Source organism: Brevibacterium sp. CCUG 69071 (assembly GCF_021023135.1).
GTDB lineage: Bacteria > Actinomycetota > Actinomycetes > Actinomycetales > Brevibacteriaceae > Brevibacterium.
In genome coordinates, this window is sequence record NZ_PGFV01000003.1 from 172,151 (window position 1) to 400,545 (window position 228,395).

Below are 228,395 nucleotides of genomic sequence, written 5' to 3' on the forward strand. Positions count from 1 at the left end.
CCGAACCGTACGAGGTGAGCCTGCAGGCCGTATCGAAACATCTCAAGGTGCTCGAGGATTCGGGACTGGTCACTCGCACCCGCGAAGCCCAGCGCAGACCGGTTCACCTCGAAGACAATGTGTTCGATCTGATGACGAAATGGATCGAGAGATACCGACAGCAGGCAGAGGAACGCTACCGACGCCTCGACGCGGTCCTGGAATCGATGGACGCGGACGAGGATACGAACACCCCGAACCCGGCAGCCGCCTCGGCGCCGGGATCCGAAGCACAGAAGACAGCACGCACATCACGCAAGGGAGCATGACATGACCACCACCGACACCACCGCCGACTATTCGACCCTCAAGCTCGACGTCCCCGCCGACGTTCAGACCGTGTCGATCACCCGCGACTTCAATGCCACCCCGGACAAGGTGTTCCGAGCGCATATCGATCCGGAGCTCTTCGTCAGATGGTGCGGGCCGGACACGATCACGAATACGATCCGTCAGTGGAACCCGAAGACCGGCGGAAACTGGAGCTACGTCTCGACGGACGGCTCCGGCGAGTACGGCTTCTTCGGATCATTCCACGAGGTCCGGGAGAACGAACGCATCGTCCAGACCTTCACCTTCGAAGGCTTCCCGGATGCCGTGAACCTCGAGATCCTCACCCTCATCGATCTCGGCGACGGACGGACCCGACTGAGATCCACTTCGATCTTCGACTCGATCGAATCCCGCGACGGCATGGTCGCCTCGGGCATGGAGCACGGCATCGTCGAGGGCTACAACAAGCTCGATCGACTGCTGGCCGAGGGCTGATCGGGCAGTCTGCTTCCACCTCAGATACCTCGCGGGGGCTGAGCTACCTGGCGCCAGGTAGCTCAGCCCCCGCGAGGTATTTTGGAGCTGGCGCGAGGTCAGGGAGTCTTTTCCGCCATCATGGCGAAGTAGGAGTCGCGGCTGCGGCGGACGTGGCGGGCCATGACCTCGACGGCCTTCGCCTCCTGGCCTGCGTCGATGGCCGCGATGATCTCGCGGTGCTCCGGCCAGGCCTGCGGGCCGCGGCGGGTGACGTTGAGCGAGTAGAGCCATTCGATCTTGCCCGAGATCTGCCGCAGCAGGCTGATGAAGGAGACGCTGCCGCTGAGTTCGGCCACGGCGAAGTGGAAGCGCATATTCAGCACCGCCAAATCCTCGTAGCGCTCCTGCTCGATGACGACATCGCCTTCGGCGAGGATGTCGCTGATCTCCTTGCGGACGCCGTGCCATCGGTCATCCGGGGCCGCGCCGCTGCTCTGCTCGGCCGATCGCTTCGCCGCCCTCTTGGCGGTCGCGGATTCGAGGACGATGCGGATCTCGAACAGATCCTCGGCGTCCTCAACCGGGGACGGAGCAACCATCGACCCACTGTAGGGCCTCGACTCCACCAGCCCTTCCGCCTCGAGAGAGCGCAGAGCCTCCCGTACGGGAATCCGAGAGACCGCATACTGCTTGGCCAAGGCAGCTTCGCGCAGCTTGCTGCCCGGAGCATGGGTCCCGGTGATGATGTCCTGGCGGATCTTCGTCCCGACGCTGACGCTGCTGGAAGTTGTCGAGGAGGTCGCAGCCGCGGCCCCGGTGGCAGAGGCCCCCGTCTGAGAAGGGTCAGACATTGAGCAGACCGGATCCGGGCACGGCCGCCAGAAGCTTCTGGGTGTAGACCGCACTCGGACGGTCGATGACGTCCCTCGTCGGACCGGATTCGACGATCTCTCCACTCTTCATCACTACAACATCGTCGGCCAAGTTCGCGACAACTGCAAGATCGTGGGTGATGAACAGGCAGCTCACGCCCAATCCCGACTGCAGATCCCGCAGCAGATCGAGAATCTGCTCCTGGACGAGGACGTCGAGGGCGGACACCGCTTCATCACAGATGAGCAGCTCGGGCTCGCTGATGAGTGCGCGGGCAATGGCGATCCGCTGGCGCTGACCGCCGGACAGATCGGCAGGCCGCCGCTCGAGCATTGACTCGGGAAGCGCCACATGGTCGAGCACCTCCCTGACCTTCGCCGTTCGTTGACGACGAGCCCCGATCGCGAACACGTCGAGTGGTTCGCGGATGATCCGCTCGATGCTCCACATCGGGTTGAGCGAAGAGAATGGGTCCTGGAAGACCGGCTGACTGAAACGACGCAGGATGCTTCGCTCCGCCCGAGATGTGGCATCGACATTGCGGCCGTCGGCGAGGACCTCCCCGCTGGTGGCCTTCTCCAGACCCAGCACGATCTTGGCTATCGTCGACTTTCCCGAGCCGGACTCTCCGATCACCGCGGTCGTCTTGCCGCGTTTGGCTGTGAAGCTCACGCCCTTGAGCGCGTAGACCTCCCTACCGCGACCGCGCAGTCGGTAGACCTTGTGCAGGTCGTTGACCTCCAACACATTCGCCGAGGTGGCCGCCGCCTCCCCGGAAGATTCCTCTCGGCCGGCATCGTTCGTCGGATCTCCGCCCAGGGCCCCCTGCCTTACCTCCGCAACGGTCGCGGCAGGCCGCTCGAACACGATGCTCGGTGCAGCTTTGACCAGTGCCTTCGTATACTCGTGCTGCGGATCGCCGAGAACCTGTTCAGGCGCGCCGCGTTCGACGACTCGGCCCTCGTGCATGACGAGGATCGTGTCGGTCCTCTCCCCGGCCACGCCCAGATCGTGAGTGACGAAGAGGAGTGAGGTACCGCGTTCGGCGACGAGATCGGCGAGATGATCAAGAATCTGCTTCTGCACAGTCACATCGAGGGCCGAGGTCGGTTCGTCGGCGATGATGAGGTCGGGTTCGCCGGACAGGGCGATGGCGATGAGGATCCTCTGGCGCATGCCGCCGGAGAACTCGTGCGGATAGGACCGCCGCCTCGCCTCTGCGTCCGGAATTCCGGCTTCGGTCATCAGCCGTACGACATTGCGGGTCACCTCGGCGGTCTCTTTCATCCCGTAGGTCCGCAGCGCATCGGCGATCTGGTCGCCGACTCGCATGCTCGGGTTGAGACTGGCCATCGGGTCCTGTGGGACAAGTGCGATCGACCGTCCGCGCAGCGACTGCAGTCGCTGCCGGTCAGCTCTGACCAGATCCTCACCGCGGTACTTCACCGATCCGGAGCTGACATGCCCGGCACCGGGCAGGAGACCGAGGACCGCGCCGATCGTCGTCGACTTGCCGGACCCCGACTGTCCGACGAGGGCCAAGCGCTCCCCCGGCTCGAGGGTGAATCCGAAGTCGTGGAGCACCGGGGTTTCGTAAGAGACTTCGAGACCGGACACCTCGAGCACGAACTCATCGCCTGCCCGGTCGGCATTCGCCTGCTCGTTCATCATCGTCCCGCCGCATAGCCTTGGGCACCGCGCGGATTCGCCCCCGCGGTGAGCTTCCCTGTCGCCGGATCCCTCGTCACGCACGACAGGCGCCCGAGCTCCCAGTCCCCAGCCTTCGTCACGGCGTGGCCGCGGTTGATAAGTCCGTTGATGACATCCTCGCCGAGGCGATCCTCGACGACCGCTCCTCCCGGAACCCAGGTGCGGGGCCAGAAAGAACCCGCCAGTGCTGTGGTGTGCAGGGCCGGGGCATCAATGGCCTGCTGAGGCGCGTATCCGCCGACGAGCATGCGCAGGACCATCAGCAGCTGCCACTGTTCCTGCTGGTCCCCGCCCGGCGAGCCGAGTGCGATGACGGGCTGGCCGTCCTTCGAGATCAGAGTCGGAGTCAGAGTGGTGCGAGGCCGTTTGCCCGGAATCAGTGCCGAGGGTGATGTCTTGTCCAGCCACACCATCTGCAGGCGGGTGCCGAGGCAGAACCCGAGCTCCGGGATCGTCGGCGAGGACTGCAGCCACCCGCCCGAGGGGGTGGCGGAGATGATGTTGCCCCACCGGTCGACGACGTCGATGTGGCAGGTGTCGCCGTTGTTGACTCCGTTCTTCTGCACCGTCGGCTCACCGATTCCGGCTTTGATGAGCGCCTCCCTGTCCGCGCCTTCCGGCACGAGAGGCGGGGTGAAGGCCGGTGCCGCGCCCTCCCGTGTGGCACCCGGCCGGAACTCGTGTGAGGCTTCCTCGGTGATGAGGAGACGCCGGCTCGCCGCGTACTTCTCGCTGAGCAGCCACTCGAGGTCGACCTCGCTGTCGCCGTAGTAGGTGTCGCGATCGGCCATCGCCAGCTTGAGCGCCTCGAGGATGGTGTGGGCACCGATCTCGGTCGACGGGTCGAGACGATCGTCGTCGAAGCCTTCGAGGATCTTCAGCGTCTGCAGCAGGACCGGACCCTGACCCCAGGCTCCGATCTTCGCGATTTGGAATCCGCGGAAGTCCACGGTCACCGGAGTCTCGAATCCGGCGTCGAAGCCCGCCATGTCCTCGACCGTGATCACCCCGGCGTGATCGCCTCCGGTCGAATGCCGGTGCGGGGTGGCGACGAACCCTGCGATCGCCTCGGCGACGAATCCTGACTTCCATTCCCGGCGTGCCGCCTGGATCCGAGCCGCCCGTCCCTCGGGACCTGTGCCGTCATCCGCTTTCTCACCTGCGGCGATCAGTCGTCTGAGCACCTCGGCGTAGGGGCGGTTGTAGACGAGTTCGCCGACTTTCGGGATCCGTCCGTCCGGCATCCACTGCGCCGCCGAGGTGGTCCAATGGTCGGTGAATAGCTCCTGGACGCGTTCGATGGTGCCGATGACACGAGCGAGAACCGGGTGGCCGTGTTCCGCATAGTCGATCGCGAACTCGAGAACGTCTGTGAGCTCCCAGGTGCCATGGTGTTCGAGGAGGTTGAGCCAGGAGTCGACGGCGCCCGGGACCGTGGCGGCGAGCGCTCCGGCTCCGGGGACCATGTCGAGACCTTCGCTGCGGTAGTGCTCGATCGTCGCGGCTGCCGGTGCCGGGCCCTGTCCCATCATGATCTGCGGGTGGGCGGGATCCTCGGCGGTGGCGAAGACCCCGGTCATGTCACCTCCCGGGCCGTTGAGGTGCGGCTCGACGACGTGGAGCAGGAACGCTCCGGACACGGCGGCGTCGAAGGCGTTGCCCCCACGTTCGAGCACCGCTTGGGCGGCTGCGGTGGCGAGCCAGTGGGTGGACGCGGCCATGCCGAAGTGTCCCTCCAGGGTGGGACGAGTGGTGAGGGTCGCGGGTGCGGTGAATGACAAGGTCAGTGTCCTTTCTTCGAATTGGGGTCGAGGGCGTCGCGCAGGGCATCACCGAAGAGGTTGAATGCCAAACAGATGAAGAGGATCGCCAGGCCTGGGAACAGTGCGGTCGACGGTGCACGAAAAATGTACTGCTGTGCGTCGGAGAGCATGATGCCCAGGCTGGGCGAGGGCGGCTGGATGCCGAGCCCGAGGAACGAGAGCATCGATTCCCCGATGACCGCGGTCGGGATGATGACGGTAGCCTGGACGATGATCGCCGAGGCGGCATTGGGCAGGATGTGCATGCCGAGGATTCGCGCCTTGGAGGCATCGGTGGCGATGGCCGCGTTGACGAAATCCGCCGACTTCAGGCGCATCGTCTCACCTCTGACCACTCGGATCATCGTGGGTACCTGGGAGATTCCCAGAGCGATTGCGGCATTGCTCAGACTCGGCCCGGAGATGGCCGCCAGTCCGACAGCGATGATGAGGAACGGGAACGCCAGAGTGACATCCGTGAGTCGGGAGATGATCGAATCGAGTCCCCGGAAGTAGCCGGCGAGGAGACCCAGCGGGGTTCCGACGACCACTGCCAGTGCCACCGCCAGGAGACCCACCTGCAGGGAGGCGCGGACCCCGAAGGCCAGGCGGGAGAGGATGTCACGGCCCAGATCGTCGGTGCCGAAGACGTAGCCGATCGTGCCGGGCACTTGGAAAGGCACCTCGAAGTTCGTCTGGGCGAATCCGTAGGGGGCGATGAGCGGTGCGAACACTCCGATGACGAGGACGATGGCGACCATGATCGAACCGATGAGTCCCAGCGGAGTGGACAGGATCGAGCGCAGCAGCCACCACGTGCGATTGTTCGAAGCCTGGAATTCGGGATCGAGTCCCTGCGTGTTCTTGTCGGTGTTGGTCACGATGGGTGTGGTCATGAGGCATCCTCGCTCACGCGGATCTGTGGGTTGATGACCGAATAGAGGATGTCGACGGCCAGGTTGATGAGAATGTAGGAGGCGGTGATGACGAGGACCACGGCTTGAATCACCGGGTAGTCGCGGGAGAAGACAGCGTCGAGCGTGAGTTTGCCGAGGCCGGGGAGGGCGAAGATCCGTTCGGTGACCACGGCTCCGGAGATCAGACCGCCCAACTGCAGCCCGACGATCGTGACGAGGACGATGAGCGAGTTGCGCAGTCCGTAGCGGAAGAGCACTCGCGGTCGGGACAGGCCCTTCGCCCGGGCCATGCGCACATAGTCGGTGCCCATGCTCTCGATCATCGAAGCTCGGGTCTGACGTGTGATGACTGCGGCGAGACTCGTACCGAGGATGACCGCAGGCAGCGTGAGGTAGTAGATGCCGCGGATCGGGTCGGAGAGAACGTCGACGTAGCCCGAGGCTGGGAACCACCCGAGACCGACGGCGAGGCCCAGGATAGCGAGGAGACCGAGCCAGAAGTTCGGCACCGACAGTCCGAGCAGCGCGACGAAGTTGCTGCCGAACTCCGGCCAACGGCCGCGGAAGCGTTCGGCCACCATGCCCAGGGCGATGCCGACGACGACCGCAACGACGATCGCATAGAGAGACAGCCACAAGGTGACCGGCAAGGTGGTGGCGATCATCTCTGTCACCGCGAGTCCGGTGCGAGTCGATTCCCCGAGGTCACCGGTGAGGATGGAGCCGAGGAACTTGAAGAACTGGACGAGCAGCGGCTGGTCGAGGCCGAGGTCGGCGCGAATCGCATCGAGCCTTTCGGGCGTTGCCTCCTCGCCGGCCATGGCCAACGCCGGATCACCCGGCAAGAGGCGGACACCGAAGAAGATGACGATTCCGGAGAGCACGAAAGTGATGATCGCGTGGAAGATCTTTGTGAGCACGAACCGAGTCATCGCTGACCCTCCTTCAGGAACCCTGCTTCGGAGAGATGGACGACTCCGTCGGAGTAGACGTCGATTCCTGCGACGTCCTCGGTGTAGGCGGTGAGGTTCTTCTGCCGATAGAGGTAGATGATCGAGTTGATTTCGCCGATCCTCTGTGAGGCCTTGCCGTAGAGCTCGGCTCGATCGCTCTCATCGGTGGACTCACTCGCTTTGGTCAGCAGATCGCTGAGTTCGTCATCGTCGACTCCGGTGACGTTGTTGCCGGCCCCCGGGTAGTGGAAGGTGTAGAGGTTGCCGTGCGGGTCGACGCGTCCGGACCATCCCAGCTGGAGCAGTTCGTAGTCGCCGCGGTCTTGGGCGTCGAGGAGAGCCGTGTACTCCATCGGCTGGACCGAGATGTCGAATCCTGCCTCCTTGGTCGCCGCTTGGACCGCCTGAGCGAACCGAAGAGTGTCCTGTGTGTTCGACACCTTCATGTTCACCTTCAGCGGCAGCTCTATTCCCGCATCTTCGAGGAGCTGCTTGGCACCTTCGGGATCGTAGTCCACGCAGTCGTTGCTGGCATCGGTGGCGAAGGGACTGTCGGGAGCGATTCCCGAACAGGCAGGAGAGAACCAGCCGTTGAAAACTGTATTGACCAATGCCGTGCGGTCGATGGCCATGGACAGCGCCTTGCGCACCTTCGGATCCTGCCCCAATGGGGATTCGTAGTTCTCCGGATTGTCTCCGAAGCCCATGTTGACGGTCAGTCCCTGATAACCCAGGGAGTTCGACTGCAGGAGTCCGATTCCGGTCTCCTCGTCGAGAGCGTCGATGTCCTGAGGTGAGATCGTGTCCGCGACCTGCACATCACCGGAGCGGATATTGGCTGCACGGATATTCGCATCCGTCATGATCTGATAGGTGATCGAGTCGAGATGGACCTTGTCCGCATCATAGTAGTTGGGGTCCTTGACGACTTTGATCGACGTCTGGGCGATGCGCTTCTCGAACTTGAAGGGACCCACGCAGACCGGATTGTCTCCGAAGTCGTCTCCCTCCTCGTCGAGCGCCTTCGGGGACATGATCATGCCTGCCCGGTCCGCCAGTGCCGCGGTGAACGGGGCGAATGGCTGGTCGAAGGTGACCTCGAGAGTCTCATCGTCGATTGCCGTCACCGAGTTGATCGGCCCGAGTTCGGCGGCACGCGAGGACTCCTCCAGGTTCAACCCCCGTTCGATGGTCGTCTTGACCGCCTCGGCGTCGAAGTCAGTGCCGTCGGCGAACTTCACACCGTCTCGGACGGGAATTCGCACGGTCTTCCCGTCGTCCGAGATCTCCGGAAGTTTCGTCGCAAGCATCGGTGTGATCTCACCGTTATCGTCGATGTCGTAGAGCTTCTGGCACATCGTCTGCATGACGTAGCGGGTGTAGAGCGATGACGAGGTCGTCGGGTCGAGTCGGTCGGGTTCGGAGGAGAGGGCCATGACCAGATTCCCACCGTCTTCGAACGCCGAGGGGTCTGCCTCGACCGATTTCACGTCGGGGCGATCCGGGGGCTCTGCCAAGGTCTGCACCGGTACGCACCCGGCGAGGAGTGCGACGCTGGTGAGTACCGCAAGTATCCGTCTCTTCACACGAACTCCCGTTTCGCCGTTCATCTCAGAATCCGACGCACATTCCGCACCAGATCGTTATTTGCATACAATTTAGTCCTTGCTTAACGTTTTGTATACAACTTCTGAGAATTTCTTGAACACTGGGACCCTGCGGAGAGGCGACCTCGCCGCACTCTCGATTGAGTGACCGACTGCCGGGACGCAGGACCGACCAACATCGGGCTGCTCACCAGCCACACGCACGGGCACCGAACCACCCCCAGGAAGGGACTGCCATGACACGACGACTCGACCTCGCCATGCTGTTGGTGCTGACGTTCTCCACAGGAATGGTCGACGCCATCGGCTACCTCGGCTTCGACAAGGTCTTCACCGGCAATATGACCGGCAACGTGGTCATCCTCGGCATGGGTCTGGCCGGCGCCGAGGGGGTGCCCGTCCTCCGTCCGGCGCTGGCGCTGGTCTTCTTCATGCTCGGGGCGGCGCTGTCGGGTCGGATTCTCGGCGGCATCGGCGAGGGCTGGCATCGGCGCACCACGGTGATCTTCTCGATCGTGGCCGCGGGATGTGCCGCGCTCTCGGTCTATGTCGCCCTTGTGCCCGACCCCGAAGTCGGCCTCACCGGGACGGTCTTCACCTCGGCGCTCTCGGCGCTGATGGGCGCCCAGGCCGCGGCTGCCAGGAAGATGAAGATCGCCGACGTCACCACCGTGGTCGTGACCTCGACGATCGTTGGCCTGGCTTCAGATTCGCGGCTGGCCGGCGGTGACAGCGTCCGCTGGATCCGCCGCGCCCTCGCCGTCGTCCTCATCCTCATCGGCGCCCTGGCCGGTGGTGCGACTCTCCTGATCAATCAGTGGATCGGCATCTCCATGGTGGCCGTGGCGATCGCCATCGTCACGATCATCGGCCACCGCGGAGCGAAGAAGCGGACCCTCGCCGAGGCGGCCGAGTCGGAAGCCTCGAACGCCTGAGCCCCAGCGTCGACGGCTTCAGGCACAGCCTCGATCACCTGATCTGCTCGCCCGGCATCTCACCGGACGCCGAGCTTCTTCCACACCACGAGAATCGCCGACACGCTCAGTGCCCCGGCAAGCAGCACCCAGTAAGCCGGTGCCTTCGCATCGCCGGTGATGCCGATCAGCCATGCCGCGACGAGAGGCGTGAGGCCGCCGAAGATCGCAACCCCGACGTTGTAGCCCAGCGACAGTCCTGTTCCGCGCACCTCGGTGGGGAAGATGTCTCCCATCACGCTGGCCAGCGGACCGTAGTAGGCGGCCTTGAGGATGGAGAAGATCGCGACGACCACGATGAGCACGGACAGCGCATTGACCGCGACCACCCAGGTGAAGAGCACCCAGGTCAGTCCCATGACGGCGACCGCCGCCGGGATCATGAACGTCAGCCTGCCGACCTTGTCGCAGAAGTAGCCCGCAATCGGGGTGAAGAGAAGCAGCACGCCTCCGGAGACGAGCGTCGCCCAGAACCCCGCTGAGCTCGTCATACCCAGGTTGTCCACGGCGTAGGTCGGGACGTAGGTGATGAAGTAGTTGAGGCAGGTCGAGACCGCGATTGCTCCGATGGCCAGGACCACAGCGAGCTTGTGATGACGAAGGATGCCGCCGATGGCAGCGGTCTCCTTCGGTTTCTCGGCCTGCACCGCAGTGAATTCGGGAGACTCGGGAACATGTCGCCGGATGTAAAGACCGACCGGACCGACGAGCAGCCCGACGATGAACGGCAGGCGGAATCCCCAGGTTTCGAGCTGTTCCTGGCTGAGATTCGTCGTCAGCGCGACTCCGATGACCGAGGCGAGGATCGTCGACATCGCCTGCGAGGTGAACTGCCAGCTGGCTGCGAAACCGCGCCTCTCGGGCAGGTGCTCGACCATGAGCGAGGTCGCTGAGCCGAACTCACCTCCGGCGGCGAATCCCTGAATGAGCCGAGCGAGAAGGATGAGCAGCGGTGCGGCCAGGCCGATGACATGGGCCGGGGGCATGAGCACGATCATCAGTGTGCCGAGGAACATCAGCCAGATCGTCAGGGTCAATGCCGGTTTGCGACCGCTCCGGTCGGCGAAGCTGCCGAGGACGATCGCCCCGACCGGACGGATGAAGAACGAGAGGGCGAAGGTGCCCAGCGCGAGCATCACCGAGACCGCGTGGCTCTCGGAGGGAAAGAACGCCACGGAGATGTAGACGGAGAAGTAGGCGTAGACCGAGATGTCATACCATTCGAAGGCATTGCCCACCGAGGCGGCGGTGATGACCTTCCAGGACTTCACCGGAGCACCTGTCGTCGTCCGATCGTGAACGGTGTCAGTCACTGTGCACCCCCTAGGGCCGAGGAGGCCTCCTTCGAGGTGAACCAGTCATCCGGATTCTCCCGCATGTCCCAGAACATTCCGGTCATGATCTGGGCACCCTGCTCGAGGATCGAGGACAGCGCATGCTCGTTCGGAGCATGCTGATTGCAGCCCGGGTACGAGTGCGGCACCCACACGGTCGGCAGGCCGAGCACCTCGGCGAAGACGTCGTTGGGGATCGTCCCGCCGAGGTTCGGTTCGATGGCCGCCTCGACTCCGGTCGTCGCCCTGATCGATTCGGCCGCCGCGGCCACGACCCGAGAACCGGGGTCGAGCCGGGTGGCGGGCATGCAGTGCTCGAACTCGACGTCGACCCCGCGGATGCCCTGTTCCTCGAGGTAGGACCTGACCCGGCTCTCGAAGTCGCTGACATCGGTGCCCACGACGAAACGCAGCTGCAGGGTCGCCGAGGCGGTTCCCGGGATCGCATTGACCACTTGTGCGGGGGTGCCGGCGTCGAGGGCGAGTACCTCGATGACGTTGAAGGCGAAGACGCGCTCGGCCGGGCTCAGTCCGGGCTCGCCCCAGTCGGGGTCGACTTCCGGAGCTCCGGCTTCGGCGACCTCGGGGAGTTTCGCGACAGCCTCGAGCACCGAGGCGGGTGGGTCGGTGGGGCGCAGCGCCGGGATTCGGATGACCCCGTTGCCGTCGACCAGCGTGTTGATCGCCGCGGCGATGACGGTCGCCGGGTTGCGCAGCTTGCCGCCCCAATTCCCCGAGTGGTGATCACCGTCGCGTTCGTGGGCGAGCAGGCGGAAGTTGAGGGCACCGCGGGAACCGAGGAAGAGGGTGGGGAGGTCGGCGGCCAGACGTGGGCCGTCGGAGGCGAGGAAGAGATCGGCTGCGAGCTCGTCGGCGTGTGCGGCGGCGAAGGACCTCAGCCCCTTCGAACCCGCCTCTTCGGCGGTCTCCATCAGCACCGTCACGTTGTATCCGAGTCTCGCGGCAGCCGGTGAGCCATCGTCGATGCGCTCGAGCACCGTGCGCAGTGCCACGGTGTTGACCGTGTGCTGGCCCTTGTTGTCCGCGCTGCCTCGCCCGTACAGCCGGTCGCCGTCTCGTGTGAGCACCCATGGGTCGAGGCCTTCCGCCCATTGGTCGTCGTGGGCGAACTGCACATCCCCGTGGCCGTAGAGCAGGACGGTCGGCAGATCCGGGCCTTCGGTGCGAGTGGAGATGAGCAGAGGATGCTCATCGGATTCGGGGTTGTCATAGATCGTCGACTCGAATCCGAGTTCGGCGAGCTCCGGGACGATCTCCTCGCTGAGATACGCCTCGGCGGACTCTCCTCCGCCCGCTGCCTGACTCTCGGTGCGCCGGGCGACTCGGCGAGCGAGCCGATCGAAGAAGTGATCGCTGTGCACGAACTCTGCTGCAACCTCGGTGAGTTCGCCGCGGGTGACTTCGCGACCGACTCCTGTGCCTTCTGCCGCTTCCTCGCGGCCGGTGATATCTCTGGTCATGCGTGCCAGCATCCCGGAATCCGCGGGCACCGAACAGCTGAATCCGTCCACCACCGGGTGCGGATCCTGCACCGAGGTGGTGCATTCGGCGCACCACCCACTTAGCCTGGGATGACACCGACAGAAGAGGACCAACACAGTGACCGACATCCGCAGCCTCGCGACTCTGCTCGCCGTCGTCGAATACGGCTCCATTCACCTGGCGGCCAGGGCCCTGTTCGTCTCGCATTCGACGGCCAGCCGACAGATCCGAGCCCTCGAGGCCCATTTCGGCACTACCCTCTTCGACCGCTCGAGTTCGGGCGTCGCCCCGACTGCTCAGTGCCTGGCCGTCGCCGACTTCGCCCGCCGCACCATCGCCGAATCCGAGCTGCTCTCCGATTCCTTCGGCGACTATTCTCGAGAGGTGGAGACGATCACGATCGTCACGTCGACCGGCTTGGGGCAGACGGTCGTCGCCGATGCGATCAACGACGTGATGCTCACGACCGATCGCGTGCAGGTCTCGGTGATCGACCGGGCTTCCCTCGAGGCCATGCAGGTGCTGAAGAACCGGCAGGCCGACCTCTGCGTGAACTTCTCCATCTCCGGTCATGATCTGGCCGAGATCCCCGGCGTGAGAAAGATCGACCAGATCGAGGCCAGGAATTTCGCCGTACTCGACCGGAACCATCCGCTCAGCGAGCGTTCCAGTCTTTTCATCCGCGACATCGCGGAGTATCCGATCGCCACCCTGCCGGCGGGCAACACCTCGCGGATGCGCATCGAGCAGGCCGTTCGCGCCCAGGGGCAGGTGTTCTCGCCGGTACTGGAGTGCACCTGCCCGATCCTTCAGATCCGCTCGGCCGTGGGCACATCGATGATCGCAATGATGGCGGAGCGAACGATTCCGGCGAATCTTGATGATCTCGGCTGCGTCGCGGTGGGGATCGACGATCCCGGCATCGACTCCCGCTATATTCAGATCCTCGCCGCCGACCCGCGCAGGGAATCGGTGGGACTCGAGCAGATGATCGAGGCGCTGCGCACGCACCTCCGACCCCGCACGAACCCCGTCTGATCAGTTCCCCGCCGCATCAAGAAGCCAGTGGTAGCGCAAGCGCAGCGCCCGTTCCGTGCTGGCCATCGCCGTCACCAGACCCACTCCGATATTCAGCCACAGCGGCAGTCGGACGGGTGAGGCGAAGTCGCCGATCGATTCGGCGATCGGAGGGACGTCGGTGAGGGTGTCGATCAGCTGCAGCGCCAGCAGCGCGACCCCGCCCAGGAGGATGAACACCGACAGGACACCGATCAGTCTGCTCAGCGCGGGGCGGGCCCGCTGCAGATTCAGCCGGCGCCCTTCCGCCGAGCGCCGATCAGGAACCAGGGTGGCGTCTCGCCCGTCGGCGGCGACGAGGTGGCATCGCTTGAGCCCGAATGCGCTCGTGGCGACCTCGATGCGCCCGGATTCGACCGAGAAGACGGCCGGCACCTTGGACTCGGCATGGTGGCGACCGTCGCGGTAGAGGTGGGCCTTCACCTCGCCCGACCCGTGATTCCCCCAGTGAGGGACATCGACGGCGTACTCGGGGCTCGCCGGCGTTGCCGGCAGATAGAACAGGGCGCGACCGAGCTGCTGCCACCACCGGAACGGCTTCAACGGTCGACCGGTACCGGGCTGGACGCGCTTGGCAGCACGACGGGTCTTCCACTCAGAGAACATCGTTTTCCTCGGTCGAACTCAGATTTTTGATACACCGTATTGATTCGCTTCGCTGATAGAATAGCACGATGTATCAGAAATACGGAAGGGCGGTATCTCTTGGTCACGCAGAACAGACGAGGCCGATCGTCACGCAGCCGCGTCGTCGAAGCCGCAGTCACCATGTTCGGCGAGGATCCGGCCGCCCCGCTGAGCGTGCGGGCCGTGGCGGCGCGAGCGGACGTCAGCGTCGGTTCGCTGAGATATCACTTTCCCACTCAGTTCGCGCTGAAGTCGGAAGTGATGAAGGTCGTCTACGACACCGTGGCCTCGGATGATCCGATCCATGACCGGTCACTGCCTGCGGGCGAGAGGCTGCTGGCCTGCCTGCGTCAGGTGCTCGCGCCGATGGGAACGGGAGCAGACGCCCGGAAGGCGTTCGAGACACTGGTGCGCACATTCATCGACCCTGAACCGAGCGCCGAGGTCGAAGAGTCCTACCGGGCGATGATGGAGAGTGGTCGCCTCCGCGTCGAACATTGGCTCAGTGTGCTCGCCGAAGAGGGGTACCTGGCAGAATCCGAGGTCGCCGCCTCGGCCCGCCTCCTCAACACGGTCCTCGACGGGCTCTCGCTCAGACGCGCCTTGCCGGGGACCGGCGACATCCTCGCCGCCGAGACGCAGGTCCTCCGCCATGCCGTCGAATCGGCCCTGGGGCCGAACGCCTGGGGCTGAATCGCCGCAGCTGCGTCAGAACCAGCGGTCTCCCCACCGCTGGCACAGGCGACCACCATGGCCGTTGCGGCCGTTCCACATCATGGATCGCGCTTCTCCCGGGCGCTGACTCCCCGGATAATCGGGACATGGGCAATGGAGCTGAACGGACAGATCTCGACCGGGTGAGGATGCGCGGGAGGATCGTGCGCCGTTCCGCATCGTTCAACGTCGCTCATGCCGTCGATGATCTCGATCCCGGTACCGGCGCTCAGAGCATCCAGCGCGCACTCTCTCTGCTCAACCTCGTCGGCCTCATCGCCAGCGAGCATTCCGACGGGGCACCCCTCAACGAGATCGCCGCGATCAGCGGTCGCCCGAAGGCCAGCATCCACCGCATGCTCCACGCCCTCATCGCGATGGGCTATGTCGAACGCAGCGAGGACGGCGGATACCGCCTCGGTGTGCAGTCTCAGATCCTCGGCCAGCTTGCGCGAACATCCGTCGACCCATTGGTCGCCGAAGCCGAGTCGAGCCTGCTCCGTCTCGCCGACCTCACCCAGGACACCATCTTCCTCACCCTGCGCACCGGCAGCTATTCGATCTGTGCGCGGAGAGAGGACGGTTTCGGTGAGATCTTCAACAACGCCCTGTCGGTCGGCGATCGTCATCCTCTGGGCATCGGCGCTGGCAGCCTGGCGATCATGTCCCAGCTCACCGACGCCGAGGTGGACGCCTCCTTCGACGCCAACGCCCGGATCATCGTCGAACGGTATCCCCATACCTCGGTTCCCGCGCTCAGGGCAATCGTCCGTCGGGGCAGGCACGACGGATTCGTCCACAATCCCGGTCTCTTCGCCCAAGGCTCCTGGGCGATCGGCGTGCCGATCAGAGTCCCCGGCGAAAAGCCCCGTGCCGCTCTGTCCGTGGCGAGCATCGAGGAGAGGATGAGCGGCACCCGAGTCTTCGAGCTCGCGCAGCTGCTCCATCACGAGGCGACTGTGATCGTCGATGCCCTGACCGCAGACCCTCAGCAGACCGGTGACGAAACGTGAGCGAAGTGCGAGGACCCAGCGCTGCAACATCGACCCGGATTCCCGACTACCCTCTCGACCGCCCCGGCGAGCCCGTCATCCACGCGGGGCCTCGGCAGTCGCCGAGGATCGTATCGGTACCCTCCGACAACACGGTGCATGAGATCGAACTCGCAGAGGGACGCGATCTCTTCGGGGCCCTGACCGGATGCCTCGATTCCTCCGGGACGCAGGGCCTCATGGTGGAGTTCCGCAGCGGCGAGTTCGGACGGACCACCTATGTCCACCCGGCCTATGGTCCCGACGCCGCGCATCCGATGTCCTTCACCGACCACATCGACGTCGCCGGTCCGAACCGGCTGCGCCGCGCCTCGGCGACGGTGGGGACGAAGGACGGCGCCCCGTTCGCCCACATCCACGCCTCGTGGACGGACGCCGGCGGGCAGGTCAGGGGCGGCCATCTGCTGCCCGGGACTCTCGTCGGGCCGGCAGGCCTAAATCTGCAGGTGAACGCTCTTGCCGATGCGCGGCTGCTCAGCCAGGTCGATCCCGAAACCGGCTTCTCGGCCTTCGCCCCACAACCCGCACAGTCAACGCCCGCACAGGTGGCCGACTCCCCCGACGCCGTGGTCTCCCGGGTCCGCCCCGGCGAGATCCTCGACGAGGCGGTCATCGCCGTCTGCCGGACGGCGGGATTCGCCTCCGCCGAGGTGTCTGCGAGCCTGGGCAGCACTACCGGCGCGGTGTTGGTCGACGGCACCGCGCCGTGGCCGGCCGTGGAGTTCACCCACCTGGCCGGGACCGTGTCCGGAGCCGACGGCGACGATCCGCAGCTGCGATTGGAGGCCGAGGTCGTCGATGTCGACGGCGTGGTCCACAGCGGAGAGCTCGCACCGGGCGCGAATCCGGTGGCCGTGACCTTCGAACTCTTCGTCCGCCGCCTCGGCTGACCAGACTCACGGCACTGACCAGACTCACGACGCTGGCCGCCCTCAGGACATCACTGCCCCGCCGTCGATGCGGAGGATCTGCCCGGTCGTGAACGACGCACCCGGGCTGGCCAGGTAGGCGACCGCCTCGGCGATCTCGCTCGGCGTTCCCATCCGGTCGATGGCCTGGCCCGAAGTGTCGTAGGACTGACCGACGGTGAGGGCGGATTCCACCGGGCCTGGTGCCACCGAATTGCAGCGGATGCCCCGGCGGCCGTATTCCTTCGCCACCCATTTGGTCAGGGCGATGATTCCGCCCTTGCTCGCGGCATAGGCGGGTCCGGACCGGGCTCCCGCATCACCCTCGGACACGGCACCGCCGTTGATTCCCGAGATCGAGGAGATGTTGATGATCGCGCCCGCTTGAGCATCGAGCATATGCGGATGCACGGCGGCCTTGATGAAGTTGAAGGTCCCGCCGAGGTTGGTGTCGAGGTCACGCTGCCACTGCTCGGCCGTGATCTCGTCGATGCCGATGCGCGCCGCCGTGCCGGCATTGTTGACGAGCACATCGATGCTTCCGAATTCCGCCACGAAAGAGGCGACGGCCCCGGTGACCGCCTCGGCGTCTCTGACATCGAGTTCGTAGCCGGCGAACGATTGGTTCGGGAACTGTGCGGTCAGGCTCTCGGCCGCAGCCTCGGCGCCTTTGAGGTCGACGATGCCGACCGAGGCGCCGCGAACCGCCAGCGCCGAGGCGATGGCCAGACCGATGCCCTGGGCAGCACCCGTGACGAGGACCGAGGTGTTCGCAAGCAGATAGGGTTCCATGATTCTCCTGATCGAGATTGTAGGGCGGGTCGGGTGGTAATCGTGATGACCCGAAATCGGATAGGGGTCGGGGCGGGCGTCGCCTACCCCACGCCGAGGATGTCAGGCAGCCAGTTCGAGATCGCCGGAATATAGGTGATGAGCAGCAGGGCGATGATCGCGCAGATGAGGAACGGCAGGATTCCCCGCACGACATCTTCGAGCCTCGCCTTTCCGATCCCGGCACCCACATAGAGGTTGAGCCCCACCGGTGGAGTGAACAGGCCGATGGCGAGGTTGACGGTCATGAATACGCCGATCGTCGTCATGTCCACCCCGACGCCGATCAGAATGGGCACGAGGATCGGAATGAAGAGGTAGAAGGCGCTGATCGCGTCGACGAATGCTCCGACGATGAGGAGGATGATCGTGATCACCGCGAGGATGACGAACTTGTTGTCGGTGACTCCGAGTACCGCCGTCGACACCCGGTCGGCCACGCCTTCGACGGTGATGACATAGGAGAACAGGCTGGCCACCCCGACGATGAACATGATCACCGCGGTCGAGACACCTGACTCGAGGAACACCTTCGGCAGATCGGTCCACTTGAGTTCGCGGTAGACGAAGATGCCGACGGCCAGCGCGAACACGGAGGCCACGGCACCCGCCTCGGTGGGTGTGAAGATCCCGCCGTAGATGCCGCCGAGGATGATGACGGGAATGAGCAGACCCGGGATCGCCTTGACCAGCAGACTGAGGAATTCAGCGAGTCCCCCGTTCGGGTCGACGGTGTCCGTCGGAGCCGGGACCGGCCCGTCACCGCTGCCGACGCCACTGCTGCTGCCGGGGTGAGCTGTGCCGCCCGGTCCCGCCGAGGTGAGGGTCCGTGTCCCGGACGTCCCCGCCGAGGCGGTCGCCCCGGCCGACGCTGCGTTCGCCTCGGCGCCGGTGGTCTCCGACCGCGACCCGCGCCCGGACTTCACCGGCAGACCGGCCAGGTCACGGACCCGGGGCACGAAGAAGGCGGCGATGAAGAACGCCGCAGCCATGATGATGCCCGGCACGATGCCGGCGATGAAGAGCCGCGAGATCGAGATCGACCCGTATTCGGAGGCGACGACGGCGAAGATGATGAACGCGATCGACGGCGGCACCACGATGCCCATCGAACCGGAGGCGGCGACGAGGGAGATGGCGTGCTTCTTCGCATAGCCGTTGCGGACCAGCGCCGGGATGAGGATCGCACCGATCGCGGCCACCGTGGCCGGCCCCGATCCGGAGATGGCGGAGAAGAAGAAGGCGGAGATGATCGTCACCGCCGCCAGACCGTGGCTGAATCGTCCGAAGACGATGAAGGCGAGGTCGATGAGTCGCTGCGAGATGCCGGTGTACTGCATGATGATGCCCGCGAGGACGAAGAACGGGATCGCGAGCAGGGTGCCCGAACTCATCGACGGGAACATGACCGAGGGCACGACGTCGAGCACCTGCAGCCCGTCGGTGGTGATGAGCACGGTGACTGCGGACAGCCCGAGGGAGAACGCCACCGGGATGCCGAGGGCGAGGAACAGGAAGAAGCTTCCGAACAGCAGCAGCTCGATCATGCGCGGTCTCCTTGTTCGTCGATGACCGGTGAGGCCTCCTGTGCAAGCCGCTCAGCGACCGCCTCGGCGGAGGTGTCCTGGTGGAGCGATTCTCGGGCGGCCTGGATGCTGCGGATGATTCCGAGCAGCCCGGCCAGCGGAATCGAGAGGGTGAACAGCCACTGCGGGATGCCCAGCGACGGCGTCGCCCGCCCGCGGATCGCCTGATTGATCATCATCTCCCCGCCCCAGATGAGCAGCACGGCGAGGAAGACGATCATCAGCGCAGTGCTGACCAGGATCAGGGTGCGTCGAGTCGTGGCCTTCGCATTCTCCACCAGGTAGGTGAAGCCCAGATGCGCGCCGAGGCGGATTCCGACGACCGCTCCCATCATCGTGAGGACGACGAGGAGGTTGATCGTGATCTCCTCGGTGAAGGCCAGCGAGGACTGGAAGATGTAGCGGGAGAGGACATTGATAAAGGTGACGATGACGATCACCATGAACGACAGGATCACGACCCAGTCTTCGAACCATCTGACGATTCTCATCTCAGAGTCCTTCCGGAATGAATGCCCGGGACATGTCATCGCCCCAGACCTTGCGGTATTCGCTGTAGATAGGTTTGAGAGCCTCGCGGAACTCATCCTTCTCCGCATCGCTGAGTTCGTTGACCTCCATGCCGGCGGCTTCGAGCTCCTCGATGAGCTTCGCTTCCCCGTCACGGTTCTTCTGGATCTGGAACTCATTGGCATCCGCGGCCAACCGACCGACGAGATCCTGATCCTCCTGACCGAGAGAATCGAAGAGCTTCTCGTTCATGCCGAGGACCAGCGGGTCGTAGGAGTAGTTCCAGAGCGTGAGGTAGGGCTGGACCTCCTGGAGGTTGGAGGAGTAGATGACGTCGATCGGGTTCTCCTGCCCGTCGATGGCCCCCTGCTGCAGCGCGGTGAAGACCTCACCGAAGGGCATCGTCGTCGGGTTGGCGCCGAGGGTCCGATAGAGATCGGTGTAGAGACCGAATCCGGGGATGCGGAACTTCAGCCCGTGCAGATCTTCCGGAGTGTGGATGGGGCGGTGCGTGTTCGTCAGCTGTCGCATCCCCGATTCCCCGAAGCCGAGGAGGTGGACGCCGCGTTCGGACAGGTAGTCGGCATAGACTTGGCCGCCCTCACCGGCCAGGGCCTCTTGCCCGTCCTCGACGGAATCGAAGATGAACGGAGCGGTGACCGTGCCGAAGCGCGGGTCGACGCCGGCGTAGATGATCGGCGAGTTGTACGAGAAGTCCTTCGCCCCATCCATGAGCTGCTCGACTCCGGCGGTGGCCTCACCGGCGGAGAGGCGTTCGCTGACGAATACCTTGAGAGTGATCCGGCCGTCGGTCTCCTTCTCGAGGTCGGCGGCGAACTTCTCAGCGGCGAGGTACCACGTGCTCGTCGAGCCCGTAGTCACGGTCATCTTCCACCGATACCGCTGTTTGCCTTCATCGGTGGTGCCGAAATTCGTCCCGCACCCGCTCAGGGCCAGGACCAGAGCCATCAGCGCGGCCAAACAGCCGAGCACAGCTCTCTTCGTCATCGTCGTCGGCACCATTGCCTCCTTCATTCTTCTCTTATCGTCGTGTCACATCAGCGTGCGGTCGTCGGCACATTCACCGTTTCGGCAGACCCGCATAGTGGGTCAGTCCCCCATCGACCGGGATCAGGGTGGAATTGATGTAGGCCGCATCGTCGGAGGCGAGGAACACCGCGAGACGTGCAATGTCCTCGGGCCTGCCCATCGTTCCGGTCGGCGAGAGCGCATTGCGTTCGGCGAGCATCTCCTCGACCGAGCCGTAGTGGCCGCTGATCGAATTGTGGATGAGCGGGGTCTCGATCAGTCCCGGGGCGATCGAGTTCGCACGGATTCCCTCCGCGGCATGCTGGGCTCCGATCACCTTCGTCAGCTCGATGAGGCCGGCCTTCGACGCCGCATAGGCGGGATAGTCATAGCCCATATAACGCATGCCGCCGACCGAGGAGACGGTGATGATCGAGCCTCCACCGGCCCGCCGCATGTACGGCAGCGCCTGCTTCATCGCGGCGAACGCCCCGGTGAGGTTGATGTCGAGGGCCTTGGCGAAGGCCGCCGTCTCCAGGGAGTCGAGTCCGCCGTTGACGACGATGCCGACGTTGTAGTGGAGCACCGTGGGTTCCCCGAGGGTCCGCGCGCAGTGGTCGAAGGCCGCGGCCAGGGAGTCCTCATCCGCGACGTCGGCGACGGCCGTGGTCACCCGTGATTCCACGTCGCTTGCCTCGCCGAGGCTGTCCGACGTCACCTTCGCCTCGCGTACCACCGCACGTGCGTGCTCGAGAGCCGTGGGGTCGCGGTCGACGATGCACACCTTCGCATCGGCGGCCAGGAATGCCTGTGCTGCGGCGAACCCGTTGTTGATCTGCCCGTCGGGTGTTCCGCAGCCGATGGCCATGATGACCTTGCCGTGCAGATCGCTCATCGTGCGCTCCCTCTGCCTGCCGAGTATTCGGTCTTGAGTTCCTTGCGGGCGATCTTGCCATAGGCGGTCACCGGCATCTCTTCGACGAAGTGGATCTCCTTGGGCACCTTGTAGGCCGCCAGCGTCGATTTGCACAGGGTGCGCAGCCGCTCGCTCGCAGCGTCGCCGGCTGCCGCATCCGGGACGGCACCGGTCGGCTCGACGATGGCGATGCCGATCTCTCCCCACTGCGGATCGGGCACGCCGACGACGACGGCCTGGGCCACCTCGGCGTCGGTGAGAAGGAGCTCTTCGATCTCGCGCGGGTAGACGTTCGACCCGCCGGAGATGTACATGTCGGACTTCCGGCCGGTGAGGAACAGAAATCCCCGCTCGTCGAGGTAGCCGACGTCACCGGTGTGGAAGACGCCGCCCGCGAAGGATTCGGCGTTGGCATCGGGCCGGCCGAGATAGCCGGCGCAGACGGTGGGTCCGGCCACGCAGACCTCGCCCTGCTCACCGGGTGCCAGTTCGTAACCGGCTTCGTCGAGGATGACGATCTCGACTCCGGTGCGGGCGCGCCCGCAGGTGCCGATGCCGGCGGAGTCGACCGGGATCCGTCCGTGCTCCTCGGGCCGCAGCACCGTGATCGCTCCGGTCACCTCTGCGAGCCCGAAATACTGGACGAGGCAGGGGCCGAGCCGCTCGAGCGCTCGGGCCTGATCTGCGGCAAGCATCGGGGCTCCGGCGTAGACGACCCGGTTGAGGGAGTGGTCGTTCGGCCCGCGATCGGCCGGGTAGCCTGCGACGATGCGGTTGAGGATGGTCGGCACGGTGAAGGCGTTCGTGATCCCGTATCCGTCGATCGAGGTCCACAGTGTGCTCGGGTCGACCTTGCCGCCGGGGTGGATGACCGAGGGCGTGCCGCCGAAGACCTGCGCGAGCATATGGATGCCGGCTCCGTGGGAGAGCGGGGCGAGGACAAGGGATGCTCCGTGCTCATCCTCTGTGGGGAAGAGATCGTAGCGATGGTTCGAAAGCACCGCGCCGAGGTGGCGGTGCGTGAATGTCGCGGCCTTGGGTTTGCCGGTGGAGCCGGAGGTGAAGAAGTACCAGCAGGGGTCGTCCTCTTCGACCGCGAAGTCGCCGGTCTTTGTCTCGGCCGAGGCCCCGTCCTCGGTGGCGGCGGCGGTCTCGGGCAGCTCGCCGATCCAGAGCACGCTTCCGGTGAAACCATTGCGCCGCAGAGCCTCGACGAATTCCTGATGAGAGTGATCGACGATGATGGCCGCGGGAGCGACGTCGGCGCTGATGTTCAGCAGCTCTTCGGTCGACAGGGCCGCGTTCGGTGGGGCGATGACGGCGCCGGCGCGGATGATGCCCCAGAAGGACTGGATCACCTCGGCGTGGTTGGCGGAGACGAGGAGGACTGTGTCGCGTCGGCCGACGCCACTGGTCTGCAGGGTGCGGGCGAGGGCTTCGGCCCGGTCGTCGAGGTCCTTCCAGGTCCAGCGTTGACCGTGGTCGTCGTCGATGACCGCGGTGTGCTCGGGGATCCGGCGGGCGGTCTGGGTGAGGAAGCGGGAGACGTTGACGCCGCGGCGCGGGGTCGGGGTGAAGTCCTTGGCCGGCGAGGCTTGCGAGATGGCCCGCATCAGCGTGCACGCTCGAGGATCGAGGCGAAGTTGGAGACGGCGGCACCGCCCATGTTGAACACTCCTGCGAGTTCGGGCGACTCGATCTGGATTCCGGGTGAGCGGCCGGTGAGCTGGGCGGCGGCGAGCGCGTGCATAGAGACTCCGGTGGCGCCGATGGGGTGGCCTTTGGCTTTGAGCCCGCCCGAGGGATTGACCGGGAGTCTGCCGTCTGCGGCGGTGGTGCCGTCGTCGAGGAGGCGATGGCCCTGACCGGGTTCGGCCAGGCCGAAGGCCTCGTATTCGAGGAGTTCGGCGATGGTGAAGCAGTCGTGGGTCTCGAGGAAGTCGAGTTCGGTGATGCCGATGCCTGCTTGTTTCAGGGCCTGAGTCATGGCACGGCGAGCTCCCGCGAATTCCAGAGGATCGCGTCGGGACAGGGGCAGAACGTCGTTGGCGTTGCCCATGCCGCGCCAGGTCACGGCCCGGGGAGCGAAGGCGGCGACATCCTCGGCGGCCATGACGAGGGCGACCGCTCCGTCGGAGACCATCGAGCAGTCGGTGCGGCGCAGGGGTTCGGCGACGTAGGGGTTCTTCTCCGAGACCGCATTGCAGAAGTCGAAGCCGAGGTCGCGCTGCATGTGGGCGAGTGGGTTGTGTGAGCCGTTGGCGTGGTTCTTCGCGGCGATTCGGGCGAGGGTCTCCGAGTGGTCGCCGTAGCGGTCGAAGTACTGCCTGGCGATCTCTCCGAAGACTCCGGCGAAGGATTTGAAGTGCTCTTCCTCTTCCCGGTAGCTGGCGGTCAGGAGGACTTCGTTGACGTCGTGGCCGGAGACGTGGGTCATGCGTTCGGCACCGATGACCAAGGCGGTCCGGTGCCGGCCGGCGGCGATGGAGTCGTGGGCGGCGAAGACCGCGGTGGAACCGGTGGCGCAGGCGTTCTCATGTCGGTGCGCCGGGGTGAGGGAGAGTTCGCGGAAGACGGTGCCGGGGAGTGCGGCCTCGAAGCCCTGCGTGGACAGTCCGTTGTTGTAGACGCCGACGTGGATGACGTCGATGTCGGATGGTTCGAGGCCCGCCTCGGCGATGGCCTCACGGGCGACATCGGCCATCATCTGAGGAAGCGGCGCTTCGGATCGACCGAACTTTCCGTGGGACCAGCCGATGATCGCAGGCTTGGGCATGGACACTCCTTCGGGTCCCCCACACCGGGGTGGGAAGGTCGACAGTAACTCTTGCTGTCATCCTGTCGGCGGTCCCAGTCAGCGGTCAACGCAGATCCACGATATGGAACGAATGTGGAGACGAGCGCGCGCCGAGCGCTCATTGCCACAGGCCCCGAGCGGAGGCAGGTTGACCGCCCTCGCGAATCCCAGGTCGCCTCAATCAACGCGGAGCTTGAAAAAGTCGTCACTGGTGACGACTTTTTCAAGCTCCGCGTTGCCGAACGGCGTGGAAGCGCCGTCGGGGTGTCGGAACCGCCGCTCCTAGCCCTTCAGCCGGGTCATCTCCGGGTCGAAGAGGGGTTCGGCGGTGACGGTTGCCGGCAGGCGACGTCCCAGATATTCGATCTCGACCGAGTCACCGACGGTCAGGGTGTTCGGCAGCCAGGCGTAGGCGATGGACTTCCCGATCGAGTATCCATAGGCCGCCGAGGTGACGTAGCCGTCGGCCTTGCCTGTTCCCTCCCCGACGCCGCCGGCTCCTCCCGCCGAGGCGGCCCCGGGCTCAGTTCCGCGCCCGCCAGCGACCACGTACACCGGTTCCTTGCCGAGCACGACGTCCGAGGGCACGTCCAAGGTCAGACAGGTCAGCTTCTTCGTGACCGCAGCTGCCCGGTCGGCCAGCGCAGCCTTGCCGATGAAGTCATCGGTCTTCGAAGCCTTGACCGCGAATCCCAATCCAGCCTGGACAGGCTCGTGTTCGCTGGTCATGTCCGTGCCGAAGGACCGGAACCCCTTCTCCAAGCGCATCGAGTTGAATGCCTCGCGGCCGCCGGCGATGATGCCGAATTCCTGCCCGGCTTCCCACAGCACATCCCAGAGCCTGGAGCCGAGATCCGCCGAGGTGTAGATCTCCCACCCGAGCTCACCGACGTAGGACAGGCGCATCGCCGTGACCGGCACGCCCCCGAGGACTGCGGGCTTCGTGCGGAAGTACTTGAGTCCCTCGTCGCTGAAGTCCTCCTCGGTGACCTTGGAGATGACGTCCCTGGCCAGCGGTCCCCACAGGCCGATGCAGCACGTGCCCGGCGTCGTCTCCCGCACGGTCACCCACTTCGAGGAGTCAGCGGCCGATTGGTGCTTCGCCGCCCGGGAGATCGCCGCGAAGTCGATGTTCGAGTTCGCACCCACTTGGTAGGTCTCCTCGTCGAGGATCGCCACGGTGATATCGCTGGTGATGCCGCCGGCCTCATCGAGCAGCAGCGTGTAGCTCACCGCCCCGGGCTTGCGCAGCATCGACGAGGTCGTCATCCCGTGCAGCAGCACCCCGGCGCCGGGGCCGGTGACCTCGAAGCGCTTGAGCTGGGTCATGTCGAACATCGCCACCGAGGTGCGGGTCTTCCAGGCCTCGGCCGCGGCGATCGGCGAATGGAACAGATCCGCCCAGGCGTCGCGTTCGGGTGCCGCCCATTCGGGAGGCATCGCCTCGAGCAGCGCGGCATTCGCCTCGAACCAGTGCGGACGTTCCCACCCGGAAGTCTCGAGGAAGAAGGCTCCCAGCTCCTCCTGCTGCCGGCGGAAGGGACTCGAGCGCACATCACGCGGTGACACGCGTGGCTGCAGCGGGTGGATGACGTCGTAGATCTCGACGAAGTTCTGCTGCGAGGTCTCACTGACGTATTCCGGGGTCGTCTGCACGTCCTCGAACCGGTTGAGGTCGACCCCGGACAGATCGGTCTCGGAACGACCATGGGCGATGAGCTCGGCCACCGCACGGGCGATGCCCGCACCATGGGTGACCCACACCGCCTCGGCGACGAAGAATCCGTCGACCTGCCGCGACTGACCGACCAGGGACCCGCCGTCGGGGGTGAAGGAGAAGATGCCGTTGAAGCCGCGCTGGATCTGCGTCTGCGCGAGTTCGGGCAGCAGCTTCTTCGTCGCCTCCCACTCGGGTGCGAAGTCATCCGGGGTGAAGTCGAGGCTCGAGGGCATCCGTTCGCTCGTGATCTCCTCCGGCGAGTAGCTGCGCAGGGTGTCGAGATCGACGGGCATGGGCCGGTGGGCGTAGGAGCCGATGCCGATCCGCTCGCCCCATTCGCGGTAGTAGAGGTCTTTGTCCTGGTATCGCAGGATCGGCGCCTGCGCACCGGCCGGCTTCTCGTTCTTGCCCAGCAGAGAGGGCACCTCGGTCGTCCAGGCGAACTGGTGGCCCAAGGGCAGCAGCGGGATCGAGGTGCCGACCATCTCACCGATCTTCGGACCCCAGAAACCGGCGCAGGAGACGACGATGTCCGCGGGGATCCGATCTGCACCCGCCATGACCGCGGTGACCTTGCCCCCTGCGGTCTCGATGTCGGTGACGACCGTCCGGTCGCGGAACTCGACTCCGGCGGCTCGTGCCCGTTCGATGACGAGCTGGGTGCCCTTGGCCGCCAACGCCAAGCCGTCGCCGGGAGTCAGCAGGCCGCCGAGGACCATGTCGCGGTCGAGCATGGGAAACAGGCGCAGACACTCATCGGCATCGACCACCTCGGCGTCGACGCCGTAGGACCGGTTCCAACCGGCCCGGCGATGCAGGTCCTGCAGGCGATCCTCCTGGGTCGCGATCTCAAGCCCGCCGACGGGCAGGAAGGAACCGCGCCCGTCGGCGCCCTTGAGCGAGGTCAGCTTCTCGATCGTGTACTGCGCGAATTCGGTCATCGACTTCGAGCCGTTCGAGGAGAACACGAGGCCGGGAGCATGCGAGGTCGACCCGCCGGGGATGTCCAGCGGACCCTGTTCGATGACGAGGGTGTTCGTCCAGCCCAGTTGGGCGAGTTCGTCGGCGAGGTTGGCTCCGACGATGCCGGCTCCGATGATGACGACTCGTGGTGAGGGATTCGGCACGGGTACTCCTTTGTCGGTGGTGCTTCGGTGGTGCTGGTTCTGCTTCGGTGGTGCTGATTCGTGTTCGCTTCGCCCGGGGCCGAGCTGCGAACGCTCGCGGCGAGAAGCCTCAGGCATCGATGACGAGGTCCGATTTCGCAGTCGAGCAGCAGGGAAGGAACTTCCCCGCGTCGATCTCCCGAGCCCGGATGCCGCCCTGATGGTTCATGTCGACGTCTCCTTCGAGCTTGACGACTTTGCAGGAGCCGCACATGCCTTCCTGACAGTTCGCGGGAATCTTCACCCCGGCCTTCCGCGCGGCCTGGAGGACCGTATCGTCCTCCCCGACGCGGACGTTGAGTCCGCTGCGCACGAATGACAGTGTGTGCTCGCCCTCGCCCACTGTAGGCAGAGCGGCGGGATCGACGACGGCGGCTTCGTCATCTGCCGTCGACGCCGGCGCCGAGGCTGTCGCGGCGTCGGTCTCACTGTCGGCTTCGACATCCGTGAATCCCATGACCTCGATCTCGACCTCGTCGTCGACGGGCACGACCGCCTCGGCGTCCACCGCCTCAACCGGCGCACCGACCGCCTCGACGGGGCCGTCGGCATCGTACTCGGGTTCGTACATGTCCAGCGCGGCGGGCTGGGACTCGTAGTACTCCTCGGTCGACGCCGCGATCTCCTCGGCGATCTCACCGGCGATGGCGACCTCTTCGGCGTATTCGGCGCGGATCTGCCTGTCGCCGGAGAAGAACTCCATGAAGATCGACGTGTCGTCGACGCCGAGGGACCGCAGGTAGTCGGTCGCAGCATTGAGGTAGCCCTCGGGACCGCACGCGAAGACCTGACGGCCGTTGGCATCTGGGACGAGTTCGTCGATGAGCTCAGCCGACAGCCGCCCCGTCCGACCTGCCCACCCCGAGTCCGCTGACTGCTCCCGATCGCCGAGGCAGTAGATGACCTTGATCCGGAAGTCCGCCTTCGCGAGGAAGTCCAGCTCCTCGGCGAAGGCGAACCGATCGGGTGCCGAGCCGTGATAGAGGAGGACCACATCGGCCTGGCCGGGCAGGGAATGAACGGTGCGGATCATCGACATCATCGGGGTGATCCCGGCACCGGCCGCCAGGAGGAGGAAGCGCGCCCGCCGATCGTAGTCGGCCAGGTGGAAGGCACCGACGGGACCGAGCATGTCGAGTACCGTGCCCGGCCGGATGTTCTCATGAGCCCACGGGGACACCCGGCCCTTCGGGTCGCGCTTGATGGTGATCGAGAACGTCCACGGTTCGGTCGGGGCGCTCGAGATCGAATAGCTGCGCGACACCGGCTCCGCGTCGGGACCGTCGATGGGGAAGTCGATGTTGATGTACTGCCCGGACCGGAAGGCCAACGGAGCCCCGTCCATCCGGCGGAAGACGAAGACCATCATGCCCCCGGCTTCGGGGATCGTCTCCACGCATTCCGCCGAGAACTCCTGCGGATGCCAGGGCCCCAGGGCTGTGGCCGCACCCGCAGGACCGGCGGTGCTGGACAGGACTCGATTCCACGGCATCTCCAGACCCCGGACCCGCTGCGCGAGCGGAACCAGGGGGTCAGCGGAATCCTTCATCCTACATGCTCCCGCATCCGCTGCACGTACCAGCTGATGAAGGCCTCGACCTGATATTCGCTCTTCATGTACGGGCCCTGCTCATAGAACGGGCTCGCAGCCCCCTGCTGGCACAGCTCGACGAATGCCTTGTCCTGGAGGTTCGTCTGCTTCCACGTGTGGGTGAGGGTGTCGAGGTCGTAGTCGACGCCTTCGACCGCATCGTCGGCGACGAGCCAGGTGGTCCGCACAAGGGTCTGGTGCGCGTTGATCGGGAACGCTCCGAAGGTGATGACATGATCGCCGAGGAGGTGGAACCAGGAGTTCGGCTGCAGGTGCATCGAGCACCGGCCGAGGCGGAAGTCGGGCAGGTCGCCGAGGAGCTTCTTCGACAGCCGACGGCCATCGGCCGAGAAGGACTCGCCCTCTCCGTCCAGGGATTCCCGGGAGATGCGGATGCCGGCGATGCGGGTGTCGAGCTCCTCGACCACTTCGTAGGGCAGACCGTAGCGGCGGCACCGGTACTCCAACGCGGCCTGTGCCTGCTGGTTGCGGTCCCACACGTCCTCGAGGTGCGGCGGGATGGTCTCATCGGTCAGACCCCAGGTCGGAAACAGCGAGCACGCGAGCTCCGGATGGCCGTCGCAGTGGTAGCACTCGCGGTTGTTCTCCATCACGAGCTTCCAGTTGCCGTCCTCGATGATGTTCTGCTGGTAGGCGACCTTGGTCTTCTCCAGCTCATGAGGCGCGACGTAGGGTTCGAAGATCTTCGCCGTCTCGTCGAAGTCGGCGGGCGGCTCGTCAGCCAGGCAGAGGAAGACGAGCCCGGCCACGATCTTGCCGTGGGCGCGCTTGAGCGCATAGCAGGACTTGTCGAAGGTCATCTCACCCGGCGCCGAAGCGTGGATGAGGTCGCCGTCGGGCGAATAGGTCCACGAGTGGTATCCGCAGACGAGGTTGCCCGTGGTACCGCTGGTCTCCGTGAGCACTCTGGCCCCGCGGTGGCGGCAGACGTTGTGGAGGATGTTGACCCCGCCGTCGTCGTTGCGCAGCACGACGAGGGAGTACGGACCGTAGTCGAGGGTGATGTAGTCACCGGGTTCGGGGACCTCGGCGACGCTGCAGGCGAACACCCAATGCTGGCCGAAGATGCCCTGCATATCGAGGTTGAAGAGGTGATCATCAGTGTAGAACGGGGCTTCGAGGGAGAAGCCTGTTCTCCTGGTATCGAGGCGGACCCTGATCTCGTCGAGCTTCGATTCGCTGATGCCAGCGGGGAAGCCCTTCTTCGTCGGTGCCAGATTGACTGCCGTCAATTCTCATCTCCCTTGCCAACGAGTGTTGTCCCGCTCACACTATCGAGGCCGACCATGCAGAAAAAGCGCGAGATTCTGTTCGGATCCCTGCGGTATCAGTGCACAATTGATGCATGATCGATCCGCGCATCGTCACCCTCCGCACCTTCGCCGCCTGCGGCACGATCGCGGCCACCGCCGAACTCATGGGCTACTCCCCCTCGGCTGTGTCCGGGCAGCTGCGGGAGCTGCAGCATTCGCTCGGAATGACCCTGTTGGCCAAGGACGGGCGCGGGCTCCGGCTGACCTCGACGGGGCGATACCTGGTCCGGCGCTCCGACGCCCTCATCGCCGAGTGGGAGGACATCCGCGCCGCCTCTCTGCGCGCCGGGGATCAGGAGCCGAAGCACTTCGGCATCGGGGGCTTCTCGACCGCCTCGTCGAACCTGCTCGCGCCGCTTGCCGCCCACCTGCGTGAGACCAGACCGTACGTCGACGTCCACGTCATCGAGGCCAGCCCCGCCCGCTGCTTCGAACTCCTCGTCGCCGAGCGCATCGACCTCGCGGTGATCGTCGCGATGCAGGGCGATGTGCAGGTCGCGGAAGATCCTCGCTTCGAGAAGATCGATCTGCTCGACGATCCGCTCGATGTGATGATGCGCTCGGACCACCGGCTGGCCGACCGGGATTCGGTGTCCCTGGCCGAACTGGCCGGCGAGGACTGGATCAGCGCGAGTCCCGGATCGCCGTATCACGCGATGTTCGCCGCCGCCTTCACTGCGGCAGGGGTGACTCCGACGGTGGCCCATGAGACCGAAGAGTGGGAGACCTCGGCGGCACTCGTCGGCGTCGGGGTCGGGGTCAGCCTGATCCCGCGATTGGCCAGTTCCCTCGGCGAGGCGAACGTGACCCGGGTGCGACTGAGCGGCTCCGGCCGGCTCAGCCGGAAGATCATCGCCGCCGTGCGGGCCGGCAGCCGTGACTCCCCGCTGATCCGGGAATCGCTGACTCACCTGCGGACAACCTCGCGACACATCCTCTCCACTCGCCTCGGCGAGGCAACACTTTCGCACGCACCGGAGGTCCACCTCGGCGACTGAGGTTTTCGATCCTATTGACACATCGTCATCACCCCGGCGAGACTGCTCATACGTCTGAGAACAGACTTCAGCTTCGGGAGCCGTCGACGCTTCCCCGACAATGATCCTCTATGCCGCCGCCTCCGTGGAATCTGCCCTTTTCGCCGACTTCGCGGTCGTCGTCGCACCCGGATCGCACCCCGCCGACGGCCTTTCGAAGCTCGAGACAACTGCCACAGGGATGGAGACTCAACGATGAGCAACAAGGCAATCAGCTATGCAGGTCCCGGAAAGGTCGAGGTCGTCGACATCGACTATCCGGAGTTCGTCCTCAAGGACGGCCCCGGAGTGAATCCAGCCAACGTCGGCCGCAAGGTCGACCACGGCGTCATCCTCAAGACCGTGGCCACGAACATCTGCGGCTCCGACCAGCACATGGTCCGCGGCCGCACCACCGCACCCGAAGGCCTGGTTCTCGGGCACGAGATCACCGGCGAGGTCGTCGAAGTCGGCCGTGACGTAGAATTCACCAAGGTCGGCGACCTCGTCTCCGTGCCGTTCAACATCTCCTGCGGGCGCTGCCGCAACTGCAAAGAGCGGCAGACCGGGATCTGCCTCAACGTCAACCCGGATCGCCCGGGCTCGGCCTACGGATATGTCGACATGGGCGGCTGGGTCGGCGGACAGGCCGAATACGTGCTCGTGCCCTACGCGGACTGGAACGTGCTGAAGTTCCCGGACAAGGATCAGGCGATGGAGAAGATCCTCGACCTGACCATGCTCTCGGACATCTTCCCGACCGGCTTCCACGGGGCCATCGGCGCAGGAGTCACGGTGGGTTCGACGGTCTATGTGGCCGGTGCCGGTCCCGTCGGAATCGCGGCGGCCACCTCGGCGCAGCTGCTCGGTGCGGCCGTCGTCATCGTCGGCGATCTCAACGAGGACCGCCTCGCGCAGGCGCGCGCCTTCGGCTGCGAGACGGTGGATGTGTCCAAGGGCGATCCGAAGGATCAGATCGAGCAGATCCTCGGCGTCCCCGAGGTCGACTGCGGCATCGACGCCGTCGGGTTCGAGGCCCGCGGTCACGGCAAGGACGCCAGCCACGAGGCTCCGGCGACCGTGCTCAACTCGCTCATGGACATCACTCGAGCCGGCGGCAGCCTCGGCATCCCCGGACTCTACGTCACCGGCGATCCGGGAGCTCCCGACGAGGCGGCCAAGGAGGGTTCGCTGTCGATGCGCTTCGGTCTCGGCTTCGCGAAGTCCCACGTCTTCGTCACCGGTCAATGCCCGGTGATGAAGTACCACCGCGGGCTCATGCAGGCGATCCTCCACGACAAGGTCTCGATCGCGAAGAACGTCAATGCCACGCCGATCCGACTCGACGATGCCCCACAGGGCTACGCCGACTTCGACTCGGGAGTCGCGAAGAAGTTCGTCCTCGACCCCCACGGGCTGATCAGCGCCTGATTTCGGCCTGAGGACCGACGGCTCGTCACCGACACACCGGTGGAGCGTCGAGACTAGGGTGTGCACACCCGCGTCTGGACGCTCCACCGGTGTTTCAGCACAGGACACCGAGGTGGCGCCAGCCATTGGCCCGCGGCAGTGTCATCCGCCAACCCGCCGGCCCGCCAAGCGCAGTCTTGCATGGCAATGACCTCGCGCGGCCACTTCACACACCCGCGCACAATCCCCAGCACGAAGGTGCCAAACATTCCGGGATGCAACGAAGTCACCCACTCAGCCACAGTGGCACCAGCAGCCAATTGACCGCCTGATGCATGCAACATACGATCGGAGCTATGAACACTCCCCCAGTCGGACCGCCCGCCACGCTCCTCGAACGCATCCGGACGAAGATCACCAGCGGCGAGCTCGAACCCGGGAACCCGCTCTCGGAAGTCTCTCTGGCTCAGGAGTTCGACGTCAGCCGGACACCGATCCGGGAAGTCCTCAAACAGCTCCAACTCGAGGGGCTCATCGAGATCCGCCCGAAGGTGGGCACCTTCATCCGCGAACCGACCAGGCGCGAGATCGTCGAGCTCTTCCAGCTCAAGGAGGTCCTCGAGGGACTGGCCGCCGCACTCATGGCCAGACGCGGCTCATGCCCCGAACTCGACCAGCTCGAGGCGATCGTCTCCGCCTCGGAGGTCTCCTCGAATGCCGGGGACACCGACACCTACGCCGCGCAGGTCCAGGACTTCCACCAGACTCTGGTCAACGGAGCCGACAACACCAAGCTCGTCGAACAATACGAGCGCCTGATGAACCAGCTCGCCTATTTCCGGCTCGTGCGCAGGACGCTCGAGCACCCCGGGCGTGCCGTGACGTCGAGCGCCGAGCACCGCCACATCCTCACCGTGATCAAGGACAAAGACCCCTTCGAAGCCGAAACGGCGATGCGCGCCCACGTGTTCGCGTCGACCCAGGAACTCCTCGTCCCCCGCACCCGCACAACCCTCTCGCTCGAGCGCGAGGAGCCTGCGGATGACGGGGGACACGAAGACTGAGCACCCTTGAGCACCTCTGGGCACCGCTGAGCGCCCTCAGCTGAACTGCGGAACCACCTCGGCGATGAACAGCTCGAGCGAGGCCTTCTTCTCCTCGAAGCTCAGCGCATTGTCCGACCAGAAGCTGTACTCGTCGTAGCCGAGCTCTTCGTAGTGACGGATCCGCTCGGTCACCTCGGCGGGGGTGCCGATCATCGCAGACTTGTGCAGGGCCTCGAGCTCGAACTCGGGACGGTCGGCGAACTTCTCCTCCGGTGTGGGGTCGAGGAAGCCGTCGACGGGATCCTTCTTCCCGAAGGCCCAGGATGAGAACGTCCGGTAGTACTTGTTCACCCCGGCCGCGCCGACCTTCCAGCCCTCCGAATCCTCCGGCGAGTGCAGGTAGGTGTGGCGCAGCACCATGATCTCGGGGCGCTTCTCGATCTCTGGGTGGGCCGCGACTGCGGTGTTGAACTTGTTCATCAGGTCCTCGACCTCACGGTCGTCCTTCATCAGCGGGGTGACCTGGACATTGCAGCCGTTGGCGACGGCGAAGTCATGGGTCTCGGGACTGCGTGCGGCCAACCAGATCGGCGGCGTCGGGGTCTGCACCGGCTTCGGCACGGCCGTCGAGACCGGGAACTGCCAGTGCTTGCCCTCATGGGCATAGTCACCCTGGAGGAGCTTCTGCATGGCCGGGACGAGTTCGCGCAGCTGCTCCCCGCCGTCGGCGGCGGGCATTCCGCCTGCCAGCCGGTCGAACTCGAACTGATAGGCGCCGCGGGCGATGCCCACCTCGGCGCGGCCGCCGCTGATGACGTCGAGCAGGGCGACCTCTCCGGCCGCCCGCACGGGATGCCAGAACGGGGCGATGATGGTTCCCGAGCCCAGCCGGATCGTCGAGGTCTGGGAAGCCAGGTAGGCCAGCTGCGGCATCGGGCTCGGTGAGGAGACGTACTCCATCGAGTGGTGTTCGCCGATCCAGACGGTGCCGAAGCCGCCGGCCTCGGCGATCTTGACGAGTTCGACGAGATTCTGCCAATGCTGTTCGTGACTGATCGAATCGTCCCAGCGTTCCATGTGCAGGAAGAGTGAAAAGCGCATGATGTACTCCTTTGATCTCAAGCTTTCGTGGTGTTCCGAGCGCGTGCGCTCGGTTATCTCAGTTGGTGTCTTCGCGTTCGGTGATCGTCGTGTTCGTCCGGGACCAGAGGTCCTTCTCGACCTCACGGACGATGACGGTGATGTTCTCGTCGGCGGCTCCGGTCGTCGCCGCTGCCGCCTCGTGGACGCCTTTCATCAGCGCCCGCAGCTGTTCGGGAGTCCGTCCCCGCGCGATCGAGATGTCGATGAGCGGCATGGAATCAGCGCCCCAGCACGAAGGGGTCGGCGACCGGACCTTCGTCGGTGTTGATCCACACGCTCTTGAGCCGCGTGTATTCGTGCATCGATTCGAGTCCGTGTTCGATGCCCACACCCGAGTTCTTGAAGCCCTGCCGTGGGGACATCGGCGACATCGCCCGGTACATGTTGATCCACACGGTGCCGGCGTCAAGGCACTGGGACATCCGCATTCCGCGGGCCAGATTCTGCGTCCACACTCCGGCGGCCAGCCCGTATTCGGTGTCGTTGGCCAGGCCGAGGACCTCATCCTCGGTATCGAAGGGCATGATCGCCGCGACAGGCCCGAAGATCTCCTCCTGGCAGATCCGCATGTCGTTCGTCGTCTCCGTGAGCACGGTCGGTTCGAAGAAGTACCCCGGCAGGCCGACCTCGGGTCGCCGACCTCCGAAGGCGATCCGTCCTCCTTCGCCCTCGCCGAGGCGGACGTATTCCTCTACCTTGTCCCGCTGAGAGGCGAAGGCGAGCGGTCCGAGCTCGGTGTCCTCGGCCATCGGATCGCCGATGACGATCGAGGCCGCCCGTGCCGTGACTTTCTCGAGGAGTTCCTCGTAGGCACCACGCTGGACGAAGACCCGGGACCCGGCGATGCAGGTCTGCCCGGCCGCCGCGAAGATGCCGGCGATGACACCCATCGCCGCATTGTCCACGTTCGCGTCGTCGAAGACGATGTTCGGGGACTTGCCTCCCAGCTCGAGCGTCGAGCCGATGAAGCGACCGGCCGCGGACCGGGCGATGGCCGATCCGGTCCGCGTCGAACCGGTGAAGGAGATCTTCGCGAGCTGCGGCGCATCGACGAGTGCCTGCCCCGCCTCGGCGCCGAGGCCGGTGACGACGTTGACCGCACCGGCGGGGAATCCGGCTTCATAGGCGAGTTCGGCCAGGCGCAGGATCGTCCGCGAGGTGTATTCGCTGGGTTTGACGACCGTGGTGTTGCCGGCGGCCAGGGCCGGGGCGAGCTTCGAGATCGTCAGCGTCATCGGGGAGTTCCACGGGGTGATGAGACCGACCACGCCAAGGGGCTCACGTTGGGTGAAGTTGATGACCTCGGGCGAGTTCGTGGGGATCTGGGACCCCTGGACCTTGTCGGACAGGCCGGCGTAGTAGTAGAGGTATTCGGGCAGTCCCTTGAGCTGTCCGTTCATCTCGCGCAGCAGCTTGCCGTTGTCTTCGCTCTCGAATCGGGCGAGCTCCGCGGCGTTCTCCCCGATGAGGTCGCCGAACCGACGCAGCAGGTGTCCGCGCTGCGTCGGGGTGGTGCGCTGCCAGGCCGAGGACTCGAAGGTCGACTGCGCCGCGTCGACGGCCCTGGCCACATCGGCTGCGGTGCCGCGGGCGAAGGTGTAGAGGGTCTCGAGGGTGGCGGGGTTCGTGCTCTCGAGGTAGTCCCCGTCGGCGGGGGCACGATGGCCTCCCGCGATGAAATGGTCGAGTCGCACAGTCATCGTCGACTCCCTTCTGTGGTGTGAAACAGTTCTGTGAGGTGCTCGGCGAGCGCCTCGGGGTGCGTCATGGGCAGCATGTGTCGGGCTTCGGGGACGATGACGACCCGGCAGTCGGGGATCCGCTCGGCCAGGCGTCGGCTCATCTCCGGCGTCGAGCCCGGATCGCGCTGACCTGTGATCGCCAGGGTGGGGGCCGTGATCGAGCCCAGCTCCGGTTCGAGCTCACGGTCTCCGGTGGCGAAGACGGCATAGGCATGGCGGTAGGAGTCCCGGTCGTTGGCCGCGAGGACCTTCCGGGTCTCGTCCCGCAGTTCGGCGGTCTCCGTGCCGTCCGGGAACCAGCGATCGAGCGCCCGGTCCATGCTGCCGGTGAAATCGTTGGCCGCTCCCTCGAGGCGTTGGCCGACCGCCGCCGCTTCCTCCGGGGTGCGGGCGCACACGGAGCTCACGCAGGTCAGCGTCCGCACCCGTTCGGGGCTGGCGATCGCAATGTGCTCGGCGATCAGCGATCCCAGGGAGAACCCGACGAGGTGGACGGGTCCGGCAGGGATCCTCGAGACCACGTCCGCAGCCATCTCCGTGAGGCTCGTCGGTGCCTTCAACGCCGGCTGGCATCCGTGGCCGGGCAGGTCGATCGCCGAGGTGGGCCCGGCCAACCGTGCTTCGAGGCGCGTCCAGACGGTGCGGTCGAGCCCCACCCCGTGGAGCAGCACGACGGGGACGTCTTCGTCATCCGACATGTCTGCCTCGCTCCTACTTGTCTGCGGTCAGCGGGGCCAGGCGCTGCTGCGGTCGGCCACCGGTCGAACCTGCCAGCGCGATGAGGATCTCATCGGCATGAGGCGCGTCGGCGACCCGCCATTCGAAGGTCTGGTGGTGCGAGCGGATCGTGGCATCGGTGAAGTGCTTGAGCGGGATGTCGAAGACCGCTCCAGCCTCGCCGCGCTTCTCGACGGCGGGCAGCAGGGTGGAGGCCTGCGCGGCGTCGCGGAAGTGGTTGCCGAATTTGAGAGTGTGGATGAGAGCCGAACCGTGCTCGATCTCCCCGTCGAGACCGACGATCGCGGCCTTGCCGTAGGCTTCGAGGCTGCCGCCGAGCGCGGTCATCACGCGCGGGGCGAGCTCGGCGCCGAGGGCGCTGGCGGTCGCTTCGATGCCGGGGCCGAGGTCGTCGACGAAGCCCTGGCCGTGCCACGGGTTCTCGATGACGGCCGCGACCGCGGCGATGGTGATGACGGGGTCGGTCTTCCGGCCGCCTTCGGCGAGGACCTCTTCGACGACGGTGGTGAGTTTGCGGATCTTCATTTGACGAGTCCTTTCAGGATTTCGGTGGTGACTGTTCCGTCGGTTCTGCGGTCGCCGATGCGGGCGAACGGCCTGGGACCTGTCGCTGCGGCGGCGATGACGCAGATCTCGTCGGCACGCGGTGAGTCCGAGAGATGGACGTCGATTGTCTGGTAGTGGTCGCGCGAGGTGGCATGGGTCTTGTGCCACATCGGCACGCGGATGGACGTCGACGGACCCGAGCGGCCGTCGGCGAAGCAGATGACCGATGTGCCCTCGAGCATTTCGCGCACGATGTTGCCGAAGTACGGGGTGTGGATGAGCGCCCCGGCGTGCTCGATCTCGCCGCCGACTCCGACGACGGCGCCCTTGCCGAAGGCTTCGACGTTCTCGGCCGACCCCAGGGTCGAGAGCAGCCGGTCGGTGAGCACCTTGGCCAGCACCGGAGCGATCATCTCGGTCGCCGGTCCCAGGTCGCTGTAAGGGTCGACGTCGCTGTGCTGGTCGATGTCGATCCACGGGTTTCGCAGGACGGCGACGGCTGCCGCCTGCTGAAGCGGTCGGCTCAGGGCAACGCCCGCCTCGGCGAGGATCTCCTCCCGGTGGGTCGTGATGGTGCGGACGCCGAGTCGCTGCGCCAGCTCTTCGAAGTCGGCGGGAAGTTCGTCGAACTCGCCGAGGTGGTCGATGCGGTGCTGCTGCCCGTCTGCGGTGGTCGTGCTCATCGTGTCAAAACTCCAGTCTGTTGCATACAAGGAATCTACTTGCATGCAAAGATGAAAGTCAATAGTCCGGATAATCGCCGATAAATCACGTCATTGCGGGACTATTGACTAATGCATCACAGTGATCCTACGATCTCTAGTATGCAACAGAGCACAGAAGCACGTCCTTACGACGACGTGAAGACGACCATCACCGAAACCTGGCGCGAAGCATGGGACACCGGCACCACCGATGCCCTCGATTCCCTCTTCGCCCACGACTATGTGCGCGTATCCGCGAACTCCGGCAAGGAGAGAAGCGCCGCGGAGACCAAGACCGAGATCAGCGATATCCGCGCGGCCTTCCCCGATCTCACCACCACGGTCGACCGGATCCTCATCGAAGGCGACCAGGGCGCGATCTACTGGCACTCGACGGGAACATTCACCCAACCGCTCAACGACGTTCCGCCCACCGGCCAGTCGGTGACGACCCACGGCTCCAACCTCATCACCATCACTGACGGGCGCATCAGCCGCGAAGAGGTGACCTGGGACGCCCACGAGCTGCTCGCCGACCTGGGCCTGAAGTCTCTGTCCTCGGCATTCGAGTCCTATCCCGAGGATGTGGTCACCGACGATCTCTCCGGCGAACCCTCCGCAGAGTCCCTCAAGGCCTTCAACCGTCAGTTCATCACCGGTGTCACGGTGGTGACCACGACGGACGAGGACGGGAAGCCGCGTGGGCTGGCGGTGAACTCCTACAATTCGATCTCGCTCGATCCCCCGCTCGTCCTCGTGTGCGTGCAGAAGACCTCCTCGACCTATCCCGCGCTCTTCCGCTCGACCCACATGGGCATCAACATCATGAGCCGCAATCAGAGGCAGACCATCGGCACCTTCGCCTCGAAGGCGGCGGACAAGTTCGCCGAACTCGTCTGGCACAGCGGCGCCCACGGTTCACCGCTCATCGATGACTCCGCGGCCTCGATCGAGGTCGAGATCAAGGAGCGGTTCCAAGCGCTGACACACACCGTGTTCATCGGTCGGGTGCGCAGCGCAGAGGCCTCGGAGGACGAACCGATGATCTACAAGGCCGGAAAGTTCTTCGACAGCCAGGACCTCACCGCATTGTGACGTCGAGGCTCCGCGAACGACCGTGTTCGCGGAGCCTCGTTCGCCGTCATTTCCCAAGCCATAGCCGCGTGCTGAATAATTGCCGCCGATGAAGCTCGGTATTTCCTCCCACGATCCCCCCTTTACTGCGTCACAGTGCACCCACCTACATTTGGAGACAACGATGTCGATGTCAGAAGACCTAGAGACAGAACCAAGCGCTGCCAAGCCTGACACAGGCGGTCGCTCCGTCCGTTCGATCGGAAGGGTCTTCCTCTGGTCGGTCGGGTTTGTGATTGCATTCGTCCTGTGGGCGGCATTGTCTCCTGGCAGCCTCGGCGCGATCATGACCTCTGCGATGGACTCCGTCGCTTCGGGGATCGGGTGGATCTATCTGGTCGTTCCTTTCGCGGCGATCGTCATGCTCGTGTGGTTCGCAGCGAGTCGGTTCGGTCGCATTCGACTGGGTTCAGAAGACTCTCGACCCGAATACAGCACCATCACGTGGCTGGCGATGATCCTGGCTGCAGTGATGGGAATCGGCCTCGTCAGCTATGGCGTCGCCGAACCGATGTCGCATTTCATGGTTCCGCCTCACGGCTTGGCAGAGCCCGAAACCATGGATGCTGCGATTCGCGCGATGCAGTTCTCCTATCTCGACTGGGGTTTCCAAGCCTGGGCAATCTTCGGCGTATTCGGTCTGGCCATCGGCTACTCGACTCATCGCAAGGGTCGGCCGGCCCTTGTCTCTGCGATGCTGCGTCCGGTGCTCGGCCGCTTCGTCGACGGCTGGGTGGGCAACTTCATCGACATCCTCACCATCATCGCCACTCTGTTCGGCACCACGACATCACTCGGACTCGGCGCCTCTCAGATCGGAGAAGGACTCAACACTGTCTTCGGCATCGATTCCACCATCGTCTTGCAGATCATCGTGATCGCAGTGCTGACACTGCTCTTCACCGGGTCAGCACTGACAGGAGTGAGCCGAGGAATCAAATACATCTCTCAGATCACCTTGACGATGGCGACGATCCTCGGATTGTTCGTCTTCATCACCGGGCCCAGCGGCTTCGTCTCCAATCTGTTCGTCCGCTCCATCGGGTCGTTCGCCGGAGACTTTCTGCAGCTGAGCTTCATGACCCCGTCCAGCGCTGAAGACAGCGAATGGATGCTCGGCTGGACCTACTTCATGATGGCGTGGTGGCTGTCATGGAGCGCCTTCGTCGGCATCTTCCTGGCCAAGATCTCCAAGGGCCGCACAATTCGCCAGTTCGTCGCCGGCGTCCTCCTCGTTCCCAGTGCCGTGTTCTTCCTGTGGTTCACCATCATGGGAGGTTCTGCGATCAAGCTCGACATGGACGGAGCTTCGATCGGTCAGGCCACTCAGGACAATCTGGACACGGCCTTCTTCAGCCTTCTCGGTCAGCTGCCGATGTCGTCGCTGTCCTCGATCTTCACAATCCTGATGGTCATTCTGTTCTTCGTCTCCTCCGCCGACTCAAACACCTTCGTCCTGAGTTCACTCTCATCGCGAGGATCATTCGAGCCGCGCCGACCAGTCATCGCCACCTGGGGAATCCTCACCGGTGCCAGCGCTGTCGTCCTGCTGCTGCTCGGGGGACTTCAGGCACTGCAGCAAGCGGCGATGCTTTCAGCCGTGCCGTTCACGGCAATCGTCATCGTTCTCGGAATCGCACTGATCAAAGAGCTGCGCACTGATCATCAGGTCGTCGACGAGATCACCCGCGAGCGACGGATCCTCGGACTCTGAACTCGGGCTGAAGGCCGGCAGCTCTTCACCGACCCCAAGGCGCCCTTCCCCTCACCCGGCTTCGTCGGCCAAGCGTGCGAACGCGAGGTGGGCGAGCGCCGCGGCCTGGTCGCCGAGCAGCGCATCGTCGAAGACCACGCGCGGAGAATGGTTCGTCTCGGCCGCAGGGTCCACACCCTCCGGCGTCGCCCCGAGGAAGACGAAGGTGCCGGGCACCGCCTCGAGCACATAGGAGAAGTCCTCCGAGCCCATCCGCGGATGCTCCATCTCGACGACCCGGTCACTGCCGAACACCTCGCCGAGGCGCTCGACCGTCGTCTGAGTCTCGTGCGGATTGTTCACGGTCACGGGGAAGCCCACCTCGAAGTCCACCTCGGCGGTGCAGCGATGGGCCCGGGCGATGTTCTCGGCGATCTCGTGCACGCGTTCCTGCAGCAGCTCCAGCGACTGTGCTGAGAGGAAGCGGATCGACGCGGCGAGCTTCGCGGAATCCGGGATGACGTTGCTCGCCTGTGAGCCTTCGAGCTGAGTGACCGAGACGACGACGGGGTCGAAGATGTCGAAGGATCGCGTCGTCATGGTGTTGAGCGCCAGCGCGATCTCGGCGATCGCGGGCACGGGATCCCTGGTCGCCTGGGGCTGGGAGCTGTGTCCGCCGGCCCCGTGGATGGTGAGGTGGAGGTCGGCGAATCCGGCCATGAGCGATCCGCCCTTGGTCGTAAAGCGGCCCCGCTCATCGGCCTCGACGTGGATGCCGAAGGCTGCGACGACGGGGACTCCGGCGGCGTCGAGCACGCCTTCGGCGATCATCGGTTCGGCCCCGCCCTCGACCTCCTCGGCGGGCTGGAACATGAAGATCACGGATCCCGGCAGCTCGTCCCGGTGCGCGGCGAGGAGTCGCGCGGCGCCGACGAGGCCGGCGGTGTGCATATCGTGTCCGCAGGCGTGCATTTTCCCGTTCGTCGAGGCGAAGTCGAGCCCGGTGTCCTCGACCACGGGCAGGGCGTCCATGTCCCCGCGCAGCAGCACCGCGGGCCCGGGCTTCTCGCCCTTGAGGACGGCGACCACCGAGGTCAGCGACTCCCCCGTGGTGATCTCGAGTCCCAGCCCGGCGAGTTCCTCGAGCACGGTCCGCTGGGTGAAGGGGAGGTCGAAGCCGAGTTCGGGGTTCGCGTGCAGGGTGCGACGCAGCGTCACCAGATCGCCGAGGTGGCTCTCGGCTTCCGTACGGAAGTCAGGGATGGATGCGGATGTCGAGGCGGTCATGGTCGCGGTTCTCCTTCGGCCGGAATGCTGTGAGTCCGACTCTACTGAGAATCTCCCCGGGCGACGGTTCACGATTCGTCGCTGTCCCGCCTGACGGTGCGATCGTAGGCACTGACGAACTGAGTGAGATCGGCGAGGAACTCATCCGCCCGCTCCCCGAGCGCCCCGAGTCCGGCCCCGAATGCCGCCAGTGACTTCTCGACATCATCCTCGAAAGCGCGGATCCCCGCTGGCGTGGGGCTGATCTCGTGAGCAGCGCTGCCCGGGCGGCGCGAGCGCTGCAGGAGACCGACGGCCATCGCCGAGTTGATCTGCCGGTTGACCGTCGACTGCTCGAGACCGAGCTCGGCGGCGATCTCTTTGAGAGTCCGCGGCTTGTCATCGGAGAACATCCACAGGATCCGCAGGTCGGCCGTACCCAGATCCATCTGGTTCGACTGCGCGCGCCGAGCACGGTCGAGGCGCGTGACCAGGGCCGCGATCCGGCGATCCCGGGGCAGGCCGGCGTCGACGGAGACTCCGGCGTCTCGGGTGGTCCGACGGGGAGGACTTGGTCGAGAGCTCATAGGTATGTATTCTACATAAGTACGAAATATGTAGATTACATATCTGCGCAGCAGCCTCGCCCGGAAGTGAGCCACCGTGACCGCTCCACACGATCAGCCCGAACATCACGATCAACACAGCCAACACTCACCCACCACCACACAGCTCGCCGCCAAGCCGATCCTCATCGTCATGGTGCTCGGCTTCTCCAGCCTGTGCGCCGCGCTCATGCAGTCGCTGGTCATCCCCATCCAGCCCGAGCTGCCCCACCTCCTGAACACCTCCGCGAGCAACGCCGCGTGGGTCGTGACTGCCACTCTCCTCGGCGGGGGTGTGGCCATGCCGGTCTCCGGCCGTCTGGCCGATATCTACGGGCGCAAACCCGTGCTCGTGGTCTCTGCCGTGATCCTGCTCGCGGGCTCGGTCGTCTGCGCCCTGTTCTCGACCATCGGGCCGGTCCTCATCGGCCGCGTCCTCCAGGGATTCGCGATGGGCTACATTCCCGTGGCGATCAGCTTCGTCCGCGAGGTCACACCTCCGGCCATGCGCAACTCCGCGGTCGCCGGGATCAGCGCCACCCTCGGTGTGGGCGGCGCGCTCGGCCTGCCGATCGCGGCGTGGATCGCCCAGGACTTCGACTGGCACATGCTGTTCTGGCTCTCGGCGGTGCTCGCCGCGATCATGACCATGCTCTCGATCCTCGTCCTCCCGCACACCGCACCGGCGGATCCGGGACGCTTCGACTACCTCGGCGCCGTGGGTCTGGCGGTCGGCATCGTCGGGGTGCTCGCGGGAGTGTCGAAGGGCAATGACTGGGGCTGGAGCGCACCGTCGACCCTGGCTGCGATCATCGGCGGACTCCTCGTCCTCGTCGTCTGGGGGTTCTACGAGGTGCGCCACCAGCATCCGCTCGTCGATCTGCGCACCACCGTCCGGCGTCCGATCCTGCTGACGAACATCGCGGGCATCCTCATCGGCTTCGGCATGATGGCGCAGTCGATCGTCGTCCCCCAGCTTCTGCAGATGCCCGAGGCGACCGGCTACGGACTCGGCCAATCGATCCTCCAGGCGGGAATGTGGATGGCGCCCGCCGGTCTGATGATGCTCGCCTTCACCCCTATCTCGAGCCGTCTGCTGTCCACGATCGGCGGGCGTCCGACGCTGGCCCTGGGCGCCACGGTCATCGCCTGCGGCTACCTCTTCGCGGTGTTCCTCGACGGTGCGCCCTGGCAGCTCATGCTCGCCACCTGCATCTCCTCGGCCGGCGTCGGAATCGGGTACGCGGCAATGCCGACGCTGATCCTCGAGAACTCACCCGCCGCCGAGGCGGGGGCCGGCGTCGGCGTCAACTCACTCATGCGCTCGATGGGTACGACCGTCGCGGGTGCCGTCATGGCCATCGTGCTCACCAGCCAGACCGTGTCGATGGGTGGGACGGAAATCCCCGCCGAGGCGGCCTTCCGCACCTGCTTCATCATCGGTGCGGGGGCGGCGGTGGCCGGGGCCCTCGTCGTCCTGCTCATCAAGCGGAGCAGGCCGGCTTCGCATGTCGTTGAGACCTCGAAACACGTTGAGGCGAGCGCCTGACCGGGTCTGCCTGGCCCCGTCCGCAACGGTCGGATGGGGCCGGGATCTGCCTGGTCCAGGACCGCCGGGCCCTGGACCCCGCAGGCCCTCGTGCGTACGGTGGACTCTGACAGCGCCACTCAACGAGGAGTCCACCGTGCGCATCATCATCACCCAGAACATGACCATCGACGGTCGCGTCGAGATGCTCGACGATTGGTTCGATCCGCAGGCCCAGGACGAGGAGCTGACCGCGGAGCTGATGGCTCAGTCCGCGAACGAGGACGTGCTCCTGCTCGGTCGGCAGACCTTCGAGGACTTCCGGGGCTATTGGCCTCTGCAGACCGATGACACCACGGGAGTCGCCGCTCACCTGGACCGGGTCGACAAGCGAGTGGTGTCGACGACAATGACCGAGCCCGGATGGCAGAACACACGCATCATCGGCGGCGATCCGCTCGAGGCGGTCGCCGCACTCCGTGAGGAACCCGGCCGCGATGCGATCCTCACCGGCAGCATCACCCTCGCACACGCTCTCATCTCAGCCGAGCTCGTCGATGAGTATCGGATGTACACCTACCCCGTGTGGCAGGGTCGGGGGCGCGGATTCTTCCCCGACGATGCCCCTGCGCCGAGGCTGCAGCTGGCGGACGGGAAGACGTTCCCGGCCAGCGGGGTCGCCTATACGGCGTATGTGCCCAAGCGCTGAGCGCTAAGCTCCCGAGTGCTGCTGCGCGAACTGCGCTCCCCACTCGTTCATCGCCTCGACGATCGGGCCGAGGCTGCGGCCGAGTTCGCTCAGCGAGTACTCGACGTGCGGCGGGACGACTGGGTAGACAGTGCGTTCGACGAGGCCGTCCTCTTCGAGTTCGCGCAGCTGACGGGTCAGCGTCTTCGTGTTCGCCAGAGGCATGAGGCGGCCGAGTTCGTTGAACCGCTTCGTGCCCTCGAGAAGATGCTTGATGGTCGTGAGCTTCCACGTGCCCCCGAGCGCCGAGACCGCGACCTCTACGGGACAGACCTCCATGGCACGTGAGACCGGCAGACGCATGATTCCTCCGTTGGTCGCGCAGATTCGATAGGGACAGAAATGTCCGTACTAGACGCATCTACCGTAGGCCGCGACGATGGAAGCATGCAAGGAAATTCCAACGCCGCCACCGTTCTCTGGGTCAGCGCCCATCCCGAACCACGGTCCCTGGCCGGGAGCCTCCGCACCGAGGGAATCGCCCACCTGCGCCGAGGCGGCCACGAGGTCATCGAGTCCGATCTCTATGCGATGGGCTGGGACCCCGTCGTCCGCCCTCGGGACGGCGGCCACGACCTCGACCCCAGCACAGTCAGGTCTGCGGCCGAGAGACCGCAGCGCTTCCGAGTCAGCGCCGACACCCGTGAGGCCTTTATCGCCGGCACCCTGCCGCCGGAGATCACACGCGAGCAGGACAAACTGCGCCGGGCCGATGCGCTCATCGTCCAATTCCCACTGTGGTGGTATGGCCTGCCCGCGATCCTCAAGAGATGGTTCGACTGGGTCTTCACCAGCGGCTTCGCCTTCGGCACCGATCCGAGCACGGGACGCCGACTGCGTTTCGAGCAGGGTCCATTCACCGACAAACGCGCGCTCGTCATCACCACCCTCGGCGACCGCCCGCAGGCGATCGGCCCGCGCGGAAAATCAGGCGAACTGACCGAACTCCTCTTCGGGCTCCTCCACGGCACCTTCGCCTATACGGGCATGGACGCACTGCCGCCGCTGGCCTTCCCGAGTGCCGATCGGCTCGAGGACTACGGAAAGGCACGCGAGGACCTGATCGACCGCCTCGGCGGACTCTTCACTGATCCGCGCATCCCCTACCGACCCCAATTCACCGGCGATTACACCTCCGAGTGGGAGCTCGCCGATCACCTCTGCCCCGGCGAACACGGGGTGAGGGTCAACCTCAGCGCGCGAGTCAACCTCGGCGCCTGACCGAACACTTATCGACTGACCCAGAACCCGACCCACCGATATCGCCGCCACCGCACCACCGATACCAGGAGTCATCGTGCCCGCGACCCCCGAACTCGTCCGCCCCTTCCACGCCCGCGTCCCCGAAGCCGAACTCGAGGAGCTGCGCTCGCGCCTGGCCGCGGCCCGGCTCCCCGAGGCCGAAACGGTCTTCCAGCCCGGGGCCAACCCGCATCGTTGGGACCAGGGAGTGCCCCTGGATGAGTTGACCGATCTCGTCGACTACTGGCTCACCGGGCACGATTGGCGCGCTTTCGAGGACCGTCTCAACGAGATCGGCCAATTCCACACGACTATCGACGAGGTGGAGATCCACTTCCTTCACCGCCGCTCGGGGCGCCCCAACGCCACTCCCCTGATCCTCACCCACGGCTGGCCGGGCAGCGTCGCCGAGTTCATCGACATCGTCGACGAACTCGTCGATCCCAGCGACCCCACCGCTGCGGCCTTTCACCTCGTCGTCCCCTCACTGCCGGGATTCGGCCACAGCGGCAAACCGAGCACCACCGGCTGGGGCACCGAAAAGATCGCAAGCGTCTGGGTGGAGCTGATGGCCCGACTCGGCTACGACAGGTTCGCAGCCGCCGGCGGCGACTGGGGAGGCGTGATCACCACGATCCTCGGCGGCCGGTTCCCCGAACACCTTATCGGCATCCACACCACCTTCGCCCCGGGCCCACCCGGACTCTCACACGAGGGACTGAGCGATGCCGATCGCGCCTGGGCCGAGGACGCCGAAGACTTCTGGCTCAACCGCGCCGCCTACGCGCACCAGCAGGCCACGAGGCCGCAGACCATCGGCTACGCTCTCGTCGATTCACCCGTCGGTCAGCTCGCCTGGATCCTCGACAAGTTCGCCGAATGGACCGACACGAAGCAGAGTCCCTTCGAGACGATCTCCCGCGACCGTCTCCTCGACAACGTCAGCCTGTACTGGCTGACCAGGAGCGGCGCCTCCTCCGCACGTATCTACTATGAGAGCCACGATTCGCTCGATCCGGATCTGCGGGTCGAGGTTCCGGCGGCCATCACCATGTACCCGCGCGACATCGAGAAGTATCCGCGCGCACTGTCCGAACAGCGCTACCGGCAGATCGTGCGCTGGCGAGCGGCCGAGCGTGGCGGGCATTTCCCGTCCCTCGAAGTCCCGGACGATTTCGTCACCGACCTGCGCGAAGGGCTGGCCGCGGTGCTCGCCGCCGCACGCGAAACACCGGTGAAGCATCGAGACAACGGTGTGCACCTAGGCGTTTCGGCGCTCCACCCGTGTCTCGGACGCAGTTCGCTCAGGCGGTCCCGAACATCACCTTCCGGCCGTCGGGATCCTCGACGGTGACGACGACATCGTCGACGTCGACAAGAGGAGTCCCCGTGGCCTTCAGATGGTCGAGGAAGGCCTGCTGGTTCGGAATCCGGAAGTACAGATGTGTGAGGTTCGATCCCGGAACCGGCGGGTGGGAGTACTCGGCGAAGGCTTGTGCGTCGTGGAGGGCGATCTGGATTCCCTCGACGTCGATGACGTAGTAGGTGTACTCCTCGCTGCCTACCGATTCGAGTCCGACTCCGGCCACATCGCGGTAGAAGGCGGCGGTCGCCTCGGTGTCGGTGCAGGTGAGGAACACCCCGCGAAATGTCGATTCCATCTCCGGCCCCCTTCGTCCCACCCGACCCGGCGATCGGATGCTTCCAGTGTCCCATGCGGGGCAAGGCCCGCCCCTTGCCAAGCGACGCTCAAGCTCCACACAGACTTCGGTGACACCGAACTGTTAGCCTGACAGGCTGATTCCGAGATCAGGAGTGATTGTGCGAAAGAACAAGTGGCTGCTTGGCCTGGCAGTGTCCGTGTCCGTGGTCGGTCTCGCCGCTTGCGGTGGTGAGGACGGCGGCGATTCGTCCGAGGAGTCCTCGGCCGCAGCCGAACAGAGCCCCGGCGCCGAGGCGGGGCAGGACGGCAAGCCCGCCACCGACGACATTCCCGATGTCGTCGCCGAAGTCAACGGCGACAAGATCACCAAGGATGACTTCGTCCCCCTCTACGAGACTCAGTACCAGCAGATGCAGATGCAGTCACAGCAGTCGGGCCAGCAGGTCGACGAGGATCAGCTGAAGACGCAGACCGCCGAGAACCTCGTGAGCACGAAGCTGCTCACTCAGGAGGCGGACAAACGCGACATCAAGGTCTCCGACAAGGACATCGACAAGGCGCTCGAAGAGTCGGCGAAGTCGAGCCAGATGAGCAAGGACGACTTCCTGGGGGCCATGAAGGATCAAGGCATGGACGAGAAAAAGGTCAATTCCGAGATGGCCAACCAGCTCAAGATCGAAGACCTCATCACCGACGAGTACGGCGAGTTCAAGGTCACCGGCGAGGAGATCGGCCAGGCCTACGAGCAGGCCAAGACCCAGCAGGAGCAGATGGCTCAGCAGGGCGGTCAGCAGCAGGAGGTTCCCGAGCTCGAGGAGATGCGTCCCCAGCTCGAGGAGCAGGTGAAGAGCCAGAAATCCACCGAGGCGACTCAGAAGTTCGCCGAGAAGCTGCGCAAGCAGGGCGATGTGACGATCAACCTCTGATTCCCATTGTTGGGGAATCGCTGTGCGTTCCTCGCTAAATCCTTGCACGCACTTTAGTCTGTAGTGGAACACGAGGGCGGATGCCACCCATTCGCGCTCCACACAGACGGCACCGTCGACTCCGACGGTGGCCCGCGCGTCAACACAAGGACATAAGGACCGACCATGGCATCGATACTCACCCGCTCGGCGATCGTCGCGCCGAAGAACTTCAATCGGTGGCTGATCCCACCGGCGGCCCTGGCGATCCACCTGTGCATCGGCCAGGTCTACGCATTCAGCGTCTTCAAGATCCCGTTCATGGAGCACTTCGACGCCGGTGAGGTCTCCATCGGGTGGATCTTCTCCATCGCGATCCTCATGCTCGGCATCTCCTCGGCGGTCTTCGGACCCTGGGTGGAGAAGAACGGCCCCCGGGCCTCAATGGTCGCCGCAGGCACCTGCTGGGTGATCGGCTTCTTCGTCGCCTCCCTGGGCATCATGACCGGACAGCTGTGGTTGGTCTACCTCGGCTACGGAGTCATCGGCGGCATCGGTCTGGGCATCGGCTATATCTCCCCGGTGTCGACCCTGATGAAGTGGTTCCCCGACCGTCCCGGCCTGGCCACCGGCCTGGCGATCATGGGCTTCGGCGGCGGTGCGCTCATCGCCAGCCCGATGTCGAACCAGCTGATGGGCTTCTACGGCGGAGGCTCCGAACCGGAGAACCTCGTCGCGGGTCTGACCCCGACCTTCGTCACCCTCGGCATCGTCTACGCTGTCGTCATCGCCGCCGGCGCTTTCGTCATCCGCGTGCCCCACCCTGAGTGGACCCCGAAGGGCTTCGATCCCTCGCAGGCGAAGACGAAGCCCATGCAGACCAAGGGCAACGTCTCCGTGCGCAACGCGATCCGGACCCCGCAGTTCTGGTTCCTGTGGGTCGTGCTGTTCCTCAACGTCACCGCGGGCATCGGCATCCTCGAGAACGCCGCCCCGATGATCCAGGCCTACTTCGGTATCACCGCGGCCGCCGCCGCCGGCTTCGTCGGTCTGCTCTCGATCGGCAATATGGGTGGGCGCTTCATCTGGTCGACGACCTCGGACTACCTGGGCCGGAAGAACAACTACATGATGTACCTCGGCGTGGGGCTCCTCCTCTACCTCGTCGTCGCCCTGTTCGGCGGCAGCTCGATCATTCTGTTCGTGCTCGCGACGCTCGTCATCATCTCCTTCTACGGCGGCGGATTCGCCACCATACCCGCCTACCTCAAGGACCTCTTCGGCGTCTATCAGGTCGGCGCGATCCACGGCGCCCTGCTCACCGCATGGTCGGCGGCCGGCGTGGCCGGTCCGCTCATCGTCAACTCCGTCGTCGAAGCCGGCGAGAAGGCGGGCAAGACCGGGCCCGAGCTCTACACCCCGGGCATGTACATCATGGTCGGCGCGCTGGCCATCGGCTTCATCGCCAATGCCCTCGTCAAGCCCGTGAGCGAGAAGTACTTCGAACGCGAGGAAGAGGTAGCCGCGAAGCAGGCCGCCGCCCTCGAGGACAACGACTGAAAGGTTGCAGCGATCATGAGCGGCTCCACACCGACAGCACATGTGCCCGACGAGGGATCACCCCAATCCCCCATCGGCGGTGCCTACAAGACGATCGGCTCGACCCTGACCGTCGTCGTGGTCGGCGGCCTCCTCTGGGGACTGGCGCTGACCGTCGTCAAAGCCGTCACCATCTTCACCGGCTGACCGAGGCTGCCCCACGGGCCCCGGGCCGAATCCGGGCTCGGGCCCGAGCGGATCTTCATCCGCTCCGGCAGCCTCCTCTGCAGCGGGGTCGCCACCGGCTTAATGGTCACCGCCACCGCGTGATCCGCGCGGCGCACAGCCGGCATCGTGGAAAGTCGAAGCGCGGAATCAGCTCCGCCATAGCTTGGCCACAGGATGCGGGTACTCAATAGGGATCAAGGAGAACATCCCCCTGATTGAGAAAGGCACAGACCATGAACGAGTCGAGGCAGCCCCGAGCCGCAGCGCCGAACGAAGCCGCACATGCAGGACGGAACCTCGCCGAGGCGGTACAGGGTAAGGGCGCACGGCACCCACGTGGGCGCACCGTTGCGAAGATGGCGGCAGGTGCCGCCGCAGCCCTGGCACTGACCATCGGCGGGCTCGGCGGACTGCCGGCCCGAGCCGCAACACCCGGCGCCGTATCCGCTGCGGCCGCCACCACACAGATCCCCTTCTCCGGGCAGGCAGTTCCGGGCTCGACCGGCGGCGGGACTGCCGGAAACGGGTCGGGCGGTTCCGGGAACTCCGGCATCGACGGAAACATGCCCGACACCGGATCCGGGCAGACCGATGCCTCCCTGGCCAGCGCAGACGAGTCGACCGGCGTTGTGCTCATCGATACGAAGCTCGGCTACGAGAATGCGGCCGCGGCCGGCACGGGCATCGTGCTGAGCAAGGACGGTCTGGTGCTGACGAACAATCACGTCATCGCCGACTCCACCGAGATCTCGGTGACCGTGGCGACGACCGGAAAGACCTATGAGGCCTCGGTCGTCGGCTCCGATTCGACGGAGGACGTCGCCGTGCTCAAACTCAAGGATGCCACGGACCTCTCACCGGCCAAGGTCGATGAGGACACCGTCGCCGTCGGCGATGACGTCACCGCGGTCGGCAATGCCGAGGGCGGCGGGGAGCTCCTGGCCGCCGACGGCTCGGTCAGCGACCTCGGCGCCTCGGTGACGACCACGGCGCAGGGCACAGAAGACTCCGAGACCCTCGACGGGATGATCGAGGTCAAGGCCGACATCGTCTCCGGCGATTCCGGCGGAGCCCTGCTCGACGGCGACGGCGAGGTCGTGGGCATGAATACCGCAGCCTCCTCGGGCAGCGCCGACATCACCGGGTACGCGATCCCCATCGAGACCGCACTCGAGACCGCCGAGTCCATCGTCGACGGCGAGCAGACCTCGACGAACACCCTGGGCTACCCGGCCTTCCTCGGAATCGGCGTCGAACAGTCCGACCAGTCCGGCCAGTCCGCCTCGAACGGCCAGTCAGGTTCGAGCGAGCAGAACGGCAACGGCCCCGGCTACGGGCAGGGAAGTCAGCTGCCCGGCCAGCAGGGCAGCGGCAGCGCCGGGCAGTACGGCGGCAGCTCGGGAGGATACGGCGAATCCACTCAGCCCGGGTCGGGTTCGAGCACCGGCGACTCAGGGTCGGCATCATCCGGGTCCGCCACTTCCGGGGCGACTGTCGCCGGCGTCTACGAAGACACTCCGGCCGCCGAGGCGGGACTCGAGGCCGGAGACACGATCACCTCGATCGACTCGACGGCCGTCACCGATGGGTCCCAACTCTCGGAAGTGATCGGCAAGCACAGCCCCGGCGACTCGGTATCCGTGACCTGGACGGATGCTTCGGGCCAGAGCCACACAGCGAAGATCAAGCTCATCGAAGGCCCGGCCGCCTGAGCCGGACCGAGAACAACTGAGGCACCGCACCCATGCGCCGCCGTTCCCACCTCGGGGGCGGCGGCGCACAGCTGTCGATTCCCGGCCGCTCTCCGTGCCGACGTAGGATCGACGCATGCCGAATGACGACCGCCCTGCCGAGCCGACGCACAGTCACGGCACCTCTCGCGTCGACTGGCCCACGGTGCTGCGCAATGTCGCTCTGGCCTTAGCCGTGCTCGCCGGGGTGTGGCTGGTCTTCAACGTCCATCTCCCATCTCTCGGCGAGCTCCGCAGGGACATCGGCGAGGTGGGCTTCTGGGGCTTCGGCCTCTTCGTCCTCCTCTACGCGGTCGTCGCGGCGACCCCGATCCCGGTCACGATCATGGCGGTAGCCGGCGGAATGATCTACGGCCTGCCGTTCGGCACCCTGCTGTCGATGATCGGAGTCGTCCTCGGCTGCTGGGGCGGCTATTGGATCTCCCGTGCACTCGGCCGTGACACGGTGATGAAGCTGCTCGGCAGCCACGCCGAGGCGGTCGAATCGCGACTGACCGACGGCGGCTTCTATGCCGTGTGCACCTTACGGCTCCTGCCTGGCTTCCCGTACTGGCCGGTCAACTACGGCAGCGGGGCGCTCGGCATCGACAATCGCACCTTCCTCATCGCCACCGCGGTCTCGGCCCTGCCGGGACAGCTCTCCCTCGTAGCGGTCGGTGCCTTCATCGGAAATCCGGGGATCCTCACCGGCACAGCGGTCGCAATCGCCTGGGCGCTGGTCATCACGCTGACGATCATCACCTTCCGGCGATGGAAGTCCACCCACAAGAGCAGCGACAAACCGGACGAAGACGCAACCGACGAACCCACCGAGAACTGAGTTCCGGCTCGACCGAAGCGGTCCGCTTCCACCTTCACCAGTCGTCGTCTTCGGCTCGTCGGCTTCTCCTCGTCAGCGTCCTCTCGTCGACTTCACTTCATTGACTTCGCCTCAGACCCGGAGCATTCTGAATGGACACGACCCGCGAGCCCGCGGACGACCGCGGGTGCGGACGGGACGTCGTTCTCAAGGGAAATCGCCATGACCACCACCTACACGTGGGATGTCTTCTGCACCCTCGACGGCTTCGGTTCCTACAGCGCCGACGGCGATTGGGGCGGCTATTGGGGCCGACAGGGACCGGAGTTCCTCGATCGTCGGGTCACCCAGTACGGCCTGCGACAGCGACTCGTCCTCGGCGCGAACACTTTCCGGATGTTCCAACGCTTCCTCGGTGATCTCACCCGCGAATCAGAAGCTGATGACCCGGTGAACACGAGGATGAAGCACCTGCCGACGACGGTCGTCTCGTCCACCCTCACCGATCCCCTCGACTGGCCCGATGTCGACCTCGTGCGCGGGGATGCCGGCGACATCGTCAGCGGCCTCAAGGCGGACTCGGACATTCCGCTGCGCTCCCACGGCAGCCCTTCGCTCAATCGCTCGCTCATGGCCGCGGGTCTCGTCGATCGCATCCAGGTGACGATCTTCCCGGTCATCAGTGGCCGCACCGGAGACGTGCCGATCTTCGCAGATGCCGACGACTTCGACCTCGAACTGCTCGACCATCACACTCTCGACGGCAACATCCAAGAACTCACCTACCGGCCCACGCTCCACGGCTGAGCCGGCGACCGGCGTGGAGCGGACCGACCACTGCCGCGCCGGCGGCTCTCTCCAGTCCCTCACCTCACTCGAAGCTCGGCTTCCGCCGTTCCTGGAAGGCGCGGAATCCCTCCGCGTAGTCAGGGGTCCGACGGGCCGATTCCTGCAGGGTCGCCTCTTCGGCGAGCACCTCTGCGAGCGCGGGACGATCGTCGGCGAGCTTCTGCACGAAGCCCTTCTCCATGGCGAAGGCCTCGGCGGGTCCGGTGACGATGCCCGCCAGCTTCGCCTCGACGAATTCGGAGAGCTCCGCCGCGGGCACCGCGCGGGAGACGATCCCGGCGGCGGCCGCCTCGGCGCCGGTCATGAAATCCCCGGTGACGATGAGGTCCATCGTCCGGTGGTAGCCCAGCCGATCGAGGAACACGTGGTGGGCGCCGGAGTCGAGCATAGCGCCGATCGCGGCGAACGGGGATCCGAACTTCGCGTCATCGGCGGCAAAGATGATGTCCGCGGCCGCGGCGATGCCGAACCCGAGGCCAAGCGCCGCCCCCTGCACCTGGGCGATGACGGGGATCGGCAGGGCACGGATCGATTGGAAGACCGGGGCGAAGGTCTCGGCGAGGAAAGCATGCGCATCGTCGGTTTCAACATCGACCTCCGAGATGTCGCGGCCGGAGCTGAAGACCTTGCCCTCGCCGCGGATGAGGAGCACCCGGACGCTGGGGATCGCCTCGGCGATCTTGTTCACGGCCGCGGCGATATCGCGGAGGTTGTCCGCGTCGAGGGCATTCCGGGACTCGGGGCCATCGAGGATGAGTTCGGCGATCTGCTCGCGGTTCTTCAGTCGGATCTCGGTCATGCGTGCTCCTTTGCAGATGATTCCAGCAGGCGGTGGTGCCCTCAAACGGTGGTGCCGCGCTGCGCGTTGGACGCGCCTGTCACCAAGTGTAGAAGCCCTGACCGGACTTGCGGCCCAGCTGACCTGCGGCGACCTTGTCGCGCAGCAGCTGGGGCGGTGCGAAGCGAGGCCCGAGTTCGGCCTCGAGATGCTCGGCGATGCCCAGGCGCACATCGAGCCCGACGATGTCCGTGGTCTTCAGCGGTCCGGCCGGATGCCGGTAGCCCAGCGCCATCGCCGAATCGATGTCTTCGGCACTCGCGACCCCGTCCTCGACCATCCGGATGGCCTCCAGAGCCAAGGCCACGCCGAGGCGGGAGGAGGCGAATCCGGGCGAATCCGTGACCGTGATCGCCGTCTTCCCCAGGCCCCTCACCCAGTTCTTGGCGGCCTCGACGAGCGCCGGAGCCGTGTGGGTGCCGACGACGACCTCGACGAGTTCGGAGACCGGGACCGGATTGAAGAAGTGCAGACCGATAAGAGCCTGCGGTCGGGGCAGGGCGGCGGAGAGTTCGTCGATCGAGAGCGCCGAGGTGTTCGTGCCGATGCTCGCAGCCGGAGCGTATTTCGCGATGGCGGCGAGGATCTCCTGTTTGAGTTCGAGCTTCTCCGGGACGGCCTCGATGACGAGGAGGGCCTGGTCGAGCAGCGTCGGGTCCCGGACGACCTCGACGGATCCGGGAACGTCGATGCCTTTGGACCGGGATTTCTCGATCGAGGCGGCGATGCGCTCCCGGGCCGCGGCCGCCGTGTCCTCGGTGCTCTCGATGACGATGACCTTCGCGCCGGCTGTGGCGAAGGCGTGGGCGATGCCCGCACCCATCCGACCGCCGCCGTAGACGCCGACGGTGTCGGGGACTTGCACGCCACCCGAGCCCGACGTCGCGGGGGTGCGCACGGCATCGGGTTCGTGTACGGTCTGCTCGCTCATTCGGCGCCGCCTCTCTGTTCGGGGGTCTCACCCTGCACGCTGCCGGGGTCGTTCTGCTGGTCCATCGCCTCGGTGCGCACGGCCTGGGCCTTCGCCCGCTTCTTCGCTTCCCTCTGGACGAGGAACGCGTCCATGCGGGCGTACTTCTCGTCGGTCTCGAAGAGCACAGCCTGGGCCACATTGTCGATGAGCGGATGAGCTTCCCGGGGAGCGTGGAACGCCGATTTGCTCAGGCGCACGGCCAACGGTGCGAAGCTCGCGATCCGCTCGGCCAGGGCCTGCCCGGCATGTTCGAGATCCTCGGGATCGACGACATCATTGAGCAGCCCGATCGCCTTGGCCTCATCGGCCTGCAGGGTCCGCCCGGCCAGCAGGATCTCCTTGGCCCGCGGCTCTCCGACGAGTTCGCGCAGTCGCCACGCCGCGCCCGCCGATGCCATGATACCGAGGCCCGGTTCGGGGTTGCCGAACTTCGTCGACGCAGTGCCGATGCGGAAGTCGCAGGCGAAGGCGAGTTCGGCGCCACCGCCGAGGGCAAAGCCTTCGACGAGGGCGATCACCGGCATCGGCAGTTCCTGGATGCGTGAGAAGATCTTCGAGTTGATGCCGGCCAGTGCCTCTTCGCGACCGCGATTGCGCATCTGGGAGATGTCGGCGCCGGCGGCGAAGACCCCGTCGGAGCCGATGATGATGGCGACCTTCGGGTTCGCCTCGAGCTCGGCGCACACGGCATGGAGGGCGTCGACCATGTTCAGGTCGATGGCGTTGCGCACCTCGGGCCGGTTGAGCCGGATCACGGTGCGGTCGGCGAAGCGTTCGATGAGCACCGGGGAGGCGGGGCCACCCGCGCCGAGGTAGTCCGCACCGGGGTTGCCTGCGCCGGCACCTGCTGCGGGGCTGCCCGCGCCGGCGCTCATGCCCGCTCCAGCAGCAGGGCCGAACCCTGGCCGACGCCCACGCACATGGTCGCGAGCCCACGTTTCGCATCGGCCTGCTCGAGGCGGTTGAGCAGGGTCAGGGTGATGCGTGCTCCCGAACAGCCCAGCGGGTGTCCGAGTGCGATCGCTCCGCCGAAGCCGTTGACCGTGGCCGGGTCGAGTCCGAGGTCGCCGATGCAGGCCAGGGATTGGGAGGCGAAGGCCTCGTTGAGCTCCACGACTTCGAGGTCGTCGACCGACCAGCCGACCCGATCGAGTGCCTTGCGGGTCGCCGGGACCGGCCCGATGCCCATGATCTCCGGGGCGACGCCGGCGCTGGCTCCGGTGACCACTCGGGCACGGGGATTGAGTCCGCGCTTGTTCGCATAGGCCTCGGAGACGAGGACGACGACGGCGGCACCGTCGTTGAGGGACGAGGAGTTGCCGGCGGTGATGACACCGCCCTCCCCGTGGATGGCCCGCAGTTTGGCGAGCTTCTCCCGCGTCGTGTCCGCCCGCGGACCTTCGTCGGCACTGACCTCGCCGATGGGCAGGATCTCAGGATCGAAGCTTCCGGCTGCTTGGGCGGCGAGCGCCTTCTGGTGGGAGTCGTAGGCGAAGGCGTCGAGTGCCTCGCGGCCGAGCTTCCACTGTTGGGCGACCCGTTCGGCGGTCTGCGGCATCGACAGGGTCGTGTCCTCGTCGAAGGCCGGGTTCGTGAACCGCCAGCCGATCGAGGTGTCCCAGGATTTCCCCGGCTTCGCCCAGGCACGCTGCGGCTTCTCGGTCACCCAGGGTGCCCGGGTCATCGATTCGACGCCTCCGGCCACGACCACCTCGGCGTCACCGGCGGCGATCATCTGCCTGGCCGTGGTGATCGCGGTCAGCCCGGAGGCGCAGAGCCGGTTGACGGTGAACGCGGGAACCGTATCGGGCAGGCCGGCCAGCAGCACGGCCATGCGGGCGACGTTGCGGTTGTCCTCCCCGGCCTGATTCGCCGATCCGAGGATCACCTCGTCGATGTCGGCCGGGTCGATCCCGGGCCTCTCGACAACGGTCTTGAGCACCGTCGCCACCAGATCGTCGGGGCGCTGATCTGCGAGGACTCCCCCGTAGCGGCCGATCGGCGTGCGCAGTCCGTCAAGGATGAATGCTTCGGGCATGGGGCTCCTTCGCTGGGATCCGGTTATCGTCATCGTCGCACACCTCTACCGCGGCAGTGCGATTCGGGTGCCCCGCCACGGCGGGGCGATTCACGAGTCGAAGTCGACCGTGACCTCGTCGCTGACGGGGAAGGTCTGGCAGGTGAGCACGAAGTTCGCGGCCACCTCGGCGTCTTCGAGGGCATAGTTGCGGACCATGTCGACCTCGCCGCCGCAGATCTTCGCCCGGCAGGTCCCGCACACCCCGCCCTTGCAGGCGAACGGCAGATCCGTCCGCGACTCCTGCGCGGAGTCGAGGATCGTCTTGGACTGCGACATCGCCGAGGTGGTCCTACGTCCGTCGAGGACGATCGTGACCTCGCTGGTGGCCCCCTCGAGGGCCTTGTCCGCGTGGACGACCTCCGGCGGGGGTTCGTCGACGTAGAAGAGTTCGAAGTGGACGCGTCCCCCCAGCACACCGAACTCGGCGAGCACCTCGCGGGCATCGCTGAGCATGCCGAAGGGCCCGCACAGCCACACATGGTCCATGTCCCCGGCGGGCACGAGCGAGGTGAGCAGCTCCCGCAGCTTCTCAGCGTCGAGACGACCGGAGAAGAGTTCGACTTCACGGGGTTCGCGGGAGAGGACGTGGATGAGGTCGAGCTGCTGGTTGCGGGCGTCCTTGAGGTCGGCGAGTTCCTCGGCGAACATCACGGTGTTCGTGTTCCGGTTGCCGTAGAGCAGGGTGACCGAGGCGTCCGGGTTGCTCAGCACGGTCGTCGCGATCGAGAGCATCGGGGTGATGCCCGAGCCTGCGGCGATGCACAGGTGCCTGCCGCCGAGTTCGGGGTCGGCCTGGAAGGATCCGCTCGGCGGTTGGACTTCGATGGTCTCACCGGGGCGGACGTCGTTGACGAGCCACCGGGAGAAGAGTCCGTCGGGAATCTCGCGGACCCCGATGCGCGGGTCTGTTCCGGCCGGGGCGCAGATCGAATACGAGCGGCGGTGTTCGGCGCCGTCGATCATCCGCCGCAGGGTCAGGGACTGTCCGGCGGCGAAGTCGAAGAGCTCCGCGTAGTCGTCCGGGACGGCGAAGGTCACGGCCGCGGAATCCTCGGTGAGGTGGTCGACGGACTTGACCGTGAGCGGGTAGAAGGCCGTGCGTGAGGAGGGGTCCGTGGGCGCAGGAGCACCGGCCGCCTCGGCGTTCTGATTGATCGTCTCGGTCATCAGATCTCCTTCACGTGTTCGAACGGTTCGAGGCAGTCGAGGCACTGGTACATCGCCTTGCAGGCGGTCGGCCCGAATTCCGAGGACAGGCGCACATTCTCCGAACCGCACAGGGTGCAGACCACGGCCCGACGGGTGGGCATGAGGGTCAGGGCCACGGGTCCCTGTCGTGTCGGAGCCTGCCCCGGGGGCGAGATTCCCGCTCCCTTGAGGGCCTTCCGTCCCTCCTCGGTGATCCAGTCGCTGGTCCAGGCCGGGGACAGGGACACCCGCACTTCGGCGTCGGGGAATCCCGCGTCCTGGAGTTCGCGCTGCAGGTCATCGCGCATCGTCGCCATCGCCGGGCACCCGGAATAGGTGGGCGTGATCGTCATGACGACGCGGCCGTCCTCGATCGTCACCTCACGAAGGACGCCGAGGTCGACGAGCGTGAGCATCGGCATCTCCGGGTCGGTCACGCGGGCCGCGGCGGCACGGGCACGGTCGATCGCAGCAGTCCGGGTTTCGAGTGTTGCGGTCACCACTGTCCCTCCGGGTGCTGACGGGCGACGACCTGCATATCGGCGAGCATCTTCGACAGAGCTTCGGTGTGCAGTCCGTCGCGGCCCTTCTGACCGCGGACTCCGGCCAGTGCGCCGCGTTCGGGCCGGTCGATGCCGGCCGCGGCGAAGACCTGATCGATGATGACCCCGGCTTCGTCGGCCACCTCGGCGGGGTCGATGCCGATGCCGGCGGCTGCCACCGAGGCTTCGATCGGGTGGGTCTCGAAGAGCTCGGCCCACAGCGGCCACAGGCCGTTCAGGGCGGTGAGCAGTCGGGTCTTCGATTCCGCGGTGCCGCGGGCCAGGGTGAGGACCCAGCGGCCGGCGAAGTCGCGGTGATAGGACATCTCCTTCACGCCTTTGTCGGCGATGGCCGCGAGCACGGAGTCGCGGCTGGATGTCAGCCGTTCGAAGATGGCCAGGCGCCAGGTGGAGTAGATGAGGATCTTCGCGGCCGCCTCGGCGAAGTCGCCGTCTGGCACCTCGGCGAGGCGGACGTTGCGGAACTCGAGGTCCTCACGGAAGTACGCGAGCCGGTCCTCGTCGGGCACCGGCGAGCCCTCCGGCAGCTCGGGCACGAGGGCCGGATCGGCAGCCGCGGCGCGGGCGAGCAGGAGCCGGGCCTGGCCGAGCAGATCGAGGGAGATGTTCGCGAGCGCGATGTCCTCTTCGAGGTCAGGAGCGTTGGAGCACCATTCGGAGATCCGCTGGGAGAAGATCAGGGCGTCGTCGCCGAGCATCAGGCAGTAGGCGGCGAGTTCCTTGGGGTCGACGCCCTCGGGCACGGTGGTGTCGACGCCGGCCAGAGGATCCTCGAAGTCGGTGCCGAAGGCCCAGTGGGCGTCGTTGACGAGCAGCCCGGAGTAGGCGTTGTCGTGGTCGCCGTGTTCGACATTGGTGCCGGCCTCGTCGTGGCCGACGTGGATGTTCGGTTCGTTCGTCATCGTCGCGGCCGCCTCACATGTGGGGGACATCGTCGGGGATGTCGTAGAAGGTCGGGTGGCGGTAGACCTTGTCGCCGGAGGGGGCGAACATGGGGTCCTTCTCGTCCGGGCTCGAGGCCGTGATGTCGGCCGAGCGGACGACCCAGATGCTCACGCCCTCGTTGCGCCGGGTGTAGACGTCGCGGGCGTGGCGGATAGCGAGCTGGTCATCGGGTGCGTGCAGCGAGCCGACGTGGACGTGGTTGAGTCCGCGCTTGCCGCGCACGAAGACCTCGTAGAGCGGCCATTCGCCGCGAGGTGCTGCGCCCGCCGAGGTGGGGCCGGGGGTGGTCTCGGTCATTTCGCGGCCTCCTCGGCTGGGGTGGATTCGGTCGGTCCTTCGGGGTTCTCGGCGAAGGCGAGCGCGGCTTCGCGCACCCAAGCTCCGTCGTCCCAGGCGCGCTTGCGGTGGGCCAGACGCTGCTCGTTGCAGGGACCGTTGCCCTTGACGACGGCCCAGAACTCGTCCCAGTCGGGCGTCGAGAAGTCGTAGTGTCCGCGCTCCTCGTTCCACTTTAGGCCTTCATCGGGGAAGGTCACGCCGAGGGCTTCGGCCTGCGGGACGGACATGTCGACGAACTTCTGGCGCAGCTCGTCGTTGGTGTGGGTCTTGATGCCCCATTCCATCGACTGCTCGGTGTTCGGGGAGTCATCATCGGGAGGTCCGAACATCATCAGCGCCGGCCACCAGAAGCGGTTGACCGATTCCTGCACCGAGGCACGCTGTTCCTCGGTGCCGCGCATCATCGTCATCAGCAGCTCGTAGCCCTGCCGCTGGTGGAAGGACTCCTCCTTGCAGATGCGGATCATCGCCCGACCGTAGGGGCCGAACGAGGTCCGACACAGGGGCACCTGGTTGCAGATCGCGGCCCCGTCGACGAGCCAGCCGATGGTGCCGACGTCGGTGTAGGATAGGGTCGGGTAGTTGAAGATCGAGGAGTACTTCTGCTTGCCGGCGACGAGCTTCTCGGTGAGTTCGTTGCGGGTGGCGCCGAGGGTCTCGGCGGCCGAGTAGAGGTAGAGACCGTGACCGGCCTCGTCCTGGACCTTCGCGAGCAGGATCGCCTTGCGCCGCAGCGAGGGAGCCCGGGAGATCCAGTTGCCCTCGGGCTGCATGCCGATGATCTCCGAGTGGGCGTGCTGGGCGACCTGTCGGATGAGGGTCTTGCGGTACTTCTCCGGCATCCAGTCGCGGGGTTCGATCCGATCCTTGGACGAGATCGTGTCCTGGAACTGGGCCTCGAGCTCCGCCTCGGCGTCCGCCGCCGGGCCCCCGGGACCTGTGATGTCTGTTGTCATGACCACTCCACCTCTGACCGTTCCGCCATTGGATACGTCTTCATCGGACTCCACACTGTACTCGCGCGGCATTCTTCGCGCGGCCCTGGCGTGAGTCGATGCTGATCCCGAGCGAAATCAATTACTGACCATTTGTTCTGTATTCCTTGGTCACCAGTGTGGCACACCCCACGCCGAGGCGCAACGCAGAAGCGGGCGGGGGCAGCAGCAGTGCGCTTCAATGCGCAGCGCCAGGGCTGCCGGCCGCCCAACTTGACAGAGACGCCGATCACAACGATATTTATTGACCAGATGGTCGTTTATTCGCGTGGCTCGGCACACTCTCGTCGATCGCGCTCAGTGACTCAAGGAGGAGCCGACATGGGAGAACCCGGCCAGGAGACCACGACGGCCCGCAACGAGGAACTCACCGGCGCCGCCGCGATGTTCGCGGGCGACCGCGCCTCGCAGCACCTGGGCATCACCGTCGATGACCACGGTCCCGGCTGGGCGCAGTGCTCGATGACGGTCACCGAGATCATGACCAACGGGCACGACATCACCCACGGCGGCTACGTCTTCCTCTTCGCCGACACCACCTTCGCCATGGCCTGCAACTACCCCGGATCGATCACGGTCGCCTCGGGCGGGGACATCGACTTCCTCAAGCCCACCTATCTCGGCGACGAGCTCGTCGCCCGCGGCCGCGAGGTCATCAAGCAGGGCCGCTCGGGCATCTACGACGTCACCGTCACCCGAGACGACGAGACCATCGCCGTCTACCGCGGACGCTCCCGCACCCTCCCGGCAGCGAAGCCGGCCACACCCGAGACGCCGACTCCGGCCAGTTCCGAGGCGCAGACGCCGGCCACCCCCTGATTTCACCGCAGGGACCGCCTCACACGGCGATCCGCGGTCACGGCGCAGCCACCTCGGCGCCCGTCGCATGTGCATCACAACAGAATTTCCAAGGAGACGACGATGACTTCCACCACCCCCGACCCGGGCCTGACGATGAGCCTCGACGAGCTGCGCGCCGACCAGCTCGCCAACCTCCAGACGACCGTGAGAACCGTGTATGAGAAGGTGCCGTTCTATCGGCAGGCCTTCGACGACCTCGGCGTCGCCCCGGCCGACATCACGAGCCTCGAGGACATCGCGAAGCTGCCGTTCACGAACAAGCAGGACCTGCGCGACAACTATCCCTTCGGGCTCTTCGCGGTCCCCCGCGAGCAGGTCGCGCGCATCCACGCCTCCTCCGGCACGACCGGCCTGCCCACCGTCGTCGGCTACACGCAGAAGGACCTCGACAACTGGTCGAGCCTCATCGCGCGGTCGATCATCGGTGCCGGCGGGAAGCCCGGACAGATGATGCACAACGCCTACGGCTACGGTCTGTTCACCGGCGGCCTCGGCGTCCACGGGGCCGAGCGGCACGGGTTCACCGTGGTCCCGATCTCCGGCGGACAGACCCAGCGGCAGGTCCAGCTGATCCAGGACTTCAAGCCCGAGATCATCACGGCCACCCCGACCTACCTGCTGACCATCCTCGACGAGTTCCGCAAGCAGGGCATCGATCCCACCTCGACGAGCCTCAAGGTTGCGATCTGCGGCGCCGAACCGTGGACGGATGAGATGCGCAAGGAGATCGAGCGGTCCTTCGACATCGATGCCGTCGACATCTACGGACTCTCCGAGGTGATGGGTCCGGGCGTGGCCTGCGAATCCGCGGAGACCAAGGACGGCCCGACGATCTGGGAGGACCACTTCTACCCGGAGATCGTCGATCCCTTCACCGGTGAGGTCCTGCCCGACGGCGAGGAGGGCGAACTCGTCTTCACCTCGCTGACGAAGGAGGCCCTGCCGATCATCCGCTACCGCACGCACGATCTGGCGAGCCTGCTGCCAGGCACCGCGCACCCGAACCACCGCCGGATCTCCCGGATCACCGGCCGCTCCGACGACCTCATCATCATCCGCGGAGTCAACGTGTATCCGGCCAATGTCGAGTCCGTGCTCTTCGAGTTCGAACACCTCAGCCCGCACTTCCAGCTCGTCCTCACCCGGCCGGACCGGATGGATGAGGTCACGGTCGAGGTCGAGTCCCGCGAGGGAGTCGGAGCCGTCGAGCTCGAGGGACTCGACCGGCTGGTCGCCGCCCGGATCAAGGAGCGCCTCGGCGTGACCTCGACCGTGTCCGTGATGTCCCCGGGTGAGCTGCCACGCTCGGTCGGCAAGCTCAAGCGCATCATCGACCGCCGCGAAGGCATCCGGTGATCAACGTCGCCGTCATCGCGCGGAGGGCCGGGGTGACCCGGATGGCCGGTGTGACGCGGCTGATCGGTGTGACGCAGCTCGCGGCGCCCGCCGAGGTGGCTGGTTAGACTAGTGCGCATGTCGAAAACGACCTCACCTGGGCGGACACCGGAGCAGACGCCGGACCCTGAGTCCGATGCGGGCCCTATGTCTGGTGTGGGCCCTGCCATAGACGCGCAGACGGACTCCCCCGCCGAGGCGAGCGCACCGTCCCAGACCAAGCGCACCCGCCGCGGTCGCCCCGGCTACGACCGAGAGACGCTGATCAACAAGGCCACCGAGGTGTTCGTGGCCCGCGGCTACGACGGGACCTCCATGGACACCGTGGCCCGCGAACTCGGCATCACGAAGTCCGCGATCTACCATCACGTCACCTCGAAGGAGGAGCTGCTGCGGTTGGCGATCAACCGCGGCATCGACGCCCTCGACTCCGCGGTCGAGCTCGAGAGTCAGCGGTCGGGGCTCAATGCGCTCGAGCGTCTGCGTCTGGCCGTCCACGCCAGCGTCGTCATCCTCATCGAGTACCACCATTCGGTGACCCTGCTGCTGCGGGTGCGCGGCAATTCGCCCGTCGAACTCGAGGCGCTTGAACAGCGCCGCCGCATCGATGACAAGATCAGAGTCCTCGTCAAGGCCGCCATCGCCGAGGGCGGCCTCCGCTCGGACTTCACGCCCGGCCTGATCACCCGCCTGCTCTTCGGCATGGTCAACTCGATCACCGAGTGGTACCGCCCCGGCTACCCGATCGACCCGAAGACCATCGCCGACGCCGTCACCTCGATGGCCTTCGAAGGCCTCGAAACCTGAGGACCCGAGGCCTCAACTCCTCCGACAGGCGAGCCGCTGATGACCGCGGCGCACGGCCTGGAGAGGTGATGAATCCGGGCGCAGGTGCGAATCGGTCGGGCACACTGTGAACATGACGTCATCACCTGCGCCGATTCCCGTGATCCTCAACCCGGCGGCCCGCCGCGGTGCCGTGCGCAAGAGGATCGCCCCGCTGCGCGAAGCCTTCGCCGTCGAGGGAATCGAAACGTCGGTGGTCGAGAGCAGGAGCCTACGACATGCCGCCGAGCTTGCCGCCGGATTCGCTGCCAAAGGTGCGCCGACCGTCGTCTCCCTCGGAGGAGACGGGCTGGTGCGCGCGGTCGCCTCCGGTCTCGTCGATACGGAGTCCGCTCTGGGCATCATTCCCGGCGGGCGCGGCAACGACTTCATCGGCAAGCTCGGCATCCCGAAGGACATCGCGGCCGCGGCCGCAATCGTCTCTTCCGGGCGTGACCGCACCATCGACGTCCTCGATCTCGACGGTCATATCTGCGTCGGCAACGTCAGCCTCGGCCTGGATTCGGCGGTGCTCGGCTACGCGGATTCGGCCCGTCGCATCAACGGGCATTGGGTCTATCTCTACGGGGTGGCTCGTGCCGTCATGCGGCCTGCCCGCATCCGTCTGGAGCTGACCATCGACGGTGAGCTCACTGAGTTCCACGGGCTCTCGGCGGGTTTCGCCAACTCAGGCCGCTACGGCGGAGGCCTCAGACTCTCGCCCGAGGCCGAACTCGACGATGGTCTCATCGATGTCGTCCTGTTCAAGGACGCACCCGTGCCCCGACTGGCGGTGGAACTCCTCTGGTTCCTATCTGGGCACCACGGTCGGCATCCGCACATCGAATTCGCTCGTGCCCGTCAGGTGCACATCGCCGCGCCCGAGAACCCGGACCCGATCGAATTCTTCGCCGACGGTGACGCCGTGGCGCACACGCCGGCGACGCTGACGATCCGTCCGGCCGCTCTCAGGGTCCGGGTCGCGTCTACTCCTTCGCCATCAAGGTGAGCGCGTCGTACTTCGCCACGGGTTCCTCGTTCTGGTTGACCACCTCGGCGTCCTGATCGATGACAAGATCCACGTCCCCGGCAAAGCCGCCATCGCCGACGCCGTCACCTCAATGGCCTTCGAAGACCTCAAGACCTGAGACTCAGCCAGTGCCAGACTGGGGCCTGATGCCTGAGACCTCACGCCCCGGGCAGTGAGTTGCGGACGATCTGTGTCGAGATCGCGCGCGGATCCCAGCACGGATCGTCCGCAGCTCGCAGGTGTCTCGTCTACGCTCGCCAGCGTCGCGTCTACTCCTTCGCAACCAAGGTGAGCACGTCGTACTTCGCCACGGGCTCCTCGTTCTGGTTGACCACCTCGGCGTCCCAGCGGACCTCGCCGTATTCGTCGGTCTCACGCGGGGTGATGCGCTTGGCCGTGAGCGTCACCTTGAGCGAATCCCCCGGTGAGACCGGGGTGATGAAGGTCAGGCCTTCGAGGCCGTAGTTCGCGAGCACCGGGCCCGGGTCCGGCTGGACGAAGAGACCGGCGGCGAAGGACACGATGAGGTAGCCGTGGGCGACCCGACCGGGGAAGAACGGATTCGCGGCCGCCGCCTCCTCGTCGGTGTGGGCGTAGAAGGTGTCCCCGGTGAACTCCGCGAAATGCGCGATGTCCTCGAGGCTGACCTCCCGCCACTCGGATTCGAGGGCGTCGCCGATCCGCAGATCCGCCAGGGATCTTGTGAAGGGATGCGCACCGAGGCGGCGCTCGGCCCCCGCGACCCATTCCCCGCCGATGGCGGTGAGCATGTCCGGGGAGGCCTGGATCGCGGTGCGCTGCATGAAGTGTTCGACGCCGCGCAGTCCGCCCATCTCCTCGCCGCCGCCGGCTCGACCGGGGCCGCCGTGGATGAGGGTGGGCAGGGGCGAGCCGTGTCCGGTCGACTCCTCGGCGTCGTCGCGGTCGAGGACGAGGATGCGGCCGTGCCAAGGGGCGACCTGACGGACGAATTCGGCGGCGAACTCCGCGTCGTGGGTGACGACCGAACCGACGAGGGAGCCGCGTCCGCGAGCGGCAAGTCGGACGGCCTCCTCAGTGGTCGAATAGGTGATGAGCGAGGTCACCGGGCCGAAGGCCTCGATGTCATGGACGGCATCGGACCAGGCATCGTCGGCCTGGAGGACCGTGCCGGCGACATAGGCACCGCCCAGCTCGGCGGCCAGCCTGTCGGATTCCTCCCGCCCTCCGGCCAGCAGGTGCGCTCCCCCGGCGATGATCTCGTCGATCGCGTCGAGGACGTCGGTTCGCTGCTTGTCCGAGACGACGGGGCCCAGACGCGTGGACTTCTCACGCGGGTCGCCGACCGTCTGCGTGGCGAGCTTCGCGGTGATGGCCTCCCCGACCGCCTCGGCATGGGCAACGGGTACGAAGGTGCGGCGGATCGCGGTGCACTTCTGACCGGCCTTGACGGTCATCTCGGCGACGACGCCGGAGACGAAGAGGTCGAACTCCTCGGTACCCGGGCCGGAATCGGGACCAAGCAGGGAGAAGTTGAGCGAGTCCGCCTCGGCGAAGAAGCGGGTGCCGCGGTCACGCACACAGTCGAGGTCGCCGAGGCGGCGCGCCGTGGCCGCGGATCCGGTGAAGGCGATCGCGTCCTGTTCGGCCAGGTGGTCGAAGAGCGGGGTGACATCGCCGCATACGAGCTGGATGGAGCCGGCGGGCAGGAGGCCGGAGTCGATCATGTCGGCGACGACTGCGCGGGTCAGGTGTGCGGTGTCGGTGGCGGGTTTGACGACGACGGGGACGCCGGCTGTGAACATCGGCCCGAACTTCTCGAGCATGCCCCAAACGGGGAAGTTGAAGGCGTTGATCTGGAGTGCCAGACCCTGCCGGGAGGTCAGGATGTGGCGGCCGAGGAAGGTGCCGTTCTTCGACAGGCGTTCGACTCCCCCGTCGAGGTGGACGGTCGAGTTCGGCATCTGGCGGCGGGCGACGCCGGAGTAGGTGAAGAGCGTGCCGATGCCGCCTTCGATGTCGACGAATCCGTCGCGCTTGGTGGTGCCGGTGGAGAACGAGAGCTCGTGGTAGTCCTTGGCGCGCTCCATGAGGTGGGCGCCGAGCTTCTTGAGGATCACACCGCGCTGGTGGAAGGTGAGCTTCTGCAGTTCGGGGATGCCCGTGGACCGTGCGTAGTCGTTCACGGCGGCGAAGTCGATGCCCGCCGAGGTGACGTGATGGGTCAGCGTCCCGTTCGTCGCGTCGTGCACGGGACGGGCATCGAGCGCATCCGGGTTCGGGGTGTGCCAGGCTCCGGCCACATAGGAACTGAGAATCTCGGTCATGGTTGGTCTCCCCTTGTCGCACGGTTGGACGCGCGGATGCCCGCACGACCACTGACGTTGCGCGGCGGCCGAATTCGGCACCGCTGCCGATCTCTGAACAATATACTAACCAATCGGTCGGTTATTGTCATCGGCATTGCGCGCGGTCGGGCGATCACCGCCGCACTCCACGTTGGGGCACCCCTCCCGACAAGCCGCCCATCCCCCATGTGACACCGATCACCGACTGCACTATGATCGGGCACAATAACTGACCAAACAGTCACCATTGTCCGCGCGCAGCAGCTCAACGGAGAACACTGCGTTCCGGACCCGGGATTTCAACGGAGAGATCACCCATGTCCACTGCATCGCCCGCGGCACCTACGCCCACGTCGTCGATTACGCGCGAGGAACGCAAGGTCCTCGCCGGAACCCTCGTCGGCACCACCATCGAGTGGTACGACTTCTTCATCTACGCCCAGGCCGCCGGGCTCATCCTCTCGAGCCAGTACTTCGGGCCGCTCGCCGCGGACAACCCGGCACTCGGACAGATCATGGCGTGGGCGTCTCTGGGCATCTCCTTCCTCTTCCGCCCCTTGGGCGCGATCATCGCGGGCCACCTCGGCGACCGGATCGGGCGGAAGAAGATGCTCGTGCTCACCCTCATCCTCATGGGAGCCGCGACCTCGCTCATCGGCCTGCTGCCGACCTACGCCGCGATCGGCGTGGGCGCTCCGATCCTGCTCACCCTGCTGCGGATCCTCCAGGGCTTCTCCGCCGGCGGTGAATGGGGCGGTGCGGCCCTGCTCTCCGTCGAGCACGCGCCCGTGAACAAGCGCGGCATCTTCGGCGCCTACCCGCAGATCGGCGTGCCGGTGGGCATGATCCTCGCCACCGGCGTCATCTGGATCCTCACCACGGTGCTGACGCCGGAGCAGTTCGCGAGCTTCGGGTGGAGGATCCCGTTCCTGTTCTCCGTCGTCCTCGTCTTCATCGGCTATTACATCCGCCGCCAGGTCGAGGAGTCCCCGGTCTTCGCCGAACTCGCCGAACGTCGCGCCGAATCCTCGGCGCCGCTGGGCACCCTGTTCAAGAAGAACACGAAGGAGGTCATCCTCTCCGCGCTCATCTTCATCGGCAACAACGCCGTGGGCTACATGATCATCGCGTTCTTCGCCGCGTACGCCTCGCGCCCGCTCGCCGAGGGCGGAGCCGTCGGCCTCGACCGGGCACCCGTGCTCCTGGCCACGACCCTGGCGAGTTTCGGCTGGCTGGTCTTCACAATGTGGGGCGGAGCGCTCTCGGACCGGCTCGGACGGGTGCGCACCTTCCAGATCGGCTACATCCTCCTCATCCTCTGGCTGATCCCGACGTTCCTCATGATCGATACGGGCAGCATCTGGATGTACGGCATCGGCATCTTCGTCCTCACCGTCGGCATGGGCCTGTCCTATGGCCCGATGTCGGCGATGTACGCGGAGATGTTCCCGCCCCAGGTCCGCTATTCAGGAGTGTCCATCGGCTACGCCCTCGGAGCGATCCTCGGCGGGGCTTTCGCCCCGACCATCGCCGAGTCCCTGCTCGCCAGCACCGGCACATCCCTGTCGATCGCGATCTACATGATCATCGTGTGCATCATCTCGCTCATCGCCGTCAGCCTGGTCAAGGAGACCAAGGGCAATCCGCTGGGCGTCGTCGCACACCACTGAGCACCGTCATCACCGACGACCCCATCGACAACTCCGCCGAGGTGGCCGGAAGTTCCCGTGCCACCTCGGCACAGCGGGCACGTTTGCTAGCCTGAGCGCATGAGCGAACCAGCCCGGACGGAACCGACCCAGCTCACCTACCCCGACGTCGAGGCCGCCGCCGCGCGGATCGCCGGGCGCATCCGCCCGGTCACCGTCGCCTCGGCGCAGCCGGGTCCCCCCACCGAGGCGGCCACTCCGACCGGTGCGACGTGGAGTGCACCGCCGACCGGTGACCCGACGGCCTCCGGCCTGTACTTCGCCCTCGAGTTCATGCAGTACACGGGCACGTTCAAGGCCCGCGGCGCGCAGAACTTCATCCAGACCCACCTCGAGCAGGGCACGTTTCCCGAGGCGGGAGTGACGATCGCCTCGGGCGGCAATGCGGGGCTGGCCTGCGCATGGGCGGCCCGGGATGCTGGGGTCCGGGCAACCGTGTTCCTGCCGACCACCGCACCCGAGGTCAAGGTCGAGCGGCTGCGCTCCTACGGCGCCGAGGTGCGCCTGAGCGGTTCGGAGTACGCCGAGGCGGGCGCCGCCTGCCAGGAGTTCGTCGAGTCCTCGGGGGCTTTGGCTTCGCATGCCTATGACAATCCGCTCATCGCCGCCGGCGCGGGGACTCTCATGACCGAGATCCTCACCCAGGTGCCCGACCTCGACACGGTCGTCGTCTCCGTCGGCGGAGGAGGGCTCTTCGCGGGAGTCGCCACGGCGGCGACGTTCCATGGGGTCCGCACGGTGGCCGTGGAGCCTGCGAACTGCCGCGCGCTGGGTGCCGCGCTGGAGGCCGGAGAGCCCGTGGATGTGCCGGTCGATTCGGTGGCCGCGGACTCACTGGGCGCCCGCCGAGCCACGCCTCTGGCTCTGGCCGCTGCGCAGACCGATCTGGTCACCTCGGTGCTCGTCGACGATGAGCAGATCATCGCGGCGCGGCGTCACCTGTGGGACGGTCACCGACTGGCCGTCGAACATGCCGCGGCGACGGCCCTGGCGGGAGTCCACGGCTCGAAACCGTCTGCCGGATCGGGCGGCTACACTCCGGCGGAGGATGAGAAGGTGTGCGTCGTATTGTGCGGGGCGAACACCGGCCTCGGCGATCTCTGAGGGTCCGGCGCAGAGCGCCCACAGAACGCGCTGGCGTCAGTACCTCTGCGTGCGGTCCTTGTCTTTGGACCTGAGCATCTGCTTGATCAGCGCGAAGATGACCGCCGCGACGACGACGGCGATGATGGCCTTGACGAGGAACCAGGCGATCGAGAACGCGACGTTGACCACCCACCACGCGATGATGATGGCGATGATTGCGCCGATGACGCTCCAGACGGTACTCATCTTCATGCTTCAAGCCTAGGCCCCGGCGCAGACCCGCGCAATGACGCGGCCGCCCAACGTGCCCGACTCACACGAACCTCACACCGCCAGCGGCCGCTCACGGATCGCCCGCGCCGACCACCGGCCGTCGGTAAATCCGACCTCGATCGGGTGTTCGAAGGCGGCGCTGACCGCCGCGGTGGTGAGCACCTCGGCGATAGGACCTGCCGCGGTCAGCCGACCGTGTGAGATCAGGGCCGCATGCGAGGTCGACTCCGGGATCTCCTCGAGGTGATGGGTGACGAGCAGGGTCGCGAGTTCCGGCGCACTCTGTGACAGGGCGTCGATGGTCTCGAGCAGCTGTTCGCGGGCGGCCACGTCGAGGCCGGTGGTCGGTTCGTCGAAGAGCAGCAGTTCGGGGTCGGCGATGAGCGACCTGGCGACGAGGGCTCGGCCCCGCTCCCCTTGGGACAGGATCTTCCACCCGGCCTGCGTGCGGGCGGAAAGCCCCACCTCGGCGATGAGATCGTCGGCCTTCGCGAGCTCCACGTCGCTGGGCTCCCAGCGGAACGGGCGCTCGATGGTGCCGGTCAGTCCGGTCAGGACGACCTCCCGCACGGACAGGTTCGAGCGCAGGGGGTGACGCGGATTCACATGGCCGATGTGGCGGCGCAGCGCGGCCAGCTCGACCCGGCCCATCCGCTGCCCGAGGATGTCCACGGTCCCCGAGGTGGGGAAGACCTGCGCCGAAGCGAAGCTGAGGATCGTCGACTTCCCCGCCCCGTTCGGGCCGATGAGCACCCAGTGCTCGCCCGCGTCGATGCACAGGTCGATCCCGTGGAGGATCTTCGTCTCCCCACGCCGGAACGTCACCCCGTCCAGATCCAGGACTCTGTCACTCACGGTGCCCTCACTCGCCTCTCGCGTCTTCGGGATCCCACCAACCGGTCGGATCGTCTCGATTCTAGATCCGAGCCACGCCGAGGCGGTCGTGCACCGGCCGAGCGATGTTCCACATCATGGATCCCCGGGAATCGTCGCCGGCGCCGTGGGGATGTCGAGCTCATCGGCTGTGTCGGCGGCTCCCGCCTCGATCAGCGCCACCTCGACGTCGGGATCCTCGCTCAATCGTGCGGCCAGCACACATCCGGCAGAACCTGCTCCTACAACGATGTAGTCGTACATCTGTTCCTCACTTTCACTACTCTGTGTCCTTCGAGTGTGATGCCCGACACAGAGATGGGGCTTCGCGAGGAATCCCAGACTCCACGGCGACCGGTTGTGAGCCGACCACAAATCGCCCGAGGGCCCCGACCGGGACGCGATTCCACCGCGGTCTCTGTCGCGCGCCATAATGGAGGCATGCACGACGGCACCGGCCCCAACGACGAACACCGCATGCGGATGCGCGGCAAGATCCTGCGCAGGTCCGCCTCCTTCAACGTCGCCCACGCCGTCGACGACATCGAGCCCGGCACCGGCGCCCAGAGCATCCAACGCGCCCTTTCCCTGCTCAACCTCGTCGGGCTCATCGCCGGCGAGCGCCGAGGCGGGGCCGGGCTGTCCGAGATCGCCTCGATCAGCGGGCGCCCCAAGGCCAGCGTCCACCGCATGCTCCAGGCGCTGATCGCAATGGGCTATGTCGAACGCCTGGACGAGGGCGGGTACCGCCTCGGCGTGCAGTCTCAGATCCTCGGTCAGCTCGCCCAGAAGTCCGTGGATCCGCTGGTCACGGAGTCGGAGTCGGGCCTGCTGCGGCTGGCCGAGCTGAGCCGGGACACGGCGTTCCTGACCCTGCGCACCGGCAACTTCTCGATCTGCGCCCGCCGCGAGGAGGGGTTCGGGGACATCCTCAACAATGCTCTCTCCGTCGGCGATCGCCATCCGCTGGGCATCGGGGCCGGCAGCCTCGCGATCCTCTCGGAGCTCACCCCCGCCGAGGTGGACGCCCAGTTCGAGGCCAATGCCCAGCTGCTGACCGAGCGCTACCCGAAGGTCTCGGTGCCCCAGCTGCTCGACATCATCGACCAAGCCCGCAGCGACGGCTTCGTCCACAACCCCGGCCTGTTCGCGCAGGGCTCGTGGGCCGTCGGCGTGCCCCTGCGCATCCGCGGCACCCGTCCGCGCGCTGCCCTGTCGATCGCGAGCATCCCCGACCGGGTCACCGGATCCCGCGTCGAACGCCTCGTCGCGCTGCTGCGCCGGGAGGCGAAGGCCATCGCCGAGGCTCTTGCCGAGCACCCGAATCCCTGAACCGGCACCGATCCCCTACCCAGCCGAGGCGGTCCCCCGCTGTGCGGCCACCGATTCCAGGATCTCGCCCATCCAGTCCACGGCCGCCGGGTTCACGCCCGACCGGGTGACGAAGGAGACCCGTCGACTGCCGAGGTCCTGCTTCGCCGGCCGCGACTCGACCTCGAAGTCCGCGTCGACGGCGGCTTCGGTGGTCAGGGCCGCACCGAGGCCCTCGGCGACGAGTCCGTGGATCATATAGAGGTCATCGCTGCGCATGAGCTCGCGCAGCGGCAGACCCAGCGACCGGTAGACCCGCCGGAGCACCCGCACCGAGGCTTCGGCCTCGTTCCGGCTGCACACCCAGGCGACGTCGCCCATGGTCGCAAGATCGAGCACCTCGTGGCGGGCGAGCTCCCCATCACGGGCGACCATCACCCGGTAGGGCTCCTCGAGCAGGGTGCGCAGCCGCAGTTCGGGGCCGAAGAACTCGGGCAGCTCGGGGGTGTCGTAGATGAGGCCGGCGTGGACCTCTCCGCGCTGGAGCAGCCGCACCACCTCGGTGGGTTCAGCCTCGACGACCTCGACGCGCACGGACCTGCGGGCCTGGAGTTCGGCGATCGCGGCGGGCAGCAGGCGTGAGCCGATCGAGGAGAAGCTGCCGATGCGCAGGGTGACCACCCCGGCGTCGCGCTGCGCGGTCACGAGCGCCTCGGCTCGGTCGATGCGCGCGATGACCGGTGCGATCTCCTCGGCGAAGGACTCCCCCAGAGGTGTCAGCCGGGCCCCGCCGCGGGAACGCTCGACGAGCTTGACCCGCAGGTGCGATTCGAGGGTGCGCAGATGATGGGTCACGGTCGGCACCCCATGGTCGAGCACCTCGGCGGCCCGATTGAGGCTCCCCGCCTCGCGGATGGCCAGGAGGACTCGGAACTGCTGCAGATTCATCATGACATAGCCACTATGTCACGGTGATCGAATTCCTGCTATAGCGTAGGTCAGTCGCACGTCCCTACTGTGGGTCATATGCGCACGATCAACCATTCTCAGACCTCCCCAGCCACCGCCGCCGGCCCGGTCGGACTCGACCAGAGCGCGGCGCCCTACGCCGACGCCATCCGCGCCCTCGGTGCCGAGGACTGGCAGCGCTTCCACGTCCCGGCACATCAGGGTTCTGCCGATCACGCCCCGGGCCTGGCCGATGTCGTCGGCGCCGAGGCCCTGCGCATCGACTTCCCGATGCTCTTCAGCGGCATCGATAAGGAGAACTGGCGGATGATCGATCATTCGCGTGAGACCCCGATCGTCCGTGCTCAGGCGCTGGCCGCCGAGGCCTGGGGAGCGGCCCGCACGTGGTTCATCACGAACGGCGCCTCGGGCGGCAATCACATCGCCACGACCGTCGTGCGGGGGCTAGGGCGCGAGTTCGTCCTCCAGCGCAGCGTCCATTCCTCCGTCATCGACGGCGTCATCCACGCGGAGCTGCGTCCCCACTTCCTCCACCCGCGGGTCGACGCCGGGCTCGGCTCCTCCCACGGGGTTACCCCCGCCCAGGTCGACTTCGCCCTGACCGAACATCCGGAGTCCGCGGCCGTCTACCTCGTGTCCCCGAGCTATTTCGGTGCGGTGGCCGATATCGCCGCCATCGCCGAGGTGGCCCACGCTCACGATGTTCCCCTCATCGTCGATGAGGCTTGGGGCTCCCACTTCGGCATGCACCCGGATCTGCCGGTCAACGCCGTGCGCTGCGGGGCCGACCTCGTCATCTCGAGCACCCACAAAGGGGCGGGTTCGCTGGCCCAGTCGGCGATGATCCACCTCGGGCACGGACCGCAGGCTCGGCGCATCGAGACCCTGGTCGACCGGGTGGTGAAGTCCTACCAGTCGACCTCATGCAGCTCCCTGCTCCTGGCGTCCCTCGACGAAGCCCGCCGGCATCTCGCCACCCACCCCCAGGCGATCGGTGAGACCCTGACCACGGCAGAGGAGCTGCGCACGCGGATCAGGGAGGATGCACGCTTCCGCGATGCCACTCCCGACATCCTCGGCGGGCACGATGCGATCGCGAACGACCCGTTCAAGGTCGTCATCGACACCCGCGGAGCCGGGATCACCGGCACCGACGCCCAATATCGGCTGATCCGGGACCACCGGATCTACTGCGAGCTCGCCACCCCCTCGGCGCTGCTCCTGCTCATCGGGGCCACATCCCCGGTCGATGTCGAGCGGTTCTGGACCGCACTGCAGTCCCTGCCGGTCTCCGAGTCCGAACCGGAGCGTCCGCTCGTCGTTCCCGGCAGCTGCGAGAAGCGCATGGACATCGGCGAGGCCTATTTCGCCGAACCGACCACGGTGCCCTTCGCCGAGGCGGTCGGCCGAGTCTCAGCCGACGCCCTGGCCGCGTACCCGCCCGGGGTGCCCAATGTCCTCCCCGGTGAGGTGCTCAGCGCCGAGGTGGTGTCCTTCCTCCGGATGACCGCCGCAGCACCGTCGGGCTATGTCCGCGGTGCCGCGGATTCGGCGATGGACACCTTCCGGGTGGTGACGGAATAGGCGTCTCTCCGAGGTGACCTCACACGACGGACAGCCCCGAGGTCGCGAGCGGGATTCCGTTAGCGTGGAGGCATGGCCGATCACACACAGTCCTCGCCCACCATCACACTCAGCCCCGATGAGCTCGCCGAGCTCTGCGCCCGGGCGATCCGGACCGCCGGAGGGTCGGAGGCGATGGCCGCCAGCCTCGCCGCCGCGACCGTCTCGGCCGAGCGCCGCGGTAAATCACGGCTCGGCGTCGGCCACCTCGGCGACTTCCTCGAAGCTCTGGAAACCGGGCGGATCGACGGGGCCGCGGTGCCCATTCTCGACTCCCCCACTCCCGTCGTCCACCGCGTGGATGCCGGCCATGGCACGGCCCACCTCGCCTTCGACACTGTCTTTGAGACCCTCGTCGACTCGGCGAACCGCTTCGGCATCAGCCTGGCGGCGATCTCGCGCAGCTACACCGCCGGCGAGCTCGCCTGGTTCGTCCACCGGCTCGCCGAACGCGGACTCGTCGCCTGGGCGGGCTCGAATTCCCCGGCGCTGATGAGCCTGTTCGGCTCGACTGACGCGGCGACGGGGACGAACCCGCTCGCCTTCGCCGTCCCGCACCCGGATGGTCCGCGCCTGTTCGACCAAGCCAGCAGCGCCACGGCCTGGGTCAACGTCCGCGAGGCAGCCGAGCGCGACGAGGCGATCCCCGAGGATTGGGCGATCGATCCTCAGGGCGAGGCGACCACCGATGCCGCGGCCGGTCTGGCCGGCACCCTCCTGCCCTTCGGCGGGGTCAAGGGCAGCAACATCGCGATCATGGTCGAACTCCTCGCCACACTCGGCGGCGCCCGCTTCTCACTCGACGCGCCCTCGCACGCAGACGGTGATGAGAATCCGGGCATCGGGCTGACGATCATCGCCGTCGACCCGGAGGTCATCGACCCCGGCTACCGCGAGAGGGTCGCCGCCCACCTCGAGCGTCTGCGCACCGAACACGGCATCGACTTCGGTCGCAAACCCCTCGCCGAGGCGGTCGAGCTCACCGAGGAGACCGTGACCGAACTCCGGCGTCGGGGGTCGGCGGCGGACTGATCACGGCCGACGGCGGGACGACCGGCCACCTCGGCGAGGGTGAGCCTCAGCTCTCCAAGGCGGCCAGCGCCGTCCTGATCCGCTCGGTCGCGTCCGGGTCGGTCTCGGCCATCGGTCGCCGAGGTGCTCCGACGGGCAGGCCACGCAGCTCGAGGCCCTTCTTCACCGACTGGATGAAGGGTTCCGAGATCATCGCGTCGATGACCGGGTAGAGGCGTCGCCATTCGTCCCGGGCACCGTGCAGGTCGCCGTCGGCGATCTTGCGCGAGACCGAGACGATCTCCGCGGGGACGACATTCGCAGCACCTGCGACCATTCCGGCCGCGCCTTCGACGAGACCGGAGTAGATGTAGCTGTCCCAGCCGATGAAGGTCCCGATGACGTCGCTGTGATGGTGGATGAGCTTGAGGGCCTGCTCCCAGTCCGCGCTCGAGTCCTTGATGTAGCGGATGTTCGCGACCTCTTCGGCGAGCTGGCGGACGGTGTCCGGGTCGAGGTTGATGCCGGTCGCGCCCGGAATGTTGTAGAGCATCACGTCGATGTCCACGGCGGCCGCGACGGTCTTGATGTAGTCGACGGTCTCGGCCAGTGTCAGCGGCTCGTAGTACGGTGTCACGATCATGAGGACATCGGCGCCGCAGCGCTGGGCGGCCAGGGAGTGCCGGATGGCCTCCTTCGTGGTCGTGGCTCCGGTCTGCGCGACGACGTGGACGCGGCCGGCGGCGCGGTCGATGACGAATTCGACCATGGACTGGCGTTCTTCGGCGGACATGGTCGCGAATTCGGCGGTCGATCCGCCGACGACGAGTCCGTCGACGCCGCCGTCGATGGACCGGTCGACGACTCGGCCGAGCGCGTCGAAGTCGATGTTCTCCTCGGCGTCGAAGGGGGTGGTCAGGGCGGTGAGGACACCGCTGAGGTTCTCGGTCATGGTTTCTCCTGTGCAGTCAGTGGGGGTTTCGAATCGCTGGAATCGTTGAGGTTCAGCCGTGCTTGGGCGGTTCGTCCTCGTTGGGGTGCTGGACGGGGTGGTGCTTGCGGGTCTGCCGGGCGGTGGCGAGGATGTTTGCCGCCTCCTGCGCCGCGGTGAAGCCGGAGCTGATCGCGGTCTCGGTGTAGAGCGTCCCGAGGTAGTCGCCGGCGAGGAAGACCCGACCGGAGAGGGTGTTGAGGGTCGGCTGGAGCTTGCCGCGACCCGGGAAGCAGTAGGGTGCCCCGGTGCGCCAGCGCTGGACCTGTGCTTCTTCGACCATGCCCGCGAAACCGGGCAGCACCTGGTCGAGATCCTTGATGTAGGTGTCGAGGATGTCCGCATCGTCGAGGTCGAGAAGCTTCCTGGCGAGACTCGCCGGAGAGAAGGTCATGATGCTGCCGCCGGGCTGGCGTTCGGACTCCGTGCCGCGGACGATGTTGCCCTGGTTCATCACCACGTTGAATGAGCGCTTCGGGGTGGCGATGCCGTAGGCGGCGTCCCAGGGCTGCGGCTCGGTCTCGTTCGTGAGGAAGGCCGCAGACACGTAGGGGCCGTAGACGATCTTGGCCAGGGCCTCGCGCTTGTCCTCCTGCAGATCGACGGCGATCCGGTGAGCCACGGTCGCCGGGGTGGCCAGCACCACCGTGCGCGCCTCGACCTCGTGGTCGATGTCGTCCTGCCGGTAGCGGACGACCACGTGGTCCTTCTTGTGCACGATCTCGTGGACCTTCGCATCGAGCTGGATGTTCTCCTGCAGGGGCGCGGCGATCGCTTCGATGAGGTTAGACGGCCCGCCGCCGATGCTCCGGTTGAGTCCTTGGCCGATGTTCCAGACCAGGCTGAAGTAGCCGATGCCCGCGCCCGCGGCGAGTTCGTCGGGGTCGGCGGCCGAGCGGGTGATGGTCGGGCGGAACATCGCCTCGGCGTCCTCGGAGAGGTCTCCGATGTAGTCGGCGAAGGACCGGTCGTTCTCGAAGTCGTAGATCCGCTGCTGGCGCATCTCCGCGCTCTCGTTCGGGCGCAGCCGCACCGCCTCGGCGTAGCGGAGGACATCGGCGCTGACCTTGACCCCGGCCTTGATCATCGATGCGCGGTCCTGGAGCGACATCGGAATGCGGAACGGGTAGCTCTGCACCGGGCCCTTGAGCAGCAGCTTTCCGTTCATCGAGATCGCCGACAGCGAGCCGGGGATGTCCGAGGCACGCGTCTGGGTCTCGGTGATGAGCGCATTCGTCGCGGTCTTGCCTCCGGCGAACATGTGCCCACCCCAGTTGAGAAAGTAGCGACCGCGGTTCTCTGACCGGATTCGCCCACCCACACGGTGCTGCGATTCGAGGAGGGTGATGTCCCAGTTGCGCAGTCTCCATGCTGCCGATAGTCCTGCGAGTCCTCCACCGACGATGACGGCATCTTTCATAGGGGGATACCCCCTCTCTCATACACGCCCGCACCCCTTCGCGCGGACTTCTGCAAGAAGCGTAGGATGTGATCACATTCAATTGCAAGCGTTGAGCCGAAGTTTTTCTCAGAGATTTTCAGCGGAGGTCCACGACCGCCCGAATCAGGCGGAATCGCGCCGAATCACGCGGAATCAAGTCGAACCAGTTCGGCCGAAACCGACCGTGACCGCTCCTAGTCCTCCAGGACGCTGCGGATGCGGCTCACCGCATCGTCGAAGGAATCGCCGGTCACCCGGGCAGCACTCTCGGCATCGCCGGTGTCCACTGCGTCCATGAGGTGGCGCTGATGCTTGAGCAGCGGGGTGAGGTCGCCGGCTTCCATCTCACGCCTGGCGCCGACGAGCTTGTAGGCCCGGCACCGCAGCCACAGGGTGCGGATCGTCTCGACGAGGACGGGGTTGCCGGCCGCTGAGTAGATGGTTGCCAGCAGCTCCTCGTCGTGGTCGAGGTAGGCCGCCGGGTCGCCGTGGGCGAGAGATGACTCCATCGCAGAGAACTCCTCGTCGAGCCGCGCCCTGCCGACCTCGTCGAGTCGCTGCGCCCCCTGCACGGTGGCCTCGACCTCGAGGATCCGGCGCACCGAATAGATCTGCAGCAGCTCCTCGGCGGTGAAGGTTTTGACCACGGCTCCGCGGTGCGGGCTGGTCTCGACGAGCCCGACCTCCTCGAGGCGCGCGAGCGATTCGCGCACGGGCATGACGCTCGTGCCCAGCGCGGCCGCCAGTTGGCGGATCCGCAAGCGCTGTCCGCCGCGGTATTCGCCGTTGAGGATGCTGGCCTGCATGGCCTCGAACACCTGGTCGCCGATGCGCGGGCCGATTTCGGTCTCGGTCTGGGCCGAGGACGGGGTCGCCTGGGTCTCGCTCATGCTCGACAGTCTAATCTCGCCGAGGCGGTGCGAACCGCCGTTCGCCGCATCCCTGCCACCGTTCGCCGCACCTTCGCCCGCTGCGCAGCCTCATCACGGCACCACGACCACCGGGACCGGGGCATGCCGGATGATCTTCGCGGCGTTCGATCCGAGGAAGACCCGCGACTTCGGCCCGTCCGCCGAGGAGCCCAGGACGAGCACCTCGCCGGCACCCCAGTCCAGGGCCGACAGCGCGGACTTCCAGTCCTTGCCGATGCCGACAGCCTCCTCGACCGGCGTCCCGGCCTCACCGATGTCGATCTCGTCGACGCCTTCGATCGCCGCGGCCTGGGCCGCCTTGACCCGCCGAACGTAGTCGGCGCGTCGGGAATTCTCCTCCACCCAAACGGGTTCCACGGTGCGGCCGCTGACTCCGAAGGTCGCGACTCGCAGCCGCGCCTCGACGGATTCGGAGAGCTCCGCGGTCTGCGCGAGGACCCGCTGGGAGCGCTCGTCACCGCGGAAGGAGCAGGTCACCCGCCCGATGACCGACCCCGGTGCGCTCTGGTAGCCCTTCGGCGCCAACGCCACCGGCACGGGAGACGAATGGAGCAGACGGTCAGAGGTTCCGCTCACGCGGATCCGACCACGCGCCCCCTCCGTGCCCGAGCCGAGGACGATCATCGAGGCGTCATGGTCGACCGCCTCGGCGATGAGTCCCTTGCCGCGTGACCGTGCCTGCACGGCCACAGCCTCGGTCTCGACATCGGGGCAGATGTCGGCCGCGGCGCGCTCCGCCTCGGCGACGGCCTTGCGTCCTCTCTCCCGGGACCAGGCGGCGAGTTGGAGATCGCTGCCGCTGGCGATGAACGACCGGCTCTGGGCGGGCACGATCGAGACGATGCGCACCGCCTCCCCGTTCGAGCGGGCGAGCGTCGCCGCCAGATGGAGTGCTGACCTGTCCCTCTTTCCGTAGGGGAACGCTGCGATGATCGTCATTTCCGACGGTCCTCCTCGTCGTGGTGATCGGTGGTGGTGTCGTTGTCGAAGCCGCGTCCCGAGGCCTCGGCTCCCAGCCGTGCCGCGACGACCCCCTCGGCGGGGTCCTCCCAGAAGTCGGCGTGCCTGATGCCCAGGCTGCTCGGGTCGAAGACGGGATTGAGTCCCAGCTTGCGCTGGCGGTCGAAGTCCTTGAGCGTGCGCAGCGCGATCCGGGAGAGCAGGATGAGCGCGGCGAAGTTGATGACGCCGAGGCTGGCGTAGCCCATGTCCCCGAGCGCCCAGACCGCGCCGGCGTCGACGATGCAGCTGATGAAGCACACGGCGAGGATCACGCATTCGAGGATGCGCAGGTAGACCCGGTTGCCTTCGCCGACGATGAAGGACAGGTTCGTATCGGCGATGAAGTAGAAGGCGACGATGGTCGTGATCGCGAACATCGCCACGGAGATCGCGATGAATGGGGAGCCGAAGCCTGTGGCCACGGTGTCGACGGCGGCCTGGGTGAAGTTCGTGCCCGCCTCGACCCCGGGCAGGTTGACCAGCAGCTCTCGGCCATCCTCGGTGATGACGTTGTACTGACCGGTCACGACCATCATCAGACCGGTGAGCATGCACACGGTCAGCGTGTCGATGTAGATCGAGAAGGTCTGCACGAGTCCCTGCTTGGCCGGGTGGCTGACCTCGGCGGCGCCCGCCGCATAGGTGCCCTCGCCGACGCCGGCGACATTCGAGAACAGGGCGCGGCGCACACCCCAGGAGATGGCCGCGCCGACGATGCCGCCGAAGACCTGGTCGGTGCCGAAGGCCGAGGAGATGATCAGCCCGAGGGCCCCGGGCAGCGCGGTGATGTTGACGATGAGCACGATGATCGCCCCGCCGATGTAGCCGACGGCCATGATCGGGACGATGACGTTGACGACCTTGATGATGCGTTCGCGCCCGCCCCAGATGATGAATCCGAGGACCGCTGTGACAGCGATTCCGGTGATCCAGCCGGGGATGCCGAAGGCGTATTCGAAGCTCACGGCGATGCTGTTGGACTGGATGCCCGGGGCGAGGATCGTGTAGAGGATGAGTGCGATGACCGCGGCGATGAGGCCCAGCCAGCGCTTCTGGAAGGCCTTGTAGAGGTAGTAGGGCACGCCGCCCTTGAGTTCGCTGCCGACCCGCTGCTTGTAGATCTGGGCGAGCGTCGATTCGACGAAGGCGGTTGCGCCTCCACAGAAGGCCATCACCGCCATCCAGAACAGGGCTCCGGGTCCGCCCCAGCCGATGGCCGTGGCGACACCGGCGATGTTGCCGACGCCGACGCGGTTGCCGATCGTCAGCGCCAGTGCCTGGAACGGAGTGAGGCCGCCGGGGGCGACATCGCCGTCGCCCTTGAGTTCGCGCAGCATCTGCGGGAAGAGCCGGATCTGCAGCAGCCGGGTGCGGATCGTGAAGTAGACCCCCATGACGATGGCCAGCACGATGGTCGGTATCCACATCGCATTCGCGATGGTCTGCAGCTGTATGGTGATGTCCAAGAGCACCGCTCCGTGTTCGTCGACTCCCACGCCGGTCCGCGCGGGTATTCAGTTCTCCCGAAGGGCGATTCGCTCATCATTCTTCGGAGATTCCATTGCATCGTACCCGAAAACGAGGTTAATGTGATCACATCCTGCGGAGGGCGTCGGAATGTCCCGATCCTCCGGCGAGGACTCATCCATCGAACCGAGGAAACGGAGGCCGTCATGGCTGCCACCCCCGCCCCAGCCGTCGTCCGCGGCGACACCACGACCCCGCTCGTCAACGCTGCTGAGCTGCCCCCGCTCACCCATTTCATCGACGGTGCCTTCGTCGAGTCGGCGGCCGGTGCGTCCGGTGCAGCCGGTGCGGCCGCTTCCACGACGACGATCGTCAATCCGGCCGACGGCACCACCATCGCCGAGGTGGCCGAGGGCGAGACCGCCGACGTCGATTCCGCGGTGGCTGCGTCCCGTCGGGCCCTGCCTGCGTGGAAGGCCACGACTCCGAAGGAGCGGGCCGACATTCTGCTGGCCATCGCCGATCGCATCGAGGACAACGCGGACCTGCTCATCCGCCTCGAGTCGCTGAACACCGGCAAGCCGCGTGTCGTGTCCGAGGACGATATCTCGATGTCGGCCGATACCTTCCGCTTCGCGGCCGGCGCCGGCCGCGCCTTCACCGAGATGGGTGCCGGCGACTATGTCGAGGGGCACACCTCGGTGATCCTGCGCGAGCCCGTCGGCGTCGTCGGTGTCGTCGTGCCCTGGAACTATCCGCTGCTCATGGCCGCGTGGAAGATCGGGCCGATCCTCGCCGCCGGCAACACCCTCGTCCTCAAACCCTCCGAGCAGACTCCGCTGTCGACGCTGAAGTTCGCCGAGCTCGTCGCCGACCTGCTGCCCGCGGGTGTCCTCAACATCGTCACGGGCCTCGGGCCGAGTGTCGGTGCGCGCCTGTCGAGCCACCCGGACATCGATCTCGTGGCGCTGACCGGCAGCGTCGGCAGCGGCAGGGCCGTGGCGACGAGCGCGGGCGAGAGCCTCAAGCGGGTTCATCTCGAGCTCGGAGGCAAGGCCCCGGTGATCGTCTTCGACGACGCCGATCTGCAGGCGGCCGCCGAAGGCGTGCGCAATGCCGGGTACTGGAACTCGGGTCAGGAATGCGGTGCGGGCACGCGCGTGCTCGTCCACTCCTCGGTGGCGGAGAAGTTCACCGAACTGCTCGCCGAACAGGTCGGCAGCTACACGGTCGGTGACCCCCGCGGCGGAGAGTCGGTCGAACTCGGTCCGATGATCTCCGAGGCGCACTTCGAGCGGGTCACGGGCTTCCTCGACCGGGCGATCGCCGATGGTGCGAAGCCGGTCGTCGGCGGTGGTGCGCTTGAGGGCCCCGGCTTCTTCGTCGCCCCGACCGTGCTGGCGAACATCGCTCCCGGCTCCGAGGCTTCTCAGGAGGAGATCTTCGGGCCCGTCGTGACGATCGAGACCTTCGAGACCGAGGACGAAGCGCTGACACGGGCCAACGAGGTCCCCTACGGTCTGGCCGCCTCGGTGTGGACCACGGATGCCGCGCGCAGCCTCGACGCTCCCCGGCACCTCGACTTCGGGACCGTGTGGGTGAACTCGCACCTCGTGCTCGCCGCCGAGGTGCCATGGGGCGGATTCAAAGGCTCCGGCTATGGCCGCGACCTCTCGATCTGCGCGCTGAACGACTTCTCCCGCACCAAGCACGTGCAGATCAACCACTCCCGCTGAGGGCCGAGAACGCATCGAGCGCAGGCCGCAGCGTCGAAAGCAGAGTTCAGGGAACCCGCTTTCGACGCTGCGGCGTGCTTTCGTCGTCGAACTGCGTCGAACTGCGTCGAACTGGGTCGAACTGCGTCGAGCTGCGTCGAACTGCTCAGCGCAGGACGACGGTCCGCTTCCCGGAGAGGAACACGCGGCCATCGCAGTGCCACTTCACGGCATTCGACAGGGCCTTGCACTCGGCATCACGGCCGGCGGCGACGAGGTCTTCGGGACCGAAGGAATGGTCGACCTCGACGAGCTGCTGGGCGATGATCGGGCCTTCGTCGAGTTCGCTGTTGACGAAGTGCGCCGTCGCACCCACGGTCTTCACGCCACGTTCCCACGCCTGGTGGTAGGGCTTGGCCCCCTTGAATGAAGGCAGGAACGAGTGGTGGATGTTGATCGCCCGGCCGGTCAGTTCCCGGGCCAGGTCGTCGGAGAGGATCTGCATGTAGCGGGCGAGCACGACGAGGTCGACCTCGAAGCGGTCGACGAGGTCGAGCAGCTTCGCCTCCGCCTCGGGCTTGGTCTCCTTGGTCACGGGGACTCGGAAGAACGGGATGTGGTGCCATTCGACGAGTTCACGGTGGTCCGGGTGGTTCGACACCACGGCCGCGATCTCGATGGGCAGCTCCCCGATCTGGGCACGGAAGAGCAGGTCGTTGAGGCAGTGCTCGAACTTCGAGACCATGATGAGCACTCTGCGCTTCTGGCCCTGCGGCCACAGCTGCCAGCGGGCATCGAATTCCTCGCCGAGGGCGGCGAAGTCCGTCCGCAGCGCATCGATGCCGTTGCCCGGCTCTTCCGAGACGCTGAAGTCGATGCGGAGGAACAGCCGCTTCGTGTACTGGTCGTCGAACTGCTTGAGCTCCTTGATGTCACCCCCGTGTTCGAGCAGGGCGCCGGTCACCTTGTGGAGGATGCCGGGGCGTTCGTCGCATTCGAGGGTGAAGATGAAATCCTGCATGTCACTATTCTTTCTCACGAGGGCGGAGAGTGCGATTCCAGAGAGTGCGATTCCTCAGCGATTCAGCACTCGACGACGTTGACGGCGAGTCCGCCGCGGGATGTCTCTTTGTACTTCGATTTCATATCGGCCCCGGTCTGGCGCATCGTCTCGATGGCCTGATCGAGGCTGACCCGGTGGCTGCCGTCGCCGTGCATCGACAGCCTGGCGGCGTTGATCGCCTTCACCGAGGCGATGGCGTTGCGTTCGATGCAGGGGACCTGCACGAGTCCGCCGACGGGATCGCAGGTCAGCCCGAGGTTGTGCTCGAGCCCGATCTCGGCGGCGTTCTCGACCTGTTCGGCAGACCCCCCGAGCACCGCGCACAGGCCCGCGGCAGCCATCGCGCAGGCCGATCCGACCTCCCCCTGGCAGCCCACCTCGGCCCCGGAGATCGAGGCATTGCGTTTGAACAGGATGCCGATCGCTCCGGCCGTGAGCAGGAACTTCACGATGGCCTCGTCATCGTCGCCGCTGACGAACTTGACCATGTAGTGCAGCACCGCGGGAATGATCCCCGCAGCACCGTTGGTCGGGGCGGTGACGATGCGCCCGCCCGAGGCGTTCTCCTCGTTGACGGCGAGCGCGTAGAGGTTGACCCATTCTAGGGCGTCGAGCGAACCGGTGGCCTGGTACTCGGCGTCTTCGAGCCTGGCCCGCAGCTCGGGGGCACGGCGGCGGACCTTGAGCCCGCCGGGCAGAGTCTTCTCCTCACGAGTGCACCCGTTGTGCACGCATTCGCGCATCACCGACCAGATCCGCAGCAGCTTCTCCCGCAGCACGGTCTCGTCCTGTCGGGCGCGTTCGTTGACGGCCATCAGCTCGGCGATGCTCAGCTCGTGCGTCCGGCACTGTTCGAGCAGCTCATCGGCGGTGGAGAAGTCGATGACGTCGCGGGCTTCGGTGCTGACTGCTTCGTCCGCCTGCTCCGCCGCGAGCTCCTCGGCGGTGACGACGAATCCGCCGCCGACCGAGTAGTACTCGCGCTCGATGGTCTCATCGTCGGTCTCCGCGCGGATCCGCATCCCGTTGGGATGCCCCGGCAGGGATTTGCGCAGATGCAGCTTGAGGTCCGTCTCCGGTTCGAATTCGATGAACAGTCGCCCGCCGAGGTGGAGCTTGCGCTGCGTTGTCACCTCCCCCACCAGCGGTTCCACCTGATCGGGATCAAGCGTTTCGGGGTCGAAGCCGCTTAAGCCCACGAGGACCGCCGAGTCCGAGCCGTGGCCGATGCCGGTCGCGGCCAGCGATCCAAAGAGACCGACCCTGACCCGCCGCACGCGGTGGAGGACTCCCTGTCCCTCGAGCTCCTCGACGAACCGCAGGGCCGCGCGCATCGGCCCCACGGTGTGGGAGGACGAGGGGCCGATGCCGATCGAGAAGAGATCGAGGACGCCGAGTGCCATCAGCCGCTGCTCTCGGCTCCGGCCGCCGTCTCGGCAGACACGAACTCGGCAGACACGAATTCGGCCATGCCGTCGAGCAGCCAGCGGACCGCGAAGTCCGCGAAGCTCGCCCGCGGGTAGATCCGATACTCGTGGTCCGCAAAGTGGTGGAGGATGATCGGCACCGGACCCATCTGGGTGACGATCGCGGTCCCGACTCCGAAAGAGCGCGGGTGGATGTCGGCGCGGATGCTCTTCTCGAGGACTTCGCGGGCCTTGGCACCCGAGAGTTCGAGGATCGTGCGGTTGGCCGAGAGCTCGACGGCCTGTCCTGGTAGCCCCTCGAGGGCCGCCTCGGCGACGAGGGTCTCACCCGGCTGCTGAGCACGGGAGACGTCGACGGCGAGGAACTCATCGGGACCCAGCCACAGGGCGTGCAGTCCGGCACCGTCGCCGGTGACCTCACCGACGCGCGTGGGCAGGGCGAGCCCGAGGGCGTTCTCGAGCGCCTGCCCGGAGGCCGATCCCGGGATCGCGCGCAGGCCGATCTGGGGGCGGAACGCCAGTTCGCGCAGGGCCACGGCATTGCCTCCGCCGGCGGTGGCTCGGGCCATGTCCTGACTCAGGTGGGCGGCCGGGGATACGCGCAGGTCATCGAGGACCTCGGCGGTCTCACGGGTCTGGGTGGAATACGAGGTGTCAGCCATCGCGGCGGTTCCCTTCTGGGTCGTAGAAGACGGGTGAGGTGATCTCGACGTCGACGAGTTCGCCTCCGAGCGGGGACTGGACGATCTCTCCGGTCCGGTTGCGGCCGTTCTCGACGAGCGCGAGGCCGATCGGACGGTCGAGCGCCGGTGACATGTACGAGGAGGTGACGTGGCCGATCATCGGCACCGGACCCGCCTCGGGGGTGACCGGGGTGCCCGCCGTGATGAGCTGCGCACCTTCGGCCAGCCGGGTGGTGCCGTCGACGGGGAGAACCCCGACGAGGTGTTTGCGGTCCTCCCGTGCCGTGTCGATCCGGGAGTAGGAGCGTTTGCCGATGAAGTCCTTGACCTTCGAGACGATCCACTCCATGCCCGCGTCCTGCGGGGTCACGGTTCCGTCGGTGTCCTGACCGACGATGATGAAGCCCTTCTCCGCACGGAGGACGTGCATGACCTCGGTGCCGTAGGGGGTGATGTCGAACTCGGCTCCCGCCGAGGCTGTGGCCTCCCACACGGCCAGGCCGTAGTAGTTCTCGACGTTGATCTCGAAGGCGAGCTCGCCGGAGAAGGAGATCCGGCAGATGCGTGCCGGGATTCCGTTGGTCAGGGTGGTCTCCCGGAAGCCCATGAACTCGAAGGCCTCGTTGGACACGTCGAGGTTCGGGGCGAGCTTGGCGATGACATCGCGCGAGCGGGGTCCGGCAACCGCGACGGTCGACCATTCCTCGGTCACCGAGGTGAAGACGACGTCGAGGTGCGGCCATTCGGTCTGGTGCCATTCCTCGAGCCATTCGAGCACGGTCGCGGCACCGCCGGTGGTCGTGGTCATGTAGTACCGGTCCTCGGCCACGCGCAGGGTCACACCGTCGTCGAAGACCATGCCGTCGGGCTTGCACATCAGCCCGTAGCGGCCCTTGCCGACCTTGAGTTTCTTGAACCCGTTGGTGTAGATCTGTCCGAGGAACTCACCGGCATCGGTGCCGCGGATCTCGATCTTGCCGAGGGTGGAGGCATCCTGGAAGCCGACGGATTCGCGCACGGCCTTGCCTTCGCGCAGCACCGCGGCATCCATGTCCTCGCCCGGGCGAGGGTAGTACCAGGGTCGCTTCCACTGTCCGACGTCTTCGAACTCGGCACCGTGGGCCACATGCCAGGGGTGGATGGCGGTCACGCGTGCCGGGTCGAAGAGCTCGCCCTTGCGGCGGCCGGCCAGAGCCGCGAAGGGCACAGGGGCGAAGGGGGCGCGGAAGGTCGTGTGTCCGACCGCGCCGAGGTCGTTCTCCCCGAGCACCGCTGCGATCGCACCGATCGCGTTGACCGCGCTCGTCTTGCCCTGGTCGTTGGCCGTGGAGATCGAGGTGTAGCGCTTGATGTGCTCGACCGAGCGCATGCCCGCGTTCATCGCCCGCTGCACATCGGCGACGGTCTGATCGCGTTGGAGATCGATGAACTGGCGAGCCGCTTCGTCCTCACCGGAATCCGCGGTCGTGACCAGCCACAGCGGGCGGGCCGGTGCGAAGGCCGTGGGTTGGGCCTGTGGGGTGACCAGCTGGGCGGGGAATCCGGTCCGGTTCGCGGCGGCGCTTCCCGCCTCGGCGCCCTGTCGCAGGGCGGCTTCGAGCGAGTACTCGCCGGTGATCGCGCCGACCGTGAACTGGTCGCGCACAGGGGTCGTCGGGACGAAGGCGGCGATGTCCTCGCGCCATTCGATCGGGCCCTTGCGCTGCCCGTGGAGGTGGATGACCGGGGAGAATCCGCCGGAGACTGCGAGCAGGTCGGCATCGATGTCCTCTCCCGCCGAGGCGGCCACGCCGTCCTCGTCGAGAGCGGCGACGCTCACCCGGCTGAGTCGCCCGGCCGGACCGTCGCCTGCGGTGCCGGTGACCGCGGAGCCGAGGATGAGGCGGGTGCCCGTGGCCTCGGTGGTCTCCTGGGCGATCGCCGAGGCGGTCGTCCGGGAGTCGATGATCGCGGGCACTGTCACGCCTGCCGCGTGGAGTTCACTCAGAAGTTCGTAGGCCGAGTCGTTCGTCGTCGCGATTGCGACGTTCTCACCCGCGGCGACGCCGTAACGGCCCAGATAAGTCCGCACAGCCGAGGCGAGCATGATGCCGGGTCGGTCGTTGTCGGTGAACACGATCGGACGTTCGTGGGCGCCGGTGGCGAGGATGACCTGCCCTGCGCGGATGTGCCACACCCGCTGGCGGGTGGCGGCCCGGGTGGAGCCGTGGGAGTTCGCGTTGCCGTTGCCGGCCTCGACCACGGTCTGGGTGCGGTCTTCGAGGGCGAGGAAGAAGTTCGAGTCGTAGCTGCCGAAGACCGTGGTGTTGGGCACGTACTGCAGCTCTTCGGCCGCGGCGAAGCCGTCGACGGTGGAGGCGATCCAGTCGGCGGCGGCCATCTCGTCGATGGTCTCGTGCGGGGTCGAGCGCAGCGAACCGCCCGGGAGTGACTGGTCGTCGAGGAGCAGCGTGCGGGCACCGGACTTGCCGGCTTCGCGGGCCGCTGCCAATCCGGCGGGACCGGCGCCGACGATGAGCACATCGGTGTGCACGTGCTTGTGTTCGTAGACGAGTTCGTCGCGGTCGGGGTCGAGGATGCCCAGACCCGCGAGGTAGTCGGCTTCGAGGCCTTCGGTGATGGGCACGCGGGTGGCCGGCAGCATGGATTCGGCCACATCGCCGTCGAGGCGCGGGTGGACGCGGACGAGGGCGTTGGACTCCTCGATGCCGGCGCTGATGATGCCCCGAGCCCGGCCCAGGTAGGTGGAGTTGCCGCAGTCGATGCGGCCGACGGCGATGAGCGCGCTGGCGATCGTGTCACCGGCGAAACCGGTGTAGGTCTGACCGTCGACGCTGAACGTCACTGGCCGGGAGGTGTCGATCCCGGTGGCGCCGGGCAGTCGAGTGGTCGTCATCGAACCGCTCCTTCGGATGTCGTCGGGCGCGGATCGCCCATCGGGTAGATGGCGGTGAAGTCATAGGTCACGGTGTCGCGGACGGCGTTGAACCATTTGCGGCAGCCGAGGCTGTGGCTCCACCTCTCGGCGTAGGCACCGCGGTCGTTGTCGCGGTAGAAGAGGTACTCGGCCCACTCCCTGTCGGACAGCGCATAGGGGTCCTCGGGGTAGGGCACGTGGGCCTGTCCGCCGTAGTGGAATTCGGTTTCGTCGCGGGGCCCGCAGTTCGGGCAGCTGATGAGAAGCATGGGGTGTCCTTCCTGGTCCGGTCCGCGCTCAGTGGGCCACGGCGGCCGCGCCGTGCTCGTCGATGAGGTGGCCGGTCTCGAACCGTTCGAGGGCGTAGGGGGCGTTGAGCGGGTGGGGGTCGTCGTTGGCGATGGTGTGGGCGAAGGTCAGTCCTGCTGCCGGGGTTCCCTTGAAGCCTCCGGTGCCCCAGCCGCAGTTGACGTAGAGGCCGTCGACCTCGGTCCTCGACACGATCGGCGAGGCGTCGAGGGTGACATCGACGATTCCGCCCCAGGTGCGCAGCACATGGGCGCGGGAGAAGATCGGGAAGAGTTCGACCGCGGCGGCCAGCTGCTCCTCGATGACGTGGAAGCCGCCTCGTTGGCCGTAGCCGTTGTAGGAGTCGACGCCGGCACCCATGACGAGTTCGCCCTTGTGGGCCTGGGACACGTAGACGTGGACATGGTTGGACATGACCACGGTCGGGTGGACGGGTTCGAAGAGTTCGGAGACCAGGGCCTGCAGCGGATGGGACTGGATGGGCAGGCGGATGCCGGCCATGTCCGCGAGCACGGAGGAGTCGCCGGCCACGCACATGGCCACGCGTTCGGTGGCGATGTTGCCGCGGTTGGTGCGCACTCCCACGACCTTGTCGCCGATGCGTTCGACACCGGTGACCTCGCAGTTCTGGATGATGTCGACACCCATCTCATCGCACTTGCGGGCGAAGGCCCAGGCGACGTGATCGTGCTTGGCGATGCCGGCACGCGGCTGGTACGTCCCGCCCATCACCGGGTAGCGCAGGTCGTCGCCGATGTTGATGATCGGGCAGACTTCCTTGACCTGCTTGGGGTCGAGCCATTCGGCGTCGACACCGTTGAGGAAGTTCGCATTGACCCGGCGCTGGGATTCGCGCACGTCCTGGAGGGTGTGAGCGAGGTTGAGCACGCCGCGCTGGGAGAACAGGAAGTCGTAGTCGAGTTCCTCGGGCAGCTGCTCCCAGAGTTTGAGCGACTTCTCGTAGATCGCCGCGGACTCGTCCCAGAGGTAGTTCGAGCGGATGATCGTCGTGTTCCGGGCCATGTTGCCCCCGGCCAGCCAGCCGCGCTCGAGGATCGCGATATTGGTCATGCCGTGGTTCTTGGCCAGGTAGTAGGCGGTGGCCAAGCCGTGTCCGCCGCCGCCGATGATGACGGCTTCGTAGGATTTCTTCGGCTCCGGGTTGCGCCAGAGGAAGTCCGGGTGTTCCGGGAGTTGGTCTGCCATCAGCGTGCTCCGATCTCTGCGACGGTGGGGTAGAGCGGGTGGGCGGTGGCCAGGGCCGTGACCCGGGCTGACAGTTCGGCGATGGTCTCCGGGGAGGCGCCGCCGTCTTCGGTGCCGGCCTTGAGCGCCTCGGCGATAATGTCGGCCACCTCGGCGAAGGCGTCCGAACCGAATCCACGGCTGGCCAGGGCGGGGGTGCCGATGCGCAGCCCCGAGGTGACCATCGGAGGCCTGGGATCGTTGGGCACGGCGTTGCGGTTGACGGTGATCCCCACCTCGGCGAGGAGGTCCTCGGCCTGTCCGCCGTCGAGCACGGAGTCGCGGAGGTCGACGAGGACGAGGTGGACGTCGGTGCCGCCGGTGACGATCGAGATGCCACGTGAGGCGACGTCATCCTCGCCGAGGCGGCGCGCCAGTTCCGAGGCTCCGGCCAGGGTGCGGCGCTGCTTGTCGACGAAGGTGTCGGTGGCGGCGAGTCCGAAGGCCACGGCCTTGCCGGCGATGACGTGTTCGAGGGGTCCGCCCTGCTGGCCGGGGAAGACTGCGGAGTTGATCTTCTTCGCGACGTCCGCGTCGTTGGTCAGGATGATGCCTCCGCGGGGGCCGCCGAGGGTCTTGTGGGTCGTCGAGGACACGACGTGGGCGTGCGGCACGGGGGAGGGGTGGAGTCCGGCGGCGACGAGTCCGGCAAAGTGGGCCATGTCGACCATGAGGTAGGCGCCGACCGAATCGGCGATGCGGCGGAACTCGGCGAAGTCGAGCTGGCGGGTGTAGGCGGACCAGCCGGCGACGATGAGCTTGGGTCGGTGCTCCTCGGCGAGGCGTGCGACCTCGGCCATGTCGACCCGGTGGGTGTCATCGCTGACGCCGTAGGCGACGATGATGTAGAGGCGACCGGAGAAGTTGATCTTCATCCCGTGGGTGAGGTGGCCGCCGTGGGCGAGGTCGAGGCCGAGCACGGTGTCGCCGGGGCGGATGAGCGCGTGCATCACCGAGGCGTTGGCCTGGGCGCCGGAGTGGGGCTGGACGTTGGCGTGCTCGGCGCCGAAGAGGGCCTTGACGCGGGAGATGGCGATGCGTTCGATCTCGTCGACGTGTTCGCAGCCGCCGTAGTAGCGGCGTCCGGGGTAGCCCTCGGCGTACTTGTTCGTCAGCACCGAACCCTGCGCGGCCATGACCGCGGTGGCCGTGTGGTTCTCCGAGGCGATCATCTCGAGGCCCTCGCGCTGGCGGGCCAGCTCCGCGTCGATGAAGCCGGCGATCTCGGGATCGAGCTCGCCGATGGGAGTGCTCAGCTCAGCGGGTTCGCGGCTGGGGAAGTCTGCGCTGTCGGGGTGTGCGAACTCGGTCCGGTCGGGACGGTCCACGATCTGGTGTGTCATCGGATCTCCTTCGATCGCTTGATCGTCAACTAATATATCAGATGTGTTCCTGTAGTGTATGCAGAGGAATCGGATGAATGCAATGCATCCGCAGCGAGTTTCTTCAGGAGTCAGTTCATGCGCAGCCCGGCCGACGCGACGTCGCCGAAGACGTCCCTGGCCACGCGAGCGTATGAGATCCTCCGGCATCGTCTGATCATGCTCGACATCGCCCCCGGCGAGGCCATCAACGAGGCGGCGCTCAGTCTCGAACTCGACGTCGGCCGGACACCGATCCGCGAGGCGCTCAAGCGACTCGAGAGCGATCACCTCGTCGTCTCCTATCCGCGGCGGGGCACCTTCGCCTCGAACGTCGATCTCACCGACCTGTCCACGATCTCCGAGATGCGCGAGGTCCTTGAGCCGATCGCCGCGCGCAAGGCGGCCAGGAACCTCACGTCCGCCCGGCGCGATGAGTTCACGACCACGATCGCCGAGCTGCGCACCCTCGAGGCCGGCGATGACCAGCGCACGCTGATGGAGCGCGACCTCGAAGTGCACCGGCTCATCTACCGTTCGGTCGACAACCCGCACCTCATGGAGACCCTTGTCCGCCTCGACGATCTGGCCACCCGCATCTGGTGCCTCGTCATCCCGCAGATCCCGGACCTCATCGGCCACATCCGCGAGCACATCGACCTGCTCGAGGCCGTGCTCGACGGCGACGAGTCCGCGGTCGCCGAGCTCGCCGGCGAACACGTCCGCGAATTCGACAAGACCCTCCGCGCCGCCCTCCGCTGAGGCCCAGCTCCACCAGGGCTGTGATCTGCTCCCTCCGACGTTCCGCGGCTCGCTAAGTGGTCACTCTGGGCCGATCTCGCCACGCAGAATCGGCCCATTTCGTCCTCCCACACCCCCAGCCATCGCCCCGCCCCACAGCTCACGTAACTTACCCACTCGCCACACCTTCACCGCCGGAACTGTTGATTTGATCACATCCTGATGTATTCTGGTCGCCGATTGATGTATCAGTTGTTGATCTGAGTTGCCTTCCGGCCACGCAGCCGATGCGCAGACATCAGCTCAGCCACCCTCAACGAAGAAGGAACATATGGCAGACAACGTCACCACCACGAACAATCTCGGCACCACGGAGAAGACGAGCGTGCTGCGCGTCATCACCTATGCGGGCGCGATCATCGCCTTCCTCATCGGCTCCGGCTTCGCCACCGGCCAGGAGATCCTCCAGTACTACGCCTCCTACGGGTTCTGGGGAGTCTTCGGCACGGGCAGCCTCGTCCTCATCCTCATCTCCTATGTCGCCGTCGAGTTCTTCCTCACCGGCCGCCGCGAGCAGTTCGAGAAGCCCTCGGGCGTCTTCTACCACTACTGCGGGAAGTACCTGGGCACGTTCTTCGACTACTTCTCGATCCTCTTCGTCTTCTTGAGCTTCACGGTGATGATCGCCGGAGCCGGGGCCGTCTTCGAGGAGTACTACGGACTCTCCAAGTTCATCGGCGGCATCGCCCTGGCCGTCGTCGTCGGGCTCACCGTGTGGTTCGGCCTGACCAGCCTCGTCGACATCATCGGCAAGATCGGCCCCATCATCGTCGTCGTCGCGATCGCCCTGGGCATCTACGGCATCATGCGCGATCCCGAAGGCATCTCGACCGGCAACGCCATCCTGCCCACCCTCGATGTCACCCAGGCCTCCTCGAACTGGTTCCTCTCCGGCCTGTCCTACGTCGGCTTCTGCATGCTCTGGCTCGCCGCGTTCCTCTCGGCTCTGGGCAAGACCGTGAAGAACCGTCGCGAGGCCACCGCAGGCGGACTCGTCGGCGGCATCGCCTTCTCCGTGGCGTGCATGGTCGTCGGCCTCGGTCTGCTGGCGAACATGGAGCAGGTCTTCGACGCCGAGATCCCGATGCTTGTCCTCGCCAGCAACCTCGGCCCCTGGGTCGGCGCGCTCATCTCCGTGATGATCCTCGCCGGCATCTACACCACGGCGATTCCCCTGCTGTGGACGGTCTCGGCGAGGTTCTTCGACGACAAGACGGCGAAGTTCAAGTATCTGACCGTGGGCCTGGCAGTGCTCGGCACGATCATCGGCCTCGTCCTCCCGTTCTCGCAGATGGTCAACATCGTCTACGTCATCAATGGCTACGTCGGCATCGTCCTCCTCGCGCTCATGCTCATCCGTACGATCCGCCACCTGGCGACCCGGAAGAAGAGCTAGACCCTCGCCGAGGCGGCCCGCCGTTCCCGCCGACCGATGAGCAGGGCCCCGCAGGACTGATCGTCCTGCGGGGCCCTTCGTCGACGCTGCCGTTCCACGCGGCTCGCGCTTACGCCTCGTGTGTGTGCGCTGGCTACCTGCTCGAGACCCGCCCGAACAGATTCGCGATCGGTGCCAGCAGCAGCGGCCTGGCGGCGAACCAGCCGCCCACGATGACTGCGAGTGAGACGACGAACCAGATGAAGCCCACCCAGTTGAGCGCGTCCGTGCCGGCGAACATGTGGTTGAGGTTCTGTCGCATGCCCGTGGCGAAGACGAGGAACACGTGGATGAGGATGAACACGACGAAGAAGATCATCGTCGGGAAGTGGATCGCCCGAGCCAGCGGCGCCGGGTAGATCTTGTTGAGCTTGGCCGCGTCCTTCGGCCACCATTCGCTCATCCGCACGCCCGTGATCGCGGCCAAGGGTGCGGCGATGAACACGACGATGAAGTACATCAGCTGCTGCAGCGAGTTGTAGTTGACCCAGCCGTTCTCGGCCGGCCACTCCAGCGTCATGTACTGCAGCATCGCCGAGATCGCGTTCGGGAAGACCTCCCAGCTGGTGGGCACGATCCGCGCCCAGTGCCCGGAGACGAAGAGCAGCACGACGAAGACGACGCCGTTGGCCAGCCACAGCAGATCCAGGCCGGTGTGCAGCCACAGATTGATGCTGACCTTCTTGCCGCCCTTCTTCGGGGTGTAGAACGCCGGCGGCTTCTGCTGGTGTCGCACCTGCAGGCCGGAGCGGATGATGAGGACCATGAAGAAGACGTTGAGGAAGTGCGTCCATCGCGCCCAGGCCGGGAAGCCGTCGTCGACGAACTCGGGCAGGTGGTATTCGCCCGGGTAGCGCTCGAGGAACTCCGGGACACCCGGCAGAGTCGTGACCCCGCGGGCGGCGAGGATGATGATTCCGGCGGCCACGACCACGGCGGCCAACCAGCCGCCGCCGAGCTTCGCCCACTGACCCAGCGACTTCGCACCGATCATGATCGGTTCCTTCTTCGCCGCCGGCTTGTCCGCGGACTTCGCCGCAGCCGACGATCCCGATGAGGTGGACGCTGCCGACGAAGACGATGCCTTCGCCGCCGGAGCAGCGGTCTTGGCTGCTGGTTTCTCCGCGGTCTTCGCGGCGGGCTTCTCGGCCTGCTTCGCCGCTGGCTTGGCCATCGGCTTGCGCTGGGCGGGCTTGTCCGTGGACTTCGCCGCAGGGGCACCCATAGGTTTGCGCTGAGCAGGCTTCCCGGCGGCAGCTCCCATGGGCTTGCGCTGGGCAGGTGCGTCGGCGGCTTTCGCCGCCGGCTTCTCCTCAGCCGAGGCCTCCTTGGCCTCATCGTCCTGCGCGGCCTTCGCGGAGCCGGAAGCAGCAGCCGCTGTGGCCCCGGCGGCAGCACCGGCGCCCGCGGCGGCACCGGCAGCGCCGATTCCGCCGATTCCCGAGCGGCGGCGTTGCGGTTTCTGCTCCGCCGGCGCCGAGGTGGTCGAATCGTCAGGCGCCGAGGTAGCGGAATCGTCAGCCGCTGCTGCTGAGTCCGGGCTCGGGGTCTCAGCTGAAGTCGCTTCGGCATTGGAGCTCGCGGCGGGCGCTTCCTGAGCCTCGCTCGCGGCAGCGCTCGACTTCATAGCGCTCGACTTCACGGCCGAAGCGGGTGCGAAGCCTTCGGGCGGCCAGGGGTCTCCCCCGGCGACGCGGGGCAGGCCGCGGCGCAGCGGAACGTCGCTGACTCCTTTCGAGCCAGCGTCGGATCCGCTTGCGGCAGCAGCAGCGGCGCCACCGGCAGCAGCGCCAGTCGCGGCGCCGGCACCTGCCGCGACCGGGGCCGCGGACGACGACTCGTCAGAGGTGTCCTCTGTCGTCTCGGATCCGGCTTGGGTGTGGGAGCTGGCGTCGCTCGGGGCGTCTGCGCCCGAATCTGCCGGGGCGTCTCCGGCGGAATCTGCCGGGACGTCTGCAGTCGAGGCGGCCGGAGCCGCTGCGGGTGCCGAGCCGGTGCCCGCGAGCGTGAGTGCCTTGGCATCGGCGGGGGCAAATCCCTCAGGAGGCCAGGCGTCTCCCCCGGTGACACGGGGCAGGCCGCGACGCAATGGGACATCGGCCGCTGCAGCAGCGGGCGCAACGTCATCAGTATCGGAAGCGATCTCGGCCTCGTCGGCCGAATCATCGTCTGAGCCGGAGGCGACGGCAGCCGCGCCGACACCTGCTCCGGCCGTCGCCGCGGCAGCAGCCGGTGCGGCGGAAGTATCGGGTTCGTCGACCTCGTCGACGTCCTGTTCCTCGACGTCCTGCTCGGTCACGGCGTACTCGGCACTCGTGGACTCGACCGCGGGGGCGGCCGACGATGACGGTGCCTTCACACCGGCGGGGGCGAGGCCTTCGGGCGGCCAGGGATCTCCGCCCGCGACGCGGGGCAGTCCCCGGCGCAGCGGAACATCGGCAGCAGCAACGGCAACATCTGGCTCATCCTCGGCAACCGCCTCGGTGTCAGCATCGTCAACCGCATCAGCCTCGTAGACGTTGTCGCTGTCGTCGAACGACTCGGCCTCATCGAACGGCTCAACTTCACCGCCCGATTCGGCCTCGGACACCGCCTCGGCGACCGGGGCCTGGGACTCCACACCGGGAGCCGCGGACTCCTCGAGCTCATCCGCGGTTCCCGGTTCGAACGTTGCGCCCGGTTCCAGCGGTTCACCGATGGTGCCCTCGGGCGGCCAGGGGTCTCCGCCTTCTACTCGGGGCAGACCCGAGCGCAGCGAACTGGAGTATGTGGCCATATCAGGACTGTTTCTCTTTCAAGGTCTCGATCGACTGCGGGACGACCTTGAACAGGTCGCCGACGACACCGTAATCGGCGATGTCGAAAATCGGGGCTTCGCCGTCCTTGTTGACCGCGACGATCGTCTTCGAGGTCTGCATGCCGGCCTTGTGCTGGATCGCACCAGAGATGCCGAGTGCCACGTAGAGCTGCGGCGACACGGACACACCGGTCTGTCCGACCTGGTGGGACTGGGCGATGAATCCGGCGTCGACGGCGGCGCGCGAGGCACCGACGGCCGCGCCGAGCACATCGGCGAATTCGCCGACGAGTTCGAAGGACTCCTCCGAACCGACGCCGCGTCCACCGGATACGACCTTCTGCGCACCGCGCAGCTCGGGCCGCGATGAGGTCTCCACGATCTCCTCGAAGGATTCGATCGCGGCCGCGCGCTTGCCGGAATCGGCGACCTCGAGGGCCTGATTGTTCGCCGCCTGCGCTTCGCCGCGGGTCTCGATCGAGCCGAGACGCACGGTGATGACGGGGGCACCGAAGGTCGGGGCCGCGGTCGAGGTGTAGCCGCCGCCGTAGACGGAGTGGTTGGTCACGATCCCCTCGGAATCGCGTTCGAGGCCGATCGCGTCGACGTTGATCGCCGAGCCTGTGCGCACGGCGTAGCGGCCGGCGATATCGCGGCCGTCGAGCGTGTTGGGCACGAGCACCGCATCGGGAGCGCTGAGCTCGGCGGCGGCTGCGACCGCGTCGACCGCGGCGGTGCCGAGATTGTCCCCGGCCACCTCGGCGGTCAGGGTGGCCACGGCACCGAGGGAGGAGGCTTGCTCGGCGGCCGCATCGGCGCCACCGGAGGCGGCGAGGACGAGCGCGACGGGCGAACCGATCTCACCGGCACCGCCGAGGAGCTCGGCGGCCGGCTTCTCCAGCTGGCCCTCGGAGTCAGCGGTCAGGACGACGAGAATGCTGTCTTGTGGGAATTCGGACATGAGCGTCTCTCCTTAGGCCAAACGGTTCTGGATGAGGAATTCGGCGAGGTCGGCGCCGCCATTGCCTTCGTCGACGACCTTCTCGCCGGCTTCGCGCGGCGGCTTCTCGGCCACGGAGACCATGATCGAGCGAGCGGTCGACTGATCCTCGGCATCGACGCCGAGGTCGGCGAGGCTGATGACCTCGAACGGCTTCTTCTTCGCGGCCATGATGCCCTTGAAGTTCGGGAAGCGAGCTTCCGGCAGGGCTTCGGTGATCGAGATGACCGCGGGCAGCTCGGCGCTCACCTGCTGCTTGCCGCCTTCGATTCCGCGCGTGCCGGAGACCTTGTCGGCGCTCAGCTCGACGCCGCTCAGACCGGTCACATGCGGGTAGTCGAGGTGTTCGGCGAGCATCGCCGGCATCATGCCGCCGTTGCCGTCGGTCGAGATGTTGCCGGTGACGACGAGGTCGTACTCGCCGCGGCGGACCGCTGCCGCGAGGATCTCGGCGGTCAGACCGAGGTCCGCACCGGGCAGGCCCTCGTCGGCGATGTGCACGGCATTGTCGGCACCCATCGCCAGACCCTTGCGGATCGTGGCGGTCGCGGTGTCGGGCGCCATCGAGATGACGCTGATCTCGGTATCGCCTTCGCCGTCCTTGTAGGACAGAGCGACCTCGAGGGCACGCTCGCCGATCTCATCGAGAACGGCTTCCGAGGCGCCGCGATCGGCCAGCCCCGTCTCCAGATTCAACTTCCGGTCCCCGTATGTGTCCGGGACCTCTTTGACCAACACCGCGATCTTCAAGGATGACTCCTTTTCCGTGAAGCAGTTCAATGTGCACTGAGACTTCCGTCTCATAATCTACAGTCGGCGCTTCGCCGTCCGACAGCCGGGTCCGCTTCTGGCCCCGAACGAATGCTCAGGAACCATGGTACGTGGTCTCCACCACACGGAACACATCTACTGTACGAACGATCGAAAACTTCGGTGATGCCGACTCTACTCGAAGCCTCGCCCGAGGTCATCCCGGCGAGTGGCCCTAGAATGAGACTCACCCCGGCATTCGGGCGGGACCGACGCCGACATCAACGACGAAGGAGCGCCTCGTGGCATTCGACCTCGACGATATCGATCGCAGCATCATCGCCGCTCTCGTCGAGGACTCCCGCCTCAGCGTCCGCCAGTTGGCAGAGCGAGTCCACATCTCCCGGTCCGCCGCACACAAGCGCTTCTCCGCCCTCATCGAGTCCGGCGCGATCAGGCGGTTCACCGCCGAGGTCGACCGCAGCGCCCTGGGCATGACCGTGACCGCGGTGGTCGTCGTCAAGATCGGCGACCGTCCGTGGCCCGAGGTGCGCGATGAGCTTGCCAAGCTTCCGTTCGTCGAGAAGGTCCAAGCCGTCAGCGGAGACATCGACGCCCTCGTCACCGTCAACGCCCCGGACAACACCGCACTGTCCCAGGTGATCCTGCGCCGCATCCACGAGGTCCCCGGCGTGGTGTCCTCCCGGTCCCTGCTCATCCTCGACGAGGCCGAGGGCCACCGGCCCGGCTCGAACGGCTGATCCGTCGAACGGCTGAGTCAGGGAGCGGTTGAGCCTTCGAACAACTGCGTCAGGGAGCGGAGAACGCAACGAGCCCACCGCGCTCGACCGGAATCGGTCCGTGGCGCAGCGGGCTTGTCGGCACAGCGGGCTCGAGGATCAGAGCCGCCGACGCGGGTCAGTCCTTCTCGTACTCCTGAATGGCCTTCTCCGCGAGTTCGAGTCCGTACTTCGCATCCGCGTATCCGGCGATCGTGGCCTTGCCGATCGGGTAGACGTGTCCTGCCTTGGCGGCGGGCAGTTCCTTGAACACGGCCGAGTCCACCAGGGTCTCGGTGAGCTCGTCGTAGTCACCGCGCAGATCGGAGTTGACGAAGATGATGTCGGCATCGGACAGGCTCGCATCGAGAACCTCCATGGAGATCTGCGCTTCCGGCTCGACCTTGCCGGACTTGTTGCCGCCCTGCGCCGCCTTACCGTACTTCTCGACCATCTTGTCTTCGTCGGCCGACCAGTCGAAGCCGATCGGGCTGAGGATGGAGCCGAGCATGTTCTTACTGCCCCAGAGATAAGCGGAATTGTCTTCGTAGGAGGAGGCGACACCGATCGTGGTGCCTTCGGCGGCATCGCCGTACTCATCGGCAAGCCGTTTCTGCTCGGCCTCGAATTCGCTGTCGAGCTGTTCGAGTTCATCGGTCTGATTCACCGCGTCCGCCACTTCCTGGACGCGCTGCTTCCAGTTCGCACGGTCGCCGCCGCGCAGGGTGAACTGGTAGACCGGAGCGATCTCCTGCAACTGCTCGATCATCTCGGGCTCAAAGGTGTTCGGGGACAGGATGAGGTCGGGTTCCGCCTCGGCGATCTTCTCGAGGTCCGGCGCTTCCTGCGTGAATTTCGGGATCTCGTTCAGCTGATCCAACCACTCCTCGGGCACGGCCGATTCCATGAACTCACCCTGCCCGACGGGCGGGAGGTCGAGGTCCATGAGCGTCTCCGTCGCCGCATAGTGCAGGGTGACGATGCTCTGGGGATCGGCCGGCACTTCGACCTCGGACCCGCTCGAGTCGGTGACCGTACGGGTCTCGCTCGAGGCCTCCGCGTCGTCCGCGCTTCCGCTTCCGCAGCCGGCGAACAGCGCCAATCCTGCGACACCCGCGATCACGGCAGAGCTGATGCGATTGATTCTCATGGTTTCCTTTCGAGATTCCTGCGTCGGCCGGGACTCAGGCGCTCAGCGTCGGGTGGCGATGACGGCGCGGCGGAAGCGTCCGAAGCCCCAGCCGATGTCGACGACGTCGACGGTTCCGGCCGGCAGCTCGGTGAGCATGCCGCGCAGCTCCTCGCTCGTCAGCGATGCATGTCCGGTGGTCGCGAAGGTGGACACGAGCTCTTCGGCCTGGTGATCGTCCTCTTCCGCCTCATCGGTGAAGGGTTCGACGATGACGAGACTGCGGCTGGCCTTGAGGATGTTCGCCAGCAGGCTGCGCATCTCCTCGCGGCTGCGTCCGGTCAGCCCGGCGAGGAGGAGGGTGGCATCGACCTCGGGCCAGAGCGCCTCCCCGCTGAGCGCGGCGGCCCCCGGGGTGTGGATCGACCGCCCCGAATCCGGAGCCTTCCTTGTCAGGGCGGCGGCCACCTCGGCGCCGGCGTCCCCGGCCAGGGCGATGCTCGCAGCGGTTCTGATCGGGTCGAGGTCGAGGATAATGTCGAGCACGTACTGCAGGTGGTCGAGGGTGCGGCTGCGGTGGGCGGCGTCGAGGGCCTCGTCGTTCGCGCGCAGCGCCGTCCAGCTCTGGGCATCCGTCGCCGAGGCGCGTGAGGTCCTGGCCGCATACCCGCCCTTGAGGACGTCGAGGAGATCGACGACGGAGAACAGGTCGAGCAGGGCCGGATCCTCGAGGTTGAGTCCGTCGGCGGACCCTTCGCTGGTCAGCACCGCGCCGGTGGGGGTGTTCCGGTAGTTCTCGCCCTCACGTTCGAGGAGCCCGAGCGCACTCATCGCGGTCAGCACCACCCGTGTGCCATCGGTGTCGATGCCGAGTTCCGCGGCGATCGCGGCAGGAGTGGTGACCCCGCCGGCCACGAGGTCGTTGACGCCGAAGCTGACCGCGACGCGGGTGATGATCGGGGGCAGGATCTCGGTCATCTCGTGCACCTGGTGGAGGACACCCAGGGTGCCCTCGGAGGCGTCGGTCGAGCCCGCGGCGCCGGAGTCGACGGCGGGACCGGAAGGCTCAGCGCTCGCGGCGGTGTCGCCGGCCGAGCCCGAGACGTCCGTGCCTGCACCGGCGGTCGCCATTCCTTCGCTGCCGGCCGCGGTCTCCGGCACCGCCTCGGCGTGGCTCGCCTTCTTCGTCGTCATCTTGCGCCAATAGCCGACGACCTCGACGTCCTCCTTGGGCAGGCCGAGGTCCCGGCGCAGGTAGCGGCGGATGGGCGCGATGGTCATGGTCTCGCCGGCGCACCAGGCGAAGGTCCGCCCGGCGGGCAGGGCCACATTCTTCACGGCTTCGTACATGAGGGTGGATTCGCCGGGCGGGGTGGAGCCGCGCACGAGCCAGTCGATCTCGACATCGGCATCGGTGGGGATCGTCTGGATGTCCTCGGCGGTGGGGATCTCGACGATGATGTGGCCGCGGGTGCCGGCGGGGGCCTCCTCGAGCCACCGGCCGACCGCGGGCAGTGCGGTTTCGTCGGCGATGAGCAGATGGAAGTCGATGCCTTCGCTGAGTCCGGCGCATGTCTTCGGGCCGGCGAACTTCAGCGAGTCGCCGATGTTGACGGTGAAGGCCCAGTCGGAGGCCAGCCCGGAGTCGTGGCGGACGACGTCGAAAGTGAAGGACTTCGCCTCGGGGTCGACGCTGCGAACCGTGTAGTCGCGGGTGAGGTTGAGCGCTTCGCGGTTCCAGTTGAACCGGAACTCCTCCTGCTCACCGATGTGGAGGTCTTCGCGTCCGGGTGGGGGAATGACGAGTTTCACGTGATCGTCGAAACCCTCGGAGCGGAATTCCGGCCGCGGCATCCCGTCGACTTCGCCCGCCGCCAATTGATCGCCAGCCACTGTTAGGCGTCGCATATTGGGGGTGATGTCCGTGACGCCGGTGACTTCCACCTCTCGCAGGATGATCGGTAATACCTGCAGAGGCCTGGAAGTGCGCGGCATGTATTCAGCTCCGAGGGTTCCTTGACGTATGAAACAGTGAGAAACAGGACTCGCAACTTCAAGCAGGTGTGTCAACGGCCTTAATGAAATACGAATGTTTCCTATATCTCATAGGTTACCCTAACTGGGGATGCGGGACCGCACAACCCGTTGCCGGAGATTCTTGTGAAATGAGACGTCGAAGCCCGGATTCTCAGTACCGAGCGCGGCCACCGGCGGGCCGGTGTCTTATATGTCGGAACCGGCACCGAGGGTCCGGCGGACGGCGCGAATCGTCAGTTCGAGGCCTCGCGCACGCGCGGACGGATCGGCCGCCTCGACGGCGATGCTGTAGAGATGGCCCGAACCGATCGTGAGGAAGACGTAGGCAGCCGCCCATTCCACGGGCACCTCGGCGGTGATCGATCCGTCGGCCTGACCGCGCGCGATGACCCATTCGAGGGGGTCGTCGGATTCCCCTGCCGACTTCGGGCCCGCCGAGGCGGAGCCACCGGATCCGGCCACCTCGGTGTCACGGCGCTCCCGCTCCACCTCGGCGAAGACGTCATCGGTGATGATCGGATTGTCGGCGAAGAGGAGCGTGAGCGCTTCGGGGACGGTGAAGAGGCGGTCGCACACCCGCTCAACCGCCGCGAGCCCGGGGCCTTCCTCGGGACGGGCGCTGAGGAAGGCTTCGACGAACATCCGCGCGCCGAGGCGGGCCACCTCGGCGACGAGGGCGTCCCGATCGCCGAAGTGGCGATAGAGGGTGGTCCGGCCGACGTCGAGCGTCTTCGCGAGCTCGAGCATCGGGGCGCGCGGGTCGGCGGCGAGCGCCGAGAGCGACTCCCGCAGCAGGGCGTCCCGGCCCATGCGCCTCATGCCGCCGCTCTCCCCGCCGCTCGCCGACTTCGACACCTCGCCCCCCTCGCTCCCGATCCGACCCGATATGAAGGTCCAGTCTACTTATGGAACACTATTGTTCCACTTTGTTACACTAGTGTTCCAGCCTTGGAAGTGAGGATCGACGTGCCCATGACCGACCACCCCCGCCAGCCCGCTCGCAACGGCCGAGACGGACCGGCCGAATCCAGCGTCTTCGCCCTCGGCCGCGGTGATGTCCTCATCATCGGTCTAGTCTGCGCAGGAATCGGCGTCGCCCTCGGCTTCTTCCTTCCTGCGCTCGGTTCGCTCGCGGCCACATTCCCCATTCCCTTCGGGGACATCATCGAGAAGCTCAGCCGGTTCGATCAGCCCTGGGTCGTCGCCGTTCGGCCGATCATCGGTGCCGCGCTGGGCCTCGTCGCCACAGTCGTCATCAGCGCCTCGACCACGCCTCTGCGCATCGGTGACGAGGGAATCACCGTCGGCCGCCCAGGCGACCATCCGCTGCACATCTCGCGAGCCGCGTTCTCCACGGCGTACTTCGCCGACGGGAAGCTGACGATCCTCACCGAGGGCGGCCACCAGGCTTATCGCGGAGACGTCGAGGGAAAGAAGGATGAGGTCGCCGCGGCCTTCACCTCCCGTGGCTACCGCTGGGGAGAGATCTGAAGGCGGGCCCACTCACCGCAGAACCGCCGGCCAAACGTCCACCGAAGCTCACCGAAGCGGGCCGGTTCGTCCACTCTTCGCGACACAGATGACCGCCCGTCTCCACCTGCCTCGCAGGCATGGAACCGTGACTCGGCTCACGCCACCATGGGGTCATGACCATCGACGTTCCGCCCAGCACCGGCCGCGCTCTCCCCCAGCTGCAGCCCATCAGCTTCATCGGCCCCGACAGCAGTCCGACCGACGCACCGACCGAGGGGCTGAGCATCCCCAGCGACCGCACCCTGCTCGGCCTCTACCGGCAGATGGTCCATGTCCGCCGCTTCGAAGCCCAGGTCACGCACCTGACCCGGCAAGGCCGGCTCGCCACCTACCCCTCTGCGGCCGGGCAGGAAGCCTGCGAGGTCGGAGCCACCACCGCGCTGGCACCGAATGACTGGCTCTTCCCCACCTACCGCGACTCCGCGTCGCTGCTGACCCGCGGCGTCCCGGTCGCCGAGATCCTCGCAGCCTTCCGCGGAGATTGGCACTGCGGCTTCGATCCGCATGAGTACCACACCTCACCTGCGGCGACACCGCTGGCCACGCAGACCCTGCACGCCACCGGCTTCGCCATGGCCGCCAAGCTCAAGGGCACGGATGCGGCCACCCTGACCTTCCTCGGAGATGGGGCGAGCAGCGAGGGCGACACCCACGAGGCCTTCAACTTCGCCTCTGTCTGGCAGACGCCGACGGTCTTCGTGCTCCAGAACAACCAGTACGCGATCTCGACCCCGCTGCGCGAACAGTCGAATGCGACGATGCTCGCCGACCGCGCCGCCGGCTACGGCATGCCCGGAATCCGCGTCGACGGCAACGATGTCGCCGCCGTGTTCGCCGCCGTGGCCACCGCCCTCGAACGGGGTCGGAACGGCGAAGGCCCGACCCTCATCGAGTGCCTGACCTATCGCATGGAGTCGCACACGAACTCCGATGACCCCACGAAGTACCGCGACGCCGAAGAGGTCGAGCACTGGAAGCAGTTCGACCCGATCACCCGCCTCGAGACCTACCTGCGTTCGACCGGCGTCCTCGACGACGCCGGCTTCGACGAGATCACCGCCTCCGCCGAGGAGCTGGCCGCGAGCGTCCGCGATGCCATGAACGACGAGGCCGTCATCGACCCGAGCGAACTCTTCGCCCACGTCTATGCGTCACCGCGCGCCAGCCTCGGCGAGCAGCAGAAGATCCTCGAAGCCGAACTCGCCGCGGCGGGGCGGGCATGAGCGTCGACGCCGAGGCCACTGCCTCAGCCACGGCGGACTCGGGTGGCGGCACCGCCGCCACGGCGCCGGCACCGGTGACGATGACGAAGGCACTCAACGCCGCCCTGCGCGACTCCCTGGCCGCGGACGAGAACGTCCTCGTCTACGGTGAGGACGTCGGCCGCCTCGGCGGGGTCTTCCGGGTCACCGAAGGACTGCGGAAGGAATTCGGACCCGAACGCGTCTGGGACTCTCCGCTGGCCGAATCGGGCATCGTCGGCACCGCGATCGGCATGGCGATGGGCGGGATGCGTCCGGTCATCGAGATGCAGTTCGACGCCTACGCCTACCCCGCGTTCGAGCAGATCGTGTCCCATGTGGCGAAGATGCGCAATCGCACGAAGGGCCGGGTCAGCCTGCCGATCACTATCCGGATCCCCTACGCCGGCGACATCGGCGGCGTCGAACACCACTCGGATTCCTCCGAAGCGTATTGGACCTCGACCCCGGGTCTGACCGTTCTCACGCCCTCGAATCCGGCCGATGCGTACTCACTGCTGCGCGAGTCCATCGCCTCCGACGACCCCGTGATCTTCATGGAGCCGAAGTCGCGGTATTGGATGAAGGAGACGCTGTCCCTGCCCGTGACCACGGCCCCGATGAATCGCGCCGAGGTGGTGCGGAAAGGTTCTGACGTCACCCTCCTCGCGTACGGGCCGACCGTGCGCACGGCCGTGGAGGCCGCCGAGGCCGGAGCCGAACACGGACTGTCCGTCGAGGTCATCGACCTGCGCACGCTCTCCCCTTTCGATGATGAGACCGTGAGCGCATCCGTGCGCAAGACCTCGCGGGCGGCGATCATCCATGAGGCCGCCCAGTTCGGAGGCTACGGCGCCGAGGTGGCCGCCCGGGTGACCGAACGCAACTTCACCCATCTGTCGGCCCCGATCCTGCGGATCACCGGCTTCGATGTCCCCTACCCGTCCCCGAAGCTCGAGGAGTACTACTTGCCGACCGTCGAACGCGTGCTCGATGCCTTCGAGACCTGGGATTGGGAGCTGTGATGAGTGCGGATCTGAGTACCGGCGCCGACGCGTCGGGCGCCTCCGCTGCAGGCTCCCCTGGCGCGGGCACGCGTGACTTCATCCTGCCCGACCTGGGCGAGGGACTGACCGAGGCCGAGCTCATCTCGTGGAAGATCGCCGTCGGCGATGAAGTCCACGTCGATCAGATGGTCGTCGAAGTCGAGTCCGCGAAGTCCGTCGTCGAGTTGCCCTGCCCCTACGCGGGTCGGATCTCGGCCCTGCACGCCGCGGCTGGTGACACCGTCGCCGCAGGTCAGGCCCTGCTCACCGTTGCCGAGGCTGCGAGCGAGGGTGAGGCTTCGAGTGAAGGCGGCGGCGCCAACCTCATCGGCTACGGCACTTCTGAACCCAAGACTCGGTCATCGAAGAAGCGCTCGTTCGGGACACGCACCGATGCGAATTCGCCAACCTCGGCGGCCACTCCCCCGGCGGCCGGGGAAGCGATCGCCCCCGCGGAGGCCGGCGCAATGGCCACGGAGGCACGCGCAGCGACCGACGAAGAGTCGCGGATCTCTCCAGTCACTTCCCCACTCGTGCGTAAGCTCGCGAACGACCACGGGATCAGCGCCAAACGCCTCGCCGGATCCGGTCCAGGCGGGATCGTCACCCGCGCCGATGTCCTCGCGGCGATCGATTCGACCACCGCGTCCCCCGCAACTGCCGCCGAACCGGTCCCCGTCGAAAACGTCCCCGCGGGGACGCCGAACGGGCTCGTCCCCGCGGGGACGTCAGCCGCCTCGGCGCGGACAACAGAGAATTCCCGCGATACCCGAACCCCGATCACGGGGCTGCGCAAGGTCGTGTCCGAACGCTTGACCAGGTCGCGCCAGGAGATTCCCGAGGCGACGATCTGGCTCGACGTCGATGCCACCGAGCTGCTGAACACGAAGCGCGCCCTTGAGTCGAAGACGGGAGAGAAGTATTCGCTGCTCTCCCTCGTCGCCCGCTTCGTCACGGCCGGGCTGAAGAAGTACCCGATCATCAACTCCTCGATCGACACCGTCGCAGGTGAGATCGTCACCCACGGTGACATCAACCTCGGTCTCGCCGCGCAGACCCCGCGCGGACTCATGGTCCCCGTCGTCCACGGCGCCGGTGAGATGAGCCTGCGCCAGCTGCGGGACTCGGTGTCCGAGACTGTCGGCAAGGCTTCCACCGGGAAGTTCAGCGGCGAGGAGCTGAGCGGCGGCACATTCACGCTGAATAACTACGGCGTCTTCGGGGTCGACGGTTCGGCCCCGATCATCAACCTCCCCGAGGTCGCGATGCTCGGGCTCGGCCGGATCAAGGACCGCCCTTGGGCCGTCGACGGGGAGCTGAGAGTCCGCAAGGTCATGTACCTGTCCTTCGTCTTCGACCACCGCGCCTGCGACGGCGAGGAGCCGAGTCAATTCCTCACCTTCGTCGCTGACTGCATCGAGAACCCGGTCTCGCTCCTGCCGGAGCTCTGATTACGCCGGAGCTCTGAACCGACCTGAGCCGTGAACCCCAGCACAAGGCACGTTCCAGAATACGGACCACTACACGACCCGCGTGACGCGCACCACTACCCTGGCCTACGCCGCCCACCGGCGGCGACTCAGACGCCGCTCACCAGCGGTGAGCGCCAGGGTGAAAGAGGACGCACATGTCACGGGTTCACGAATCAACATCACCGCCGGGACCACCTCGGCGGCGGTATTCGCTTCTCCTGCTCATCGTTCCCGTCGTCCTCTACGTCCTCACCCCGGTCGTGGCGAACACGGTCGAGCCGCGCATCTTCGGTCTGCCGTTCATCGTCACCTACACGATCATCGTCACGATCCTCACCTGGCTCTGCGTGTGGATGGCCGCCCGCGGCGACCACTTCTACCGCACCGACCGGCCTGAGCACATTCCCGCTGACGTCGCCTTCGGTGAGGACCACGCCATCGACGGCCCCGCCACCGGCAGCTCCGCCATCGAGGAGGCCGGGAAATGAGCACCTCCGCGATCATCGCCTGCATCATCTTCGGCCTCGCCATGCTCGCGACCATCGGCATCGGCGTCTGGTCCGGCCGCGGTCGGGAGAAGTCCCTCGACGAATGGTCGGTCTCGGGGCGCGGGCTCGGCGTCGTCTTCATCCTCCTGCTCATGGCCGGGGAAACCTACACGAGCTTCTCGTTCCTCGGCACCGCCGGCTGGTCGTACTCCTACGGCGTGCCGATCCTCTACCTCATCGGCTACCTGAGCATCGGCCTCGTCGTCGCCTACCTCGTCGGCCCGCTGTTCTGGACCTACGCGGCCCGGCACAAGCTCGTCAGCCTCTCCGACATCGTCGAACACCGGTTCCGCTCCCGCGGTCTGGCGATCCTCGTCGCCGTGCTCGCAACGATCTTCATCGTTCCCTACATCCAGCTGCAGATCCAAGGCATGGGCGCCGTGGTCAACGCCATGAGCTACGGGGCGATCGACCTCAAGGTCGCCGCCATCATCTCCTTCATCGTCGCCGAGGCGTTCATCCTCTTCTCCGGCCTGCGCGGTTCCGCATGGGTCAGTGCCCTCAAGGACGGACTCGTCATCCTCGCCGTGGCCTTCCTCGCCATCTATGTGCCGCTGCACTACTTCGACGGACTCGGCGGTCTGCTCGACAAGCTCGTCGTCGAGAAATCACAGTGGCTGACCTTCCCCGGTGCCGGGGAGGGCACCTACGGCAGCGCCTGGTTCATCTCGACGATCATCCTCAACGGGATCACGATCACCGTGTTCCCGACGTCGATCGCCGGGTACCTCTCGGGCACCTCGGCGAACGCCCTGCGCCGCAATTCGATCATCCTGCCCTGGTACCAGCTGCTGCTCCTCGTGCCGATGATGGTCGGCGTGGCCGCGCTCTTCGTCATCCCCGCCCTCAAGGACGCCGATCTGGCGCTGTTCTCCGTGGTCATCGACTCGCTGCCGGCTCCCCTCGTCGCGATCATCGGCGTCGCCGGGGCGCTCTCGGCGATCGTGCCGATGAGCGTGTACATGCTCTCGATCGGGTCGATGTGGGGCAGGACTGTCCTGGGCGGCGGCCTGGCCGGGCCGAAGAATGCTGCGGCGATGACGGCCGAAGAGACGGCGGTTCGCGGACTGCGGCAGAAGACGCTGTCCCAGTGGGTGTGCCTCATCGTCGGTGTGATCGCCCTGGTGATGAGCCTGCTCATGCCCGATGCGCTCGTCTCGCTCTCGGTGCTCAGCTATGAGGGGCTCGCGCAGGTGGTTCCGGCCGCGCTGCTCGCCCTCTACTGGCCGCGGATGAGCAAGCAGGCAGCAGGAGCCGGACTCATCGTCGGCTCCGTCGTCATGGTCGGCCTCCATTACACAGGCCACGATCCGCTGCTCGGCATCAACGGGGGCCTGTGGGCCGTCGCCGCCAACCTGATCGTCGTCGTAGCCGTCACTCTGGCCAAGCCGGATCCGCGGTGGGTGCCTGCGGCGCAGCGCAGACCACGCGCCGAGGCGGTCGCGGCGGAGTAGGCTGACAGAATCCGTCGTCGAGGAGAGGAATCATGACCATGAGTCCACGATCCGTCACTGCGATCACCGGTGCGACGGGGCACATCGGACGCATCGTCACCGATCTGCTCGGCAGCGCCGAGACCTCTCTGCGACTCATCGTCCGAGACGTGAGTCGGGCTCCGCAGGGTGTCGGCGACATCGCCGTGGCCGAATACGGGGATGCCGATGCCGCCACCAAGGCTCTGCGCGGCGTCGACGTCCTCTTCATGGTCTCCGCCGCCGAGAGCGCCGACCGACTCGAACAGCATCTGACCTTCATCGATGCCGCGGCCGCCGCCGGAGTGCGGCACGTGGTCTACCTGTCATTCCTCGGAGCCTCTCCCCAGGCCACGTTCACACTGGCGCGCACTCACTGGCACACCGAGGAGCGGCTTCGTGAATCCGGAATGGCGTGGACGTTCCTGCGGGACTCGTTCTATCTCGACTTCCTGCCCGCCATGGCCGGAGATGACGGCGTCATCCGCGGACCTGCAGAAACTGGCCGCGTCGGAGCCGTGACCAGGGGCGATGTCGCCCGCTGTGCGGCAGCGATCCTGCAGGATCCAGATGCCCATGTCGGCCGGTCCTATGACCTCACAGGCCCGCAGGCGCTGACCTTCGACGAGGTGGCCCGCACCGTCACCGAGGTGACCGGGAGGCCGACGACCTTCCACAACGAGACCGTCGACGAAGCCTACGAATCACGCCGACCCTATGGTGTGCCCGACTGGCAGCTCGACGCCTGGGTGTCGACGTACACCGCGATCGCGGCCGGTGAACTCGATGTCGTCACCGACTGCGTGGAACGGCTGACGGGAACCGCGCCCGTCAGCCTCGCCGAGATGCTCGAACAGGACTGAGCCGCTCGGGTGCCGGCAACCGTCGCGGCCTGCTGATCAGCACGACCCACCAGCACACGGATCCGAGCAGCAGAGGCAGAGTGACCAGCCACGACAGGACGGCCAATGCGGCCTTCGTCACCCACCCGTCTTCGCCGATCTGCGACCAGATGGAGATCCCCACGCTCAGGCAGATGAGCACCGAAGTGAGAATGATGAGCGCAAAGTAGAGGAACCGCCAAACCGGCTTCCTCGGATACATCCGATCCAACAGCGAGCCATCGCTGACAGCGTCACGACCATTTTCAGTCATCGAGCAGAGCCGCGGCGTACATCGGGCGGGCGGCGTCGGCGCTCGGCGGGTGGAACAGGCCAGCACTCGCGTCCCGTAAGAGACGTGAGAGCTCATGGCCGTTGTCGAAACCGCTGCCGCCGGCGCACATCAGCGCGGTCTCGGCAGTGCGACGGGCAGCCTCGGCAGCCTTGATCCTCGCTCCCACGAGGCGCAGCGGCCAACCGGCACCGTGATCGACGAGGCCGTCGAAGTCCCTGGCATAGGAATCGATCATCGCCGGGACGCTGAGGTAGTCGAGGTGGGCACCGGCCAGGCGCGCCCGAGTCTCGGGCACCTCGGCGAGAGTGGTCCCGGCCTTCGCGGACGTCCGCTTCTTCAGCCCAGCAGCCCCGAGCTCGAGCGCACGGGCAGCGACCCCGGCGTAGACGGCGGCGATGAGCAGCTGGAAATTGCTGGTGATCGCGAAGGTCAGCAGATCGGGATGCTTGCCGGCCGGGATGACTCGGGAGACGCGGTCGGGACGCAGGAGCACCTCGTCGAGGATCGTCGCCCGCGACTGGGAGGCCCGCATGCCCAGCACATCCCAGTGATCGGAGATCGTGATGCCCGGCTCCGAGCGTTCGATGAACCCGTAGACCAGCTGTCCCTCGGCCGGTTCCTCGGCATCGGGACCGGCGATCCCCTCGTCCTCGGGTGTGACGGCGCCGTGGACGATCAGCCGGGTCCACACCGGGGACAGGGAGGTGAAGATCTTCACCCCCGAGAGCAGGTACCCGCCGTCGGCGGTGGGCACCGCCTCGGTGTTCGACCCCTGCAGCACCCAGTCGTTCGACGGCTCGGAGATCCCGAAGGCGAAGATCTCACCGGCCATGACCTCGTCGAAGACCCAGTTGAGCGTCGAATCGCCGCGGTCGGCCATGGCCTTGACGACCCCGGTGCACATCAGGTGCATGTTGATCGCCAACGCGGTGGCCGGGGCCGCGCCGGCCAACCGCTGCTGCAGCCGAGTCACCTCGTGCAGGCTCAGCCCGGGACCGCCGTAGGCGTCGGGCACGAAGAGAGTGAGATAGCCGAGAGCCTTGAGCTCCTCGAGATCCTCGTCGAAGAAGCGGTTCTCCCGGTCGTAGATCGCCGCACGCTCGCGGAAGCGTTCGAGGACCTCGGCGGGCAGGTATTTCTCGGCCAGTTCACGATGGTGGGTCTCACGATCGGTCATCATCTCTCCTTGCTCGTGGGGTCGGGGTGGCGCGTGGGAGGGGATGTCATGGTCGCGGCCGGCGCAGCACGATCGCCCCGTTGTGTCCGCCGAAGCCGAAGGACGTCGAGAGAACGGTGTCGAGGCTCTCAATTTCGCGGGCCTGACCGGCCACGATGTCCCAGTCGTCGAATTCCGGATCGCCGAGGTTGAGCGTCGGTGGCAGCGTCTGTTCCCGCAGCGTGTGGACCGCGATGATCGCCTCGACGATCCCGGAGGCGCCGAGCAGGTGCCCGGTGGATGACTTCGTGGCGCTGATCGGAATCAGGTGTGCCGTGGCGCCGAGGGCCGCATCGAAGGCGGCGAGTTCGGCGGAATCACCGGCCGGGGTGCCGGTGGCGTGGGCGTTGATGTGGTCGATGTCGGAGGCGGTCAGGCCGGCATCGGCCAGGGCTTCGCGGACCGCCGCGGCGGCTCCGCGGCCTTCGGGATGCGGGTTCGTCGGATGGTGGGCGTCGCTGGCGGCTCCGAAGCCGGCGAGTTCGGCGAGCACCGCGGCGCCTCTGGCTGCGGCACCGGCGGCGGATTCGAGGAGGATCGCGCCGGCGCCCTGGCTCATCACGAATCCATTGCGTATCCGGTCGAAGGGTCGGCTGGCAGCGGTCGGGTCGTCTTCGAACCCGGCGGCGAGGGCGCGCATGTTCGCGTTCGAGGCGAGGTTGACCGGGCCCAGGCAGTCTTCCATGCCGATGACGAGCACGGCGTCGGCATAGCCGTGGCGGATGCGGCGCAGTCCCGCGCCGAGGCCGACCGCCCCGGAGGCGCAGGTGGCCGAGACCCCTTGGCCGGGGCCCCGGAAGTCATAGCGTTGGCTCAGCAGCGCCGCCGCCGAGTCCGGTGCCCCGTGGATCGCCAGGCTCAGGGGCACCGCGCGTGGTCCGCCGTCGAGGAGGGCCCGAGTGGCCTCCTGCATGGCGTCGACGGGACCGGAACCGGTGGCCGCGATGACGGCGATGCGCTGGCGGTCCCAAGGTAGATCGTCGACCGGGTTCGCGCCGAGCTCGGCGGGATTCGCGATCCCGGCCTGCGCGAGTGCTTGGTCGGCGGCGGCGATGGCCCAGTGCTGGACCGGGCTAAGTCGGCGGGCGAGCGCGCGGGGCAGGACCGCCTCGGCGTCGAAGTCTCTGACCTGTCCGCCGATGCGCACGGCGAGATCGGCGAACCGCTCACCGGCGAGGACGTCGATCGCACTCCGCCCGGTCCGCACCGACTCCCACAGGGTGTCGACGTCGTTGCCGCTGGGCGTGATCGCCCCCATCCCGGTGATGACGACGCTTCGGTCTTGCCGGTCTCGGTGCTCGTCGTTCACAGTCGCTGCCCTCGGCCCTTCATGATCTGGTCAACGGTTTCGCTGCGGCGAATCTTCCCGCCGACGGTGCGTGGCAGTCGGTCCAGTGCAAAGATGCGCCGCGGCACGAACTGCGGGGCCAGGTGCGCGCGAGCATGCGCGAGGAGCGCTGTCTTATCGGGAAGTGCGGTCGCATGCCCGACCTCCACGACAAGGGCGACGATGCTGCCGAGGTTCGCATCGTCGAGCGCGACCGCGCAGACCTCGCCGAGGTCGTGGCCAGTCTCGCGCGAGGAAAACGTCTCGAATGCGCGTTCGACCTCGGGCAGGGAGACCTTGTGGCCGCCGGTGATGGCGATGTCGCCGGCTCGTCCGGCCAGCTGGAGCAGGCCGTTCTCGATCCGTCCCTGGTCATCGACGGTGGCCCAGCCGTCGGGTCCGCGCAGGACCGCCTCGGTGGTGCCGGTGACGTAGCCGTGAGAGCAGGCGGCCGCGTTGATCCACAGGGTGCCGATCTCGCCTTCGGGCAGCGGCGCCCCGTGTTCGTCTCGGATCTCGGCCCCGATCGTCGGGTAGATCGTGATCCACGTGCCGTCGCCGTCACGGCTGTCGCCGATGAATCCGATCTCCGCTGCCCCGTAATAGCTGATCAGACGAGTGTTCGGGAGGACTTCGCCGAGGCGGTCGCGGATGCTCGCGGGCAGGTTGGCACCCCCGGTGACGACGAGCTCGATCCCGGCGAAGCGCTCCGGATCGCGGGCGGCCGCCTCGGCGAGGGCTTTGACCACGGCGGGCACGGCGACGATGCGGGTGACGGATTCGGCCTCGATTCGGCGGCCCATCTCGATCGGGGCGAACTCGTCGGCGACGTGGACGCTGCCGCCGGTCGCGAGGCTCTCGACGACGGCGTAGAGGGTGAGGCTGTAAGAGACGGGCCCGGGGGCCAGCGTCGCCACCTCGGGCAGGGGTTCGAGGTGGGCCGAGGAGACCGCGACATTGTCCCGATACTGCTGTCGGGTCTTGATGAAGGCCTTGGGGTTGCTCGTCGTCCCCGAGGAGAAGAGCATGAGGAAGGGGTCGTCCGGCGCGCGGACGCTCGGCGGCGGGGCAGGTTCGACGGCGGCTTCGCGTGCCCGAAATTCGGTCGTGGTGATCACGGTTCCGGTCCACTCGGCGGCGGCGAGCGCCTCGGCGAGGTCGGTCGAGTCGCTGATGACCAGCCCGATGCCGGTGACACGGATGACCCGAACCTGATGTTCCAGGGGCCAGCGGGGATCGATGGTGGCGGAGACCGCGCGGTAGCCGGCGAGTCCGGCGATGATGCGCGAGGTGTGGAACGCCGAGGTGGTGCTGACCGCGGTGATCGGGATGCCCTCGGTCTCGGGTGCCGGGGTGGGCGGTTCGGGCTGGGCCCGGTGCAGGGAGTCGACGACGGCGACCATGGTCCGCGAGTCCGCGACGAGTTCGCCGTAGCTCAGTCGCTCGTCGCCGCCGACGAGGGCAAGCCGCTCGGGGTCACTGTCTGCGACCTCGAGGATCGTCGCGGTGATCGGCACGTCTGACCTCCTGGTTCCGGCCCCGGATGAACGCAGCTCTACGGGCCGGGTCCAGTATAGGCAGTCCTCAGTTCTCCGCAGGAGGGCATCCGTCGATCATTCATATACATTTTAGTATTCGAATACTTTGGTGTATCTTGAATGCATGAACACCTCCCGTCCCAGGATGTCGCGCGCAGAGAGCCAGCAGGAGACCCGGAACAGACTCATCGAATCGGCGGTCGACCTCTTCGCCGAGCACGGAGTCGACGCCACGTCACTCGTCGCCGTGGCGGAGAACGCGGGATTCAGCCGTGGAGCGATCCACGGCAACTTCACCGACAAGGACGAACTCGCCTCGGCGGCCATCGCATTCGTCATCGCCGACCTCGGCCCCGAGCTCACCCAGGCGCTGGGTACCGCGGGCCCAACTAATGACCGCCTGGCCGCATACATCACCACCCATGTCGGCTACTGCCGCCGACAGCCGGCGCGGGCAGCGGCCATCATCGCGGCCGTCGGCTACCTCGGTCGATCGACTCGGACCGGTCGTCCCGACGCGGACAGACCGGGCGAGCACACGCAGTCCTACGCTCGGCGCTCGGCCGATTCCGTCGCGGATCTCGTGGCGCTCTTCCAGGAGGGCCAGGCGCGAGGCGAGATGCGCGAGTTCGATCCGATCGCCATGGCCCTGTCGCTGCGCGCGGTCCTCGACACCGCAGTACCCACCCACACCGGCATCGATGCGGGCGAGATCGTCGCCCTCTTCGACCATGCGACGCGAGCCGAAACGGCTCGAGCACCGGAGGCACCTCAATGACCTGGAGTTATCGCATCACGGTTCGCGGCCGATTCTCGGACCTCGACGAACACCAATGTGAAGATCTGCGCACCCACCAAGCCGAGCATGACATGTTCGCGGCTCGGTTCACTCCGGAGGGAACGTTCCTCTATACGCGCGAACTCGTGAACTATCAGCACCGGTTCTTCATCACCGTCGATGAGGTCAACCCCGATGACGCGGAACTCGAGGCCCGCGTCCGGGCCGAGGAGCTCGCCGGAGCTGACCTTGCCGGTCGCGGGCTCAGGGGCCGCACGGTCGACGTCTCCGCGGTCTGCATCGAGAGTCTCAAGATTCGTCCTGGAAGGCGCAGATGACGACAGATGCCCCAGAACAGCACCAGCGCAGGTCGGAGGGATCCGCACCGCACCTCGCAGCCGCGCTCCTGCTCGCGCGGGCAAAGAGCTCGGCGGACACTGCGATCGGCGGCGCGCTCACCCGCGTCGGCTTGTCTCTGGACGACCTCCTTCGACTCCGCCTCCTCGGCGTCCACTCAGAAGGTCTGGCACGGGATCAGCTTGCCTGGGAGATGAGCGAGACCCGTTCCCAGACGCTGCGCGCCACCCTGCCATTGGTCAAGCTCGGCTGGTTGACTCGCACGGACGACGGTGCATTCGTTCTCACCGACAGCGGCCGCGCCCTCATCGACCAAGCCGAGGGAATCGCCGAGAAGGCGGCCGAGCGCTGGTTCGCGGATGCGGCCCTCGATGTCGCCCAGGTAGCTGCCACGTTGAAACCTTGGACCGAAGATACCCGAGTCTGACACCGCGGCCGGCCTCACACCTGGAACTCGACCTCCCGGCCTGCGGCGGCGAGCGCCCGGATCCGTCCCCGACAGGCGTACCAGCCGATGACCATGAGCACGCAGGCGATGATCGCGACGACCAGCGTCGCCGGGGAATCGACGAGGACCATGACGAGGACGACGGCGAGGAAGGTCAGGGCCAGATAGCTCGTGTACGGGGCACCGATCATCCGGAACGAGGGACGCTCGAGCAGCCCCCGGTTCGCCCACCGGTGCAGACGCATCTGGCACAGCACGATCGTCGCCCAGGTGACGATGATGCCCACCGAGGAGACGCTGAGCACGATCTCGAACGCGTCGGCGGGCAGGAGGTAGTTCAAGGGCACGCCGAGGAGGGCGACCGCGGCCGTGATGACGATTCCGCCGTAGGGGACTCCGCTGCGATTCATCCGCTGGGCGAACCGAGGTGCGGATCCGGCCACGGACATCGAGCGCAGGATGCGGCCGGTCGAGTACAGACCGGCATTGAGGGAGGACAGTGCCGCGGTGAGGACGACGAGGTTCATCACCGTGTCGGCGCCCTTGATGCCGATGAAGGAGAAGAAGGTGACGAACGGGCTCTCCCCGTCCGAATACGCGGTGTAGGGCAGCAGCAGCGCGAGCAGCACGAGCGAGCCGACATAGAAGACGGCGATGCGCAGCACCACGGAGTTGATGGCTTTCGGCATCACCTTCTCCGGGTTGGCGGTCTCTCCCGCGGCGGTGCCGACGAGCTCGATCGAGGCGTAGGCGAAGACAACGCCCTGCATGAGCAGGATCGCCGGCAGCACCCCGTTGGGGAAGATCCCGCCGGATTCGAAGAGCAGGCCGAGTCCGGGTTCGTGACCGGACACGGGTGTGCCGAAGATGAGGAAGCAGACTCCGACGATGAGGAACGCCACGAGAGCCGCGACCTTGACGAGGGCGAACCAGAATTCGAGCTCGCCGAAGACCTTGACCGAGATGACGTTGAGTCCGAGCACGGCGAGCAGGGCGATGAGCGCCCACGTCCACTGCGGCACCGCTGCGATCCACGCGACGTACTTGCCGAAGAAGCCCATGTAGAGGGCGGCGGCGGTGATGTCGACGATGGTCGTCGTCGCCCACACGAGCCAGTAGAACCAGCCGGCGATGAAGGCGGCCTTCTCCCCGAAGAACTCCCGCGCATAGGACACGAACGACCCCGTCGTGGGCCGATGGAGGACGAGTTCGCCGAGCGCCCGGAGGATGAAGAAGGCGAAGAGCCCGCAGATGGCGTAGGAGAGCACGATGGCCGGTCCCGCCTCGTGCAGGCGACCGCCCGCGCCGAGGAAGAGGCCGGTGCCGATGGCCCCGCCGATGGCGATCATCTGCACCTGCCGCGGGGCGAGATGCTTCTGATAGCCGGTGTCCTCGGCGGTGAGGTTGATCGTGGAGGTGGGCTCGACGGCCACGCTGCGGTCAGGCCCGTGGTGATGAGTCATAGAAGTCCTCTGCTCAGGTGGATGGAGTCAGGTCGGTGCAGTCAGGTCAGTGGTGTCAGATGTGCGGTTCACACGGTGCTCAGATTTGCGAGCCTCTCGGGTCGCAGGAGACGAGCGAGCTCCTCGGGTGTCATCAGCCCGTGCTCAAGCACGAGTTCGGCCACCCCGCGATTCGTCTCGAGCGCCTCCTTCGCGATCGAGGTCGCCGCGGCGTACCCGATGGTCGGGTTGAGCGCGGTGACGAGTCCGATCGACGCCTCGACCGAGGCGCGGGTGGCCTCGGCGTTCGCGGTGATGCCCGCGACGCAGCGCTCGGCCAGGGTCCGGCTGGCGGATTCGAGGTGGGAGATCGACTTGTGCAGGCTGTGCAGGATGACCGGTTCGAAGGCGTTGAGCTGCAGCTGTCCGGATTCGGCGGCCATTGTGATGGTGACATCGTTGCCGATGACTTCGAAGGCCACTTGGCTGACGACCTCGGGGATGACCGGGTTGATCTTGCCCGGCATGATCGACGATCCCGACTGCACGGCGGGCAGGTTGATCTCGCCGAGTCCGGCCCGGGGTCCCGAGGAGAGCAGCCGCAGGTCGTTGCAGATCTTCGAGAGCTTCACGGCGATGCGCTTGAGGACCCCGGAGAGGTGGACGAAGGATCCGACGTCCTGGGTCGCCTCGATGAGGTCCGGTGCGGTGATCAGGGGCAGCCCGGTGAGCTCGGCGAGCTGTTCGCGGACCTCTTCCGCATAGCCGGGGGCGGCGTTGAGGCCGGTGCCGATGGCCGTGGCGCCGAGGTTGATCTCGTGGACGAGCTTCTCCGCCTCGGCGAGGCGTTCCCGATCCTCTCCCACGGTCACCGCGTAGCTGCCGAATTCCTGCCCCAGGGTCATCGGCACCGCATCCTGGAGTTGGGTGCGACCCATCTTGACGATGTCGTGGAACTCCCGGGACTTCGCCGCGAACGACTCCTCGAGTTCGCCGAGTGCGGACAGCAGCCGCTTGATCGCGAAGATCGTACCGAGCTTGACCGCGGTCGGGTAGGCGTCGTTGGTCGACTGGCTGAGGTTGACGTGATCGTTCGGGCTGATCCGGGCATAGGTGCCGCGGGGCTGGCCGAGGATCTCGAGGGCCCGGTTGGCGATGACCTCGTTCGCGTTCATGTTCGACGACGTGCCTGCTCCGCCTTGGATGACGTTGACGGGAAACTGGTCGTGGAGGTGCCCGTCGAGGATCTCCCGGCAGGCGGCGACGATCGCGTCCCGCCGCTCGACGTCGAGGAGTCCGAGCGCGTGGTTGGCCCGGGCAGCCGCGAGTTTGACGGCCGCGAGCCCGCGGATCGCGTCCGGGTTCGATTCGAGAGTCTGCGCCGTGATCGGAAAGTTCTCCGTCGCCCGCAGGGTGTGGATGCCCCAATAGGCGTCCGCGGGGATCTCTCGATCGCCGAGGAGGTCGTGTTCGGTTCGTGTGTTCATCGTGGTCATGCTCCCACCCCTGTCCGGTTGTCTTCGTGTGTGAATCCGAGCCCGCCGAGGCGGTCCCAGACCTCCCGTGCCACGCGGAGTTCCCCGACCGCTCGGCCTCCCCCGAGGACCGGCGCCGAGGTGATCTCCGCCAGTGCCTCCGCCTCGGTTCCGAGGGCGGTGAGGATGGCCCGGGTGATCGGCAGGCGGGCCCGATCGGTTCCGTCGGCGATTTTCACGGCGATGCCGAGGGCGCGCCCTCCCGGTGGTCGCAGGGCGAGGAGCTGCACCGCCTCGGCGCCGTCCTTGGCGATGAGCCCGGGAACCGAGCGCATCAGCGCGGTGACATCGCGTCCGGGACCTCCGACCATCTCCGGATGGGCGCGCATCGCCGCGGCCGCCCTGGCGGCACTCGTTCTCGGGGCGGCGGCCGCGAGTGCCGCGTAGGCGCGGGCGATCCCGCGCAGGGAGGATGAAGGCAGGGGCGTGCCGCAGCCGTCGGTGGTGAGCACATCGGCCGACTCCCCCGTGAGTTCGGCGATCGTGGCCGCGATGAGACGCTGCAGCGGATGTGCCGGGTCGAGGTAGTCCGCACGGCTCCAGCCGTTGATCATGCAGGTCGCGAGCATCGCGGCGTGCTTGCCCGAGCAGTTCTGCACCAGTCGGGTGCGCGTGCCGCCGGCCCGCAGGTGCTTCTCCCGTTCGGCGGCGCCGTAGGGCAGGTCGGGCGCATTGCCGAGATCAGACTCCTCGAGCCCATGCAGGCCGAGGATGCGGCGTGCCCCGGCGACGTGCTCCGGGGCACCCGAGTGGCTGGCGGCGGCGAGCGCGAGCAGTTCGGGTGGAAGGTCGAGCCCGGCCCGCAGCATCGCCGTCAGCTGCAGGGGTTTGAGTGTGGAGCGCGGGTAGGAGGGGACCGCGGAGTCACCCGCGTCGACGAGGAGGTCCCCGGTCTCATCGACGGCGGCGAAGGCCCCGAGGTGCAGGCTTTCGACGAGGCCTCCGCGCGTGACTTCGACGAGCGGGATGTGCGCGGCGGGGCCGCAGGTCTCGGTGTGCTCGGCCGAAACGGGCAGGGTGGGTGAAGGCAGCGGCATCGTTCTACGGTCCTCGAGTTCAGGAATGGGTTCTGTCGATGTTCGCCGAGGCGGCGAGATCGGTGACGGCGTCGGCCACTCGCGCGAGGTGCTTGGCCATGGCCTCGCGGGCGAGGTCGGTCCGCCCCTGCTCGATGGCGCGGACGATCTGCGCGTGTTCGTCATCGGAGTCCGGCTGCCGGTGAGCCGCCAGGTTGAGCAGCTCCGACTGGGCGGTCAGGGCGCCGCGGAGTTCGGCGATGACGCTTTCGAAGACTCGGTTGCCGCTGGCGCGGGCGATGGCGATGTGGAGTTCGCCGTCGAGCTCGACCCATCCGCGCGGACTCGTCTCCGTGATCATCGCTTCGAGGAGGGAGTGCAGCTGAGCCACATCCTCGTCGGTGCGACGCCGGGCGGCGAGCTCAGCGGCCGGCACCTCAATATGAGGGCGGGCCTCGTGGAGGTCCTGCGAGGAGTATTCGCCGAGGTGCAGCCCTGTCGCCGGGGCCGCGGCGATGACGAAGGTGCCGCTGCCGGTCTTGGTCTCGGTCAGCCCCAGGGTCGCACACGAACGCAGCGCCTCTCGGATGACCGGCCTGCTCACGGCATAGCGGGAGGCGAGTTTCGCTTCCGAGGGAAGTCTGGCACCGACGGGAAACGTGCCTTCGGCGATCTCTGCCCGGAGCCTGCGGATGACTCCCTCGCCCGCTGACAGCCGTTCGACAGCGGTCGGATTGATGGCTCCCACGCTCGCCCCTCCAGCTCGTTCTGGTTCCTGGTGTCTCGATCAGCCGGGTCGCCGTGTTCGCAACCTGTCAAGCTGTATGACAGGTTGAGTGTAGCTCTGGTCACTCTCCCGCGGTCAATCTCAGCGCGGACGAATATCGCGATCTGAGATTCTGCCCGCTCAGGAACAATGAAGCCATGAGCGATTCGGACATTCCCCGCTGGCGCCGCGGCGATCAGATCCATTGGACCTATGTGAATCCCGCCCACCCCGGACTGCTCGACCAGCGCCCGGTCACCGTCATCGCCGATGACGACCGGCATCTGGCGGTGTGGCTGGAGTCGGGCACTCCGATTCTCCACCATGTGCTCGCCGACGGCAGGGGCATCCGCGAGGCCGATGGGCCCGCCCGCTTCGGCGCACCACGGGCGCAGGGCCTCAAGACCTGGCAGGGCGCCGGCATCGTCGCGGTCTTCCAACCCGGGAAGGACTACTCCGTGTGGTTCTTCGAGACCCCAGCTGCCTCCGCTCCACAGAACCCCTCACGTCCACAGGTCCCCCTGCCCCGCCGCGACTCCTTCTACGTCAACCTCGAGACTCCGTTCACCCGCTTCGAGACCGGGATCCTCACCTCGGACCATGTGCTCGACATCGTCGTCGCCGCCGATGGCTCCTACAGCCTCAAGGACGAGGACGAACTGGAGTTCGCCCTCGAGGCGGGCATGTTCTCTCCCGAGCAGGTGGCCCGGATCCGCAGCGCGGCAGACGGCGCCATCGCTGACATCGAAGCCTGGACCTTCCCCTTCGACTCGGCCTACACGGACTTCGCACCCGACCCGGACTGGCCGCTGCCCTCCCTGCCCGCCGAGGCCACCTGGACCTACGAAAGCTGAACAGCCCACCACACACGAAACACGGGCGCCGCGTCAGGAAACGGGTGGACACACCCGAATCTCGACACAGCGCCCGTGTTGCGCGTCAGACCTGAGCAATCAAACCTGAGCGATCAGCCTCAGTCGGCCACGTAGTACATACGCTTGTTGACAAACTCATCCATGCCGTAGGGCCCGAGCTCGCGGCCGAAGCCCGAGCGCTTGGTGCCGCCGAACGGAATCTCCGCGCCCTCGCCGGCCGGGGTGTTGACGTTGGACATGCCGACGTCGAGGCGCTGGGCGAGCTTCGCGGCCCGCTCGGGATCCTTCGCGAACACGGCGCCGCCGAGGCCGAAGCGGGTGTCGTTGGCCAGCTTGAGTGCTTCGTCGTCGCTGGTCACCTTGTACACGGTGGCCACGGGCCCGAACAGCTCCTCGCGGTAGGCGTCCATGTCCGAGGTGACTCCGGTGAGCACGGCCGGGGAGACGTAGGCCGAACCGTCGCTGGCGAGTTCGCCGCCGACGAGTGTCGCGCCCTGCTCGACGGCGCGATCGAGCTGCTTGCGCAGATTCTCGGCCGCACCGCGGGAGGACAGGGGCGAGTATTTGCCGTCGCCCGCCTCGGCGGGGGTGCCCTTCGTCCAGTCCTGGGCGCGCTGGGTCAGCCCGGACACGAAGTCCTCGTAGATGTCATCCATGACGATCATGCGCTTGTTGGCATTGCAGACCTGACCGGTGTTGTACAGGCGGGTGCCCCAGGCGGTGTCCACGGCCTCGTCCATGTCGTCGGTGTCGAGGATGATGTAGGGGTCGGAGCCGCCGAGCTCGAGCACGGCCTTCTTGAGGTTCTTGCCCGCGATGGCGGCCACGGCGGATCCCGCACGCTCGGAACCGGTCAGGGACACGCCCTCGACGCGGTCATCGGCGATGATCGTCTCGATCTGCTCGTGGGTGGCGTAGACATTGGCGTACACGCCTTCGGGGATGCCCGCCTCCTTCATCAGTTCGGCGATCTTCGCCGAGGAGCGGGGGCAGATCTCCGCGTGCTTGAGGATGATCGTGTTGCCCAGCACCAGGTTGGGCGCTGCGAAGCGGGCCACCTGGTAGTAGGGGAAGTTCCAGGGCATGATGCCCAGCAGCGCGCCGACGGGGCGGCGCTGGATGAAGGCCTTGCCGCCGGACATCGACTTGATCGGCTCGTCCGCGGCGAATTCCGGGCCGTTGTCGGCGTAGTAGTTGAAGATGGCTTCGCAGAACTCGGCCTCTTCGATGCCTTCGGCGACGGGCTTGCCCATCTCTTCGGCGATGATGTTCGCGAGCTCTTCCTTGCGCTCTCCGAACAGGGCGGCGACCTTGTTGACGACGGCGGCGCGCTCTTCGATCGTCTTCTCACGCCAGGCCAGGAAGCCGTCGTGAGCCGCACCGAGGACCTCGTCGATCTGCGCGTCGGTCGCATTGTCGAACTTCTCGACGACTTCACCGGTGGCCGGGTTCTCGACGCGGTAGCCGCCTGCAGCGCTTCCTACATTGCTCATTCCAGACTCCTTCGACTTGGGGCGCCGGTCGGGCGCCGTCCGAGATAGGTGCATCGCCGATCGCCGTCGGAATCGACGGATCGCGTATGCCTGTCTCTCACGCTATCAACACGTGACCTGCGCAACAAGTGGCGGAAGCTGGGGGAATCATCAGTCGGCGATGCGGAGGGACGCCCTCGCCGAGGTGGTGCGGATTCCGTGCCCACGTGCACGAAATCCGCACTCAAGTGCCACCCGGGTCACCGTTTCGGCGGCGACCCGGGTGGCCCTCCGCTCAGAAGATCGAGCTGTAGGCGTTGAGCGCGAGCTGCCCGCCGAGGTGGGCGTAGAGGACCGTGGAATCCGCGGCGATGTCGCCCTGCCCGACGAGGTCGAGCAGTCCGGCCATGGACTTGCCCTCGTAGACGGGGTCGAGGATGACGCCCTCGAGTCGGGCGGTGGTGCGGATCGCGCCCACGGTCGACTCGTCGGGGATGCCGTAGGCCGGCCCTTCCCAGCCGGGGCGGATGTCGACCTCGGCGTCGGTGATCTCCCGACCGAGACCGATGAGCTGGGCCGCATTGTTCGCGATGCGCTTGACCTGGTCGCGAGTCTTGTCCAAGGTGGCCGAGGCGTCGATGCCGATGACGGTGCGCTTCGGGCCGCCGGCGGCCTCGAGGGCGGCGAACCCGGCGATCATTCCCGCGTGGGTCGAGCCGGTGACGGTGCAGACGACGATGGTGTCGAAGAAGACGCCGAGGGTCTTCTCCTGCTCGGCGACCTCGTAGGCCCAGTTGACGAAGCCGAGGGCCCCGAACTTGTGCTCCGAGGCTCCGGCCGGGATCGGGTAGGGCTTGCCGCCGGAGGCCTCGACCTCGGCGATGGCCTCTTCCCAGCTCGAGCGGATGCCGATGTCGAAGCCGGCCGAGTCGAGACGGACGTCGGCACCCATGATGCGTGAGAGCTCGATGTTGCCGACCTTGTCGTTGACCGGATCGTCCCAGTCGACCCAGCGCTCCTGAACGAGGCGGGCCTTCAGCCCGAGGTGCGCGGCGACAGCAGCGACCTGGCGGGTGTGGTTGGACTGGTAGCCGCCGATCGAGACGAGGGTGTCCGCACCTGAGGCGAGGATGTCGGGGACGATGTATTCGAGCTTGCGGGTCTTGTTTCCGCCGAAGGCGAGTCCGGAGTTCACATCCTCGCGCTTGGCCCAGACCCGGGCCCCGCCGAGGTGGTCGCCCAGTCGCGCGAGTTCATGGACGGGGCTCGGCCCGAAGGTGAGCGGATAGCGGTCGAAGTCGGTGATGGCCATGGAGTGCTCTCCTCGAGACGTGGATTCGGGTGGGTAGGTGTAGGGGCATAGATGTGGATAGGGGATGCAATATGCAATATATTGCATGTCGGCAGTGCTTACAATAGTCGTGCAGAAAGTCCCGCTCATTTCGAACGCCCCAGACCTGCCGACTCAGACCCAGCGACCTTCAGACGAAAGACGAGCCCGTGCCGATTCCCACCGATGCGCCGATCGCCCGGCGCAGCCTGCTCCGCGATGACGTCTACCGGGCGATCCGCGATGCCATCGTGCGCGGGCAGCTCGCTCCGGGCGAGCAGCTGCGCGATCAGGAGCTCGGCACCTGGCTGCAGGTCTCGCGCACCCCCGTGCGGGAGGCCCTGCAGCGCCTGGCCCAAGCCGGTCTGGTCATCGCCGAACCGGGGAGGATGACTCGGGTCGCGCCCGAGGATCCTGCGGCCGTCGCCCACGCCCGCCAGATCGCCGCCGAACTCCATGCCCTGGCCATGCGACTGGCCGCCCCCGCGCTCACCGAGGCCGATCTCGCGGCGATGGAGGCCGCAAACGAACGGCTGCGCGAAGCCCTGGACGATGCGGACAGCGATGCCGCGATCGCCGCCGATGACGATTTCCACACCGTCGCCATCGCGGCCTGCAACAATCCCCTCATCGCCGAGCATCTCGAACTCGTCACCGCCACCCTCCGCCGCACCGAACACCTCCACTTCGATGCGCTGACAGGGAAGGCAGGAGCTGCCGACGGCCCAGCAGGTCCCGCAAAGACCCGTGCAGGAACCGTCGGCGACGGGCCCGACACCGCACCGTCGACGCCGACCGCCTCCCCGGACGTCCACGCCCGGATCATCGCCGCACTGCGCGAGGCGGACCACACATCCGCCGTCGAGCTCACTCGCGAGAACTGGCTCGCTCTCAGCTCCTGAGGTCTTCAAGTGATCTGATGACTTGTGCTATGTTGTCACTGCGATCACCGACGATCAAAGGAAGAACATGCATTCGACGACGAAGCGCACTCTGTCCATCGGGGCGATCATCGCCCTTCTCCTCACCCTGGCACTGACCACGACAGCCCAGACGGTCACGACGGATTCGGCGGCTGCGGCCCAGACTCAAACCTCAGCCCAGTCCGGCACAGCCTCCGCAATCAGCACACGCCCTTCCGCCGGCTGCGGAACAGACCAGACTCCGGGCAACGACGAACGCACAATCACCTCGGCGGGAGGCGAACGCACCTACCGGATCAATGTCCCCCGCGACTACGACCCACAGGCGCCGCAGCCTCTGGTCCTCGGCTTCCACGGCAACGGATCCGATGGCGCCGAGTTCCAGAACTACACGGGACTGCCGCAGCTGCCGGCGGTCACCGTGTTCCCGGACGGCGCGCTCAAGGACGGCAAACGCTCCTGGCAGGGCGCGCCCTATGCCAGCGGCGCCGATGACGTGCGCTTCGTTTCGGACCTCCTCGATTCGATCGAGGACGACTTCTGCATCGACCTCAATCGCGTGTACGCGACCGGGAAGTCCAACGGCGGAGGCATGGTCTCCGTGCTCGCCTGCCAGCTGCGGGAGCGGTTCTCGGCCTTCGCGACCGTCGCCGGCGCCTACTACCCGCAGTCGACCGAAGGCTGCGGCTACTCCGAGCCGACCCCGATGCTCGCCATCCACGGCACCGGAGACGAGACGATGCACTACGACGGCGGAACCCGCCAGGGCGAGGACTATCCGGGCGTCCGCGAATGGATCCAGCCCTGGGCCGAGGCCTCCGACTGCCGGGTGAAGACCGAGCGCAATGTCGGCAAGAAGGGCGAGGACGTGCTCCGGACCCGCTGGAAGAAATGCACGGGCGACTCGGCCGAAGGACAGCGGGGACCCGAGCGACAATCCGGCGCCGATGTCGAGCTCTACTCGGTCGCCGGCGGCGGGCACGTCTGGCCAGGTGAGGCCGTATACAGCGGCGGCGGCTACGTGACGAAGCACTTCTCGGCCACGACCACCCTGTGGAAGTTCTTCCAGGATCACCCGCGAAGTGACCGTTGACACATTCGCCGTCAAAGTGATTAGATGACTTAAACACTTGAAGGAGAGTGCCTATGAATACGTCTATCGGACTCGTCGAACGACTCACTCTGGAGATCGTGGCGACGATTCGCAGCGACAATCTGCAGCCGGGCCAGACTCTGCCCTCGGCCAAGGCCCTGGCCGAGCGCTTCGAGGTCACGGTGCCGACGGTCCGTGAGGCTCTGCGCCGACTCGAGGCGACCGGCTCCGTCGAACTCAAGCACGGCTCCGGCACCTATGTCCGCGAGGCGATCAACCGCCGCATCCTCGACAATCCGCACTATGTGCCCGTCGACCTCGCGGCGGCGATCGAACTCCTCGACGCCCGCATCGCGATCGAGCCCGGCATCGCCGAGCTCGCCGCGAGCGTGCAGGACGCCGCGGCGGTGACCTCGATGGATTCGGCTCTGGACAATGCGCTGCAGGTCCAGACCGCTGTCCCGGCCGGACACTTCCACGTCGAACTCGCCAAGGCCTCGGGCAATCGGGCGCTGTCCGAGATGCTCGTATCCCTGCTCGCGATCCACTCCCGGACCCAGCAGGCGGCACGTACGACCTACGACCGCCTCCGCGACCATGACGAACACGCTGGAATCCTCGACGCGGTCAAACGCGGAGACGGATTCGAGGCCTCGCACCGGACCCGCAGGCACCTCGAGGCGATCAAGGCCGCGGTCCTCGCCGACTGGCAGCCCGAGGGCGAGGCCGAGGTCGCCGGCGACGCGAACCGGGCGGCCACTTCGGCGGGTGACCTGCGATGACCCGGCCGCAGATCGAGACAATCCGCCCTCATATCCGCCGCTACGGAGACCTCACCTCTCTCGAGATCGAGCGGGCCAAGCAGGAGAACACCCTGCTCATCCTCCCGGTCGGCGCGACCGAGCAGCACGGCGACGGACTGCCGCTGTCCACGGACAACATCCGCGCCGAGCACGTGGCCATGCGCCTGGCCGAGGACCTCGCGGCCGACGCCGACAGCAGCGACAGCGACAGCGCCGAAGGAAGCGGACGCGCCTTCGTGCTGCCGACCATCGGCTACGGCATCTCCCCGCACCACACCGAGCTGCCCGGCACGATCAGCCTCGATCCCAGGCTGTTCGTCGACATCGTCACCTCGGTGGCCGGTCAGCTCGCCGACGCCGGATTCCGCCGCATCCTCGTCATCACCGGCCACGGCGGCAATATCGCCGGACTCGGCGTCGCCGCCCAGGTGCTGCTGGCCTCCCATCCGGATCTCGTCTTCGCCCACTCCCCGGTCAGCGCCTTGGCCACCGAGGCGAGCGCGGCACTGCCGCGGACCGAGGTCAGCGGCCACTGCGGCGAATCCGAGACCTCGCAAGTGCTCGCCATCGACCCGGCACTCGTCGACAGCCCGCACCTCTCACCAGGGGCGACCAGCCTCGGCGAGCTCTCCCCACGGGCCAGACTGTCCCGGACGAAGACACCGGCGAGCGCCGTGACCTTCGACCGCTATGCGGAGAACGGGGTGCTCGGGGACCCGCGCACCGCTACCGCCGAGGACGGGCAGCGCATCCTCGACGAGATCCACACGAAGCTCCTCGACTACTCCCGGAGGCTTCTCGAACTGTAGAACCCAGCCACACCACCCCCGAATCACCCCAGCAACACCGCCCTCGCAACATCATCACAACACCGCCACATCGATCAATGGAGCTCACCGGCCTTCCCCTTCTGCGCCCTCACGCTCCCTGAGCCACTTGGAAAACCGCCACCTGGAACACTCAGCCACCTGGAAACCTCAGCCATCTGGAGACTCTGGAGCCCGCCATGGACACCACCGCCACACCCACCGCGAAACAGCAGGAGCGGCTGCCCGCCGTGATCCGCGCCCTCAACGTCATCGAGACCGTCGGCAACAAGCTGCCGCACCCGTTCTGGCTGTTCTGGATCCTCGCGGCCATCCTCGCCGTGCTCAGCCTCGTCCTCTCGCTGGCCGGTGTGGGGGTCAACGACCCGAGCAGCGGGGAATGGACCCCGGTGAACAACCTGCTCAGCGGCGACGGCATCGCGATGGCCGTGAGCACCTCGCTTGATGCCTACCAGTCGTTTCCGCCGCTGATCACGATCATGGTCGTCATCATGGGCGTGGCCCTGGCCGAGCGCACCGGGCTGCTGTCCACGGCGATGAAGGTCTCGATCGCCCGGGTCCCGGCCTCTCTCATCGTCTTCACCGTCGCCTTCATGGGCACGGTCTCGCACGTCGCCTCGGCGGCGGCCTATGTCATCCTCGTCCCGCTCGGCGGCATGGTGTTCAAGGCCGTCGGCCGCTCCCCCGTCCTCGGCATCATCGTCGCCTACACTTCGATCGCCTCCGGCTACGACGCCAGCCCCATTCCCACACCGAACGATGCGATCTTCGCGGGCATCACCTCGGCGGCGGCGCACATCATCGATCCCGACTACATCGTCACCCCGATCGGCAACTGGTACTTCAACATCGCCAGCTCGATCCTGCTCGCCATCGTCATCACCATCGTCACCGAGCTCGTGCTGACCAAGCGGCAGAACCTCGACGCCGATGAGGACGCCGAGTACGAAGACCTCGTCATCTCCGATAAGGAGCGCTCGGCCCTGAAGTTCGCAAGCTTCGCCGTGCTCGCGATGCTCATCATCGTCGTCGTCCTCGTCGTACCCGACGGCGCCCCGCTGCGCGGTGACGGACCCATAGGCGAGTCCCCATTCCTCACCGGCATCGCCTTCATCATCGCCATGCTCTTCGGCGTCGGCGGCATCGTCTACGGCTTCCGCGAGGGCACGATCGAGAAGTTCGCCGACGTCCCCAAGCTGATGAGCCAGGGCATCGTGTCCATGGCCCCGGTCCTCGTCCTGTTCTTCGCGATCGCCCAGTTCCTCGAGTACTTCGAATGGACGAACATCGGCATGCTCGTCTCGGTGTCCTCGGCGGACCTGTTCACCGGGCTCGGCCTGCCCACCTGGGTGATCTTCATCCTCGTGCTCCTCGTACTCTCCGTCGTCAACGTCATCATCACCTCCGGTTCGGCGATGTGGGCGATCATGGCTCCGGTCATCGTGCCGATGCTCATGCTCCTCGAAGTCCCGCCCGAGACGAGCCAGGCCATCTTCCGTATCGCCGACTCCGGGTCGACCGCGATCACCCCGATGAGCCCGTACTTCATCATGGCGCTCGGCTTCATGCAGCGCTACCAGAAGTCCGCAGGCATCGGCACCCTCGCCTCCCACACCCTGCCCCTGGCGATCTGCATGACGATCACCTGGAGCCTGCTGTTCTTCCTGTGGTGGGGTCTGGGCATCCCGCTCGGCCCCGACGCCCCGGTCCGCTGATCCTCGCCGAGGCGGCTGTGCCGTCATCGTCGCAGGTGACCTACGGCTGGGTGCCCGTTCTTCGGCTAGGCGCCTGCGCCTTCGGCTAGGCGCCGTGCAGCGACCCGAGGGCGAGGTGCACCCCGAAGGCGATGACAACGGCACCGGCGATCCGGTCGATCCACCGTGCGAACCTCGGCGTCCGCATCGTCCGTGCGATCACCCGCCCACCGCCGATGACGGTGGTCAGCCACACCATCCCGAGGATCACGTGGACGAGCGCGAGGAGGACTCCCATGAGCAGCGGCGAGACGCCCATAGGGACGAACTGCGGGAGTGTGGCCAGGTAGAAGACGGCGATCTTCGGGTTGAGGAGGTTCGTCAGCAGGCCGATCCACAGTCCCCGGAGAGGTCCGCCTTCGAAGGCCGGCACATCATCGGGCACCGAGGCGGTCCGCCGGAATCCGGCTCGGATTATCACTGCGCCCATGCCGATGAGATAGAGAGATCCGGCAACGGTGAGGATGCGGTACGCCACCGGTGAGGCGGCCAGCAGCATCGTCGCCCCGAGCGCGGTGACGACGCCCCAGACGATGATCCCGGCCTGGACCCCGAGGGCCGTGGCGAAAGCATAAATCTTCGTCCGGGTGACCGAGCTGCGCAGGACGAGTGCCGTGTCGAGTCCGGGAATGAGGGTGAGGACGGCGGCGAGCGCGGCGAAGCCCCAGAGCGCCGAGGCGATGGTCATGGACGCGTGCAGAAGGTCGACATGAGGTCAAGACTAGGGATCGCCACTCATGCAATCGATAGAATGGGTTTCACGATTACTCATGCGATTCATACATGAGTGCACCGCCGAGCACGCACAGAGCCGAGCACCCACACAGAAGGGACGGCACCCGATGTACAGCCTCCGACGACTCCGCCTGCTGCGTGAAGTGAGTCTCCGCGGCAGTCTCGCGGCTGCTGCCGAGGCGCTCGGATACAACCCCTCCTCGGTCTCCCACCAGCTTAAGGCGCTCGAGGCCGAGGTCGGGACCCTGCTGCTCGAGCCGGTCGGCAGGGGCGTCCGCCTGACCGAGGCGGCGAAGGTCCTCGTCACGCACACCGAGGCGGTCATCAGTGAGCTCGAAGCGGCCGAGGCTGAACTCGCGGCCCTGGGCAGCACCGTGCGCGGCACCCTGCGCGTCGCCGCATTCCAGACCGCCCTGCACACGATCGTGCCGCCTGCCGTCGCCCGACTCCAGGACAGACACCCCGAGCTCGAGATCCTCACCTCCCACATCGATGCCGAGGAGGGCATACCGGCTCTGCTCGCCCACGATTTCGACCTGGTGCTCCAGGAGGACTACCCCTCGCGACCGAGCCGACAGTCCCCGGGAGTGCAGATCGAAACGCTCGGCACCGACCCGCTTCATCTCATCACTGCGGCCGCAGAGTCTGCAGGGACGGAGCCCCACCTCGGCGAGCGTCTGCAGCTCAGCGAGCGTCTGCAGCTCAGCGACCGCGCCGAGCGGCCGTGGGCGATGGAGACCACCGGCGCTCGGGCACGGCAGTGGACGCAGGCCGAGTGTCGGCGGGCGGGCTTCGAACCGCGGGTAGCCTTTGAGACTTCGGACGTCATCCTGCAGGTCCGTCTCGTCTCCCTCGGCCTCGCCGACGCCCTCGTCCCGGATCTCGCCCTGCGCGGGGCGGAGGGACTCGTGGACACCTCGGCGATTGTGCGCAGCGAGCTGCCCGGACGACCGCAGCGGACCATCTCGACGGCGGTCCGCAGCGGCAGCTCTCGGACTCCGAGCATCGTCGCGCTGCGCGCGGCGCTCAGTGATTACACGCAGACCTGCTGAAAACATCTTGGGGCGCGGACCGTTGACGCGAAAACGATGCCCGTTATACTCGTCGGTAACACCCCGCAGTAACATAGGTCACAATGGTCGCGCCGACATAGCTGTCGGAACACGTAGGAGGATCAATGAAGTTCCCGAAGTTTGACATCATCCGCAAGCTCGGCAAATCGCACACCGGACGGATCGCCATGGTCGCGATTCCCACGAGTGTCGTCTCAGCGATGCTGATGGGCGGGGTTGCTCAGGGTGCAGTGCCGGTCTCGTTCGCGGTGTCCGGAAGCCAGTTCAAGATCACGTCCTCGCAGCTCGAGGGCACCGGCTTCTCCCAGTACAGCGGGATCGCGAAGGACGCAGAGGGCGGCGAGCACGCTGTCGTCACGGCCAATATCAAGGACGCCACACTGGAGAATCTCTGCCAGTCGGCGGTGACCGACACGCCGATGGGCAAGGTGGGCGTGCTCATCAAGGCCGGCGGCGGCAAAGAGCCGGCATCCGCCAAGGATCTGCAGATCGGCATGACGGGCCTCAAGGGCGATGCCGAGTTCAAGAACATTCGGATCGGCGTCGATGCCTCAGATGTCAACACTTCGGCCAAGGGCTCCAAGGGCGACTTCGCCCAGGATTCCGACACGGTCTCGATCAAGGACCTCAAACAGGACTCGTGGAGCACCACGGCGTCGGTGTTCACGCTCAAGGACATGACGCTGAAGCTCACCGACGGAACCGAGACGTGCTTCTGATGAAGGACGCACCAACCAACGGGCACGCCGCCGGAGATCCGGAGACGACCGCTCCGGAGGCTGCCGCTCAGGACACCACCGCACAGCAGACGAGTCTGCTTGCGCTGTCCCGGCGCAGCCGTCGCTCCGGCGAGCACAGCACGCCCGAGAACACGCAGCCCGAGAACTCGCAGCCCGAATCGGACGTCGAGACGGCCGAGTTCGATGCCGCGACGACTGGGGCGGATGCATCGACGACTGAGTCCGGTGCCGCGGATGCCGCGACATCCCGTCGTGACCGTGCCGCGGCCGATCATGACGAGAGCAAGCGCCAGGGCTTCCGGCATTGGCGTCTCCAGCGGCCCTTCATCGGCGGACTCCTGGTCGTCCTCGGCGGAATCGAGCTCTTCTTCTCCGGCCAGCTGGACACCGGAAATCTGCACATCCAGTTCGGCATCGAGGGACTGCAGGCCACGATCATTCCGATCGCGCTGGTGGCTCTCGGACTCTCTGCGATGTTCCGACCCACACACCACATGTTCTACGGGATCATTGCGCTCGTCCTTGCCGTCTATTCGCTGATCGGGGTCAACCTCGGCGGATTCATCCTCGGGATGCTGCTGTCCACGATCGGGGCGATTCTCGTGGTCGCCTGGATGGGACCGCGCGAACCGAAGCCGAAGAAGCGCAAGTCGAAGAAGGCCTCGGATGCCGGACGGAGGGACGACGCAGAGTCTGCAGACTCTGCAGGACAAGAGAGGAACGTATGAGGAAGACATCCAGCAGACGCACTGCGCTGCTCCTGTCGGTGCTCGTCCTCATCGTTCCTTCCACTGTGGGAGCCGGCGTCTCGGCGACGACTCAGCCCGACCCGATGCCGTCGTCGAGCCCGACCTGCAGCCCGGATTCCGGCAGTTCGAAGTCCGACTGCGATTCTTCGGATTCGCCTGGTCTCGGCAAGCGTCCGAGCCCGTCGGATCCGTCCTCGCCCGTAACTCCGTCCGAGGAACCGACGGACCCGGCATCGCCGGAGCCGACCGATCCCGGAGGACTCGGGGTCAAGGATTCGGATGATGACCCGGATGAGAAGCTCGACGGCAAGTTCCCGAAGGAGGCGCAGAGCGATGACAACGCCCCGGTCTTCACGGAGACTCCCGGAGCACTGGGTTCCGAGTCGCTGTCGTTCAAGGGCCTGAAGGGCATCTCGTTCGTCTCGGTTCCGACGAAGACCGGCAAGAAGGTCGTGACTCTGAAGATCCAAGCCGACGAGATCTCGATCTCCGGGTTCTCCCTGACCGTGAAGCCGCCCGACGAGGAGTACGGTCTAGTGACCACAGCGGACACGATGACGCTCAAGGGCGATGTCAGTGTCTACATCGGGTCGATCACGGCCACGACGAAGGACGGCAAATCGCTGACCTTGGGTGCGGACACACCGCCTGCCATGGACGACGTCAAGCCGGGACTCCTGAGGGTGACGATGGGGTTGGTCGGATCCACCGCCGATTCGATCAACTACACGAACACCGAACAGAGGCTCAAGAAGGCCTGATCACAGATGGTCTGATCACAGACGGCCTGATCGCCACGCACGACGTGTTCCGTCGAGTGCGTCGACCGAAGCGGCCCTTCCGATATGGAAGGGCCGCTTCGCTGTCCGCGGGTCTGCCGGCGGATCCTGGCTGTCGGCGTCTGCGCGGTCACGAAGCCCGGGACAGGTCGCGATATCGCGCCGACAGGAAGTCGACGAAGCTGTGGGCGAGCGCCCGGTTGATCCGGATCAGGTCGGCATCGGCCCGCAGGAGCTCGCCGACGATGGATGCCTCGGTCTTGCCCTCGGGCAGCGCGAGTGAATCCGAGTCCAGCCAGCGTTCGATCTGGGCGGCGTCGGTCTCGGGATGGAACTGGGTGCCCCAGGCGAACTCGCCGACTCGGAAGCCCTGGACCGGCGCGTCCGAGCCGGTGAGCAGCAGTTCCCCGCCCCCGGGCAGCGTCATCTGCTCCTGGTGGAAGAGGACCGCGGGAATCGCTTCGCCGACGATTGCGGCGAACACCGGATCGGACCCCGCCGCCGAGGTGGTGTGGAGATCGTAGATCCCGATCTGCGGGTGCCGCCGACGGGAGATCCGGGCCTCGGTCGCGGCCGCGAGCAGCTCCCCACCGAGGCAGATGTTGAAGCTCGGGAACGCTCCCGCCGCCGAGGCGCGAAGGAGGTCCCTGACCTCGGGGAACCACGGGTTCTCCGCATCCTGCAGAGGCCCGGCCGAACCGCCGAGGACGATGAGAGCAGAGAAGCCGTCGGCACCGGCCCGGGTCAGTCCCTCGGCGGGGATCTCCTCCCCCAGGTACGGGCGGACGGTCACCACCTCGGCGCCGGCCTCGGCCAACCACGTGCCGAAGCGTTCGGGACCGGTGCCGTTCTCATGTTCGATGACGAGGATTCTCACGTGAGTCATGGCCCCAATCCTCTCACCCGTGCACCCCGGCTTCGCGGTGAGCACGCCGTTGCTCGACGGTGAGCGCGCCGCTACTCGGCCGTGACGTAGGCCGAGGAGATCCCGCCGTCGACGGTGAACGACGAGGCGTTGACGAAGGAGGAGTCGTCGCTGGCGAGGAAGGCCACGGCCGCGGCGATCTCCTCGGGTTCGGCGAAGCGGCCGCCCGGGCAGTGCACGAGTCGACGCTGCGCCTGTACGGGATCCGAGGCGAAGAGCTCGCGCAGCAGCGGCGTGTTCACCGGTCCCGGGCACAGGGCATTGACCCGGATCCCGTTCTTCGCGAACTGGACGCCGAGTTCCCGGCTCATCGACAGCACGCCGCCCTTCGAAGCCGAGTACGAGATCTGCGAGGTCGCCGCGCCCATCAGGGCGACGAATGAGGCCGTGTTGATCACCGAACCGGAGCCCTGCTTGACCATCTGCTCGAGCGCATACTTGCTGCACAGGTAGACCGAGGTGAGGTTGACCGTCTGCACCTTCGTCCAGGCTGCGATGTCGGTGGTGAGGATCGAATTGTCGTCGGTCGGGTTGATGCCGGCGTTGTTGAAGGCGACGTCGACGCGCCCGTAGACCTCGACGGTGCGCGCGAAGAGGTTCTTCACGTCCTCCTCGTCGGCGACGTTGACGCGCACGAACAGCCCGCCGAGCTCCTCGGCGATCTGCGGTCCGCGGACTTCGTCGAGGTCGGCGATGACGACCTTCGCGCCTTCCTCGGTCAGCCGGCGGGCGCTGGCCAGGCCGATGCCCGAGGCGCCGCCGGTGATGACGCAGATCTTGTCCTTCAGGCGTGTTGCTGCAGTGGTCATGGTGCTCCTTCTGATCGCGCGTGGGTGTCTGTAGATTTCAATGACTGTCTGTGGGTGTCAGCGGGTGTCGGTTCGATGGGTGTCGGCGCCGGTCAGCGGCCGACGGGTCGGGTGGCGAAGAAGACGTTCTTGACCTCGGTGAACGCGGCGACGGCATCGGGGCCGAGCTCGCGGCCGAGTCCCGACTGCTTGTACCCGCCGAAGGGCGTCGAGTAGCGGACCGAGGAGTGCGAGTTCACCGAGAGGTTGCCCGCCTCGACACCCCGGGAGACCCGCATCGCCCGGTCGAGGTCGTTCGTCCAGATCGAGCCCGAGAGTCCGTATTCGGTGTCGTTGGCGATGCGCAGAGCGTCGGCCTCGGTGTCGAAGGGGACGACCGAGAGCACGGGTCCGAAGATCTCCTCGGTGAAGTCCGCCGAGGCGGTGGTGGCCGGCCGCAGCACGGTCGGCGGGAACCAGAATCCCGGACCGTCCGGAGCGGATCCGGTGAATGCAACCTCGCCGGCGGCGACGTAGCCGGCGACCTTCTCCCGGTGTGCCGCGGTCACCAAGGGTCCCATGTCCGTGTCCGGGAGGCTGGGATCGGCGCAGCTGAAGGCCGAGACGGACTCCTCGAGTGCGGCCATGAATTCCTCATAGACGCCGCGCTGGATGAGAAGCCGGGAGCGCGAACAGCAGTCCTGTCCCGAGTTGTCGAAGACGCCGCCGGGGGCGGCGGCCGCGGCACCGGCGATGTCAGCGTCGTCGAAGACGATGTTCGCGTTCTTGCCCCCGAGTTCGAGGGTCAGGTTCTTCACCTGGTCGGCGCACCCGGCCATGATCTTCTTGCCCACCTCGGTGGAGCCGGTGAAGACGACCTTGCGCACGCTCGGGTGGGTGACGAAGCGCTCCCCCACGATGGATCCCTTGCCGGGGATGATCGTCAGCACTCCTTCGGGCAGGCCGGCCTCGAGGGCGAGCTGCCCGATGCGGATCGCCGTCAGCGGGGTGATCTCGGCGGGTTTGAGCACGACGGTGTTGCCGGCGGCCAGGGCCGGGGCGAATCCCCAGCCGGCGATCGGCATCGGGAAGTTCCAGGGGACGATGACACCGACGACGCCGAGCGGTTCGGCGAAGGTGATGTTCACCCCGCCGTCGACGGGAATCTGCCGCCCGAAGAGCCTCTCGGGCACCGCCGCGTAGTAGTCGATGACGTCGCGGACATTGCCCGCCTCCCAGGTCGCGTTCGAGATCGTGTGACCGGCATTGGCGACCTCGAGCGCGGCGAGTTCGTCGATCGCGCCGTCGACCGCCGAGGCGAAGCGGCGCAGGATCCTTCCGCGATCGGCCGGGGCAACGTTCCGCCAGGTCTCGAATGCCTTCTCCGCCTTCGCGATCGCGGCGTCCGTGGCCGCGAGGTCGGCGAGTTCGACCTCCTCGATCGGCCCCTCGGTGGCGGGGTTGATCACCGTGTATGTGCTCAAAGCTGTTCTCTCCTCATGTCTGTCGCGGGTGTCGAGGCGCCGTCGGATCCTCGACGCCGGGCATATCGCAGGGCGTATCGCCGGGCCTCATCGACCAGGGCTCGGACGACTCGGTTGTCGGCGGGGTCGTGCTCGGGATGCCATTGCACGGCGAGGAGCCACCCGGCCTCCTCTTCCGGCGGCGTCCCGTCGACTGCCGAAGCCGGTTCGATAGTCTCGATCAGCCCTTCGGGACTGCGCCCGGTGACCACGAGTCCCTCGCCGAGGCGGTCGACGCCCTGATGGTGATAGCAGGGTGCCGTCGTCGTCTCCCCGAGGATCTCCCTGGCCAGCGACCCGGGTTCGGTGGTCACCGTGACCTCGCCGTAGACGCCGGGGCTCGGCTGGTAGTCGGAGTGCCCGAGAGTCTCGGGCAGGTGCTGGATCAGGCTGCCGCCCGCGGCGACGTTGATCACCTGGAGTCCGCGGCAGATGCCGAGCACGGGCAGTCCTCGCTGCCGCGCGGCGGTCAGCAGCATGGTCTCGCTGTCGTCCCGGAAGGGGTGGGAGACCGTGAGAGCGTGCGGTTCCTGCGCGTAGGCGACCGCGTCGACGTCGGCCCCGCCGGCCAGCAGGAGCCCGTCGACCCGATCGAGCACCGCAGGCGCCTGTCCGTGCGGCGGCAGGAGGACCGGGATCGCCCCGCACGCGCTGACCATTCGCACGTAGTCGGCGGGGATGAGGGCCGCCTCGGTGTCCCAGACTCCCCACCGTGCCTGCTGCAGATAGCAGCTGATGGCGATGACGGGTTCAGAGTCGTTCGAAGCCACGGATCCTCTCCCAGTCGGTGACGGTCGCATTGTAGTCGGCGAGTTCGATGTCGGCGGCGTGGACGTAGTGCCGGACCACGTCTGCGCCGAGGACGTCCCTGGCGATCTGCGAGTTCTCGAGCCGGTCGCGGGCTCCCTGCAGGGTGGTCGGCAGGCGCGTGGCGCCTGCGGTGTAGGCGTTGCCTTCGGTGATCGCCGGCAGCTCGAGTTCGTTCTCGATCCCGTGCAGTCCCGCGGCGACGAGGGCCGCGGTGGCGAGGTAGGGGTTGAGGTCGGCCCCGCCGACGCGGCATTCCACGCGCAGCGAAGGACCGGATCCGACGACCCGGAAGGCGCAGGTTCGGTTGTCGAAACCCCAGGCCACGGCCGTCGGCGCGAAGGAGCCTTCGACGAAGCGCTTATAGGAGTTGATGTTCGGGGCGAAGAAGTAGGTGAAGTCCTCGATGCAGGCCAGCTGTCCGGCGATGAAGTGCTCCATCAGGGTCGAGAATCCGTGGTCCCGATCTCCGGCCATGACCATATCTCCGTCGGCGGAGCGGAAGCTCAGGTGGATGTGGCACGAGGAGCCCTCCTTCTGGTCGTACTTGGCCATGAAGGTGATCGACTTCCCGTGCTGGGCGGCGATCTCCTTCGCTCCGTTCTTATACACCGCATGGTCGTCGCAGGCCTTCAGCGCCGGCTGGTAGCGGAAGGTGATCTCGTGCTGGCCGAAGTTGCATTCGCCCTTCGCGCCTTCGACGAAGAGCCCGGCCCCGGCCATGGAGTTGCGGATGTCGCGGAGCAGGGGTTCGACCCGCGCGGTGCCGAGCAGGGAGTAGTCGACGTTGTACTGGTTCGACGGGGCCACCTCGGTGTATCTGGAGGCGAAGCCCTGTTCATAGGAGGAGTCGAAGGTGATGAATTCGAGTTCGGTGCCCACGTGGGCGCTGAGCCCATGCTCGCCGAGGCGCTCACACTGCCTCTTCAGGATCTGACGTGGGGAGGGAGCCACCTCGGCGCCGGTGGTCGTGAGCAGATCGCAGTTGACCATGGCCGTGCCCGGCTGCCAGGGGACGACGCGGAGCGTGGCGAGATCCGGCTTCATCACCATGTCGCCGTAGCCGGTCTCCCAGGACGAGACCTCGTAGCCGTCGACGGTGTTCATGTCGACGTCGACGGCGAGCAGATAGTTGCAGCACTCCGAGCCGTGGTCCATCACGTCCTCGAGGAAGAACTGCGCGCCGAGGCGTTTGCCCTGCAGGCGACCCATGTGGTCGGTGATGGCGACGACGACGGTGTCGATGGCGCCCTCATCGGCCAGTCGGCGGAGCTCATCGACGGTGAGCGGTTCGGCCTGCTTTGATCCGTTCGGGGTGCGCTGCGGCGAGGTGGGAGAAATGGGGACCGGAATCTCTGTCATGCGTCGTTCCTTTGCTGTTGTGAGCGGGGTCGTTTGAGGTCACTTGAGGTCCTTCTCGGCGGCCTCGATCTGTGCGAACTCCTCCTCGGGGGCGCTGGCCACGAGGTGGTGGCGGGAGTAGAACCAGAAGTAGGCGAGCGCGACGAGGAAGACGGCGGCGGCGATGCCGGCGGCGAAGATGTCGACGAAGAAGGTGGCGATGACGGCCACCGAGGCGAGCACCAGGGCGATCGATGTGGTGACGATGCCGCCGGGGGTCCGATAGCCGCGGGTCAGCTCGGGTTCCTTGATGCGCAGGCGGATGTGGGAGAGGTTGAGCAGCACGTAGGAGACAGTGGCTCCGAAGACCGCGACGTTGAGGAGGACTCCCCCGTTGCCTTCGACGAGGATGGCGAGGATGAAGCCGATCGTGCCGGGGACGATGAGTGCGAGCACCGGGGTCTTGCGCTTTCCGGTCAGGGACAGCCATTTGGGCAGGTAGCCGGCTCGGGAGAGGGCGAAGAGCTGACGGGAGTAGGCGAAGATGATCGAGAAGAAGCTGGCGACGAGTCCGGCCAGTCCCGCCCAGTTGACGAAGGTGGCCAGGGCCGAGTTGTCGCCGTAGGCGGTGCGCAGCGCCTCGGGGAGCGGATTGTCCGATTCCCCCATCGCCGAGGAGCCGGCGAGACCGGGGACCAGGGTGAGCATGAGCGCGCCGAAGATGACGAGGATCGCCATGGCTGTGATGATGCCGCGCGGCATGTCGCGCTTGGGGTTGGCCGATTCTTCGGCGGCCAGCGGGACTCCTTCGACGGCGAGGAAGAACCAGATGCCGAAGACGAGGGAGCCGAGCAGTCCGGAGATGCCCATGGGCAGGAAGGAACTCGAGCCGAGGGCGGCCGTGGGTTCGATGTCGAAGAGGTTGCTCGGATCGAAGTGGCCGATGGCGGCGACGACGAAGACGATGAGTGCGACGACCGCGATGGCGGTGATGACGAACATCAGCCGCAGGGCCTCGCCGACGCCCCACAGGTGGATGCCGACGAAGACGGCGTAGGCGACGAGGTAGATGGTCCACACCGGCACCGAGGCGGGGAGGATTCCCAGCGCTTGGACGTAGCCGGCGATGAAGGTCGAGATGGCCGCGGGGGCCATGGTGTATTCGATGAGGATGGCCATGCCGGTGGCGAATCCGCCGAGTGGTCCCAGGGCGCGGCGGGCGAAGCCGTAGCCGGCGCCGGCGGTCGGCAGGGTGGAGGAGAGTTCGGCGAGACCGAAGACCATGCACACATACATCAGGCCCATGAGCAGAAAGGCGATGAGGAGTCCGCCCCATCCGCCCTCGGCCAGGCCGAGGTTCCAGCCGGAGAAGTCGCCGGAGATGACGTAGGCGACTCCGAGCCCGGCGAGCAGGATCCAGCCGGCTGCGCCCTTCTTCAGCTGTCTCTTCTCAAGATAGTTGTCATCGACATTGCCGTATTCGATGTTTCTGCTCATAGCCGCCCTCAGCGTCCTGGGATGATCGGTGCGAAAATTCAATGGATCACATTCAGACCATTGAACTGAATCGAATGTAATATGGATCACAGCGCAGTGTCAAGGAGTTTCTGCGAGAGAATCTGACAGAGAATCAGAATGAGGCGAGTCGATGAAGGGGGTGTCGGTGGATCACGATGAGAGCACCGGTCGTCTGAGCGGCTCACCCAGACGCGGGGGCAATGTCTTCGAGCACACGATCGCCGAGCTGCTGCGCGCGATACGGCTCGGCCAGTATCTCGTCGGCGACAAGCTGCCGGCCGAGCGGGAGCTCGCCGCTCGGATCAAGGTCTCGCGGGCCACTCTGCGGCAGGCGCTGGGTGAACTCCAGACCGCGGGCATCGTCACGGTTCAGCGCGGCCGATACGGAGGGACCTTCGTCACTCGCCTGCCGAGTGCCGACACGGAGGAGCGGATCGATCCGGTCGAGCTCGACGATGCGGTGAGGTTCCGGCACATCCTCGAAACGGCCGCGGCGCGGATCGCGGCCGAACGCGAGCTCACCGCGGAGGAGATCGCGAACCTGCGCGCTGCCGAGCAGGAATGCCGGGCCGCACTCGGCGATCCGGCAGACAGTCCTGCACTGGTCGAGCCGGATGACGGGGCGGAGAGGTTCCGCGCCCTCGATGCCCGCTTCCACCTCACCATCACCGAACTCACACGGGTGCCGTCACTGGTCACAGCCTCGGCGAACACTCGCTCACGGGTCAATGCCCTGCTCGATCGGATCCCCTTCATCCACACGAACGTCGACCACTCGTGCTCTCAGCATCGCGCCCTCGTCGAGGCGATCCTCGACTCCGATGCCGACCGAGCCGCCGAGCTGGCCGCCCAGCACGCGGAGGGCACCGAACAGCTTCTGCGCGGCTTCCTCGAACAGCAGTGAGGTCGCGGATCATTGCTCCAAGGGCGCGATTGCTCGGTGAGCTCGACTGCTCGCTTGAACCTGACACAGTGACAGGTGAGTCAATGGCAGTGACGACGAGGCAGAAGGCCCAAGGGAACAGGCAGGACAGACGATGAAGATCGGTGATTTCGCCCGGCTCGGTCAGGTTTCGGTGCGGATGCTGCGCCACTATGAGTCGCTTGGACTGCTCGCCCCCGAGACGGTCGACAGGTTCAACGGCCATCGCAGCTATTCGGTGGCACAGCTGCCACGACTGAACAGAATCATGGCATTGAATTCGCTCGGCATCGAGCTGAAGAAGATCGCCGTGCTGCTCGACTCGGACCTCAGCACCGCAGGTCTGGTCGACATGCTGCGCCTTCGTCGTCAACAGCTGCGCGCCGAACAGTCGGCCGCGGCCGCCAAGCTGGCCGATGTCGAGTTTCGGCTGGCACTCATCGGAAGGACGACCATGGAACACCCTGACATCATCATCAAGGAACTGCCTGCGGAGAGAATCCTCGGACGGACCGTCAGCCTCGGCGAACCACCATTCGACACCTCAGAGATCGGCCCGCTGTTCGGAGCCGTGGCGGCCGAGATCGCCGAGTCCGGAGGCGATCCGAACATCGGAGTCGCCCTCTATTCCGACGTCGAATCGGGCACCGAAGTCACTTGCGGCTACCGCACGAACACGGCCGCGGACGACGATACGGGATCGGACGACGGCACAGTGCCGGGTGGTACTGCGGGCCATGCACTCGAGATCACAGAACTGGCCGCCTGTACTGCCGCGACCCTCATCCACAAGGGAACGATGAGTCGCATCGGCGCCAGCTGGCAGCATCTCTCCGAGTGGTGCATCGTCCAGGGCTATGCGCTCAGCGGCCCGTGCCGGGAGATCTACCTCGAGGCCGGAGACGGCACCGACGACTCCGATCAGTCGGGGTGGATCGTCGAACTGCAGCAGCCGATCTCGGCCTGACGAGGTCAATCGGACTGTGCGCCTCCGGGCCCAAGCCCGGAGTCCGCGGACATAGAGCGGGCCCGCACCACGACGATGACGTCGTGTCGTGCGGGCCCGGGCCCCACCTCGGCGGGGGTGCGGGTGAACTGGTGTCAGTGCCGGATCAGTCGGCCAGCGATCCGACCGATGCCGTGGTCACGGCCTTGTCGGTGACGATCTTTTTGCGCAGGGCGAGGAAGAGCAGAACCATGCCCACGGACAGTGCGATGTGGCCGAGGCCGGCGATTCCGGCGATCATGGCGCTGGACTCCTGGCCGAGGACGGTGAGCATGCCGTGCCAGACCATCGTCGCCGAGGTGAGGACGACGCCTGCGTTGTAGGTCCAGAAGAACCACGAGAACAGCTTCGTGCCCGAGAGCCCGAAGACCTTGTCGAGGACGAGGACGATGAGCAGGACGATGAAGCCGAGGGTGAGCAGGTGGGTGTGGACGAGACCCAGCTGCGTGAAGTCTCCTTCCGGGAAGTCGTTGGCCTTGGTGAACTCTCGGTAGAACAGCCCGGAGAGGACGCCGATGATCATGTGCGCGAATGCTGCGTTGAATATTTTCTTCATGGTTCCACTTCATCAGGATCTGCTCGCGCGATCCTGACCAAGAGGATTGAACTCCATCCCCAACTTTCGATTGATGTTTCGTCTCACAGGCCTCCGAAGCCCGAATTCGCGGGCGATGAGGCATACGCGGGGTTAGCCTGGGGCCATGGTTTCGGACAATGTGTTTGCGAAGATCGATCGCCTCGCCGGCGGGAAGAAGGCCGGCATCCTCGTCGCGCCCGAAGGACTCCGCCTGCCGAAGACGAGGACCGCATTCCGGTGGATCACGTGGCTGCTGTCCTTCGAGCTGGTGCTCGGGTTCGGCGCCGTCGTCGTCGCCGTCATCATCTCCCAGTCGGGCGACCCCGTGCCCTTCGCCGTGTGGATGCGCACGGTCGTCGTCCTCGGCATGACGGCAACACTGTTCTACTTCTTCTGGCGCGCGACGAAGGGGTACTACTGGGGCTACCAGAGGCTGCGCCTGTTCACGCAGATCTTCCCGGTGATCACCCTGGTCATGGCCGCAATCCCGGGCCTCTATCCCGTGTGGATGATCACCGAGCAGATCGTCTTCAGTCTCGTCATGATCGGCGTCGGCGACTTCCTCACCAGCGATCACATGCGTGAGGTGTTCCGGAAACCGGAGGACTGAGCAGGGCCGGTCGGAGTGCCAGCAGGCCGGTCGGCGAGGCGGCGGGCCGGGCGGTCGGATCTACGGGACCGGCCGAACCTGATCGTCGTCCGGCCTCAGCCGGCGACGAGCCGCCGCGCCTCCTCCTGGTGCGCCGCGATGAGCGCCTCCTTGTCGATCGGAGCGCCATCCGCACCGACGGCATTGCCGTCGAGCACGCGCCACTGCCCGCCGACCATCACCCGATCTGCCTTCTCGGCGCCGCAGAGCACGAGGGCCGGAATCGGATCGTGGGAACCGGAGAAGGCGAGACCGTCGAGGCGGAACATCGCGAGGTCGGCCTGCTTGCCGACCTCGATGCGGCCGATGTCCTCGCGTCCCAGCGCCGCCGCCGATCCGCGGGTCGCCCAGTCGAGTGCGCGAGCGCAGGTGACAGCCTCGGCGCCGTAACGCAGACGTTGGATGTAGAGAGCCTGTCGGACCTCGCGGATGAGGTTCGAGGCATCGTTCGAGGCGGATCCGTCGACGCCGAGTCCGACGTTGACCCCGGCATCCTCGAGTTCGACGGCACGGGCGATGCCCGAGGCCAGACGCATATTCGAGGTCGGGCAGTGGGCCACGGAGGCACCGGCCTCGCCGAGGCGGGTGATCTCCTCATCGTCGAAGTGCACACCGTGCGCCAGCCAGGCTCGTTCACCCAGCCACCCGACCGATTCGAGGTAGTCCACCGTCCGCAGGCCGAAGCGTTCCCGGCAGAAGTCCTCCTCGTCGAGAGTCTCGGCCAGGTGGGTGTGCAGGCGGACGTCGAGCTCCTCGGCGAGGATCGCGCTGTCACGCATGAGTTCGGTGGTCACGGAGAACGGTGAGCAAGGGGCGAAGCCGATCTGCACCTGCGCCCCCGCACCGCGTTCGTGGTAGGTCTCGACGAGGCGGCGGGAGTCGGCGAGGATGACCTCCGCGTCCTGCACGGTCTGCTGCGGCGGGAGTCCGCCGTCCTTCACCCCGAGTGACATCGACCCGCGGGTGAGCATCGCCCGCATCCCCAACTTCCGCACGACGTCGACCTGGATGTCGATCGCATCGTCCATCCCCGTCGGGAACAGGTAGTGATGATCGGCGGCGGTCGTGCAGCCGGATTCGAGGAGTTCGGCCATCGCAACGGTGGTGGCGAGTTCGAGAGCGCGCGGAGTCAGCCGGGCCCAGACCGGGTAGAGGTTCGTCAGCCACCCGAACAGCGGCAGATCCGCGACCGGGGCCCAGGCCCGCGTCAGGGTCTGATAGAAGTGATGATGGGTGTTGATCAGCCCGGGGGTGATCACGTGAGCGCTCGCGTCGACGATCTCACCAACGGACTGAACTCCCCCGGCGGGTTCCCCACCTGCGGGAATGAGCTCCAGGATGGTTCCGGTCGCCCGGTCGACGACGATCCCCCGCGCTGCTCGTCCCGGATCGACGCCGGCGCCGAGGTGGACGGCGAGTGGGTCACGGAGCCACACGGCCGAAGTGGCGGGTGTGGCAGCAGCGGGTGCGGGTGTGGCAGCAGCGGGTGCGGGTGTGGCAGCAGCGGGTGCGGGTGTGCCAGGTGCAGATTGCGGGTCGAAGGACATCAGGTCGCCTTTCGGTTCGGATCCGGTCGGGACCGCGTCTGCCGGGCCCGACGTGCGGCGACAACGCTGGGGCCATCGCCTCCAGCTCAGGTTTTCCGGCGTCTGCTGCTCCGCCGTTCGGGATACCAGGCTCTGTCCGAAGACTTTGCCCTCACAGTTTCGTCCACACACGGCGGCGAAGATCTGTCCCGAGGGTTTGCGCCGGAATGGCATACCGGCAAGACTGCACTCTAGCATGTGTCGCGGCTCACGAAAATGGGTTGCAGTCAGACCGCAATTCCCCTAAAGTTTTGCGATAAGGAAATAAGATTTCATATCTTGGAAAGATTTTCTTGGCTATCGCTTTGAACATCGTTATAGCTGTGATGATGGTTGAGGAAGCCGCAGATATGAGATCACCGATTCCCGATGCGCGGCGTCGAAGCGTCAGTCCTGACTCTTCGTGGCCATCGGCGCAGAGAGAACCGAATCAGACGATTCGGCAGAGCTCAACGGAGAGATAGATGTCGGCACCCAAACAGTCCACGAAGAAGGCACTCCGTCCGGAGGACGAGCGCCTCTCCGTCGGATCCTCATTCGCCTACGGACTTCAGCACGTCCTCACCATGTACGGCGGCATCATCGCCGTGCCGCTCATCATCGGCAACGCGGCCGGGCTCGACCCCAACGGCATCAGCATCCTCATCGCATCATGCCTGTTCATGGGTGGTCTGGCGACGATACTGCAGTCTTGGGGCGTCCCCTTCTTCGGGTCCCAGCTGCCCCTGGTTCAGGGCGTGTCCTTCGCCGGTGTCGCGACGATGACTTCGATCCTCGCCGGTGGGGACGGACTCCCGGCGGTCTTCGGTTCCGTCATCGTCGCCTCGGTGATCGGCCTCGTCGTCGCTCCGGCATTCGCCCTCATCGTCAAGTACTTCCCGCCCGTGGTCACCGGCACCGTCATCACGACGATCGGACTCTCACTCATGCCGGTCGCGGCGGGGTGGGCGATGGGCGGCAACGCCGAGGCGGCCGACTACGGCAGCGCACGCAACATCCTCATCGCCGTCGGCACCCTCGCAGTCGTGCTCATCCTCAGCAGGATTCCAGTTGCGACGGTCTCTCGTCTTTCAATTCTGCTGGCAATCGTCATCGGCACCATCGTCTGCGCGATCTTCGGATGGGCAGACTTCTCGGAGGTCTTCGCTCGCGGCATCTTCGCCTTCCCTGAGCCCTTCGCGTTCGGCTGGCCGACATTCTCCGCGGCGGCGATCATCTCGATGTTCATCGTCATCATCGTCACCTTCGCCGAGACCACTGCCGACATCATCGCCGTCGGCGAGATCGTCAAGACCAAGGTCGACTCGAAGCGGATATCCAATGGCCTGCGCGCCGACATGCTGTCTTCAGCTGTGTCGCCGGTGTTCAATTCGTTCACTCAGTCCGCCTTCGCGCAGAACGTCGGACTCGTTGCGATCACCGGTGTGAAGTCGCGCTTCGTCGTCACCGCCGGTGGTGTGATCCTCTTGGTCCTCGGCCTGCTGCCGGTCATGGGCGGCGTGGTCGCGGCGGTTCCCTCTCCGGTGCTCGGCGGTGCGGGGATCGTCCTGTTCGGCACGGTCGCCGCGTCCGGCATTCGCACCCTGTCGAAGGTCGAGTACGAAGGCAACCTCAACATGATCATCGTAGCCGTGTCCTTGGCCTTCGGCATCATTCCGGTCGTCGAGCCCGATTTCTACAACTCGTTCCCCTCCTGGGTCGGCATCATCCTGCACTCGGGCATCTCTTCGGCGACGCTCATGGCGGTGCTGCTCAACCTGGTCTTCAATCACATCGGAGCCAAGTCCAAGGACCGTTCCGATCGCTCGGTATTCGTCGCAGGCACGGGCCGAGTCATCCGCAAGGAAGAGCTGCAGCGACTCGTCGATCACGAGGCGATTCTCACCGAGGGCGATACCGTCAAGGACGGCAAGATCGTCGACTGCAACGGCGAAGAGGTCCCCGTCGTCACCGACGAACAGCACGAGAAGGTCATCGAAGCGGCCAAGAACGGCGAAGTCAAGACCCAGGACGACGTCCGCCGTGTGATCCAGGAGGACGAGGTCTGAGTACCCGAGCATTCCGCTGAGGCGATGCCTCCGTCGACGTTGCCGTCGATGTCGTCGCCTCAGCGAAGTGCGTTCAGAAGGGTGGGGGTTCGTCGCGATTCCAGTAGGAGTCATGCGATCGTCCGTTCGCGGACCAGGGATCGATCGATTTCCCTGATTCCCTGGCGACCCTGCGACTCCGTCGCCCTGTGGATCTCTTCGACTGTTCGGGTGGGCGATACTCGTTGCCCGGCGATCGGTCTTCCTTCCCGGACGACCAACCCTCCCTGCCCGGCGGACGAACTCTCGGATTGGGTGTCCGTGGAGGTCGAACCGAAGCGTCGAAGAGGGTATCGGTGCCATCGGGCGGGGCTGCCCCTGTCCGAGGTAGCGGGTCCGTCGCTGATGCTGGAGGGCTCGTGCCCGGTGACGGCGATGATCCAGTCGGTGGCCCGCTGCCCGGTCCGGGTGGTGAAGCATCTGGTCCGGGTGGTGGCCCATCCGAATCGGGAGGATCATCCGAATCGGGAGGTGCGTCCGATCCGGGAGAACCATCCGGATCAGGCGGCCGTCCCAGTTTCTCGATAAGCCTGGCATGTTCGACATTGATCGGCTGATCTGCCGGTGCCACATTCGTGGTCACTCCGTGTTTGAACACGTATTCGACACACCCGTCCGAGGTCTTGCGGACACTGTATCTGCGGTCGGTCTTCCCCTGGTGGTGCTGTTTGCAGAGGGGGTGGGTATTCATGAATGTCGTCAGTCCGCCCTGGTCAGGGCGTTGGTGATCGTACGAGATCAGATGATCGATCTCGGAGGTCTCGGCTCGGCGGGTACATCCGGGGGTGGTGCATGACTGCCACTTCGCAATCAGGACCCTCCGCACGGATGCGGGGATGGCGTAGTTGGTGGCTTTCGCATCGATCGGGGTCCCGGTGGCGGGGTCGGTGAGGATCCTCGTCCAGGTCGGGCATTCCTTGGCGATGGCGCGTACCGCGTCGGCCGGGACCGGGGCGCCGTCGGAGAAGACGCCGGGCAGTTCGGCATTTCCGGCGAGGGTGAGGAATGGAACGGTGACGAGCATTTTGCCCTGTCCGGCCATCCATTGCCCCTGTGTCGGCAGAACCAGATTGATGGTCGTCGATACCTTCACCGCACCATGTTCGGTTCCGGTCTCGGCGACCTCGCCGTCGGCGACACCGGTCTCGGCAGTCCCGGTGTTCGCGGCCTCTTCGATATTCGCTGCGGATTCGGCCGCGGCACGTGCCGCATCGGCCTGGTCGCGAGCCGCGGCGACGATTCCCACCGGGCTGGTCTCTTTCGATTCGGGAATGTTGAGGGGGATCTCGTCGGTCGTCGTCTGTCCGGTGGTGGTGTCGTGAGTGGTGACCTCGATCGTCAGCTGAGGCCGAGTGCGGGTCGAAATGTCGAACATGAGGGCATTGATGCTCCGTTCATCGACCACATCCATACTCGACGTATCCTCGGTGGTGAACTCGGCGATCTGGCCCGACGCGATCGCTCTCGCGAAGGCCTCCAACCGAAGGAAATACGCCTTGAGCTCCGCAGCAGGACCCGACAGAGTCACGGCCGCAGTGCCGTCCGGATAGGTCGTGATGTCAACACGCCGACGCTTCGACGCTTCCTTGAGCCTGTCCTCAACGGGCTCAAGAGCGGCGACCTTCGTGTTCACAGACCTGCGGAACGTCTCAATCGTGACATCGGCACGGCGCTGGGCCAGGTAGGCGTCGAGGAACGGAAAGTGCTCGAATTTGAGATCCCTGGCGGCCCTCGAAACAGCGTCGAGGTGTTCGATGGTGAACTCGCCCGCAAAGACCCGGGCCGAAAACCGGGGCAGGCCGTGGTTGAGCATCATGGCCGTGGTGATTCTGCCGTAGGCGTGATCGATCGTCGCGCCGAGCACAGTGGTGAATTCGGCGATGTCATCGGTCTCCGCCAGACCTCTCACCCATCCGGAGAATGTCTGATCGAGACGGAACCGGGGGAAGATCGGCAGTTCACGAACTGGCTCGAGCGAAGGGCCGGCTTCGGACTCAGTGGGAGCCTCAACTTCAGCCTCGAGCTTCTCCGCCTCCGTATCAGCTTTGACTCCCTCCACCTCGGCAGCGGCTTCCCGGTCGGCCTCGACATCCTGGTCTGTCTCGACTTCACCGGCGACTTCGAACTCCGACTCGGTGACGACCTCGGCAGCGGGAGCCGCACCGTCTGCGGCCAAGAGTGCGCGGAGACCATCGAGCTTGCTTCGATACGATTCCCGCGGCGACGGCGCATCGGGATCCGGGACATCTTCCTTGGCTGCCTCGACGAAGAGGAATCGTTCGACGGTGTCGGTGAACGAAGCGTAGTCATAGAGGCCGTCGACCCCGTTGGCGGCGAAGTTGAGCTGCTGGATCGTCTCGGCCATGAACACGTTGCCGATGGCCTGGTACTCAATCACCTGCGTCATCGTCGAGGCCTTCACCACATGTGCCAGGACGGCCAACAGCGAGTCCGGAGCAACATCGAGGCGACGCGGTGAGTCCGGCCCCACTGTGGGCGGATCGATGACATTGCCGATCTGTCCGGTGTCGGGGACCAGTTCGGACGATGTGGTTTCGGGCGATGCAGTCGGGTCAGGTTCGGGTGCAGGGGTGGGGCCTTTGGTACCAGGATCATCTGGATCCTTCATCGGTTTCACCTGCTCTCCACGACGGTGTGGGTGCTTTTATCCAGTCTACTAATGATTGCGAAGAATGAATGTCACAATTCGGTAAACAATCGAACGACAATCACATATCATTCAAATGAATGATCGACTTTCAGGCAGGGAGAACGCACTCACGAACATCGGTTCCGCCCAGCGGTCGGCGGCACGAGCCCACGCTGTTCCGTCCTCGCCCTACTCCACGAGCAGCTCCGGCAGATCATCCATCGAGGTGAACACCTCGGCCGCCCCCGCCGCCAGCAGCGTCTCAGGACTCTGGTGAACCAAGGAATCCGGGCTGAATCCGAGAACATGCGAACCCGCCGCAACTCCGGCGATGACTCCGGTCGGGGAATCTTCGATCACAGCCGCCTCGGCGGGGTCGACCTCCAGGAAATCGGCAGCCGCCAGGTAGACATCGGGGGCAGGCTTCGAGCGCGGCAGCTCCATGCCGGAGAAGATCCTGCCCTCGAACGATTCGAACAGACCGACCTTCTTCAGCTGCAGTTCGATCTTCGGCCGATCCGCACTCGACGCACACGCAAGCTTTCCCGGATAGGCCAGAGACAGCTCACGCACGGCCTCGACCACACCGGGAATCGCCTTGAGGGACGCTTCGAGCGCGACATTGCGACGCTGCCGGAACTCGGACAGCCAGTCGGCATCGATGCGGTATCCGGTGTGCTCCTCGATGACATCGGCCTCGTCCCGAAGCATCTTGCCCACAAAACGTGCCAGTGACTCTTCTCGCGACAGCTGCCACCCGAGGTCCGCGAGCATCTCACGCAGGACTTCGTTCGTGATGCTCTCGGATTCGACGAGGACTCCATCGCTGTCGAACAGAACGGCGGCATATCTCGGCTTCGGCGTCATGTCCTGATTGTCTCACTCGGCACTGACGCGAGGTTCGGATACCCGAGGGGCGGACGGAGCCGACCGCACGCAGAATGGGCGGTTCGACCGCACGCAGAACATGCGGTTCGGCCGCGCGCAGATTGGGAGGTTCGGCCGCGCAGATCGGGCGATTCAGGTGTCAGCAGAATGAGCGGTTCGGTGTGAGCAGAACAGGCGACCGCGAATCTCCGCCGACCGCGCGCAGAATGGGCGACTTCAGCCCCACCCGACCTCAGCACTCACCCGAGCGCGAGCGCCGAATACAGAATCCATCCGGACCCCAGCGCACATGCCACGATGACCAGGGCGAACAGTGTCAGCCAAGCCCCGGCTGGAAGGCTCGAACCTCGGCTGAGGATATAGGCATCGGACTGCTGCACACCGCGCCTGCGCGTGTGGACCCGGATGACCTTGACGAGGTCTTTGAGCGAGCCGATGGCCAGCGCCGTGCCCAGTGCGGCCACGAACACCGAGATCCACTCGAGCGGCAGGAACACGACGACGAGCTGCGCCGCCACGGCCGTGATCACGGCGATGACGGCACCGGCGACATTGCGGATGAAGATGAGCGCGACCAACAGGATCAGGGCCCCGATCGACAGAGCCAAAGGCGCCCAGCCGAACACCGCCGAGGTGATGAGGACCAATCCGAGCACGCCGGGTGCCGGATATCCCCAGAACCCGGCCCAGGTGGCCGAGAAGCCGACCCGGCCGAAGGAGTTCATCTGCCCGGAATGATCGAAGTTCAGCGAGATTCCCTTGACCACACGCCCCGTCATCAGTGCCGCGAAAGCGTGCCCGAGCTCGTGCACGAAGGTCACGAACATCCCGAAGAAGCGCCAGACTCCCGGCGTCAGCGTCACCACCAGGGGAATGCCGACCACGAGGACGAGTCGCAGAACATCGAGTTCGAGGCCGTCCTGACGCCCGAATCCGGACGTGATGGCCTCCCACCACGTCGCCGCTCCCTGTTTCAGATCCATAGCCGCCAAGTCTATGAATCAACCCTGAGCGGCGTCCTCAGGCGATAGCCAGCTGAGTCTCGGGGTCGAAGATCCGGGCGCGCTCCGGGTCGAGAGCCAGCCACATCCGATCCCCGCGCTTGGGCGTCGATCCCTTCGGCAGACGGACGACGAAAGGACGCTCGCCGAGGTGGCCGACCGTTCCGGTCCCGCCCATGTCCGCTGAACCGCCGCCCTCGGTCCGGGCCAGCGACCCGTAGACATAGGTGTCCGAGCCCAGCTCTTCGATGAGATCGATGTCGAGAGCCAGGGCCGCTTCGCTCTCGCCGCTGGGACGCAGGTCTTCCGAGCGGACCCCGAGGACCACCTCGGCGGGGGTGTCGGCAGCATTCCGAACGAGCGGCACCCGAGCGTCGCCGACGACCAGCCCCGACTCGGCCCGGCGTGCATTGAGCAGATTCATCGTCGGCGAGCCGATGAACCCGGCGACGAACAGCGAGCGCGGGTGATCGTAGAGCTCACGCGGGGTGCCGACCTGCTCGATCCGGCCGCCATTCATCACCACCACCCGATCCCCCATCGTCATCGCCTCGGTCTGATCATGCGTGACATAGACGGTGGTCACGCCGAGCTTGCGCTGCAGCGCAGCAATCTGCGCACGGGTCTGCACGCGCAGCTTCGCATCGAGGTTCGACAGCGGTTCGTCCATGAGGAAGACCTGCGGCGATCGCACCAGCGCACGGCCCATCGCCACCCTCTGCCGCTGCCCGCCCGAGAGCTCGCGCGGCTTGCGATCGAGCAGACCATCGAGCTCGAGCATCGCCGCGGCCGTCTCGACCTGGGTCACCCGCTCGGCCTTGGGCACGCCAGCGTTCTTCAGGGAGAACTCGAGATTGCCGGCCACACTCATGTGCGGGTAGAGCGCATAGGACTGGAACACCATCGCCACGTCCCGGTCTTTCGCCCCCACCTCGGTGACGTCCTGGGAACCGAAGACGATCCGTCCGGACGTGGGGTGCTCGAGACCGGCGAGCATCCGCAGCGTCGTCGATTTCCCACACCCCGAGGGACCGACAAGGACGAGGAACTCCCCGTCGGCGATGTCGAGATCGAACCCCGCAACCGCGGGGGTCTCGGCCTGCGGGTAGCTCAGGCTGACATCTGTGAGGGTGACGTTGACCATCGTGCGGTCTCCTGTGTCTTGTCGTCGGGAAGGTGGCTTCAGTTCTTCAGCTTGTCCGGCAGATCGTTGTCGTAGAGGCCCTGCAGCTCGTCCTGGGCGCCCTGCAGCTCCTCGGTGACATCGGCATCCGAGGTGAGGATCTTCTGCAGCGACTTCGCGATCGTCGTGTCACCGCCGGGCAGGAGCACTCGGCCCGGATCCTGGGTGCGGGTCTTCTCGAGCTGGTCGACCGCGACCTCGAACTGCGGGGTCTTCTCGTAGACCTTGCTCATATCGGCGTCCGTGCGCACAGGCAGGTAGCCGGTGCCCTCGGAGAACGTGGCCGTGTTCTCGGAGTTCGTCAGGTAATCGAGGAACATCGCCGAGGCGAGCTGCTCCTCCGGGCTCGACTTCGCCGAGATCCCCACGCCGGCACCGCCGGTGGGCACGACCTTGTCGGTCTCCTTCGGTCCGCCCGGCAGGAAGCCGACGCCGACCTCGAAGTCAGCGGATTCGAGGATGCCGGCCAGCGAACCGGTCGAACCGAGCACCTGGCTGGTCGCACCGGCGGCGAAGTCATCCTCGGGGACGCCGCTGGAGACGTTCGCCCAGCCGTCCTTCGTCGAATCCTGCGCGAACTGGACGGCCTCGACGGTCTCGGGGCTCGTCATCGCCGACATGTCCCAGTCGCTGCTCCAGCCGCCGCCGTAGCCCCAGACCATGTTGCCGAGGATCCACGCCGGGTAGGCGTCTTCCTTCGGGTAGCTCAGTGCCGACTTCGCGGTCTTCTTCTCCTGCAGCTTCTCCGAGTTGGCCTTGACGTCCTCCCAGGTGGCAGGGGCCTTGTCATCGAGTCCGGCCTTCTTGTAGTGGTCCTTGTTGTAGTAGAAGATCGGGGTCGACCGGGCGTAGGGCACCGCGTAGTGGGCGTCCTCGTAGAGGTAGTCGTCGAACAGTGTCTCCTGGTAGGTCGAGGTGTCCGACTCGGCGGATTCGAGGACCTTGTCGACGGGCAGCAGCGAGTCGTTGGCGAAGTTCGTGAACCAGGTGGCATCGGAGACGACGACCATGTCGCCGACCTCGTCGGAGTTCTGCGCGGTCTGGAACTTCTGCGAGACCTCTTCGTAGTTCGCCCCCGCGGTGACGAGTTCGACGTCGATGCCGGACTCCTTCTTGAAGTCGGCGACGATCTGCTTCTCGATGTCCATGGACCCGCCGGGGTGGTTCGTCCAGAAGGTGATCTTGTCGGCGGGCTCAACATCCGAGTAGTCGACATCGGTCTCCGCAGCGGAATCCGAACCGACGCTGGGTCCGCAGGCGCTCATGCCGAGCGTCGCGAGACCGAGGATTGATGCGCCGAGAACGAAGCGCTTGCTGGTGCGGGACATGTTCTTCTCCTTGAGAGCGGTGGTTCAGGTGGCTGGAATGGTCAGGTTGGCTGTACTGGTTCAGGTTGGCTGGGATGGTTCAGGTGCTGGTCACTACTTCACCGCGCCCTGGGTCAGGCCCGAGACGATGTGGCGCTGGAGGGCGGCGAAGACGATGAGGACGGGCACGATGACGAGCACGGCGCCTGCCATGAGGTAGCCGTAGCTGCCGGTCTGCCCCTCGACGGACTGGAGCAGGTTGAGCCCGACCGGCAAGGTCATGTTCTCCGGGGTGTCGGTGATGACCAGCGGCCACATGAACGAATTCCACTCGGTGACGATCGTGACCAGGGCGACGGTGGCGATCGCCGGTGCGCAGACCGGGACGACGATCTTCCACAGCTTCTTCCAGTGGCCCGCGCCGTCGAGTTCCGCGGCCTCGAGCATGTCGATCGGCAGGGTCTTGAACTGCTGCCGCAGCAGGAACGTTCCGAAGGCCGTGCCCAGTCCCGGCAGCAGGATCCCCCACAGGGTGTTGCGCCCGCCGAGGGCGGATATCGTCATATAGTTCGGCAGCAGCGCGACCTCGGGCGGAACCATCAGGGCGACGAGGATGCCGAGGAAGATGATGTTCTTGAACCGCACCTTGATGAAGACCAGCGCATACGCCGAGGTGATCGCCAGGACCACCTTGATGAGCGAGCCGACGGCGGTGACGATGATGCTGTTGAGCAGGATCCGTCCCAGCGGCACGCGATCGGCGACCGCCGCATAGTTGTCCGCCGTCGGCTCCTGCGGCCACAGGGTCGGGGTCAGCGTGACGATCTCGCCCGGCGGTTTGAACGAGGCGATGACCATCCACACCAGCGGCAGGACGATGACCGCGAGCGCGATGAGCAGCGGCAGGTAGCCGGTGAGGATCGTCTCACCCAGATGCCGTGGGGTGAAGGCCTCGCGCCAGGCGGGGCCTCGGCCGGATCGACCCGATCCACCCCGCGCCGAGGTGGTCCCGGAGACCCCGGCGACAGCGCCGGAGGTATCTGCCCCGGTCCTGGCAACCCCTGCCCCGGTCCCTGCGATGATGCCCGCATTCCCAGCCCCCGCCTCGGCGCCGGGGTTCGCTTCGTTCCTGGATTCGACGCTCATGCGTAGTGGACCTTCCGCTCGACGAAGCGCATCTGCACCGTGGTGATGATGAAGAGCGCGAGGAAGAGGACGACCGAGATCGCCGCGGAGTAGCCTGCCCGCTGGTAGACGCCGAAGCCCTGGAGGAAGAGTTCGAAGACGATGGTGTTCGTCCCGTGTCCGGTCGGCGTCATGATCCGCAGGATGTCGAAGGCCTGCATCGAGGAGAGGATCGTGGTGATGATGAGGAAGAACGTTGTCGGACCCAGCAGCGGGAAGCTGATCGTGAAGAAGCGGCGCACAGGACCGGCGTGGTCGATGGCCGCGGCCTCGAGCAGGTCCTTCGGGATCGACTGCAGTCCGGCCAGGTAGACCACCGCGCAGTAGCCGAGGTTCTTCCAGATGTAGACGACGATGACCATGACGAGAGCAAGATTCTTGTCCAGGTACCAGTCCGGCGAGTTCGCCCCGAAGAAGGCGAAGACGTGGGAGAGCAGACCGATCTGCGGATCGAAGATGAAGTTCCAGACCATGCCGACCCCGACCCCGGAGAGCACATAGGGCGAGAAGACGGCGGTGCGGGCGAAGGTCCGTCCCGGGATGTTCCGGTTGAGCACGAGGGCGAGGAGCAGGCCGATCGCCATCGAGATGACGACGGTGCTGATCGTGAAGATCAGCGTCACCCGCCACATATCGAGCCCGGTCGGCGAGGTGAAGAGAGTGAGGTAGTTCTTCAGTCCGACGAAATCCGCGCTGGCCGCTCCGAGGCGCCAGTCGAGCATCGAATAGTAGATGTTCGAGGCCAGCGGGTAGTAGATGAACGCAAGGATGAGGAGGACGTTCGGGGCGAGGAAGGCGAGGAACGTCGCCCACTCGCGCACACCTCGGCGATGCCGTGCCGCCTTCTGCGCGGGCGGATCCTGCACCTCGGACGGGGTGAGCGCTGCCTTCATTCCCATCCTCCGCCTCGGTCGACTCCGGCCGTCCGGCTGGACGACCTCGGTCATTGTCACCAGGCAGGATGAACCGCGACTCCGCTGTCGCTGAACAGCCGCGATCGGGCAGGTGAACGCGGCCGATGCGGGTGAATCACACCCGCACAGCCGGGACGTGCGGCACAGGCACGCGGGATGGCTGCGGCCGCGTCACCTCGGCGAACGTCCTGAGGTGGACGACAGCCCACGAGAACGTGAACGCGTTCGCGCTCCGTTCACCGGTCCCGCCGAGGCGGTTGCTCGAGCCGCACTCAGACCAGAAGCCGCTCGGTCCGGGCATCGAAGACGCGCACCTGTGCCGGATCGATGTGGACGCTCATCCGTTCCCCTCGCCTCGGCACTCCGCCCTTGCTCAGCCGGGCGACCACGGGCTTCTCGCTGAGCTTGAGCGGATCCTGCTCGGGGGTGGTGCCGTAGACGAAGGTGTCGGAGCCGAGCTCCTCGACGAGCGAGATCTCGAGTTCGAGTTCGCTCGTGCCCTCCCCTGGTGAGACGGCCAGATCCTCGGGCCGGATGCCGAGCACGATGTCCTCCCCCGATTCCGGCAGATCCCGGGGCAGGGAAACCGAGACTCCCGCGCCGACCGCCGTGCCGTCGGCTCCGCGCGTGGCCGGAATGAGGTTCATCGTCGGCGAGCCGATGAACGCGGCGACGAACAGCGTGGCCGGGGAGTTGTAGAGCTCGCGCGGGGTGCCGGCCTGCTCGATCCGGCCCTCGTTCATCACCACCACCCGATCGCCCATCGTCATCGCCTCGGTCTGGTCGTGGGTGACATAGACGGTGGTCACCCCGAGCTTGCGCTGCAGGGCCGAGATCTGGGCGCGGGTCTGCACGCGCAGCTTCGCGTCGAGATTCGACAGGGGTTCGTCCATGAGGAAGACCTGCGGCCGGCGCACGATCGCCCGGCCCATCGCCACCCGCTGCCGCTGTCCGCCGGAGAGCGCCTTCGGCTTCCGGCCGAGGAGGTCCTCGAGTTCGAGCATTGCGGCGGCTTCGGCGACGAGCTCCCGACGCCGGTCCTTCGCCACGCCCGTGTTCTTCAGGGAGAACTCCATGTTCTCCGCAACGCTCATATGCGGGTAGAGGGCGTAGGACTGGAAGACCATGGCGACGTCGCGGGTCGTCGGGGACACATCGGTGACATCGGCACCGTCGAAGAGGATGCTGCCCGAGGTGGGGAATTCGAGACCCGCGAGCATCCGCAGGGTCGTCGACTTCCCGCAGCCCGAGGGGCCGACGAGGACGAGGAATTCGGAGTCCGCGACCTCGAGGTCGACGTCAGCGACCGCCGGCCGCTCCGTTCCCGGATAGCTCAGACTCACCTCGCGCAGCGAAACATTGACCATGGGGCTCCTTCGCCTTTCTGTTGCCTGCCGTTCCCTACCGTGTCCTCAACCACCGAACTCGGCAGATTTGTGATTGAGAACTATCAGAAAGATCCATTCATGTGATTGATATTCACGGAATCACTTCACAATAGCGATTATATACTTGATTTGTGACTCCACTCACAGCATACTTTCTTTCAATGCGACTGTTCCGATCGACGCGGGCAACCGATGGCGACCGGGAAGGTCGACCGACGATACGTTCAATGGAGAACTGCTCATGAGAAGAACACGCACACTCGGGGCCATCGCCGCCACGGCAGCATTGACGCTGACGGTGTCCGGCTGCGGCTTCGGCGGGTCCGATTCCGGCGACGAGAGCGGAAAGACCACCCTGGACTTCCTCGTCCCCACCTACTCGGATGTCACGAAGGGACTCTGGGAAGACGTGATCGAGGGCTTCGAGGCGGAGAACGAGGACATCTCCGTCAACCTCGAGGTCCAATCCTGGGACAACCTCGAGAAGGTCGTGTCGACGAAGATCCAGGCCGGCGAGGCCCCCGACATCTACAACGGCGGGCCTTTCGCCGGCTTCGCCTCCGATGATCTGCTCTACAAGGCCGAGGACGTCACGAGCCCCGAGACGTTCCAGGACTTCGACGAGGGCTTCCTCGACAATGAGACCCTCGAGGGCACCGCCTATGCGGTGCCGCTCATCGCCTCGACCAGGGCGCTGTTCGTCAACAACGAACTCCTCGACGAGGCGGGGGTGAAGGAGGCGCCCAAGGACTGGGACGAACTCCTCGACGCGTCGAAGAAGGTCTCCGAACTCGGCGACGGAGTGGCCGGCTACGGCATGCCGCTCGGGTCCGAAGAGGCCCAGGCCGAGGCGGCGATCTGGCTGTGGGGCGCCGGCGGGACCTTCGGCGACGAGAAGGAGATCACGATCGACACGCCTGAGAACCTCGAGGGCGCGAAGCAGATCAAGAAGATGATCGACGAAGGCGCGACCCAGGACGATCCGGGCTCCTCCCAGCGTACCCCGCTGCTCGACATCTTCGTCCAGGGCAAGATCGGCATGCAGGTCGGTCTGCCCCCAACGGTCGGCCAGATCAAGGACTCCAATCCCGACCTCGACTACTCGGTGGTGCCGATTCCGACCAAGGACGGCTCGCCGATGACCCTCGGGGTCGGCGATCAGCTCATGGCCTTCCAGAACGACGGGGACAAGGCCGAGGCGATCACGAAGTTCTTCGACTACTTCTACACCGCTGAGAACTATCTGCCCTGGGTCGAGGCCGAAGGCTTCCTGCCGGTGACGAAGTCCGGCTCGGAGGAGCTCGCCGACAACGAGGATCTGAAACCGTTCCTCGATCTCATGCCCGATGCGCAGTTCTACCCTTCGACGAACTCGAAGTGGTCGGCCACCGACGGCGCCTTCAAGTCCACCTTCGGTGAGCTCGAGTCCAAGCCCGCCGACGAGGTGCTCGGGTCGATCCAGGATCAGGTCGACGAAGGGTGAGCCTGAGTTCCAAACCGAGCAGTTCGGGCTCCGCACCGAAGAGCCCGGGTTCCAAGCAGCGGAGCTCGGGTTCCGGGCGCCGGACCACGTGGCGTGACACCCTCAAGGCTCTGCCGTGGCTGGCCCCGGCGCTCGTACTCATCGTCGGGGTCGTGTTCTTCCCTGCCGGGCTGATGCTGTTCAACTCGACTCGGGATCTCGCGATCTCCGGGCTCGACAAGGGTTCGGTCGGCTTCGACAACTACGCCACGGTGTTCGGCTTCTCGCAGTTCTGGCCGATCATCGGCCGCACTGTGATCTGGGTCGTCGCCGTCGTCGGTCTCACCGTGGTCATCTCGCTCGGGCTTGCGCAGGTGCTCAACAAGGCCTTCCCCGGTCGGCAGCTGGTCCGGCTGGCCGTGATCATCCCGTGGGCCGCCTCGGTGGTGATGACGACCATGGTCTTCTACTACGGTCTCGAACCGTACTTCGGGGTGGTCAACAAGTTCTTCGTCGACCTCGGGCTGATCGACAATCCGGCCGGCTACGGGTGGACGAAGAATCCGACCACGGCCTTCCTGTGGTCGATCGTCATCGCGATCTTCGTGTCCCTGCCCTTCACCACCTATACGCTGCTGGCGGGCCTGGCCACGATCCCGCGGGAGACGATCGAGGCCGCGCGGATGGACGCGGCGGGTCCCGTGCGCACCTACTTCGCGGTCATCCTCCCGCAGCTGCGCGGGGCGCTGAGCGTCGCGGTGCTCATCAACATCATCAACGTGTTCAATTCCCTGCCGATACTGAAGGTGATGACCGGATCGATCCCCGGCTACGGGGCGGACACGATCATGACGATGATCTTCAAGTACATCGAACTCCAGCGCAAGGTCGACGTCGCCAGTGCGCTCTCGGTGATCGCCTTCGCAATCGTCATCATCATCGTCATCGTCTACGTCCGCGTCGTCAAACCCCTCAAGGAGGTCTGAGATGTCGGCCTCGCTCGACCGGAACACCCAGGACACGGCCCCCGGAACTCAGGACACCGCCCCTGGAACTCAGGCCCCGCCTCGGCGGACGAAGCGCTACACCGAGGACAAGGTGCCCTTGGGCACCGTGATCGGGCGGATGATCGTCGGCCTCGTCGTCCTGGCCGTGTTCATCCTGCCCTACCTCATCATGGTCTTCGGCTCGGTGAAGACGAAGTCGCAGATCAGGTCCGTCGACCCCACGTACTTCCCGCAGGAGTGGCACTGGGAGAACTTCGCGTCGATGTGGTCGACTCCGGAGACGCCGCTGGCCCAGAACATGATCTCCACGGTCATCATCTCGGTCTGCGCGACCCTGCTCGTCCTCGTCGTCGCCCTGCCCGCCGCCTACTACACCGCCCGGTTCCGGTTCCCCGGCCGGATGGTCTTCATGTTCCTCGTCATCGTCACCCAGATGCTCCAGCCGGCGGTGCTGACCTCGGGCCTGTTCCGGCAGTTCTCGATCCTCGGCCTCGGCGACACCTGGGCGGCGATGATCCTCGTCAATGCGGCTTTCAACCTGTCCTTCGCAACGTGGATCATGCACTCCTTCTTCGCCGGGATCCCCAAGGAGATCGACGAGGCGGCCCGACTCGACGGCGCATCCCAGCTGGCCGTCCTGTTCCGGATCAACCTCCCCCTCGTGTGGCCGGGGATCGTCACGGCGATCGTGTTCACGTTCGTGGCCTGCTGGAACGAGTTCGCGGCCTCGCTCGTCATCCTCTCCACGGCGGGCAATCAGCCGATCTCGGTGGCGCTGACGAAGTTCGTCGGTCAGTACGAGACGAGCTGGCAGTACGTCTTCGGGGTCTCGATCGTCGGCATCCTGCCGGTGGTGCTGCTGTTCATGCTCATCGAGAAGCGCCTCGTCGGCGGCCTGACCACGGGCAGTGTGAAGTAGGGGCGAGTCACTGGTTCGAGAACGCCGCGTCGAAGGCGGTCTCCGGGCGCTTCCACAGCAGTTCGCGGATCTTCGCGACCGCCTCGGCGGCCCCGTGGAGTCGGTCCATTCCGGCGTCCTCCCACTCGATGGAGATCGGACCGGTGTAGCCGATCGAGGCGAGCGCGCGGAACGCGTCCTCCCAGTGCATGTCGCCGTGACCCGTGGAGACGAAGTCCCAGCCGCGCCGCGGGTCTCCCCAGGGCAGGTGCGAGCCGAGGATCCCGCTGCGGCCGCTGGCCGGTCTCAGTCGGGTGTCCTTGCAGTCGACGTGATAGATGCGATCGGCGAAGTCGGTGATGAATCCGATGGTGTCGATCCCCTGCCAGAGCAGGTGGCTGGGATCCCAGTTGAGACCGAACGCCTCACGGTGCTCGATCGCCTCCAGGGTTCGCACCGTCGTCCAGTGGTCGTAGGCGATCTCGGAGGGGTGGACCTCGTGGGCGAAGCGCACCCCTTCGGAATCGAAGACGTCGAGGATCGGATTCCACCGCTCGGCGAAGTCTTCATAGCCTGAGTCGATGACCTCGGCGGGGACGGGAGGGAACATCGCCACATAGGGCCAGATCTTCGAGCCGGTGAACCCGACGACCGTGTCGACGCCGAGCCTGCGCGCCACCCTGGCCGCACGCTTCATGTCCTCGGCGGCGCGCTGTCTGACCCCTTCGGCCTCGCCGTCGCCCCAGACATAGTCGCGCACGATCGCCCGATGGCGGAAGTCGATCGGGTCATCGCACACAGCCTGCCCGGCCAGGTGATTCGAGATCGCCCATACCTTGAGACCGTGTCGGTCGAGGATGTCGAGGCGGGACTGCAGGTAGGCAGGGTCCTCATCGGCCCGAGCCAGATCGAGATGGTCCCCGGAGCACGCGATCTCGAGACCGTCGTAGCCCCAGGAGGCGGCCAGTCGGGCCACCTCTTCGAAGGGCAGATCCGCCCACTGGCCGGTGAAGAGTGTGACGGGATGCGAACTCTCGGTCATGGCTGCTCCTTTGCAGGTGAGTCTATGTGTGCAGGGGTATCGATGTGTGCAGGGTTCTCGGTGCGTGCAGAGTCTTCGGGTGATTCAGCCGGGGAGGCATCTCTCATCCGACCACGCTGCATCTCGGTGAGGAAGTCGGCGCTGGCCCGGGCCAGTTCGTCCTGGCTGATCGCCAGCGGCCGCCAGATCGATGCGGCCACGGCGATCGTGTCGTTGTCGGCGGTGAAGCTCTCCAGGGTCAGCGGCCCCCCGTAGCCGATGTCGTCGAGGGCATCGAGGAAGCCGCTCCAGAAGCGCCGGTCCCCCTCGGTCCGGTCTCCTCCCACCGGACCTCTGTCGTTTCCGCAGACCTGAACGACCAGGCAGTGGTCCCCGGCGGCGCGGATTGCGGCGGCCGACGAGCGCTCCTCGATATTCAGGTGATAGCTGTCGAGGGCCAAACCGAGGCCGCTGCCCAACAGGGGGCCCAGGGCGTCGAGTCCCTGCTCGACCGTGTTGATGATGCTGGTCTCGTAGCGATTGAGCGGTTCCACGGCCAACGCCACTGCCCGCTCGGCCGCATAGTCGGCCACCGGGCGCAGCGCCTCCCGCAGGGTGTCGATGACCACCCTGCGGTCGGCCGCGTCCATCCTCCAGACCCGTCCTGTGGCCGCGGTGAACGGTCCCGCCACGGTGGGCGATCCCACGGTGTGGGCCACGTCCACGCAGTGCCGCAGGTAGTCCTGGGTGTTCGCACGGAACCTCGGATCGATGAGGTCCCGACCGGGGCCCATCGCCCCGACGATCCGCGCACCCATGCCGGACTCGGCGAGCACCTCGGCGGCGGTGTCCGGGTCCCAGTCGCCCGCGCGCTCCACCGGCAGCTCCAACAGACCAAACCCGAACCCCCGGGCTCTGACCGCCAGATCCTTCAGTATCTGAGTCGTCAGCGGGGACGCCCACACCCAGGTGTTGACGCCGAGCTCACGCGGCCCGACCCCGGTCGGGCCGGGCACGCCCGCGATCTCCTGTGGCTCGTTCATGGCTGCAGACTCCGATCAGAGGATGATCAGGGGATGACCCTGTCCTGCCACACCTCGGGGAATCCCGACATGTCCTCGCCGCCGAACTTCGCATAGTGGCCATCGGGCATTCCCTCATTCCGGTCGAGGTACTCATCGAGGTCGCCGGCAGTGATCGGACTCTGCGGCAGAACCCATTCGGTCGGCACCTCCTCGCCCTTGAAGATCATCTCCGCGGCCAGCAGCGGAGTCCTCCACTGGAAGTTCGTGTACACGGGAGCCAGGGCCGTCATCTCCGTCTCCTTCCACTTCCGCAGGAAGCTCAGCTCGTCCTCACCGGTCATGACGGGATAGTCCTTGCCGCCATCCTCGAAGGCTTCAATGGCCGAGACTGCGCCGTCTCCGGCGTCCATCCAGATTCCCTGCACGTCACCCTTGGCGAGCTCATCGGAGACGACCTTCTTGATCTCGGCCGGATCGCCCTCGGTGAAGTAGTCGACGACCTCGATTCCCGCCTCCCCGAAGAGCTTGTCCGCGGCAGCCCACCGCTGTTCGAGCACGTCGACGCCGGGCAGGATGCGCAGGGCCACAACTTTGTCGCCTTCGCTGAGATTGTCGATGAGGAACTGCGAGGTGTCGATGCCCCAGGCGAATCCGCCGATCGGGTGGATGAAGGTCACCGCACAGTCGGTCTCGACGCCGCGGTCGAAGACGATGACGGGTTTGTCGGTCTCACACGCTCGTTCGACGGCCGGGGTGATGGCGGCCGTGGAGTTCGGCGAGATGATGAAGCCGTCGCAGTCGCCCTCGGAGATGAAGTAGTCGATGTCGGCGATCTGGGTGTCATCGTTGTCCTGCGCATCGCGGGTCTCCATCTCCGTGATGACGCCGTCCTTCTTCAGCTCCTTCAGCTGTTCGTTCATCGTGATCCACCCTGTCTGGCGCCACGGGTTGGAGATCGAGGCATTCGCGAAGCACATCTTCTTCTCGCCCTCGGCCTTGAATTCCGAAGTCTCGCCCATCTCCGGGTTGATCATCTGCAGGTAGGGTTTGTCCTCCGGGCCTTCCGGCACGACATCGCGCTCCTCGAACTGCTTGTCATAGAGCTCCTGATCGAACCATTCCTGCGACGACTCCTCCCCACCTCCGTCCCCTTCGTCCGCCGGCTCCACGGAGGGATCCGTCGTGCACCCCGCCAGTGCGATGAGCGCCGAGGCCCCCGCAATGGCGACCGCTGTTCTCACGCCTCTTCTCATGATGGAATCTCCTCTGTCATGTCCGGTCGGCGCCGTCGCCGCCGGTGAGTGGGATCGACGAAGGTGTCCCCGCCGAGGTGGTCATTGGCTTCTCGGCGACCCTCGCCGAGGTGGTGGCATCGTCCGGTGCGCTGGCAATGTCAGATGCGCTCGGCCGCTTGCGCCGTTTCGCGAAGATCACCCCGGAGTAGGCCACCGCCGCGATGATGATGGCGCCCTGGATCGCGTCGCGCATCGTCGCCGGCACCGTGGTGAAGTTGAGCAGGGTGAAGAGCGATTCGAGGGTGAAGGCGCCGATGAGAGCGCCGAGCACGGTCCCCCGACCGCCGCCGAGCACGACACCGCCGAGGACCACGGCGGTGATCGCCGTGAACTCGTATCCCTGTCCCACCGAGGGGTGCACGCCCGCATAGCCGGCCAGGAGCACACCCGCCACGGTGGCCGAGAGCGAGGAGAGGACGAATGCGAAGGTCTTCGTCCGCCACACATTCGCGCCCGCGAAGGTCGCCGCCCTGGCGTTGTCGCCGATCGCGACCACCGTCTGTCCGAAGGGCCGGCGGGAGATCCACACTGCGAACACGATCACGGCGATGAGGACGAGCACCGCGTAGGGCAGAAGGTCGACGACGGGGAGACCCTCGATCCCGCCCCGCCCGAGCCGCCGGAAGGACTCGGCGGGGTTGCCCGTCGCCGTCCCACCGGTCCACCACATGACTCCGCCGTGGATGACGAGCATCGTGCCGAGAGTGACGATGAAGGACGGCACCTTGAGCAGAGTGGTGGCCAGGCCGTTGACGATGCCGACGATGATGCCGATGCCGAGCATGAGGACGAGCACCGGACCGGTCTTCGTGTCATCCTCGCCGATGAGGTGACCTGCGGTCATCACCTGTGCGGTCACGACCGCCCCCATCGAGAGGTCGAACTCGCCGGAGACGATGACGAAGTACTGACCGATGGCGACGATCGCGATCGGTGCGACCCGTTGGATGAAGCGCATGAGGGAACCCGGCTCGGCGAAGCTCGGGTTGAGCACGATGATGGCGGTCAGGATCACGATGAGCAGGACGAGGACGATGCCCTTCGGGTCAACAGCGCGTCGGACCAATGTCATGAGGCGGTCTGATCTGTTCTCCGCGGCAGATGCGTTCATTGCGATCGCCCTCCCGTCTCCGCAGCCGGCGCGGGAGCCGCAGCCGGAGCGGGAGCCGGAGCGGGAGCCGGAGCCGATCCGGTGGCGATGTTGGGCCCCGGTGCGTTCGCGGCGAAGCGGATCCGGCGGGCGATGACCCGGCGACGGGCGTAGAGGGCGACGGCGATGATGATGACGAGTCCGCGGATGACGTCTTTGAGGAACGGGTTGAACTGCATGACGCTCATCAGGTTGTCGAGGACTGCGAAGATGGCCACGCCGCCGATCGTCCCCCAGATCGATCCGCGCCCGCCCATGAGCACCGTGCCGCCGAGGACGACCGCCGCGATGGAGAGCAGATCGTAGCTGCCCTGCGAACCGACGGTGGGGCTGCCGACGCCCAGACGACTGGCCAGCAGAAGGCCGGCCAGTCCGGCGCACACTGAACTGCCGATGTGGGCGCCGATGAGCGGCAGCCGCTGCCGGACCCCGGAGAGTCGGGCGACCTCCGAGCTGCCGCCGACGGCGAAGAGGTGGTGTCCGAAGGCGGTGCGCACGAGAATGAAGGCGACGAGGGCGGCGAGCGCGAGCATGACGATCGTCGAGATCGGAACCGGCCCGATGCCGGTGGCGCCGAAGAGCTGGAACGACCAGGGCACGCTGCCCTCCGTTCCCTGATAGTTCGTGTCGAGATACCCCTTGAGAATGAGCCCCACGCCGAGAGTCGCCACGAATCCGTGGACCCCGAGAACGGTGACGATGAGTCCGTTCGCCAGACCGATGCCGGCAGTGACCACGAGGGTCAGCAGCACGGCCGGGACCACCATCGCATCGCTGCCGTTCATCGTCTGCGCCGCAACGAGGCTGGCCAGACTCATCACATAGGGAACCGAGAGATCGAGGGAGGCACCGAGGATGACGAGGGTCTGGCCGATGGCGACGAAGCCGAGCACGCTCATCCCCGTGAGGATGTCCCTGATGTTTCCCGGGCTGAAGAGGCTGCGCCCCGTGGTGGCGACGAGGATCGCGGCGATGATGAGGACGGCGAGGAGCGCGAGGTAGACGAGTGCCGTGGTGTCGAGTCGGCGCAGCCGCAGTCTCATTGCCGCCCCACCGTCCCGGCATCGTCGCCGATCACCTGGTTCTCCGTCCCGACTGCCAAAGCGAGGATCTCCTCTTCGGTCGAACTCGGCGGCAGCTGGCCGGCGACCCTTCCGTCGGACATGACGAGGACCCGATCGGACATGCCCAGCACCTCCGGCAGCTCGCTGGAGACGAGGACGATCGCCACACCTCGGCGGGCGAGGCTGCGGATGAGTCGGTAGACGGCGATCTTCGCTCCGACGTCGATGCCGCGGGTCGGCTCATCGAGAAGCACCACCTGCGGGGAGGTCGCGAGCCATTTGGCCAGGACGACCTTCTGCTGATTCCCACCGGAGAGGGCGCGCACCTCCTGGGCCGAGCCGCGGCTGACCACCTCGAGGGATTCGAGGATGCCGGGCACCTCTGCCCGCATCTGCCGGGCCCGGGAGGGGAACACCGCTCGGATCGCCAGCAGGGCGTTGTCGAGCACCGATTGGGAGAGCGCGAGACCTGTGCCCTTGCGGTCCTCCGTGACGAGTGCGAGTCCGTTGCGGACCCCCTGCCGTGCCGATCTCAGGGTGAGAGTCGAGCCGTGCAGGCGCAGCGTTCCCCGGGTGAAGGGAACGACGCCGAAGATCGCTTCGAGCAGCTCCGTCCGTCCCGAGCCCTGGAGTCCCGCGACGCCGAGGATCTCACCGGCGTGCAGGTCCACGTCGATGTCGTCGAGCTGTTCGCTGCCCCCGCCGCGGACCTCGAGGACCACTTCGCCGATCTCCGTGCCTTCCTCGGGCTCGGGAAAGAAGGCGCTGATGGGCCTGCCGACCATGGCGCGGACGAGGCCGGCATGATCCAATTCTTCCGCCGGGCGACTGGTCACGAGCGCTCCGTCTTTGAGCACCGTGATCGTGTCGCACAGATCGAAGATCTCCTGGAGCCTGTGGGAGACGTAGATGATCGCCACGCCTTTGGACTTCAGCGCCCCGATCACCCGGTAGAGCACGGCCACCTCGGCCTCGGAGAGGGCCGCCGTGGGTTCGTCCATCGAGATGACCCGCGCGTCGACGGACAGGGCCTTGATGATCTCGACGATCTGCTGTTCGGCCACCGTCAGCCACCCGACCTTCGCCTCGGGGGTGATTCCCTCCACGCCGAGGTCGTCGAGCAGGGCCTGCGTGTCCGCTCGCATCGCCTTGACGTCGACGAGACCGCGCCGGCGAGGTTCCCGCCCGAGGAAGACGTTCTGGGCGACGGTGCGGTCGGGCAGGAGGTTGAACTCCTGGAACACGGTGGCGACCCCCGCTCGGCCCGCTTCGACGGGATGGGAGAAGTCGACGAGGCGATCGTCGATGGTCAGTTCTCCGCCGTCGCGTCGGTGCACCCCGGCGATGATCTTCATCAGCGTGGACTTGCCGGCGCCGTTCTCGCCGACGAGTCCGTGCACGGTGCCCGCGTGGACGTCGAGCGAAACCTCGTGCAGAACCTCGACGCCGAAGAACTGCTTGCGGATGCCGCGTGCGCACAGCACGGGGGCACCGGACGTAGGCGCGCCCGTCACAGCTGCTCGACCTCCACCCAGGTCCGCTGCGCCGCCGAGCGCAGCACGGCTTCGGTGACGAGTGCGGCCCGGACACCGTCGGCGAGCATCGGCACTCCCTCTCGCTCCTCACCGGCGAAGACCGCGTAGGAGTCGGCGATGAAGGCGTTGAAGGCATCCTGGTAGCCCTGCGGGTGCCCGGCGGGCACGGTGCAGAGTCGAGCGGCATCGAGGCTGAGCGCCTCGGGGTCGCGCATGATCAGGCGACTGCCGCTGCGCCGACCGATCCACAGCTGCTCCGGCTGCTCTTGGTCGAAGGCGATGCTCTCCTCGGTCCCGGCGACCTCGAGGACGAGGCTGTTCTTCCGTCCCGGAGCCAGCTGCGAGACGAGGACCGAGCCGGTCCCTCCGCCCTCGAGCTCGACGGTCATCGCAACGGTGTCCTCGGTCGTCACCTCGGCCCCACCTCGGCGGGGGTGCACTGTGCGCGTCGTCGCCGCGAGTGCGACGATGCGCTGCCCGAGGACGAATTCGATGAGGTCGACGAGGTGGGATCCGATGTCCGCGAAGGCCCGCGAGGGGCCGCCCGCACCGGCGTCGACGCGCCAGTTGTCATCCTCGTCCCCGAGCAGCCAGTCCTGCAGATAGCGGGCATCGACGGTGAGGATGCGCCCGACCTCGCCGCGCCGGATCGTCTCTCTCGCCTCGCGCACCATCGGATGGTAGCGGTAGACGAACGGCACCGTTCCGGTCAGTCCCCTCTCCTGTGCGGCGTCGAGGATCGACCGGGCCGAGGCCGCGTCGGTGGCCAGCGGCTTCTCACAGATGATGTTCGCGCCGGCGGCGAGCGCCCGCAGGGACTGTTCGACGTGGCCGGAGTTCGGGGTGCAGATGTGGACGACGTCGAGCCCCAGAGCGTCCAACTCCGCGCTCGTCGTCGCGGCCTCGTAGCCCAGTGCCGCCGCAGCGCGTTCACTGCCGACCGGACCGGAGGTGGCGATCACGGAGAGCTCCGCGCCGGCGAGTCGAGCCGCCTGGGTGTGGGTGCGCGCCATGAAGCCGCCACCGAGCATTCCGATTCTCGGTGCCGTCTGGGACGTATGAGCAACACTGACCATAGATCATTATGGTGACGGCCTCACCACTTTTGTCAATAGCTTTTCAAATGTCTTTCGCGAACCGTTGCTCTTCTGCAATGTGTTTTACTGAATGAATGGTCCAGATGAGCACTTCGAGCAGCGTCGACGTCTCCCACGCCGGGGGACTCTTCCAACTGCTCCGTGACGGTCAGCCGCGAACGCGCGCCGAGCTGGCCAAGTCGACGGGGCTCTCCCGCCCCACCGTCGCACAGCGGATCGATCAGCTGCTCGGACTCGAACTCATCTCGCCCGTCGACGCCGCGGCCTCGACGGGAGGCCGCCCCAGCTCGCAGTTCGCCTTCAATCCGCAGGCTCGGGTCGTCATCGCCGCCGATTTCGGGGCCTCGCACGCCCGGGTCGCCGTCACCGACCTGACCGGCACCCTGCTCGCGGAGACCGGGGAGGAGCGCGAGATCTCCCTCGGTCCGGTCAGCGCCATGGAGTGGCTGACCACGTCATCCCTGCTTCTGCTGGAGCAGTCCGGGCGCAGCCTCGACGAGGTCGTCGGAGTGGGCATCGGACTGCCCGGCCCGGTCGAGTTCTCGACGGGCAGACCGATCAATCCGCCGATCATGCCCGGCTGGGATCGGTTCGACCTGCCCGGAGCGCTGCGGGAGACGTTCTCGGCCCCCGTGCTCATCGACAACGACGTCAACATCATGGCGCTCGGCGAGCAGACCTCCGCCTGGCCGGAGACCACCGATCTCATCTTCGTCAAGGTCGCCACCGGCATCGGAGCAGGCATCATCTCCGGCGGCTCCCTGCGGCGCGGTTCCCACGGCGCCGCCGGTGACATCGGCCATGTCGCACTCTCCCGAGCCGCAGAGACTCCCTGTGCCTGCGGCAATCGCGGCTGCCTCGAGGCCGTCGCCTCCGGCAGGGCCATTGCCGAGGAGCTCACCCGCACCGGCACTCCGGCGGCGACCCCCGGGGACGTCGTCCGACTGGTCAAAGCGGGCGACCTCACGGCGATCCAGCTCGTTCGTCAGGCCGGTCGCGACCTCGGAGAGGTCCTCACCACCTGCGTGAGCCTGATGAATCCTTCGCTCATCCTGATCGGCGGAACGATGGCCCAGGCGGCCGAGCACCTCGTCGCCGGTGTCCGCGAGGTCGTCTACGCGCGTTCGATCCCCCTGTCCACCGAGCACCTGACGATCGCCCCCTCACATGCGGCCGGCGATGCGGCGATCCTCGGTGCCGCCCATCTCGCCATCGATGCCGCCCTGTCTCCCGAGCGGATCGCCGCCGCCCTCGGACGGTGAGGCGCCGACGCCCAGTGCACTTGACGCCCAGTGCACTTGAGGGCCAGTACACTGGAGGCAGAGGCCGCGCAATCCCCGAACAACGGCGCGGGCCACCTCTGCCGAAGGAGTGCAATTGCCCCATAACCGTTCCTTTGCCCAGGTCGACGTCTTCTCCGCCATCCCCTATCGCGGAAACCCCGTCGCCGTGATCCTCGACGCCGACGGTCTCTCCGATGCGGACATGGCCCGGATCGCGAACTGGACGAACCTGTCGGAGACGACCTTCGTCCTTCCGCCGAGCGACCCCGCGGCCGACTACCGGCTGCGCATCTTCACTCCGCACCGCGAGCTGCCCTTCGCCGGCCACCCCACCCTGGGCTCCGCGGCCGCCTGGCTCGATGCCGGCGGCACGCCCCGGACCACGGGCCGCATCATCCAGGAATGCGGTGCCGGACTCGTCGAACTCCGCAGAGGCGGCCAGGCTTCACCGTCGACCGTGACCTCAGATGTGACCGCCGAGACCCTGTCCTTCGCGGCCCCCGAACGCCTCCGCTCCGGCCCCCTCGACGAGGACTATGTTGAGCAGATCGCGGCCGCCCTGCACCTCGACCGCACGGAGATCCTCGGCCACCAGTGGGTCGACAACGGACCCGGCTGGGCGGCCGTGCGGATCGCGAGCGCCGCGCAGGTCCTCGACCTCGAGCCAGACTTCTCGACGATTCCCGATGCCAAGCTCGGCGTGCTCGGCGCACACCCGGAGGATTCGGAGCACGAATACGAGATCCGCGCCTTCGTGCCCGGCGTCGGTGTCGCCGAGGATCCGGTCACCGGCAGCCTCAACGCCTCGGTGGCGCAGTGGCTGATCGGCGCCGGACTCGCCCCCGATTCCTACACAGCCACCCAGGGCACCGCGCTCGGCCGGGCAGGTGTCATCTCGATCTCCCGCGAAGCCGAGAAGACCGAGTCCGAGAAGATCTGGGTCGGCGGCGCCGCCACCGTGTGCTTCCGCGGAACGGCCCTCGCATGAGCCGGCACCTGACCAGCAAGAACAAGCCGAAGAACCGGCTGCGCATCTTCCACGGCCGCATGTACTTCGCCCTCCAGGCCCTCGCGGGGGCCGCCTGGTGGCTCGGTGTCAGCACGCTTCCAGCCCTGCAGGAAGCGACGCTCGGCGGCCTCGACCCGCTGCTCGTCTCGATCATCGACATTCCGCTCTTCGTCATCGGCTCGGCCCTTGCCGCCCTCAACATGCGCTGGGCCGTGTGGCTCGCCTCGGCGTGGACGGTCATCGTCGCGATCTTCATGCTCATCTACGCCACGGTCACCACGACAGGCGGGATCGGTGCGATCCTCATGGTCGGTGCCGCGATCGGCAGCGTCCTCGCTGGATCGCTCATGCTGCTCGGCCGCATCCCCTCGCACCGCCTCATCGTCGGCCCCTTCGCCTTCCGGGCCTCGCACACGCGCATCCGCTCCCGACTCCTGGTCCGGACCACCGTCCAGCTCGTGATCTTCTGGGGCGTCTTCCTCATCGTCCTGCCCGCGATCATCAACGCGCTCGAGGACCGCTGGAACCTGTCATTCAAGTTCCCGATCCTCGTCGTCGTCGCGGGCTTCGCCCTGCTCGCCTTCTCCACCGTGCTCGGCGTGTGGTCGGCTCGGGCGATCGCGAACTTCGGGTCCGGGACTCCCCTGCCCGCGGAGATGGCCAACCACCTCGTCGTCCGCGGACCCTATGCTTTCGTCCGCAATCCCATGGCCATCGCCGGCATCGGCCAGGGAATGGCGATCGGACTCCTCATCGGATCCTGGCTGATCGTCGTCTACGCTCTGGCGGGTTCGCTGCTCTGGAACTGGCTCATCCGCCCCCACGAGGAGGCCGATCTCCGGGACCGCTTCGGGGCCGAATACGTGGAGTACACTCGGCGTGTGTCCTGCTGGTTCCCGCGCGGACGCGCCTTCGACGATGACGCCGAGGGAGAGCCTGAGACCGAGGAGGACTGAGTCCCATGGTCACATTCACGACGACGCTGCTGTCGCTGGGCAACAACGTCGGCTCGAAGTCCCCGAGGAGATCGTGCTCGGCTTCGGAGCCGGCAAGCGGGTCCCCGTGATCGTCACGATCGCGGACTACTCCTATCCCTCGACGATTGCGGTGATGGGCGGGAAGTTCCTGATCCCACTGGCCAAGGAGCACCGGGAGGCCATCGGCGTCGCTGGCGGTGAGACCCACGAGGTGACGCTCACCCACGACACCTCGTCCCGGGACACCCCAGTGCCCGATGACCTCGCCGAGGCGCTCAGAACCGCCGATGTCCGCGCGGTCTTCGACGCGCTGGCTCCCTCGAAGCGCAAGGAGCACGTGCGCCAGGTGACCACGGCCAAGGCCGAGGAGACCCGGGCCCGGCGGATCGCGAAGATCGTCGACTCGCTGACGCAGTGAGTCAGTGAGTCCGATTCGCTGTGCCCAGTTCAGCCTTCGTCGTGGATGGTCACCCGGTAGCCGTCGGGATCGGCGAAGGCGAAGATCAGACCGAAGGGGCTCGGTGCCGGCTCGCTGAGGATCTCGACCCCCGCCTCGGCGAGTGAATTGTGCAGAGCCTGCGCATCATCGCAGCGGAACCACAGCGCGACTCCGAGACCCGGGGTGGTCACCGAATCGAGATCGACGTCGTGCAGGGGCTCGCGGACCGCGAATGGGATCGGGGAGGTCGCGAAGACGACCGCCCCGGGAGGGCCGGCCGGGGCCCGGGTGAGTCCGAGCCGGGTCTCGTAGAACTCCGCCGATTTCGCGAGGTCGCGGACCTGCAGTGCCGTGAAATCCAGTCCTGTCACGCTCATGATGACTCCCTTCTCCCGATGCCCCGTAACTGCGCGGCATCATGTGTCTGTGTGTGTATCTGCACATGTGCATCTATATGTCAGTAACCTGACATATAAAAATCTATGTCAGAATGCTTACATGAGTCAAGAGGAGCAGAGAAGCACGGAAGACCTCCCGAGTCTCGAATCGATGCTCGGCTATCAGCTCAAGCACCTGCAGTCGGCGCTGCGCTCGCGGATGGACGAATCGCTGCGCGAGCTCGGGCTCTCGACGCCGCAGTACGTGTGCCTCGAGCAGCTGCGCAGACGTCCCGGCGCCTCGAATTCGGAGCTCGCCCGTCGCGGATTCGTCACCCGGCAGACGATGAACACCCTGCTGCGCGGACTGCAGGATCGGGGTCTGGTGACCAGGCCGGAGAAGGCGGAGACGGGCAGGGCGCTGCCGACGACCCTGACTGACGCAGGCGGGCAGCTGCTCGATCGGGCGGCCGAACGGATCGCGCGCATTCAGGAGCGGATGATCTCGAGGCTCGACTCCGCTCAACGCGAGCGTCTGGCCGGGGACCTCGAGCTGTGCATCGCAGCCCTCGAGGAGGGCGAGGGCTGAACTTCAGCTGATTGCGAGGCTCTGTCTGATCACGCGACTCCAACTGGCCCCGCCGACTTATCTGGCCCCGCCGACTTATCTGACCACGCGGTCCGGAGGACGGTCCTCCTCCTGCTTCGGCGGCAGCAGAACCATGACGAGCAGCCCGAGGGCGGCGCCGATGCCCGAACCGATCGTGTTCGTCACGAGGTCGCTGATGGTGGCGAACCGCGTCTGCGTGAGCACCGTCCCCTGGAAGATCTCGATGGCCGCACTGAACCCGGCCCCCACGACTCCGCCGAGCCACCAGCGGCTGCGTCCGAGGTGAAGGGCGAGGAGGAGCCCGAAGGGGATGAACATCCCTACGTTCGCGAGCTTCTCGACTCGCGAATAGGTCAGCCACTCGGTCGCCGAATGGCTCGCGAAGAACTCGAGCAGCCGACCGATCGGCCCATATGGGCCCGTGTCGAGCTGCTGGGGAGTGAGCGTGACGAAGGCGATGAACAGGGTGTAGAAGATCAGCATGATGAGTGGGGCGTTGCCCATTCGACGATCGCGACCTGTCATTGTCCCAAGCCTACCGAGGGAATCTTGGTGCTGGATCAGACCCGGATCAATGCCGGATCACAGACGACACAGGGCCGCTCCTCTCGACGAGAGGAACGGCCCTGGGAAGAGTGGAGCGACTCAGCGCATCAGAAGCCCTCAGGCCACCTCGGCGTCCGCGAAGCTCGCGGTGTCGATGACGGCGCGGAAGTGCACGTCGCCGGACACGACCCGGTCATAGGCGACATCGACTTCGCCGATGCCCACGGTCTCGATCTTTGCGGCGATGCCGTGCTCGGCGCAGAAGTCGAGCATCTCCTGGGTCTCGGGGATGCCGCCGATGTTCGATCCGGCGAGCACCTTGGCGCCGCCGATGACCGAGGCGAAGGACAGATCCTGCTTCTCCGGGGGTAGGCCGACGACGGCCATGACGCCGCGCGCCTTGAGCAGACGCAGGTAGCGGTCGACGGGGATGTCGGCGCTGATCGTGTTGAGGATGAGGTCGAACTCACCCTTGTGCTCGCTGAAGAAGTCCTCGTCGGAGGTCGCGAGCATCCGCTGCGCGCCGAGCTCGAGAGCCTCCTGCTCCTTCTTCATGGACCGGGAGAGCACGGTGACGTCGGCGCCCATGGCCACGGCGATCTGCACGCCCATGTGGCCGAGCCCGCCGAGACCGAGGACCGCGACCTTCTTCGGTGCCCCGTTCTTTGTCTCTCCGGCGCCCCAGCGGTTGAGCGGGGCGTAGGTGGTGATGCCTGCGCAGAGCAGCGGTGCTGCGACGTCGAAGTCGAGGGCGTCGGGGATCCGGCAGACGAAGCGTGCGTTGACGACGACCTTCTCCGCATATCCGCCCTGGGTGACGGTGCCGTCGACGTCGGTGGAGTTGTAGGTACCGACGCTGCCGTTCAGGCAGTTCTGCTCCTGACCGGCACGGCATTCCTCGCACTCGCCGCAGGAATCGACCATGCAGCCCACGCCCACGCGGTCGCCGACCTTCCAATCGGTGACGTTCTCACCAACCGCCTCGACGACGCCGGCGATCTCATGGCCGACGGTCAGCGGGAAGCTCGCCTCGCCCCATTCGTTGCGGATCGTGTGGATGTCGCTGTGGCAGATCCCGGCGGCCTTGATGTCGATGACCACGTCATCGGCGCGCGGATCCCGGCGCTCGATGTTCGCGACCGTGAACGGCTGGTCCGGGCCGGTCTTCTGCAGAGCCTTGACGGTGATGCTCATGGGTTCTCCTCACGTATCTGGGGCGATTCCGGTGCGCTCGTCCGGCACGGCAGCTCGGGCATGGCGGCCCGGGTGCCGGCTGACGATCTCACACCGTTCCACGACGTCCAGCGTCGAGAGCCCCCGGATTATTCCATGCACGGGCGCTTATTCTTCACCCGTCTCCTCACCCCGGGCTCGCGAGCGGACCTCTCAGTCCTTGACCGCGCGCTCGGAGATCGCGAGATCGAGCGGGAAGTCGACCGGCGCATCCCCGAAGAGCAGTCGACCCGCCGAGGCGGCCGATTCCCTGATCGCGTCTGCGGCGGCCTCGGCGTGCTCGGCGGGGGCATGGACGATGACCTCGTCGTGGAGGAAGAAGACGAGATGCGCGCGTCGGGAGAACACCGGCCCCGAGGCGGCGGCTGACCCCTCCCCCTCGTCCGGGTTCCCGTCGCTCGCGAGATTCTCCCCGGCCTCCGGCAGCCGGGCCAAGCGCAGACGGAGGTCCGCGAGCCACGCCAGGGCCCATTCGGCCGCGGTGCCCTGGACGACGAAGTTGCGAGTGAATCGCCCCTGGTCACCGGCGGCGCGCCGGGCCCGGTTCTCATCGGCGGCGGTGGCGTCGAACTGGTTCGCCGCCTTCTGCACCTCCAGCCACCGTTGCCCGGGTGCCGGGGAGGTCCGTCCCAACCAGGTGGACACGACCCCTCCCTGCACCCCCACCTCGGCGGCGGTGTCGACGAGGTGCATCGCGGCGGGGAAGCTCGTGCGCAGACGCGGCACAAGAGCGCCGGCCTCCCCCGTCGTCGACCCGTACATGGCGCCGAGCACGGCGATCTTCGCCTCCTGCCTCGTGGCGACTACTCCGGCGTCGACGAGACCCGAGTAGAGGTCACGGCCCCGCCCGGCCTCGGCCATCGCCCGGTCACCGGACATGGCGGCGAGCGCCCGAGGCTCGAGCTGGGCGACATCGGCCGAGATCAGCCGCCAGCCGGGGTCCGCGCGCAGGGCCGGGCGCAGCTGCCGCGGAATCTGCAGGGCACCGCCGCCGCTGGCCGCCCACCGTCCGGTGACGACTCCGCCGGGAACATAGACGGGCCGGTAACGTCCCTGCTCGACCCATTCGTCGAGCCAGTGCCAGCCGTTGGCCGAGAGCAGCCGGGCCTGCTTCTTGTAGCGCAGCAGCGGCTCGACGCCCGGATGCTCGCTGGTTTCGAGCTCCCATTTCGAGGTCGAGGCGACGTTGATCCCGGCATTGCGCAGGGCCTGGAGCAGGCGGACGGGCGAGTCGAGATTGGCCCGCGGATCTCCGAACGCGGCCCGCACCTCCTCGGCGACGGCGAGCATCTTCGCCGGCTTCCGGTCCCCGATCGGGCGGGGACCGAGGATGTCTGTGAGGATCCGCTCATGCTCGGCCACGTCCCAGGGCACCCCGGCGGCTTGCATCTCCGCGGCCACGAGACCGCCGGCGGATTCGGCGGTCAGCAGCAGGCGCAGTCGCCCGGGGTCGCTCGCCCCGGCCTGGGCACGGTTCTGCCGATCGTATTCGGCCAGGGTCTCGTCGATGCTGTGGGGCACCTGTCTGACGTAGCCGCGACCTTCGGCGACCTCGAACAGGGCGGCAGGGGCGTCGACTCTCGCAGCCGCCGTCGGCCCGGCCTCCCATTGTGCGGCCGCACGGATCGCCTCGGGTTCGGTCACGAGCTCGGAGCGGGCGAGGATCGCGTGGGCCAGTCGCAGATCATGGCAGCGTTCGATGCGGACACCGGCTGCCAGCAGCGGCGGGTACCACTTCGGTGTGTCGCTGAAGACCCACCTCGGCGGGGGTGTTCGGGTCGAACGACTGCGTTCTTCGAGGTCACGGACCCGCTCGGGCAGCTCCGCCTCGGCGATGTCGGTCCTGCCGATCACCGCTCCGCCGTGATCGATCTCGACCATGGCCACCCGGTCGTCACCGGCGCGCCCGAGCACGCACGCAGCGGGAGGACGGTCGGGGACGGCGGACATGATCCCAGCCTACTGCGCACCGGGGACACGGCCGCGGACGCAGCGCGGACGCGGCTGCGTACGCACCGTCTAGCCCGCCGCTGTCCGACCGACGGTCGCCGAGAACAACCGAATGTGATCCTGGTAACGTCGGCGGCACACCACGGATGTCGGACATCGCACGAAAGGCCCACACACAACATGGACGTTGTCTCCTCCCTCATCGAGGCCCTCGGCTCCTCGGCCGTCATCACCGATCCCGACTCCATGGACGCCTACCGCTGGGACCGCGCGAACGACCCCGACGCCGGTGTGCCGCTGGCTGTGGTCAGGGCGACCTCGACGGCCGATGTGCAGGCCGCCGTCCGTATCGCAGCCGCAGCGAAGGTGCCGATCGTCCCCCGCGGGGCGGGCTCCGGGCTCTCCGGCGGCAGCTCCGCGATCGCCGAGGGCATCGTCCTGTCCCTCGACCGGATGCGCGAGATCGACATCGACCCGATCACCCGGATGGCCGTGGTCCAGCCGGGTGCCTTCAACGCCGAGGTCAAGGCCGCTGCCGCCGAGCACGGCCTGTGGTATCCGCCGGATCCCTCCTCCTTCGAGTTCTGCTCGATCGGCGGCAACATCGCCACCAACGCCGGCGGCCTGTGCTGCGTGAAATACGGTGTGACCACGGACTATGTGCTGGGGATGACGGTCGTCCTCGCCGATGGGCGCGCGGTCGAACTCGGCGGACCCCGGCTCAAGGACGTCGCCGGTCTGCCGCTGACCAAGCTGTTCGTCGGCAGCGAGGGAACGCTGGGCATCATCACCGAGGTGACGCTGCGGCTGATCCCGGCCCAACTGCCGCCGACCACCGTCGTCGCGATGTTCCGCAACCTCGCCGAGGCGACGCAGGCGGTGCTCGACATCGCCCGTGAGCTGCGGCCCTCGATGCTCGAGTTCATGGACCGCACGTCGATCAACGCCGTCGAGGACGAGATCCGCATGGGACTCGACCGCGAGGCCGAGGCGATGCTCGTCATGCAGTCCGACGAACCCGGCGAACACGCGGCGTCCCAGGCAGGAAAGCTCGAAGAGATCTGCCGGGCCAACAACGCCTCGGAGTGCTATCTCACCGAAGATCCGGACGAGGGCGAGGCCTTCGTGGCCGCCCGCCGGATGGCGATCCCCGCGGTCGAGAAGAAGGGGGCGCTCCTGCTCGAGGACGTCGGGGTGCCGCTGCCGATGCTCGGCGAGCTGGTGCTCGGGATCGAGAAGATCTCGCAGGAGCGGGCCGTGACGATCGCGGTCATCGCCCATGCCGGGGATGGCAACACGCATCCGCTGCTCCTCCTCGACCCGAAGGACGATGCCCAGCAGGTGCGGGCACGCATCGCCTACGGCGAGGTCATGGACCTGGCGACGGGACTCGGCGGGACGATCACCGGGGAGCACGGGGTCGGCCGGCTCAAGGCACCTTGGCTCGCGGCCCACCTCGGCGATGACGTGATGGAGCTCAACCACCGGATCAAGCAGGCACTCGATCCCGACAACATCCTCAATCCCGGAGCCGTCTACCTCGGGCTCTGAGGCTCGCGAGGCCGGCGGGCTCGGTGTCGGCGCCGCAGCACCGGGGCGAGGGCGACGACGAGGACGAGAACTCCCATCGGGATGAGCAGTGCGCTCCGCAGTCCCCAATGCTCGCCGACGAGGCCGAGTGCCGGTGGGCCTACGAGGAAAGCGAGGTAGCCGATCGTCGAGACCGTGGCCACGCGCTTGGCCGGGTTCGGTCCCGAGGCGCCGGCTTCGGAGAGCGCCACCGGGAAGCCGAGCGAGGTGCCCAGCCCCCACAGAATGACGGCGACCGCGGCGACGATCTGACTGTCGATCAGCGAGGTCAGGCCGATCCCGACGAGCCCGAAGGCTCCACTGACCAGCAGCACGTTCGGGCGTCCGAAGCGGGCGACGATGGGCCCGCCGAGGAACCTGCCGAGCGTCATCGACGCGGCGAAGATCGCGTAGATGCTCGACCCCAGCGCCGCATCGAAGCCGTGCCCGTCGACCATGACCAAGGGCAGCCAGTCGTTGGCCGTGCCCTCGGCCAGGGCCATCCCGAGCACGATCGCGCCGATGACGATGAGCCGCGGATCCCTCCACACCGGGCGAGCGCGGGATCCGGACACCGCCGAGGCGGCAGTGGGGTTCCGGTCTCCATGGGCAGAGGCGGATGCATCCGCCGAGGTGGTCGCTGCGTCGGTCCTGCCCGTCCCCGCGGGGACGTGGCGCATGGCCGGGACGAGGACGATCGCCCCGAGGACGCCGATGGCCACGAGGTGGATGAGCACGGAGAAGTCCGCGGCGGTGGCGACGATGCCGAGCACCGCGCCGATCACCGTGCCGAGGCTGAAGAACCCGTGCAGTGCGGGCAGGAACGGGCTGCCCAGATGCTTCTCGAGCTCGGCGCCCTCGACGTTCATCGCGACCTCGCCGGTGCCCATGCCCAGGCCGAAGACGACGAGCCCGGCCGCCACGACGAGCGGCTGGGACACAGCGGCACCGAGTCCGACGATCGGCATGCTCGCGACGACGCCGATCGTGCCGACGACGATCACCGGACGGGCTCCCCACCGGGAGACGAGCGGGCCGGAGCCGAGGATGCCGATCATCGAGCCGATCGAGAGGCCGAAGAGGACAAGGCCCATCTGCGCGGTCGAGGCATCGAGAGAATCACGGATCGACGGAGTCCGGGTCACCCAGGAGGCGATCGAGATTCCGGGCAGGAAGAAGAGGGCGAGGAGGGCGAGGCGGCGCCGGTTGAGCGAACTCGCCCCGGAGGGCCGACGCGACCGGTGCCCGGTCTCATGGTGCTGTGCTTCGGTGCGCATCGGCTCATCTCCTTCTCGGGTCTTGTCCTTCGGTGTCTCCCGGGTCCACGGTCCGCCCGTGCGATTGGTACAGTCGTACACACTTCCGGTGCGTGTACAAATGTACACTCTGTGCAGGACGACCGCCACGGACGGCGCCGGAAGACCGAGCGAACTCACGGTGACGAAAGACGGAGAACCGAAAGACGGGGAACCGCAGGCGAAAGACCGAGAACACGCAAGGCACACGAACGGGAGGGGCCCGACATGAGCGCACGCAGCGGGGTTCCGAACGACCCCGGCCGCCGCGAGCGGATCATTCAGGCCGCGCTCGAGCTCATCCTCGACGAGGGCGTCGCTGCGGCCTCCCACCGTGTGGTCGCCGCCCGCGCGGGCGTTCCCCTGGGTTCGATGACCTACCACTTCAGCGGTCTCGACGAGATCATCACCGAGGCCTTCAGACTGCTCGTCTCCCGCCTGTCGGGTCGCTACAAGGACGGCCTCCACTCCTCGAAGTCCCTGACCGAAGCGCGAGAGTCGATCGTCGAGATCATCTGCGGGGACGAATTCATCACCCCGCGCGAGATGGCCGGCATCTTCGAGCTCTACTCCTACGGTCGGTGCTCCCGGGACTCGGCCGAGATCGCCTCCTCATGGATGGACATCAGCCATTCCGCACTCACCGAGCACTTCACCCCCGCCTCGGCGCGGGCCGTGGATGCACTCATCGAGGGCTGGACGATTCACCACCACCTCGGCGGGGTCGCCCCCGACCGCGATCTCGTGCGCTCGGCCGTCACCGCGGTGACATCACTGAACGACTAGACCTGAGCCTTCCGGCCGATGACCAGGAACGACAGCGATCAGCGGGTCTGATTCCGTGCCAACCGGAGAAATTTCGACGATAATCGGCACCAGCTGTCGAATCGAGGATGATCCGATCGTCTTCTCGGTGAGCGACCGAGATGCGGCCGCCGCACAGGAACGGAGCCAGACCAATGCGCTACTCACTGATCTTCCACGCATCCGAGCCCGGAGCCGATGGCCCGGCGCCCTCGCAGGACGACATCGAGGAGATGATGCGGCTCATGGACGACTACGGCCAGGCGCTCGCCTCGGCCGGCGTCTTCGTCGCCTGGGAGATGCTCGCAGACCAGGCGTCGACGACCACAGTCACTCGCCGAGGCGGTTCGGTGGTCATCGAGGACGGTCCCTTCGCGGCGACGAAGGAAGCCTTGGCCGGGGTCGTCGTCATCGACGTGAGTGACCGGGATGCGGCCCTGGCCTGGGCGGAGAGGTTCCCGGGCACGAGCTACGGCACCATCGAGGTGCGCCCCGCGGCGACCTCGTTCGTCGACGGCGCCTGGACCAGGCCGTGACGACGGGCTCGAACATCGCACGCCGATGACCGACCGGGCCGACCCCGTCGATCGGGGCCTGAGGGCCTGGCGGGAGTCGGGTGTGCCGCGCAACCCCGAAGGCTGGCTCTACCGGGTGGCGCTGAACGCACGACGGGACGTGTGGAAATCCGCGGCCGCCCGCACCTCGGTGGCCTTCGATCCCGAGGTCCACGACGAGGCCGGGCACGAGATCCCGGCCGAGGCCGACCCGGAGGCCCTGCCCGACCGACGCCTCGAACTCCTCACCGCCTGCGCCCATCCGGACATCGACCCCGGTGTCCGACCGCTGCTCATGCTCTCTGCGGTGATGGGGCTGACGGGACGGCAGATCGCCTCGGCGATGACATTGCCCGCGGCCACCGTGGCGGCCCGGCTGACACGGGCGAAGAAGCGGATCGCCGCCACAGGCCTCGGCTTCGGCTCACCCGACCGGCTCGAGCTCGAGGCCCGGCTGCCCGATGTGTGCGAGGCGATCTACGGCGCCTTCGCCATCGATTGGGTCCATTCCACCTCCCAGCCGAGGGAGGGGATGATCGGCGAGGCCATCTTCCTCTCGGGTCTGCTCGCCCGCCTGTGCCCAGGCGACGGGGAATCCCACGGGCTCGCGGCTCTCGTCCACCTCTCGGCTGCTCGTTTTCCCGCCCGCCGAGGTGAGGGCGGGGCCTTCGTGCCCTTGGCCGAGCAGGACCCCGAGGCCTGGAACACGAGTCTCGTCACGGCGGGCGAGCATCACCTCCGCGAGGTCCATCGCTGCGGTCATGTCGGGCGCTTCGGCCTCGAGGCGGGGATCCAGATCCTCCATATGACCGGCGTCCGACGAGGTGAGACGGACTGGCCGATGCTGCTGCGTCTCCACGACGACCTCGACCGGATCGCCCCGAGCCTCGGCGGGTCCGTTGCTCGGGCCGCGGTCCTCGCCGAGGCGGACGGGCCGGCAGTCGCTCTGGCGGCACTCGAGGCCCTCGACTCCGACGACCGTCGCCTGACCGGCTTCCAACCTGCGTGGGTCCTGCGCGCCCACCTGCTCACCCAGCTTGACCGCCGCGATGAAGCGACCGCGGCCCACCGGCGCGCCCTCGAACTGACCACCGACCCGGCCGAACGCGACTACCTCACCCGATTGCCCAGATCATCTGCTTAGCCTATCCTTAGTTATCGGCATTAACTTTGAGGACAGCACCACCACATGCGCATCGGCGGACGACCGCGGCAGATCGAGCTCGACGACATCGTCGCCGCAGGTCGCGACATCGGACTGCGCGAGCTCAGCCTCGGCGGTGTCGCCTCCCGCCTCGGCGTCTCCTCTGCTGCCCTCTACCGTCACGTAGAGAATCGCTGGGGCCTCGAACAGCTCGTCGGCGAAAGTCTCCTGGCCGATCTGGAGCTGCCCGACGACCCCGCCGCCGACGTGCCCACCCAGCTGCTGACCTTCGGTATCGCACTCTTCGACTTCGTCGTCGACCCCCCCGGCCTCGCCCCCTACGTCCAGACCCTGTTCCCGCGCGGTGAGGCCGGTCGTCGGCTGCTGTCCGAGGAGACCGCCGCGATCGAGCGCCGAGGCTACTCGACCGATGCCGCGATCGTCCTGTGCAGCGCGGTGGCCACCCAGGCCATCGGCCACGCCGCCGCCGAGGACGCCCAGCGTGCCCGGGCAGAGGGCTGGGAGGCCCGACGCGCCGAGGCGGTCGAAGGCATGCGCGACATCGGTCGACTCCACGAAGCCCACCACCGACTGCCGCAGCTGAGCATGCCCCGCTACACCCGCCTCATGCTCGCCGCCACCGTGCGCGCGATCGTCGACATCCTCCCGCCCGACCGGGACGTCGGCGAGGTCTTCGGCGAACTCGAATCGCAGGTCGAGGCCAGCGAACCCCCGAGTCGCGACGTCGCCACCTCCCACACATCCTCCACGCCCCAGACACCCTCCACGTCCCACACACCTTCCTCACTCACCCCAGCGAAGGACCTCTGATGGCCAAACGCGGTTTCAACCTACCTCGAAGAGCATGAGGAGACCGACCGCCTCATCCCCCTGGCCGATCACCCCCGGCTGAACCTCCACTGGGTCCCTCGCCGAGGCGACTCCTCCCTGGCGGCGGCCCTGGAGTCCCGTGATTGGTCGGATTGGCACGTGTGGACGGCTCCGGAGTCCGGCTCGCTCAAACAGCTGCGGTCCCGGCTGAAGGACGAGTTCGGCTTCCCGAAGTCCGTGATCACCGCGCGTGCGTAATGGTACTCGGGACGCGCCTTCGGGTCGATGCGCGGCGGAAAGAAGGAGGAGCCGCAGCAGGCGACTACCCCGGAGACGCCCGAAACCCTCGCAGCACCCGCCGCCCCCACCTCGGCGAGCCCGGCTTCAACTACCCCTCCCCCGAAGGGCTCGTGGAAGGCCGATGCCGGGAGGCGTCTCATCGCCGAACTCAAGCCGACGCTGTGGATCGCGGGCATCCTCCAGGGCATCGTCACCCTCGTCGAGCTCGCCCCCTACGTCCTCCTCGTCGAACTCTCCCGTCAGCTGCTCTCCGGCGCGAACGCCGAGCGACTCTGGACCACGGGCATCTGGGCTCTGAGCCTCATGGCCACCGGCATCCTGCTGTCGGCGGCGCTGATGTTCTGGCTCCACCTCGTCGACGCCCGATTCGAGAGGAGTCTGCGGCAGAGGCTTCTCGACAAGCTCTCGCGACTGCCGCTCGGGTGGTTCGTCGATCGCGGCTCGGGCCGGATCAAGCAGATCGTTCAGGACGACACCCTGTCCCTGCACTACCTCGTCACACATGCGGTCTCCGATGCCGTGCAGGCAGCGGTGGCTCCCATCGCGGTGCTCGTCTACCTGTTCATCGTCGACTGGCGCATCGGACTCGTCCTGCTCGTGCCCGTGCTCGTCTACATCATCGCGATGTACATCATGCTCATCCAGTCCGGGTCGAAGCCGAAACAGGCCCTGACCTGGAAGGAGACCCTCAACGTCGAGGCCGGCGGGTACCTGGCCGGGCAGCCCGTGGTCCGCGTCTTCGGCGGCGCGGCGGCCTCCCGGTTCCGCACCCGCCTCGACGAATACATCCGCTTCCTCTCGGACTGGCAGCGACCCTTCACGAAGTACAAGACGGTGATGGACCTCGCGAACCGTCCCGGTACGTTCCTCCTGCTCATCATCGCCCTGGGCACCCTGCTCACCGTGACCGGGTCGATGGATCCGATCGATCTGCTGCCTTTCCTCTTCCTCGGCACGACCTTCGGATCCCGCCTGCTCGGCATCGGCTAGGGCATCTCGGGGCTGAGCACCGGGCTGCTCGCGGCCCGGCGGATCCGCAACGTCCTCGACGAGGAGGAGCTCACGGTCCGGGCACCCGGTGACTCCCATGCGCCTCCCGCCGAGGCAGCCCCCACCTCGGCGGGGGACGCCACCTCCCCCGCCGGTGCGGCAGTCCCCGCGGGCCTCGTCGAATTCGACCACGTCGGCTTCGCCTACCGACCCGGCGTGCCCGTCATCGACGATGTCAGCGTGAGGCTGCGGCCGGGAACCGTCACGGCCCTCGTCGGGCCCTCGGGCTCGGGGAAATCGACGCTCGCGGCCCTGCTCGCCCGGTTCCACGACGTCGGTACCGGGGCCGTGCGCATCGGCGGAACGGACCTGCGTGAGCTCGAGACCGATGAGCTCTACACGCGGGTCGGATTCGTCTTCCAGGACACCCAGCTCATCCACGGCACGGTGGCCGAGAACATCGCTCTCGCGGTGCCCGAGGCGGACCGGCAGCGGATCGTCGACGCCGCGAAGCAGGCCCAGATCCACGAGCGCATCGAGGCGCTGCCGGCCGGCTACGACACCGTGCTCGGCCCCGACGCCGCGCTCTCCGGCGGCGAACGGCAGCGGCTGAGCATCGCCCGGGCGATCCTCGCCGACACCCCGGTCCTCGTCCTCGACGAAGCCACGGCCTTCGCCGATCCCGAATCCGAACACCTCGTGCAGCAGGCCCTCGGTCGGCTCTCGGCGGGGCGGACCGTGCTCGTCATCGCCCACCGTCTCCACACGATCACCGAGGTCGATTCCATCGTCGTCCTCGACGGCGGGCGGATCGCCGAGACCGGCACCCATGCCGAACTCCTCGCCTCGGGCGGACGCTACCGTCGGCTGTGGGACGCGCGGGAGGCCGACCCACCTCGGCGAGCGCCGCCGCTTCCGCCTCCGAAGGAGCCGCCCGATGATCCGCACGTTCTTCGCTCTCCTCCCCGCGGACCGTCACCGGAAGGCGTTCCTGCACGTGGGGCTGACCCTGCTCAGCGTCATCCTCCGGGCGCTCGGTGCGGTCCTCCTCGTGCCCCTCATCGCGGCTCTTTTCGGCCCCGATCCGGCCCGCGCCTGGCCCTGGGTGGGACTGCTCGCCCTGGTCACCGCCGCCGGATGGGTCATCGACGCCGTGATCTCACGGATCGGCATCGACCTCGGCTTCGCCCTGCTGGACAACGCTCAGCACGGGGTGGCCGACCGTCTGGCCCGGATCAGGCTGAGTTGGTTCACCGCCTCCAACACCGCCACCGCGCGGGAGGCCATCGCCTCCGGCGGACCCGACCTCGTCGGCATCATCGTCTACCTGCTCACCCCGCTGCTGGCCGGGATCACCCTGCCGGTCGCGATCGCCCTCGCCCTGCTGCCGATCTCGGTGCCGTTGGGCATCGCCGCCCTCATCGGGGTCCCGATCCTGCTCGCGGCCTTCCTCGGCGGCGCCCGCATCGGACGACGAGCCGACCGTGCCGCGGCCGAGTCGAACACCGAGCTGACCGAGCGCGTCGTCGAATTCGCCCACACCCAGCAGGCCCTGCGCGCCGCCCGCCGCTCGGCACCGGCGCGCAGCCTCGTCGGAGCCGCCCTGGCCCGGCAGCACGGGGCGACGATGAAGCTCATGCTTCTCCAGATTCCCGGCCAGCTGCTCTTCGGTCTCGCCAGCCAGCTGGCGCTGCTCATCCTCGCCGGAACGACCGCCTATCTGACGGTGACGGGCCGCCTCGGTGTGGCCGAGGCGATCGCCCTCATCGTCGTCATCACCCGCTACCTCGAGCCCTTCACCTCCCTGGCCGAGCTCGCCCCCGCGATCGAGACGACCACCGGGGTGCTGCGCACCATCCGCGCCGTCCTCGAGGCCCCGACCACCTCGCGCGGGACGACGTCGGCCGAGTTCGCCGCGCCGCCCCGGATCGAGTTCCAGCAGGTCTCCTTCCGCTACGGACAGACCGAGGAGGGCCGGGCCGACGGCGGCCAAAACGCCGCCGAGGTGCTCCATGAGCTCGACCTCAGCGTCGAACCGGGTACGACGACGGCGATCATCGGACCCTCCGGTTCGGGGAAGTCGACGATCCTGTCCCTCGTGGCGGGCCTGCAGGAGCCGAGCTCGGGCCGGGTGCTCATCGACGGCCAGGATCCGCGCGACTGGGACGCCGAGACCCGCCGGCGCGCGGCCAGCGTCGTCTTCCAGCATCCCTATCTGTTCGAAGGCAGCATCCGCGAGAACATCCTCGCCGGCGCCATGGGCAGCCCGGGCACCACCGGCGCCACCGACAGCACTACCGACGCCACCCACCACCACCTCGACACCGTCGCCCGCCTGGCCAGGGTCGACGAACTGACCACCCGGCTGCCCGGCGGCTGGGAGGCCGAGGTCGGCGAGGGCGGCACGGCGCTGTCCGGCGGCGAGCGCCAACGGGTCTCGATCGCCCGCGCCATCCTCAAGCCCGCGCCGATCCTCCTCGTCGATGAGGCGACGAGCGCCCTGGACACGGAGAACGAGACCGCGATCGTCACCGCCCTGACCGAGGACGCGACCCCGCGCACGCGCATCCTCGTCGCCCACCGCCTGGAGAGCATCCGCACCGCCGATCGTGTGATCTTCCTCGCGGACGGCGGCGTGGTCGAGGACGGTTCGATCGAGCAGCTGCTGGCCGCGAACGGACGCTTCGCCCACTTCTGGAGCGAGCAGGACGCGGCGGCCGATTGGAAGCTCGGAACCCCCAACCCGGACTGATCGGCAAGGACACGCCACTGAGACCGGAGTCACCTCGTCTTCGGGATGACCCGGGGTTCGGCATATGATGGTGGCATCATTCCACGGACCCCGAAACCCACCTGCATGCACAATTCCTCACTGACCGACCCGAGTTCGACCGCGCACACCCGCGGCGAGGCATCGGCGGATACCGCGCAGGGCCTTGCCCATGCGAAGGCGATCCTCTTCGGAGAGCACGCCGTGGTCTACGGGTCCCCCGCCTTCGCCGTGCCCCTGCACGGGCTCGCCGCCCAGGCCGACATCCGGTACTCCCCGGGCAGGGAGACGCGCATCGAGAGCCAGCTGTTCGCCGGCACCGTGCTCGCCGCCCCCGAACCCATGGGTCCCGTCGTCGCCGGGCTGCGCGCCGCCCTCGAGGCGACCGGTGAGGGCATCGCCGAGGTGGAGCTGACCATCCGCAGCGCGATCCCCCACGGTCGTGGCTTGGGTTCCTCGGCCGCCGTCGCCACGGCCGTGGCCCGCGCCGTGGCCGGGCTGCGCGAACACACTTTCGACGAGTTCGCCCTCCACGAGATCGTGCAGAAGGCCGAGACCGTCGCCCACGGCCGGCCCAGCGGCATCGACGCCTGGGCCGTCGCCACCCCCGCCCCCATCCGCTTCCAGGGCGGACGGGCCACCACGATCGAGGTCGGCAGACCGCTGACCTTCGTGCTCGCCGATTCCGGCCATCACGGATCCACCGCCGAGGCGGTCGCCGGGGTCCGTGCGCTCCGCGATTCCGCGCCGACGACGATCGACCCGATGATCGCCCGCCTGGCCGAGCTGACCGAATCCGCGATCGACGACGTCCGTCGCGGTGACCGCGATGCCATCGGTGGGCGTATGCTCGAGGCGCACCGACTCCTCACCGAGCTCGGCGTGAGCACTCCGACGTTGGGCTCCCTCGTCGACGCGGCGACCGCCGCCGGAGCCAGGGGAGCCAAGCTCACCGGCGGAGGGCTCGGCGGCTGCGTGCTCGCACTGGCCGATTCGGCCGAGCAGGCCGAAGAGCTCGCGGATGCGCTGCGCGCGGCCGGAGCACCCCGCACCTGGACCACGGAGGTATCGAGGACATGAGGACGAGCACGGCCAGGGCGTATCCCAACATCGCCCTCGTCAAGTACTGGGGCAAGGCCGACGAGGCCCGCATCCTGCCGGCCGCCGGCAGCCTGTCGATGACCCTCGATGACTTCGAGACCACGACCACGGTCGTTCCCGCTCCCGAGGCCGATGCCGATGTCCTCGAACTCGACGGCACCTTCGCCGATGCCGACGCCACCGGCCGCATCACCACGTTCCTCGACCATGTCCGGACCCTCGCCGGCTCCACGGACAGAGTCCTCGTCCGCTCCCGCAACTCCGTGCCCACCGGGGCCGGACTGGCCTCCTCGGCGTCGGGCTTCGCGGCGCTGGCCACAGCCGCCGCGAACGCCTTCGAACTCGATCTCGACACCCGCGATCTCAGTCGGCTGGCCCGCCTCGGCTCCGGTTCCGCCTGCCGCTCCGTGGTGCCCGGCATGGCCGTGTGGCACTCCGGGGACGATGAGACCTCCTTCGCCGAACCCGTGGACGCCCCCGACATGCGGATGGTCATCGTCACCGTCGACCGCGGCCGCAAAGCGGTCTCGAGCCGCACCGCGATGCGTCTGACCGCGCAGACCTCCCCGTTCTACGACGCCTGGGTGTCCTCGACCGAGGCCAGCCTCGAGAAGATGATCGCAGCCTGTGAGGCCGGCGACTTCACGGCCGTCGGCGAGATCACCGAGTCCCATGCCCTGCGCATGCACGCGGTCATCGCGTCCACGGAGCCTCCGATCCGCTATCTGCGCCCGCGCAGCGTGGCGATCTTCGACGCCGTCGCGGAACTGCGCGAACAGGGACTCGAAGCCTATTCCACGGCCGACGCCGGACCGAACGTCGCGGTCATCGTCCGCCCCGCGGACGCCGAGCGGCTGGCCGCCCAGCTGACCGAATTCGGTGAGGTCCGCGTCGTCGCCCCCGGGCCCGGTGCCGAACTGCTGAGCGCAGACGCCGAGGTGCCCGCCGCCGAGGTGAGCGCATGATCGAGACGCGTGCGCCGGGCAAGCTCTACGTCGCCGGTGAGTACGCGGTCGTCGAACCCGGCGAACCCGCCGTGCTCGTCGCCGTAGACCGCTACATCACCGTGCAGCTGAGCGAGAGCCGCGATGTCGGTCGGATCCATTCGAGCGAATACGGGCAGGCGCCGCTGGTCTGGCACCGCGAGGCCGACAACCAGAGCATCGTCCTCGAGCACCGCCCCGCAGACTATGTGCTCTCGGCGATCACCGCTGTTGAAGAGCTGCGTTCGGAGATCGGCACCGCCCCGCGCTACTTCGACCTCGACATCTCCAGCGAACTCGACGATGCGAACGGCCGGAAGTTCGGCCTCGGCTCCTCGGGAGCGGTGACCGTGGCGACGATCGCCGCCCTCGACGAGTTCTACTCCCTGGGCCTGACCCGCACCGAACGCTTCAAGCTCGCCCTGCTTGCGACCATCGCCGTCGCACCGACGGCCTCGGGCGGAGACCTCGCGGCAAGCACCTTCGGCGGCTGGATCCGCTTCACCTCCCCCGACCGGCAGGCCCTGCGCGCACACCGCGAGAAGCACGGGGTCGCCTCGGCGCTGTCCTGCTCGGAATGGGCCGGCTCCGGGGCCGCCCGCCTCGCCCCGCCCGAAACCCTGCAGCTCCTCGTCGGCTGGACCGGTTCCCCGGCCTCGACCGAACGCCTCGTCGAACGGGTGCGCCTGCCCGGCGCCGAGGCCCAGCAGCCCTACGAGACCTTCACCTCCGACAGCCGCGCCTGCGTCGACGCCCTCGTGACTTCCTTCGCCGCCGCTGACGGCCGCGCCCTCGAATGCATCCGCCAGGCCCGCCGACTGCTGCAGCGCCTCGGCGCCTCCTCGGGCAGCCAGATCGAGACCGAGCAGCTGCGCAACCTGTGCGATATCGCCGAGAGCTACGGGGCCGCGGCCAAGCCCTCCGGTGCCGGCGGCGGGGACTGCGGAATCGCGCTCTCGGACGCCGAACTGCCGACGATCGACATCCTCCGCGAATGGGAGAGGCACGGCATCCGCCGCCTCAGCCTGTCCCCGCACGCGGCAGAGGGAGACATCGATGACTTCTGAGCACCCCGGCACCGGCCCCGACCCGGGCACCGACGCCCCGAACACCGACACCTCCCGTGCCTCGCGCAAGGACGACCACGTCCGGCTCGCCACCGAGCAGCGCGCAGCGCGTCCGCCGCACACCGACTACGACGATCTCGAGTTCGTCCATCACGCGCTGTCCGGCACGAACCCCGAGAGCGTCGACATCTCCGTCACCGTGGGCGACTGGACCTGGGCCACGCCCTTCTACGTCAACGGGATGACTGGGGGCACCGAAACCACCGGCCGGATCAACCGCGACTTGGCGATCGCCGCGCACGAGACCGGCCTGCCGATGGCCTGCGGGTCGATGAGCGTGGCCCTCGACGATGCCGAGGCCGCGAAGGGCTTCACCGTCATCCGCGAGGAGAACCCGAACGGATTCGTCATGGCCAACCTCGGCGCCGGTCGCGGCCCCGAGGATGCCCGCCGCGCCGTCGAGCTGCTCGGCGCCGATGCCCTGCAGATCCACATCAACCCCGTGCAGGAGACCGCGATGCCCGAGGGCACCCGCGACTTCTCCGACTGGGCCCGCGTGCTCGAAGAGGTCGTCGCGGCCTGTCCCGTGCCCGTCATCGTCAAGGAGGTCGGCTTCGGACTGAGCCGCCGCACTCTGGAGCGACTCGACTCGATCGGGGTCCGCTTCGCCGATGTCAGCGGGGCCGGCGGCACCGATTTCCTCGCCATCGAGAACGCCCGCAGCACGGCCGCCGAGGATTTCTCGATGCTCACCGGATTCGGGCAGTCCGCACTGGCCTGCCTGCTCGACGCCCCCGCGGACGGACCGACCCTGTTGGCCTCGGGCGGAGTCCGCAACCCCTATGATGTGGTCAAGGCGCTGTCCTGCGGGGCGCGGGCCGTCGGCGTCGCCGGCACCTTCCTGCAGGCCGTGCTCGACGGCGGACCCGAGCGTCTCGTCGAGCTCGTGCGCACCTGGCAGAATCAGACGACAGCACTGCTCGCCCTGCTCGGAGCCGACCGGCCCGAACAGCTCACCGGCACCGACCTGCTCACCCGCGGTCGCCTCGGCGAGTTCTGTCGTCTGCGCGGAATCGACGTCACCGCTCTGTCGCGGCGCTCCGAGCTGCATCGTTGATCAGGCACGTCGCCGTGTTCGGAGGACCAGAGGTCCGCGGAACGCACCATGATTCGAGGAGGAACCAGTGAACCAACCAGCAGGCAGCCGTGAGACCCTCACGGCGATCCCGACCACCTGGGTCGGCCCGCTGCGGGTCAGCGGCGCCGCCCTCGCCCCGGTCGGCACCCACACCGAGGTGGCCGTGCCCCTGGCCACCTACGAAACCCCGCTGTGGCCCTCGGTGGGCCGCGGCGCCTCGATCTCACGGGAGATCGAGGGCGGCATCCGGACCGTCATCGTCGACGAGCGGATGACCCGATCGACCCTGTTCGTCGCCGACAGCGCCATCACCGCCGAGGCGGCCGCGCAGGGGATCCGGCACCGCCTGGCCGAACTCGAGGCCGTGGTCGAAGCCGGCAGCAAGCACGCCCGGCTGATCGAGATCCACCCCGAGGTCGTCGGCAATCTCCTCTTCGTCCGCTTCGCCTTCCGCACGAACGACGCCTCCGGGCACAATATGGTCACCGCTGCCTCCGATGCGCTGATGGAGCGGATCCTGTCCTGGGACCTGGGCTTGGGCTACGGCTCGGTGTCGGGCAACTTCTGCTCGGACAAGAAGGCCACCGCCGTCAACGGGATCCGCGGCCGCGGTCGCAATGTCGTCGCCGAGATCCTCCTGCCCCACGAGGTGGTCGAGCGTCGCCTGCGGTCCACGGCCGCGAAGATGACCGACATCGTGGTGCGCAAGAACCTCGTCGGCTCGACGATCGCCGGAGCCCTGCGCTCGGCCAACGCCCACTACGCGAACATGCTCCTCGCCTTCTACCTGGCCACGGGCCAGGATGCGGCGAACATCGTCGAGGGCTCGCAGGGCATCACCTATGCGGAGAACCGGGACGAAGGCCTGTACTTCTCGACCACCCTTCCCCACCTCATCGTCGGCACCGTGGGCAACGGCAAGCACCTGCCCCACGTCGACGAAGCACTGACCCGGCTCGGCTGCCGCGAGGACCGCGAACCCGGCGCCAACGCCGGACGCCTGGCCGCGCTGATGGCCGCGACCGTCCTCTGCGGCGAGCTCTCGCTGCTCGCCGCGCAGACGAATCCGGGAGAGCTGATGGCCACACACATGGAGATGGAACGCAGGGAGGCCGGTCAGGAATGAGCACGCACGAGAGCACAGCGAACGACAGCACCACCGCGAACGGCGGCGCACCGGCGATCGGGAGCGCACCGGCGATCGGCATCGACGACATCGAGCTCGCCACCGCCCATCACGTCCTCGACCTGGGCACCCTCGCCGAGGCGACCGGGACCGATCCGGCCAAGTTCCGTCTCGGACTCGGCCAGGACGAGTTCAGCTTCCCCGCCCCCGACGAGGACATCGTGACCATGGGGGCCACGGCGGCGCTGCCGCTCATCCAGCGCGGCGGCACCGAGGGCATCCGCACCCTCATCGTCGCCACCGAATCGGGCACCGATCAGTCGAAGGCCGCCGGTCTGGCGATCCACCGTCTCCTCGATCTGCCTTCCCAGGTCCGCGTCATCGAGTTCAAGGAAGCCTGCTATTCGGGCACCGCCGGCCTGCAGGCCGCGATCGGACTCGTCTCCCGCAATCCCGGCGACCGTGTGCTCGTCATCGCCAGCGATGTCGCCCGCTACGAGCTCGACTCCCCCGGGGAGCCGACGCAGGGTGCCGGAGCCGTTGCGATGCTCGTCTCCGCCGATCCGTCTCTGATCGAGATCGAACCGGCTTCCGGAATCCATTCTGCCGATGTCGATGACTTCTGGCGTCCGAACGATTCGACGACCGCGATCGTCGACGGCGCCCTCTCGGTCACCGCCTACCTCGATTCGCTGACCGGGGCGTGGAACGATCTGCAGGACCGGGGCGGAGCCGGGATCGCCGAGATCGACCGGATCCTCTACCACCAGCCGTTCACGAAGATGGCGAAGAAGGCCCAAGTGCACCTCGCCGGAATCACCGGAGCGGCGCTGAGCACGGAACTCGGCGTGGAAGCGGCTGCCGGGGTCGGTGCCGGTGGGGTCGGGGCCTCAGCCTCGACCGACACCGCGGAGCAGCCCGGGGCCCCAGCCTCAGCCGACACCGGTGCGACTGCCTCGGCGACACCCGGCCCACGCGACACCGGCCTGGCCACCTCGACGCTGTACAACCGTCGCCTCGGCAACTCCTACACGGCTTCGCTGTGGGCCGGGCTGTGCTCCCTGCTCGACCATGACGAGGATCTGGCCGGTCGGCGCATCGGTCTCTTCAGCTACGGCTCGGGCAGCGTCGGCGAATTCATCACCGGCCTCGTGAAGCCCGGCTACGCCGAGCACTCCCGCCGTGCCGAGGTCACCGCCGCGCTCGACGCCCGTGTGCCGCTGAGCGTCGCCGACTACCGTGAGCTGCACTCCGCCGAGCTCTCGAGCGCGGAGGACTCGCAGACCCCGCGGACCACCTCGGCGCCGTTCCGCTTCGCCGGGGTCACAGGCCGCGCCCGCGTCTACGAACGCAGCTGAGGCTCCTCGGTCGCGAGGCACGGCCGCGGCCCTCAGCCGAAGGCCACCCTGCGCCCTGCGCGCCCGGGAACTCCCGCGAGATGCAACGCTCCGCTCGAAAACAACGTCACCCACGACGACTTTTTCAGGCGGAGCGTTGCAACGAGCCCTGACGTGGGTACGGCGAGCCCGAACTTCGGTGCTCCGCACCACCGTTTCAGATACGAAACAGCCCCTCACCGGACCCGAAGGTCTCTGGTGAGGGGCTGTTGTCCGCTGGTGCGCGAGGGGGGACTTGAACCCCCACGACCTTGCGATCACTGGCACCTGAAGCCAGCGCGTCTACCAATTCCGCCACTCGCGCGAACAAGAGAAAACTCTAGCATCGACGTCGCCGAATCATGAAACCGGAACCGAGCGATCGGCCCGAAAAGGCCGAAAACGTGTCGACCTTCACATTCGCCCGCGGAGGGAAGGGCCGCGGAGGCCAGCGACCACCGCCGCACACCCCTCCCAGGACCAAGCCCAGGACCAGGCTCAGGACCGACCCCACGACCGGCCGACGAATCTGAACGCTCACCGGGAATCCGAGCACAGCTGTGCCCCGCGAACACTGCGAACGTGAGTTGAGAGCCTTGCCGCGTTAGGATTGGGTGTTGATGTGCCCATCTCGGAGCATCCTTCCCGACCCGCCGGGCCGGGAGTGAGCACCGGGCGCACCAGCACGAATATGCTCGGACCATGGGGCCACAGGCCCAGAGAGTACGGTCTGGGCGCGTGGCGAACCGTTCGTCCACGAACAGCGACACCTGCGAAGGAGGTGCCATGGGGATTCTCGATCGCTTCGAGAAGGGGTTGGAGAACGTCGTCAATGGTGCCTTCGCCAAGGCGTTCCGCTCCCAGGTCGAACCCGTCGAACTCGCCGGGGCCCTGCGCCGCGAGGCCGACAACAAAGCGGCAGTGGTCTCCCGCGGTCGCACCCTGACCGCCAATCACTACACCATCGAACTCTCGCCCACTGACTTCGAGCGCCTCTCCGGACTCGAGAGCGAACTCCGCTCCGATCTGCGCCAGGTCATCGGCGATCATGCGGTCGAACAGGCCTACAGCTTCGTCGGTCCCGTGTCCGTGGAATTCACCGAGGCCGATGACCTCGACACCGGAATGTACCGCGTCGTCTCGAGCACTCAACGCCCCGACGGCTCACCGGCCGCCCAGCCGGCCAACCGCGGCGGCTACGATCCCGTCTCCCGCGCGAACCCGATCGTCGGCGACTCCGCCGCGAGCTCCGGCCCCCGCTCGGCACCCCAGCCTCGGCAGCCGGCCCCGGTGCGACAGGCCTCCCAGTCACGTCCTGCCGCCCAGGCGCAGCCGCGCCCGGCCACACCGGTCCGTCAGGCAGCACCCGCACGGCCCCGTGCCATCGAAGCCAGCGTGGTCGTGGGCGGCCGCACCCTGCAGCTGCGTCAGGGCACAAACACCTTCGGCCGCTCCTCGTCGAGCTCCGACTTCGTCATCGACGACCCAGGCGTCTCCCGCCGCCACTTCGAGATCATCCTCGACGGCGACCATGCCGTGGCCAACGACCTCGGTTCGACCAACGGCACGCTCCTGCACGGACGCAAGCTCACCTCGGCGAACCTCTCCAACGGTGACATCCTCACGGCCGGAGATGCCGAGGTCCGCTACACCGAGCAGGACGCCCTGTGAGCGAGTTCACCGTCACCGTCTTCCGGTTTGCCTTCTTCATCATCCTCTGGCTCTTCGTCCTGGGTGTCGCCGGAGTGCTCCGCCGCGACATCTTCGGAGCCCGCCGGGGCAGCAGGAAATCCCGCCGAGGTCGGTCGAAGCGCTCGGCCGCACCGGTGCCCTCCCCGGCTGCCGCACCACGGCAGAGTCCGCCCCCGCCGGCGGCCGCACCGCCGGGAGGCGGCAGATCGCAGGCCCACCCGGGTGCGATCCGCGTCATCGCCGGTCCGCTGGCCGGCACCTCGCTCATGCTCTCCGGAGCTCCCGTGACCTTCGGTCGCGCCCCGGACAATACGATCGTCATCAGCGATGACTTCGCCTCGAGCCACCATGCCAGGATCTCCGCGCAGAACGGCGCCTGGGTGCTCGAGGACCTCGGTTCCACGAACGGCACCATCGTCGATGGCCGGCGCATCGACTCGCCCGTGCGACTGCGCATCGGCACAGAGATCACCATCGGCCATACGACGTTGGAGACCCAATCGTGACGACCGACGGTACGATCACCCTCCGTTCGGCAGCCCGGTCCCACACCGGGCTGGTGCGCAAGAACAATCAGGACTCTGGCTATGCGGGTCCGAACTTCCTCCTCATCGCCGACGGTATGGGCGGTCATGCCGGCGGAGACGTCGCCTCGGCGATCACCGTCTCCCGCCTCGCCGAACTCGACAGCGAGCCCAGCGGCGAAGACGCTCTCGAGCTCCTGCGCACCTCGATCCTCGAAGCCAATGACCGCATCGTCCGCGGCGTGGCCGAACAGCCCGAGCTCGCCGGCATGGGCACCACCGTGACCGCCCTGCTCCGAGCACCGGGCAACCGCTTCGCCCTCGCCCACATCGGCGATTCCCGCGGCTATGTTCTCCGCGACGGCGAACTCCAGCCCGCCACCCACGACCACACCTTCGTCCAGATGCTCGTCGACGAAGGCCGGATCACCGCCGACGAAGCCGAGACCCACCCTCAGCGCTCTGTAGTCATGAAGGTCCTCGGCGATGTCGGGGCCTCCCCCGATCTCGACCTGTCCCTGCGCGAAGCCCATGTCGGCGACCGCTGGATGCTGTGCTCGGACGGGCTGACCGGATTCGCCGACATCGACGAGATCGCCCGCGTCCTCGCCGAGGTCCCCGACCCCGACGAATGCTGCCGCCAACTCATCGACCTGGCCCTGGCCGGGGGCGGCGCGGACAATGTCACCGTCGTCATCGGCGACGTCCTCGAAGGCACCGTCGATGCGCCCTCGGGCAATCCCGTCGGCTCCGTGCAGGTCAACCCCCAGTACGCGACGATCGGGACGAACCCCGACGGCCAGATCCCGGCAGAGACCCAGCCGATCTACGGCGACGGCGACATCCCCACCGACACCGTGCCGATGCAAGCTGTGTCCGGGGATGCCCAGGAACCCACCGCCGAGGTGGTCCCTCCCTCCCAGCGCACCGATGCGGATTCCTCTGCGGAGTCCGCCGCCTCCGAATCCGACCGAACGAAGTCCGCTGCGCAGAGGCTCGGCACCGAGGAGGATGACCTCGACGCTGATGACGACGAGGTCGAGAAACGGTCCTACCTCGGGTGGATCATTGCGGGCATCGTCATCATCGCCCTCGCTGTCGGTGGCTTCTTCGCCTACAACTACATCAGCAACCACTACTTCCTGACCAGCGACGAGGGCAAGGTCACCCTCTACCGCGGCCTCGACACGACGCTCGGACCGATCGAGCTCAGCCGCCTCGAGGACACCACCGACATCGAAGTCGGGACGCTCAACAGCTTCTCCCAGGACCGTCTGCGCGGTTCGATCCAGGCCGATTCGCGCGATGAGGCCGACCGCATCATCGACAACCTCCGCAAGGAATCCGACCAGTCCGGCGATGTCTCCGGCAATGTCGAGGACGCGACGAGCCCGAGCGATCCGGCTCCCTCACCTCCGGATTCGCGTTCGGCCGACCCCAGCGACGCCATCACACGGGAGTCGCAGTGATGTCTGCCAACGTCGCCGAGGTGGTCCGACCCAGGCCCTATCGCCTGGCCGAGCTCGGGCTCCTCATCCTCGCCATCGCCGTCGCCACGTCCGCCTACGCCCTCGTCGGGCTCGGCGTCGAAGGCACGATCCCGGCGAATGTCTACCAGTACGGTGCGTGGCTGGCGGTTCTCGGACTCATCATCCACGTCGTCGTGTGGTGGAAGGCGAAGTACGCCGACCCGGTCCTCGTGCCGATCGCGGTGCTGCTCAACGGCCTCGGCCTGGCGATGATCTACCGGGTCGACCTCGGTCGGTCCGAATACCTCAACAGCTCCCTGACGCAGCTGATCTGGATGACGCTGGGCGTCGGCTTGGCGATCGCAGTCATCCTCGTGGTCAGAGACCACCGCTGGCTGCGCCGCTACACCTTCGTCTCCGGGTTCGCGGCCCTGCTGTTCCTGCTGCTGCCGCTCATCCCGGGCCTGGGCAAGACCATCAACGGCGCCCGCATCTGGATCGGCGTCGGCTCGATGTCCTTCCAGCCGGGTGAGATCGCGAAGATCCTGCTCGCCATCTTCTTCGCCGGCTACCTCGTGTCCTACCGCGATCAGCTGGTCGCGGCCGGACCGAAGATCCTCGGCATCAGGTTCCCGCGTCTGCGCGATTTCGGTCCGATCATCATCGCCTGGGTGGCCAGCGTCGGCATTCTCGTCTTCGAGAAGGACCTCGGCACCTCGCTGCTCTTCTTCGGCCTGTTCGTGGCGATGCTCTACGTCGCCACCAGCAAGGTCTCGTGGATCATCCTCGGCCTCGGCTTCTTCTCCGTCGGTGCGGTCGCTGCGACCTTCCTGTTCTCCCACGTCAACCAGCGCGTCTCCGGCTGGCTGGGCGCCCTGACCGCCGAGGAGTACAACAAGACTCCCGGCGGGTCCTACCAGCTGGTGCAGGGACTGTTCGGCATGTCCAACGGCGGTCTCATCGGCACCGGCTTCGGCGAGGGCCGCCCGAACATGGTCCCGTATGCGGAATCCGACTTCATCTACGCCAGCTTCGGCGAGGAGATCGGCATGGCAGGGCTCTTCGTCATCCTGCTCTGCTACCTCATCATCTTCCAGCGCGGCATCCGCACCGCCCAGCAGCTGCGCGACGGCTTCGGCACCCTGCTGGCCACCGGCCTGTCATTCACGATCGCCCTGCAGGTCTTCGTGGTCGTCGGCGGGGTCACCCGCCTCATCCCGCTCACGGGTCTGACCACGCCGTTCCTCGCCCAGGGCGGTTCGTCCCTGGTGGCGAACTGGATGATCATCGGGCTGCTGCTGCGGATCTCGGACAATGCCAGACGGCCGGTCGAGGACTTCCACACCGGCGTCCTGCGGGTCACGGAGGACCCGGAGGAACGGACCGCCTCGGCGCGGGATTCCGGGGACCGCAACGACACCGCGCGCATCGAGGACGAGGATGCGCCGACGACGAACTTCGCGGCCACTCGCAACGGCGCCGCCGACTCCGACGAGACACCGACGACCAATCTGGGCACCACGGGAGGTGAACGATGAAGAAACCGCTGACACACATCACGATCGTCGGATTCGTCATGTTCGCGCTCCTGTTCGGGTCGACGAGCTGGGTCCAGTTCGTCACCGCGGATTCGCTGAACAACAACCAGCTGAACAACCGACGGATCCTCGATCAGCTCGCCCGCGATCGCGGTCCGATCCTCGTCGACGGCACCCCGATCGCCTATTCGGAACCCGTCGACGACAAGTACAAGTTCCAGCGCAAGTACGGTTCCGAAGGCCTCGATCCGCGTGCCTATGCGGCGATCACCGGTTACTACTCGGTGGTCTCCGGGGCCTCGGGGATGGAACGGGCCAGCGGTGAGTACCTCTCCGGTGACTCCGATGCCCTGTTCTACGACAAGGTCGGCAGCCTTTTCACGGGCGAACAACCGCGGGGAGCCGCCGTCGAGCTGACCGTGGACCCGAAGGTGCAGAAGGCCGCTTGGGACGGACTCGGCGATCAGAACGGCGCCGCCGTGGCGATCGAGCCGAAGACCGGCAAGATCCTCGCCATGGCCTCGACCCCCGGCTGGGATCCCAACGCCCTGGCCAGCCATGATTCGGAAAAGGCACGCAGCGCCTTCGACACCCTCGAAGGCGCCGAGGGCAAACCCGCCTACAACCGCGCGATCGGCGGCAATCTCTACCCGCCCGGCTCGACCTTCAAGGTCCTCGTCGCGGCCGCCGCACTCGAATCCGGAGACTACACGCCCGATTCGACGCTCAACGGACCCGCCAGCCTCGATCTGCCGCAGACCACGTCGACGATCGGCAATTCCCACCCGGGTGCCTGCCGCAATGGCGGCAAGCCGAGCCTGGCACAGTCCCTGGCCGAATCCTGCAACACCTCCTTCGCCTCGCTGGGCATGGACCTCGGTGAGGATGCGATCCGTGAGCAGGCTGAGAAGTTCGGCTTCGGCCAGGACCTCGAGGTCCCGCTCAAGGTCACCCCGTCCTCGTTCCCCGATGACCTCAACCCGCCACAGCTGGCGCAGTCCTCCCTCGGTCAGTTCGAGGTCCGGTCCACGCCGATGCAGATGGCGATGATGACCGCGGGCATCGCCAACGGCGGGAAGATGATGCAGCCGCAGCTCGTCGACCGGGTGCTCAACGCGAACACCCTCGAACCGATCTCGGAGACCCGTCCGAAGGAGAAGTCGCGTCCGATCTCCGGCGACACCGCCGATGAACTGACCTCGATGATGGAAGGCGTCGTCACCGACGGCACCGCCTCGGTGGCGAAGATGGGCGATACGAAGGTCGCCGCGAAGACCGGCACCGCCCAGCACGCCTCGGGTGCGGCGCCCCACGCCTGGTTCATCTCGTTCGCACCCGCCGATGATCCGAAGATCGCGGTCGCGGTCGTCGTGGAGAACGGCGGAAACGCGGGCAACGAAGCTTATGGAGCGACGGTCGCAGGACCGATCGCCAAGAACATGATGGAAGCGGTGGTCGAAGAATGAGGCCCGTCGAAGGAACCCTGCTGGGCAACCGGTACAAGCTCACCTCCCGCATCGCCGTAGGCGGCATGGGAGAGGTCTGGAAGGGCGTCGACTCGGTGCTCGGCCGTGAGGTCGCGGCGAAGATCCTCAAGGACGAATACCTCTCGGATTCGACCTTCCTCGCCCGCTTCCGCGCCGAGGCGCAGAACATGGGTCGCGTCTCCGACCCCGGAATCGCCGGCGTCTACGACTACGGCGACGAGGACGGTTCGCCCTACCTGGTGATGGAGTACGTGCCCGGTGAGGCGCTCTCGGCGATCATCGAACGCAGCGCCCCCCTGTCCGAAGCGGACACGCTGAGCATCGTCTCCCAGGCCGCGCAGGCCCTCGGCGCCGCTCACAAGGTCGGCGTCATCCACCGCGACATCAAGCCCGGCAACATCCTCATGACCCCGGACTTCCGGGTCAAGATCACCGACTTCGGCATCGCCCGGGTCACCGACCAGGCACCGCTGACGAAGACCGGACAGGTCATGGGCACCGCCCAGTACCTCGCCCCGGAGCAGGCCACCGGCAAGGGCTCGGGCCCCGGCTCCGACCTCTACTCCCTGGGCATCATCGCCTACGAGGCGCTGGCCGGTCAGCGGCCCTTCACCGGTGATTCGCAGGTCGCGATCGCCATCGCGCAGGTCAACCAGCAGCATCCGCCGCTGCCGGACACGGTCTCCGAACCGGTGCGCCGCTTCGTCGACAGCCTGCTGGAGAAGAAGCCGGACCGCAGGCCCGGTGACGCCGTGCAGGTCTACCAGGCATCGGATGCCCTGGCCGCCGGCGACATCGCCGGAGCCGAGGAGATCCTGCCGCAGATGCGTCACGGCAATGCGGCCTCCGAGGCGCTGACCCAGGTCTTCAACAACCCCGACCCGGTGCCGACGACGAAGGCGATGCCGGTCACGGCCGCCAATGACGCCACCCAGGTCTATCCCGCGAACCAGGGATGGAACGGGAACCAGGCGAACACCTCGGCGAACGGGCTCGCCGCGGCCGAGGGCGACGAACTCGACCCGGATTCCGAACTCGCCGATGAGAAGGCCTCGAAGAAGGGGCGGGCGCTGATCTGGATCCTCGCGATCATCGCGCTGCTGGCCGTGGGCGGACTGCTGTGGTACTTCCTCGGCGGCAACGGCGGCGAACCCGATCCCGCACCGAGCACCTCGGAGGCAACCACCTCGGAGGCGAAGAAGACCGTCGAGATCGACAAGGCCGACTACATCGGACTCTCCGAATCCTCGGCGACGCAGAACCTCGAGAACGAGGGGCTCAAGGCCGAAACGCAGACCATCGACTCCGATCGGGCCGAGGGCACGGTCGCCGATGTCGGCGAGGGCGAGAACGGCTACACCTTCGAAGAGGGCGACACCGTCACCCTCTACATCTCCGACGGACCCGACGAGGCCCCCCAACAGCCGGAGCCGACGAACGAACCGACGAGTTCGCCGACCCTGGGCAACGATTCGAACTCGAATTCCCAAGGCTCGAACGATGACGACAACGGTCAGGGCTCGAACTCGAACCAGGATTCGACGAGCAGCTCCGATGACGAGGGCTCCGAGAACGGGACCGACAGCGATTCGGGTTCGGCGAACGACGAACAGGACGGTGGCCAGTCCGCCGATCAGAACGGCAACCAGAACAGCGAGAATAACGGTTCGAACTCGAACTCGAATTCTGGCAGCGGGTCGAACTCCGACAGCGAGGCGAACGGAGAGAATGGCAACTGACCGAACCCCGGATTCTCGGAGAACACCGAGAGTTTGAAATACTGAGAGACGCGAACCCGGACGCGGGTGAGCAGAAGCCCACTGTGGGTGTGACCAAGACCCAAGCAGCGGGTGAACCAAGCGGAGGACATCAATGACTGAGCCCAAGGTGCTGTCGGGGCGTTACGAAGTTCGTGCGCTCCTCGGCCGTGGGGGCATGGCAGAAGTGCACGAGGGCGTCGACAACCGACTGGGTCGGCGCGTCGCCATCAAGCTTCTGCGGTCCGATCTCGCCCGCGACCCCTCATTCCACACCCGTCTCAAGCGCGAGGCCCAGTCCGCCGCCGGTCTCAACCATCCCGGCATCGTCGCCGTCTACGACTCCGGTGAAGAGGAGTTCGTCGAATCGGGCGGCTCTAGTGTGTCCGTGCCCTTCATCGTCATGGAGTACGTCGAGGGTCAGACTCTGCGCGAGGTCCTCAACGAGCACGGCACCCTGACCGTCGACGAGGCGCTCAACGTCATCGCCGGGGTCCTCGCCCCGCTCGAATACTCACACCGCAACGGCATCGTCCACCGCGACATCAAGCCCGCGAACGTCATGCTCACTCCCGAGGGCGACATCAAGGTGATGGACTTCGGCATCGCCCGCGCGCTCAAGGACAACTCCGGGCTGACGCAGACCCAGTCCGTGGTCGGCACTGCTCAGTACCTCTCCCCCGAGCAGGCCCGCGGCGAGGTCGTCGATGCCCGCTCCGATCTCTACTCGACCGCCTGCCTGCTCTACGAGCTGCTGGCCGGACGTCCTCCGTTCGTCGGGGATTCGCAGCTGGCCGTGGCCTATCAGCACGTCGGTGAGACTCCGCAGCCGCCGAGCTTCTACAACCAGAACATCCCGCCGGCCGTTGACAGTCTCGTCCTCCACGCCCTGCTCAAGGACCGCGACGAGCGCTACCAGGACGCCTACTCCTTCCGCGAGGACGTCCTGGCCGCCCGCGACGGCCGTCCGATGAGCTTCGAGGACGATGCCGACGCCACTCAGGCGTACCCGATGGCGGCGGCCCCGATGATGGCTCCGACACCGTACCCGACCGAGGTCGAGCCTGCTCCGGAGACCGGACCGGTGTCGGCGATCATGACCGCGCAGGAGGAGAAGCCTCCGCAGAAGCGGTCCAAGGCGTGGATCTGGATCGGTTCGATCTTCGTCCTCCTCGCCCTGGCCGCAATCGCTCTGTGGGTCTACGAGATTAACAAGCCCGAACCGGTCGTCCAAGTCGAGATCACCGATGTGGCCAACATGGATGCCGACGAGGCGGAGTCCGCACTCATCCAACAGGGGCTGCGCGTCGATCGCGACGAAGAGTACAGCGAGGACGTCGACGAGGGCAAGGCCATCGAGACCGATCCTCCCGGGGGCCAGCGGGTGGAGAAGGACAGCGTGGTCAAGCTGCTCGTCTCCACCGGTCCCGAGTCCGTGAAGGTCCCCGATGTCTCCGGCAAGTCGGAGGAGGACGCCCGCAAGATCCTCAATGACGCGAAGCTCCAGGCCGGCACTCACATCTCTCAGAACTCTCCGGATGTGGAGAAGGGCGTGGTCATCGAGACCAAACCCGGTGACGGCAAGGAAGTCGACGTCGATTCCAATGTCGACCTCGTCGTCTCCTCCGGCATGGTCGAGGTCCCCGATGTCACCGGTCAGTCCGCCGACGAGGCCTGCAAGACGCTCGAGGGCGATGATTACCAACTCAAGTGCAAGACCGAAGAGGTCGAGACCGCCGACGAGGACGAGAACAAGGTCTTCGAACAGTCCTCTTCCGGTGGCAGCGAGGTCAAGCAGGGCTCCGAGATCACCGTCAAGGTGGCCAAGAAGCCGCCGGAGCCCTCGCCGTCCATCCCGTCCGTGCCCGGCGGCATCCCCACCGCACCGTCAGACGATGACGACGGCGGAGGCTCCGATGGTGGAGATGGCGGGGACAACGGCGACGACAACGAGGCCATCGGCGGCGGCGACAGCTGGTTCGACGGCTTTGCCGACGCCGGCGGAGGACGCGGCAGCAACTGATTCTTACCGAGGCGGTCCCTCCCTTCCGAAGAAGAGGGGAACCCCTCTGTGGGGCAGCTCGACTCGGCCTGGCCTGATTCTCAGCTCGGCTCGACCTGATCCTCAGCTCAGGCTGATGAACAGATCCGTGCGCAGGGTGGCCGGATCCATCTCGGGGTTCGGCTCGGTGACGTAGATTTCGATGAACGGCAGCCCTGGGTGATGCCCGGCCGCTACCGCCTCGTTGACGAATCCGGCCCAGGCCTCCCCGAGCCCGTCATACCCGCCGAGGTGGCTGAACGCGGCCATCGACCCCGCCGGCAGCTCCGAGGGGATGACGATGAGATCGTTGCCGATCGGCAGGGACTGCGTCAGCCCTGCGGAGATCGGAATTCCCACCTGCAGGTCGACGGTCTCGCTCGGCTGCTTGGTGTAGAGGGCGAAGGCCGGCCCCACGGGTTCAACTTCGGCCTCGGCGATGGCCGGGAAGAGACCGGAGAAGGTGTTGTCGTAGAACGCCGGCAGGTCATCGATGGCGACTCCGCGCGCCTCGACCACGGCGGCGGGCATCGCCGGCACTTCGATGACGGTCAGTTCGGTGTAGGGCTCGGTCCGGGTGTAGCTCGGTTCTGACATTTCGGGTCCTCCCGATCGCTCTGCTGTGAGTCTTCGACCTGCTGTGAACTTGGTGCTGACCTTGCTGTGAACGTGGTGCTTTGCCGGTGACGCCGAGTCTAACGATCATCCGCCTCGGCGAACACCCTCGGCGCTCGACCGATTGCTGAGATCCTCAGGAGATCGCGGTCGCCAGGGGTGACATCTTTGCCGCGCGCTCGGCGGCTCCTGCGAGCCCGCAGACCTCGAGCCAGTTGCCGAGCATGAGGTAGCCGGATTCGGTGAGCACGGACTCCGGGTGGAACTGGACGCCGAAGAGCGGCTGCTCTCGGTGTTCGATGGCCATGACGATGCCGTCCTGTGTCCGGGCGGTGACGGTGAACTTCTCGAGGTCGAGGGTCTCGTCGACGATCGCCAAGGAGTGATAGCGGGTCACGGTCAGCGGATTCGGGCAGCCGAAGAAGATGCCCTCCCCGTCGTGGGTGATAACCGAGGTCTTGCCGTGCATGAGCACCGGGGAATGCGAGACCGTGGCTCCGAACACCTCGCCGAGAGCCTGATGGCCCAGGCAGACACCGAAGACAGGTTTGCCTGCGGTTTCGGCCCAGGAGATCAGCGCCAGGCACACTCCGGACTCGGCGGGCACCCCAGGACCCGGGGACAGCAGGATCCCGTCGTAGTCGCCTGCCGTCTCAGGGACCGCCTCGGCGGGGATGTCGTCATTGCGGATGACATCGACTTCGGCCCCGAGCTCGCGGACGTAGGCCACGAGGGTGTAGACGAAGCTGTCGTAGTTGTCGATGACGAGGATCTTGGTCATTGGCCACCATCTGTCACGGTTGCGTTGTTGAAGGGCATGTAGGGGGCGATGACCGGGAAGACGTACTGCATGAGCAGGAGCACGACCGCGGCGATGAGGATGAGCGCGAAGATGAGCTTGACGAACCAGTTTCCCGGCAGGATCCGCCAGATGAACGCATACATATCAGGCACCACCGTTCTTGCTGACCTTGTCGTAGGCCTTCGAGTCCTTGATGTTGTCCGGAGCGCCGTCGCTCGCGGGGGTCCAGTCGGTGAGTTCGGCGTAGGCGACGTAACGTTCCCGGGCCGAGAACATCGGATTGCACGCCGTCATCGTCAGGATCCGGTCCTTGCCCTTGTAGTCCGGTTCGCCCGGCACGGGTGAGAGGACCTCGACGGCATCGGGGAGGATGATGTCGAAGTTGCGGAAGGTGTAGGTGTAGAAGCCGTTCTTGGTCTGGACGATGATCTCGTCGCCGGGTCGGAGCTTCGCGATCTGGTTGAGCGGCTTGCCGTAGGTGACGCGGTGGCCGGCGATCGAGAAGTTGCCGACCTCGCCCGGCATCGCCGAGTTCGGGTAGCGGCCCACGCCCATCCGGTTGAGCACGGGTTCGAGGTCGACGCCTTCGGCGACGGTGCGGTAGTAGTCGTCGCCGAAGCGCGGGATGTAGAAGATGCCGAAGGCGCTGTTCTTGTCCACCGGGTCGGCGACGATCGGCTCGTCGGGGTCATCGGGCAGTTCGTTCGGATCCTGGTTCGCCCAGTCCTCAGTGAGCTGGTCGGCGAGGTTCTCGTTGTCGCGGTTGGCCTCGATGTCGGTCCACCACAGCTGCCAGACGACGAACAGGATGAGCACGAGTCCCGCGGTGATGCAGAGTTCTCCGAAGGTGCGGATGGTCCCGCGCACCGGTCCGAGGGGTTCGCGTTCGACCGGCTGCTTGCGCTTCCGACCACGGCGACCGTCGTCGAGGGGCGGGTTGTTGTTCCCGTACCCACCAGCGCCGAGGCGGGAGTCATCGGCCGCAGCCATCTGCTGAGTGGCCGGGGCCTGCTGCTGGTACTGGTGTGGCTGCTGGGCGGGCATCGCCTGGGTGGCCTCGCCCTGATCTCCGTACATCGGCGGAGCATCGGAATAGACCGCGGTGGGCTCACCGTGGGCGGCTGCGGCCTCGGCCTCGCGACGGCGAAGTTCACGTCGGCTGGGAAGTGGTTGTTCGTAGCCTGAGCCGCCGGCGTCGGCGGCGTTCATCCGCTCGGTGGCGGGGCCCGCCTCGGCGCCGGGGTTGTGCTGTTGCTGTCCGGAGTCCCCGGGATAACGGGTGTCACGCCTCTGAGCAGGACGAATAGTGGGTCGCGACGGCGGATTCGCGCCTGGATCGTTACCCGAGGAGGAACTATTCACCACTTCTACTCCGTGACTGTCACTTCAAATCCGGGGCTTGGCCAAGGGACAAGCGGGGACACCCTTATGCACTTTATCGTACGAGGACCGCCTGATGGGGTCCTCTCAGGGTAGTTGGAGTTTTTAAAACTGGCCCGCGTCCCGAGTAGACTGGTGCCGATTGTCCCCTATCCATGCACACGGTGGCCTCGGCGGCCGGCCGTAAAAGGAGTACTCGTGGCCAAGTCCAATGGACGGACCCAGCGCACCCAGCGCACGTCTCGCAATACGTCGAAGGCCAAGCTCGAGCAGCAGGCTGATTCGGTCGACGACCTCGAGACCGTCGAGAGCACCGAGGTTGAGGGGTCCGAGGCTGCGGGCACCGAAGTTGAGGGGTCCGAGACTGTGAAGTCCACGTCCACGACTGAGGCCGGCGCCAAGGCGAAGACGTCGAAGTCCGCCGGTGCCGTCGACTCCGATGACGACGTCGCTTCCGACTCCGCCGATGAGAAGGCCACGAGCGCGAAGGCGAAGAAGTCCTCCTCCGGGGATTCGGCTGACGACGACTCAGCTGACGAAGACTCGTCCGCAAAGTCGAAGGCCTCCAAGTCTGCGGCGAAGGAGTCCTCCGACAAAGAGACCTCCGCGAAGGACTCTTCTGCCAAGAAGGACTCCGCTTCCAAGAAGGACTCGGCCAAGTCGGCTTCGGCCAAGCGCACCTCGCGCTCGGGCAACCCGGCCAAGCGTCCGCAGGGCCGCAAGACCGCGAGCTACACCTCGCAGACCGGGCAGCAGACGATCAAGCCGAACCCGCGCTGGTTCCTGCCGGTTCTCATCGGCCTCCTGCTCATCGGTCTGATCTGGCTCGTCGCCTTCTACGTCTCCCAGGGAGCCTTCCCGGTCGAGGCCTGGGGCAACTGGAACATCCTCATCGGCTTCGCCTTCTTCGTCGCGGGGCTGATCATGTCCACGCGCTGGCGATAGCCGACCCCGAGGTCACGCAACGCGCCACTTCCACGCCTCGAAGTCGGCGTTCGACTGCTCCACCGCGATTGCTCGGCCACTTCCGTGCAGATACAGGCCCAGATCTGTTCGGAAGTGGCCGAGCAATCCGCATTCAACCCGCCGCAGAACGGGTTTCCACAAGTGGGAAGTTATACCCAAGCCGGGAGCGTCGCTTGTGGAAAACTTATTTTGCGGCCCTGACCTGCGGAAACACATCACTGTAAGTTATCCACCATGTGGATAACACCTGTGGACAACTAATTTCCACTGCCGCTGGCCCCACTTTTCGACCCAAATCTGGTAAGCGATTCCTCGCGCCTGAAGCAGTGGTTCCTCGCGCCTACATCCCTGCGCCGGCCACGCGACCCATGCCGACGATGGCCATCACCAGCACTAACGCTGCGGCGACCGCAGAGAACACCGGCAGGGACCACTTCTTCGGCACCAGCAGCGCCGCACAGCCGAGCACGAACCCGGCGATGAGACCGCCGAGGTGCGCCTGCCAGGAGACGCCGGCGACGAGGAAGCCATAGCCGAAGTTGAGGACGACGAAGAGGACGACGCCGGTGATGTTCCGGTCAAGCCGCCTCGTCGGGACCAGCAGGACACCGACGATCGCGAACACCGCGCCCGAAGCGCCGATGTTGTTCGTCACCCAGTCTCGGCTGGAGGGGTCGGCCAGGACCAGCACCATCGCCGAACCGCCGGCCGTCCCCAGCAGATAGACGACGAGGAAGCGCCAATGCCCCAGCGCCCGTTCGACGAAGGAGCCGAAGAAGAAGAGTCCGATCATGTTCGCCAGCAGGTGCACCGGTGAGGGCTCATCGTGGACGAGGGCGACGGTGAGCACCCGCCAGGGCTGGTCGAGGGTGAGCGCCGGAACGAAGCTGAAGCGGTGGAGCAGGTCGAGAGCCGGGAGCAGCTCGGCGAGGTAGGCCACGACCGTGACGATCATGATCGTGCGGGTGACCAGGGGCGGGGAGACAGAAGGGGCCCGGCCGGTTTCCCGTGCCGAGCCCTTCTCCGGTGTGTCCATCACACCATCGTACTCACTGATCAGCGGTGCTCATCAGTCAGCCGTGATCATTCGCTGATGTCGACCTTTTCGAGGATGACCGGCTCGACCGGCTTGTCCATGGCCGCGGTGCGCACGCCGTCGATCTCGTCGACGACCTTCTGGCTGGCTTCGTCGGCGACCTCACCGAAGATGGTGTGCTTGCCGTTGAGCCACGGGGTCTCAGCGGTGGTGATGAAGAACTGCGAGCCGTTGGTGCCGCGTCCCATCTGCTTGCCGGCGTTGGCCATGGCGAGCAGGTACTTGCGGTCGAACTGGAGCTCCGGGTGGATCTCGTCGTCGAAGGTGTAGCCGGGTCCGCCGGTGCCGGTGCCCAGCGGGCAGCCGCCCTGAATCATGAAGTTCGAGATGATGCGGTGGAATCCGAGGCCGTCGTAGAACGGGCGCTTGACCGGCTCGCCGGTCGAGGGATCGGTGAACTCCCGCTCGCCCTTGGCCAGTTCGACGAAGTTGGCCACGGTCTTCGGGGCGTGGTTGCCGAAGAGGTTGATGGTGATGTCACCGTGGTTGGTGTGCAGGACTGCTGTATGCGTAGAAGCTGTAGTCATGACCTCATTCTTCCACGGCGTGCCCTTCGTTGCCGAGTCTCCGGTGGACGATTGCTGAGTCTGTCAGCGTATCTGCAGACAATTTCATGACGGCCCGGTGCCCGGCGGCTTGCCGTGAGGCCGTAGACTGAGAAGTGATCAGTACACCCCGACACCGAAGGATTGGGAATGTTTATGTCGAAGAAGTCAGCTCGAGATCCGTTCGCTTCGAAGCTCGATTCCGCGAAGAAGACGTCACTCCGAGTCCTGGCCGATGCCAGCGAGGCCGCAGCCCCCAAACTGCGTGATGCCGCTGACAAGGCACGCCCCCAGGTCGAGGCCCTCGCTGAGAAGGCCCGTCCGCAGGTCGAGGCCCTGGCCGACAAGGCCGAAGAGCTCGCCGATCGCGCTCGTCCCCAGGTCGAGGCACTGGCCGAGAAGGCCAACGATCAGGTTCACGCCTGGGCCGACAAGCTCGAGTCCTACCGCCCCGAGGCCACTGAGCGGGCCGGCAAGTTCGCGTCGAACGCTGCGAACTCCCTCGCCGCGATCGAGACCCCGCAGCTCATCGATGACCTCGCGGTGCGTCTGACCGGCGACAAGAAGGCCATGAAGAAGGCCCGCAAGGCCCTCGGCAAGGCCGGCAAGCGGATCCAGAAGGACACCGCGCAGAAGTCCGGCGGCAAGGCCGCACTCGTGTGGACCCTGGTCATCGGCTCGGCCGCCGGCATCGGCTACTACGTGTGGAAGAAGGCCCAGCCGGTCGAGGATCCCTGGTCGACCCCGCTGCCGAACAACCGTCCCGCCGATGCGCGTCCGGTCGGTTCGACTCCGGCTTCGCGTCAGGGCACCGCCCCCGAGGTCTCGCAGACCGCGGTCCCGGAGACCAAGGCCGGCGACGAGTCCGCGACTCCCGCTCCGAAGCCGGCTGTCAAGCCTGCTGAGTCAACTGCTCCCGAAGGCGCCGACAACACGGACGCCAAGCACTGAGCATGACCCTCGGCTTCCCAGCCGAGGACAGTGAAATCGCCGAGGCGGTCCCCCGACAGGGTGGACCGCCTCGGCGTTTCTCGTGGTTGGGTCGCGTCTCAGAGCACCTCGCGGGCGCCCGGGCCTCCGCGGGGGAAGCGGCCGGAGATGCGGGCCGCGATCAGGCCCGTGATCGTGAATGCCAGGGTCGCTGCGAGGATGAGCAGGATCGGTGCGGTCCACCCCTGCGTCGTTGCGTTCAGCCAGCCGGCGAACGGCGGGGCGAGCGTGGCAGCCAGGTAGCCGCCGCCCTGCACCCTCGCCGAGGCGGACGCGGTTTCCCGGTCGCTGCCGGCGCTGCGGGCGATGATCGAGAAGATCGCGGTGAATCCTCCGCCCTGGGCGATACCGCCGGTGATCGCCCACAGCGCATAGGAGTCCGGGGCCAGCAGGAGGCCGATGGGCAGCGAGAGCCAGAGTGCGGCGACGATCGCCACGGGCATCCAGGGTTTGGCCTTGACCGCGAGCAGCGGCACCCCGAAGGCGCCGACGATCGCCGAGATCTGGAACAGCGAGGCGGTCCCACCCGCGGACGAGGCATCGAGTCCGATCGTGTCGGCCAGGTATGAGGGCAGCCAGGTCGTCGTCGTGTAGTAGGCGATCGACTGCCCGCTGAAGGTGATCACCAACAGCGCGATGACCCGACGGAACTCGACGGGCGCCTCCCGCCAGGGCCGTTTGGCGGCGGCCCGCGCGGACGCATCGGACGCCGCCTGCGCGGACGCATCGACCGTCCCGGCCGCAGCTCCCGCCTCGGCGCCGGAATCCGCACCGGCAACCGCGGTGCCGGAATCCGCGGCACCCGGATCCCCCGCACCGCCTCTGCGACGTAGGCGGGCACGGACGACGAGCAGCCAGAAGACGAAACCGATCACAGCGAGCACACCCCAGATCGCCACGGCCCAGCGCCAGCCGAAGGCCGCGGCCATCGGAGGCGTGCCGATGAGCGTGGCCATCGAGCCGATGTTCATCATCGCCGAATACAGGCCGGTGACCATCCCGACCTGGTTCCACGAGACCTCGCGGCGGATGATGACGGGGACGACGATGTTGCCCAGGGTGATCGCCAGGCCGATGATGCCGGTGCCCACGAGCACCAACCAGGGCGGCCCGACCGAACGCAGAACGGTCCCGAGCAGCACTCCGGACAGGCAGGACAGAACGGTGGCTTCGGCGCCGATACGCGGGATGAGCTTCCCGGCCAGCGGGGTGGCCACGGCGAAGAGCAGCACCGGCAGTCCGGTGAGCAGGCCGAGGCCGGCACTGCTCAGCCCCGTGTCCTCACCGATGTCGCCGAGGACGGCGGTCGGGGCGATGATCGGGGTGCGCAGGTTGAGCGCAAGGATGACGATGCCGAGGATGACCCACGGCAGCATGCCCCGGGTGGGGGTGCGGCCGGCGCGGCTCACATGCGCTCGGGAACGCGGATTCCGAGCACCCCGAGCCCAGCCTCAAGCACCTCGAGGACGATCGAGGACAGCCGCAGACGCGAATCACGCAGCTCTGCGGTCTCGGCGATGAGCACCGGGCACTGCTCGTAGAAGCTCGTGAACGACTGCGCGAGATCGAACAGGTAGGTGCACAGCCGGTGCGGCGCGGACCCGGCGGCCACCTCGGCGAGGACATCGGAGAATCCGAGGATCGCCAGGGCGAGCTCACGTTCTGCGGCCTCGCCGAGGCGGATGTCCGCGCTCGTGTGCGCATCCGCGGCCACGCCCTCCGCTCCGGCCTTGCGCAGGATCGAGCGGATCCGGGCGCCCGCATACTGGAGGTAGGGGGCGGTGTTGCCGATCGGGGCGAGCATCCGGTCGAGATCGAAGGTGTACGAGGTGTCGTGGGCGACCGAGAGGTCGGCGTACTTGACCGCGCCGATACCGACGATGCGGGCGACCTCGGCGGCCTCCTCGGCGGTGAAGTCGACCGTCGAGTCCTCCAGGGTCGTCTTCGCCCGGGCCACGGCCTCCTCGAGGAGTTCGGCCAGACGCAGGGGCGCCCCGGAACGGGTGCGCAGGATCTTGCCGTCGGAGCCGAGGACGTTGCCGATCTTCACGTGTTCGGCGCTGACGGTCTCGGGCAGCCAGCCGGCGGCGCGGGCGACGCTGAAGACCATCTCGAAGTGCATGGCCTGCGGGGTGCCGACGACGTAGAGGACGCGGTCGGCTTGCAGGTTGCGGGCCCGGTTGCGGATGGCCGCGAGGTCGGTCGTGGCGTAGCCGTAGCCGCCGTCGGACTTGCGGATGATCAGCGGCAGCGGTTCGCCCTCGCGGCCGGTGAAGCCTTCGGGGAAGACGCACAGGGCGCCATCGCTGATCCGGGCCAGGCCTGTGGCCTCGAGCTCTTCGCAGACCTCGCCGAGGACGTCGTTGTAGATGCTCTCACCGGCGAGGTCCTTGTCCTCGAGGGTGACGTCGAGCATCGTGTAGATCCGGTTGAAGTAGGTCCGGGAGTACCCGAACAGCGTGTTCCACAGCGCCAGGGTGTCCTCGTCCCCGCCCTGCAGCTTGACGACCCGTGCCCGGGCGCGGGTGGCGAAGGCTTCGTCGGAGTCGAACTTCACCCGTGCCGCCTGGTAGAAGGCGTTGGGGTTGTCGGCGACCTCCTGCGCGGCTTCGGAGTCGACGCCGACGTCGAGGAGGTGCTCGATGAGCATGCCGAAGGGGGTGCCCCAGTCGCCGATGTGGTTCTGGCGCACGACGGTGTTGCCGAGGAATTCGTGGGTCCGGGCCAGGGCGTCGCCGACGACGGTGGTCCGCAGGTGGCCGACGTGCATCTCCTTGGCGACGTTCGGGGCCGAGTAGTCGATGACGATCCGCTGCGGGTCCTCGTTGACCTCCGCCTCGGCGGCCGTGCCTTCCGCCAGCTGAGCGGCGAGGAAGTCGGAGGTGAAGCGCAGGTTGATGAACCCGGGTCCGGAGATCTCCGGGGGCTCGCAGATGTCAGCGAGGTCGAGGTGGTCGACGATGGCCTGGGCGATGTCGCGCGGCTTCGACCCCAGCTCCTTGGCCAGCGGCAGGGCGAGGTTGGCCTGGAAGTCGGCGAACTGACTGCTTCTGATCACGGGATCGCGACGCGCGAAGTCCTCACCGAAGGCCTGCGAGAGGGCGGCGGAGAAACGATCGTGAAGCAGTGAAGTCAGTGTCGGCATGCTCCTATTCTATGGCTCGGTGCAAGTTGCCTGGGCATCATCTCACCGCCGTGGGCCGCGGGCGACACAGCTTGTAATGTGGGTCACGTGACTTATCTTCGGTACCCCCACATCAATGGCGACCTCCTCACCTTCACGGCCGACGACGACGTCTGGCTCGCATCCTCCTCAGGTGGGAGGGCATGGCGTCTGACCTCGGATCACGTTCCGGTCCGCTCACCGCGGATCTCCCCCGACGCCGCCCATGTCGCGTTCGTGTCCTTCCGCGACGGCCATCCTGAGCTGTTCCTCGCCGAGGTGGCCTCCGGTTCCCTGCGCAGGCTGTCCTGGCTGGGTGGTTCGGCGATGACGATGCTCGGCTGGGCCGATGACAGGCACATCCTCGTCGGCTCGAACGCCGGGGAGTTCGAAGTCCGCAACCATGTCGTGAAGTCCATCGGCCTCGACGGCAGCGTCGAACGACTCCACCTCGGCCGCGCCTCGGGTCTGGCCCGTCACCATTCGGGGCTGACCGCGCTGTCGACCCCGTTCTCCCGTCCGCCCGCGCACTGGAAGCGCTACCGCGGAGGCACCGCACCGAGGCTGTGGCTGGGTCACGCGGCAGCCGACGGGGGCGGCGCTGACGCCGTCGGCACCGCCGCCACCTCGGCGGACACTGCCACCTCGGCAGACGCAGCCTTGAACTGGCGGCGCCTGCTCCGCGACGAGGAGGCCTCGCTGACCGATCCGCTGTGGGTCGGCGACTCCCTGGTCTTCACCTCCGATAAGGCCGCGACGTTCCCGCAGAATGCCGATGAGCAGGCCAACCTGTGGATCTGGGACGGCCTGGCCGCACAGCCCGGCTCCCCGACAGTCGAACCCGCCGGCGAACCTCGCCAGTTGACTTTCCAGACCGCCGCCGAAGGCTACGTCCGCGATGCCACGAGCGACGGCACCCGCATCGTCTGGCACAGCCACGGTGAGATCAAGATCCTCAACAGCCTCGACGCCGCCGTTCGGACCCTCGACGTGCAGCTGCCCGGCACCCAGGTGCAGCCGCTGGCGCTCGATCCCACGTCCGGCATCGGCAGCGTCGCTCCCGATCACGGGGGCAACGCCTCGGTTATCGAATGGCGCGGCAAGACCTTCTGGCTCGCTCACCGGGAGGGACCGGCCCGCGCTCTGTGCGCGGATTCGGCGATCCGCACCCGCGAACCCGTGGTGCTGGGGCAGACCGGACAGGCCGCGTACATCACCGATGTCGAGGGCGAGGACGGTATCGAGGTCGCGTCCCTGACCGGGGGCAAGCCGCCTCGGCGGATCGGGGCGGGCGCCCTCGGTCGGGTCCTCGCCATGAGCGCGGATCCTGCCGGCAGAACCCTGGCCACGATCTCCCACGACGGCAGCATCCGGCTGACCGAGGTCGGCAACGGCCGGACCCGGTTGGTCGGGCATTCGGGATTCGGTGAGGCCACCTCGGCGCGGTTCTCTCCGGACGGACGCTACCTCGTGTGGTCGCAGCCGACCCAGGGCGAGGAGCAGCTGGGGCGGCTGATGATCGCCGATGTGAAGTCCGATCGGGAGGGGCAGGCGCTGACGGCCGGGAAGTACAACGACTTCTCGCCCGCGTTCACCCGCGACGGCAAGTACCTCGTGTTCCTTTCCGACCGCACCTTCGACCCCTCGTACAACCAGCATTCCTTCGATCTCTCGTTCAACGGTGTGACCCGTCCGTGGCTGCTGCCGCTGACCGCGACCGAGCCCGCGCCGTTCGGCCCGAGCGCCGCCGGCTGGGCGATCAGCGATCTCACCGAGGACTCGGAGAAGGCGAAGAACGAGAAGGCCAAGGCCGAGAAGTCCGGGGTCACCACCGCCGAGGTGGATCTTGAGGGCGCGGAGGAGAGGATCGTTCCGTTCCCCGTCTCCTCCGGTGTCTTCCGGGATCTCGAAGCGTGCGAGGGCGGTGTGCTGTGGCTGCGCACCGGTGATGCCGAGGACGGTGAGATCGGGGACAAGCACGCCTGGGATGCCGGTGAGAAGGCCGCCGAGGTGATCCAGTACTTCGACTTCGCCAAGCGCAAGGTGCTCACTATCGTCGACAAGGCCGATGAGTATGCGGTCTCCGGAAACGGCAAGCTCATCGTCGTCGGCACTGACGGCGAGTACTCCGTGGTCCCGGCGAACCGGAAGGTCGAGGGTGACGACGACGATTCCGTGTCCGTGGATCTGTCCCGCCTGCGCTTCGAACTCGATCGGCGGGCCGAGTGGCTGCAGATGTTCGAGGAGAACTCTCGGATCATGCGCGATCACTACTGGCGCGCGGACATGAACGGCGTCGACTGGGAGGGTGTGACCCTGCGGTGGCGTCGGGTGGCTGCGAAGGCGCTGACCCACGACGACATCGTCGACATCCTGTGGGAGACCGTGGGCGAGCTCAACACCTCGCACGCCTATGTCACTCCGGCCTCGGCGCCCGGCGATAAGTCGAAGAAGCTCGGCTTCCTCGGCGCCGATCTCGAACGCACACCTCAGGGCTGGACGATCGCTCGCATCCTCCCCGGAGAGAGCAGTGAGCCCGGAGCCAGATCACCTCTGAGACAGGCAGGAGTCGGAGCCCAGGCCGGGGACATCATCACCGCAGTCAACGGACAGCCCGTCGACGAGGCCCGGGGTCCGGCCGCCCACCTGCAGGGGGCCGCGGACTCGATCGTCGAGCTGACCCTGCGGCGCGGCCGCAAGGATCGAGTGGTGACGATCGTTCCGCTGCCCGGCGAGGAGAAGCTGCGCTACCAGGACTGGGTTCGCTCCCGTCGGGAGTATGTGGCCGAGAAGTCGGGCGGTCGCATCGGCTACGTCCACGTTCCCGACATGATGGCCGGCGGATGGGCGCAACTGCACCGCGATATCCGGCAGGCCATGTCCTGTGAGGGCATCGTCGCCGATGTCCGCTTCAACCGCGGCGGTCACACCAGCGCTCTGGTCGCCGAACGCCTCGCCGATCGGGTGATCGCCTGGAATGCCGCCCGCAGCTATGACTCGATGGTCCCCGATCCCGAGGATGCCCGGCGCGGGCCGGTGGCCTTCGTGGCCAATGAGTTCTCCGGTTCCGACGGCGACATCATCAACGCCCGCGTCCAGGCCAAAGGCATCGGCCCGGTCATCGGCGTGCGCACCTGGGGCGGGGTCGTCGGCATCGACGGTCGCTATGAGCTCGTCGACGGCACCGGAGTGACCCAGCCGCGGTACGCATTCTGGCTCGAGGGCAAGGGCTGGGACGTGGAGAACCACGGTGTGGATCCCGATATCGCGGTCGAGCACGATCCTTCACAGCTCTTCGCTGACGACGATCCTCAGCTCGACCGGGCCATCGCCGAGGTGCTCGCCGGCCTGGCCTCGGCACCGGCCGCACAGCCGCCGGGGTTCCCGGCCCCGCGGGTGCAGGCGCCGCCGCGGACCCAGGAGCACGCTTTCGGAGAGCCCGACGTAGGTGACCCGGACGACCCGGGGGCCTGACAGGCGGCGGAGGTCTCCGCCGCCGCTCATGGCCGGCTTCGCCTTCAGCTGCCGGCTTCGCCCTCAGCTCTTCTGCTCGACCGGCACCAATGCCCACAGGCCGAAGGCCAGCAGCACGAAGCCGGAGATGACCCCGCTGAAGATCGGGATGAACGCCGGGATCGAGGCGAAGAAGGCGATGAATCCGGCGATGCCGCAGAGGGTGACGACGGTCGCGAGGACATGGAATCGGTTCAGCTTGAACACATATCCCAGCGCATAGAAGTGGGTGCCGACGACGAAGGCCACCCAGGCCACGCCGAGTTCGGGGTGGCCGAGGCTCGAGAGCACCCGGGCCCCGGCGAAGAGTGCGATCGCCTCGATGAGGACGATGATCCAGTACGCTCGGCCGAACGGCGGCTCGCGACGGCGCCCTGGCTCACGGTCCTCCGCTGACATCGTCTGCCTGTGTTCGGCCCGGAGACGCAAGAGGGATCGCACCGCGACAACCGCAATGGTCCCGAAGGCGATGATTCCCGTGGCCATGACCAGCGTCCGGCCCAGCGAGGAGAACGATGAGCTGTTGATGATGAGGAACAGCAGTCCGAATGCCCCTCCGATCAGGGCACCGATCTCGGCTCCCTCGGCGGTGCGGGGTCGGGTGGCGGGGGATTCGGGCATCGTCGTCCTGTCATGGTGAGCGCGTCGACCCTGTTGACCGACACAAGTGTGGCGCTCGTGCACGCTCCATTCTTACACCGCTTCGACCCCCTGGACGGGGAATTGCCGCGATTGATTGCCGTCAGCTTCTGCGTCCGGATCCCAAGTGCATTCGGTCGCGCCGCCGGCCAGGCGGTCCGTCGATCCGAGAGTCAGGCGGACCGAGGCCACGCAAAGGCGCGCTCAGATGCCGTAGAACTCGGCGAGGTCGTCGGTGGTGACATTGGCACCGCTCGTCGCGGGAATGATGTCGGCGGCAAGGACACGGGTCGCGGCATCGCCGCTCGGATGCCCTTCGACCCGGACGAACGCCGTGTCCGTTCCGGGCTGGTCCACGTAGGTTCGAATGATCGTCTCCAGGACCGCGCGCAGGGAGTCGGCCACTTCGTAGGAGCTGCTGCCGGCGAGCGTGAGCACCCCGCCGATCGTGGTTCCGGCCGAGAAGCTGTCCTGGAACTGCACCTCGCCGTCCAGATGCTCCGGCATGGCTGTGACCGCGGAACGGAGGGCATCGGCGACCGCGGCCGGGTCGGTCTGGGCCTGCCGAAAGCATCCGGAGAGGGCGATGCCCGCGACTCCGAGTGAGGCGGCAAAGAATCCGCGGCGTCCGAATCGTCCCATGCGGTCATTGTGGCATGGGCGAGCGCCCGGCCGCGGTCACACGACCGTCTCCGGGTCACTTACGCACCTTTTGCCATTGGGCAAGACCTGCCCGCCCCACCTCAGACGCTCATCAGCCGCTCATCAGAGGCTCAAAGGCACACTGGATTCGTCGGTCAGCGCGAGGAATCCGAAGGTCTCCTGCAGATAGAGTTCGACGGTCTCGCTGTCGTGGCTGTGGTACCCGATCGACAGGTCCTGGCCGAGGTGGAGCTCGTAGTCACCCCCGCGCGTGGAGACGAGCAGCGCTCCCTCGAGGGCGGGCGCCCAGATGATCTCTCCGGCGCCGAGCTGCCGGGAGAGGTGCTCGCGGATCGGGTAGCCGTGGTCGGTGGACTCGGAGACCTTGGTGTACTCCGCGGAGGAGAGCAACAGGCTGTAGGGCCCGTCGACTCCCACCGTGCGCAGCACACTCAGCGCCTGGGCGACGGCGTCCGCGAAGTCCTCGACGGCGTCGGGGATGGCCACTGCGGCATTCGAGCTGCCGGGAACGATTCCGCCGATCCCGGCCGCATCGAGCCCGTGGAGAATGGCCCGATCTTCAGCCATCGCGATCGTCGTGGCCGCATCCTTGACGGGCTGCCAGTCCGAGTCACCGGACCCGCGGGCCACGTCATCGATGGCCTGCCGAGTCACGGTGAACGGAGTCCGCAGCTCGATGTATTCCTGCACGATGCGCTGCTTGACCTGCAGTCCGCTCGTCTCCGACTGGACGTCCCGGATGTGGCCGGTGGTCACCGCGGAGGTCTCGAAGCCCGTGGGCCCTTCGACATCGACGATCCGGCGGCCGGCGATATTGCGTTTGAATGTCCGCCGAGCCTCCTCCTCGATCTCCGCCCAGGCCGGGCCGGGGATGGGGGCAAGCTCGCGATAGAGGTTATTCACTGGTCTCTCCTTCTCAGGCTGCCGATGCCGAGGCTGTCGTCGACCGGTGCGGGGTCGTCGGCTGATGCGGGGTCGGGTGGGTCTGTTTCCTCGACCCTCGCCGAGGCGGAGGCCGGGTCGTCGTCCTGCGTATCGGATGGCTCGGCGGCGGCGAGCTCTCCGTCGGGATCGTCGAGGAATTCCTGGGAGGGGACGAAGAAGAGGCCGCCGGTCTGCGCGGTCGAGAAGTCGAGGATCCGATCGTAGGTGCCGCGGGGGTTGCCGATGAACATGTTCTCGAGCATCTGTTCGGTCACGCTGACGTCGGCGGCGTAGCCGATGAAGTAGGTCCCGAACTCGCCGGACTCGACCGATCCGAAGACCATATTGTCTCGCACAATCTTGTGCTCGGTCCCGTCTTCGTCCTCGATCGTGTTGAGGATGAGATGGGAGTTCGGCGCCTTGTCCTCGTCGGGGAACTCCATATCGGAGAGTTTGTGCCGACCGAAGGCCGCCTCCTGGTCCTCGACGCTCAGCGCCTCCCATGCGGCCATGTCGTGGGTGTACTTCTGCACGATCACATAGGTGCTGCCCGCCGGGTCGTCTCCGCCGGTCGGCGTGAACACCGAGTCCACGGCCTCCTGATCCTCGGGGTTCTCGGTGCCGTCGACGAAGCCCATGATGTCGCGTTCGTCGAAGTAGCGGAAGCCGTGCACCTCGTCGACGACGGACACGGCGTCACCGAGTTCGCCGACGAGCTGGCGGGCGAGTTCGAAGCAGAGGTCCATCCGCCGGGCCCGGATGTGGAAGAGCAGATCTCCGGGGGTCGACGGCGCGGTGTGGACGTCTCCGCGCTGTTCGATGAAGGGGTGCAGCCCGGCCGGGCGCGGGGCATCGAACATCCGGTCCCAGAGCTGGGCGCCGATTCCGGTCACGCAGCTGAGGTGATCTTCGCGAGCGCGGAAGCCCACGGACCTGACCACCCCCGCAATGTCGCCGAGGAAGTCCTTGGCCCCCGCCTCGGCGCCGGATCTCACGGTGAGGACGAGGAACACGGCGGCCGGAGCCGGCGGACCCAGCACATGCTGCGGCGTCTTTCCGTTCGGAAAGGCCTCGGTCATGACCGTCACTGCATCATCTCCTCGCGAAGTGAGTTCGCCGTCGACGTGCCCTGCATCATCACAACGGCGCTTGGCTCGCCATTATACGCTTCGAGCGCGAACATGGAATGACCGTCGAACTTGCTTCTTCTCACCAGTGCTGACCTGCGCTTCTGTCCGCTCCTTGCATCGCCGGAGACGCGTCATAGACTGAAGACGACCACAGAACGGAGGTCACTGATGGCCGCACAGAAGAACGCCCGGGTCCGCCGCATCTACGATGACCCGGAGAACTCCGACGGCACCCGCGTCCTCGTCGACCGGGTCTGGCCGCGCGGAGTCAGCAAGGACAAAGCCGAGCTCGACGACTGGGCGAAGGCCGTCGCCCCATCGACCGAACTGCGCAAGTGGTACTCCCACGACCCGGAGAAGTTCGAGGAGTTCTCACGTCGATACCGAGAGGAGCTCAAGGCCGAGGAACCCGCCGAGGCGCTCGAGAGCCTGCGGGGATACGCGAAGAGGGGCACGCTGACTCTGCTCACGGCCGCGAAGCGCGATGACATCAGCCAGGCGAGGGTGCTCGCGACGATCATCAACGGCGGATGACACCGCGCCGAGGTGGGAGCCACCTCGGCGCCGGTGGGAATCCGAGCTTCCAGGAAGGACACGACCATGGACGAGATCACCCCGGACACGCGTGACTGGGCCGAGGTCATCGACGGCGGGTGCGCCGAATGCGGCTTCACCGGAGTCGAGGACGTCAGCACCGCCCCGGATGAGATCCTCTCCGCCGCCCAGGCTTGGGAGGCGGTGCTCAGTCGCGCCGATGCCGGCCAGCGTGCGGATCCGCATCGGTGGTCGGCGCTCGAATACGGGGCACATATGCGCGACGTCCTCGACCTCTTCCGCGAGCGCACCCGGCTGATGATCGCCGAGGAGGGGCCCACCCTGCCGAACTTCGACGGGGATTCGGTCGCCCTCGAATCCGACTACGCCCATGCCGACTCCGCCGAGGTGTTCGCCGGCTTCCGCTCGGCCGCCCAGGGATATTCGGCGCAACTCGCCGACGTCGCCAACGACGAATGGAATCGCAAGGGATACCGGGCCGATGGTCGTGAGTTCACGATCACCTCGCTGACCAGGTACGGTCTCCACGAGGTCAAGCACCACCTCCAGGATGTGGGTGTCTGAACCTCGGGGCTGCGCTCAGGAGAAGATGCCCCACACCACGGCCCCCACGACAGCCGCGACGAAGAGCAACGACCACGGGCTGCCGAAGTTGACCGTCCATCCGATGCCGACGCGCTTCGGAACGAGGAACGCCGGATCGCGCGGACAGAAGTAGAACAGGCCGAGCTTCCAGTTCGCTGCGTTCTCACGCAGCTGCTTCCTGACTTCCCTGTCGGTCGGACTCATCGTGGACTGCCTCCTCGGGTTCGGTGTGCGGGTCAGCAGCCATCATTGCGGATCAGTACGCATCATGGTGCCCTGCCGTCACGGTACACCTGTTGTGATCGCCGGCGGCCGTGCGTCCACCGCCTCGGCCGGGGCTTCCCTGTTCACAACGTGTCGAGGAAGTACATCTAGCCTGGGTCCATGTCACTTGTGTGGGAACAGTCCGTCATCGACGCTCGCGAACCGCATGCTCTAGGACGGTGGTGGGCCGAGGCGCTCGGGTGGGTGATCGTCGATGAGAACGAGACCGAAATCGAGATCCGCGAAACCCCCGAACGTCTGCCCGGACTGATCTTCGGCATCGATGTTGAGCCGAAGACCGTGAAGAACCGGATGCATCTCGATTTCCGTCCCGACGACCAGGCCGCCGAGGTGGCCCGTTTCCTCTCCCTCGGCGCGAAGCGCGTGGAGATCGGCCAGACGGGCGACGAACCCTGGGTCGTCCTTGCCGACCCCGAAGGCAATGAGTTCTGCATCCTGTCCTCTCGCAGGGCCTGAGCACCGCTTCTCCGAGCCCGCAGAGCTCCATGAAGATTTTATTGGACACCTCTGTCCAGAATGCATTACGCTCGCCTCATGGGCAGGAAGAAGACCTTCGACGAGCAGGCGGTGATCGACGCAGCCATCGCCGTGTTCAGCGAACACGGCTACGCCGGAACCGACGTCGGACTCGTCTGCGAACGTGCCGACATCGGCCGGTCGAGCTTCTACAACACCTTCGACAGCCTCGACGCGGTGTTCCTCCGCGCACTGCGCGACTACACCGCGACCGGGATTCCCGCCCGTGAGGAGCTGCTGACCAGCTCCCGACCGGCACCCGCGCTCCTCATGCACCGCCTCGGCGCGGAGCTGACCAAGCAGTGCGCGGACGAGAACCGCACGGGCTGCCTCTCCGCGAACACCGCGGCCGAACTCGGCCGCGAGGTCGATGCGGTCAGCTCGATCCTCGATCCCGACCGCGATTCCTGGGTGGCCGCCTATCGGACGCTCATCGAACGCGGGCAGGCGGCCGGGCACATCCGGCCGGCCATCGACGCGAACGTCCATGGAGAACTCGTCCAAAGCGTGCTTGCGGGCCTGCGAATCGGCGCTCGAGTCCTCCCGGCCGAGACGGTGCTCGCCCAGGCCAGAGCCTTCGTCGAAAACCTGTGCACCCCGGCGGGTCGAGCAGCCCTCGACGCTCCCACTCCGACAGAAAGCAGTCCCCAGTCATGACGACCTCATCCACTGAGACGAGCGCAGCGTCCCGGATCCGCGTGCCCGCCCAGGTCTACCTGCTGGCCGCCGTGATCTTCTGCCTCGGCACCAGCGAATTCATGATCGCCGGCATCCTCGAACCCATCAGCGCCGATCTGGACATCAGCATCCCGCAGGCCGGGCTGCTCATCACCGGATTCGCCGTCGGCATGATCGTCGGTGCCCCCGCAATGGCGCTGCTCACCCTCAAGCTTCCGCGGAAGGCCACGATGATCATCACGATCATCGCCTTCTCCGCCCTGCACATCCTCGCCGCACTCGCCCCGAGCTACTCGCTGCTCATGCTCAGCCGCGTCCTCTCGGCCATCGCCTGCGGAGGGTTCTGGGCGGTCGCCGCCGTGCACACGACCAGGATCGCCCCGCGCGAGGTGCACGG

General features: G+C 66.7%; 207 protein-coding genes, 1 tRNA gene and 3 pseudogenes (2 of these 211 running past the window's edge). 97 read left to right on the forward strand and 114 right to left on the reverse strand.

What is annotated here, in order from left to right; all coding sequences use genetic code 11:
* A protein-coding gene (locus tag CV023_RS09990; RefSeq protein WP_230745393.1) for an ArsR/SmtB family transcription factor crosses the window boundary here: on the forward strand, positions 1–308 show its 3' portion. The gene continues 103 nt to the left of window position 1, outside the view; only the last 308 of its 411 coding nucleotides appear in the window; its start codon lies beyond the left edge, outside the window; it ends in the stop codon at positions 306–308.
* A 1-nt stretch (position 309) separates the two neighbouring features.
* Positions 310–807: an SRPBCC family protein gene (locus tag CV023_RS09995; protein ID WP_230745394.1), complete on the forward strand. Its 498-nt coding sequence runs from the start codon at positions 310–312 to the stop codon at positions 805–807.
* Between the two features lie 98 nt (positions 808–905).
* Here the strand turns inward: CV023_RS09995 and CV023_RS10000 are convergent, their stop codons facing one another.
* Genes CV023_RS10000 through CV023_RS10025 form a run of 6 tightly spaced genes read right to left on the reverse strand, consistent with a single transcriptional unit; the run spans position 906 to position 8,654 of the window.
* Complete coding sequence (locus tag CV023_RS10000) at positions 906–1,640, reverse strand: GntR family transcriptional regulator (RefSeq protein ID WP_230745395.1); 735 nt, start codon at positions 1,638–1,640, stop codon at positions 906–908.
* Positions 1,633–3,333 carry a dipeptide ABC transporter ATP-binding protein gene (locus tag CV023_RS10005; protein WP_230745396.1) on the reverse strand — a complete coding sequence of 567 codons (1,701 nt, stop codon included), beginning with the start codon at positions 3,331–3,333 and terminating at the stop codon, positions 1,633–1,635. The genes CV023_RS10000 and CV023_RS10005 overlap by 8 nt, the downstream gene beginning before the upstream one ends.
* Positions 3,330–5,153, reverse strand: coding sequence for a gamma-glutamyltransferase family protein (locus tag CV023_RS10010; protein ID WP_230745397.1), 1,824 nt, complete (start codon positions 5,151–5,153; stop codon positions 3,330–3,332). Before CV023_RS10010 ends, CV023_RS10005 begins: the two co-directional genes overlap by 4 nt.
* Positions 5,154–5,155: 2 nt before the next feature.
* On the reverse strand, positions 5,156–6,070 hold the full coding sequence (locus tag CV023_RS10015) for an ABC transporter permease (protein WP_230745398.1): 915 nt from the start codon (positions 6,068–6,070) through the stop codon (positions 5,156–5,158).
* Positions 6,067–7,023, reverse strand: a complete 957-nt coding sequence (locus CV023_RS10020) for an ABC transporter permease (protein WP_230745399.1) — start codon at positions 7,021–7,023, stop codon at positions 6,067–6,069. Before CV023_RS10020 ends, CV023_RS10015 begins: the two co-directional genes overlap by 4 nt.
* On the reverse strand, positions 7,020–8,654 hold the full coding sequence (locus CV023_RS10025) for an ABC transporter substrate-binding protein (protein WP_230745400.1): 1,635 nt from the start codon (positions 8,652–8,654) through the stop codon (positions 7,020–7,022). Before CV023_RS10025 ends, CV023_RS10020 begins: the two co-directional genes overlap by 4 nt.
* Before the next feature lie 233 nt (positions 8,655–8,887).
* Between CV023_RS10025 and CV023_RS10030 the strand changes: the two genes are divergently transcribed.
* Positions 8,888–9,586: a YoaK family protein gene (locus CV023_RS10030; RefSeq protein WP_230745402.1), complete on the forward strand. Its 699-nt coding sequence runs from the start codon at positions 8,888–8,890 to the stop codon at positions 9,584–9,586.
* A gap of 59 nt (positions 9,587–9,645) precedes the next feature.
* Here the strand turns inward: CV023_RS10030 and CV023_RS10035 are convergent, their stop codons facing one another.
* Both CV023_RS10035 and CV023_RS10040 read right to left on the reverse strand, forming a co-directional pair.
* Positions 9,646–10,938 carry an MFS transporter gene (locus CV023_RS10035; RefSeq protein WP_230745403.1) on the reverse strand — a complete coding sequence of 431 codons (1,293 nt, stop codon included), beginning with the start codon at positions 10,936–10,938 and terminating at the stop codon, positions 9,646–9,648.
* On the reverse strand, positions 10,935–12,440 hold the full coding sequence (locus tag CV023_RS10040; RefSeq protein WP_230745405.1) for a M20/M25/M40 family metallo-hydrolase: 1,506 nt from the start codon (positions 12,438–12,440) through the stop codon (positions 10,935–10,937). Before CV023_RS10040 ends, CV023_RS10035 begins: the two co-directional genes overlap by 4 nt.
* Before the next feature lie 139 nt (positions 12,441–12,579).
* Here CV023_RS10040 and CV023_RS10045 point away from each other — a divergent pair, with 139 nt between their 5' ends.
* Positions 12,580–13,500, forward strand: a complete 921-nt coding sequence (locus tag CV023_RS10045) for a LysR family transcriptional regulator (protein ID WP_230745407.1) — start codon at positions 12,580–12,582, stop codon at positions 13,498–13,500.
* Here the strand turns inward: CV023_RS10045 and CV023_RS10050 are convergent, their stop codons facing one another.
* On the reverse strand, positions 13,501–14,145 hold the full coding sequence (locus tag CV023_RS10050) for a hypothetical protein (RefSeq protein WP_230745408.1): 645 nt from the start codon (positions 14,143–14,145) through the stop codon (positions 13,501–13,503).
* Positions 14,146–14,244: 99 nt separating this feature from the next.
* On the opposite strand from CV023_RS10050, the gene CV023_RS10055 reads away from it, so the two are divergent.
* The 3 genes from CV023_RS10055 to CV023_RS10065 all read left to right on the forward strand — a co-directional run bounded on the left by CV023_RS10055 (position 14,245) and on the right by CV023_RS10065 (position 16,822).
* Entirely contained in the window at positions 14,245–14,859 is a 615-nt protein-coding gene (locus tag CV023_RS10055; RefSeq protein ID WP_230745409.1) for a TetR/AcrR family transcriptional regulator, read from the forward strand.
* Positions 14,860–14,987: 128 nt separating this feature from the next.
* A complete protein-coding gene (locus CV023_RS10060) occupies positions 14,988–15,893 on the forward strand; it encodes an IclR family transcriptional regulator (RefSeq protein ID WP_230745410.1) in 906 nt (301 codons plus the stop codon).
* The gene (locus CV023_RS10065; RefSeq protein WP_230745411.1) at positions 15,890–16,822 is read left to right on the forward strand and encodes a PCC domain-containing protein; all 933 of its coding nucleotides are present in this window, start codon (positions 15,890–15,892) and stop codon (positions 16,820–16,822) included. Before CV023_RS10060 ends, CV023_RS10065 begins: the two co-directional genes overlap by 4 nt.
* Before the next feature lie 42 nt (positions 16,823–16,864).
* On the opposite strand, the gene CV023_RS10070 is transcribed toward CV023_RS10065, so the two are convergent.
* The 10 genes from CV023_RS10070 to CV023_RS10115 all read right to left on the reverse strand — a co-directional run bounded on the left by CV023_RS10070 (position 16,865) and on the right by CV023_RS10115 (position 30,191).
* Positions 16,865–17,632 carry an SDR family NAD(P)-dependent oxidoreductase gene (locus tag CV023_RS10070; protein WP_230745412.1) on the reverse strand — a complete coding sequence of 256 codons (768 nt, stop codon included), beginning with the start codon at positions 17,630–17,632 and terminating at the stop codon, positions 16,865–16,867.
* A gap of 83 nt (positions 17,633–17,715) precedes the next feature.
* The gene (locus CV023_RS10075) at positions 17,716–19,218 is read right to left on the reverse strand and encodes a TRAP transporter large permease (RefSeq protein ID WP_230745413.1); all 1,503 of its coding nucleotides are present in this window, start codon (positions 19,216–19,218) and stop codon (positions 17,716–17,718) included.
* Positions 19,215–19,748, reverse strand: coding sequence for a TRAP transporter small permease (locus tag CV023_RS10080; RefSeq protein ID WP_230745414.1), 534 nt, complete (start codon positions 19,746–19,748; stop codon positions 19,215–19,217). Before CV023_RS10080 ends, CV023_RS10075 begins: the two co-directional genes overlap by 4 nt.
* 1 nt (position 19,749) lies before the next feature.
* Entirely contained in the window at positions 19,750–20,802 is a 1,053-nt protein-coding gene (locus CV023_RS10085) for a DctP family TRAP transporter solute-binding subunit (protein WP_230745416.1), read from the reverse strand.
* A gap of 46 nt (positions 20,803–20,848) precedes the next feature.
* Positions 20,849–21,691: an SDR family NAD(P)-dependent oxidoreductase gene (locus CV023_RS10090; RefSeq protein WP_230745418.1), complete on the reverse strand. Its 843-nt coding sequence runs from the start codon at positions 21,689–21,691 to the stop codon at positions 20,849–20,851.
* Entirely contained in the window at positions 21,688–23,325 is a 1,638-nt protein-coding gene (locus CV023_RS10095) for an AMP-binding protein (protein ID WP_230745420.1), read from the reverse strand. Before CV023_RS10095 ends, CV023_RS10090 begins: the two co-directional genes overlap by 4 nt.
* Positions 23,325–24,488: an acetyl-CoA acetyltransferase gene (locus CV023_RS10100; protein WP_230745422.1), complete on the reverse strand. Its 1,164-nt coding sequence runs from the start codon at positions 24,486–24,488 to the stop codon at positions 23,325–23,327. Before CV023_RS10100 ends, CV023_RS10095 begins: the two co-directional genes overlap by 1 nt.
* A gap of 303 nt (positions 24,489–24,791) precedes the next feature.
* Positions 24,792–27,356 (reverse strand): GcvT family protein, encoded by a 2,565-nt coding sequence (locus tag CV023_RS10105; RefSeq protein ID WP_230745423.1) that lies wholly within the window; start codon positions 27,354–27,356, stop codon positions 24,792–24,794.
* A 109-nt stretch (positions 27,357–27,465) separates the two neighbouring features.
* Positions 27,466–28,944, reverse strand: coding sequence for a flavin reductase family protein (locus tag CV023_RS10110; protein ID WP_230745424.1), 1,479 nt, complete (start codon positions 28,942–28,944; stop codon positions 27,466–27,468).
* Complete coding sequence (locus CV023_RS10115) at positions 28,941–30,191, reverse strand: aromatic ring-hydroxylating oxygenase subunit alpha (protein ID WP_230745860.1); 1,251 nt, start codon at positions 30,189–30,191, stop codon at positions 28,941–28,943. Before CV023_RS10115 ends, CV023_RS10110 begins: the two co-directional genes overlap by 4 nt.
* Positions 30,192–30,352: 161 nt before the next feature.
* Between CV023_RS10115 and CV023_RS10120 the strand changes: the two genes are divergently transcribed.
* The 3 genes from CV023_RS10120 to CV023_RS10130 all read left to right on the forward strand — a co-directional run bounded on the left by CV023_RS10120 (position 30,353) and on the right by CV023_RS10130 (position 33,810).
* Positions 30,353–31,318, forward strand: coding sequence for a LysR family transcriptional regulator (locus CV023_RS10120; protein WP_230745425.1), 966 nt, complete (start codon positions 30,353–30,355; stop codon positions 31,316–31,318).
* A 234-nt stretch (positions 31,319–31,552) separates the two neighbouring features.
* Positions 31,553–32,767: a formaldehyde dehydrogenase, glutathione-independent gene (fdhA, locus tag CV023_RS10125; protein WP_230745426.1), complete on the forward strand. Its 1,215-nt coding sequence runs from the start codon at positions 31,553–31,555 to the stop codon at positions 32,765–32,767.
* A 335-nt stretch (positions 32,768–33,102) separates the two neighbouring features.
* Positions 33,103–33,810, forward strand: a complete 708-nt coding sequence (locus CV023_RS10130; protein WP_230745427.1) for a GntR family transcriptional regulator — start codon at positions 33,103–33,105, stop codon at positions 33,808–33,810.
* A 36-nt stretch (positions 33,811–33,846) separates the two neighbouring features.
* On the opposite strand, the gene CV023_RS10135 is transcribed toward CV023_RS10130, so the two are convergent.
* Genes CV023_RS10135 through CV023_RS10160 form a run of 6 tightly spaced genes read right to left on the reverse strand, consistent with a single transcriptional unit; the run spans position 33,847 to position 38,644 of the window.
* Complete coding sequence (locus CV023_RS10135; protein WP_230745428.1) at positions 33,847–34,893, reverse strand: LLM class flavin-dependent oxidoreductase; 1,047 nt, start codon at positions 34,891–34,893, stop codon at positions 33,847–33,849.
* A 58-nt stretch (positions 34,894–34,951) separates the two neighbouring features.
* Entirely contained in the window at positions 34,952–35,149 is a 198-nt protein-coding gene (locus CV023_RS10140) for a 2-hydroxymuconate tautomerase (protein ID WP_230745429.1), read from the reverse strand.
* A gap of 4 nt (positions 35,150–35,153) precedes the next feature.
* A complete protein-coding gene (locus CV023_RS10145) occupies positions 35,154–36,635 on the reverse strand; it encodes an aldehyde dehydrogenase (RefSeq protein ID WP_230745430.1) in 1,482 nt (493 codons plus the stop codon).
* Positions 36,632–37,375, reverse strand: coding sequence for an alpha/beta fold hydrolase (locus CV023_RS10150; RefSeq protein ID WP_230745432.1), 744 nt, complete (start codon positions 37,373–37,375; stop codon positions 36,632–36,634). Before CV023_RS10150 ends, CV023_RS10145 begins: the two co-directional genes overlap by 4 nt.
* Before the next feature lie 13 nt (positions 37,376–37,388).
* Positions 37,389–37,940: an amino acid synthesis family protein gene (locus tag CV023_RS10155; RefSeq protein ID WP_230745434.1), complete on the reverse strand. Its 552-nt coding sequence runs from the start codon at positions 37,938–37,940 to the stop codon at positions 37,389–37,391.
* A complete protein-coding gene (locus tag CV023_RS10160) occupies positions 37,937–38,644 on the reverse strand; it encodes an amino acid synthesis family protein (RefSeq protein ID WP_230745435.1) in 708 nt (235 codons plus the stop codon). The genes CV023_RS10155 and CV023_RS10160 overlap by 4 nt, the downstream gene beginning before the upstream one ends.
* 141 nt (positions 38,645–38,785) lie before the next feature.
* On the opposite strand from CV023_RS10160, the gene CV023_RS10165 reads away from it, so the two are divergent.
* Together CV023_RS10165 and CV023_RS10170 are read left to right on the forward strand one after the other, a co-directional pair.
* On the forward strand, positions 38,786–39,760 hold the full coding sequence (locus CV023_RS10165) for a flavin reductase (RefSeq protein WP_230745436.1): 975 nt from the start codon (positions 38,786–38,788) through the stop codon (positions 39,758–39,760).
* 238 nt (positions 39,761–39,998) lie between these two features.
* On the forward strand, positions 39,999–41,513 hold the full coding sequence (locus CV023_RS10170) for a BCCT family transporter (protein WP_284934776.1): 1,515 nt from the start codon (positions 39,999–40,001) through the stop codon (positions 41,511–41,513).
* Positions 41,514–41,564: 51 nt separating this feature from the next.
* Here CV023_RS10170 and CV023_RS10175 read toward each other — a convergent pair whose 3' ends face one another.
* Both CV023_RS10175 and CV023_RS10180 read right to left on the reverse strand, forming a co-directional pair.
* Positions 41,565–42,779, reverse strand: a complete 1,215-nt coding sequence (locus CV023_RS10175) for a M20 metallopeptidase family protein (protein ID WP_230745438.1) — start codon at positions 42,777–42,779, stop codon at positions 41,565–41,567.
* Between the two features lie 68 nt (positions 42,780–42,847).
* Positions 42,848–43,345 (reverse strand): MarR family winged helix-turn-helix transcriptional regulator, encoded by a 498-nt coding sequence (locus tag CV023_RS10180; RefSeq protein WP_230745440.1) that lies wholly within the window; start codon positions 43,343–43,345, stop codon positions 42,848–42,850.
* 76 nt (positions 43,346–43,421) lie between these two features.
* Between CV023_RS10180 and CV023_RS10185 the strand changes: the two genes are divergently transcribed.
* Together CV023_RS10185 and CV023_RS10190 are read left to right on the forward strand one after the other, a co-directional pair.
* Entirely contained in the window at positions 43,422–44,912 is a 1,491-nt protein-coding gene (locus CV023_RS10185) for an MFS transporter (RefSeq protein ID WP_230745441.1), read from the forward strand.
* Positions 44,913–45,048: 136 nt separating this feature from the next.
* A complete protein-coding gene (locus tag CV023_RS10190; protein WP_230745444.1) occupies positions 45,049–45,600 on the forward strand; it encodes a dihydrofolate reductase family protein in 552 nt (183 codons plus the stop codon).
* A gap of 3 nt (positions 45,601–45,603) precedes the next feature.
* Here the strand turns inward: CV023_RS10190 and CV023_RS10195 are convergent, their stop codons facing one another.
* A complete protein-coding gene (locus CV023_RS10195) occupies positions 45,604–45,942 on the reverse strand; it encodes a winged helix-turn-helix transcriptional regulator (protein ID WP_230745446.1) in 339 nt (112 codons plus the stop codon).
* Positions 45,943–46,026: 84 nt separating this feature from the next.
* Between CV023_RS10195 and CV023_RS10200 the strand changes: the two genes are divergently transcribed.
* Both CV023_RS10200 and CV023_RS10205 read left to right on the forward strand, forming a co-directional pair.
* Positions 46,027–46,860: an NAD(P)H-dependent oxidoreductase gene (locus CV023_RS10200; protein ID WP_230745448.1), complete on the forward strand. Its 834-nt coding sequence runs from the start codon at positions 46,027–46,029 to the stop codon at positions 46,858–46,860.
* A gap of 76 nt (positions 46,861–46,936) precedes the next feature.
* A complete protein-coding gene (locus CV023_RS10205; protein ID WP_230745449.1) occupies positions 46,937–48,235 on the forward strand; it encodes an epoxide hydrolase family protein in 1,299 nt (432 codons plus the stop codon).
* Here the strand turns inward: CV023_RS10205 and CV023_RS10210 are convergent.
* Positions 48,186–48,542 (reverse strand): VOC family protein, encoded by a 357-nt coding sequence (locus CV023_RS10210; protein ID WP_230745450.1) that lies wholly within the window; start codon positions 48,540–48,542, stop codon positions 48,186–48,188. The genes CV023_RS10205 and CV023_RS10210 overlap by 50 nt on opposite strands.
* Positions 48,543–48,702: 160 nt before the next feature.
* On the opposite strand from CV023_RS10210, the gene CV023_RS10215 reads away from it, so the two are divergent.
* The 6 genes from CV023_RS10215 to CV023_RS10240 all read left to right on the forward strand — a co-directional run bounded on the left by CV023_RS10215 (position 48,703) and on the right by CV023_RS10240 (position 54,573).
* Positions 48,703–49,470, forward strand: a complete 768-nt coding sequence (locus CV023_RS10215; RefSeq protein ID WP_230745451.1) for a SurA N-terminal domain-containing protein — start codon at positions 48,703–48,705, stop codon at positions 49,468–49,470.
* A 165-nt stretch (positions 49,471–49,635) separates the two neighbouring features.
* Positions 49,636–51,009 (forward strand): L-lactate MFS transporter, encoded by a 1,374-nt coding sequence (locus CV023_RS10220; RefSeq protein ID WP_230745452.1) that lies wholly within the window; start codon positions 49,636–49,638, stop codon positions 51,007–51,009.
* Positions 51,010–51,024: 15 nt separating this feature from the next.
* Positions 51,025–51,195, forward strand: a complete 171-nt coding sequence (locus tag CV023_RS10225) for a hypothetical protein (RefSeq protein WP_230745453.1) — start codon at positions 51,025–51,027, stop codon at positions 51,193–51,195.
* Between the two features lie 254 nt (positions 51,196–51,449).
* Positions 51,450–52,928: a S1C family serine protease gene (locus CV023_RS10230; RefSeq protein WP_230745454.1), complete on the forward strand. Its 1,479-nt coding sequence runs from the start codon at positions 51,450–51,452 to the stop codon at positions 52,926–52,928.
* 115 nt (positions 52,929–53,043) lie between these two features.
* Positions 53,044–53,787, forward strand: a complete 744-nt coding sequence (locus tag CV023_RS10235; protein ID WP_230745455.1) for a TVP38/TMEM64 family protein — start codon at positions 53,044–53,046, stop codon at positions 53,785–53,787.
* A gap of 201 nt (positions 53,788–53,988) precedes the next feature.
* Positions 53,989–54,573 (forward strand): dihydrofolate reductase family protein, encoded by a 585-nt coding sequence (locus tag CV023_RS10240; RefSeq protein WP_230745457.1) that lies wholly within the window; start codon positions 53,989–53,991, stop codon positions 54,571–54,573.
* A 64-nt stretch (positions 54,574–54,637) separates the two neighbouring features.
* On the opposite strand, the gene CV023_RS10245 is transcribed toward CV023_RS10240, so the two are convergent.
* From CV023_RS10245 to paaA, 9 genes are all read right to left on the reverse strand, one after another.
* Entirely contained in the window at positions 54,638–55,414 is a 777-nt protein-coding gene (locus tag CV023_RS10245) for an enoyl-CoA hydratase/isomerase family protein (protein ID WP_230745458.1), read from the reverse strand.
* A 79-nt stretch (positions 55,415–55,493) separates the two neighbouring features.
* Positions 55,494–56,384, reverse strand: coding sequence for a 3-hydroxyacyl-CoA dehydrogenase family protein (locus CV023_RS10250; RefSeq protein WP_230745459.1), 891 nt, complete (start codon positions 56,382–56,384; stop codon positions 55,494–55,496).
* The gene (locus tag CV023_RS10255) at positions 56,381–57,301 is read right to left on the reverse strand and encodes an enoyl-CoA hydratase/isomerase family protein (protein WP_230745460.1); all 921 of its coding nucleotides are present in this window, start codon (positions 57,299–57,301) and stop codon (positions 56,381–56,383) included. Before CV023_RS10255 ends, CV023_RS10250 begins: the two co-directional genes overlap by 4 nt.
* Positions 57,298–58,464: a thiolase family protein gene (locus CV023_RS10260; RefSeq protein WP_230745461.1), complete on the reverse strand. Its 1,167-nt coding sequence runs from the start codon at positions 58,462–58,464 to the stop codon at positions 57,298–57,300. The genes CV023_RS10255 and CV023_RS10260 overlap by 4 nt, the downstream gene beginning before the upstream one ends.
* Before the next feature lie 90 nt (positions 58,465–58,554).
* A complete protein-coding gene (gene paaE, locus CV023_RS10265; RefSeq protein WP_230745462.1) occupies positions 58,555–59,673 on the reverse strand; it encodes a 1,2-phenylacetyl-CoA epoxidase subunit PaaE in 1,119 nt (372 codons plus the stop codon).
* Positions 59,673–60,194, reverse strand: a complete 522-nt coding sequence (paaD, locus tag CV023_RS10270; RefSeq protein WP_442859934.1) for a 1,2-phenylacetyl-CoA epoxidase subunit PaaD — start codon at positions 60,192–60,194, stop codon at positions 59,673–59,675. Before paaD ends, paaE begins: the two co-directional genes overlap by 1 nt.
* A complete protein-coding gene (gene paaC / locus CV023_RS10275; RefSeq protein ID WP_230745466.1) occupies positions 60,191–61,159 on the reverse strand; it encodes a 1,2-phenylacetyl-CoA epoxidase subunit PaaC in 969 nt (322 codons plus the stop codon). Before paaC ends, paaD begins: the two co-directional genes overlap by 4 nt.
* Positions 61,160–61,172: 13 nt before the next feature.
* Entirely contained in the window at positions 61,173–61,499 is a 327-nt protein-coding gene (paaB, locus tag CV023_RS10280; RefSeq protein ID WP_230745468.1) for a 1,2-phenylacetyl-CoA epoxidase subunit PaaB, read from the reverse strand.
* Positions 61,496–62,497: a 1,2-phenylacetyl-CoA epoxidase subunit PaaA gene (paaA, locus tag CV023_RS10285; RefSeq protein ID WP_230745470.1), complete on the reverse strand. Its 1,002-nt coding sequence runs from the start codon at positions 62,495–62,497 to the stop codon at positions 61,496–61,498. Before paaA ends, paaB begins: the two co-directional genes overlap by 4 nt.
* A 360-nt stretch (positions 62,498–62,857) precedes the next feature.
* Between paaA and paaI the strand changes: the two genes are divergently transcribed.
* The 4 genes from paaI (at position 62,858) to CV023_RS10305 (ending at position 66,626) form a co-directional block, all read left to right on the forward strand.
* Positions 62,858–63,355: a hydroxyphenylacetyl-CoA thioesterase PaaI gene (gene paaI / locus CV023_RS10290; RefSeq protein ID WP_230745472.1), complete on the forward strand. Its 498-nt coding sequence runs from the start codon at positions 62,858–62,860 to the stop codon at positions 63,353–63,355.
* A gap of 102 nt (positions 63,356–63,457) precedes the next feature.
* The gene (gene paaK / locus CV023_RS10295; protein WP_230745475.1) at positions 63,458–64,753 is read left to right on the forward strand and encodes a phenylacetate--CoA ligase PaaK; all 1,296 of its coding nucleotides are present in this window, start codon (positions 63,458–63,460) and stop codon (positions 64,751–64,753) included.
* Positions 64,754–64,870: 117 nt separating this feature from the next.
* Positions 64,871–65,599: a TetR/AcrR family transcriptional regulator gene (locus CV023_RS10300; protein WP_230745476.1), complete on the forward strand. Its 729-nt coding sequence runs from the start codon at positions 64,871–64,873 to the stop codon at positions 65,597–65,599.
* A 112-nt stretch (positions 65,600–65,711) separates the two neighbouring features.
* A complete protein-coding gene (locus CV023_RS10305) occupies positions 65,712–66,626 on the forward strand; it encodes a diacylglycerol/lipid kinase family protein (RefSeq protein WP_230745477.1) in 915 nt (304 codons plus the stop codon).
* Positions 66,627–66,916: 290 nt separating this feature from the next.
* Here the strand turns inward: CV023_RS10305 and paaZ are convergent, their stop codons facing one another.
* Positions 66,917–68,953, reverse strand: a complete 2,037-nt coding sequence (gene paaZ, locus CV023_RS10310) for a phenylacetic acid degradation bifunctional protein PaaZ (RefSeq protein ID WP_230745478.1) — start codon at positions 68,951–68,953, stop codon at positions 66,917–66,919.
* Positions 68,954–69,291: 338 nt separating this feature from the next.
* Here paaZ and CV023_RS10315 point away from each other — a divergent pair, with 338 nt between their 5' ends.
* Together CV023_RS10315 and CV023_RS10320 are read left to right on the forward strand one after the other, a co-directional pair.
* Positions 69,292–70,644, forward strand: a complete 1,353-nt coding sequence (locus tag CV023_RS10315) for an MFS transporter (protein ID WP_230745484.1) — start codon at positions 69,292–69,294, stop codon at positions 70,642–70,644.
* A 99-nt stretch (positions 70,645–70,743) separates the two neighbouring features.
* Positions 70,744–71,787, forward strand: coding sequence for a threonine/serine dehydratase (locus CV023_RS10320; RefSeq protein ID WP_230745490.1), 1,044 nt, complete (start codon positions 70,744–70,746; stop codon positions 71,785–71,787).
* 36 nt (positions 71,788–71,823) lie between these two features.
* Here CV023_RS10320 and CV023_RS10325 read toward each other — a convergent pair whose 3' ends face one another.
* From CV023_RS10325 to CV023_RS10335, 3 genes and pseudogenes are all read right to left on the reverse strand, one after another.
* Entirely contained in the window at positions 71,824–72,021 is a 198-nt protein-coding gene (locus CV023_RS10325) for a hypothetical protein (protein ID WP_230745491.1), read from the reverse strand.
* 72 nt (positions 72,022–72,093) lie between these two features.
* Entirely contained in the window at positions 72,094–72,897 is an 804-nt protein-coding gene (locus tag CV023_RS10330) for an ABC transporter ATP-binding protein (protein WP_230745492.1), read from the reverse strand.
* A gap of 156 nt (positions 72,898–73,053) precedes the next feature.
* A pseudogene (locus CV023_RS10335) lies at positions 73,054–73,179 on the reverse strand (lycopene cyclase family protein); the annotation flags it as partial.
* 177 nt (positions 73,180–73,356) lie between these two features.
* On the opposite strand from CV023_RS10335, the gene CV023_RS10340 reads away from it, so the two are divergent.
* Positions 73,357–74,247 carry an IclR family transcriptional regulator gene (locus CV023_RS10340; protein ID WP_230745493.1) on the forward strand — a complete coding sequence of 297 codons (891 nt, stop codon included), beginning with the start codon at positions 73,357–73,359 and terminating at the stop codon, positions 74,245–74,247.
* 15 nt (positions 74,248–74,262) lie between these two features.
* Here the strand turns inward: CV023_RS10340 and CV023_RS10345 are convergent, their stop codons facing one another.
* Positions 74,263–75,177 carry a LysR family transcriptional regulator gene (locus CV023_RS10345; RefSeq protein ID WP_230745495.1) on the reverse strand — a complete coding sequence of 305 codons (915 nt, stop codon included), beginning with the start codon at positions 75,175–75,177 and terminating at the stop codon, positions 74,263–74,265.
* A gap of 75 nt (positions 75,178–75,252) precedes the next feature.
* On the opposite strand from CV023_RS10345, the gene CV023_RS10350 reads away from it, so the two are divergent.
* Positions 75,253–76,779, forward strand: a complete 1,527-nt coding sequence (locus tag CV023_RS10350) for an aminotransferase class I/II-fold pyridoxal phosphate-dependent enzyme (RefSeq protein ID WP_230745497.1) — start codon at positions 75,253–75,255, stop codon at positions 76,777–76,779.
* A 72-nt stretch (positions 76,780–76,851) separates the two neighbouring features.
* Positions 76,852–77,850, forward strand: a complete 999-nt coding sequence (locus CV023_RS10355) for an Ldh family oxidoreductase (protein WP_230745499.1) — start codon at positions 76,852–76,854, stop codon at positions 77,848–77,850.
* 46 nt (positions 77,851–77,896) lie between these two features.
* On the opposite strand, the gene dapA is transcribed toward CV023_RS10355, so the two are convergent.
* From dapA to CV023_RS10380, 5 genes are all read right to left on the reverse strand, one after another.
* Positions 77,897–78,781 (reverse strand): 4-hydroxy-tetrahydrodipicolinate synthase, encoded by an 885-nt coding sequence (dapA, locus tag CV023_RS10360; RefSeq protein ID WP_230745500.1) that lies wholly within the window; start codon positions 78,779–78,781, stop codon positions 77,897–77,899.
* A gap of 52 nt (positions 78,782–78,833) precedes the next feature.
* On the reverse strand, positions 78,834–80,240 hold the full coding sequence (locus tag CV023_RS10365) for a flavin monoamine oxidase family protein (protein ID WP_230745503.1): 1,407 nt from the start codon (positions 80,238–80,240) through the stop codon (positions 78,834–78,836).
* Between the two features lie 215 nt (positions 80,241–80,455).
* A complete protein-coding gene (locus CV023_RS10370; RefSeq protein ID WP_230745505.1) occupies positions 80,456–81,151 on the reverse strand; it encodes a GntR family transcriptional regulator in 696 nt (231 codons plus the stop codon).
* A 93-nt stretch (positions 81,152–81,244) separates the two neighbouring features.
* Entirely contained in the window at positions 81,245–82,132 is an 888-nt protein-coding gene (locus tag CV023_RS10375) for a universal stress protein (RefSeq protein ID WP_230745507.1), read from the reverse strand.
* On the reverse strand, positions 82,129–83,661 hold the full coding sequence (locus CV023_RS10380) for an alanine/glycine:cation symporter family protein (protein WP_230745509.1): 1,533 nt from the start codon (positions 83,659–83,661) through the stop codon (positions 82,129–82,131). The genes CV023_RS10375 and CV023_RS10380 overlap by 4 nt, the downstream gene beginning before the upstream one ends.
* Before the next feature lie 207 nt (positions 83,662–83,868).
* Between CV023_RS10380 and CV023_RS10385 the strand changes: the two genes are divergently transcribed.
* Complete coding sequence (locus CV023_RS10385; protein ID WP_230745510.1) at positions 83,869–85,398, forward strand: aldehyde dehydrogenase family protein; 1,530 nt, start codon at positions 83,869–83,871, stop codon at positions 85,396–85,398.
* 145 nt (positions 85,399–85,543) lie between these two features.
* On the opposite strand, the gene purU is transcribed toward CV023_RS10385, so the two are convergent.
* The 7 genes from purU to glyA form a co-directional block, all read right to left on the reverse strand.
* Positions 85,544–86,398, reverse strand: coding sequence for a formyltetrahydrofolate deformylase (gene purU, locus CV023_RS10390; RefSeq protein ID WP_230745511.1), 855 nt, complete (start codon positions 86,396–86,398; stop codon positions 85,544–85,546).
* 62 nt (positions 86,399–86,460) lie between these two features.
* Positions 86,461–87,843, reverse strand: coding sequence for an L-serine ammonia-lyase (locus CV023_RS10395; RefSeq protein ID WP_230745512.1), 1,383 nt, complete (start codon positions 87,841–87,843; stop codon positions 86,461–86,463).
* Positions 87,843–88,529, reverse strand: coding sequence for a sarcosine oxidase subunit gamma (locus CV023_RS10400; protein WP_230745513.1), 687 nt, complete (start codon positions 88,527–88,529; stop codon positions 87,843–87,845). The genes CV023_RS10395 and CV023_RS10400 overlap by 1 nt, the downstream gene beginning before the upstream one ends.
* Entirely contained in the window at positions 88,522–91,446 is a 2,925-nt protein-coding gene (locus CV023_RS10405; RefSeq protein WP_230745514.1) for a 2Fe-2S iron-sulfur cluster-binding protein, read from the reverse strand. Before CV023_RS10405 ends, CV023_RS10400 begins: the two co-directional genes overlap by 8 nt.
* On the reverse strand, positions 91,443–91,736 hold the full coding sequence (locus tag CV023_RS10410; RefSeq protein ID WP_230745515.1) for a sarcosine oxidase subunit delta: 294 nt from the start codon (positions 91,734–91,736) through the stop codon (positions 91,443–91,445). The genes CV023_RS10405 and CV023_RS10410 overlap by 4 nt, the downstream gene beginning before the upstream one ends.
* 28 nt (positions 91,737–91,764) lie before the next feature.
* Positions 91,765–92,982: a sarcosine oxidase subunit beta family protein gene (locus tag CV023_RS10415; protein ID WP_230745516.1), complete on the reverse strand. Its 1,218-nt coding sequence runs from the start codon at positions 92,980–92,982 to the stop codon at positions 91,765–91,767.
* On the reverse strand, positions 92,982–94,364 hold the full coding sequence (gene glyA / locus CV023_RS10420) for a serine hydroxymethyltransferase (protein WP_284934584.1): 1,383 nt from the start codon (positions 94,362–94,364) through the stop codon (positions 92,982–92,984). The genes CV023_RS10415 and glyA overlap by 1 nt, the downstream gene beginning before the upstream one ends.
* A gap of 117 nt (positions 94,365–94,481) precedes the next feature.
* Between glyA and CV023_RS10425 the strand changes: the two genes are divergently transcribed.
* Positions 94,482–95,144 (forward strand): GntR family transcriptional regulator, encoded by a 663-nt coding sequence (locus tag CV023_RS10425; protein ID WP_230745518.1) that lies wholly within the window; start codon positions 94,482–94,484, stop codon positions 95,142–95,144.
* A gap of 310 nt (positions 95,145–95,454) precedes the next feature.
* A complete protein-coding gene (locus tag CV023_RS10430) occupies positions 95,455–96,579 on the forward strand; it encodes a YkvI family membrane protein (RefSeq protein ID WP_230745519.1) in 1,125 nt (374 codons plus the stop codon).
* 133 nt (positions 96,580–96,712) lie between these two features.
* On the opposite strand, the gene CV023_RS10435 is transcribed toward CV023_RS10430, so the two are convergent.
* Genes CV023_RS10435 through CV023_RS10445 form a run of 3 tightly spaced genes read right to left on the reverse strand, consistent with a single transcriptional unit; the run spans position 96,713 to position 101,165 of the window.
* Positions 96,713–99,394 carry a cytochrome b/b6 domain-containing protein gene (locus CV023_RS10435; RefSeq protein ID WP_230745520.1) on the reverse strand — a complete coding sequence of 894 codons (2,682 nt, stop codon included), beginning with the start codon at positions 99,392–99,394 and terminating at the stop codon, positions 96,713–96,715.
* Between the two features lies 1 nt (position 99,395).
* Positions 99,396–100,376: an electron transfer flavoprotein subunit alpha/FixB family protein gene (locus CV023_RS10440; protein WP_230745521.1), complete on the reverse strand. Its 981-nt coding sequence runs from the start codon at positions 100,374–100,376 to the stop codon at positions 99,396–99,398.
* Between the two features lie 12 nt (positions 100,377–100,388).
* Positions 100,389–101,165: an electron transfer flavoprotein subunit beta/FixA family protein gene (locus CV023_RS10445; protein ID WP_230745522.1), complete on the reverse strand. Its 777-nt coding sequence runs from the start codon at positions 101,163–101,165 to the stop codon at positions 100,389–100,391.
* A 302-nt stretch (positions 101,166–101,467) separates the two neighbouring features.
* Between CV023_RS10445 and CV023_RS19005 the strand changes: the two genes are divergently transcribed.
* Positions 101,468–101,926, forward strand: a complete 459-nt coding sequence (locus CV023_RS19005) for an Lrp/AsnC family transcriptional regulator (protein ID WP_230745523.1) — start codon at positions 101,468–101,470, stop codon at positions 101,924–101,926.
* Positions 101,927–102,083: 157 nt separating this feature from the next.
* Here CV023_RS19005 and CV023_RS10455 read toward each other — a convergent pair whose 3' ends face one another.
* From CV023_RS10455 to CV023_RS10465, 3 genes are all read right to left on the reverse strand, one after another.
* Positions 102,084–103,094 carry an ABC transporter substrate-binding protein gene (locus tag CV023_RS10455; RefSeq protein WP_230745524.1) on the reverse strand — a complete coding sequence of 337 codons (1,011 nt, stop codon included), beginning with the start codon at positions 103,092–103,094 and terminating at the stop codon, positions 102,084–102,086.
* A 42-nt stretch (positions 103,095–103,136) separates the two neighbouring features.
* Positions 103,137–105,068, reverse strand: a complete 1,932-nt coding sequence (locus CV023_RS10460; protein WP_230745525.1) for a siderophore-interacting protein — start codon at positions 105,066–105,068, stop codon at positions 103,137–103,139.
* Positions 105,069–105,296: 228 nt separating this feature from the next.
* Complete coding sequence (locus CV023_RS10465) at positions 105,297–105,929, reverse strand: TetR/AcrR family transcriptional regulator (RefSeq protein ID WP_230745526.1); 633 nt, start codon at positions 105,927–105,929, stop codon at positions 105,297–105,299.
* 153 nt (positions 105,930–106,082) lie between these two features.
* Here CV023_RS10465 and CV023_RS10470 point away from each other — a divergent pair, with 153 nt between their 5' ends.
* The 7 genes from CV023_RS10470 to CV023_RS10500 all read left to right on the forward strand — a co-directional run bounded on the left by CV023_RS10470 (position 106,083) and on the right by CV023_RS10500 (position 113,285).
* Positions 106,083–106,601, forward strand: a complete 519-nt coding sequence (locus CV023_RS10470) for a YqeB family protein (protein WP_230745527.1) — start codon at positions 106,083–106,085, stop codon at positions 106,599–106,601.
* 155 nt (positions 106,602–106,756) lie between these two features.
* Positions 106,757–107,866, forward strand: coding sequence for a pyruvate dehydrogenase (acetyl-transferring) E1 component subunit alpha (gene pdhA / locus CV023_RS10475; protein ID WP_230745529.1), 1,110 nt, complete (start codon positions 106,757–106,759; stop codon positions 107,864–107,866).
* Positions 107,863–108,909: an alpha-ketoacid dehydrogenase subunit beta gene (locus tag CV023_RS10480; RefSeq protein WP_230745531.1), complete on the forward strand. Its 1,047-nt coding sequence runs from the start codon at positions 107,863–107,865 to the stop codon at positions 108,907–108,909. The genes pdhA and CV023_RS10480 overlap by 4 nt, the downstream gene beginning before the upstream one ends.
* Positions 108,909–110,381, forward strand: a complete 1,473-nt coding sequence (locus CV023_RS10485; RefSeq protein ID WP_230745532.1) for a dihydrolipoamide acetyltransferase family protein — start codon at positions 108,909–108,911, stop codon at positions 110,379–110,381. Before CV023_RS10480 ends, CV023_RS10485 begins: the two co-directional genes overlap by 1 nt.
* 176 nt (positions 110,382–110,557) lie before the next feature.
* Entirely contained in the window at positions 110,558–110,890 is a 333-nt protein-coding gene (locus CV023_RS10490) for a DUF3311 domain-containing protein (RefSeq protein WP_230745533.1), read from the forward strand.
* Complete coding sequence (locus CV023_RS10495; RefSeq protein WP_230745534.1) at positions 110,887–112,404, forward strand: sodium:solute symporter family protein; 1,518 nt, start codon at positions 110,887–110,889, stop codon at positions 112,402–112,404. Before CV023_RS10490 ends, CV023_RS10495 begins: the two co-directional genes overlap by 4 nt.
* 38 nt (positions 112,405–112,442) lie before the next feature.
* Positions 112,443–113,285, forward strand: coding sequence for an SDR family oxidoreductase (locus tag CV023_RS10500; protein WP_230745535.1), 843 nt, complete (start codon positions 112,443–112,445; stop codon positions 113,283–113,285).
* Here CV023_RS10500 and CV023_RS10505 read toward each other — a convergent pair.
* Genes CV023_RS10505 through CV023_RS10520 form a run of 4 tightly spaced genes read right to left on the reverse strand, consistent with a single transcriptional unit; the run spans position 113,254 to position 117,658 of the window.
* Entirely contained in the window at positions 113,254–113,577 is a 324-nt protein-coding gene (locus tag CV023_RS10505; RefSeq protein WP_230745536.1) for a hypothetical protein, read from the reverse strand. The two genes, CV023_RS10500 and CV023_RS10505, sit on opposite strands and share 32 nt — an antisense overlap.
* Positions 113,570–114,775 (reverse strand): acyl-CoA dehydrogenase family protein, encoded by a 1,206-nt coding sequence (locus CV023_RS10510; protein ID WP_230745864.1) that lies wholly within the window; start codon positions 114,773–114,775, stop codon positions 113,570–113,572. The genes CV023_RS10505 and CV023_RS10510 overlap by 8 nt, the downstream gene beginning before the upstream one ends.
* A 46-nt stretch (positions 114,776–114,821) precedes the next feature.
* Positions 114,822–116,123: a beta-ketoacyl-[acyl-carrier-protein] synthase family protein gene (locus tag CV023_RS10515; protein ID WP_284934585.1), complete on the reverse strand. Its 1,302-nt coding sequence runs from the start codon at positions 116,121–116,123 to the stop codon at positions 114,822–114,824.
* Positions 116,120–117,658: a class I adenylate-forming enzyme family protein gene (locus CV023_RS10520; RefSeq protein ID WP_230745537.1), complete on the reverse strand. Its 1,539-nt coding sequence runs from the start codon at positions 117,656–117,658 to the stop codon at positions 116,120–116,122. Before CV023_RS10520 ends, CV023_RS10515 begins: the two co-directional genes overlap by 4 nt.
* Before the next feature lie 145 nt (positions 117,659–117,803).
* Between CV023_RS10520 and CV023_RS10525 the strand changes: the two genes are divergently transcribed.
* The 3 genes from CV023_RS10525 to CV023_RS10535 are packed head-to-tail and all read left to right on the forward strand — an operon-like array spanning position 117,804 to position 119,241.
* A complete protein-coding gene (locus tag CV023_RS10525; protein ID WP_230745538.1) occupies positions 117,804–118,457 on the forward strand; it encodes a TetR/AcrR family transcriptional regulator in 654 nt (217 codons plus the stop codon).
* The gene (locus tag CV023_RS10530; RefSeq protein ID WP_230745539.1) at positions 118,454–118,795 is read left to right on the forward strand and encodes a DUF6204 family protein; all 342 of its coding nucleotides are present in this window, start codon (positions 118,454–118,456) and stop codon (positions 118,793–118,795) included. The genes CV023_RS10525 and CV023_RS10530 overlap by 4 nt, the downstream gene beginning before the upstream one ends.
* Entirely contained in the window at positions 118,792–119,241 is a 450-nt protein-coding gene (locus CV023_RS10535; protein WP_230745540.1) for a hypothetical protein, read from the forward strand. The genes CV023_RS10530 and CV023_RS10535 overlap by 4 nt, the downstream gene beginning before the upstream one ends.
* 14 nt (positions 119,242–119,255) lie before the next feature.
* On the opposite strand, the gene CV023_RS10540 is transcribed toward CV023_RS10535, so the two are convergent.
* From CV023_RS10540 to CV023_RS10555, 4 genes are all read right to left on the reverse strand, one after another.
* On the reverse strand, positions 119,256–120,725 hold the full coding sequence (locus CV023_RS10540; RefSeq protein WP_230745541.1) for an amino acid permease: 1,470 nt from the start codon (positions 120,723–120,725) through the stop codon (positions 119,256–119,258).
* A 68-nt stretch (positions 120,726–120,793) separates the two neighbouring features.
* Positions 120,794–122,200 carry an aspartate ammonia-lyase gene (locus CV023_RS10545; RefSeq protein WP_230745542.1) on the reverse strand — a complete coding sequence of 469 codons (1,407 nt, stop codon included), beginning with the start codon at positions 122,198–122,200 and terminating at the stop codon, positions 120,794–120,796.
* Positions 122,197–123,276, reverse strand: a complete 1,080-nt coding sequence (locus tag CV023_RS10550) for an asparaginase (RefSeq protein ID WP_230745543.1) — start codon at positions 123,274–123,276, stop codon at positions 122,197–122,199. Before CV023_RS10550 ends, CV023_RS10545 begins: the two co-directional genes overlap by 4 nt.
* Before the next feature lie 19 nt (positions 123,277–123,295).
* Positions 123,296–124,003 (reverse strand): FadR/GntR family transcriptional regulator, encoded by a 708-nt coding sequence (locus CV023_RS10555; RefSeq protein WP_230745544.1) that lies wholly within the window; start codon positions 124,001–124,003, stop codon positions 123,296–123,298.
* 176 nt (positions 124,004–124,179) lie between these two features.
* Here CV023_RS10555 and CV023_RS10560 point away from each other — a divergent pair, with 176 nt between their 5' ends.
* The gene (locus CV023_RS10560; RefSeq protein ID WP_230745545.1) at positions 124,180–124,875 is read left to right on the forward strand and encodes a DUF402 domain-containing protein; all 696 of its coding nucleotides are present in this window, start codon (positions 124,180–124,182) and stop codon (positions 124,873–124,875) included.
* 119 nt (positions 124,876–124,994) lie between these two features.
* Here CV023_RS10560 and CV023_RS10565 read toward each other — a convergent pair whose 3' ends face one another.
* The gene (locus tag CV023_RS10565; RefSeq protein ID WP_230745546.1) at positions 124,995–126,389 is read right to left on the reverse strand and encodes an NAD-dependent succinate-semialdehyde dehydrogenase; all 1,395 of its coding nucleotides are present in this window, start codon (positions 126,387–126,389) and stop codon (positions 124,995–124,997) included.
* Between the two features lie 274 nt (positions 126,390–126,663).
* Positions 126,664–127,680, reverse strand: a complete 1,017-nt coding sequence (locus CV023_RS10570; protein ID WP_230745547.1) for a 1-aminocyclopropane-1-carboxylate deaminase — start codon at positions 127,678–127,680, stop codon at positions 126,664–126,666.
* A 188-nt stretch (positions 127,681–127,868) separates the two neighbouring features.
* On the opposite strand from CV023_RS10570, the gene CV023_RS10575 reads away from it, so the two are divergent.
* From CV023_RS10575 to CV023_RS10595, 5 genes are all read left to right on the forward strand, one after another.
* The gene (locus tag CV023_RS10575; RefSeq protein WP_230745548.1) at positions 127,869–128,600 is read left to right on the forward strand and encodes a GntR family transcriptional regulator; all 732 of its coding nucleotides are present in this window, start codon (positions 127,869–127,871) and stop codon (positions 128,598–128,600) included.
* A gap of 67 nt (positions 128,601–128,667) precedes the next feature.
* Entirely contained in the window at positions 128,668–129,714 is a 1,047-nt protein-coding gene (locus CV023_RS10580; RefSeq protein ID WP_230745549.1) for an alpha/beta hydrolase family esterase, read from the forward strand.
* Between the two features lie 53 nt (positions 129,715–129,767).
* Positions 129,768–130,496, forward strand: a complete 729-nt coding sequence (locus CV023_RS10585) for a FadR/GntR family transcriptional regulator (protein ID WP_230745550.1) — start codon at positions 129,768–129,770, stop codon at positions 130,494–130,496.
* Positions 130,493–131,326 carry a creatininase family protein gene (locus CV023_RS10590; RefSeq protein WP_230745552.1) on the forward strand — a complete coding sequence of 278 codons (834 nt, stop codon included), beginning with the start codon at positions 130,493–130,495 and terminating at the stop codon, positions 131,324–131,326. The genes CV023_RS10585 and CV023_RS10590 overlap by 4 nt, the downstream gene beginning before the upstream one ends.
* Positions 131,327–131,523: 197 nt before the next feature.
* Complete coding sequence (locus CV023_RS10595; RefSeq protein ID WP_230745553.1) at positions 131,524–133,059, forward strand: AbgT family transporter; 1,536 nt, start codon at positions 131,524–131,526, stop codon at positions 133,057–133,059.
* Positions 133,060–133,144: 85 nt separating this feature from the next.
* Here CV023_RS10595 and CV023_RS10600 read toward each other — a convergent pair whose 3' ends face one another.
* Complete coding sequence (locus CV023_RS10600) at positions 133,145–133,786, reverse strand: LysE family translocator (protein ID WP_230745554.1); 642 nt, start codon at positions 133,784–133,786, stop codon at positions 133,145–133,147.
* Between the two features lie 154 nt (positions 133,787–133,940).
* Here CV023_RS10600 and CV023_RS10605 point away from each other — a divergent pair, with 154 nt between their 5' ends.
* The 4 genes from CV023_RS10605 to CV023_RS10620 all read left to right on the forward strand — a co-directional run bounded on the left by CV023_RS10605 (position 133,941) and on the right by CV023_RS10620 (position 137,156).
* Complete coding sequence (locus CV023_RS10605; RefSeq protein ID WP_230745555.1) at positions 133,941–134,885, forward strand: LysR family transcriptional regulator; 945 nt, start codon at positions 133,941–133,943, stop codon at positions 134,883–134,885.
* A 125-nt stretch (positions 134,886–135,010) separates the two neighbouring features.
* Positions 135,011–135,625 carry a DUF6230 family protein gene (locus CV023_RS10610; RefSeq protein WP_230745556.1) on the forward strand — a complete coding sequence of 205 codons (615 nt, stop codon included), beginning with the start codon at positions 135,011–135,013 and terminating at the stop codon, positions 135,623–135,625.
* Positions 135,625–136,374: a DUF6114 domain-containing protein gene (locus tag CV023_RS10615; protein WP_230745557.1), complete on the forward strand. Its 750-nt coding sequence runs from the start codon at positions 135,625–135,627 to the stop codon at positions 136,372–136,374. The genes CV023_RS10610 and CV023_RS10615 overlap by 1 nt, the downstream gene beginning before the upstream one ends.
* Positions 136,371–137,156 carry a hypothetical protein gene (locus CV023_RS10620; RefSeq protein ID WP_230745558.1) on the forward strand — a complete coding sequence of 262 codons (786 nt, stop codon included), beginning with the start codon at positions 136,371–136,373 and terminating at the stop codon, positions 137,154–137,156. The genes CV023_RS10615 and CV023_RS10620 overlap by 4 nt, the downstream gene beginning before the upstream one ends.
* Positions 137,157–137,304: 148 nt before the next feature.
* Here CV023_RS10620 and CV023_RS10625 read toward each other — a convergent pair whose 3' ends face one another.
* The 6 genes from CV023_RS10625 to eat all read right to left on the reverse strand — a co-directional run bounded on the left by CV023_RS10625 (position 137,305) and on the right by eat (position 144,055).
* Positions 137,305–138,060 (reverse strand): type 1 glutamine amidotransferase, encoded by a 756-nt coding sequence (locus CV023_RS10625; RefSeq protein WP_230745560.1) that lies wholly within the window; start codon positions 138,058–138,060, stop codon positions 137,305–137,307.
* 71 nt (positions 138,061–138,131) lie between these two features.
* Positions 138,132–138,908 carry a 3-oxoacyl-ACP reductase gene (locus CV023_RS10630; RefSeq protein WP_230745562.1) on the reverse strand — a complete coding sequence of 259 codons (777 nt, stop codon included), beginning with the start codon at positions 138,906–138,908 and terminating at the stop codon, positions 138,132–138,134.
* 92 nt (positions 138,909–139,000) lie between these two features.
* Positions 139,001–140,371 carry an aldehyde dehydrogenase family protein gene (locus tag CV023_RS10635; protein ID WP_230745563.1) on the reverse strand — a complete coding sequence of 457 codons (1,371 nt, stop codon included), beginning with the start codon at positions 140,369–140,371 and terminating at the stop codon, positions 139,001–139,003.
* Positions 140,368–141,180, reverse strand: a complete 813-nt coding sequence (locus CV023_RS10640; protein ID WP_230745566.1) for a gamma-glutamyl-gamma-aminobutyrate hydrolase family protein — start codon at positions 141,178–141,180, stop codon at positions 140,368–140,370. The genes CV023_RS10635 and CV023_RS10640 overlap by 4 nt, the downstream gene beginning before the upstream one ends.
* Positions 141,161–142,579, reverse strand: a complete 1,419-nt coding sequence (locus CV023_RS10645; RefSeq protein WP_230745568.1) for a glutamine synthetase family protein — start codon at positions 142,577–142,579, stop codon at positions 141,161–141,163. The genes CV023_RS10640 and CV023_RS10645 overlap by 20 nt, the downstream gene beginning before the upstream one ends.
* Positions 142,580–142,618: 39 nt before the next feature.
* Positions 142,619–144,055 (reverse strand): ethanolamine permease, encoded by a 1,437-nt coding sequence (eat, locus tag CV023_RS10650; RefSeq protein WP_230745570.1) that lies wholly within the window; start codon positions 144,053–144,055, stop codon positions 142,619–142,621.
* A 166-nt stretch (positions 144,056–144,221) separates the two neighbouring features.
* On the opposite strand from eat, the gene CV023_RS10655 reads away from it, so the two are divergent.
* Together CV023_RS10655 and CV023_RS10660 are read left to right on the forward strand one after the other, a co-directional pair.
* Positions 144,222–144,980 (forward strand): FadR/GntR family transcriptional regulator, encoded by a 759-nt coding sequence (locus tag CV023_RS10655; RefSeq protein WP_230745572.1) that lies wholly within the window; start codon positions 144,222–144,224, stop codon positions 144,978–144,980.
* Between the two features lie 133 nt (positions 144,981–145,113).
* The gene (locus CV023_RS10660; protein ID WP_230745574.1) at positions 145,114–145,965 is read left to right on the forward strand and encodes a MerR family transcriptional regulator; all 852 of its coding nucleotides are present in this window, start codon (positions 145,114–145,116) and stop codon (positions 145,963–145,965) included.
* Between the two features lie 145 nt (positions 145,966–146,110).
* On the opposite strand, the gene CV023_RS10665 is transcribed toward CV023_RS10660, so the two are convergent.
* A complete protein-coding gene (locus CV023_RS10665; protein ID WP_230745576.1) occupies positions 146,111–146,560 on the reverse strand; it encodes a DUF2871 domain-containing protein in 450 nt (149 codons plus the stop codon).
* A 145-nt stretch (positions 146,561–146,705) separates the two neighbouring features.
* On the opposite strand from CV023_RS10665, the gene CV023_RS10670 reads away from it, so the two are divergent.
* On the forward strand, positions 146,706–147,191 hold the full coding sequence (locus tag CV023_RS10670) for a hypothetical protein (RefSeq protein WP_230745577.1): 486 nt from the start codon (positions 146,706–146,708) through the stop codon (positions 147,189–147,191).
* Between the two features lie 95 nt (positions 147,192–147,286).
* Here the strand turns inward: CV023_RS10670 and CV023_RS10675 are convergent, their stop codons facing one another.
* The gene (locus CV023_RS10675; RefSeq protein ID WP_230745579.1) at positions 147,287–148,666 is read right to left on the reverse strand and encodes an 8-oxoguanine deaminase; all 1,380 of its coding nucleotides are present in this window, start codon (positions 148,664–148,666) and stop codon (positions 147,287–147,289) included.
* A gap of 614 nt (positions 148,667–149,280) precedes the next feature.
* On the opposite strand from CV023_RS10675, the gene CV023_RS10680 reads away from it, so the two are divergent.
* Positions 149,281–150,864, forward strand: coding sequence for a nucleobase:cation symporter-2 family protein (locus CV023_RS10680; protein ID WP_230745581.1), 1,584 nt, complete (start codon positions 149,281–149,283; stop codon positions 150,862–150,864).
* Positions 150,865–150,937: 73 nt separating this feature from the next.
* On the opposite strand, the gene CV023_RS10685 is transcribed toward CV023_RS10680, so the two are convergent.
* The 8 genes from CV023_RS10685 to CV023_RS10720 all read right to left on the reverse strand — a co-directional run bounded on the left by CV023_RS10685 (position 150,938) and on the right by CV023_RS10720 (position 161,398).
* Complete coding sequence (locus tag CV023_RS10685; protein WP_230745583.1) at positions 150,938–153,532, reverse strand: HNH endonuclease signature motif containing protein; 2,595 nt, start codon at positions 153,530–153,532, stop codon at positions 150,938–150,940.
* Between the two features lie 210 nt (positions 153,533–153,742).
* A complete protein-coding gene (locus CV023_RS10690; protein ID WP_230745585.1) occupies positions 153,743–154,420 on the reverse strand; it encodes an HAD family hydrolase in 678 nt (225 codons plus the stop codon).
* Positions 154,421–154,680: 260 nt separating this feature from the next.
* Positions 154,681–155,424 carry a M50 family metallopeptidase gene (locus CV023_RS10695; protein ID WP_230745587.1) on the reverse strand — a complete coding sequence of 248 codons (744 nt, stop codon included), beginning with the start codon at positions 155,422–155,424 and terminating at the stop codon, positions 154,681–154,683.
* A 37-nt stretch (positions 155,425–155,461) separates the two neighbouring features.
* Positions 155,462–156,586, reverse strand: coding sequence for an ABC transporter ATP-binding protein (locus tag CV023_RS10700; protein ID WP_230745589.1), 1,125 nt, complete (start codon positions 156,584–156,586; stop codon positions 155,462–155,464).
* 38 nt (positions 156,587–156,624) lie between these two features.
* Complete coding sequence (locus CV023_RS10705) at positions 156,625–157,953, reverse strand: ABC transporter substrate-binding protein (RefSeq protein WP_230745591.1); 1,329 nt, start codon at positions 157,951–157,953, stop codon at positions 156,625–156,627.
* 93 nt (positions 157,954–158,046) lie between these two features.
* A complete protein-coding gene (locus CV023_RS10710) occupies positions 158,047–159,078 on the reverse strand; it encodes a carbohydrate ABC transporter permease (protein ID WP_230745592.1) in 1,032 nt (343 codons plus the stop codon).
* Complete coding sequence (locus CV023_RS10715) at positions 159,075–160,010, reverse strand: carbohydrate ABC transporter permease (protein ID WP_230745594.1); 936 nt, start codon at positions 160,008–160,010, stop codon at positions 159,075–159,077. Before CV023_RS10715 ends, CV023_RS10710 begins: the two co-directional genes overlap by 4 nt.
* Positions 160,011–160,303: 293 nt before the next feature.
* Entirely contained in the window at positions 160,304–161,398 is a 1,095-nt protein-coding gene (locus tag CV023_RS10720; RefSeq protein ID WP_230745596.1) for an ABC transporter ATP-binding protein, read from the reverse strand.
* A gap of 262 nt (positions 161,399–161,660) precedes the next feature.
* Here CV023_RS10720 and CV023_RS10725 point away from each other — a divergent pair, with 262 nt between their 5' ends.
* The 3 genes from CV023_RS10725 to CV023_RS10735 are packed head-to-tail and all read left to right on the forward strand — an operon-like array spanning position 161,661 to position 164,807.
* The gene (locus tag CV023_RS10725) at positions 161,661–162,902 is read left to right on the forward strand and encodes an extracellular solute-binding protein (protein WP_230745598.1); all 1,242 of its coding nucleotides are present in this window, start codon (positions 161,661–161,663) and stop codon (positions 162,900–162,902) included.
* A complete protein-coding gene (locus CV023_RS10730) occupies positions 162,899–163,867 on the forward strand; it encodes a carbohydrate ABC transporter permease (RefSeq protein ID WP_230745600.1) in 969 nt (322 codons plus the stop codon). Before CV023_RS10725 ends, CV023_RS10730 begins: the two co-directional genes overlap by 4 nt.
* A gap of 1 nt (position 163,868) precedes the next feature.
* On the forward strand, positions 163,869–164,807 hold the full coding sequence (locus CV023_RS10735; RefSeq protein ID WP_230745602.1) for a carbohydrate ABC transporter permease: 939 nt from the start codon (positions 163,869–163,871) through the stop codon (positions 164,805–164,807).
* Positions 164,808–164,814: 7 nt separating this feature from the next.
* Here the strand turns inward: CV023_RS10735 and CV023_RS10740 are convergent, their stop codons facing one another.
* From CV023_RS10740 to CV023_RS10770, 7 genes are read right to left on the reverse strand one after another with little or no spacing between them, the layout of a single operon-like run.
* Positions 164,815–165,828, reverse strand: coding sequence for a sugar phosphate isomerase/epimerase family protein (locus tag CV023_RS10740; RefSeq protein ID WP_230745604.1), 1,014 nt, complete (start codon positions 165,826–165,828; stop codon positions 164,815–164,817).
* Complete coding sequence (locus CV023_RS10745; RefSeq protein WP_230745607.1) at positions 165,825–166,850, reverse strand: sugar phosphate isomerase/epimerase family protein; 1,026 nt, start codon at positions 166,848–166,850, stop codon at positions 165,825–165,827. The genes CV023_RS10740 and CV023_RS10745 overlap by 4 nt, the downstream gene beginning before the upstream one ends.
* 26 nt (positions 166,851–166,876) lie before the next feature.
* A complete protein-coding gene (locus CV023_RS10750; RefSeq protein WP_230745609.1) occupies positions 166,877–168,085 on the reverse strand; it encodes a substrate-binding domain-containing protein in 1,209 nt (402 codons plus the stop codon).
* A 16-nt stretch (positions 168,086–168,101) separates the two neighbouring features.
* Complete coding sequence (locus CV023_RS10755; RefSeq protein WP_413332539.1) at positions 168,102–169,238, reverse strand: ABC transporter permease; 1,137 nt, start codon at positions 169,236–169,238, stop codon at positions 168,102–168,104.
* The gene (locus tag CV023_RS10760; protein ID WP_230745611.1) at positions 169,235–170,320 is read right to left on the reverse strand and encodes an ABC transporter permease; all 1,086 of its coding nucleotides are present in this window, start codon (positions 170,318–170,320) and stop codon (positions 169,235–169,237) included. The genes CV023_RS10755 and CV023_RS10760 overlap by 4 nt, the downstream gene beginning before the upstream one ends.
* Entirely contained in the window at positions 170,317–171,855 is a 1,539-nt protein-coding gene (locus CV023_RS10765; protein WP_230745613.1) for a sugar ABC transporter ATP-binding protein, read from the reverse strand. Before CV023_RS10765 ends, CV023_RS10760 begins: the two co-directional genes overlap by 4 nt.
* A complete protein-coding gene (locus CV023_RS10770) occupies positions 171,852–172,952 on the reverse strand; it encodes a Gfo/Idh/MocA family protein (protein ID WP_269067304.1) in 1,101 nt (366 codons plus the stop codon). Before CV023_RS10770 ends, CV023_RS10765 begins: the two co-directional genes overlap by 4 nt.
* 104 nt (positions 172,953–173,056) lie before the next feature.
* On the opposite strand from CV023_RS10770, the gene CV023_RS10775 reads away from it, so the two are divergent.
* The 4 genes from CV023_RS10775 to CV023_RS10790 all read left to right on the forward strand — a co-directional run bounded on the left by CV023_RS10775 (position 173,057) and on the right by CV023_RS10790 (position 176,660).
* Positions 173,057–174,235, forward strand: a complete 1,179-nt coding sequence (locus CV023_RS10775) for an ROK family protein (protein ID WP_442859936.1) — start codon at positions 173,057–173,059, stop codon at positions 174,233–174,235.
* Positions 174,236–174,350: 115 nt separating this feature from the next.
* A complete protein-coding gene (locus CV023_RS10780; protein WP_230745616.1) occupies positions 174,351–175,244 on the forward strand; it encodes a PhzF family phenazine biosynthesis protein in 894 nt (297 codons plus the stop codon).
* The gene (locus CV023_RS10785) at positions 175,241–176,221 is read left to right on the forward strand and encodes a methyltransferase family protein (protein WP_230745617.1); all 981 of its coding nucleotides are present in this window, start codon (positions 175,241–175,243) and stop codon (positions 176,219–176,221) included. The genes CV023_RS10780 and CV023_RS10785 overlap by 4 nt, the downstream gene beginning before the upstream one ends.
* 73 nt (positions 176,222–176,294) lie before the next feature.
* Positions 176,295–176,660, forward strand: a complete 366-nt coding sequence (locus CV023_RS10790; protein ID WP_230745618.1) for a YdeI/OmpD-associated family protein — start codon at positions 176,295–176,297, stop codon at positions 176,658–176,660.
* 29 nt (positions 176,661–176,689) lie between these two features.
* Here CV023_RS10790 and CV023_RS10795 read toward each other — a convergent pair whose 3' ends face one another.
* Positions 176,690–177,058 (reverse strand): VOC family protein, encoded by a 369-nt coding sequence (locus CV023_RS10795; RefSeq protein WP_230745619.1) that lies wholly within the window; start codon positions 177,056–177,058, stop codon positions 176,690–176,692.
* Positions 177,059–177,179: 121 nt separating this feature from the next.
* Between CV023_RS10795 and CV023_RS10800 the strand changes: the two genes are divergently transcribed.
* Positions 177,180–177,647, forward strand: coding sequence for a MarR family winged helix-turn-helix transcriptional regulator (locus CV023_RS10800; RefSeq protein WP_230745620.1), 468 nt, complete (start codon positions 177,180–177,182; stop codon positions 177,645–177,647).
* A gap of 75 nt (positions 177,648–177,722) precedes the next feature.
* Here CV023_RS10800 and CV023_RS10805 read toward each other — a convergent pair whose 3' ends face one another.
* The 3 genes from CV023_RS10805 to CV023_RS10815 all read right to left on the reverse strand — a co-directional run bounded on the left by CV023_RS10805 (position 177,723) and on the right by CV023_RS10815 (position 181,397).
* A complete protein-coding gene (locus CV023_RS10805) occupies positions 177,723–178,193 on the reverse strand; it encodes a VanZ family protein (protein ID WP_230745622.1) in 471 nt (156 codons plus the stop codon).
* A gap of 138 nt (positions 178,194–178,331) precedes the next feature.
* Entirely contained in the window at positions 178,332–179,408 is a 1,077-nt protein-coding gene (locus CV023_RS10810) for an NAD(P)-dependent alcohol dehydrogenase (protein WP_230745624.1), read from the reverse strand.
* 192 nt (positions 179,409–179,600) lie between these two features.
* On the reverse strand, positions 179,601–181,397 hold the full coding sequence (locus CV023_RS10815; RefSeq protein WP_230745626.1) for a bifunctional 3'-5' exonuclease/DNA polymerase: 1,797 nt from the start codon (positions 181,395–181,397) through the stop codon (positions 179,601–179,603).
* 180 nt (positions 181,398–181,577) lie between these two features.
* Between CV023_RS10815 and CV023_RS10820 the strand changes: the two genes are divergently transcribed.
* The gene (locus tag CV023_RS10820; protein ID WP_230745628.1) at positions 181,578–182,948 is read left to right on the forward strand and encodes an FAD-binding oxidoreductase; all 1,371 of its coding nucleotides are present in this window, start codon (positions 181,578–181,580) and stop codon (positions 182,946–182,948) included.
* Here CV023_RS10820 and CV023_RS10825 read toward each other — a convergent pair.
* Positions 182,933–184,243, reverse strand: a complete 1,311-nt coding sequence (locus tag CV023_RS10825; RefSeq protein ID WP_230745630.1) for an MFS transporter — start codon at positions 184,241–184,243, stop codon at positions 182,933–182,935. The genes CV023_RS10820 and CV023_RS10825 overlap by 16 nt on opposite strands.
* 246 nt (positions 184,244–184,489) lie before the next feature.
* Between CV023_RS10825 and CV023_RS10830 the strand changes: the two genes are divergently transcribed.
* From CV023_RS10830 to CV023_RS10885, 14 genes and pseudogenes are all read left to right on the forward strand, one after another.
* The gene (locus CV023_RS10830; RefSeq protein WP_230745631.1) at positions 184,490–185,047 is read left to right on the forward strand and encodes a TetR/AcrR family transcriptional regulator; all 558 of its coding nucleotides are present in this window, start codon (positions 184,490–184,492) and stop codon (positions 185,045–185,047) included.
* 173 nt (positions 185,048–185,220) lie between these two features.
* Positions 185,221–185,601 (forward strand): YciI family protein, encoded by a 381-nt coding sequence (locus tag CV023_RS10835; RefSeq protein ID WP_230745632.1) that lies wholly within the window; start codon positions 185,221–185,223, stop codon positions 185,599–185,601.
* Positions 185,602–185,626: 25 nt separating this feature from the next.
* A complete protein-coding gene (locus CV023_RS10840) occupies positions 185,627–186,763 on the forward strand; it encodes an RNA polymerase sigma factor (RefSeq protein WP_230745633.1) in 1,137 nt (378 codons plus the stop codon).
* Positions 186,764–186,808: 45 nt separating this feature from the next.
* The gene (locus CV023_RS10845; protein WP_230745634.1) at positions 186,809–187,594 is read left to right on the forward strand and encodes a TetR/AcrR family transcriptional regulator; all 786 of its coding nucleotides are present in this window, start codon (positions 186,809–186,811) and stop codon (positions 187,592–187,594) included.
* A gap of 30 nt (positions 187,595–187,624) precedes the next feature.
* A pseudogene (locus CV023_RS19010) lies at positions 187,625–187,852 on the forward strand (SIP domain-containing protein); the annotation flags it as partial.
* A gap of 27 nt (positions 187,853–187,879) precedes the next feature.
* Positions 187,880–188,884 (forward strand): ABC transporter transmembrane domain-containing protein, encoded by a 1,005-nt coding sequence (locus CV023_RS19015; RefSeq protein ID WP_284934586.1) that lies wholly within the window; start codon positions 187,880–187,882, stop codon positions 188,882–188,884.
* A gap of 240 nt (positions 188,885–189,124) precedes the next feature.
* Positions 189,125–189,544: pseudogene (locus CV023_RS19020) on the forward strand (ATP-binding cassette domain-containing protein); the annotation flags it as partial.
* Between the two features lie 277 nt (positions 189,545–189,821).
* Entirely contained in the window at positions 189,822–191,636 is a 1,815-nt protein-coding gene (locus CV023_RS10855; protein ID WP_230745635.1) for an ABC transporter ATP-binding protein, read from the forward strand.
* A 105-nt stretch (positions 191,637–191,741) separates the two neighbouring features.
* Entirely contained in the window at positions 191,742–192,734 is a 993-nt protein-coding gene (gene mvk, locus CV023_RS10860) for a mevalonate kinase (protein WP_230745636.1), read from the forward strand.
* A complete protein-coding gene (mvaD, locus tag CV023_RS10865) occupies positions 192,731–193,720 on the forward strand; it encodes a diphosphomevalonate decarboxylase (RefSeq protein ID WP_230745637.1) in 990 nt (329 codons plus the stop codon). Before mvk ends, mvaD begins: the two co-directional genes overlap by 4 nt.
* Complete coding sequence (locus CV023_RS10870; RefSeq protein ID WP_230745639.1) at positions 193,717–194,805, forward strand: phosphomevalonate kinase; 1,089 nt, start codon at positions 193,717–193,719, stop codon at positions 194,803–194,805. Before mvaD ends, CV023_RS10870 begins: the two co-directional genes overlap by 4 nt.
* Positions 194,795–195,922: a type 2 isopentenyl-diphosphate Delta-isomerase gene (fni, locus tag CV023_RS10875; RefSeq protein ID WP_230745641.1), complete on the forward strand. Its 1,128-nt coding sequence runs from the start codon at positions 194,795–194,797 to the stop codon at positions 195,920–195,922. Before CV023_RS10870 ends, fni begins: the two co-directional genes overlap by 11 nt.
* A 67-nt stretch (positions 195,923–195,989) precedes the next feature.
* Entirely contained in the window at positions 195,990–197,069 is a 1,080-nt protein-coding gene (locus CV023_RS10880) for a hydroxymethylglutaryl-CoA reductase (RefSeq protein ID WP_230745643.1), read from the forward strand.
* Positions 197,066–198,427 (forward strand): hydroxymethylglutaryl-CoA synthase family protein, encoded by a 1,362-nt coding sequence (locus tag CV023_RS10885; RefSeq protein ID WP_230745645.1) that lies wholly within the window; start codon positions 197,066–197,068, stop codon positions 198,425–198,427. Before CV023_RS10880 ends, CV023_RS10885 begins: the two co-directional genes overlap by 4 nt.
* Positions 198,428–198,683: 256 nt before the next feature.
* Here CV023_RS10885 and CV023_RS10890 read toward each other — a convergent pair.
* Positions 198,684–198,770 (reverse strand) — tRNA-Leu (locus CV023_RS10890).
* 461 nt (positions 198,771–199,231) lie between these two features.
* Between CV023_RS10890 and CV023_RS10895 the strand changes: the two genes are divergently transcribed.
* From CV023_RS10895 to pknB, 7 genes are all read left to right on the forward strand, one after another.
* Positions 199,232–200,116: a DUF3662 and FHA domain-containing protein gene (locus tag CV023_RS10895; RefSeq protein ID WP_230745647.1), complete on the forward strand. Its 885-nt coding sequence runs from the start codon at positions 199,232–199,234 to the stop codon at positions 200,114–200,116.
* The gene (locus CV023_RS10900) at positions 200,113–200,643 is read left to right on the forward strand and encodes an FHA domain-containing protein FhaB/FipA (RefSeq protein WP_230745649.1); all 531 of its coding nucleotides are present in this window, start codon (positions 200,113–200,115) and stop codon (positions 200,641–200,643) included. The genes CV023_RS10895 and CV023_RS10900 overlap by 4 nt, the downstream gene beginning before the upstream one ends.
* On the forward strand, positions 200,640–202,130 hold the full coding sequence (locus tag CV023_RS10905; RefSeq protein WP_230745651.1) for a PP2C family protein-serine/threonine phosphatase: 1,491 nt from the start codon (positions 200,640–200,642) through the stop codon (positions 202,128–202,130). Before CV023_RS10900 ends, CV023_RS10905 begins: the two co-directional genes overlap by 4 nt.
* A complete protein-coding gene (locus tag CV023_RS10910; RefSeq protein ID WP_230745653.1) occupies positions 202,130–203,668 on the forward strand; it encodes an FtsW/RodA/SpoVE family cell cycle protein in 1,539 nt (512 codons plus the stop codon). The genes CV023_RS10905 and CV023_RS10910 overlap by 1 nt, the downstream gene beginning before the upstream one ends.
* Positions 203,665–205,134, forward strand: coding sequence for a peptidoglycan D,D-transpeptidase FtsI family protein (locus CV023_RS10915; protein ID WP_230745655.1), 1,470 nt, complete (start codon positions 203,665–203,667; stop codon positions 205,132–205,134). Before CV023_RS10910 ends, CV023_RS10915 begins: the two co-directional genes overlap by 4 nt.
* Positions 205,131–206,894, forward strand: a complete 1,764-nt coding sequence (locus CV023_RS10920; RefSeq protein WP_230745657.1) for a protein kinase domain-containing protein — start codon at positions 205,131–205,133, stop codon at positions 206,892–206,894. The genes CV023_RS10915 and CV023_RS10920 overlap by 4 nt, the downstream gene beginning before the upstream one ends.
* A 133-nt stretch (positions 206,895–207,027) precedes the next feature.
* Positions 207,028–208,935: a Stk1 family PASTA domain-containing Ser/Thr kinase gene (pknB, locus tag CV023_RS10925; RefSeq protein ID WP_230745659.1), complete on the forward strand. Its 1,908-nt coding sequence runs from the start codon at positions 207,028–207,030 to the stop codon at positions 208,933–208,935.
* Positions 208,936–209,037: 102 nt separating this feature from the next.
* Here the strand turns inward: pknB and CV023_RS10930 are convergent, their stop codons facing one another.
* The 4 genes from CV023_RS10930 to CV023_RS10945 form a co-directional block, all read right to left on the reverse strand.
* Entirely contained in the window at positions 209,038–209,550 is a 513-nt protein-coding gene (locus CV023_RS10930; RefSeq protein ID WP_230745661.1) for a GyrI-like domain-containing protein, read from the reverse strand.
* A gap of 154 nt (positions 209,551–209,704) precedes the next feature.
* A complete protein-coding gene (locus CV023_RS10935) occupies positions 209,705–210,349 on the reverse strand; it encodes an anthranilate synthase component II (RefSeq protein WP_230745663.1) in 645 nt (214 codons plus the stop codon).
* On the reverse strand, positions 210,346–210,513 hold the full coding sequence (locus CV023_RS10940; protein WP_230745664.1) for a hypothetical protein: 168 nt from the start codon (positions 210,511–210,513) through the stop codon (positions 210,346–210,348). The genes CV023_RS10935 and CV023_RS10940 overlap by 4 nt, the downstream gene beginning before the upstream one ends.
* 1 nt (position 210,514) lies before the next feature.
* Positions 210,515–211,735 carry a class E sortase gene (locus tag CV023_RS10945; protein ID WP_230745665.1) on the reverse strand — a complete coding sequence of 407 codons (1,221 nt, stop codon included), beginning with the start codon at positions 211,733–211,735 and terminating at the stop codon, positions 210,515–210,517.
* 213 nt (positions 211,736–211,948) lie between these two features.
* Here CV023_RS10945 and CV023_RS10950 point away from each other — a divergent pair, with 213 nt between their 5' ends.
* Positions 211,949–212,695 (forward strand): cell division protein CrgA, encoded by a 747-nt coding sequence (locus tag CV023_RS10950; RefSeq protein ID WP_230745666.1) that lies wholly within the window; start codon positions 211,949–211,951, stop codon positions 212,693–212,695.
* A 361-nt stretch (positions 212,696–213,056) separates the two neighbouring features.
* On the opposite strand, the gene CV023_RS10955 is transcribed toward CV023_RS10950, so the two are convergent.
* Together CV023_RS10955 and CV023_RS10960 are read right to left on the reverse strand one after the other, a co-directional pair.
* Positions 213,057–213,752 carry a rhomboid family intramembrane serine protease gene (locus tag CV023_RS10955; RefSeq protein WP_230745667.1) on the reverse strand — a complete coding sequence of 232 codons (696 nt, stop codon included), beginning with the start codon at positions 213,750–213,752 and terminating at the stop codon, positions 213,057–213,059.
* Between the two features lie 47 nt (positions 213,753–213,799).
* On the reverse strand, positions 213,800–214,339 hold the full coding sequence (locus CV023_RS10960; protein ID WP_230745668.1) for a peptidylprolyl isomerase: 540 nt from the start codon (positions 214,337–214,339) through the stop codon (positions 213,800–213,802).
* A 174-nt stretch (positions 214,340–214,513) separates the two neighbouring features.
* On the opposite strand from CV023_RS10960, the gene CV023_RS10965 reads away from it, so the two are divergent.
* Entirely contained in the window at positions 214,514–215,308 is a 795-nt protein-coding gene (locus CV023_RS10965) for an apolipoprotein A1/A4/E family protein (protein WP_230745669.1), read from the forward strand.
* A 98-nt stretch (positions 215,309–215,406) separates the two neighbouring features.
* Here the strand turns inward: CV023_RS10965 and CV023_RS10970 are convergent, their stop codons facing one another.
* Together CV023_RS10970 and argS are read right to left on the reverse strand one after the other, a co-directional pair.
* Positions 215,407–216,756: an MFS transporter gene (locus CV023_RS10970; RefSeq protein ID WP_330166657.1), complete on the reverse strand. Its 1,350-nt coding sequence runs from the start codon at positions 216,754–216,756 to the stop codon at positions 215,407–215,409.
* Positions 216,753–218,492, reverse strand: a complete 1,740-nt coding sequence (gene argS, locus CV023_RS10975) for an arginine--tRNA ligase (RefSeq protein WP_230745670.1) — start codon at positions 218,490–218,492, stop codon at positions 216,753–216,755. Before argS ends, CV023_RS10970 begins: the two co-directional genes overlap by 4 nt.
* An 87-nt stretch (positions 218,493–218,579) precedes the next feature.
* Here argS and CV023_RS10980 point away from each other — a divergent pair, with 87 nt between their 5' ends.
* On the forward strand, positions 218,580–221,984 hold the full coding sequence (locus CV023_RS10980) for a S41 family peptidase (RefSeq protein WP_230745671.1): 3,405 nt from the start codon (positions 218,580–218,582) through the stop codon (positions 221,982–221,984).
* A 63-nt stretch (positions 221,985–222,047) separates the two neighbouring features.
* On the opposite strand, the gene CV023_RS10985 is transcribed toward CV023_RS10980, so the two are convergent.
* The 4 genes from CV023_RS10985 to CV023_RS11000 all read right to left on the reverse strand — a co-directional run bounded on the left by CV023_RS10985 (position 222,048) and on the right by CV023_RS11000 (position 225,328).
* A complete protein-coding gene (locus CV023_RS10985) occupies positions 222,048–222,644 on the reverse strand; it encodes a hypothetical protein (RefSeq protein WP_230745673.1) in 597 nt (198 codons plus the stop codon).
* A 222-nt stretch (positions 222,645–222,866) separates the two neighbouring features.
* Positions 222,867–223,304 (reverse strand): hypothetical protein, encoded by a 438-nt coding sequence (locus CV023_RS10990; protein WP_230745675.1) that lies wholly within the window; start codon positions 223,302–223,304, stop codon positions 222,867–222,869.
* 123 nt (positions 223,305–223,427) lie between these two features.
* Positions 223,428–224,228 (reverse strand): family 1 encapsulin nanocompartment shell protein, encoded by an 801-nt coding sequence (locus CV023_RS10995; protein ID WP_230745677.1) that lies wholly within the window; start codon positions 224,226–224,228, stop codon positions 223,428–223,430.
* A complete protein-coding gene (locus CV023_RS11000; RefSeq protein WP_230745869.1) occupies positions 224,225–225,328 on the reverse strand; it encodes a Dyp-type peroxidase in 1,104 nt (367 codons plus the stop codon). Before CV023_RS11000 ends, CV023_RS10995 begins: the two co-directional genes overlap by 4 nt.
* Before the next feature lie 219 nt (positions 225,329–225,547).
* Here CV023_RS11000 and CV023_RS11005 point away from each other — a divergent pair, with 219 nt between their 5' ends.
* Positions 225,548–225,913: a DUF488 domain-containing protein gene (locus CV023_RS11005; RefSeq protein ID WP_230745678.1), complete on the forward strand. Its 366-nt coding sequence runs from the start codon at positions 225,548–225,550 to the stop codon at positions 225,911–225,913.
* Positions 225,914–225,979: 66 nt separating this feature from the next.
* A complete protein-coding gene (locus CV023_RS11010; protein WP_230745679.1) occupies positions 225,980–226,498 on the forward strand; it encodes a DinB family protein in 519 nt (172 codons plus the stop codon).
* 15 nt (positions 226,499–226,513) lie between these two features.
* Here the strand turns inward: CV023_RS11010 and CV023_RS11015 are convergent, their stop codons facing one another.
* The gene (locus CV023_RS11015; RefSeq protein WP_230745680.1) at positions 226,514–226,723 is read right to left on the reverse strand and encodes a DUF5808 domain-containing protein; all 210 of its coding nucleotides are present in this window, start codon (positions 226,721–226,723) and stop codon (positions 226,514–226,516) included.
* Between the two features lie 180 nt (positions 226,724–226,903).
* On the opposite strand from CV023_RS11015, the gene CV023_RS11020 reads away from it, so the two are divergent.
* The 3 genes from CV023_RS11020 to CV023_RS11030 all read left to right on the forward strand — a co-directional run.
* The gene (locus CV023_RS11020) at positions 226,904–227,260 is read left to right on the forward strand and encodes a VOC family protein (RefSeq protein WP_230745681.1); all 357 of its coding nucleotides are present in this window, start codon (positions 226,904–226,906) and stop codon (positions 227,258–227,260) included.
* Between the two features lie 78 nt (positions 227,261–227,338).
* On the forward strand, positions 227,339–227,977 hold the full coding sequence (locus CV023_RS11025; protein WP_230745682.1) for a TetR/AcrR family transcriptional regulator: 639 nt from the start codon (positions 227,339–227,341) through the stop codon (positions 227,975–227,977).
* A protein-coding gene (locus CV023_RS11030) for a Cmx/CmrA family chloramphenicol efflux MFS transporter (RefSeq protein ID WP_230745683.1) crosses the window boundary here: on the forward strand, positions 227,974–228,395 show its 5' portion. Its footprint extends 910 nt past the window's final position; only the first 422 of its 1,332 coding nucleotides appear in the window; its start codon is at positions 227,974–227,976; its stop codon lies beyond the right edge, outside the window. The genes CV023_RS11025 and CV023_RS11030 overlap by 4 nt, the downstream gene beginning before the upstream one ends.

Coding starts and splice junctions, on each gene's coding strand:
- CV023_RS09995 (WP_230745394.1), top strand. CDS start 310: ATGACCACCACCGACACCACCGCCGACTATTCGACCCTCAAGCTCGAC.
- CV023_RS10000 (WP_230745395.1), bottom strand. CDS start 1,640: ATGTCTGACCCTTCTCAGACGGGGGCCTCTGCCACCGGGGCCGCGGCT.
- CV023_RS10005 (WP_230745396.1), bottom strand. CDS start 3,333: ATGATGAACGAGCAGGCGAATGCCGACCGGGCAGGCGATGAGTTCGTG.
- CV023_RS10015 (WP_230745398.1), bottom strand. CDS start 6,070: ATGACCACACCCATCGTGACCAACACCGACAAGAACACGCAGGGACTC.
- CV023_RS10020 (WP_230745399.1), bottom strand. CDS start 7,023: ATGACTCGGTTCGTGCTCACAAAGATCTTCCACGCGATCATCACTTTC.
- CV023_RS10025 (WP_230745400.1), bottom strand. CDS start 8,654: ATGAACGGCGAAACGGGAGTTCGTGTGAAGAGACGGATACTTGCGGTA.
- CV023_RS10030 (WP_230745402.1), top strand. CDS start 8,888: ATGACACGACGACTCGACCTCGCCATGCTGTTGGTGCTGACGTTCTCC.
- CV023_RS10040 (WP_230745405.1), bottom strand. CDS start 12,440: ATGACCAGAGATATCACCGGCCGCGAGGAAGCGGCAGAAGGCACAGGA.
- CV023_RS10050 (WP_230745408.1), bottom strand. CDS start 14,145: ATGTTCTCTGAGTGGAAGACCCGTCGTGCTGCCAAGCGCGTCCAGCCC.
- CV023_RS10060 (WP_230745410.1), top strand. CDS start 14,988: ATGGGCAATGGAGCTGAACGGACAGATCTCGACCGGGTGAGGATGCGC.
- CV023_RS10070 (WP_230745412.1), bottom strand. CDS start 17,632: ATGGAACCCTATCTGCTTGCGAACACCTCGGTCCTCGTCACGGGTGCT.
- CV023_RS10075 (WP_230745413.1), bottom strand. CDS start 19,218: ATGATCGAGCTGCTGCTGTTCGGAAGCTTCTTCCTGTTCCTCGCCCTC.
- CV023_RS10080 (WP_230745414.1), bottom strand. CDS start 19,748: ATGAGAATCGTCAGATGGTTCGAAGACTGGGTCGTGATCCTGTCGTTC.
- CV023_RS10085 (WP_230745416.1), bottom strand. CDS start 20,802: ATGAAGGAGGCAATGGTGCCGACGACGATGACGAAGAGAGCTGTGCTC.
- CV023_RS10090 (WP_230745418.1), bottom strand. CDS start 21,691: ATGAGCGATCTGCACGGCAAGGTCATCATGGCCATCGGCTGCGGAACA.
- CV023_RS10095 (WP_230745420.1), bottom strand. CDS start 23,325: ATGCGGGCCATCTCGCAAGCCTCGCCGGCCAAGGACTTCACCCCGACC.
- CV023_RS10100 (WP_230745422.1), bottom strand. CDS start 24,488: ATGCCCAAGCCTGCGATCATCGGCTGGTCCCACGGAAAGTTCGGTCGA.
- CV023_RS10110 (WP_230745424.1), bottom strand. CDS start 28,944: ATGAAGGATTCCGCTGACCCCCTGGTTCCGCTCGCGCAGCGGGTCCGG.
- CV023_RS10120 (WP_230745425.1), top strand. CDS start 30,353: ATGATCGATCCGCGCATCGTCACCCTCCGCACCTTCGCCGCCTGCGGC.
- fdhA (WP_230745426.1), top strand. CDS start 31,553: ATGAGCAACAAGGCAATCAGCTATGCAGGTCCCGGAAAGGTCGAGGTC.
- CV023_RS10130 (WP_230745427.1), top strand. CDS start 33,103: ATGAACACTCCCCCAGTCGGACCGCCCGCCACGCTCCTCGAACGCATC.
- CV023_RS10135 (WP_230745428.1), bottom strand. CDS start 34,893: ATGCGCTTTTCACTCTTCCTGCACATGGAACGCTGGGACGATTCGATC.
- CV023_RS10140 (WP_230745429.1), bottom strand. CDS start 35,149: ATGCCGCTCATCGACATCTCGATCGCGCGGGGACGGACTCCCGAACAG.
- CV023_RS10145 (WP_230745430.1), bottom strand. CDS start 36,635: ATGACTGTGCGACTCGACCATTTCATCGCGGGAGGCCATCGTGCCCCC.
- CV023_RS10150 (WP_230745432.1), bottom strand. CDS start 37,375: ATGTCGGATGACGAAGACGTCCCCGTCGTGCTGCTCCACGGGGTGGGG.
- CV023_RS10155 (WP_230745434.1), bottom strand. CDS start 37,940: ATGAAGATCCGCAAACTCACCACCGTCGTCGAAGAGGTCCTCGCCGAA.
- CV023_RS10160 (WP_230745435.1), bottom strand. CDS start 38,644: ATGAGCACGACCACCGCAGACGGGCAGCAGCACCGCATCGACCACCTC.
- CV023_RS10165 (WP_230745436.1), top strand. CDS start 38,786: ATGCAACAGAGCACAGAAGCACGTCCTTACGACGACGTGAAGACGACC.
- CV023_RS10175 (WP_230745438.1), bottom strand. CDS start 42,779: ATGACCGCCTCGACATCCGCATCCATCCCTGACTTCCGTACGGAAGCC.
- CV023_RS10180 (WP_230745440.1), bottom strand. CDS start 43,345: ATGAGCTCTCGACCAAGTCCTCCCCGTCGGACCACCCGAGACGCCGGA.
- CV023_RS10195 (WP_230745446.1), bottom strand. CDS start 45,942: ATGCGTCTGCCGGTCTCACGTGCCATGGAGGTCTGTCCCGTAGAGGTC.
- CV023_RS10200 (WP_230745448.1), top strand. CDS start 46,027: ATGCAAGGAAATTCCAACGCCGCCACCGTTCTCTGGGTCAGCGCCCAT.
- CV023_RS10210 (WP_230745450.1), bottom strand. CDS start 48,542: ATGGAATCGACATTTCGCGGGGTGTTCCTCACCTGCACCGACACCGAG.
- CV023_RS10220 (WP_230745452.1), top strand. CDS start 49,636: ATGGCATCGATACTCACCCGCTCGGCGATCGTCGCGCCGAAGAACTTC.
- CV023_RS10225 (WP_230745453.1), top strand. CDS start 51,025: ATGAGCGGCTCCACACCGACAGCACATGTGCCCGACGAGGGATCACCC.
- CV023_RS10230 (WP_230745454.1), top strand. CDS start 51,450: ATGAACGAGTCGAGGCAGCCCCGAGCCGCAGCGCCGAACGAAGCCGCA.
- CV023_RS10235 (WP_230745455.1), top strand. CDS start 53,044: ATGCCGAATGACGACCGCCCTGCCGAGCCGACGCACAGTCACGGCACC.
- CV023_RS10240 (WP_230745457.1), top strand. CDS start 53,989: ATGACCACCACCTACACGTGGGATGTCTTCTGCACCCTCGACGGCTTC.
- CV023_RS10245 (WP_230745458.1), bottom strand. CDS start 55,414: ATGACCGAGATCCGACTGAAGAACCGCGAGCAGATCGCCGAACTCATC.
- CV023_RS10250 (WP_230745459.1), bottom strand. CDS start 56,384: ATGAGCGAGCAGACCGTACACGAACCCGATGCCGTGCGCACCCCCGCG.
- CV023_RS10255 (WP_230745460.1), bottom strand. CDS start 57,301: ATGAGCGCCGGCGCGGGCAGCCCCGCAGCAGGTGCCGGCGCAGGCAAC.
- CV023_RS10260 (WP_230745461.1), bottom strand. CDS start 58,464: ATGCCCGAAGCATTCATCCTTGACGGACTGCGCACGCCGATCGGCCGC.
- paaE (WP_230745462.1), bottom strand. CDS start 59,673: ATGACCGAGACGATCAATCAGAACGCCGAGGCGGCCGGTGCTCCTGCG.
- paaC (WP_230745466.1), bottom strand. CDS start 61,159: ATGACGAACGAACCGAACATCCACGTCGGCCACGACGAGGCCGGCACC.
- paaB (WP_230745468.1), bottom strand. CDS start 61,499: ATGACCGAGACCACCCCCGGCCCCACCTCGGCGGGCGCAGCACCTCGC.
- paaA (WP_230745470.1), bottom strand. CDS start 62,497: ATGACAACAGACATCACAGGTCCCGGGGGCCCGGCGGCGGACGCCGAG.
- paaI (WP_230745472.1), top strand. CDS start 62,858: ATGGGAGAACCCGGCCAGGAGACCACGACGGCCCGCAACGAGGAACTC.
- paaK (WP_230745475.1), top strand. CDS start 63,458: ATGACTTCCACCACCCCCGACCCGGGCCTGACGATGAGCCTCGACGAG.
- CV023_RS10300 (WP_230745476.1), top strand. CDS start 64,871: ATGTCGAAAACGACCTCACCTGGGCGGACACCGGAGCAGACGCCGGAC.
- CV023_RS10305 (WP_230745477.1), top strand. CDS start 65,712: ATGACGTCATCACCTGCGCCGATTCCCGTGATCCTCAACCCGGCGGCC.
- paaZ (WP_230745478.1), bottom strand. CDS start 68,953: ATGACCGAGATTCTCAGTTCCTATGTGGCCGGAGCCTGGCACACCCCG.
- CV023_RS10315 (WP_230745484.1), top strand. CDS start 69,292: ATGTCCACTGCATCGCCCGCGGCACCTACGCCCACGTCGTCGATTACG.
- CV023_RS10320 (WP_230745490.1), top strand. CDS start 70,744: ATGAGCGAACCAGCCCGGACGGAACCGACCCAGCTCACCTACCCCGAC.
- CV023_RS10325 (WP_230745491.1), bottom strand. CDS start 72,021: ATGAAGATGAGTACCGTCTGGAGCGTCATCGGCGCAATCATCGCCATC.
- CV023_RS10340 (WP_230745493.1), top strand. CDS start 73,357: ATGCACGACGGCACCGGCCCCAACGACGAACACCGCATGCGGATGCGC.
- CV023_RS10345 (WP_230745495.1), bottom strand. CDS start 75,177: ATGATGAATCTGCAGCAGTTCCGAGTCCTCCTGGCCATCCGCGAGGCG.
- CV023_RS10350 (WP_230745497.1), top strand. CDS start 75,253: ATGCGCACGATCAACCATTCTCAGACCTCCCCAGCCACCGCCGCCGGC.
- CV023_RS10355 (WP_230745499.1), top strand. CDS start 76,852: ATGGCCGATCACACACAGTCCTCGCCCACCATCACACTCAGCCCCGAT.
- dapA (WP_230745500.1), bottom strand. CDS start 78,781: ATGACCGAGAACCTCAGCGGTGTCCTCACCGCCCTGACCACCCCCTTC.
- CV023_RS10365 (WP_230745503.1), bottom strand. CDS start 80,240: ATGAAAGATGCCGTCATCGTCGGTGGAGGACTCGCAGGACTATCGGCA.
- CV023_RS10370 (WP_230745505.1), bottom strand. CDS start 81,151: ATGAGCGAGACCCAGGCGACCCCGTCCTCGGCCCAGACCGAGACCGAA.
- CV023_RS10375 (WP_230745507.1), bottom strand. CDS start 82,132: ATGACGATCATCGCAGCGTTCCCCTACGGAAAGAGGGACAGGTCAGCA.
- CV023_RS10385 (WP_230745510.1), top strand. CDS start 83,869: ATGGCTGCCACCCCCGCCCCAGCCGTCGTCCGCGGCGACACCACGACC.
- purU (WP_230745511.1), bottom strand. CDS start 86,398: ATGCAGGATTTCATCTTCACCCTCGAATGCGACGAACGCCCCGGCATC.
- CV023_RS10395 (WP_230745512.1), bottom strand. CDS start 87,843: ATGGCACTCGGCGTCCTCGATCTCTTCTCGATCGGCATCGGCCCCTCG.
- CV023_RS10400 (WP_230745513.1), bottom strand. CDS start 88,529: ATGGCTGACACCTCGTATTCCACCCAGACCCGTGAGACCGCCGAGGTC.
- CV023_RS10405 (WP_230745514.1), bottom strand. CDS start 91,446: ATGACGACCACTCGACTGCCCGGCGCCACCGGGATCGACACCTCCCGG.
- CV023_RS10410 (WP_230745515.1), bottom strand. CDS start 91,736: ATGCTTCTCATCAGCTGCCCGAACTGCGGGCCCCGCGACGAAACCGAA.
- CV023_RS10415 (WP_230745516.1), bottom strand. CDS start 92,982: ATGGCAGACCAACTCCCGGAACACCCGGACTTCCTCTGGCGCAACCCG.
- glyA (WP_284934584.1), bottom strand. CDS start 94,364: ATGACACACCAGATCGTGGACCGTCCCGACCGGACCGAGTTCGCACAC.
- CV023_RS10425 (WP_230745518.1), top strand. CDS start 94,482: ATGCGCAGCCCGGCCGACGCGACGTCGCCGAAGACGTCCCTGGCCACG.
- CV023_RS10430 (WP_230745519.1), top strand. CDS start 95,455: ATGGCAGACAACGTCACCACCACGAACAATCTCGGCACCACGGAGAAG.
- CV023_RS10435 (WP_230745520.1), bottom strand. CDS start 99,394: ATGGCCACATACTCCAGTTCGCTGCGCTCGGGTCTGCCCCGAGTAGAA.
- CV023_RS10440 (WP_230745521.1), bottom strand. CDS start 100,376: ATGTCCGAATTCCCACAAGACAGCATTCTCGTCGTCCTGACCGCTGAC.
- CV023_RS10455 (WP_230745524.1), bottom strand. CDS start 103,094: ATGAGAATCAATCGCATCAGCTCTGCCGTGATCGCGGGTGTCGCAGGA.
- CV023_RS10460 (WP_230745525.1), bottom strand. CDS start 105,068: ATGCCGCGCACTTCCAGGCCTCTGCAGGTATTACCGATCATCCTGCGA.
- CV023_RS10465 (WP_230745526.1), bottom strand. CDS start 105,929: ATGAGGCGCATGGGCCGGGACGCCCTGCTGCGGGAGTCGCTCTCGGCG.
- CV023_RS10470 (WP_230745527.1), top strand. CDS start 106,083: ATGACCGACCACCCCCGCCAGCCCGCTCGCAACGGCCGAGACGGACCG.
- pdhA (WP_230745529.1), top strand. CDS start 106,757: ATGACCATCGACGTTCCGCCCAGCACCGGCCGCGCTCTCCCCCAGCTG.
- CV023_RS10480 (WP_230745531.1), top strand. CDS start 107,863: ATGAGCGTCGACGCCGAGGCCACTGCCTCAGCCACGGCGGACTCGGGT.
- CV023_RS10485 (WP_230745532.1), top strand. CDS start 108,909: ATGAGTGCGGATCTGAGTACCGGCGCCGACGCGTCGGGCGCCTCCGCT.
- CV023_RS10490 (WP_230745533.1), top strand. CDS start 110,558: ATGTCACGGGTTCACGAATCAACATCACCGCCGGGACCACCTCGGCGG.
- CV023_RS10495 (WP_230745534.1), top strand. CDS start 110,887: ATGAGCACCTCCGCGATCATCGCCTGCATCATCTTCGGCCTCGCCATG.
- CV023_RS10500 (WP_230745535.1), top strand. CDS start 112,443: ATGAGTCCACGATCCGTCACTGCGATCACCGGTGCGACGGGGCACATC.
- CV023_RS10505 (WP_230745536.1), bottom strand. CDS start 113,577: ATGACTGAAAATGGTCGTGACGCTGTCAGCGATGGCTCGCTGTTGGAT.
- CV023_RS10510 (WP_230745864.1), bottom strand. CDS start 114,775: ATGACCGATCGTGAGACCCACCATCGTGAACTGGCCGAGAAATACCTG.
- CV023_RS10525 (WP_230745538.1), top strand. CDS start 117,804: ATGAACACCTCCCGTCCCAGGATGTCGCGCGCAGAGAGCCAGCAGGAG.
- CV023_RS10530 (WP_230745539.1), top strand. CDS start 118,454: ATGACCTGGAGTTATCGCATCACGGTTCGCGGCCGATTCTCGGACCTC.
- CV023_RS10535 (WP_230745540.1), top strand. CDS start 118,792: ATGACGACAGATGCCCCAGAACAGCACCAGCGCAGGTCGGAGGGATCC.
- CV023_RS10540 (WP_230745541.1), bottom strand. CDS start 120,725: ATGACTCATCACCACGGGCCTGACCGCAGCGTGGCCGTCGAGCCCACC.
- CV023_RS10545 (WP_230745542.1), bottom strand. CDS start 122,200: ATGACCACGATGAACACACGAACCGAACACGACCTCCTCGGCGATCGA.
- CV023_RS10550 (WP_230745543.1), bottom strand. CDS start 123,276: ATGCCGCTGCCTTCACCCACCCTGCCCGTTTCGGCCGAGCACACCGAG.
- CV023_RS10560 (WP_230745545.1), top strand. CDS start 124,180: ATGAGCGATTCGGACATTCCCCGCTGGCGCCGCGGCGATCAGATCCAT.
- CV023_RS10565 (WP_230745546.1), bottom strand. CDS start 126,389: ATGAGCAATGTAGGAAGCGCTGCAGGCGGCTACCGCGTCGAGAACCCG.
- CV023_RS10570 (WP_230745547.1), bottom strand. CDS start 127,680: ATGGCCATCACCGACTTCGACCGCTATCCGCTCACCTTCGGGCCGAGC.
- CV023_RS10580 (WP_230745549.1), top strand. CDS start 128,668: ATGCATTCGACGACGAAGCGCACTCTGTCCATCGGGGCGATCATCGCC.
- CV023_RS10585 (WP_230745550.1), top strand. CDS start 129,768: ATGAATACGTCTATCGGACTCGTCGAACGACTCACTCTGGAGATCGTG.
- CV023_RS10590 (WP_230745552.1), top strand. CDS start 130,493: ATGACCCGGCCGCAGATCGAGACAATCCGCCCTCATATCCGCCGCTAC.
- CV023_RS10595 (WP_230745553.1), top strand. CDS start 131,524: ATGGACACCACCGCCACACCCACCGCGAAACAGCAGGAGCGGCTGCCC.
- CV023_RS10600 (WP_230745554.1), bottom strand. CDS start 133,786: ATGACCATCGCCTCGGCGCTCTGGGGCTTCGCCGCGCTCGCCGCCGTC.
- CV023_RS10605 (WP_230745555.1), top strand. CDS start 133,941: ATGTACAGCCTCCGACGACTCCGCCTGCTGCGTGAAGTGAGTCTCCGC.
- CV023_RS10610 (WP_230745556.1), top strand. CDS start 135,011: ATGAAGTTCCCGAAGTTTGACATCATCCGCAAGCTCGGCAAATCGCAC.
- CV023_RS10615 (WP_230745557.1), top strand. CDS start 135,625: ATGAAGGACGCACCAACCAACGGGCACGCCGCCGGAGATCCGGAGACG.
- CV023_RS10620 (WP_230745558.1), top strand. CDS start 136,371: ATGAGGAAGACATCCAGCAGACGCACTGCGCTGCTCCTGTCGGTGCTC.
- CV023_RS10625 (WP_230745560.1), bottom strand. CDS start 138,060: ATGACTCACGTGAGAATCCTCGTCATCGAACATGAGAACGGCACCGGT.
- CV023_RS10630 (WP_230745562.1), bottom strand. CDS start 138,908: ATGACCACTGCAGCAACACGCCTGAAGGACAAGATCTGCGTCATCACC.
- CV023_RS10645 (WP_230745568.1), bottom strand. CDS start 142,579: ATGACAGAGATTCCGGTCCCCATTTCTCCCACCTCGCCGCAGCGCACC.
- eat (WP_230745570.1), bottom strand. CDS start 144,055: ATGAGCAGAAACATCGAATACGGCAATGTCGATGACAACTATCTTGAG.
- CV023_RS10660 (WP_230745574.1), top strand. CDS start 145,114: ATGAAGATCGGTGATTTCGCCCGGCTCGGTCAGGTTTCGGTGCGGATG.
- CV023_RS10665 (WP_230745576.1), bottom strand. CDS start 146,560: ATGAAGAAAATATTCAACGCAGCATTCGCGCACATGATCATCGGCGTC.
- CV023_RS10670 (WP_230745577.1), top strand. CDS start 146,706: ATGGTTTCGGACAATGTGTTTGCGAAGATCGATCGCCTCGCCGGCGGG.
- CV023_RS10680 (WP_230745581.1), top strand. CDS start 149,281: ATGTCGGCACCCAAACAGTCCACGAAGAAGGCACTCCGTCCGGAGGAC.
- CV023_RS10685 (WP_230745583.1), bottom strand. CDS start 153,532: ATGAAGGATCCAGATGATCCTGGTACCAAAGGCCCCACCCCTGCACCC.
- CV023_RS10690 (WP_230745585.1), bottom strand. CDS start 154,420: ATGACGCCGAAGCCGAGATATGCCGCCGTTCTGTTCGACAGCGATGGA.
- CV023_RS10695 (WP_230745587.1), bottom strand. CDS start 155,424: ATGGATCTGAAACAGGGAGCGGCGACGTGGTGGGAGGCCATCACGTCC.
- CV023_RS10700 (WP_230745589.1), bottom strand. CDS start 156,586: ATGGTCAACGTCACCCTCACAGATGTCAGCCTGAGCTACCCGCAGGCC.
- CV023_RS10705 (WP_230745591.1), bottom strand. CDS start 157,953: ATGTCCCGCACCAGCAAGCGCTTCGTTCTCGGCGCATCAATCCTCGGT.
- CV023_RS10710 (WP_230745592.1), bottom strand. CDS start 159,078: ATGAGCGTCGAATCCAGGAACGAAGCGAACCCCGGCGCCGAGGCGGGG.
- CV023_RS10715 (WP_230745594.1), bottom strand. CDS start 160,010: ATGAAGGCAGCGCTCACCCCGTCCGAGGTGCAGGATCCGCCCGCGCAG.
- CV023_RS10720 (WP_230745596.1), bottom strand. CDS start 161,398: ATGGTCAATGTTTCGCTGCGCGAGGTGAGTCTGAGCTATCCGGGAACG.
- CV023_RS10725 (WP_230745598.1), top strand. CDS start 161,661: ATGAGAAGAACACGCACACTCGGGGCCATCGCCGCCACGGCAGCATTG.
- CV023_RS10735 (WP_230745602.1), top strand. CDS start 163,869: ATGTCGGCCTCGCTCGACCGGAACACCCAGGACACGGCCCCCGGAACT.
- CV023_RS10740 (WP_230745604.1), bottom strand. CDS start 165,828: ATGACCGAGAGTTCGCATCCCGTCACACTCTTCACCGGCCAGTGGGCG.
- CV023_RS10745 (WP_230745607.1), bottom strand. CDS start 166,850: ATGAACGAGCCACAGGAGATCGCGGGCGTGCCCGGCCCGACCGGGGTC.
- CV023_RS10750 (WP_230745609.1), bottom strand. CDS start 168,085: ATGAGAAGAGGCGTGAGAACAGCGGTCGCCATTGCGGGGGCCTCGGCG.
- CV023_RS10755 (WP_413332539.1), bottom strand. CDS start 169,238: ATGAACGCATCTGCCGCGGAGAACAGATCAGACCGCCTCATGACATTG.
- CV023_RS10760 (WP_230745611.1), bottom strand. CDS start 170,320: ATGAGACTGCGGCTGCGCCGACTCGACACCACGGCACTCGTCTACCTC.
- CV023_RS10770 (WP_269067304.1), bottom strand. CDS start 172,952: ATGGTCAGTGTTGCTCATACGTCCCAGACGGCACCGAGAATCGGAATG.
- CV023_RS10775 (WP_442859936.1), top strand. CDS start 173,057: ATGAGCACTTCGAGCAGCGTCGACGTCTCCCACGCCGGGGGACTCTTC.
- CV023_RS10785 (WP_230745617.1), top strand. CDS start 175,241: ATGAGCCGGCACCTGACCAGCAAGAACAAGCCGAAGAACCGGCTGCGC.
- CV023_RS10795 (WP_230745619.1), bottom strand. CDS start 177,058: ATGAGCGTGACAGGACTGGATTTCACGGCACTGCAGGTCCGCGACCTC.
- CV023_RS10800 (WP_230745620.1), top strand. CDS start 177,180: ATGAGTCAAGAGGAGCAGAGAAGCACGGAAGACCTCCCGAGTCTCGAA.
- CV023_RS10805 (WP_230745622.1), bottom strand. CDS start 178,193: ATGACAGGTCGCGATCGTCGAATGGGCAACGCCCCACTCATCATGCTG.
- CV023_RS10810 (WP_230745624.1), bottom strand. CDS start 179,408: ATGAGCATCACCGTCAAGGCTCTGCAGAAGACCGGCCCGGACCAGCCG.
- CV023_RS10815 (WP_230745626.1), bottom strand. CDS start 181,397: ATGTCCGCCGTCCCCGACCGTCCTCCCGCTGCGTGCGTGCTCGGGCGC.
- CV023_RS10820 (WP_230745628.1), top strand. CDS start 181,578: ATGGACGTTGTCTCCTCCCTCATCGAGGCCCTCGGCTCCTCGGCCGTC.
- CV023_RS10825 (WP_230745630.1), bottom strand. CDS start 184,243: ATGCGCACCGAAGCACAGCACCATGAGACCGGGCACCGGTCGCGTCGG.
- CV023_RS10830 (WP_230745631.1), top strand. CDS start 184,490: ATGAGCGCACGCAGCGGGGTTCCGAACGACCCCGGCCGCCGCGAGCGG.
- CV023_RS10835 (WP_230745632.1), top strand. CDS start 185,221: ATGCGCTACTCACTGATCTTCCACGCATCCGAGCCCGGAGCCGATGGC.
- CV023_RS10840 (WP_230745633.1), top strand. CDS start 185,627: ATGACCGACCGGGCCGACCCCGTCGATCGGGGCCTGAGGGCCTGGCGG.
- CV023_RS10845 (WP_230745634.1), top strand. CDS start 186,809: ATGCGCATCGGCGGACGACCGCGGCAGATCGAGCTCGACGACATCGTC.
- CV023_RS19015 (WP_284934586.1), top strand. CDS start 187,880: ATGCGCGGCGGAAAGAAGGAGGAGCCGCAGCAGGCGACTACCCCGGAG.
- CV023_RS10855 (WP_230745635.1), top strand. CDS start 189,822: ATGATCCGCACGTTCTTCGCTCTCCTCCCCGCGGACCGTCACCGGAAG.
- mvk (WP_230745636.1), top strand. CDS start 191,742: ATGCACAATTCCTCACTGACCGACCCGAGTTCGACCGCGCACACCCGC.
- mvaD (WP_230745637.1), top strand. CDS start 192,731: ATGAGGACGAGCACGGCCAGGGCGTATCCCAACATCGCCCTCGTCAAG.
- CV023_RS10870 (WP_230745639.1), top strand. CDS start 193,717: ATGATCGAGACGCGTGCGCCGGGCAAGCTCTACGTCGCCGGTGAGTAC.
- fni (WP_230745641.1), top strand. CDS start 194,795: ATGACTTCTGAGCACCCCGGCACCGGCCCCGACCCGGGCACCGACGCC.
- CV023_RS10885 (WP_230745645.1), top strand. CDS start 197,066: ATGAGCACGCACGAGAGCACAGCGAACGACAGCACCACCGCGAACGGC.
- CV023_RS10895 (WP_230745647.1), top strand. CDS start 199,232: ATGGGGATTCTCGATCGCTTCGAGAAGGGGTTGGAGAACGTCGTCAAT.
- CV023_RS10910 (WP_230745653.1), top strand. CDS start 202,130: ATGTCTGCCAACGTCGCCGAGGTGGTCCGACCCAGGCCCTATCGCCTG.
- CV023_RS10915 (WP_230745655.1), top strand. CDS start 203,665: ATGAAGAAACCGCTGACACACATCACGATCGTCGGATTCGTCATGTTC.
- CV023_RS10920 (WP_230745657.1), top strand. CDS start 205,131: ATGAGGCCCGTCGAAGGAACCCTGCTGGGCAACCGGTACAAGCTCACC.
- pknB (WP_230745659.1), top strand. CDS start 207,028: ATGACTGAGCCCAAGGTGCTGTCGGGGCGTTACGAAGTTCGTGCGCTC.
- CV023_RS10930 (WP_230745661.1), bottom strand. CDS start 209,550: ATGTCAGAACCGAGCTACACCCGGACCGAGCCCTACACCGAACTGACC.
- CV023_RS10935 (WP_230745663.1), bottom strand. CDS start 210,349: ATGACCAAGATCCTCGTCATCGACAACTACGACAGCTTCGTCTACACC.
- CV023_RS10940 (WP_230745664.1), bottom strand. CDS start 210,513: ATGTATGCGTTCATCTGGCGGATCCTGCCGGGAAACTGGTTCGTCAAG.
- CV023_RS10955 (WP_230745667.1), bottom strand. CDS start 213,752: ATGGACACACCGGAGAAGGGCTCGGCACGGGAAACCGGCCGGGCCCCT.
- CV023_RS10960 (WP_230745668.1), bottom strand. CDS start 214,339: ATGACTACAGCTTCTACGCATACAGCAGTCCTGCACACCAACCACGGT.
- CV023_RS10965 (WP_230745669.1), top strand. CDS start 214,514: ATGTCGAAGAAGTCAGCTCGAGATCCGTTCGCTTCGAAGCTCGATTCC.
- argS (WP_230745670.1), bottom strand. CDS start 218,492: ATGCCGACACTGACTTCACTGCTTCACGATCGTTTCTCCGCCGCCCTC.
- CV023_RS10985 (WP_230745673.1), bottom strand. CDS start 222,644: ATGCCCGAATCCCCCGCCACCCGACCCCGCACCGCCGAGGGAGCCGAG.
- CV023_RS10990 (WP_230745675.1), bottom strand. CDS start 223,304: ATGGGACGATTCGGACGCCGCGGATTCTTTGCCGCCTCACTCGGAGTC.
- CV023_RS11000 (WP_230745869.1), bottom strand. CDS start 225,328: ATGACCGAGGCCTTTCCGAACGGAAAGACGCCGCAGCATGTGCTGGGT.
- CV023_RS11005 (WP_230745678.1), top strand. CDS start 225,548: ATGGCCGCACAGAAGAACGCCCGGGTCCGCCGCATCTACGATGACCCG.
- CV023_RS11010 (WP_230745679.1), top strand. CDS start 225,980: ATGGACGAGATCACCCCGGACACGCGTGACTGGGCCGAGGTCATCGAC.
- CV023_RS11015 (WP_230745680.1), bottom strand. CDS start 226,723: ATGAGTCCGACCGACAGGGAAGTCAGGAAGCAGCTGCGTGAGAACGCA.
- CV023_RS11020 (WP_230745681.1), top strand. CDS start 226,904: ATGTCACTTGTGTGGGAACAGTCCGTCATCGACGCTCGCGAACCGCAT.
- CV023_RS11025 (WP_230745682.1), top strand. CDS start 227,339: ATGGGCAGGAAGAAGACCTTCGACGAGCAGGCGGTGATCGACGCAGCC.